At 53.5% G+C, this 229,376-nt stretch carries 213 protein-coding genes and 2 pseudogenes (1 of these 215 only partly in view); 104 read left to right on the forward strand and 111 right to left on the reverse strand.

The window, feature by feature from the left end; translation table 11 throughout:
* Positions 1-5,716 carry the 3' portion of an autotransporter outer membrane beta-barrel domain-containing protein gene (locus AC6I8K_RS20300; protein WP_497827432.1) on the forward strand. The gene continues 260 nt to the left of window position 1, outside the view, so 5,716 of the gene's 5,976 nt are visible here — the last part of the coding sequence; its start codon lies off the left edge, out of view; its stop codon occupies positions 5,714-5,716.
* A gap of 257 nt (positions 5,717-5,973) precedes the next feature.
* Here the strand turns inward: AC6I8K_RS20300 and AC6I8K_RS20305 are convergent, their stop codons facing one another.
* The 7 genes from AC6I8K_RS20305 to AC6I8K_RS20335 form a co-directional block, all read right to left on the reverse strand.
* A complete protein-coding gene (locus AC6I8K_RS20305) occupies positions 5,974-6,810 on the reverse strand; it encodes a metal ABC transporter permease (RefSeq protein ID WP_483818475.1) in 837 nt (278 codons plus the stop codon).
* Positions 6,803-7,666 (reverse strand): iron/manganese ABC transporter permease subunit SitC, encoded by an 864-nt coding sequence (sitC, locus tag AC6I8K_RS20310; protein ID WP_483818474.1) that lies wholly within the window; start codon positions 7,664-7,666, stop codon positions 6,803-6,805. Before sitC ends, AC6I8K_RS20305 begins: the two co-directional genes overlap by 8 nt.
* Positions 7,650-8,456: a manganese/iron ABC transporter ATP-binding protein gene (locus AC6I8K_RS20315; protein WP_497827433.1), complete on the reverse strand. Its 807-nt coding sequence runs from the start codon at positions 8,454-8,456 to the stop codon at positions 7,650-7,652. Before AC6I8K_RS20315 ends, sitC begins: the two co-directional genes overlap by 17 nt.
* Positions 8,453-9,331 carry a metal ABC transporter substrate-binding protein gene (locus tag AC6I8K_RS20320; RefSeq protein WP_497827664.1) on the reverse strand — a complete coding sequence of 293 codons (879 nt, stop codon included), beginning with the start codon at positions 9,329-9,331 and terminating at the stop codon, positions 8,453-8,455. Before AC6I8K_RS20320 ends, AC6I8K_RS20315 begins: the two co-directional genes overlap by 4 nt.
* Before the next feature lie 226 nt (positions 9,332-9,557).
* On the reverse strand, positions 9,558-9,914 hold the full coding sequence (locus tag AC6I8K_RS20325; protein ID WP_497827434.1) for a cupin domain-containing protein: 357 nt from the start codon (positions 9,912-9,914) through the stop codon (positions 9,558-9,560).
* A gap of 62 nt (positions 9,915-9,976) precedes the next feature.
* Complete coding sequence (locus AC6I8K_RS20330) at positions 9,977-10,744, reverse strand: amino acid ABC transporter ATP-binding protein (RefSeq protein WP_483818471.1); 768 nt, start codon at positions 10,742-10,744, stop codon at positions 9,977-9,979.
* A 1-nt stretch (position 10,745) separates the two neighbouring features.
* On the reverse strand, positions 10,746-11,396 hold the full coding sequence (locus AC6I8K_RS20335; protein ID WP_064740093.1) for an amino acid ABC transporter permease: 651 nt from the start codon (positions 11,394-11,396) through the stop codon (positions 10,746-10,748).
* Between the two features lie 264 nt (positions 11,397-11,660).
* On the opposite strand from AC6I8K_RS20335, the gene AC6I8K_RS20340 reads away from it, so the two are divergent.
* The 3 genes from AC6I8K_RS20340 (at position 11,661) to AC6I8K_RS20350 (ending at position 14,508) form a co-directional block, all read left to right on the forward strand.
* Positions 11,661-12,410, forward strand: a complete 750-nt coding sequence (locus AC6I8K_RS20340; protein WP_064740092.1) for an ABC transporter substrate-binding protein — start codon at positions 11,661-11,663, stop codon at positions 12,408-12,410.
* A 128-nt stretch (positions 12,411-12,538) separates the two neighbouring features.
* A complete protein-coding gene (locus tag AC6I8K_RS20345; RefSeq protein ID WP_483818470.1) occupies positions 12,539-13,144 on the forward strand; it encodes a cupin domain-containing protein in 606 nt (201 codons plus the stop codon).
* Positions 13,145-13,179: 35 nt separating this feature from the next.
* Positions 13,180-14,508, forward strand: a complete 1,329-nt coding sequence (locus AC6I8K_RS20350) for an NAD(P)/FAD-dependent oxidoreductase (protein ID WP_064740090.1) — start codon at positions 13,180-13,182, stop codon at positions 14,506-14,508.
* A gap of 358 nt (positions 14,509-14,866) precedes the next feature.
* On the opposite strand, the gene AC6I8K_RS20355 is transcribed toward AC6I8K_RS20350, so the two are convergent.
* A complete protein-coding gene (locus AC6I8K_RS20355; RefSeq protein WP_497827435.1) occupies positions 14,867-16,153 on the reverse strand; it encodes a methyl-accepting chemotaxis protein in 1,287 nt (428 codons plus the stop codon).
* A gap of 444 nt (positions 16,154-16,597) precedes the next feature.
* Between AC6I8K_RS20355 and AC6I8K_RS20360 the strand changes: the two genes are divergently transcribed.
* Together AC6I8K_RS20360 and AC6I8K_RS20365 are read left to right on the forward strand one after the other, a co-directional pair.
* A complete protein-coding gene (locus AC6I8K_RS20360) occupies positions 16,598-18,577 on the forward strand; it encodes an autotransporter outer membrane beta-barrel domain-containing protein (protein ID WP_497827436.1) in 1,980 nt (659 codons plus the stop codon).
* A 256-nt stretch (positions 18,578-18,833) separates the two neighbouring features.
* Positions 18,834-20,693 carry a putative phage tail protein gene (locus tag AC6I8K_RS20365; protein ID WP_497827437.1) on the forward strand — a complete coding sequence of 620 codons (1,860 nt, stop codon included), beginning with the start codon at positions 18,834-18,836 and terminating at the stop codon, positions 20,691-20,693.
* Between the two features lie 35 nt (positions 20,694-20,728).
* Here the strand turns inward: AC6I8K_RS20365 and AC6I8K_RS20370 are convergent, their stop codons facing one another.
* The 9 genes from AC6I8K_RS20370 to AC6I8K_RS20410 all read right to left on the reverse strand — a co-directional run bounded on the left by AC6I8K_RS20370 (position 20,729) and on the right by AC6I8K_RS20410 (position 29,599).
* Positions 20,729-22,000, reverse strand: coding sequence for an OprD family outer membrane porin (locus AC6I8K_RS20370; protein WP_497827438.1), 1,272 nt, complete (start codon positions 21,998-22,000; stop codon positions 20,729-20,731).
* A 28-nt stretch (positions 22,001-22,028) separates the two neighbouring features.
* Positions 22,029-23,417 carry an FAD-binding oxidoreductase gene (locus AC6I8K_RS20375; RefSeq protein WP_497827439.1) on the reverse strand — a complete coding sequence of 463 codons (1,389 nt, stop codon included), beginning with the start codon at positions 23,415-23,417 and terminating at the stop codon, positions 22,029-22,031.
* An 89-nt stretch (positions 23,418-23,506) separates the two neighbouring features.
* Positions 23,507-24,307: an ABC transporter permease gene (locus tag AC6I8K_RS20380; RefSeq protein WP_483818463.1), complete on the reverse strand. Its 801-nt coding sequence runs from the start codon at positions 24,305-24,307 to the stop codon at positions 23,507-23,509.
* A complete protein-coding gene (locus tag AC6I8K_RS20385; protein WP_064740083.1) occupies positions 24,304-25,137 on the reverse strand; it encodes an ABC transporter ATP-binding protein in 834 nt (277 codons plus the stop codon). Before AC6I8K_RS20385 ends, AC6I8K_RS20380 begins: the two co-directional genes overlap by 4 nt.
* Positions 25,134-26,105 (reverse strand): ABC transporter substrate-binding protein, encoded by a 972-nt coding sequence (locus AC6I8K_RS20390; RefSeq protein ID WP_497827440.1) that lies wholly within the window; start codon positions 26,103-26,105, stop codon positions 25,134-25,136. Before AC6I8K_RS20390 ends, AC6I8K_RS20385 begins: the two co-directional genes overlap by 4 nt.
* A 9-nt stretch (positions 26,106-26,114) precedes the next feature.
* Positions 26,115-26,993 (reverse strand): creatininase family protein, encoded by an 879-nt coding sequence (locus tag AC6I8K_RS20395; RefSeq protein ID WP_483818461.1) that lies wholly within the window; start codon positions 26,991-26,993, stop codon positions 26,115-26,117.
* A 14-nt stretch (positions 26,994-27,007) separates the two neighbouring features.
* Entirely contained in the window at positions 27,008-27,463 is a 456-nt protein-coding gene (locus AC6I8K_RS20400) for a RidA family protein (RefSeq protein WP_483818514.1), read from the reverse strand.
* Complete coding sequence (locus AC6I8K_RS20405; RefSeq protein ID WP_497827441.1) at positions 27,453-28,652, reverse strand: amidohydrolase family protein; 1,200 nt, start codon at positions 28,650-28,652, stop codon at positions 27,453-27,455. The genes AC6I8K_RS20400 and AC6I8K_RS20405 overlap by 11 nt, the downstream gene beginning before the upstream one ends.
* Positions 28,649-29,599, reverse strand: coding sequence for a PDR/VanB family oxidoreductase (locus AC6I8K_RS20410; RefSeq protein ID WP_483818513.1), 951 nt, complete (start codon positions 29,597-29,599; stop codon positions 28,649-28,651). The genes AC6I8K_RS20405 and AC6I8K_RS20410 overlap by 4 nt, the downstream gene beginning before the upstream one ends.
* A gap of 146 nt (positions 29,600-29,745) precedes the next feature.
* On the opposite strand from AC6I8K_RS20410, the gene AC6I8K_RS20415 reads away from it, so the two are divergent.
* Positions 29,746-30,666 (forward strand): LysR family transcriptional regulator, encoded by a 921-nt coding sequence (locus AC6I8K_RS20415; protein ID WP_497827442.1) that lies wholly within the window; start codon positions 29,746-29,748, stop codon positions 30,664-30,666.
* Positions 30,667-30,731: 65 nt separating this feature from the next.
* Here the strand turns inward: AC6I8K_RS20415 and AC6I8K_RS20420 are convergent, their stop codons facing one another.
* Together AC6I8K_RS20420 and AC6I8K_RS20425 are read right to left on the reverse strand one after the other, a co-directional pair.
* A complete protein-coding gene (locus tag AC6I8K_RS20420) occupies positions 30,732-32,009 on the reverse strand; it encodes a glycoside hydrolase family 10-like protein (RefSeq protein WP_497827443.1) in 1,278 nt (425 codons plus the stop codon).
* Entirely contained in the window at positions 31,906-32,190 is a 285-nt protein-coding gene (locus tag AC6I8K_RS20425) for a hypothetical protein (protein WP_497827679.1), read from the reverse strand. Before AC6I8K_RS20425 ends, AC6I8K_RS20420 begins: the two co-directional genes overlap by 104 nt.
* Before the next feature lie 56 nt (positions 32,191-32,246).
* Between AC6I8K_RS20425 and AC6I8K_RS20430 the strand changes: the two genes are divergently transcribed.
* Positions 32,247-32,573, forward strand: a complete 327-nt coding sequence (locus tag AC6I8K_RS20430; RefSeq protein WP_064740076.1) for a hypothetical protein — start codon at positions 32,247-32,249, stop codon at positions 32,571-32,573.
* Positions 32,574-32,605: 32 nt separating this feature from the next.
* Here AC6I8K_RS20430 and gabP read toward each other — a convergent pair whose 3' ends face one another.
* Together gabP and gabT are read right to left on the reverse strand one after the other, a co-directional pair.
* A complete protein-coding gene (gene gabP, locus AC6I8K_RS20435) occupies positions 32,606-33,997 on the reverse strand; it encodes a GABA permease (RefSeq protein WP_483818457.1) in 1,392 nt (463 codons plus the stop codon).
* A gap of 102 nt (positions 33,998-34,099) precedes the next feature.
* The gene (gabT, locus tag AC6I8K_RS20440; protein ID WP_497827444.1) at positions 34,100-35,362 is read right to left on the reverse strand and encodes a 4-aminobutyrate--2-oxoglutarate transaminase; all 1,263 of its coding nucleotides are present in this window, start codon (positions 35,360-35,362) and stop codon (positions 34,100-34,102) included.
* 109 nt (positions 35,363-35,471) lie between these two features.
* On the opposite strand from gabT, the gene pdxR reads away from it, so the two are divergent.
* On the forward strand, positions 35,472-36,956 hold the full coding sequence (gene pdxR / locus AC6I8K_RS20445; RefSeq protein ID WP_497827445.1) for a MocR-like pyridoxine biosynthesis transcription factor PdxR: 1,485 nt from the start codon (positions 35,472-35,474) through the stop codon (positions 36,954-36,956).
* Between the two features lie 33 nt (positions 36,957-36,989).
* Here the strand turns inward: pdxR and AC6I8K_RS20450 are convergent, their stop codons facing one another.
* Positions 36,990-37,853, reverse strand: coding sequence for an aldo/keto reductase family oxidoreductase (locus AC6I8K_RS20450; protein WP_497827446.1), 864 nt, complete (start codon positions 37,851-37,853; stop codon positions 36,990-36,992).
* 97 nt (positions 37,854-37,950) lie between these two features.
* Here AC6I8K_RS20450 and AC6I8K_RS20455 point away from each other — a divergent pair, with 97 nt between their 5' ends.
* Positions 37,951-38,868, forward strand: coding sequence for a LysR substrate-binding domain-containing protein (locus AC6I8K_RS20455; protein WP_497827447.1), 918 nt, complete (start codon positions 37,951-37,953; stop codon positions 38,866-38,868).
* Here AC6I8K_RS20455 and AC6I8K_RS20460 read toward each other — a convergent pair.
* The gene (locus tag AC6I8K_RS20460; protein WP_064740071.1) at positions 38,843-39,451 is read right to left on the reverse strand and encodes a TetR/AcrR family transcriptional regulator; all 609 of its coding nucleotides are present in this window, start codon (positions 39,449-39,451) and stop codon (positions 38,843-38,845) included. The genes AC6I8K_RS20455 and AC6I8K_RS20460 overlap by 26 nt on opposite strands.
* Before the next feature lie 129 nt (positions 39,452-39,580).
* Here AC6I8K_RS20460 and AC6I8K_RS20465 point away from each other — a divergent pair, with 129 nt between their 5' ends.
* A complete protein-coding gene (locus AC6I8K_RS20465; protein ID WP_064740070.1) occupies positions 39,581-39,973 on the forward strand; it encodes a RidA family protein in 393 nt (130 codons plus the stop codon).
* Positions 39,974-40,078: 105 nt separating this feature from the next.
* Here AC6I8K_RS20465 and AC6I8K_RS20470 read toward each other — a convergent pair whose 3' ends face one another.
* From AC6I8K_RS20470 to AC6I8K_RS20485, 4 genes are all read right to left on the reverse strand, one after another.
* Positions 40,079-41,545: a pyridoxal phosphate-dependent decarboxylase family protein gene (locus tag AC6I8K_RS20470; protein ID WP_497827448.1), complete on the reverse strand. Its 1,467-nt coding sequence runs from the start codon at positions 41,543-41,545 to the stop codon at positions 40,079-40,081.
* Between the two features lie 12 nt (positions 41,546-41,557).
* Complete coding sequence (locus AC6I8K_RS20475; RefSeq protein WP_064740068.1) at positions 41,558-42,943, reverse strand: diaminobutyrate--2-oxoglutarate transaminase; 1,386 nt, start codon at positions 42,941-42,943, stop codon at positions 41,558-41,560.
* A 206-nt stretch (positions 42,944-43,149) separates the two neighbouring features.
* On the reverse strand, positions 43,150-43,917 hold the full coding sequence (locus tag AC6I8K_RS20480; protein WP_497827449.1) for a prepilin peptidase: 768 nt from the start codon (positions 43,915-43,917) through the stop codon (positions 43,150-43,152).
* Positions 43,918-44,058: 141 nt separating this feature from the next.
* Positions 44,059-44,268 (reverse strand): hypothetical protein, encoded by a 210-nt coding sequence (locus AC6I8K_RS20485; protein ID WP_064740066.1) that lies wholly within the window; start codon positions 44,266-44,268, stop codon positions 44,059-44,061.
* A 243-nt stretch (positions 44,269-44,511) separates the two neighbouring features.
* Between AC6I8K_RS20485 and arnB the strand changes: the two genes are divergently transcribed.
* The 8 genes from arnB to AC6I8K_RS20525 all read left to right on the forward strand — a co-directional run bounded on the left by arnB (position 44,512) and on the right by AC6I8K_RS20525 (position 53,291).
* A complete protein-coding gene (gene arnB, locus AC6I8K_RS20490) occupies positions 44,512-45,648 on the forward strand; it encodes a UDP-4-amino-4-deoxy-L-arabinose aminotransferase (RefSeq protein ID WP_497827450.1) in 1,137 nt (378 codons plus the stop codon).
* 1 nt (position 45,649) lies between these two features.
* A complete protein-coding gene (gene arnC / locus AC6I8K_RS20495; RefSeq protein WP_497827451.1) occupies positions 45,650-46,636 on the forward strand; it encodes an undecaprenyl-phosphate 4-deoxy-4-formamido-L-arabinose transferase in 987 nt (328 codons plus the stop codon).
* Positions 46,633-48,612, forward strand: coding sequence for a bifunctional UDP-4-amino-4-deoxy-L-arabinose formyltransferase/UDP-glucuronic acid oxidase ArnA (arnA, locus tag AC6I8K_RS20500; RefSeq protein ID WP_497827452.1), 1,980 nt, complete (start codon positions 46,633-46,635; stop codon positions 48,610-48,612). The genes arnC and arnA overlap by 4 nt, the downstream gene beginning before the upstream one ends.
* Positions 48,609-49,493, forward strand: coding sequence for a 4-deoxy-4-formamido-L-arabinose-phosphoundecaprenol deformylase (gene arnD / locus AC6I8K_RS20505; RefSeq protein WP_064740062.1), 885 nt, complete (start codon positions 48,609-48,611; stop codon positions 49,491-49,493). The genes arnA and arnD overlap by 4 nt, the downstream gene beginning before the upstream one ends.
* 20 nt (positions 49,494-49,513) lie before the next feature.
* On the forward strand, positions 49,514-51,175 hold the full coding sequence (gene arnT / locus AC6I8K_RS20510; protein WP_497827453.1) for a lipid IV(A) 4-amino-4-deoxy-L-arabinosyltransferase: 1,662 nt from the start codon (positions 49,514-49,516) through the stop codon (positions 51,173-51,175).
* Positions 51,172-51,492, forward strand: a complete 321-nt coding sequence (gene arnE / locus AC6I8K_RS20515; RefSeq protein ID WP_497827454.1) for a 4-amino-4-deoxy-L-arabinose-phosphoundecaprenol flippase subunit ArnE — start codon at positions 51,172-51,174, stop codon at positions 51,490-51,492. Before arnT ends, arnE begins: the two co-directional genes overlap by 4 nt.
* On the forward strand, positions 51,489-51,854 hold the full coding sequence (gene arnF, locus AC6I8K_RS20520; protein ID WP_497827455.1) for a 4-amino-4-deoxy-L-arabinose-phosphoundecaprenol flippase subunit ArnF: 366 nt from the start codon (positions 51,489-51,491) through the stop codon (positions 51,852-51,854). Before arnE ends, arnF begins: the two co-directional genes overlap by 4 nt.
* A gap of 216 nt (positions 51,855-52,070) precedes the next feature.
* Positions 52,071-53,291, forward strand: coding sequence for an aromatic amino acid transporter (locus tag AC6I8K_RS20525; RefSeq protein ID WP_497827456.1), 1,221 nt, complete (start codon positions 52,071-52,073; stop codon positions 53,289-53,291).
* Between the two features lie 40 nt (positions 53,292-53,331).
* Here AC6I8K_RS20525 and otnK read toward each other — a convergent pair whose 3' ends face one another.
* Both otnK and AC6I8K_RS20535 read right to left on the reverse strand, forming a co-directional pair.
* The gene (gene otnK, locus AC6I8K_RS20530; protein ID WP_483818441.1) at positions 53,332-54,612 is read right to left on the reverse strand and encodes a 3-oxo-tetronate kinase; all 1,281 of its coding nucleotides are present in this window, start codon (positions 54,610-54,612) and stop codon (positions 53,332-53,334) included.
* Positions 54,606-55,271: an aspartate/glutamate racemase family protein gene (locus tag AC6I8K_RS20535; protein ID WP_483818511.1), complete on the reverse strand. Its 666-nt coding sequence runs from the start codon at positions 55,269-55,271 to the stop codon at positions 54,606-54,608. The genes otnK and AC6I8K_RS20535 overlap by 7 nt, the downstream gene beginning before the upstream one ends.
* A 203-nt stretch (positions 55,272-55,474) precedes the next feature.
* Here AC6I8K_RS20535 and AC6I8K_RS20540 point away from each other — a divergent pair, with 203 nt between their 5' ends.
* Both AC6I8K_RS20540 and AC6I8K_RS20545 read left to right on the forward strand, forming a co-directional pair.
* The gene (locus AC6I8K_RS20540; RefSeq protein WP_497827457.1) at positions 55,475-56,722 is read left to right on the forward strand and encodes an alpha-hydroxy acid oxidase; all 1,248 of its coding nucleotides are present in this window, start codon (positions 55,475-55,477) and stop codon (positions 56,720-56,722) included.
* Between the two features lie 2 nt (positions 56,723-56,724).
* Positions 56,725-57,414, forward strand: a complete 690-nt coding sequence (locus tag AC6I8K_RS20545; protein ID WP_483818439.1) for a substrate-binding domain-containing protein — start codon at positions 56,725-56,727, stop codon at positions 57,412-57,414.
* On the opposite strand, the gene AC6I8K_RS20550 is transcribed toward AC6I8K_RS20545, so the two are convergent.
* Positions 57,411-58,445, reverse strand: coding sequence for a LacI family DNA-binding transcriptional regulator (locus AC6I8K_RS20550; RefSeq protein ID WP_483818438.1), 1,035 nt, complete (start codon positions 58,443-58,445; stop codon positions 57,411-57,413). The genes AC6I8K_RS20545 and AC6I8K_RS20550 overlap by 4 nt on opposite strands.
* Before the next feature lie 265 nt (positions 58,446-58,710).
* Here AC6I8K_RS20550 and AC6I8K_RS20555 point away from each other — a divergent pair, with 265 nt between their 5' ends.
* From AC6I8K_RS20555 to AC6I8K_RS20585, 7 genes are all read left to right on the forward strand, one after another.
* Positions 58,711-60,018, forward strand: a complete 1,308-nt coding sequence (locus AC6I8K_RS20555; RefSeq protein WP_497827458.1) for an MFS transporter — start codon at positions 58,711-58,713, stop codon at positions 60,016-60,018.
* A gap of 13 nt (positions 60,019-60,031) precedes the next feature.
* Positions 60,032-60,670 carry a 3-oxo-tetronate 4-phosphate decarboxylase gene (gene otnC, locus AC6I8K_RS20560; protein WP_064740050.1) on the forward strand — a complete coding sequence of 213 codons (639 nt, stop codon included), beginning with the start codon at positions 60,032-60,034 and terminating at the stop codon, positions 60,668-60,670.
* Between the two features lie 36 nt (positions 60,671-60,706).
* The gene (locus AC6I8K_RS20565) at positions 60,707-61,855 is read left to right on the forward strand and encodes a lactonase family protein (RefSeq protein ID WP_497827459.1); all 1,149 of its coding nucleotides are present in this window, start codon (positions 60,707-60,709) and stop codon (positions 61,853-61,855) included.
* Between the two features lie 42 nt (positions 61,856-61,897).
* On the forward strand, positions 61,898-62,605 hold the full coding sequence (locus tag AC6I8K_RS20570) for a hypothetical protein (RefSeq protein ID WP_497827460.1): 708 nt from the start codon (positions 61,898-61,900) through the stop codon (positions 62,603-62,605).
* A gap of 115 nt (positions 62,606-62,720) precedes the next feature.
* Positions 62,721-64,130, forward strand: a complete 1,410-nt coding sequence (locus AC6I8K_RS20575; RefSeq protein ID WP_497827461.1) for a c-type cytochrome — start codon at positions 62,721-62,723, stop codon at positions 64,128-64,130.
* A complete protein-coding gene (locus tag AC6I8K_RS20580; RefSeq protein ID WP_497827462.1) occupies positions 64,120-64,638 on the forward strand; it encodes a sugar dehydrogenase complex small subunit in 519 nt (172 codons plus the stop codon). Before AC6I8K_RS20575 ends, AC6I8K_RS20580 begins: the two co-directional genes overlap by 11 nt.
* Positions 64,635-66,278, forward strand: a complete 1,644-nt coding sequence (locus tag AC6I8K_RS20585) for a GMC family oxidoreductase (RefSeq protein ID WP_497827463.1) — start codon at positions 64,635-64,637, stop codon at positions 66,276-66,278. The genes AC6I8K_RS20580 and AC6I8K_RS20585 overlap by 4 nt, the downstream gene beginning before the upstream one ends.
* Before the next feature lie 443 nt (positions 66,279-66,721).
* Here AC6I8K_RS20585 and AC6I8K_RS20590 read toward each other — a convergent pair whose 3' ends face one another.
* The 8 genes from AC6I8K_RS20590 to AC6I8K_RS20625 all read right to left on the reverse strand — a co-directional run bounded on the left by AC6I8K_RS20590 (position 66,722) and on the right by AC6I8K_RS20625 (position 75,115).
* Positions 66,722-67,825 (reverse strand): NADH:flavin oxidoreductase/NADH oxidase, encoded by a 1,104-nt coding sequence (locus AC6I8K_RS20590; protein WP_497827464.1) that lies wholly within the window; start codon positions 67,823-67,825, stop codon positions 66,722-66,724.
* Positions 67,826-67,922: 97 nt separating this feature from the next.
* Positions 67,923-69,314, reverse strand: a complete 1,392-nt coding sequence (locus AC6I8K_RS20595) for an amidohydrolase family protein (protein WP_497827465.1) — start codon at positions 69,312-69,314, stop codon at positions 67,923-67,925.
* Positions 69,311-70,084 (reverse strand): cysteine hydrolase family protein, encoded by a 774-nt coding sequence (locus AC6I8K_RS20600; RefSeq protein WP_064740042.1) that lies wholly within the window; start codon positions 70,082-70,084, stop codon positions 69,311-69,313. Before AC6I8K_RS20600 ends, AC6I8K_RS20595 begins: the two co-directional genes overlap by 4 nt.
* Position 70,085: 1 nt before the next feature.
* Positions 70,086-70,508, reverse strand: coding sequence for a cupin domain-containing protein (locus AC6I8K_RS20605; RefSeq protein WP_064740041.1), 423 nt, complete (start codon positions 70,506-70,508; stop codon positions 70,086-70,088).
* Positions 70,509-70,511: 3 nt separating this feature from the next.
* Positions 70,512-71,450 carry an ABC transporter permease gene (locus AC6I8K_RS20610; RefSeq protein ID WP_497827466.1) on the reverse strand — a complete coding sequence of 313 codons (939 nt, stop codon included), beginning with the start codon at positions 71,448-71,450 and terminating at the stop codon, positions 70,512-70,514.
* A complete protein-coding gene (locus AC6I8K_RS20615; RefSeq protein ID WP_497827467.1) occupies positions 71,447-72,562 on the reverse strand; it encodes an ABC transporter permease in 1,116 nt (371 codons plus the stop codon). Before AC6I8K_RS20615 ends, AC6I8K_RS20610 begins: the two co-directional genes overlap by 4 nt.
* Positions 72,546-74,099, reverse strand: a complete 1,554-nt coding sequence (locus AC6I8K_RS20620; protein ID WP_497827468.1) for an ABC transporter ATP-binding protein — start codon at positions 74,097-74,099, stop codon at positions 72,546-72,548. Before AC6I8K_RS20620 ends, AC6I8K_RS20615 begins: the two co-directional genes overlap by 17 nt.
* A 5-nt stretch (positions 74,100-74,104) precedes the next feature.
* Positions 74,105-75,115: a BMP family protein gene (locus AC6I8K_RS20625; RefSeq protein ID WP_497827469.1), complete on the reverse strand. Its 1,011-nt coding sequence runs from the start codon at positions 75,113-75,115 to the stop codon at positions 74,105-74,107.
* 105 nt (positions 75,116-75,220) lie between these two features.
* Here AC6I8K_RS20625 and AC6I8K_RS20630 point away from each other — a divergent pair, with 105 nt between their 5' ends.
* Entirely contained in the window at positions 75,221-76,120 is a 900-nt protein-coding gene (locus AC6I8K_RS20630) for a LysR family transcriptional regulator (protein ID WP_064740037.1), read from the forward strand.
* A 213-nt stretch (positions 76,121-76,333) separates the two neighbouring features.
* Here the strand turns inward: AC6I8K_RS20630 and AC6I8K_RS20635 are convergent, their stop codons facing one another.
* Together AC6I8K_RS20635 and AC6I8K_RS20640 are read right to left on the reverse strand one after the other, a co-directional pair.
* Positions 76,334-77,158, reverse strand: a complete 825-nt coding sequence (locus AC6I8K_RS20635; protein ID WP_497827470.1) for a creatininase family protein — start codon at positions 77,156-77,158, stop codon at positions 76,334-76,336.
* A 157-nt stretch (positions 77,159-77,315) separates the two neighbouring features.
* Complete coding sequence (locus AC6I8K_RS20640; protein ID WP_064740036.1) at positions 77,316-78,317, reverse strand: sugar phosphate isomerase/epimerase family protein; 1,002 nt, start codon at positions 78,315-78,317, stop codon at positions 77,316-77,318.
* A 371-nt stretch (positions 78,318-78,688) separates the two neighbouring features.
* On the opposite strand from AC6I8K_RS20640, the gene AC6I8K_RS20645 reads away from it, so the two are divergent.
* From AC6I8K_RS20645 to AC6I8K_RS20710, 14 genes and pseudogenes are all read left to right on the forward strand, one after another.
* Positions 78,689-79,627 (forward strand): polysaccharide deacetylase family protein, encoded by a 939-nt coding sequence (locus tag AC6I8K_RS20645; RefSeq protein ID WP_497827471.1) that lies wholly within the window; start codon positions 78,689-78,691, stop codon positions 79,625-79,627.
* Entirely contained in the window at positions 79,618-80,025 is a 408-nt protein-coding gene (locus tag AC6I8K_RS20650; protein WP_497827472.1) for a nuclear transport factor 2 family protein, read from the forward strand. The genes AC6I8K_RS20645 and AC6I8K_RS20650 overlap by 10 nt, the downstream gene beginning before the upstream one ends.
* Positions 80,026-80,101: 76 nt before the next feature.
* A complete protein-coding gene (locus AC6I8K_RS20655) occupies positions 80,102-81,688 on the forward strand; it encodes an ABC transporter substrate-binding protein (protein WP_497827665.1) in 1,587 nt (528 codons plus the stop codon).
* Positions 81,689-81,789: 101 nt separating this feature from the next.
* Positions 81,790-82,752: an ABC transporter permease gene (locus AC6I8K_RS20660; RefSeq protein WP_497827473.1), complete on the forward strand. Its 963-nt coding sequence runs from the start codon at positions 81,790-81,792 to the stop codon at positions 82,750-82,752.
* 48 nt (positions 82,753-82,800) lie between these two features.
* Complete coding sequence (locus AC6I8K_RS20665) at positions 82,801-83,715, forward strand: ABC transporter permease (protein WP_497827666.1); 915 nt, start codon at positions 82,801-82,803, stop codon at positions 83,713-83,715.
* Positions 83,716-83,725: 10 nt separating this feature from the next.
* Complete coding sequence (locus tag AC6I8K_RS20670; protein ID WP_064740031.1) at positions 83,726-84,709, forward strand: ABC transporter ATP-binding protein; 984 nt, start codon at positions 83,726-83,728, stop codon at positions 84,707-84,709.
* Positions 84,706-85,710, forward strand: a complete 1,005-nt coding sequence (locus tag AC6I8K_RS20675) for an ABC transporter ATP-binding protein (RefSeq protein ID WP_483818423.1) — start codon at positions 84,706-84,708, stop codon at positions 85,708-85,710. The genes AC6I8K_RS20670 and AC6I8K_RS20675 overlap by 4 nt, the downstream gene beginning before the upstream one ends.
* A gap of 20 nt (positions 85,711-85,730) precedes the next feature.
* Positions 85,731-86,921, forward strand: coding sequence for an amidohydrolase family protein (locus AC6I8K_RS20680; RefSeq protein ID WP_497827474.1), 1,191 nt, complete (start codon positions 85,731-85,733; stop codon positions 86,919-86,921).
* The gene (locus AC6I8K_RS20685) at positions 86,921-88,411 is read left to right on the forward strand and encodes a chlorohydrolase family protein (protein WP_497827475.1); all 1,491 of its coding nucleotides are present in this window, start codon (positions 86,921-86,923) and stop codon (positions 88,409-88,411) included. The genes AC6I8K_RS20680 and AC6I8K_RS20685 overlap by 1 nt, the downstream gene beginning before the upstream one ends.
* A complete protein-coding gene (locus AC6I8K_RS20690) occupies positions 88,404-89,627 on the forward strand; it encodes an amidohydrolase (RefSeq protein WP_497827476.1) in 1,224 nt (407 codons plus the stop codon). Before AC6I8K_RS20685 ends, AC6I8K_RS20690 begins: the two co-directional genes overlap by 8 nt.
* 46 nt (positions 89,628-89,673) lie before the next feature.
* The gene (locus tag AC6I8K_RS20695) at positions 89,674-90,369 is read left to right on the forward strand and encodes a GntR family transcriptional regulator (protein WP_483818508.1); all 696 of its coding nucleotides are present in this window, start codon (positions 89,674-89,676) and stop codon (positions 90,367-90,369) included.
* 15 nt (positions 90,370-90,384) lie between these two features.
* A complete protein-coding gene (locus AC6I8K_RS20700) occupies positions 90,385-90,903 on the forward strand; it encodes a GNAT family N-acetyltransferase (RefSeq protein WP_497827477.1) in 519 nt (172 codons plus the stop codon).
* A 71-nt stretch (positions 90,904-90,974) separates the two neighbouring features.
* Positions 90,975-91,418 carry a VOC family protein gene (locus AC6I8K_RS20705; protein ID WP_497827478.1) on the forward strand — a complete coding sequence of 148 codons (444 nt, stop codon included), beginning with the start codon at positions 90,975-90,977 and terminating at the stop codon, positions 91,416-91,418.
* Positions 91,419-91,628: 210 nt separating this feature from the next.
* Positions 91,629-91,862 (forward strand): annotated as a pseudogene (locus AC6I8K_RS20710) (helix-turn-helix domain-containing protein); the annotation flags it as partial.
* Positions 91,863-91,894: 32 nt separating this feature from the next.
* Here the strand turns inward: AC6I8K_RS20710 and AC6I8K_RS20715 are convergent.
* The 3 genes from AC6I8K_RS20715 to AC6I8K_RS20725 all read right to left on the reverse strand — a co-directional run bounded on the left by AC6I8K_RS20715 (position 91,895) and on the right by AC6I8K_RS20725 (position 94,504).
* On the reverse strand, positions 91,895-92,338 hold the full coding sequence (locus tag AC6I8K_RS20715) for an NUDIX hydrolase (protein WP_497827479.1): 444 nt from the start codon (positions 92,336-92,338) through the stop codon (positions 91,895-91,897).
* 400 nt (positions 92,339-92,738) lie between these two features.
* Positions 92,739-93,128, reverse strand: a complete 390-nt coding sequence (locus AC6I8K_RS20720; protein WP_483818416.1) for a DUF4440 domain-containing protein — start codon at positions 93,126-93,128, stop codon at positions 92,739-92,741.
* Positions 93,125-94,504 carry an MFS transporter gene (locus AC6I8K_RS20725; RefSeq protein ID WP_497827480.1) on the reverse strand — a complete coding sequence of 460 codons (1,380 nt, stop codon included), beginning with the start codon at positions 94,502-94,504 and terminating at the stop codon, positions 93,125-93,127. The genes AC6I8K_RS20720 and AC6I8K_RS20725 overlap by 4 nt, the downstream gene beginning before the upstream one ends.
* Before the next feature lie 125 nt (positions 94,505-94,629).
* On the opposite strand from AC6I8K_RS20725, the gene AC6I8K_RS20730 reads away from it, so the two are divergent.
* The gene (locus AC6I8K_RS20730; RefSeq protein WP_497827481.1) at positions 94,630-95,532 is read left to right on the forward strand and encodes a LysR family transcriptional regulator; all 903 of its coding nucleotides are present in this window, start codon (positions 94,630-94,632) and stop codon (positions 95,530-95,532) included.
* 30 nt (positions 95,533-95,562) lie between these two features.
* Here AC6I8K_RS20730 and AC6I8K_RS20735 read toward each other — a convergent pair whose 3' ends face one another.
* A complete protein-coding gene (locus AC6I8K_RS20735) occupies positions 95,563-95,826 on the reverse strand; it encodes a DUF2798 domain-containing protein (RefSeq protein ID WP_497827482.1) in 264 nt (87 codons plus the stop codon).
* 128 nt (positions 95,827-95,954) lie between these two features.
* On the opposite strand from AC6I8K_RS20735, the gene AC6I8K_RS20740 reads away from it, so the two are divergent.
* The 5 genes from AC6I8K_RS20740 (at position 95,955) to AC6I8K_RS20760 (ending at position 101,917) form a co-directional block, all read left to right on the forward strand.
* On the forward strand, positions 95,955-96,857 hold the full coding sequence (locus tag AC6I8K_RS20740; protein WP_497827483.1) for a LysR family transcriptional regulator: 903 nt from the start codon (positions 95,955-95,957) through the stop codon (positions 96,855-96,857).
* Positions 96,858-97,158: 301 nt separating this feature from the next.
* Positions 97,159-97,827: an aldehyde dehydrogenase iron-sulfur subunit PaoA gene (gene paoA / locus AC6I8K_RS20745; RefSeq protein WP_064740305.1), complete on the forward strand. Its 669-nt coding sequence runs from the start codon at positions 97,159-97,161 to the stop codon at positions 97,825-97,827.
* Positions 97,824-98,774 carry an FAD binding domain-containing protein gene (locus AC6I8K_RS20750; RefSeq protein WP_483818412.1) on the forward strand — a complete coding sequence of 317 codons (951 nt, stop codon included), beginning with the start codon at positions 97,824-97,826 and terminating at the stop codon, positions 98,772-98,774. Before paoA ends, AC6I8K_RS20750 begins: the two co-directional genes overlap by 4 nt.
* Before the next feature lie 3 nt (positions 98,775-98,777).
* Positions 98,778-100,976, forward strand: coding sequence for an aldehyde oxidoreductase molybdenum-binding subunit PaoC (paoC, locus tag AC6I8K_RS20755; protein ID WP_497827484.1), 2,199 nt, complete (start codon positions 98,778-98,780; stop codon positions 100,974-100,976).
* A 29-nt stretch (positions 100,977-101,005) separates the two neighbouring features.
* Positions 101,006-101,917 carry an XdhC family protein gene (locus AC6I8K_RS20760; RefSeq protein WP_497827667.1) on the forward strand — a complete coding sequence of 304 codons (912 nt, stop codon included), beginning with the start codon at positions 101,006-101,008 and terminating at the stop codon, positions 101,915-101,917.
* Positions 101,918-101,923: 6 nt separating this feature from the next.
* Here AC6I8K_RS20760 and AC6I8K_RS20765 read toward each other — a convergent pair whose 3' ends face one another.
* Positions 101,924-102,496, reverse strand: coding sequence for a nucleotidyltransferase family protein (locus tag AC6I8K_RS20765; protein WP_497827485.1), 573 nt, complete (start codon positions 102,494-102,496; stop codon positions 101,924-101,926).
* Between the two features lie 235 nt (positions 102,497-102,731).
* Here AC6I8K_RS20765 and AC6I8K_RS20770 point away from each other — a divergent pair, with 235 nt between their 5' ends.
* On the forward strand, positions 102,732-103,214 hold the full coding sequence (locus tag AC6I8K_RS20770) for a MarR family winged helix-turn-helix transcriptional regulator (protein ID WP_497827486.1): 483 nt from the start codon (positions 102,732-102,734) through the stop codon (positions 103,212-103,214).
* Positions 103,215-103,296: 82 nt separating this feature from the next.
* Positions 103,297-103,503: a hypothetical protein gene (locus AC6I8K_RS20775; RefSeq protein ID WP_155726412.1), complete on the forward strand. Its 207-nt coding sequence runs from the start codon at positions 103,297-103,299 to the stop codon at positions 103,501-103,503.
* An 18-nt stretch (positions 103,504-103,521) separates the two neighbouring features.
* Here the strand turns inward: AC6I8K_RS20775 and AC6I8K_RS20780 are convergent, their stop codons facing one another.
* Positions 103,522-103,794 (reverse strand): hypothetical protein, encoded by a 273-nt coding sequence (locus AC6I8K_RS20780; RefSeq protein ID WP_497827487.1) that lies wholly within the window; start codon positions 103,792-103,794, stop codon positions 103,522-103,524.
* Positions 103,795-104,087: 293 nt separating this feature from the next.
* Between AC6I8K_RS20780 and AC6I8K_RS20785 the strand changes: the two genes are divergently transcribed.
* Positions 104,088-104,309 (forward strand): hypothetical protein, encoded by a 222-nt coding sequence (locus AC6I8K_RS20785; protein ID WP_064740014.1) that lies wholly within the window; start codon positions 104,088-104,090, stop codon positions 104,307-104,309.
* 44 nt (positions 104,310-104,353) lie between these two features.
* Here AC6I8K_RS20785 and AC6I8K_RS20790 read toward each other — a convergent pair whose 3' ends face one another.
* The 9 genes from AC6I8K_RS20790 to AC6I8K_RS20830 all read right to left on the reverse strand — a co-directional run bounded on the left by AC6I8K_RS20790 (position 104,354) and on the right by AC6I8K_RS20830 (position 113,137).
* Positions 104,354-105,421, reverse strand: coding sequence for an ABC transporter ATP-binding protein (locus AC6I8K_RS20790; RefSeq protein WP_064740013.1), 1,068 nt, complete (start codon positions 105,419-105,421; stop codon positions 104,354-104,356).
* Between the two features lie 3 nt (positions 105,422-105,424).
* Positions 105,425-106,249: a carbohydrate ABC transporter permease gene (locus tag AC6I8K_RS20795; RefSeq protein ID WP_497827488.1), complete on the reverse strand. Its 825-nt coding sequence runs from the start codon at positions 106,247-106,249 to the stop codon at positions 105,425-105,427.
* A 9-nt stretch (positions 106,250-106,258) separates the two neighbouring features.
* Positions 106,259-107,182, reverse strand: coding sequence for a carbohydrate ABC transporter permease (locus AC6I8K_RS20800; RefSeq protein ID WP_483818406.1), 924 nt, complete (start codon positions 107,180-107,182; stop codon positions 106,259-106,261).
* Between the two features lie 24 nt (positions 107,183-107,206).
* Positions 107,207-108,478 carry an ABC transporter substrate-binding protein gene (locus AC6I8K_RS20805; RefSeq protein ID WP_483818405.1) on the reverse strand — a complete coding sequence of 424 codons (1,272 nt, stop codon included), beginning with the start codon at positions 108,476-108,478 and terminating at the stop codon, positions 107,207-107,209.
* 20 nt (positions 108,479-108,498) lie between these two features.
* Positions 108,499-109,665, reverse strand: coding sequence for a PLP-dependent transferase (locus AC6I8K_RS20810; protein WP_064740009.1), 1,167 nt, complete (start codon positions 109,663-109,665; stop codon positions 108,499-108,501).
* The gene (locus tag AC6I8K_RS20815) at positions 109,652-110,362 is read right to left on the reverse strand and encodes a FadR/GntR family transcriptional regulator (RefSeq protein WP_497827489.1); all 711 of its coding nucleotides are present in this window, start codon (positions 110,360-110,362) and stop codon (positions 109,652-109,654) included. Before AC6I8K_RS20815 ends, AC6I8K_RS20810 begins: the two co-directional genes overlap by 14 nt.
* Before the next feature lie 439 nt (positions 110,363-110,801).
* Entirely contained in the window at positions 110,802-112,229 is a 1,428-nt protein-coding gene (locus AC6I8K_RS20820) for an arabinose isomerase (protein WP_497827490.1), read from the reverse strand.
* 144 nt (positions 112,230-112,373) lie between these two features.
* Positions 112,374-112,715 (reverse strand): hypothetical protein, encoded by a 342-nt coding sequence (locus AC6I8K_RS20825; RefSeq protein ID WP_483818402.1) that lies wholly within the window; start codon positions 112,713-112,715, stop codon positions 112,374-112,376.
* A 161-nt stretch (positions 112,716-112,876) separates the two neighbouring features.
* On the reverse strand, positions 112,877-113,137 hold the full coding sequence (locus AC6I8K_RS20830) for a biofilm/acid-resistance regulator YmgB/AriR (RefSeq protein ID WP_064740005.1): 261 nt from the start codon (positions 113,135-113,137) through the stop codon (positions 112,877-112,879).
* Positions 113,138-113,855: 718 nt separating this feature from the next.
* On the opposite strand from AC6I8K_RS20830, the gene AC6I8K_RS20835 reads away from it, so the two are divergent.
* Positions 113,856-114,398 (forward strand): TetR/AcrR family transcriptional regulator, encoded by a 543-nt coding sequence (locus AC6I8K_RS20835; protein ID WP_483818400.1) that lies wholly within the window; start codon positions 113,856-113,858, stop codon positions 114,396-114,398.
* On the forward strand, positions 114,395-115,507 hold the full coding sequence (locus AC6I8K_RS20840) for an MFS transporter (RefSeq protein ID WP_483818399.1): 1,113 nt from the start codon (positions 114,395-114,397) through the stop codon (positions 115,505-115,507). The genes AC6I8K_RS20835 and AC6I8K_RS20840 overlap by 4 nt, the downstream gene beginning before the upstream one ends.
* Here AC6I8K_RS20840 and AC6I8K_RS20845 read toward each other — a convergent pair.
* Both AC6I8K_RS20845 and ampC read right to left on the reverse strand, forming a co-directional pair.
* Positions 115,494-115,634 (reverse strand): hypothetical protein, encoded by a 141-nt coding sequence (locus AC6I8K_RS20845; RefSeq protein WP_196762354.1) that lies wholly within the window; start codon positions 115,632-115,634, stop codon positions 115,494-115,496. The two genes, AC6I8K_RS20840 and AC6I8K_RS20845, sit on opposite strands and share 14 nt — an antisense overlap.
* An 85-nt stretch (positions 115,635-115,719) precedes the next feature.
* Positions 115,720-116,859: a class C beta-lactamase gene (ampC, locus tag AC6I8K_RS20850; protein WP_497827491.1), complete on the reverse strand. Its 1,140-nt coding sequence runs from the start codon at positions 116,857-116,859 to the stop codon at positions 115,720-115,722.
* 110 nt (positions 116,860-116,969) lie between these two features.
* Here ampC and ampR point away from each other — a divergent pair, with 110 nt between their 5' ends.
* On the forward strand, positions 116,970-117,839 hold the full coding sequence (gene ampR / locus AC6I8K_RS20855) for a LysR family transcriptional regulator AmpR (RefSeq protein WP_497827492.1): 870 nt from the start codon (positions 116,970-116,972) through the stop codon (positions 117,837-117,839).
* Positions 117,840-117,842: 3 nt separating this feature from the next.
* Here ampR and AC6I8K_RS20860 read toward each other — a convergent pair whose 3' ends face one another.
* From AC6I8K_RS20860 to AC6I8K_RS20870, 3 genes are all read right to left on the reverse strand, one after another.
* Positions 117,843-119,126, reverse strand: a complete 1,284-nt coding sequence (locus AC6I8K_RS20860; RefSeq protein ID WP_497827668.1) for a histidine-type phosphatase — start codon at positions 119,124-119,126, stop codon at positions 117,843-117,845.
* Between the two features lie 144 nt (positions 119,127-119,270).
* Complete coding sequence (locus tag AC6I8K_RS20865; protein ID WP_483818397.1) at positions 119,271-119,675, reverse strand: hypothetical protein; 405 nt, start codon at positions 119,673-119,675, stop codon at positions 119,271-119,273.
* A 326-nt stretch (positions 119,676-120,001) separates the two neighbouring features.
* Positions 120,002-120,478, reverse strand: a complete 477-nt coding sequence (locus AC6I8K_RS20870; RefSeq protein ID WP_064740001.1) for a YciE/YciF ferroxidase family protein — start codon at positions 120,476-120,478, stop codon at positions 120,002-120,004.
* A gap of 190 nt (positions 120,479-120,668) precedes the next feature.
* On the opposite strand from AC6I8K_RS20870, the gene AC6I8K_RS20875 reads away from it, so the two are divergent.
* Positions 120,669-120,941, forward strand: a complete 273-nt coding sequence (locus AC6I8K_RS20875; protein ID WP_497827493.1) for a hypothetical protein — start codon at positions 120,669-120,671, stop codon at positions 120,939-120,941.
* Between the two features lie 15 nt (positions 120,942-120,956).
* Here AC6I8K_RS20875 and AC6I8K_RS20880 read toward each other — a convergent pair whose 3' ends face one another.
* Positions 120,957-121,202 (reverse strand): hypothetical protein, encoded by a 246-nt coding sequence (locus AC6I8K_RS20880; RefSeq protein ID WP_064739999.1) that lies wholly within the window; start codon positions 121,200-121,202, stop codon positions 120,957-120,959.
* 4 nt (positions 121,203-121,206) lie between these two features.
* A complete protein-coding gene (locus AC6I8K_RS20885; protein WP_231102738.1) occupies positions 121,207-121,368 on the reverse strand; it encodes a YnfU family zinc-binding protein in 162 nt (53 codons plus the stop codon).
* 273 nt (positions 121,369-121,641) lie between these two features.
* Between AC6I8K_RS20885 and AC6I8K_RS20890 the strand changes: the two genes are divergently transcribed.
* Positions 121,642-130,239 (forward strand): glycoside hydrolase family 94 protein, encoded by an 8,598-nt coding sequence (locus AC6I8K_RS20890; RefSeq protein ID WP_497827494.1) that lies wholly within the window; start codon positions 121,642-121,644, stop codon positions 130,237-130,239.
* Between the two features lie 105 nt (positions 130,240-130,344).
* Positions 130,345-130,797 (forward strand): hypothetical protein, encoded by a 453-nt coding sequence (locus AC6I8K_RS20895; RefSeq protein ID WP_497827495.1) that lies wholly within the window; start codon positions 130,345-130,347, stop codon positions 130,795-130,797.
* Positions 130,798-130,909: 112 nt separating this feature from the next.
* Here AC6I8K_RS20895 and AC6I8K_RS20900 read toward each other — a convergent pair whose 3' ends face one another.
* Positions 130,910-131,929, reverse strand: a complete 1,020-nt coding sequence (locus tag AC6I8K_RS20900) for an MBL fold metallo-hydrolase (protein ID WP_483818392.1) — start codon at positions 131,927-131,929, stop codon at positions 130,910-130,912.
* 156 nt (positions 131,930-132,085) lie between these two features.
* Here AC6I8K_RS20900 and AC6I8K_RS20905 point away from each other — a divergent pair, with 156 nt between their 5' ends.
* The 3 genes from AC6I8K_RS20905 (at position 132,086) to AC6I8K_RS20915 (ending at position 134,207) form a co-directional block, all read left to right on the forward strand.
* The gene (locus tag AC6I8K_RS20905; protein ID WP_483818391.1) at positions 132,086-132,415 is read left to right on the forward strand and encodes a gamma-glutamylcyclotransferase family protein; all 330 of its coding nucleotides are present in this window, start codon (positions 132,086-132,088) and stop codon (positions 132,413-132,415) included.
* Positions 132,416-132,511: 96 nt separating this feature from the next.
* Positions 132,512-133,315: an MBL fold metallo-hydrolase gene (locus AC6I8K_RS20910; protein WP_497827496.1), complete on the forward strand. Its 804-nt coding sequence runs from the start codon at positions 132,512-132,514 to the stop codon at positions 133,313-133,315.
* Positions 133,316-133,406: 91 nt separating this feature from the next.
* Positions 133,407-134,207: a MetQ/NlpA family ABC transporter substrate-binding protein gene (locus AC6I8K_RS20915; protein WP_064739993.1), complete on the forward strand. Its 801-nt coding sequence runs from the start codon at positions 133,407-133,409 to the stop codon at positions 134,205-134,207.
* Positions 134,208-134,260: 53 nt separating this feature from the next.
* Here the strand turns inward: AC6I8K_RS20915 and AC6I8K_RS20920 are convergent, their stop codons facing one another.
* Entirely contained in the window at positions 134,261-135,370 is a 1,110-nt protein-coding gene (locus tag AC6I8K_RS20920) for an SDR family oxidoreductase (RefSeq protein WP_497827497.1), read from the reverse strand.
* A 352-nt stretch (positions 135,371-135,722) separates the two neighbouring features.
* Here AC6I8K_RS20920 and kup point away from each other — a divergent pair, with 352 nt between their 5' ends.
* A complete protein-coding gene (gene kup, locus AC6I8K_RS20925) occupies positions 135,723-137,591 on the forward strand; it encodes a low affinity potassium transporter Kup (RefSeq protein ID WP_497827498.1) in 1,869 nt (622 codons plus the stop codon).
* A 326-nt stretch (positions 137,592-137,917) separates the two neighbouring features.
* Positions 137,918-138,223 (forward strand): YdgH/BhsA/McbA family protein, encoded by a 306-nt coding sequence (locus AC6I8K_RS20930; protein ID WP_483818386.1) that lies wholly within the window; start codon positions 137,918-137,920, stop codon positions 138,221-138,223.
* Between the two features lie 24 nt (positions 138,224-138,247).
* Here AC6I8K_RS20930 and AC6I8K_RS20935 read toward each other — a convergent pair whose 3' ends face one another.
* Genes AC6I8K_RS20935 through leuC form a run of 4 tightly spaced genes read right to left on the reverse strand, consistent with a single transcriptional unit; the run spans position 138,248 to position 142,210 of the window.
* On the reverse strand, positions 138,248-139,210 hold the full coding sequence (locus AC6I8K_RS20935; protein WP_483818385.1) for a LysR family transcriptional regulator: 963 nt from the start codon (positions 139,208-139,210) through the stop codon (positions 138,248-138,250).
* Between the two features lie 31 nt (positions 139,211-139,241).
* Positions 139,242-140,156 (reverse strand): alpha/beta fold hydrolase, encoded by a 915-nt coding sequence (locus tag AC6I8K_RS20940; protein WP_483818384.1) that lies wholly within the window; start codon positions 140,154-140,156, stop codon positions 139,242-139,244.
* Entirely contained in the window at positions 140,149-140,787 is a 639-nt protein-coding gene (leuD, locus tag AC6I8K_RS20945; protein ID WP_497827499.1) for a 3-isopropylmalate dehydratase small subunit, read from the reverse strand. The genes AC6I8K_RS20940 and leuD overlap by 8 nt, the downstream gene beginning before the upstream one ends.
* A 1-nt stretch (position 140,788) precedes the next feature.
* A complete protein-coding gene (leuC, locus tag AC6I8K_RS20950) occupies positions 140,789-142,210 on the reverse strand; it encodes a 3-isopropylmalate dehydratase large subunit (RefSeq protein WP_483818382.1) in 1,422 nt (473 codons plus the stop codon).
* A gap of 436 nt (positions 142,211-142,646) precedes the next feature.
* On the opposite strand from leuC, the gene mqo reads away from it, so the two are divergent.
* On the forward strand, positions 142,647-144,293 hold the full coding sequence (mqo, locus tag AC6I8K_RS20955) for a malate dehydrogenase (quinone) (protein WP_497827500.1): 1,647 nt from the start codon (positions 142,647-142,649) through the stop codon (positions 144,291-144,293).
* Between the two features lie 175 nt (positions 144,294-144,468).
* On the forward strand, positions 144,469-144,858 hold the full coding sequence (locus AC6I8K_RS20960; RefSeq protein ID WP_483818381.1) for an acyl-CoA thioesterase: 390 nt from the start codon (positions 144,469-144,471) through the stop codon (positions 144,856-144,858).
* Between the two features lie 195 nt (positions 144,859-145,053).
* Here the strand turns inward: AC6I8K_RS20960 and AC6I8K_RS20965 are convergent, their stop codons facing one another.
* From AC6I8K_RS20965 to AC6I8K_RS20980, 4 genes are read right to left on the reverse strand one after another with little or no spacing between them, the layout of a single operon-like run.
* The gene (locus tag AC6I8K_RS20965) at positions 145,054-145,914 is read right to left on the reverse strand and encodes a ketose-bisphosphate aldolase (protein WP_497827669.1); all 861 of its coding nucleotides are present in this window, start codon (positions 145,912-145,914) and stop codon (positions 145,054-145,056) included.
* Complete coding sequence (locus AC6I8K_RS20970; RefSeq protein WP_483818380.1) at positions 145,877-147,331, reverse strand: PTS fructose transporter subunit IIC; 1,455 nt, start codon at positions 147,329-147,331, stop codon at positions 145,877-145,879. The genes AC6I8K_RS20965 and AC6I8K_RS20970 overlap by 38 nt, the downstream gene beginning before the upstream one ends.
* Positions 147,332-147,352: 21 nt before the next feature.
* Complete coding sequence (locus AC6I8K_RS20975; protein WP_497827501.1) at positions 147,353-147,826, reverse strand: PTS sugar transporter subunit IIA; 474 nt, start codon at positions 147,824-147,826, stop codon at positions 147,353-147,355.
* Positions 147,816-149,333: a BglG family transcription antiterminator gene (locus AC6I8K_RS20980; RefSeq protein WP_497827502.1), complete on the reverse strand. Its 1,518-nt coding sequence runs from the start codon at positions 149,331-149,333 to the stop codon at positions 147,816-147,818. The genes AC6I8K_RS20975 and AC6I8K_RS20980 overlap by 11 nt, the downstream gene beginning before the upstream one ends.
* 171 nt (positions 149,334-149,504) lie before the next feature.
* Between AC6I8K_RS20980 and AC6I8K_RS20985 the strand changes: the two genes are divergently transcribed.
* On the forward strand, positions 149,505-149,699 hold the full coding sequence (locus tag AC6I8K_RS20985; RefSeq protein ID WP_497827503.1) for a hypothetical protein: 195 nt from the start codon (positions 149,505-149,507) through the stop codon (positions 149,697-149,699).
* Between the two features lie 138 nt (positions 149,700-149,837).
* On the opposite strand, the gene AC6I8K_RS20990 is transcribed toward AC6I8K_RS20985, so the two are convergent.
* Together AC6I8K_RS20990 and AC6I8K_RS20995 are read right to left on the reverse strand one after the other, a co-directional pair.
* Entirely contained in the window at positions 149,838-150,908 is a 1,071-nt protein-coding gene (locus AC6I8K_RS20990) for an acyltransferase family protein (RefSeq protein ID WP_497827504.1), read from the reverse strand.
* A 201-nt stretch (positions 150,909-151,109) separates the two neighbouring features.
* Entirely contained in the window at positions 151,110-152,129 is a 1,020-nt protein-coding gene (locus tag AC6I8K_RS20995; protein ID WP_064739979.1) for a LacI family DNA-binding transcriptional regulator, read from the reverse strand.
* Positions 152,130-152,379: 250 nt separating this feature from the next.
* Between AC6I8K_RS20995 and ascF the strand changes: the two genes are divergently transcribed.
* Both ascF and AC6I8K_RS21005 read left to right on the forward strand, forming a co-directional pair.
* Positions 152,380-153,831, forward strand: a complete 1,452-nt coding sequence (gene ascF, locus AC6I8K_RS21000) for a PTS cellobiose/arbutin/salicin transporter subunit IIBC (RefSeq protein WP_497827505.1) — start codon at positions 152,380-152,382, stop codon at positions 153,829-153,831.
* An 11-nt stretch (positions 153,832-153,842) separates the two neighbouring features.
* Positions 153,843-155,279: a 6-phospho-beta-glucosidase gene (locus AC6I8K_RS21005; RefSeq protein WP_483818373.1), complete on the forward strand. Its 1,437-nt coding sequence runs from the start codon at positions 153,843-153,845 to the stop codon at positions 155,277-155,279.
* 72 nt (positions 155,280-155,351) lie between these two features.
* Here AC6I8K_RS21005 and AC6I8K_RS21010 read toward each other — a convergent pair whose 3' ends face one another.
* The gene (locus AC6I8K_RS21010; RefSeq protein WP_497827506.1) at positions 155,352-157,448 is read right to left on the reverse strand and encodes an FUSC family protein; all 2,097 of its coding nucleotides are present in this window, start codon (positions 157,446-157,448) and stop codon (positions 155,352-155,354) included.
* Positions 157,449-157,925: 477 nt separating this feature from the next.
* Between AC6I8K_RS21010 and yfiR the strand changes: the two genes are divergently transcribed.
* From yfiR to yfiB, 3 genes are read left to right on the forward strand one after another with little or no spacing between them, the layout of a single operon-like run.
* On the forward strand, positions 157,926-158,486 hold the full coding sequence (gene yfiR / locus AC6I8K_RS21015; RefSeq protein ID WP_497827507.1) for a regulatory sequestration protein YfiR: 561 nt from the start codon (positions 157,926-157,928) through the stop codon (positions 158,484-158,486).
* A 1-nt stretch (position 158,487) separates the two neighbouring features.
* Complete coding sequence (gene dgcN / locus AC6I8K_RS21020) at positions 158,488-159,702, forward strand: diguanylate cyclase DgcN/YfiN (RefSeq protein ID WP_064739975.1); 1,215 nt, start codon at positions 158,488-158,490, stop codon at positions 159,700-159,702.
* Positions 159,699-160,172: an outer membrane lipoprotein YfiB gene (gene yfiB, locus AC6I8K_RS21025; protein WP_064739974.1), complete on the forward strand. Its 474-nt coding sequence runs from the start codon at positions 159,699-159,701 to the stop codon at positions 160,170-160,172. The genes dgcN and yfiB overlap by 4 nt, the downstream gene beginning before the upstream one ends.
* On the opposite strand, the gene uvsE is transcribed toward yfiB, so the two are convergent.
* Together uvsE and AC6I8K_RS21035 are read right to left on the reverse strand one after the other, a co-directional pair.
* A complete protein-coding gene (uvsE, locus tag AC6I8K_RS21030) occupies positions 160,159-161,133 on the reverse strand; it encodes a UV DNA damage repair endonuclease UvsE (RefSeq protein WP_497827508.1) in 975 nt (324 codons plus the stop codon). The genes yfiB and uvsE overlap by 14 nt on opposite strands.
* A 136-nt stretch (positions 161,134-161,269) precedes the next feature.
* On the reverse strand, positions 161,270-163,300 hold the full coding sequence (locus AC6I8K_RS21035; RefSeq protein WP_064739972.1) for a choline transporter: 2,031 nt from the start codon (positions 163,298-163,300) through the stop codon (positions 161,270-161,272).
* 256 nt (positions 163,301-163,556) lie between these two features.
* Between AC6I8K_RS21035 and betI the strand changes: the two genes are divergently transcribed.
* From betI to betA, 3 genes are read left to right on the forward strand one after another with little or no spacing between them, the layout of a single operon-like run.
* A complete protein-coding gene (betI, locus tag AC6I8K_RS21040) occupies positions 163,557-164,150 on the forward strand; it encodes a transcriptional regulator BetI (protein WP_008106889.1) in 594 nt (197 codons plus the stop codon).
* A gap of 13 nt (positions 164,151-164,163) precedes the next feature.
* A complete protein-coding gene (gene betB / locus AC6I8K_RS21045) occupies positions 164,164-165,636 on the forward strand; it encodes a betaine-aldehyde dehydrogenase (protein ID WP_483818369.1) in 1,473 nt (490 codons plus the stop codon).
* Positions 165,637-165,664: 28 nt separating this feature from the next.
* Positions 165,665-167,344, forward strand: a complete 1,680-nt coding sequence (gene betA / locus AC6I8K_RS21050; protein WP_064739970.1) for a choline dehydrogenase — start codon at positions 165,665-165,667, stop codon at positions 167,342-167,344.
* A 41-nt stretch (positions 167,345-167,385) separates the two neighbouring features.
* Here the strand turns inward: betA and AC6I8K_RS21055 are convergent, their stop codons facing one another.
* Complete coding sequence (locus tag AC6I8K_RS21055) at positions 167,386-167,799, reverse strand: type II toxin-antitoxin system VapC family toxin (protein ID WP_497827509.1); 414 nt, start codon at positions 167,797-167,799, stop codon at positions 167,386-167,388.
* Positions 167,799-168,026 carry a type II toxin-antitoxin system VapB family antitoxin gene (gene vapB, locus AC6I8K_RS21060; RefSeq protein WP_483818368.1) on the reverse strand — a complete coding sequence of 76 codons (228 nt, stop codon included), beginning with the start codon at positions 168,024-168,026 and terminating at the stop codon, positions 167,799-167,801. The genes AC6I8K_RS21055 and vapB overlap by 1 nt, the downstream gene beginning before the upstream one ends.
* Before the next feature lie 288 nt (positions 168,027-168,314).
* Here vapB and AC6I8K_RS21065 point away from each other — a divergent pair, with 288 nt between their 5' ends.
* Complete coding sequence (locus AC6I8K_RS21065; protein WP_497827510.1) at positions 168,315-169,217, forward strand: alpha/beta hydrolase; 903 nt, start codon at positions 168,315-168,317, stop codon at positions 169,215-169,217.
* Here the strand turns inward: AC6I8K_RS21065 and biuH are convergent.
* The 4 genes from biuH to AC6I8K_RS21085 form a co-directional block, all read right to left on the reverse strand.
* Positions 169,214-169,921: a biuret amidohydrolase gene (biuH, locus tag AC6I8K_RS21070; protein WP_064739967.1), complete on the reverse strand. Its 708-nt coding sequence runs from the start codon at positions 169,919-169,921 to the stop codon at positions 169,214-169,216. The two genes, AC6I8K_RS21065 and biuH, sit on opposite strands and share 4 nt — an antisense overlap.
* The gene (locus tag AC6I8K_RS21075; RefSeq protein ID WP_483818366.1) at positions 169,914-171,224 is read right to left on the reverse strand and encodes a purine-cytosine permease family protein; all 1,311 of its coding nucleotides are present in this window, start codon (positions 171,222-171,224) and stop codon (positions 169,914-169,916) included. The genes biuH and AC6I8K_RS21075 overlap by 8 nt, the downstream gene beginning before the upstream one ends.
* On the reverse strand, positions 171,217-172,665 hold the full coding sequence (locus tag AC6I8K_RS21080; RefSeq protein WP_497827511.1) for an amidase: 1,449 nt from the start codon (positions 172,663-172,665) through the stop codon (positions 171,217-171,219). Before AC6I8K_RS21080 ends, AC6I8K_RS21075 begins: the two co-directional genes overlap by 8 nt.
* 202 nt (positions 172,666-172,867) lie before the next feature.
* The gene (locus AC6I8K_RS21085; RefSeq protein ID WP_497827512.1) at positions 172,868-173,767 is read right to left on the reverse strand and encodes a LysR family transcriptional regulator; all 900 of its coding nucleotides are present in this window, start codon (positions 173,765-173,767) and stop codon (positions 172,868-172,870) included.
* 97 nt (positions 173,768-173,864) lie between these two features.
* Here AC6I8K_RS21085 and AC6I8K_RS21090 point away from each other — a divergent pair, with 97 nt between their 5' ends.
* The 3 genes from AC6I8K_RS21090 (at position 173,865) to AC6I8K_RS21100 (ending at position 176,796) form a co-directional block, all read left to right on the forward strand.
* Positions 173,865-174,917 (forward strand): SDR family oxidoreductase, encoded by a 1,053-nt coding sequence (locus AC6I8K_RS21090; RefSeq protein ID WP_497827513.1) that lies wholly within the window; start codon positions 173,865-173,867, stop codon positions 174,915-174,917.
* A gap of 108 nt (positions 174,918-175,025) precedes the next feature.
* A complete protein-coding gene (locus AC6I8K_RS21095; RefSeq protein ID WP_497827514.1) occupies positions 175,026-176,096 on the forward strand; it encodes an ABC transporter substrate-binding protein in 1,071 nt (356 codons plus the stop codon).
* The gene (locus AC6I8K_RS21100; RefSeq protein ID WP_497827515.1) at positions 176,065-176,796 is read left to right on the forward strand and encodes a substrate-binding domain-containing protein; all 732 of its coding nucleotides are present in this window, start codon (positions 176,065-176,067) and stop codon (positions 176,794-176,796) included. The genes AC6I8K_RS21095 and AC6I8K_RS21100 overlap by 32 nt, the downstream gene beginning before the upstream one ends.
* Here the strand turns inward: AC6I8K_RS21100 and AC6I8K_RS21105 are convergent.
* A complete protein-coding gene (locus tag AC6I8K_RS21105; RefSeq protein ID WP_497827516.1) occupies positions 176,783-177,571 on the reverse strand; it encodes a sulfite exporter TauE/SafE family protein in 789 nt (262 codons plus the stop codon). The genes AC6I8K_RS21100 and AC6I8K_RS21105 overlap by 14 nt on opposite strands.
* 117 nt (positions 177,572-177,688) lie before the next feature.
* Between AC6I8K_RS21105 and AC6I8K_RS21110 the strand changes: the two genes are divergently transcribed.
* Positions 177,689-178,459, forward strand: coding sequence for an AraC family transcriptional regulator (locus AC6I8K_RS21110; RefSeq protein WP_497827517.1), 771 nt, complete (start codon positions 177,689-177,691; stop codon positions 178,457-178,459).
* 120 nt (positions 178,460-178,579) lie between these two features.
* Here the strand turns inward: AC6I8K_RS21110 and AC6I8K_RS21115 are convergent, their stop codons facing one another.
* On the reverse strand, positions 178,580-179,458 hold the full coding sequence (locus AC6I8K_RS21115) for a LysR family transcriptional regulator (RefSeq protein ID WP_483818358.1): 879 nt from the start codon (positions 179,456-179,458) through the stop codon (positions 178,580-178,582).
* 122 nt (positions 179,459-179,580) lie between these two features.
* Between AC6I8K_RS21115 and AC6I8K_RS21120 the strand changes: the two genes are divergently transcribed.
* The gene (locus AC6I8K_RS21120; RefSeq protein WP_064739957.1) at positions 179,581-180,432 is read left to right on the forward strand and encodes a Vmh family MBL fold metallo-hydrolase; all 852 of its coding nucleotides are present in this window, start codon (positions 179,581-179,583) and stop codon (positions 180,430-180,432) included.
* Positions 180,433-180,527: 95 nt separating this feature from the next.
* Positions 180,528-181,415, forward strand: a complete 888-nt coding sequence (gene yddG, locus AC6I8K_RS21125) for an aromatic amino acid DMT transporter YddG (protein WP_497827518.1) — start codon at positions 180,528-180,530, stop codon at positions 181,413-181,415.
* Positions 181,416-181,573: 158 nt separating this feature from the next.
* Here yddG and AC6I8K_RS21130 read toward each other — a convergent pair whose 3' ends face one another.
* The gene (locus AC6I8K_RS21130) at positions 181,574-182,776 is read right to left on the reverse strand and encodes an FAD-dependent oxidoreductase (RefSeq protein WP_497827519.1); all 1,203 of its coding nucleotides are present in this window, start codon (positions 182,774-182,776) and stop codon (positions 181,574-181,576) included.
* A gap of 411 nt (positions 182,777-183,187) precedes the next feature.
* On the opposite strand from AC6I8K_RS21130, the gene ycgZ reads away from it, so the two are divergent.
* The 3 genes from ycgZ (at position 183,188) to AC6I8K_RS21145 (ending at position 184,668) form a co-directional block, all read left to right on the forward strand.
* Positions 183,188-183,439 (forward strand): regulatory protein YcgZ, encoded by a 252-nt coding sequence (ycgZ, locus tag AC6I8K_RS21135; protein ID WP_497827520.1) that lies wholly within the window; start codon positions 183,188-183,190, stop codon positions 183,437-183,439.
* A 117-nt stretch (positions 183,440-183,556) separates the two neighbouring features.
* Complete coding sequence (locus AC6I8K_RS21140; RefSeq protein ID WP_064739953.1) at positions 183,557-183,847, forward strand: hypothetical protein; 291 nt, start codon at positions 183,557-183,559, stop codon at positions 183,845-183,847.
* A 284-nt stretch (positions 183,848-184,131) separates the two neighbouring features.
* Entirely contained in the window at positions 184,132-184,668 is a 537-nt protein-coding gene (locus tag AC6I8K_RS21145; protein WP_483818354.1) for a cysteine hydrolase family protein, read from the forward strand.
* 46 nt (positions 184,669-184,714) lie between these two features.
* Here the strand turns inward: AC6I8K_RS21145 and AC6I8K_RS21150 are convergent, their stop codons facing one another.
* The 4 genes from AC6I8K_RS21150 to AC6I8K_RS21165 all read right to left on the reverse strand — a co-directional run bounded on the left by AC6I8K_RS21150 (position 184,715) and on the right by AC6I8K_RS21165 (position 187,228).
* Entirely contained in the window at positions 184,715-185,065 is a 351-nt protein-coding gene (locus tag AC6I8K_RS21150; RefSeq protein ID WP_064739951.1) for a DUF3147 family protein, read from the reverse strand.
* Positions 185,066-185,094: 29 nt separating this feature from the next.
* A complete protein-coding gene (locus tag AC6I8K_RS21155; protein WP_497827521.1) occupies positions 185,095-185,958 on the reverse strand; it encodes a substrate-binding domain-containing protein in 864 nt (287 codons plus the stop codon).
* 119 nt (positions 185,959-186,077) lie between these two features.
* Positions 186,078-186,722, reverse strand: a complete 645-nt coding sequence (locus tag AC6I8K_RS21160) for a LysE family translocator (RefSeq protein ID WP_483818351.1) — start codon at positions 186,720-186,722, stop codon at positions 186,078-186,080.
* Positions 186,723-186,874: 152 nt separating this feature from the next.
* Positions 186,875-187,228, reverse strand: a complete 354-nt coding sequence (locus AC6I8K_RS21165; protein ID WP_064739948.1) for a DUF1428 domain-containing protein — start codon at positions 187,226-187,228, stop codon at positions 186,875-186,877.
* Between the two features lie 178 nt (positions 187,229-187,406).
* Between AC6I8K_RS21165 and AC6I8K_RS21170 the strand changes: the two genes are divergently transcribed.
* Positions 187,407-188,093, forward strand: a complete 687-nt coding sequence (locus AC6I8K_RS21170; protein WP_497827670.1) for a RipA family octameric membrane protein — start codon at positions 187,407-187,409, stop codon at positions 188,091-188,093.
* A gap of 311 nt (positions 188,094-188,404) precedes the next feature.
* The gene (locus tag AC6I8K_RS21175; RefSeq protein ID WP_497827522.1) at positions 188,405-190,105 is read left to right on the forward strand and encodes an ABC-F family ATP-binding cassette domain-containing protein; all 1,701 of its coding nucleotides are present in this window, start codon (positions 188,405-188,407) and stop codon (positions 190,103-190,105) included.
* A gap of 199 nt (positions 190,106-190,304) precedes the next feature.
* Here AC6I8K_RS21175 and AC6I8K_RS21180 read toward each other — a convergent pair.
* Positions 190,305-190,482: pseudogene (locus AC6I8K_RS21180) on the reverse strand (RNA polymerase sigma factor); the annotation flags it as partial.
* A 183-nt stretch (positions 190,483-190,665) separates the two neighbouring features.
* Here AC6I8K_RS21180 and AC6I8K_RS21185 point away from each other — a divergent pair.
* Positions 190,666-191,841, forward strand: coding sequence for an efflux RND transporter periplasmic adaptor subunit (locus AC6I8K_RS21185; RefSeq protein WP_497827523.1), 1,176 nt, complete (start codon positions 190,666-190,668; stop codon positions 191,839-191,841).
* Positions 191,838-193,775 (forward strand): MacB family efflux pump subunit, encoded by a 1,938-nt coding sequence (locus AC6I8K_RS21190; protein ID WP_483818348.1) that lies wholly within the window; start codon positions 191,838-191,840, stop codon positions 193,773-193,775. Before AC6I8K_RS21185 ends, AC6I8K_RS21190 begins: the two co-directional genes overlap by 4 nt.
* A gap of 115 nt (positions 193,776-193,890) precedes the next feature.
* Here the strand turns inward: AC6I8K_RS21190 and AC6I8K_RS21195 are convergent, their stop codons facing one another.
* Complete coding sequence (locus AC6I8K_RS21195; protein WP_497827524.1) at positions 193,891-194,718, reverse strand: MurR/RpiR family transcriptional regulator; 828 nt, start codon at positions 194,716-194,718, stop codon at positions 193,891-193,893.
* A gap of 154 nt (positions 194,719-194,872) precedes the next feature.
* Between AC6I8K_RS21195 and AC6I8K_RS21200 the strand changes: the two genes are divergently transcribed.
* A complete protein-coding gene (locus AC6I8K_RS21200; RefSeq protein WP_497827525.1) occupies positions 194,873-196,432 on the forward strand; it encodes a maltose/glucose-specific PTS transporter subunit IIC in 1,560 nt (519 codons plus the stop codon).
* A complete protein-coding gene (locus tag AC6I8K_RS21205) occupies positions 196,429-197,118 on the forward strand; it encodes an N-acetylmannosamine-6-phosphate 2-epimerase (RefSeq protein ID WP_483818345.1) in 690 nt (229 codons plus the stop codon). The genes AC6I8K_RS21200 and AC6I8K_RS21205 overlap by 4 nt, the downstream gene beginning before the upstream one ends.
* Before the next feature lie 146 nt (positions 197,119-197,264).
* Here the strand turns inward: AC6I8K_RS21205 and AC6I8K_RS21210 are convergent, their stop codons facing one another.
* Entirely contained in the window at positions 197,265-198,398 is a 1,134-nt protein-coding gene (locus AC6I8K_RS21210; protein WP_497827526.1) for an MFS transporter, read from the reverse strand.
* Between the two features lie 138 nt (positions 198,399-198,536).
* On the opposite strand from AC6I8K_RS21210, the gene AC6I8K_RS21215 reads away from it, so the two are divergent.
* Positions 198,537-199,286, forward strand: coding sequence for an IclR family transcriptional regulator (locus AC6I8K_RS21215; protein ID WP_483818343.1), 750 nt, complete (start codon positions 198,537-198,539; stop codon positions 199,284-199,286).
* Here AC6I8K_RS21215 and AC6I8K_RS21220 read toward each other — a convergent pair.
* The 5 genes from AC6I8K_RS21220 to AC6I8K_RS21240 all read right to left on the reverse strand — a co-directional run bounded on the left by AC6I8K_RS21220 (position 199,283) and on the right by AC6I8K_RS21240 (position 201,880).
* Positions 199,283-199,594, reverse strand: a complete 312-nt coding sequence (locus tag AC6I8K_RS21220) for a cupin domain-containing protein (RefSeq protein WP_064739938.1) — start codon at positions 199,592-199,594, stop codon at positions 199,283-199,285. The genes AC6I8K_RS21215 and AC6I8K_RS21220 overlap by 4 nt on opposite strands.
* Before the next feature lie 142 nt (positions 199,595-199,736).
* Positions 199,737-199,952 (reverse strand): YdgH/BhsA/McbA-like domain containing protein, encoded by a 216-nt coding sequence (locus tag AC6I8K_RS21225; RefSeq protein ID WP_007890153.1) that lies wholly within the window; start codon positions 199,950-199,952, stop codon positions 199,737-199,739.
* 195 nt (positions 199,953-200,147) lie between these two features.
* The gene (locus AC6I8K_RS21230) at positions 200,148-200,363 is read right to left on the reverse strand and encodes a YdgH/BhsA/McbA-like domain containing protein (protein WP_007890154.1); all 216 of its coding nucleotides are present in this window, start codon (positions 200,361-200,363) and stop codon (positions 200,148-200,150) included.
* Positions 200,364-200,516: 153 nt separating this feature from the next.
* Complete coding sequence (locus AC6I8K_RS21235; RefSeq protein WP_497827527.1) at positions 200,517-200,738, reverse strand: hypothetical protein; 222 nt, start codon at positions 200,736-200,738, stop codon at positions 200,517-200,519.
* 53 nt (positions 200,739-200,791) lie between these two features.
* A complete protein-coding gene (locus AC6I8K_RS21240; RefSeq protein ID WP_483818341.1) occupies positions 200,792-201,880 on the reverse strand; it encodes a YncE family protein in 1,089 nt (362 codons plus the stop codon).
* A gap of 450 nt (positions 201,881-202,330) precedes the next feature.
* On the opposite strand from AC6I8K_RS21240, the gene fhuE reads away from it, so the two are divergent.
* On the forward strand, positions 202,331-204,484 hold the full coding sequence (fhuE, locus tag AC6I8K_RS21245; RefSeq protein ID WP_497827528.1) for a ferric-rhodotorulic acid/ferric-coprogen receptor FhuE: 2,154 nt from the start codon (positions 202,331-202,333) through the stop codon (positions 204,482-204,484).
* Positions 204,485-204,520: 36 nt separating this feature from the next.
* Here fhuE and AC6I8K_RS21250 read toward each other — a convergent pair whose 3' ends face one another.
* Complete coding sequence (locus AC6I8K_RS21250) at positions 204,521-205,072, reverse strand: C40 family peptidase (protein WP_064739935.1); 552 nt, start codon at positions 205,070-205,072, stop codon at positions 204,521-204,523.
* Positions 205,073-205,311: 239 nt separating this feature from the next.
* On the reverse strand, positions 205,312-206,289 hold the full coding sequence (locus tag AC6I8K_RS21255; protein WP_064739934.1) for an isopenicillin N synthase family dioxygenase: 978 nt from the start codon (positions 206,287-206,289) through the stop codon (positions 205,312-205,314).
* Between the two features lie 517 nt (positions 206,290-206,806).
* Here AC6I8K_RS21255 and AC6I8K_RS21260 point away from each other — a divergent pair.
* Together AC6I8K_RS21260 and AC6I8K_RS21265 are read left to right on the forward strand one after the other, a co-directional pair.
* Complete coding sequence (locus AC6I8K_RS21260) at positions 206,807-207,769, forward strand: ABC transporter substrate-binding protein (protein WP_483818502.1); 963 nt, start codon at positions 206,807-206,809, stop codon at positions 207,767-207,769.
* A 7-nt stretch (positions 207,770-207,776) separates the two neighbouring features.
* Complete coding sequence (locus AC6I8K_RS21265) at positions 207,777-209,192, forward strand: amidohydrolase family protein (protein WP_497827529.1); 1,416 nt, start codon at positions 207,777-207,779, stop codon at positions 209,190-209,192.
* Between the two features lie 5 nt (positions 209,193-209,197).
* Here the strand turns inward: AC6I8K_RS21265 and AC6I8K_RS21270 are convergent, their stop codons facing one another.
* The gene (locus AC6I8K_RS21270) at positions 209,198-210,718 is read right to left on the reverse strand and encodes an MDR family MFS transporter (protein WP_497827530.1); all 1,521 of its coding nucleotides are present in this window, start codon (positions 210,716-210,718) and stop codon (positions 209,198-209,200) included.
* Positions 210,719-210,797: 79 nt separating this feature from the next.
* On the opposite strand from AC6I8K_RS21270, the gene AC6I8K_RS21275 reads away from it, so the two are divergent.
* From AC6I8K_RS21275 to yahO, 8 genes are all read left to right on the forward strand, one after another.
* Positions 210,798-211,463 carry a TetR/AcrR family transcriptional regulator gene (locus AC6I8K_RS21275; RefSeq protein ID WP_483818337.1) on the forward strand — a complete coding sequence of 222 codons (666 nt, stop codon included), beginning with the start codon at positions 210,798-210,800 and terminating at the stop codon, positions 211,461-211,463.
* A gap of 456 nt (positions 211,464-211,919) precedes the next feature.
* Positions 211,920-212,159, forward strand: coding sequence for a type II toxin-antitoxin system antitoxin HipB (gene hipB, locus AC6I8K_RS21280; RefSeq protein ID WP_497827531.1), 240 nt, complete (start codon positions 211,920-211,922; stop codon positions 212,157-212,159).
* Positions 212,153-213,466: a type II toxin-antitoxin system HipA family toxin gene (locus AC6I8K_RS21285; protein WP_497827671.1), complete on the forward strand. Its 1,314-nt coding sequence runs from the start codon at positions 212,153-212,155 to the stop codon at positions 213,464-213,466. The genes hipB and AC6I8K_RS21285 overlap by 7 nt, the downstream gene beginning before the upstream one ends.
* A 92-nt stretch (positions 213,467-213,558) precedes the next feature.
* Complete coding sequence (locus AC6I8K_RS21290; RefSeq protein ID WP_497827532.1) at positions 213,559-214,125, forward strand: peroxiredoxin; 567 nt, start codon at positions 213,559-213,561, stop codon at positions 214,123-214,125.
* A 15-nt stretch (positions 214,126-214,140) separates the two neighbouring features.
* A complete protein-coding gene (locus AC6I8K_RS21295; RefSeq protein WP_497827533.1) occupies positions 214,141-215,373 on the forward strand; it encodes a protein-disulfide reductase DsbD family protein in 1,233 nt (410 codons plus the stop codon).
* Between the two features lie 17 nt (positions 215,374-215,390).
* Complete coding sequence (locus AC6I8K_RS21300; protein ID WP_064739926.1) at positions 215,391-215,948, forward strand: sigma-70 family RNA polymerase sigma factor; 558 nt, start codon at positions 215,391-215,393, stop codon at positions 215,946-215,948.
* Positions 215,935-216,564 (forward strand): NrsF family protein, encoded by a 630-nt coding sequence (locus AC6I8K_RS21305; protein ID WP_497827534.1) that lies wholly within the window; start codon positions 215,935-215,937, stop codon positions 216,562-216,564. The genes AC6I8K_RS21300 and AC6I8K_RS21305 overlap by 14 nt, the downstream gene beginning before the upstream one ends.
* Positions 216,565-216,726: 162 nt before the next feature.
* Positions 216,727-216,996, forward strand: coding sequence for a DUF1471 family periplasmic protein YahO (gene yahO / locus AC6I8K_RS21310; RefSeq protein ID WP_483818332.1), 270 nt, complete (start codon positions 216,727-216,729; stop codon positions 216,994-216,996).
* 124 nt (positions 216,997-217,120) lie between these two features.
* On the opposite strand, the gene AC6I8K_RS21315 is transcribed toward yahO, so the two are convergent.
* Positions 217,121-218,257, reverse strand: coding sequence for an HlyD family secretion protein (locus tag AC6I8K_RS21315; protein WP_497827535.1), 1,137 nt, complete (start codon positions 218,255-218,257; stop codon positions 217,121-217,123).
* Between the two features lie 4 nt (positions 218,258-218,261).
* Positions 218,262-218,576 carry a DUF3302 domain-containing protein gene (locus tag AC6I8K_RS21320; protein WP_497827536.1) on the reverse strand — a complete coding sequence of 105 codons (315 nt, stop codon included), beginning with the start codon at positions 218,574-218,576 and terminating at the stop codon, positions 218,262-218,264.
* A gap of 433 nt (positions 218,577-219,009) precedes the next feature.
* Here AC6I8K_RS21320 and AC6I8K_RS21325 point away from each other — a divergent pair, with 433 nt between their 5' ends.
* Positions 219,010-219,678, forward strand: coding sequence for a DUF3313 domain-containing protein (locus AC6I8K_RS21325; protein ID WP_497827537.1), 669 nt, complete (start codon positions 219,010-219,012; stop codon positions 219,676-219,678).
* 38 nt (positions 219,679-219,716) lie between these two features.
* On the opposite strand, the gene AC6I8K_RS21330 is transcribed toward AC6I8K_RS21325, so the two are convergent.
* Both AC6I8K_RS21330 and AC6I8K_RS21335 read right to left on the reverse strand, forming a co-directional pair.
* On the reverse strand, positions 219,717-220,394 hold the full coding sequence (locus tag AC6I8K_RS21330) for a MarC family NAAT transporter (protein WP_497827538.1): 678 nt from the start codon (positions 220,392-220,394) through the stop codon (positions 219,717-219,719).
* A 379-nt stretch (positions 220,395-220,773) separates the two neighbouring features.
* Positions 220,774-221,841: an SDR family oxidoreductase gene (locus AC6I8K_RS21335; protein ID WP_064739923.1), complete on the reverse strand. Its 1,068-nt coding sequence runs from the start codon at positions 221,839-221,841 to the stop codon at positions 220,774-220,776.
* A 100-nt stretch (positions 221,842-221,941) separates the two neighbouring features.
* Between AC6I8K_RS21335 and AC6I8K_RS21340 the strand changes: the two genes are divergently transcribed.
* A complete protein-coding gene (locus AC6I8K_RS21340; protein ID WP_064739922.1) occupies positions 221,942-222,844 on the forward strand; it encodes a LysR family transcriptional regulator in 903 nt (300 codons plus the stop codon).
* 86 nt (positions 222,845-222,930) lie between these two features.
* On the opposite strand, the gene AC6I8K_RS21345 is transcribed toward AC6I8K_RS21340, so the two are convergent.
* Genes AC6I8K_RS21345 through AC6I8K_RS21370 form a run of 6 tightly spaced genes read right to left on the reverse strand, consistent with a single transcriptional unit; the run spans position 222,931 to position 229,270 of the window.
* On the reverse strand, positions 222,931-223,581 hold the full coding sequence (locus AC6I8K_RS21345; protein WP_497827539.1) for a methionine ABC transporter permease: 651 nt from the start codon (positions 223,579-223,581) through the stop codon (positions 222,931-222,933).
* Positions 223,565-224,665: a methionine ABC transporter ATP-binding protein gene (locus AC6I8K_RS21350; RefSeq protein WP_497827540.1), complete on the reverse strand. Its 1,101-nt coding sequence runs from the start codon at positions 224,663-224,665 to the stop codon at positions 223,565-223,567. Before AC6I8K_RS21350 ends, AC6I8K_RS21345 begins: the two co-directional genes overlap by 17 nt.
* Positions 224,666-224,667: 2 nt before the next feature.
* A complete protein-coding gene (locus AC6I8K_RS21355; RefSeq protein WP_497827541.1) occupies positions 224,668-225,474 on the reverse strand; it encodes a MetQ/NlpA family ABC transporter substrate-binding protein in 807 nt (268 codons plus the stop codon).
* A gap of 20 nt (positions 225,475-225,494) precedes the next feature.
* Entirely contained in the window at positions 225,495-226,856 is a 1,362-nt protein-coding gene (locus AC6I8K_RS21360) for an LLM class flavin-dependent oxidoreductase (protein WP_497827542.1), read from the reverse strand.
* The gene (locus AC6I8K_RS21365) at positions 226,853-228,055 is read right to left on the reverse strand and encodes an SfnB family sulfur acquisition oxidoreductase (protein WP_497827543.1); all 1,203 of its coding nucleotides are present in this window, start codon (positions 228,053-228,055) and stop codon (positions 226,853-226,855) included. The genes AC6I8K_RS21360 and AC6I8K_RS21365 overlap by 4 nt, the downstream gene beginning before the upstream one ends.
* Positions 228,056-228,064: 9 nt before the next feature.
* Positions 228,065-229,270, reverse strand: coding sequence for an SfnB family sulfur acquisition oxidoreductase (locus tag AC6I8K_RS21370; protein WP_483818323.1), 1,206 nt, complete (start codon positions 229,268-229,270; stop codon positions 228,065-228,067).
* Between the last annotated feature and the right edge of the window lie 106 nt (positions 229,271-229,376).

The following is a 229,376-nucleotide window of genomic DNA, read 5'->3' on the forward strand; positions in this document are numbered from 1 at the left end:
TGGTGCGCCACGCTTACAAATTGGGCCGCAAAATTATTCCATCGGCGTTTTTGATCCCAATTACAACACCTATGTTAATTATCAGGCGTTTAATAGCGCGGAACTGGTTGATTTACCCGCTGTTGGTCTGGAAACCGTAGTGCCAGATTATTTTGATGTAAACGACAAGCAATATATCAATGCGCGCGTCGCGTCCGTCAGTAAAGGCACGCTTAATATCGATATGGGTAAGCATAACGCGGCAACGTCTTCCTCCAGTAATAGCTGGTCAATGGCGGCGAAACAAAGTCAGTTATTTACCGCCAGCAATAAAGGGAATTTGAACTGGAACAGTAATAACCGCATTGCCTTCACGGCAGCAACCACGCCGTACGGTGGCGATCGGCTGGCGTATGACGTGGGTAACGTCGTTGAATATGCCGGTGTGTTTAGTGTTGGCATGTACGACGGCAGCGTCACCTGGTTTAACGTCACTAATCTTAGCGAATTGCGTGCTTACAACGACTGGCTCATCGAGCAACTCTCATACGGCAAATTGATTACCCAAAACTACAATAGCGATTTTAATCAGGCCTTTCGCCTGCGTGAGGGCCGCGTGGTCTATCGCATGAGCACCAACAACTTCGACGATGAAGTGGCGCTGCCGATATTCGATCAGGTGGTGCTCAGCGCCGATGGCCCGAAAGCGACAGTGAAAATCAATCGCGGCAAAACGCTGGAAGTGGTGAACAGCAATAGCGCGGTGATGCGCGCCAGCAACGGGGCGAAGGCGATTGTCGACGGCAAACTCTCCAGCACCGGTTCGGGTCTGGAGTTACTTTATGGCGCGCGCGGCTACAATAACGGCGTCATCAACGCCGGTTTTCTCAATAACGCCAATGGTTCAGGTGTGGATAGCAGTACGGTTGGTGCGGGCGGCAGCGCAGTCACTGCCAGTTATGAAAGTCGATTCATTAATCGTGGTGTGATCAATGTGCAACCCGGCGCAGGCTTCAGCGCCGGCATCAATGCCTATAACAGCAAGGTAATTAACCACGGCAACATCAACGTCGGCGTCAGCGATGTCAGTAACGGTGGCGCAGCGGCTGGCGTATTGTTGAGCAGCGATGGCAAAGGCGGTTTCGTTAATGCCAGAGATGGCACCCTCTACATCGGGCGCTCACCGCAAAATCGCAAAAATGATCCAACCGAAGATGTCGCCGTCAATCTGAGTGGCGGTGCCAGCGGTATCTATCAATTTCTTGACTCAAAAGCGGTGAATAACGGCCACATCGTCATTGGCTCAAAAGTGCAAAACGCGGCGGGGATGAAGGTGGAACTTGCGCCTCACGCGGTCACGCTTAACAACGGCGTAATCGACGTAAATGGCCTGATACAACCCGAGCCTGCAGAGAACGTTGGCATGTTAGTGCTCGATTCCGGCAGTCTCGGCAAGGTTGGCAATACGGGCACCATCAATATTAACGGCTACAACAGCACCGGACTCAAAGTCATCGCGCGCGATGGCAATGACTCCGTAGCGTTTTCCAGCGGGGCAATCAATGTGCCTGGCGATGGCGATCGCTATACCGACGCCTTTAGCACTGCAGTGTGGGTAAAGGGCGACCCGGGCGGTACCGCCTACGCAAACCTTAGCGGGCCGATTCGACTTGGCGGAAACTCAAACATTGGTATTCGCGCGGAGGGCAGCGCGGGCGTGGATGTCAGCGCCAATGCGGTGCCGATATCTGTGCCTGATCCCAACGTGTATACCGCTCGCCATATTAGTTTTTATACCATTGGACCCAATGCCAGAATCAACTTACCCGCCAACGGCAGCTACAGCGCCACCGTGCCGTACGGCAACATATTTCGCGTTGCAGATGGTGCAGATTTTGATGGCACCGGCCGCACGCTTTCCATGACCAACGCCTTTGCGACGGGCGTGTACGGCAGTGGTGAGTTCACCGACGTCAATACTAATGGCGCGACCTTCAACGTTGCAGGTAATTACGCCCGTGCAGTTGAGATCAGTGATGGTGCGCACGCCACCATTGATGCGGCTACCCGTATCAGACTGCTCAGTAATGGCGCGACCGGCGCCGTTGCTGATGGCAACAAATTCACCCTGGTGGGCCAACCCATCAATCCGGAAACGCAGTTTAATCCTGATACGCTGTTGATCAACCACGCATCGCTTAGCGGCGTCGCTGATAATCAGCAGGCGTTGGTTGTCACCAATCACGCTCAGTTGCTTAATACCGGCGACATCACCTTAGGCGGCCAGAGGACCAACGGCATTTATGCGCAAAATGGCGCCTTTGCCTTCAACCGTGGCGATATTACGGTGACGCGCGGCAGCACGGGGCTGTATGCGTATGGCAACCCCGAATACACCGATGGCGTAACGCCGACGGAAGTCATCAATATCGGCTTACTCAATGTGTATAACGTGGATTCTGAGAGTTTTTCTCCCAGCAAAGGGGTGATCTCCTATCACCAGTTGGCGCGCTTCTCGCAAAACGGCACCATCAATTTGTTCGGCACAAACGCGCTGGCGGGCGCGGTGTTCGCCGGTGGACTGCTTGAGTTAGGCGACGGCAATAGCGTGGTGTACCACGACAGAAATCAATACGGTTTTCGCGCGGCGGATCCCGGTACGCGTTTGATCAGCCATGGCGGCAGTACCGATGTCAGCACGGAAAACTCCAGGTTGTACGAAATTGTTAACGGCGCGTGGCTGTATGCCGAAACGCCAGGCAACGTGACGCTCAGCGGTGAAAGTACCACCGGTATGGACGTGAGCGGGTACGACGCTTCTGTTTCCAGCACCGACAATTACACCGTAACCGGTAAAAATGCCACGGTGATGCGCGTCAGCGGCAGCGCCGAGGGCGTCATTACCAGCGGTATCGCATTGAATGGCGAAAACGGTACGGCGGCGGTGGTCGGCGGCGATGAGTCGGAAATCTACTCCGCCTCGCAAATCACCGGCAACGGCCGCAATAGCACCGCGTTTGATGTGAGCGGGGGTGCGCGCTTGTTTAATCAGTATCAGGGCGTGGTCGATCTCACCGGGCCCAACAGCACCGGCGCGCGCGTGCATGACGGCGGTAACTTTATTAACCGTGGCAGCATGCATATTGCATCGGGCATCGGCGTGGATGTCAGCAGCGGCTACGGTCAATACGTTCCAGTGGACAGTTCCCTGCGTGTCGATGACGGCATCGCAGCGTTGCGCGTGGGTAACGGCGGCTGGCTGAAAATCTACGGCGACGGGCAGGGCGCGAGCGCCATCCAGGCGATGGGCAATGCGGATGGTTTGCTGCTTGATACCGGCGCGCAGGGCTTTGAAGCCAACGACATCATCCTGGGTAGCTACGGTAGCGGCAGCGTGATCAACAATCGCGCTGAAACCACCAATATCTCGCTGGAGAACGTGATGCTGGACGTGAGCGGCGGCAACGGTGTGCGCTCGGCCACCTCGTTCGATCCCAATGGCAGCGCGCTGATTAATGTCAGCGGCGGCGGTACCGGCTACCGCTTCGAAAATGCCGATGGTTCAACCACCAGCAACGATCTGGTGATCGGGAAGGATTATGCCATTTTGGTTTCCGGACAAGGCACCGGCATTCGCGCCAACACCCGCGGCAGAGTGATTTCGCAGGGTTCCATCGGCATTCGCGATTTCAACGGCGGTTCGGCGATTGTCACCAGCACCGCCAGCCAGGTGATCAACCAGGGCTCGATTACTTCGCTGAGCCGCGTCTCTCCGCTGATTGATCTGCGCGGCGGAGAGACGGTATTTATCAATGAAGGCACGATTAACGCGCCGTTCCCGGATCAGGTGGTAGTAGCCGGTGGCGCGGGTAATGATGTGATTGCACTGCTCGATGGTTCGGTGATTGGCGATGTGAATACCGGCAACGGCAGCGATGAAGTGGTGGTCACCGGCGGCACGCTGAATGGCAGTCTGACGATGGGCAGCGGCGCAGCGAATCAGGCGACGGTGCAAAAAGTCAGCCTGGCGGATACTCGCCACATCACCACCGAAAACGGCGCAGGCAGCACGCTCAGCCTGAGCGAACTGACGGCGCGCGGCGGCTCATTTGCCAGCGATGATACCCGCAAAGGCACCAACCTCGGCGCGGGCTGGAGCACGCTCAATTTCTTCGCGACGAAATGGACGCTAACTGACAACATCAAACTGGCGCACAGCACCATCAATATTGATGCCGGCAGTACGCTGTTCGCCGGCGATAACGTCAACCCGCTGTTGCAAGGCGCGACCGGTGATTCGCTGGTGGTGAATAACGCCGGTACGCTGGATCTCACCAACGGCGGCAGCACAGCGGCGAATACCTTAACCATTGATGGCGAACTGGCATCGGCGGGCGGCAGCCTGAAACTCAACTCGACTGCGACACAAAGTGACACTTTGCGCGTAAACGGCAATGTCACAGGAACGACGTTGATCGAGGATCGGCTAATCGGCGGCCCGCTGCTGGATAGCAACCGCGATGGCGCGATTGCCAATAACGAAGGTGTGTCGCTGGCGCAGGTGACCGGCAGCGCCAGCGCAACCAGCTTTGCGCTACAGAGCGGCTATGTGGCGTCCGGGCCGTGGCAATACGGCTTAGCCAGCTTTGCGCCCGGCAGCTCCGCTGCGGGCGGATGGGATTATCGATTGGCTAACAACTTTGTCTGTGAAGAGGGTTCGCTGTGTCAGCCACGCGCAGGCAGCAATCAGCGCGCCGCGCGTCTGGCCGTGACGCCGCAGGTGCCATCGTATATCTCGGCACCGGTCGGTTTGGCTTATTACTCGCTGGCGGTAACCGACGATCTGCATAAACGCCTCGGCGAATTGCGTCAGCAGCAAACCGATTCTGCTGCGGTGGGCGGCGAGATGTTTATCCGTTATCTCGGCTCCAATCTCAAATATCAAAGCAATCGCGGTTTAGCGGATTACGGCTACGACTTCGATCTGGATTACAGCGCCGTGCAATTGGGCGGCAACCTGCTGCGTGCTGATGGCGCGAAAGATAGCCTGCGTGGCGGCGTGGCGTATACGCGCGGTAACACCCGTATTCGCCCACACGCGGCGGACGGTTACAGCTCCACCAGTTTTGATAGCGACAGCATTTCGCTGTACGGCACCTGGCTGCGTGACAGCGGATTTTACCTCGATGGCTCATTGAGCTGGGGTTGGTATCGCGGAGAAACCGACATTGCGCGCCAGAAAGAAGTGGCATCACCGAAAGGTAACGGCTGGACGGCCTCGGTAGAATCGGGCTATCCGTTCACCTTCGCCCACGGCGTACGCCTCGAACCGCAGGCACAAATTACCTGGTTGCAGATAAAAATGGACAGCTTCACCGATGGCGATCGCACGCGCGTAGCGTACAACGATTACGATCAAACCATTGGCCGACTCGGCGCGCGCCTTGATCGCACCTGGCAGGACGCCAGCCAGAATGCCTACACGCCTTATCTTCGCGCTAATTACTACAAAGGCTGGGGCGGCACCGCGAAAACCAAGATAGGTTCAGCAGATGCTGAAGGCAGCCAAACCTTTGAAAGCGGTAAGTTCGGTCAGATGTGGGATGTTGGCTTAGGCGGCAGCGCTACGCTGAATAAGGACGTCGCGCTGTATGCCGAAGCGGATTACCGCAAAGAGATCGATGGCAACGGTGCTAAAGGCTGGCGTTATAACGCGGGCGTGCGATGGTCGTTTTAACATTTAGCGTGTCTACTTCATATCGCCGGTGTTGAACTCCCCAGCATGGGCGATATGCAGGCCATAACCGAAGGGCGCAACACGCGCGATGGGGTCGAGAAGACGCTACGCGAACTCGGCTGCGTTTTTCCTCCGTAGCGGCGCAATTTATGGCGCATTGTCTGGGTGGGCACAGAACCCGCACAGACATGCGCGATAAACCGCGCCGCGACAGAGTGTGCAAATCGGTATTGCGCTATTGATGGCGATTGGGATCATCAACCATGCACGTGCTGCGTACGGCGATCTCGCACCGAGACGTACAAAAATGCCAGAACAAACAGTGCGGCGTAAATCACCACAATGGTAGGTCCCGGCGCGCTATCAAGGAAGAACGAGGCATACACGCCGCTGAATCCCGTCACCACCGCAATGCCTATCGCCAGCAACATCACCTGCAGGAAACGACGCGCCAGCAGTAAAGCGATAGCGCCAGGCGCGATCAACATGGAAATCGACAGAATCACGCCCACCGATTTTAGCGCGGCGACAATGGTTAACGAGATCAAACACAGCAAGCCGTAATGCATCAATTTGCCGTTGATGCCGCACGCGCGCGCCTGGTGAGGATCAAACGCATGCAGCAGCAAATCACGCCACTTGATGCCAATCAGCACGCTAACAATTAAAGCGATGGCTGCGGTCTGAATAATATCCGCAAGGCTGATGCCTAACATATCGCCGAATAAGATGTGGTCGAGATGCACTTCAGGCTGCAGTTTCAGGTAGAGCACCAAACCTGCGCCGAACATGCCGGAGAAGACGATGCCCATCACGGTGTCGGGTTTGATGCGGCTGTTCTCACTGATATAGCCGGTAGCGACGGCGCACACCATGCCGGCGATAAACGCGCCAATGGCGTACGGCAAGCCAATTAGCCAGGCGATTACTACGCCAGGAAATACTGCGTGGCTCATCGCATCACCGAGCAATGACCAACCTTTCAGTACCAGAAACGCCGACAGCATCGCGCAAGGCAGCGACAGCACGAGGGTGGTGATCAGCGCCATGTTCATGAATTCGAACTGGAAGGGACTCAATAATAATTCAGCCATTTACGCCGTCCTCCAGGGTCTGACGTGCGCGACGGCGAGCGGCGAGCACGCCATGTTTAGGTGCAAATACAAAAGCCACTAAAAATACCAGCGTTTGCGCCACCACAATCACGCCGCCGGTCGCACCATCAAGAAAGTAGCTGCTCCAGGCGCCGAGGAAACTGGTAACGCTGCCGATGGTCACGGCAATCAGCAGCAAGCGCGGAAAACGATCCGTCAGCAAATAGGCGGTCGCGCCAGGCGTCACTACCAGGCAAATCACCATAAACGCCCCAACGGTTTGCAGCGCGGCAACGGTAGAAGCGGAGAGCAGGGTGAAGAACAGGATTTTCAGCCGCAGCGTATTTAATCCCAGCGAACGCGCGTGGCTCTCATCGAAGAACGTCACCATCAAATCTTTCCACTTCAGCAGCAGAATGGTCAGAGTGATAAAGCCAATCGCGCCGAGCTGCCAGATATCGGCGGGTGCAACCGATAAAATATTGCCCAGCACGATAGTCTGAATATTCACCGAGGTGGGATTGAGCGAAACCAGAAACAGGCCGATACCAAAAAACGACGAGAAGATCAGACCGATAATGGCATCTTCCTTTAAGCGCGTTCGTTGATTGAGAAACAGCATGCTGCCCGCCGCCAGGCCGCCGGAGAGGAAAGCGCCGAGCGAAAAGGGCAGGCCAAGCATGTACGCGCCCGCTACGCCGGGCACAATTGAGTGCGACAGCGCATCACCGATCAGTGACCAACCTTTTAGCATGAGGAAGCAGGAGAGAAAGGCGCAGATCGCGCCGACCAGCGCCGCGATCCACATCGCATTCAGCATGTATTGATAGCCAAAGGGTTCAATAATCCACGACATGGTTCGCTCCCCGGTGAGGATTTTTGTCTTTCATCAACTGCATCAACACCGCGTTACGCTCATGCAGCGCGCCATCAAACGTCTGCGCCAGATTATCGGCGGTGAACGTGTCATGCAGCAGGCCGCTGGCCAGCACGGTATTTTTCACCAGCACGCAGCGATCGCAGAAATCGGGGATGGCATTAAGATCGTGGGTGGAAACCAGCATGGTGCGGCCTTCGTCGCGCAGTTCTTTCAGCAGGGCGATAATCGCAGCCTCAGTTTTGACGTCCACGCCGGTAAACGGCTCATCCAGCAGGATAATCTGACCACTTTGCGCCAGCGCGCGCGCCAGAAAGACGCGCTTTTTCTGCCCGCCCGACAGTTCGCCAATCTGGCGATGGCGATAGGCGCTCATGCCGACGCGTTCCAGCGCCTGATCAACACTGTGTTTATCGGCGGCACGCGGAATACGCAGCATGCCCATGTAACCATAACGGCCCATCATCACCACATCTTCCACCAGTACCGGAAAGCTCCAGTCCACTTCCTCCGATTGCGGGACATAGGAAACGATATTGTGTTTCAACGCCTTATTTGCCGGCAAACCCGCCAGCGTTACCGCGCCTGAGGCGAGCGGGACAAATCCCATGATCGCTTTGAACAGCGTGGATTTGCCGGAGCCGTTGACGCCAATCAGCGCGGTGATGCTGCCTGCGGGCACGCTAAAAGAGGCTTTGCGCAGCGCAGTGTGGCCGTTGCGGTAGGTCACACCCACATTTTCGACGAGTAATCCTGCGGCTGCGTTCATTTCTGGCCTCCTTCTGTGATGCCTTTCACCACGGTTTCGGTGGTGACGCGCAGCAGATCCAGATAGGTCGGCACCGGACCATTGCCGTTGCTCAGCGAATCAACGTATAACACGCCGCCGTAATGAATACCGGCTTCACGCGCCACTTGCTGAGCGGGTTTAGCAGAAATGGTGCTCTCACTGAAAATCGCGGGAATGTGATGGGCGCGCACCGCATCAATCACTTTACGCACCTGCTGCGGCGTGCCTTGCTGATCGGCGTTAATTGGCCATAAATAGAGTTCTTTCAAAGCAAAATCGCGCGCCAGATAGGAGAAGGCACCTTCACTGGTGACCAACCAGCGTTTATCGGCGGGAAGCTTATCGATAGCAGCACGCATCGGCGCGATGGTTTGCTGAATCTGCGCTTTATAACGCTCGGCGTTGGCCTGATAAATCGCGGCATTGGCGGGATCATACTTCTGCAGCGCATTACGGATGTTATCGACATAAATCAGCGCGTTATCCGGCGACATCCACGCATGCGGATTCGGTTTGCCGTTATAGGGACCTTCGGTAATGCCCATCGGGTCAATGCCTTCTGTCACGGTAATCTGCGGCACATCGTGCAAACGCTGGTAGAAACGGCTGAACCACAGCTCCAGATTAAAGCCGTTTACCAAAATCAGATTGGCGCCCTGCGCCCGACGGATATCGCCAGGTGTGGGTTGGTATTCGTGAATCTCGGCGCCCGTTTTGGTAATTGACGTCACATCTGCCGCATCGCCCGCGACGTTTTTTGCCATATCAGCAATCACCGTAAAAGTGGTCACCACTTTCAGTTTTTCTGCCGCTGACGCCGAAAAGGGCAGCAGCGAGGTCAGTGACATCAACATGACAACTGCAGGCAAAAGGCGTTGAGTGAACATGATCATCTCCAGAGGAATATAGCCAGTGCTATAATATATAGCTGATGCTATTTATATGAGTCATTTTTGTTCACAACGCCAGTGCAAAGACAAAAATTTACGAAACAGGTGGGTCAAAGTAAGGCGGGATTTTGTGGGGTGCGCATTGATGCGCACCGGGCAACATTCGCTATTTTTAAAGGCAGCGCACCCTTCAGCTGGCGTCAAAAATCACATACAGCTTGCGCATGGTGTTTTCAATCACCCAGGTGCCTTCAGTATTGGCTTCAAAGAAGAACGAATCGCCGGGTTTGAAGTTCAGGGTTTCCTCGCCATCTGGCGTAAAAGAGCCGTTGCCATTGAGGAAATGCATGATCTCAGCTTGTTTCACCGAGCGGCGATAGGAACCGACGCCGCATTCGAAGATGCCGGTGTCGATGTCTTCCTTACCGGGAATCACTTTTTGTATGCCGGATAATGCAATGCTGCCGGTGCCGGGTAAGCCTTCTACGCTGCCCCAGTTTTCCATGACGTCGATAGCGGCGGGTTGCGTGATTTTTTGGACTTTCATAATTACCCCTAATAAGGAATGATCTTGAGCTAGCGCACGCTACGATGCGTGCAAAGAATATTTTAAATCGCCACTTTACAGCAGGCGCAGGGGGTGGAAACCACATTGCCAAGTACGCGGCGCAGGAAATCCTGGGTGCGCGGTTCTTGCGGTTTGAGCAGAATTTGATCGGCAGGGCCTTGCTCAACAATCTGTCCGCTGTGCAGGAAACAGACGCGATCGGCGACTTCGCGCGCGAACTGCATTTCGTGTGTGACCACTATCATCGTCATGCCTTCACGCGCCAGATTACGCATTACCTGCAGCACTTCACCCACCAATTCCGGATCGAGCGCCGACGTGGGTTCATCAAATAATATTGCTTTCGGTTGCAGTGCCAGCGTGCGCGCTATTGCCACACGCTGCTGCTGACCACCGGAAAGCTGCGTCGGCCATGCGTTAATCTTCTCCGCAAGGCCGACCATCGCCAGCAGATCTTTAGCTCGCTTTTCTGCCACATGTCGCGGTTCGCCGTTGACGTGAATCGGGCCTTCCATCACGTTTTCTAACACGCTGCGATGCGGGAAGAGGTTGAAGCGCTGAAACACCATGCCGATCTGGCGGCGCAAATCGTTGATGCTGTTGTGTTTATTATTGACGCGCTGGCCCAGCACCTCGATGTCGCCGCCTTCATAGGTTTCGAGACCGTTAATACAGCGCAAAATGGTCGATTTTCCCGAACCGGAGGGACCAATTAAACAGACCACTTCACCTTCACTCACGCTGAAGCTCACGCCTTTCAGCACTTCGACATGACCAAATCTTTTGTGTACATCACGAATTTCAATCATCTCAGGCTCCTTTGATCTGGCGTTTTTCCAGCTGCTTGGTCAGTGCCAGCAAAGGCAGGCACAGCACGAGATAGAGCAGTGCAACCAGCGTATACACCGTGGTGTTATCGAAGGTAGACGCAGCAATCAGCTGCCCCTGACGTGTCATTTCTGTCACGGCAATGGTGGAGGCCAGCGCAGAATCTTTCAGCATCATCACCAGCGTATTGCTATACGGCGGCAAGGCGACATGAAACGCCTGCGGCAGCACCACGCGGCGCATTGCTTTTGGGAAACTCATGCCCATTGAACGGGCGGCTTCCAGTTGGCCGCGATCCACCGATTCAATGCCGGCGCGGAATATCTCAGCGATATAAGTCGAAAAACAGAAGGCGATACCAATCACGCTGGCCTGAAATGACGACAGCGTGATGCCGATATCGGGGAAGACAAAATAGATATAAAACAACACCACAATCATCGGCAGGCCGCGTGTAATATTAATGACGGTTGCGATGGGCCATGACACTATTTTCCACGGGCACATCTTCGCCGCGGCAAAAATCAGTCCCAGCGGTGTGCTAATTATCAGGGACAAAATGGTGATGTAAATCGTCATTTCGGCCCCTTTCAACAGGAAGGGCAGATAAACGTGAATACTACTCCAATCCATGATAATCCCCTGTAGATAAATTTCATTATAATGAATATCTCTGTTGATGAATCACTGTCAATCTTTACCCGTCGAACAGAGATAGCTTTTACTTATTCTCGCCATATGAACACGCTATAGGTTAAATAATGCTTGTTATCAAAGGGTTTAATCCTGAAGTGTGAATTCACGCATTCTGATTAAATAAAACATTGACACGCACCTGACTAATTTCATTATAGTGAAAATGACGTTCGCCCTTTCCCTTTAATTCAGGAGTGAGTTATGTCTGTTAATCGTTCACGGTTATTATTCGCGTGTCTGGCGGCGGCTTTTAGCCTCAATGCGCAGGCCGCGGCGCTGACCGCCGGTTCACCGCCTTCCAGCGCGCCTACGACGTTTCTCGATACTAAAAGCGGTAAAATTGAAGGTTTTATGCCGGATGTGGCAGCCGAAGTGGCGAAACGCCAGCACCTCGAGATTAATTACACTGCCATCCCATTCTCCACGCTGATTCAATCGGTGATTGCCGGCAAAATTGACATGATTGTTGCGGGCATGACACCCACCGAAGAACGCGCCAGGCGCATTACTTTCTCACAGCCGGTTACCGCTTTTGGCGCGGGATTGGTGGTGCGCGACGATAACAAAAAGACCTATAACTCATGGCAAGATGTGAAAGGTGACATTGTCGGAACGATGGCGGGGACGGATTACACGCAAAGCTTAATGGCCAGCGGTATCGCCAAAGAGGTGAAGGTTTATGACAGTCCAGCGGATATGACGCGAGATTTATCTCTCGGACGTATTGCGGCCGGTATGAATGATTATCCGATTCTTAAAGCGCAGGAGAAAGCGGGTGGCCTAAAAGGTATGCATGTTATCGACGGTTATAAACCGGAACATGTTTCGCCAATGGCGTTTGGCGTGAAAAAAGGCAACGATCAATTAATGGCGCAAATTAACAGCGCGCTAACCGCGATGAAAGAGGACGGCACGTTGCAAACCATTAAAACTAAATGGGGTATGCCCTAACGCCGCTGCGGCATATTTTGCTGTCTCGAACCCTTTATTTCAGCGATAAACACAGTATCAGGGACATAAACGCGGCGACTACGCTGTGTGAAATTCGATAAAGTTATCCGCTGGAAGGGTAAAAACCGATGAAGAAAGTGAGTATCAGTGACGAAGCAACGGGCGCGCAGGAAGCGGATATTGGATCGCGCCTGAAACGGATTCGCAAGGCGCGCAATATGACCATCACTGATTTGGCGCAGCTGGCAAATGTGTCCGCTGGCGCCATCAGCCAGATCGAGCGCAACCTGACCAATCCAACCGTGCGCGTATTAGAGCAGCTGCGGCTGGTGCTGAAAGTGCCGCTTTCAGCCTTCCTGGAAGAGAAGGAATCAACGCTGCGCGGCGCGGAACACTTCGTGCGTCGCGCGATTGAGCGGCCGCATTTTAATGTCGGCAAGCGCGGAATCTCGAAGGCGATGTTGTCGCCGTCAGGCGATCACGATTTGCAATTTATGTTCATCAATGTGCCGCCGGGCGTGCGTTCCGATGAGATGTTAATGGGCAAGGGCGAAAAGGCCGGATTGGTGATGGAAGGCGAGTTGACGCTGGAGATCGATGGCGACAGTGCCATCGTCACCGCGGGCGACAGCTTCCAGTTCCAGAGCCATTTACCGCACAACATTTTTAACCATAGCGCGAGTGAAGCCAGAGTGTTGTGGATCATGCACATTCCCTCTGAACATCATTTGTGATTTCGTCACCGAAGTGGCGTGCAGGACTTGAGACGATGCGCATAAAAATCAATGCAGTAATAGACAGTGAACGCTTTCCCGAAGCCGTTGATGTGATTGTCATTGGCGGCGGCATTATTGGCACGTCGGTGAGTTACGAGCTGGCAAAACAGGGCGTTTCGGTGGCGTTGTTTGAGAAGGGCGTGATCGGCGGCGAACAATCAGGTCGCAACTGGGGTTGGGTTCGTCAGCAAAATCGCGACCTGTACGAACTGCCGATGGCGATGCGTAGCTTACAGCGCTGGGAGGAGTTGAGTAGCGAAATCGGTCTCGATCTGGGCTTCTCGCGCCAGGGCATTACCTACGGCACGCAGAGCGAAAGCGACCTGGCGCGCTGGGAAGCGTGGGGCAAACAGGCGCAGCAAATTGGTTTCGTCAGCCATTTACTTTCGGCTAAAGAAGCACGCGAACGCATCGGCAACAGCTCGCCGTGGGTGGGCGGCGTGTGGTCGCCCAGCGATGGTCGTGCTGAACCTTCACTTGCTGCACCGGCGATTGCCACCGGCGCGAAAAATCTTGGCGCGTCAATCCATCAAAATTGCGCGGTGCGCGGCCTGGATGTGTCCGGCGGACGCGTTACCGGCGTCTGGACCGAGCGTGGGCTGGTGAAAGCCAATCGTGTGATCTGCTGTGGCGGCGCGTGGAGCTCACGCTTCTGCAAGCAATACGGCATCGAACTTCCGAGCGCCAATATTCTGGGTACCGCGTTCAAAACCACGGTGGCACCGGAAGTGATCAAGGGGTGTTTGAGCACCGGTGGATTGTGTATTCGCCGTCGTCAGGATGGCAGCTACACCGTGGCACTTTCTGGGCGCGGGCAGATCGATCTCGCGCCGCAAAACATCCGCTACGCCACCAAGTTCTATCCGATGTACCGCAGCAAGATCGCCAAAAAGCTCAAAATGCGCATCAACGGTTCCTTCTTCAACGGCCCAGAAGCAGCGGGTTCGTGGTCCAATCAAGGCGTGTCGCCGTTTGAGAAGATCCGCACCCTCGATCCGGCACCGGATAACGGTATCGTGCAGGAAGCCATGCAGGCGCTGGTCAAGCTCTATCCGGAGTTGAACGGTATAAAAGTGGATCATGCGTGGGGCGGCTGGATTGATACCACACCGGATTTGGTGCCGGTGATTGACGAGATGAATAGCCTGCCGGGCTTGTTTATTGCCTCCGGCTTTAGCGGCCACGGTTTTGGCATTGGACCCGGCGCAGGCTTGTTGTGCGCGCAGAGGGTGAATAACAAACCGCTGTTCACCGATATGACGCCGTACAGTCTGGCGCGTTTTGCTAAAGGTCAGGCGATTCGTGAGCCGCAGATGATGTAACGGAAACAGCACGAACGTAGGGTCGTCATTCATGACGACCGTTTCGATGTCTGTATGATGGCGCTGTTCTGGTCGCCATAAATGGCGACCCTACGAAATCTACACATCTAACCGATGAATCACGTTCACAAACTCATGTACGCCGCTGTTGATTTCCGCGCAGAGGGTGAATAACAAACCGCTGTTCACCGATATGACGCCGTACAGTCTGGCGCGTTTTGCTAAAGGTCAGGCGATTCGTGAGCCGCAGATGATGTAACGGAAACAGCTCGAACGTAGGGTCGTCATTCATGACGACCGTTTCGATGTCTGCATGATGGCGCTGTTCTGGTCGCCATAAATGGCGACCCTACGAAATCTACACATCTAACCGATGAATCACGTTCACAAACTCATGTACGCCGCTGTTGATTTCCCGCAGGCTGCGTGACAAGACGCTGATTTTATCCTGCTCGGTCACCACAAACTGCTTCACTTCATTGAGTTGCTGCTGCATTTGCGCAATCAGGCTCGCATTATGTTCCACTACTTGGGTGATCTGCTTAGTGGCGCTGGAGGTGGAAGCCGCCAAACGTCGTACTTCGCCTGCCACCACGCTAAACCCGCGTCCTGCTTCACCGGCACGCGCAGATTCAATTGCCGCATTCAGCGCCAGAATGTTGGTTTGTGAGGCAATCAGGTTAATGGTCTCAACCACTTCGCTAATGCTCCTTGCCGAAGCGTTAAGCTCCGCACCAATCGCCGTTGCCGCATTGACCTGCACCGCCACAAGGCCCGAGTTGCGAATGGTTTCGTCCAGCACCTCATTAGCGTTGTCGGTAATTTGCGAAGTCTCTTCAGATGTGGTCAGCGCGATGTCGGCTACGCGCTTAGCGGCCTCAACGCGCGCGGTGATATCCGAGGCGATTTTGATCACTTTGTAAACTTTGCCATCAGCGTTGTAAACCGGGTTGTAGCTGGCCTCCAGCCAGATACGTTCACCGCTGGCGGTTTTACGTTCGAAGCGACCGACAAAGTGCTGACCTTTGGCGATTTTGCGCCAGAAGTCAGGGTTTTCGCGGTAGAAGTTTTCGAAGCAGAAAATACGGTGATGCTGCCCCACGACGGAGGCCAGCTCATAGCCCATGTGCGTCAGGAAATTTTTATTGGCGCTGAGAATTTGGCCGTCCGGCGTAAATTCAATCACGGCCATGGAAAGATCCAGCGCGGTGATCACCGCTTCTTTATGCTCCAGCTCCTGATGACGTTCGGTGATATCCGAAGCCACCTTGATCACTTTGTAAACCTGGCCTTTGTCATCGCTCACCGGGAAATAGGTGGCGCTGAGATAGAAACGTTGGCCTTGCTTATTGAAGCGCTCAAAGATGCCGGTAACCGATTCGCCAGACGCCAGCGTTTGCCAAAAGGCGAGATAGCGGGAAGATTGGCTATGTTGTGGGTTGCAGAAGATGCGGTGATGCTTGCCCTGAATCTCATTGAGCTGGTAGCCGGTAGTGGCAAGGAAGAGGTGATTGGCAGTGAGGATTTCGCCGCTGGGCGAAAACTCAATCCATGCCACATGCTGTTTGATCGCATTGATATCTTTAACCACATCGCCACTTTTATAGAACGGCAAGGAAAGACTCGACTTTTTCACACCAAACATGGGAAGCCTCAGGCGATTGTTGTGCTATTGAACGTAATGCGCACAGCATTATTTTGGTCACACAAAAGCGCGGACCTTTGCTGTTCGCAAGATTCCCCTTCACCGGACACTTGATTGTGTCTCTCTGCGCTTTTGCGCTGCATGGGGGTAATTAATTAAATGACCTGATGTCTGAAACGAACCGGCTAGACAGGGATAAGTCGAGCCATCTTTAGTTATCGGCGGGTTAATTTAAAGGTTTAATTTAAATGCATGTCTTTCATCATGTAAATTTCCTACAGAAATTTTGTTACATAAACTGGCAATAAGCTTCCTTCCTGACTAAACAGTTAAACGTCCTTGATAATTTTCTTACGCATTCCTGAGGCGATGTTGCGGGTTCGCGCGGGCGAGCCTTACCTTTTTGGCCTAACGCTTTAGCTTTGGCCCATCACGGAGTTGATAATGAACAACCACAAATCTGCCCTTTCTGCTGTCGCCCTCGCCACGCTCAGTGCCTTGCTAATGCCCGCTCCCGCGTTGGCCTGGGATAGCCTGACGGTATTTGGCGATAGTCTGAGTGACGGGGGTAACGTAGGCCGTTTCACGTTTGATGGTGCTCAGCATCCGCTATACGATGAGATCCTTGCCGCGCACCTGGGGCAGGATTTGCAGCGTTCCACGCTTGGTGGCAGCAATTATGCGGAAGGCGGCGCAGGTGCAGTGCCGACAATCAATCCCGATTTAAATACTCAGGACCAATTAGCTGAATATCTGCAATCGACCGGCGGGCGTGCTGACAGCAACGGTTTGTACATTCATTGGATCGGCGCTAACGATATCGCAGTGGCGGTCACCAATCCGCTGACCGCCAGTGAAACCATCAGTAACAGCGCCAACGCTGCGGTGGCACAGATAAAAACCTTGTTAGATGCCGGCGCGGGAGCGGTAATCGTCCCAACCGTACCGCAGCTTGGTTCAACGCCTTATATGATCCAGACGGTGCTGCGCGTGCTGGGAACCGAAGCTACGCCGGCGATGGTGGCGGCGTTTCAGTCACTGGATAGTGTGACAACGCCGGATAAAGCGGCGCGGCAGCAAGCAGTGCAGGATGCGTTCACGCAAGCCGCAGGGGAAATTTCCTCGGTTCCGGCGGTGCGTGATGCGCTGGCGCAACAGCTTTACAGCGCATGGCAGGCGCTTAGCGAGCAAGTTACTGCGCTGTCCGACGGTTACAACCAGCAGGAAGAAGCGGGACTGGCCACCCTAAACGGCAATATTGTACGCGCGGATATCGCCGGGCTGTTTGATGAAGTGATCGCCAATCCCGGCCAATATGGTTTAACCAACACCATCGGTATTGCTTGTCCCATCGGCACCGCGGCGGATGAGTGCCAGTCCAGCACGCCGGGCTTCTCCACCGCGCAGGATTATCTGTTTGCCGATCGTCTGCATCCCAGCCCCGCCGTACAGGCAATGATCGCCGACTACATTCAGTCGATTCTTGATGCGCCAGCACAGGTCGCTGCGCTCTCGCAATCACCGCTGATGATGGCCAGTGATATGCAAAATACCCTGGATGGGCATTTGCAGCAGCAGCGTCAGCAGCCTGCCAGCAGCGGGAAATTTACCGTGTTTGGGGGATATGCCGGTCAGCATGTTGATTATCAGGGCGATAGCTGGAGCAATGGCGATGCCAACAGCGCCAACCTAACGCTGGGTATCGGTTATCAAATCACTGATAACTGGCAAACCGGTGTGCTGTTTTCTAACAGCAACCAACGGCAGAAACCGTCTTCGGACTACGACTACAAGCTACGCGGTAACCTGGTGGCGTTGTATAGCCAGCTCACGGTGTTGGATCAGGGCTGGATCAACGCCGATCTGCATTATGCCGATGTCGATTTCGACAGCATTGAGCGTGATATCCATATCGGCCCCGCTCAGCGTACCGAGCAGGGCAGCACCAGCGGTAAACTGCTCGGCATGCGCGTGCAAACCGGCTGGACGCTACCGCTTAGCGAAAATCTGAGCACCGGTCCAGTGGCCAGTTATGCGCTTGATTACGGACGCGTCGGCGGTTACAGCGAAAACAGCAACAGCAGCACCGCGATGCGCTACTCCGATCAAACCACCCATTCGCAGATTGGATCGCTCGGTTGGCGCATCGACAGCAAACAGTGGATCGTTAATCCGTGGGCGCAGGTGAGCTACAACCACCAGTTCGGCGATACCGATTCCACCGTGCGCGCCGGATTAAAATCGACCCGCACTTCCTTTGAGCGCAGCGTCGAAGCGCGCGATAAAAACTGGCTCGACGTCTCGGTGGGTGCCAACGTGCCGTTGGGCGAAACGGTGAATGCCTTTGCCGGGGTTTCAACCGTTGGGGGGAACAGCGATTATCATCAGGTGAGCTGGAATGTGGGGTTAAACGCCACGTTCTAACCATTAAGGCCGGTAACCGTTAGTTACTGGCCTTTTTCCTTTTTCGGCCCGCTTGAATGAATAAATCACCTGAGATAATTCCGTAAATTTTTGCTCAGCCGCTGCGCTTTTTATCACTAATCATGACGTTGCGGTGAGGCTGTTGTCTGGCGTGTTCATAACGCTTTTGTTACGCCCGGCACTTAACAACACATTAATTTTCAGTTACTTATAATTCATGGGGCAGTTACTTTCTCTTATCATTTAGGGGTACCCCATGGCGAATGCGTCAGGCAGTTCGAATACCACATCACAGAATGCCGTCACGGCGGCAGCGGCTGTAATACAGGTTCACGATGTTGCCGAGCTAAAAGCGACAGAGCCCACGGCGGTTGGCGAACTTGCCACCGTGCTGGAATATAAGCGCGGAACAAAGAGTGGCGGTGGCGTCTTCGTATACGATGCAACCGACTCAACCAGCGTCGATGACGGTGGTTTAATTATTGTTACGGCGGGTAAGAAGCGCTGGAAGCGCGTGATACTGGATTATAACTCGGTCACGGTATTGGATTTTGGCGCAGTACCAGACGGTAAAACAGACTGCATTGAAGCGGTAAAGCGCATGTTTGCCTGGTCCCAACGTGTACTGCCGTCCGCGGGAATCCGCTTTACCGCTGGCGTATTCAGCATGTCCACGTTTGACATCTCGGATAAAGAAATTAACCGCTTTAAGGTCGCAGGGGCATCGGTTAACTTTGGCTATTTCCCGACCACGACGTTGCTCTTCAACTGGGAGACAAAACCACGCGGCTTGCACTTCTTCAAAGTGAATGCGCGTTATGCGGAACTCTCTGGCTTTGTGGTGAAGGGGATGAGCTCCAACAGCGGCGAGGATGGCGGTACCGCATTTAATCAGGTGGGCTTCTTCGCCAATATCATTTCCGGCGGCCAGTTCTTACGCGTCAGCAGTATGGAGTTCCGTTACCTTGGTGGACGCGCACTCGATCTGGTCGATACGCTGGATTGCAAAATTGACCAGTTCTATTCCCGTGGCTGTCAGGACAGCATTGTTTACGCGCGCTGGTCCGATCAAGCGCGAGGCGCATGGGATCACTCCACGGCCATTGAGCTATCGAATTTCAACTTACAAGGCAGCACGAAAAAGCCGGTACTTGATTTGCCACGCTGCACACAATCTTTTATCCGCAACGGTTGGATCGAGCATTCTGAATTTGCCGGCGATCTTACTAATGGCCAGTGGGTCATTGAAGGTTTAGCCATCGAATCCACCACCCATCCTCTTAAGCTGGGCTATTGTCGCGCGACCATTATTCAGAAAAGCATTCACAACGAAAGCGCTGGATTTGATTACAGCACCGAAGGGATTGAGCCGTGGACATTACTGGCGGAAGGCGATCGCGGCGTGCTGGAATTATCAGATTGGGGGGCGATCATTCAGGGCTCGCTGAATTATGACGTCATCACCTCACAGCACCATATGGATAACCGCACGGCGGCGAATAAGTGGTTTTATGTCGGTGAATTTAACTTTTCTGATGCGACGTCGCAAATTCATGTCCGCGTGCTCGGTACTGCACAATATCTTTCCCAGTCCGAAACGCAAACTGACTTCAGTAATCGCACGCCTGAAGGCGTGGCGAATATCTATTTACAGGCGCGCGATGGCGCAGATTCTATCGGTAGCTGGCACAGTGAAGGTTCCAGTCCCGTGGTTAAAGTGCATATTTCAGGCAACGGTGCCAGAACCAAGCTGTATGTGAAAATCGCCGCGTATACCGGTTTCTCCATTGCACTGGTGGAAACCAATGGCAAAGACCGTTATCGCGCGGGGCTGTGTTTTATCTTCCGTAAAAGCTTTACCGCCTGCACTGCTGAAGAGAGTGCCACGCTGGATGCCGCGAAAATTGTCGCCTTTGAACAGCACTGGATTGGCAACAAAGATGTTGGTTTCGGTTACAACAACAATAAAGAGTTGTTATTGCGTGGAACCGTCATTAAGGGAGAAACCGAAGAATATGAACCAGGTAAGTTTCGTACCCGCCGTTATTTAAAAGTGCGGGTCAATAGCGAGGAGTGGAGCATTCCACTTAACGATCCGGTTAAGCCTTATCTCTAATTAAAAGCCAGCAACTGAGGTTGCTGGCTCTTCAATTAAAAATCGTACTGCAGACTTAATCGGTTTTGCCAGAAGCTCGAATCATACAACGGTGAGGTTTGTACTCCGGCGAAATCGGTCAAACTTAACCCTTTCAATACGCCGCTGAATGCCCAGGTGAAATAGACCAAATATTCCGACTGATTGATGCTGTTTGAAGCCGCGGAGGGTTTGAGATCCATAAAGGAATACTGCGTTCCGAGCGACAAATTCTCATTGAGCACGTAATTCAGATTAGTGGAATACGCGTTACCGCTGCCCAAATCCTGGGTGCTGGTGAAGAAGGGTTGCGCGAAATAGGGACCCGACGAGCTGTTATGCGCATAGGGCACCACCAGCGCCCCGTTACCCCAGCTGTTGGCGCTGGCAGCGATGTGATCATAACCAAGCTTCCAACTCAGCGCTGGCGTGAAGGTTAGCGCCAACTGCGCACCGTAAGACGTGCTGTTCACTTTACCCGCCAGCGCTTTGCCGTCGCTGGTGCCGCGAATAAATTGCAATCCCACATTCGGCTGGAACTGTGTGTCCTGCCACTGCAGATGACTTTCGCCATACACCACGCGCGAATAATCGGCATACTCCTGATACCACAACTGACCAGTAAGGTTTTTGCCGTCCCACTGCGTGCCGCGCCCGCCACCAATCGCCCACATGCCATTGGTGCGTTCATCAATATCGCTATAGGCGGTGGTATTCAGGAACTGATCGTCGCCCCAGGGTTTATAGCGCCACACTTTCGTGGCGTGCAGATAATTGGTGCTGTCACCGTAATTCATATCTACGCCACGGAACAAAATGGGCGTAATACGCCAGTCGTAATCGCCAACGAAGGGAATATTAATGCGTTGATCGCCAGCGGTAATTTTAAAATCATCCTGCTGCCAGCTTAAATACGCTTCACCGACGTTGGTTTGATTGTCACCGATGTCGCTGATGGTATGCGCTTCATCAGGATGATCGATGCCGCGCAGAAATATGCCACTGACGCCAGCGCGAAAACCCCATAGCGGTGCGGTTTCGTATTTCAGGCTGCCGCCATAGCTGGTGGTATCCTGATTAAACCCTTTGGCAAAATAAGCGTTATGTGTGGAGTAATAAAGCGTGCGTAAACTGCCGCTTACTGTGCCGCAGGTGAAAATATCACTGAAGCTATTTACGCCGCTGGCATCGTACTGACAATCACTGATGTTGCTCTGTGTGGCCGCCATTACAGCCGGCGCCAGAGGGAAAAACAGCGCAGCCAGTCCGACACATTTACGTGTTTTCATTTGCACATCCCTAATTAGAAATAAAAGATTAATTCACGCCCGGAATATACACATCCGGTAAAGAGTCACGCACTTCCCAGCCGCGTAATTTGCCGGGATTTAATAAATTATACGGATCGCAGGCGCGTTTCATTGCCACCACATCTGCACGCACCATGCCTTGCTTGCCATCTTCAATATGAATAACGTGCGGATTATTAATTTTTACCCCGTTAGCGCGGTAAATATCCATAATGGCGTTTAAACGATCTTCGTCGCTATAACGCACCAGCGGCAAGCCGCTACAGGTAATTGTGCCGTTCATATCGCGTAAAAACTCAATGTGCGACATCACTTCATCGGATAATTGAGCTGCCAGCGTTATGGCCTGTTGCTGATAGTTATCTGCTGCATATGCCGTTTGCAGGTAAGTCAGCGTTTTATCGATTTTAAGCGCCTGCAGCGTGGTGTGGTTCCAGCAATATTCGATCAGTGAATGGCCGCTATTTTCACCTTCGGCAAAATGCAGCGCGTTGCGACCTGCATGTTGTGCCAACAGCGCAGGTAACAGCCCATCGCTTTCGCTGCCGACCAGCGAAATCACGCCGTGTTTGCCCGCGACATCGGCATCCGCCAGATCGGTGAAATAATCGAGCACTGGCGCAGCAAACACGGCGATTTGACGTTTTACCATGCCTGGCGAACGCGCCAGCGCATCGGCGAATGCCATTGCCGCCGGAAAGTCAGCGAACAGGTCGAGACGCTCGATCCAATCGTGACATGGCGCCAGCGCCAGTTCGATCTCCAGGACGATGCCGTTGCTGCCGTAAGCGTGATGCAGCAGCAGCGCGTCGGGTGCTTGCAGGGTGATAATGCGCGGCGTCTCTTCCATGGTCATCAAACGCACTGACAACACGTTGCCCGGCGCGGCCAGCGGACCGTAGTTAATGGAACCCACGCCGCCAAAACCGCCGCCAAACAGTCCGCCGAGCGTCGCCAGTTTCCAGGTGGACGGCATGCAGCGCAGCTCCCAGCCAAGTGGACGCGTATGCGCTTCCAACTCGCCGAGGCGAATGCCTGCCTGCGCACGCACTGTGCCGTGTCCGACGGCGGTAACCGCATTGAGACGCGTCATATCAACCATCAAACCACCGTTCAGCGGAATCAGCTGACCATAATTGCCGGTGCCGCCTCCGCGCAGGTTGAGCGGTACGCGCTGTGTTGTGCAAGCCGCGACGATCCGTGCCAGCTCCTGTTCGTCACGCGGTCGCACCGCCAGTTCGGCAAATTTCTCTTCCAGCTGCGGTTTTAGCACCGGGCTGAACCAGTGGAAATCGCGCGACAGGCGTTTGACCTTCGGCGCTTCTTTAATCCAGTCGAGTTCAGGCAACGCCGCGACCAGCGCCGCCAGTGCAGACTGGCGATCGGAATCAGACATGTTTATTTCCTGTGTAAAAAGGTTTTCCGTAGGGTCGCCATTTATGGCGACCTGGTAAGAAGGTCGCCATAAATGGCGACGTTACGATGTTAACTGGGGCTCATTTCACTCTCATGCCATGCCGCCAGTACATGGCGCGTAATCCATGACATCAATGCAAACAGCAGGAAACCAGCCAGTGAAATCAGCAGCAGCGCGGCAAACATCAGTGGAATGTTGAGTTGATAACCGGCCTGCAAAATTTGGTAGGCCAGCCCGGTATCGGTGCCGCCGGTGCCGGCGACAAACTCTGCCACCACTGCGCCAATCAGCGATAAGCCGCTGGAAATGCGCAGCGCGCCGAAGAAGTACGGCAGCGCCGAAGGAATACGCAGGCGCAAGAGAATCTGCAGGCGTGAAGCATGATTGAGGCGAAAATAGCTCAACAATCCCGGTGATACGCTACGCAGACCTTGCGTGGTATTGGAAATGATTGGAAACACGGCCATTAAGGTTGCGCACACCACCAACGATAGCGTGGTGTCTTTCACCCAGATGATGATTAACGGCGCGATAGCGACAATCGGCGTGACCTGCAAAAACACGATGTAAGGGAACAGGGCGGTTTCAATAAAGCGGTTTTGCACCAGCAGAAACGCCACGATCGAGCCGATCACAATCGCCACTGCGAAGGAAATCACGGTGATCTTCAAGGTATAGAGCAGTGACATAAACAGCGTCGGGAAATTCTGCACCAGACTTTGTGCTACCACTAACGGAGATGGCACCAGAAACACCGGCACCTTGAAGGTGGTGACCAGAAACTGCCACAGCAGCAGCATGGCGACCGCGACGATGGCCGGGAATAGCCATTGCTGAAATTGACGATGGGCGGCTAACGGTTTCATCATTGACTCTCCTTGCTCGCCGCCAACAGGCCGCGTTGCAGCTGTTGCGCATAGTGGGTGAAGTGCTGGCTGACGCGGAACTCATCGTCCCGCGGCACGCTGGTTTCAATGCGGATGTCATCCACCACGCGACCAGGACGCGCCGCCATCATGATCACGCGCTGCGACAGGAACACCGCTTCCTGAATTGAGTGGGTGACAAACACCACCGTCAGCTTCTGCTCCTGCCACAAATCCAGCAGATCGCTGTCCAGCTTGTTGCGGGTGATTTCGTCCAGCGCGCCAAACGGCTCATCCATCAGCAGCACTTTGGGGCGCGTGACCAGACCGCGCGCTATGGAGACGCGCATCTGCATACCGCCAGAAAGCTCGCGTGGTAGCACGTGACCAAACTGGCCGAGGCCGACCAGGTCGAGGATCTCGCGCACGCGGGTATCAGCTTCGGCACGCGGCACGCCTGCTAAATCGAGCGGTAGACGTACATTTTTGTGCACGTTGCTCCACGGCATGAGCGTCGCTTCCTGAAACACGAACGAAAGCGGCAGATCGCGCTGATTTTCACGACGATCGCGGCGGAACAGCATGAGTTTGCCGTCGGTGGGCTCAATCAGCCCGGCGATCATTTTCAACAGGGTACTTTTGCCGCAGCCGGACGGGCCGAGCAGCGAGACAAATTCCCCCTGACGAATCGTCAGATCGACCGGCAGCAGCGCGCGCGTGCCGTTAGGATAGATTTTCTCGGCTGACAGCACCTCAATCGCCGGTGGCGCCGCTGAACGCGGCACCGTTTGCGCATCGGGATTGAGCAGCGTCAGATGGCTGGCGGTATTCATGGTAATACCTTGACGTCTTGGATGAATTTCAGCGTATAGCTGCCGTCAAACGGCACTTTGGCCGGATCGATCAGCTTGGTATCGACCAGCAGTTGCCAGGTTTGCTTAAGGCGTGCTTCGGTCATGATGCCAATGCCACCGGTTTGCGCATCACCGCCGGTCAGCATCTGGTATTTCTTCATCTGTGCAATACCGAAGGCGATCTGTTCATCGCTCATCTGCGGGTTCTCTTTCTTAATCAGCACGTTGCCGGCGCTGGGATCCTGAAGATAGTTCTTCCAGCCTTGCATTGAGGCTTTCACAAACGCGGCCACCACGTCCGGATGCTGCTCGATGGTCGATTTCATGCAGACGATGCTGTTGCCGTACGGCGGATAGCCCCAATCGCTGATCGGATACACATTGGCCTGCGCATTGGCTTTCTGCACCGCAAACGGTTCGGAGGTGATATAGCCTTGCTGCACCAGCGTTTTGTCGGCGAGGAACGGCTGAATGCTGAAGGTATACGGCCGCACCCGCGCATTTTTCAGGTTTAACGCGCTCTGCGCCCATGGCCAATATGAGGTGTAGGCTTCGGCGGCCAGCAGGAAGGTTTTGCCTTGCAGATCAGCCTGATTTTTTACATCCGGATGGGTGAGAAAGGCAATCGCCGAGTGCTGGAAAGTGGTAGCGACCGGCATCGCCTGCACGCCTTGCTGCCAGATTTCCAGCGCCTGCATGTTATCGCTGATGATGCAGTCGGCCTGACCCGCGGCCATCAACTGCATGGTATGCACCTGCGGGCCGCCCATTTTAATGGTGACGTCGAGGCCGGCATCACGATACAGATTTTGCGCCTGCGCCTGGTAGAATCCGCCGTGTTCCGCCTGCGCATACCAGTTGGTCATAAAGGTGAATTTCTCAGCCGCCATGCTCGGGGCTGACAGGGCCAGCGCAAGCGCGGCAGCAATGCTCAATGTTTTTTTCATCAATATTCCCTAGCGCGGTTGTAAAAAGGCGGCTGCGTCATTGTGGTCTAATACTTTGCCTTGCCACTGGCCGGTGCCCCACGCCGGTTCGGCGCGTGTCACCCATGTCATTTGATGCACTTCGGTGATCACGTTTGCCCAGCTTTCAGCCAGCGAATCGAGGATTGCCGCACCTTGCTCGGGGGTAGAAGGCAGCGGATCGCCAATGACGCCGCTCGGGCCAAAATCGTACGACGCCCACGCGGCCATCGGCTTGTTGGCAGAAAGCGTTGGGCAGGGGAATGCTGGCGGATAGTTGGCCACCGCTTTGTCCATTTGCACCGTATCGGGCGCCAGCGCCAGCATCAGCGCGGTTTCTGCGTGACCGGCATGCATCGCCATCTGACGCTCTTTGTCGTCCATAAAGCTTTCGGCGCAGTTGGGGACTTTGAAGGTGTCTTGCATGATGATAATCATGTCGCCGTGGCGCAGACGCAGTTCGCGCGCAGCCATCTGCAATGGCTGCGGCTGACCGCCATGGCCGTTAACCATCAGAAATTTGCGGAAACCGGCGCGATAGAGTGATTCCCCAATCTCCAGAATGGTGTGCAGCAGGGTTTCGCCGGTCAGCGTCAGCGTGCCGGGAAAATGCAGATGCTCATCAGATTTGCCGTAGGTGATCGGCGGAATCGCGTAAGCCGGGATTTCAGCGGGTAAGCGCGCCAGCGCGTGACCGACCACGCCGGAAGAGATTACGCTGTCGACCGCACACGGCAGATGCGGGCCATGCTGCTCAATCGCGCCGGTCGGCAACACGATCACAGTGTTGGCTTTATTTTCCAGCGTGGCGATGTCAGTCCAGCTTAGGTACGGCAAAAAGCGGTTTGCCGGAATATAACCATGCAACATTTCAACTCCTCGTGTTATTGCGGCAACCACGCCGTGGCTTCAACTTCAATTAAGACGTCCGGACTCGGCAACATTTCGCTCACCTGCACCACGGTTGAAACCGGCGGCTCAGCGGGGAAAAATTGCTTACGCACCCGGCTGTAATGGGGGAAGTGATCGAGATTGCGGAAGTACTGCACCAGCTTGAACACGTCGCTCATCTGGCCGCCCGCGCTTTCAATGGTGGTGCGGATGCTCTCCAGCACGTACCAACTCTGCGCCAGAATCGGGCCTTCTTTAATGTCGGTGGAGAACTCGCCGCTCCGCCCGAGCAGTCGCTGTGCCGCGGCAGGAATGTCGTCGTAGCCACGCACAATGGTGGCGGTTTGCGGATTCACCGGAATAATGCCGGAGAGAAAAATGAAATCGCCCGCGCGTCGCCACGCAGCATATTTCGCCAGCGGTTTTCCCGCGCCTTCATCAAGCGCCATTTGTTGTTTCTCCATAACGCACACCCTTTTTCAACCGATAGCGCTGACGTTGACGCAACGGCCAACTCGCCACATCGGCATCCGGAAAAATCACGACATCATTAGCCAGCAGCGCGCGGCGTTGGCATATCAGCGCGGAGGCCTCATCAAATGCCGCGCCCAGTTGCAGGCTCAACAAACCGCTAAACAGCGTATCAAGCGGGTCATAGCTGCCAAACGGGCAGAACGCATCCTGCACATTGTCAGCGCCGAGCAGCAGCGGAATGCCATGCGCCTGCGCCTCTTTCACCAGCGTTAAACCGCGCAGACGCGGCGTGCGGCCTGGCACTGCATCCTGTAGCAACAGGTTGGTGAGCGGCAGTGCAATTAGCGTGACGTTGTACTGCGCCAGCACGGCAAGAATCTGTTCCGCATCGTCCTGCTGCGATAACGCACAACTGTGGCTGCAGGTAATCGCGCCGCTAAATGGATGCTGCTGCAAATAGCGCGCCAGCCAGCGTAATCCCTGCGCTTCGACGCTAAGTTCTTCATCAATATGCAGATCGATATCCAGCTGCCACTGTTCTGCGGCGTCCAGCAGATGCTGAAACGCCTGCGCGTCCCAGTTGCTGCTGTGAATAAAGCCGCCCAGCAGTGCGCCGGGACCGCTGGTCGCCACCTGCGCGGCAATATGCTGCGCATCCCTGGCATCGGCGAAGAAACTGAGCGGCGCGAGTGCCACGCGCTCAATGCTGCACAACGGATGGTGCAGATCGCCAATCACTTGCCACGCTAATGGTGCATCGACGGAGAACCAGTCGATATGGGTGCGCAGCAAGCCGACACCGGCTTCAACCGCCCACTGCAGCGCCCGCGTGGCGCGCAGTTGCAGATCCTCTGCGTTCCAGTGCGCGCGGTCCTGATGCATCGCGGTAATTGCCGCCAGCAATCCAGGCTGCTGCGCCGGGCTGCGCTCAAAGGTGAAGGTTTTATCCAGATGTGCATGCGGCTCGATAAACGCGGGCAGCACCAGCGCACCCTTTAGCGGCAGATAATTAGCCGGTAATTCTGCGTTGTCGGGTTCGAATTGCAGGCCAGCAGCATGAAAATGTAAGGTCGCCAGCTGTGGTTGATTGTGGGTAACAGGCCAGTTCTCTGGCAGCAGCCAACGGGGTAAACGTGCGCCAGTCGCACCCGGATAGCCGCTCATAGATCCAGAACCAGCAGCGGGGAGCGGGCGCGCGAGCAGCACAGCACAATGCAATCATTGGCCGCGCGCTCTTGCTGGCTTAGTACATCGTCACGATGATCCGGTTCGCCCGCCAATACGCCGGTGATACAGGCACCGCACATGCCTTGTTCGCACGAGAGTTCGATGTCAATTCCTGCATCTTCCAGCACCTCGGCAATACTTTGTTCCGCGCCCACGATAAAGCGTGCGCCGCTAGAGGCGATCTCTACTGCAAATGCACCGCCAGTAATCAGCGTTGTGGTGGGTTTGAAGCGTTCACTGTGCAACTGATCGGCCTGCCAGCCGTACTGCAATGCCAATTGCTGCAGATGATCCATAAAGCCCGCCGGGCCGCAGGACATTAACACGCTGTTTTGTGGCTGAGTGAGATCGTCGGGAACATGCTGGCGCAGGCTGTCGCCTTCGCTGCTGAAATGAATGATGGCGTGATCGCCAAGTCTGCTTAGGCGTTCGCTGAAAGCCAGTTCGTCGGCGCGCTTCAGGTAGATGTGCAGGGTGAAATCCGCCTGACGTGCCGCCAGCGCTTCGGCCATTATCAACAGCGGCGTTAAGCCAATCCCTGCGGCAAACAGCAGCGTTCGCGGTGCCTGCGGCAGCGGGAAGTGGTTGCGCGGTGCGGAGATGTGTAAGGCATCGCCCAAAGCCAGCTGCTGATGCAACCAGCGTGATCCGCCGGTTGATCGCGCATCAAGTCGCACGCAGATTTGGTAACCATCGGCATTATCCGGCGCTGAACAAAGCGAATACTGGCGTTTACCGCAGTCGGGAATAAGCACATCGATATGCGCGCCGGGCGTAAAGTCGGGGAGCGGTTGGTCGCGGCGACTCGCCAGCGTGAGTAACACATTGCCTGCACCGTTGAACTGCTTTGCGATGACGGTGACGGCGAGTTCGGTAGATTTCATCATCTGTCTGCCTGAACAGGGATATCAGCAGCGACAAGGCCGCGTAAACCCTTGTTTTTATCATGGCAGCGATTATTATTTTGCTCATGTGTAAGCGTCCATCTGTTTAATTCGCATGATGCGTTGCAAAAAAGAGAGCACCCCTTATGTTCGCCTTCTCCCGATTTCTACTCTATTTCACTGAAGTGGCCCGCCAGGGTTCGCTGCGCAAGGCTTCTGAGGTGCTACATGTCTCCGCATCATCGATCGACCGGCAGATTTTGCGGGTCGAGGAGCAATTGGATATGCCGCTGTTTGAGCGCCATCCATCAGGATTACGTATGACCGCCGCCGGCGAGATCTTGCTGAATGCCGCAAAAAACTGGCAGCGCGACTTTGGCCGCGTCTGTACGCAACTGGACGATCTGCGCGGCCTCCGCCATGGCCACGTGCATATCGCCACCATTGATGCCATTAACCGCGGATTCTTCTCGTCGATATTGCAACGTATTCGCGCTGAATATCCGGGCATCTCCTTCACCTTGACCACCATGAGTAACATCCATATCGCCAACGCATTGGCGTCGGGCGATGCGGACTTCGGCATCATGCTCAACCCCCAAAGCTCCCGCGAACTGCTGGTGAAGTCGTTTGCCGATCTGCGTCTCGGCATTGTGGTGAGCAGCCAGCATCCGCTGGCCAATCTGGAATCCATTCGTTTTAGCCACTGCGAATCGTGGCCGTTTATCGTGCCCGCTGCCCCCTTGATGCTTGCCGACCCGCTTGAAGCACTGATAAACAGTTCGGGGATTAAGATCAATGAGGTGGCGCGTACCAATAATATTCATATGCTGCGCTCGCTGGTGCGCGATGACGTAGGAATTAGCTTGATGTGCTGGCTGGATATTGTGGATGAGTATCGACGTGGCGAACTGAAATTTATCCCGCTGATCGACACCGTGCTAAAGCCGTTTACGCTGTCGCTGTGCGTTGCGCCGCAGCGGCAACTTTCAATTGCCGCTTCTATGATGCTGCGTGAGCTGGAGTCGTTTTTTGCGTTAATGCAGAGTGAAGCGTTACTGGCTTAATCTGCATGTTTTGTAGCGGCGCAATGTATTGCGTGATAAATCGCGCCGCAAGAGGGTATGCAGCGTTAATTGCCCCAGCGGCTCCGCAAATAATTTACCGCGTCCTGGGTTTGCGGCTGATTAAGGTAATTCTCGCGGAACAAAATGGTGCCGTTAATTTGCGGTAGCGACTCATTAAGATCGAGCTGCTTTTTAAGCTCCGGCACGCCGCCATTGACCGTCCAGTCTGGCTCGCTTTTCGACGCTTCACCGATTTTATACAGCGCGACGCCAATGTAGAGCCGCGTGTGCGTTTGTTTCACCACCTCCGCCCACCAGTTGGCTAACACGTCGTACCGTGCGGCCTGGCGCGCAAACGGCCAGTAAAGCTGCGGCGCGATGTAATCAAGCAGGCCCATTTGCACCCAGCGACGCGTATCGGCATACGCTTCATCGTAGGCAGCTGCACCGCGCGTGTCAGAACCCGCCGCATCATGCGAACGATTGCGCCACACGCCCGCGGGGCTGACGCCGAATTCAACGTTGGGATTCAGCTGCTTGATAGTGCGCGACACCTGCTCGATTAACAGCAGCGTATTGTTGCGCCGCCAGTCGGCTTTCGAGGCAAAGCCCTGGCCATATTGGCGGAAGGTGGCGTTGTCGTTGAGGGTTGAACCCGGCGTTTCGGTATAAAAATAGTCATCAAACTGCACACCGTCGATCGGATAATGCGACACCACTTCGGCGACGATGCTAGTGATCCAGTCACGCGCAGCAGGAATGCCGGGATCGAGCACGAAGCGATCGCTGGCAGTGCGAATCCAATCGCGATGCAGTACAAACACGCTGGCCGGTTGCAGCGCTAACGTGTTATTCAACGCGTTAATCGTGGAAGGTTTGACGTTGGTCGATACGCGATAGGGATTGAACCACGCATGCACTTTCATGCCGCGCTTGTGTGCCTCATCCAGCATAAATTTCAGCGGATCGTAGCCGGGATCCTGACCGATTTTACCGGTCATCATATCTGACCACGGTAGGATGCTTGAACGCCACAGCGCGGTGCCATCGGGCTTCACCTGGAAAAAAACGGTGTTGATACCGAGACGTTGCAAATTATCCAGCTTATCAGTCAACGCTTGTTGCTGTTGATGGATGCGGGTTGCCGGGCTGGCATTCACTGAATTGATTGGCGGCCAATCGAGGCGCGAAACCGTCGTCAGCCACACGCCGCGCACCGGTTCTTTGCTCAGCGTCGGTTTAGTGGGCATTGGTGGTTTCGTTACCGGCGGCATCGGCGTCACCAGCGATTTTGGCGGCGGCGAGGAGCAACTGACGAGTGAGAGGGCGACGGCCATAGCCATCAACGCAGCGGATTTCCTGACGTTTTTGACCCGGGTAAAACGATGTGAACAGGCTATGATAAACTCCCTTTCTTGCAACTTTCTGTTCGAAGAGCCTCATTCTCTTATCATGCGAACTAAAGTCAATATTCGTGTCATTCATTGCGCGATGAATCGCGCCGTTAGGGGAACGTGCATTCATCTTGTGGCTGCGCAAATTATTGCGCGTCATTTATTTAATTGAGGAACCCAACACCTATGCAATACGAAGACCTTTATCGCCGTATCGGCCAGATTATCTTTAGCTGTGGGCCAGAAGGTGCGCGGGAATTGATCGTCCAGGCCGAATTGTTTGCGGACGATGATGGCGGGCAGTTTCAGTTCGATTACATCGATGAAAACGGTGAACCGGATTGGTTTGAACCCGATGCGCGCGCCATTGGCGATCTCTCGGAGGCGCTGAAAGCGTTTCAGCAATACTTCGTGGATAACAATATGACCAACGGTCTGCCGGTGTGGCGCAAATGCGCCATTAACCTTAACGTGCTGGAAGAGGCGATCAGCATCGACGTACAGTACGATTAAGTTCCGCGGCATCCTTGCCCGGAATGCATCTGCTACGAACGTAACGCTACCATCTGCTCGTTTTTACGCGCGACGCGTTTGCGTTGCACAATGCGGCTAGCGGCAACCACAGCCAGCGTTAACAGGCCGGTGGCGATAATCTCTGGGCGGTGTTGTTGGTTAAACAGCATGGCAATCAACACGCCAACAATGAACACCATCGTCGCCCATGTCAGGCCCGGGAACAGCCACATGCGATAGCTGAGGGTTTCGCCGCGCGCTTCGCGCTTCTTGCGCAGCACCAAATGGGATGCGGCGATCACCAGATACACCAGCAACGCAATCGCACCGGAACTCGCCAGCAGAAACTCAAACACCGCGCTTGGCGCCAGATAGTTGGCGATTACCGCGAGGAAGGCCGCCGCCGTTGAAAGCAATACCGCCACCCACGGCGTGCCGCTGCGCGTGGTGCGCGACGCGATGGCCGGTGCATCCTCACGACGTGACAGCGAATACATCATGCGTGATGCGGTATAAAGTGCCGAGTTGAGACAGCTACACACCGCAATTAATACCACCACATCAACAATCTGCTTCGCGTACGGCACGTTCATCATCTGCATCGCCGTTTGGTAAGAACCCGCTTTCATCAGCGACGGGGTATTCCACGGCACCAGTGCTACCACGATGAAAATCGACAGCAGATAGAACAGCGCGATGCGCCAGATCACCGAGTTAGTGGCCTGCGTGATTTGTTTCTTCGGCTCGCGTGATTCCGCAGCGGCAATGGTGACAATCTCTGTACCCATAAACGAGAACATGGTGGTGAGGATCGCAGCCAGCACCGCGCTGATGCCATTTGGCATAAAGCCTTTATCATACAGATGTGAAATGCCTTGGGTGCTGCTGCCCGGCATCAAACCAAATATTGCCAGACTGCCCGCGCAGAGAAACGCCACAATCGCGACCACCTTTAATAACGCGAACCAGAATTCAAACTCGCCGTAGTTCTTCACACTAAACAGGTTGCTAATGGTGAGGAACGTGGTGATTGCCAGCGTGTATTCCCAGACGGCGACTTGCGGAAACCACGAGTGCAAAATGGTGCCCGCGGCGTTCGCTTCCAGCGGGATCACCAACACCCAAAACCACCAGTAAAGCCAGCCGATCGTGAATCCAGCCCAACGGCCAAGCGATTTATCGGCATACGTCGAGAAGGATCCAGAATCGGGCGATGCCACCGCCATTTCCGCTAACATGCGCATAATCAATACGACCAGCGCGCCGGCAGCAATGTAGGCCAGCAGTACCGCAGGACCGGCTTCGGCGATCGCATGACCTGAGCCGACAAACAATCCGGCACCGATAACGCCACCAATCGATAACATCCGCACATGGCGCGGCTTCAGGCCTTGCGCCAGGACATCGGCTTTCTGTGAACTCATCAATATTTCTCCAAAGCGTCTCTCAGGCAGCGCGAGGCGCAGCCGGGTTACAACAGGTGAGAAGCCCAGCCCGTGGTACGAGCTGGGTAGATTGGCAAAAGCCTACGAATCGACGTGTTGACGCAGCACGCTACTGAGGATATCCAGCGCCTGGCCGAACTGCGCATCAGGAATGGTGAGCGGATAGAGGAAGCGGATGACGTTGCCTTGTGGCCCGCAGGTGAGCAGCAGCAGCCCAAGCGCCATCGCCTGTTGCTGGATGGTTTGCGCCATTTGCGGGCTGGCAAACTCCACCGCAATCATTGAGCCAAGACCACGAATATCGGTGATGGATGAACACTGAGCGCGCGCGCTGTGCAGGAACGCCGTCAACTGTGCGCCCAGCTGCTCAGACCGTTCACACAGCTTCTCGTCGGCGATCACGTCAAGTACCGCGTGCGCCGAGGCAATCGCCAGCGGGTTACCGGCGTAAGTACCGCCCAAGCCGCCAGGACCTGGCGCATCCATAATGTCGGCGCGGCCGCTGACTGCCGATAAGGGCATGCCGCCCGCGAGGCTTTTCGCCATGGTGATAAGATCCGGTTTCACCGCATAGTGATCCATCGCAAACAACTTGCCGGTGCGGGCAAAGCCGGTTTGTACTTCGTCGGCAATCAGCAGAATGCCGTGTTCATCAGCCAGCGCACGCAGACGGTTCATGAACTCGGGGGGCGCAACGTGGAATCCGCCTTCACCCTGAATCGGCTCCAGCACGATAGCGGCAATATCCTGCGGTGCGATGTCCTGCGTGAAGATGTCCTGTAAGCTTGCCAGCGCATCATCGATGCTGATGCCCGTGACGCTGTTGGGATAGCGCGCATGCCATACCGACGCGGGCATGGGCCCGAAGTCGCGTTTATAGGGTGCCACTTTGCCGGTCATTGCCATGGTCATGAAGGTACGACCATGGAAAGCATTGCCGAAGGTGATGATGCCGTGACGACGCGTAGCGGCTCGTGCCACTTTCACGGCATTTTCTACTGCTTCAGCGCCGGTGGAGAAGAACGCGGTTTTCACTTTGCCGGCAATGGGCACGATACGATTAAGGCGTTCGGCCAGCGCCACATAGCTTTCATAAGGCGTAACCTGAAATGCGGTATGGGTAAATTTCGCTAACTGTTCAGTCATTGCCTGCACGATACGCGGATGGCGATGACCGGTGTTCAGCACCGCGATACCGCCAGCGAAATCGATCCAACTGTTACCTTCAACATCGCGCAGCGTTGCGTTCTCAGCGTGATCCACATACCACTGACACAGATTGCCGGTGCCGCGTGGCAGGGCGTCATCTTTACGTTGCTGCAACTGGCTGTTTTTACCTTCCATAATCTTTCCTTAGCAATAAGCGTCTTTACAAATCACGACAAACACGCTTATTTATGCCCGAGCTGAGTTATGATGCCAGAGCCACTTTCAGTAAAAAGGAGGGAGCCAATTGCGAAGTTTGTACGCCGATCATGTATTAGAACGTCTGCAATTTATGCAGGAAGGGACTTTGCAGCAGCGTTTGCTGAGCTGTATGCAAATGGCTATCGCGGACGGGATTTTTCCGCGCGCCACCCGATTGCCCGCCACGCGCGATTTAGCACGCGAGTTGTCGGTGTCACGCAATACGGTATTGAACGTGTATGAACATTTGATCGCGCAGGGTTACGTTACAGCGCGTACTGGAAGCGGCACATGGATCGCCGAAAATCTTCCCGAAGGCTCGCTCACCACGCCACGTAATGGCCCGGAAATGGCACCGCTGGTGGCAAAACCGGCTGCCTTATCTAAACGCGGTGCGTCTCTGCTCGGTCATGCGAACGCGTCGCCGTATCAGTGGGGCGCATTCGTGCCAGGCGCGCCCGATGTCACGCAGTTTCCACATAAGTTGTTCAGCCAAATTCAGGCGCGTTTGAATCGCGAGCCGGATATTGAACGGCTGATTTACAGCAGCAACGGCGGCTGTGCGCAGCTGCGTGCAGCGTTAGCGGAGTACCTCAGCGTGGCGCGCTCGGTGCGCGCTGATGCCGATCAAATCATCATCACCGAAGGCGTTCATCAGGCGGTCGATTTGGTTTCACGCGTGTTGTGCGATCCGGGCGATCAGGTGTGGATCGAAGAGCCTGGTTATTGGGGGACGCGAAATTTATTGCGCATTAATGGTCTGAAAATCAACGCGATTTCAGTGGATGAGCAGGGATTGATCCCTGATTTACCGCCGCGCAGTCGTGCGCCGAAAATGATTTTCGTGACACCGTCACACCAATATCCTCTCGGCGTACATCTTAGTCTGGAACGCCGCAAACAACTTCTTGATCTGGCGCGCAAGCATAAAACCTGGCTAGTGGAAGACGATTACGACAGCGAATTTCGTTTTTCTGGTCAGCCGTTCCCTTCACTGCAAGGATTTGAACCGGATGCGCCGGTGATTTATATGGGCACCTTCAGCAAGACACTTTATCCCGCTTTACGCCTCGGTTATTTGGTGGTGCCAAAAGCCCTGGCGCAACCGCTGCGCGTGGCGGCTGCGGAACTGTATCGCGGCGGTCATCTGCTGGTGCAGCGTGCGCTGGCAGAGTTCATTCAGAAAGGGCATTACATGTCGCACATTCGCCGGATGCGTAAGCTCTACAGCCAGCGGCGGCGCTTTATGATCAGCCTGATTGAACGCTACCTCGGAAACGCTTTTTTGCCACTAGCCAATCACGAGGCAGGATTGCATTTAGTGATGAATTTGCCTGCTGGCTGTGATGATGTGGCGGTGGCCGCGCTGGCGCTGAGGCGCGGCGTGAAGGTGCGACCGCTATCGCAATATTATATGCATCCGCAAGAACGGCGCGGATTGCTGCTGGGTTTTGCCTGTGTCAATGAAAAGCAGTGTCAGGATGCGTTTGGTACGCTGAAAGGGTGTTTGGCGGAGATGAGGATCATTTAAGAGGTGGTCGCCATGCCTGGCGACCGCCTGCGCTTAGGGTTGAGCGATGCTATTTAACCGTTGCACGATTTCAGGCGTAAGTTTCACTTCAGCGCTTGCAAGGTTCTGCTTCAGGTGCTCTGGCGATGAAGTCCCCGGAATCAGCAGAATGTTGGGCGAACGCTGCAGCAGCCAGGCCAGCGCTACCTGTAACGGCGTCGCGCTGAGTTCCTTCGCCACGTCGCTCAACTGATCTGATTGCAGCGGTGAAAACCCACCGAGCGGAAAGAACGGCACGTAGGGAATGCCTTGTGCTGCCAGTTGGTCGAGCAGCGCCTCATCCTGCCGATTGGCCAGATTGTACAGGTTTTGCACGCAGGCGATAGGTGTCATGGCTTGTGCTTCGGCTACCTGTTTGGCGGTAACGTTGCTTAGACCAATGTGACGAATCAGACCGCGCTCTTTCAACTTGATCATCGCTTCAACCTGCGGCTCCAGCGATCCTTCTTTCGGTCCATACACGTCTAACATTGAACGCAGATTCACGACTTCCATCACTTCAAGTCCCAGATTACGCAGGTTATCTTCCACCGCCTGTGTCAGCGCCTCCGGGGTAAACGCGGGCTTCCAGCCCCCTTTTTCGTCACGACGTGCGCCCACTTTGCTGACGATCACCAGATCCTCTGCGTAAGGATACAGCGCTTGTTTAATCAGCTGATTGGTGATGTGCGGGCCATAAAAATCGCTGGTATCAATATGGTTTACGCCTGCTGCGACAGCATCACGCAGCACCTGCAAAGCGCGAGCTTCATCTTTTGGCGGACCAAATACACCGGGACCTGCAAGCTGCATGGCACCGTAACCAAGACGAGCCACCTGGCGATCGCCAAGCGTGTAAGTCAATACTGGATAAGACATGGGAAACTCCTTCATCAGTGTGTGGTTAGATTGTAATCGCCAAACAGCTGTGCAACTATCCGTGCAAATCGGGACACATTGTGCGAGATGACGAACAATGGCAGTAGATATAGCTCTGCTACACGCGGTAGTCGCGGTGGCAAAAGCCGGAGGCTTTCGTGAGGCAGCGCGCATGACCGGTAGCAATCCGTCACGCTTGAGTGATGCGGTACGGCGGGCTGAAGAGCAGCTTGGCGTGCGACTTTTTAACCGCACCACGCGCACAGTGGCGTTAACGGAAGCCGGCAGGGCGCTGATGTCGCGTCTGCTGCCGGCGATGAACGAAGTGGATGCGGCACTTGATGCATTGAATAATTTCCGGGATACGCCGGGTGGCACCTTACGTTTGAATGTGCCGGTCAGTGCGGCGCGCATCGTGTTACCGGCGATAGTGCCGGGATTTCTGCAACGCTATCCGGATATCCAGCTGGAAGTGGTGGCGGAAAGCAATGTGCAGGATGTGTTCCGCGACAGCTGTGATGCTGGCATTCGTTACGACGATCATCTGGAGCAGGACATGGTCGCGCTGCCAATTGGCCCGCGCACCCAGCGCTTTGCTTTGGCGGCTGCACCCGCTTATCTGGCGACGTTCGGCTCGCCGCAACATCCGCGCGACCTGATTCAGCATCGCTGCTTGCACGGACGCTATGCGACGGGCGTGATCGCCGAGTGGGAATTCACCTGCGGCGAGGACACTGTGCGCTTGCAACCGAAAGGGCCGCTGATTTGTAGTATCGGTGCGGCGATGGATCTCACGGTGGAAGCAGCGATTGCTGGGTGCGGCGTGGTGTATCTGTTCGAGGATTGGCTCAAACCGGCGCTGAGTGATGGCAGACTACAACCGATTTTGCCGGAATGGTGGCACAGCTTTTCCGGCCTGTGGCTCTATTACAACGATCGTCGATTAATCCCGGCGCCGCTGCAGGCGTTTCTGGATTATGTGCGCGAGCTTAATGCCCAGCCGCTTCCGGGTTAACCAGCAACCCGGACATCAGCAGACGGAAAGCGTCCACGGCACGCGGCAAAGCCGCGACCGGCTCATTTGAGGCCGCTATCCATAGCGCCGCATTCAGTGCGGCGCCGTTGACCAGTTGCGCCGCAGCTTCCGTATCGACCGCTTTTACTGTCCCTTCTTCAATCAGCAGCGCCAGCATATCTGCGGTAGTGCGCAAGCACGCACTTTGATTCGGCCATTGCGAGGGATCGCCTAACACCGCCGGGCCATCCAGCAGCATGATGCGTTGTACTTCTGGCTCGAGCGACATCTCAATATAGGTAATAGCTTCGGCGAGGAATGCATGCCATCTCGAGGTAAATTGTTGTCCGGCAGCACGCATCTGGCTGAGTATTTCTGCATCGATTTGGTCGATAACTGCCTGCAATAAGCCTTTTTTGTCGCCAAAATTATGATAAAGCGCACCACGGGTTAGACCGACTTCTGCGGTTAAGTCATCCATTGATGCAGCGCTATAGCCTTTTTCCGCAAAAGCCCGTCGTGCCGCTTCGATAAGTTTGCCACGCGTCTCTTCTACCTGTTGCGCTCGCCGTCTGACTGCCATATTGCCCTCTCGAAATAGTGTTGACATACGCCGTGTATGTTATCCATAGTAATACATACGCGGCGTATGTAAAAGCACTTCCGGTGTCGCTCACCGGCTAACAGATTATTTCCCATCAGGAGAGAGATTATGAGCAAACGCGAGGCGATATTTCCAGCAGGGAGACAAGCTTTGTATGAGATAAACAGTTATTCGGCAGCGATACGTTCTGGCGATTTACTGTTTGTTTCTGGTCAAGTGGGCAGCCGCGAAGACGGTTCAGCGGAGCCCGATTTTGCGCGCCAGGTCAATCTGGCGTTCGAAAATCTGCAAGCCGTGCTGAAAGCGGCGGGTTGTAGCCTGGATGATGTGGTTGATGTCACTTCGTTTCATACCGATCCGGAAAAGCAGTTCGCAACGGTAAATGAGGTACGACTGCGCTTTTTTGGTGAACCACCTTATCCAAACTGGACCGCGGTTGGCGTTAACTGGTTGGCGGGTTTTGATTTTGAAATTAAGGTCATTGCGCGCATTCCACAGTAATTCCGCTTGTGGCTTAATAGCGTCATCATTCATGACGACGTCTATGAAAGCCAATAAAAAAGCCGATAACCGTTGCCAGTTATCGGCTTTTTGTAGCAAATGCGATTACGCGTTCAGCAACTGATTCGCCGTTTTCTCAACCAGTGCCAGCAGGACTTTAACATCCTCCAGCGTCACGGTTGGGTTGAGCAATGTCAGCTTCAGGCAGGTCACGCCCTGATTCTCGGTTACACCGACGTTGGCGCGGCCTGAATCAAGCAGTGCATCGCCGATACGCTGATTGAACAGGGCAATCTGAGCGGTGTCGGTCAGTTGCTCTGGACGATAGCGGAACAGCACGCTGGCCAACTGAGGCTGCATCACCAGCTCGAGACGTGGTTCAGAGGTGACAAACTTCGCCACGTCCTGCGCCAGTGTGACACCATGATCGATGATGGCGGCATACTGTTTCTGACCCAGCGCTTCCAGGCCCATCCACAGTTTCAGCGCATCGAAACGACGCGTGGTCTGCAGAGATTTGGATACCAGGTTTGGCACGCCTGCCTCTTCATCAAACTCAGAGTTCAGGTAAGCCGCCTGATAGCGCATCAGCTCGTAATGACGCTCATCTTTCAGCAGGAACGCACCGCAGCTGATGGTCTGGAAATACTGTTTGTGGAAGTCCAGCGTGACAGAATCGACGAGCTCAAGGCCATCGAGGTAGTCGCGATACTTCTCGGACAGCAGCAGTGCGCCGCCCCATGCTGCATCGACGTGTACCCAGATGTTGTGCTCAGCAGCAATTCCGGCAATTTCACGCAGCGGATCGATCGCACCGGCATCGGTGGTACCAGCAGTCGCCACGATCGCCAGTATCTGTTCGCCGTTAGCTTCGGCCTGCGCCAGCTTGGCTTTCAGGTCTAACACATCCATACGGGCGTATTGATCAGACTTGACTTGCACCACAGACTGATAGCCGTGACCGAGCAGCGCCATATTCTTCTGTACCGAGAAGTGCGCATTTTCAGAGCACAGCACTTTGATCTTACGCAGATCGCCGGTGATACCGTGCTGCTGCACCGAGTGACCCTGGCGCTGATAGAACGCATCGCGTGCCAGCATCAAGCCCATTAAGTTGCTCTGGGTGCCGCCGCTGGTGAAGACACCGGCGTCGCCAGCCGGATAACCCACTTGCGCACGCAGCCATTCGATCAATTTGATCTCAATGATGGTGGCAGAAGGGCTCTGATCCCACGAATCCATACTCTGGTTGGTAGCATTAATCAGCACTTCTGCCGCCTGGCTTACCACCAGGCTAGGGCAGTGCAGATGCGCCACACATTGTGGGTGATGCACTGAAAGACTGTCTTTCAGGAAATATTCAATCGCGCGTTCAATCGCGGCCTGGTTACCCAGGCCGTTTGGATTGAAGTCGAGCGTGATACGCTCGCGCAGTTCGGCAACGGTTTTGCCTTGATACATCTCAGGCTGTTGCAGCCACTGCACAACCGCGGCGCTGCTTTGGGCAATCGCCTGCTGGTACGCCTCAATGCTCTGTGCAGAGGCGGCCAGAATCGGGTTTACTTCAGACATTTACTCTTCCAATCAAACAGGTTTGACGCCAGCGCCAATCAGCGCCTGCTCAAATTTATCCAGGAAAATCGCCAACTCATCGTTGGTGATCAGCAGTGAAGGCAGCAGACGCAATACTGCGCCATGACGGCCACCGCGCTCCAAAATCAGACCTGCTTCGAAGCACTTCTTCTGCAGCAGCGCAGAGAGCTCGCCGTCAGCCGGGAAACTGCCCATGTGATCGGCCGCTTCGTTTGGTTTAACAATCTCAATACCGATCATCATACCGAGGCCACGAACATGACCAATGACTGGGAAGCGTTTCTGCATTGCAGTCAGCTGCTGTTTCAGCCATTCACCCTGCGCGGCAACTTTGCCCGCGATATCCTGCTCTTTCAGGATTTTCAGAGTAGTCAGGCCGGTAGCCATCGCCAGCTGGTTGCCACGGAAGGTGCCGGTGTGATGACCTGGCGACCAAACGTCGAACTGCTTTTTGATGCCCAGTACAGCCAGTGGCAGACCGCCGCCAACGGCTTTTGACATCACGATAATATCAGGCTCGATACCTGCGTGTTCAAAGGCGAAGAATTTACCGGTGCGGGCAAAGCCAGCCTGAACTTCGTCGAGGATCAGCAGAATGCCGTGTTCCTGCGTCACTTTACGGATGCGCTGCAACCACTCCGCCGGTGCTGGATTCACGCCGCCTTCGCCCTGAACGGCTTCGAGAATCACGGCCGCAGGCTTGCGCACACCGCTTTCCACGTCGTTGATCAGGTTGTCGAAGTAGTAGGTCAGCGCTTTTACGCCAGCTTCACCACCGATCCCCAGCGGGCAACGATACTGATGCGGGTAAGGCATGAACTGCACTTCTGGCATCAGGCCATCAACCGCTTCTTTAGGTGCAAGGTTACCGGTGACGGACAGCGCGCCGTGCGTCATACCATGGTAACCGCCAGAGAAGCTGATCACGCCGCTACGGCCAGTGGCTTTCTTCGCCAGTTTCAGCGCGGCTTCAACAGCATCGGCACCGGAAGGGCCGGTGAACTGCAGGCAATAATCTTTACCCTGGCCTGGCAGCAGCGAGAGCAGAGATTCAGAGAACTGATCTTTCAGTGGTGTAGTCAGATCAAGAGTATGTAACGGCAAGCCGCTGGTAATGACATTTTGAATGCTCTGGAGAACATCAGGATGGTTGTGACCCAGTGCCAGCGTCCCTGCGCCAGCCAGACAGTCAAGATATTGTTTATTCTCAACATCTGTGATCCACACGCCATGGGCTTTAGCAATGGCTAAAGGCAATTTGCGCGGGTAACTCCTGACGTTAGATTCAAACTCAGCCTGACGGGCTAAGAATGCGTCGTTATTTCCGTTGAATGCATTGGCACCAAAACTATCAATACGGACTTTATCCGTCATCATATCTCTCCTTCAACCGGGGCTCGTATGGCTCGCCAATTGACTAATTGAACAAAAAAGTAACAGCTGTGAAAAAACGCGGCCAATATAGAGCCTTTTGACCTACATCACAATGATTAATTTTGTTTAGAATTGTTTACTCTTTCCATATATGAATCAGGGCGTTGGCCAGAAATTGGCCGCTTTATTTCGCACCACCTCAGGGGTGGTTAAAAAATAATCGAATGAATAAAGAGACTTATCGCCGCTAAGGCGATCCAGGGACCAAACGCAATGGTGTGATTAACGTCCCGCTGGCAGCCAATTCGGGTAATCAAAACCCCTAAAATAGCGCCGCCGGAAGCCAATAAAAGCACCCAAGGTAAAAGTGGCCATCCCAGCCAGGCCCCGATTGCCGCCATCAGTTTTGCATCACCCATGCCAAGGGCATTAATCCCTCTAATCCATTGATATAAAACCGCCAGTGCCCACAACAGGCTATATCCCGCAATAGCACCTAGCACCGATTCATGTAACGAACCCGGGAGCCAACCCAGCGTTTTGAACAGTAATCCAGCCCATAGCAATGGCAGCGTGATCACGTCGGGTAATAGCAAATGGTTGAAATCAATAAAGGCTAACGCTGTTAGCGCCCAGAACATTAGAAGTGCGCTCAGCAAGTGCATATTAACGGGCATGAGCCATAGCAGCAGCAGCGTTAAAAGTGCCGTTATTATCTCCACCTGTGGATAACGCACACTTATTTTGCCGCGACAATAACGGCATTTACCGCCTAACAGTAACCAACTGAAGACCGGCACGTTGTCACGCCAGCGGAGCGGGGTTGAACATTGTGGGCAGTAAGAGGGCGGATAACAGAGATTAAGCGCAGTACCCGGATGCAGAATTTGCTGCGGTAAGCGAGAGATCACAACGTTGAGAAAGCTGCCAACGGCCAATCCCACTAAACCGCCGATTAACCCACACACATATTCCATTGCCGCGACCTCGCGCCATCCAGGCTTGTCATGGCCGCGACGTTACGCCAAAGCGAGGATCGGTGCGAGGGGAAAAAGGGGGTTACAAGGGTTTACATCGGGAATGCCGAGCGGGCTCCAGAAGTGGCGAGCGTCAGGCCATTAAGCCTGCTGTTTAAACAGTTGAATGGCTTCCTGCACATTACTGGTCGCGAGGGACATCACACGATCGTTATTGAGAAACACATCGTAGTGACCCGCGTTATAGCGAAATACGTAGAGATCACCGCGATAACGTAATCCCTTTGTTTTCACGCCGATATGATGGCGGCGCAGTGCAGCCTGAGACAGTCTGTCAGTAGCCGTACTCATCGCATTATCCTCCAGACGTTATAAGACATAACCTGACTTAGTATAGGGTCAAAACCTTAATTTAACCTTAAGAAGAGTGCCGTTTAGTGGTTTAAAACCAATAAAGTTGTCACTTCCTCTACCAATCCTCAACGTGTCAGAAAAAGGCCACTGAGTACCTATCTCATTTAATGTTGCGTTAAGTTTATCCGCGTATTTTGGAATAAATGGCAGTTAAATAGTGCTTAATTCCAAGGTAATGTTATGAATTTTCTACCATTCTCACGCCCCTCGTTAGGCGAGGAAGAGTTAGCAGCAGTTAAATCGGTATTTGAATCGGGTTGGATAACCACTGGGCCTAAGAACGCCGAATTGGAACAGGCTTTCTGCCAGCTTACCGGTAATCAGCATGCTATTGCCGTGAGTTCCGCCACGGCAGGAATGCACGTCACACTGCTGGCGCTGGGGATTCAGCCCGGTGACGAAGTGATTACGCCTTCATTAACCTGGGTTTCCACCCTTAACATCATCACGCTACTCGGTGCCACGCCGGTGATGATTGATATCGATCGTGACAGCTTAATGGTAACGCCCGCTCAGATTGAAGCGGCTATAACACCGCGTACTCGCGCCATCATTCCGGTGCATTACGCCGGTGCGCCGGCCGATCTGGATGCGATTCGCACGATTGGCGCGCGTCACGGCATTCCGGTGATTGAAGATGCCGCGCATGCGGCAGGTTGCTATTACAAAGGCCAGCACGTCGGACATCAGGGCACCGCCATCTTCTCCTTCCACGCCATCAAAAACATGACCTGTGCCGAAGGTGGCTTGATTGTCACTGATGATGCGGCACTTGCCGATCGCCTGCGCAGCCTGAAATTCCACGGTCTGGGCGTGGATGCTTACGATCGTCATACGCACGGGCGCAAGCCGCAGGCCGAAGTGATCATGCCGGGCTTCAAATACAATTTGCCGGATATCAGCGCCGCCATAGCCTTGGTGCAGTTGAAAAAACTGCCCGCAATCAATGAACGCCGTGCTGCGATTGCGCAGCGCTATCTCACCGCACTGGCGGATACGCCGTTTTTACCGCTGGCGCAGCCAATCTGGTCACACCAACACGCATGGCATCTGTTCATTATTCGCGTCGATGAAGCGCAATGCGGCATCAGTCGTGATGCACTGATGGAAAGCCTCAAAGCTCAGGATATCGGCACCGGCTTGCATTTCCGCGCCGCGCACACTCACAAATATTATCGTGAACGCTATCCGCAGCTTTCTCTGCCGCATACCGAATGGAATAGCGATCGCATCTGCTCCATCCCTTTGTTCCCCGATATGCGCGACGAAGACGTAAACCGCGTGATCAGCGCATTACGTCAGATCGCTGGAGTTTGACATGCTGGAAGAAAAAACCATTCGTAAAATTTCCGTGGTGATCCCGGTATACAACGAACAGGAGAGCCTGCCGGAGTTGGTGCGTCGCACCCACGCAGCCTGCGCGGGATTGGAACTGGAGTACGAGATTCTGCTGGTCGATGACGGCAGTAGCGATCGCTCGGGCGAAATGATTGCGGATGCTGCGGATAGGCCTGGCAGCCATGTGGTTGGCGTGTTGCTAAACCGCAATTACGGTCAGCATTCGGCGATCATGGCGGGCTTTAGCCACGTGAGCGGCGACCTGATCATTACTCTGGATGCCGATCTGCAAAACCCACCAGAAGAGATACCCAATCTGGTCAAAGCCGCGCAGCAGGGCTATGACGTGGTGGGCACCGTGCGTCAGAACCGCCAGGACAGCTGGTTCCGCCGCCGCGCCTCGCGCACCATCAACCAGTTGATTCAGCGCGTCACCGGCAAAGCGATGGGCGATTACGGCTGCATGTTGCGCGCCTATCGTCGCCATATCGTCGATGCGATGCTGAACTGCCACGAGCGCAGCACCTTTATTCCTATCCTCGCCAATACCTTTGCGCGCCGCACCATTGAGCTGCCGGTGGCACATGCCGAGCGCGAGTTTGGCGATTCCAAATACAGTTTTATGCGGCTGATCAATTTGATGTATGACCTGGTGACCTGCCTGACCACCACGCCGCTGCGTTTGCTGAGTATCGTCGGCAGCCTGATTGCGCTGGCGGGCTTTGCTTTCTCATTAATTCTGATTGTGCTGCGCCTGTTCCTTGGTGCCGGTTGGGCAGGAGACGGCGTATTTATGCTGTTCGCGGTCCTGTTTATCTTTGTCGGTGCGCAATTTATCGGCATGGGCTTACTTGGCGAATATATCGGCCGAATTTACAACGACGTACGCGCCCGTCCGCGCTACTTCATTCAACGTGTGATTCACCCAAAGCAAAACGCTTCATCTGTACAGGAAATTGAGCAATGAAAACTGTCGTCTTCGCCTATGCCGAAATGGGCTGCGCGGGTATTTCTGCCCTTCTGAACGCTGGCTATGAAATCAGCGCTATTTTTACCCACTCTGACACAGGAACAGAAAGTCATTTTTTTGAGTCGGTGGCGCGTCTGGCAGCTGAACAGAGCATTCCGGTGTATGCGCCTGAAGATGTCAATCATCCGTTGTGGGTCGATCGCATTAAAACGATGGCGCCCGATTATATTTTCTCCTTCTATTACCGCGCTTTATTAAACGACAGCATTCTCAGCAGTGCGCGTCTCGGTGCCTTTAACCTGCACGGTTCGCTGCTGCCAAAATACCGTGGTCGTGCACCGTTGAACTGGGTGCTGGTCAAGGGTGAAACCGAGACAGGCGTAACGCTGCATCGCATGGTGAAACGTGCTGACGCGGGTGACATTGTGGCGCAGGAGCGCGTGGCGATTGAGGAGCAGGATAATGCGCTCACGTTGCATCGCAAGCTGGTCGCCTGTGCAACGCATGTGCTGGAAGGGGCATTACCTGCCGTTAAGCGTGGTGATATCGTCACCACGCCTCAGAATGAAAGCGAAGCCACGATAGTGGGGCGTCGTACGCCAGAAGATGGTCGCATCAAATGGGAAGCCCCGGCGCAGACGGTCAACAATCTGGTTCGTGCCGTCACCTATCCGTGGCCAGGCGCATTTGCTTTTGCCGGAACAGTAAAATTCGTGGTGTGGAAAGGTCGCGTGCACCACACAGAACATCAAGCCAAACCGGGTACCGTGCTCTCCGTGGAGCCATTCCTTATCGCCTGCGGTGAAGGCGCATTGGAAGTGGTGACGGGCCAAAGCGATAACGGCGTATTTATGAACGGCAGTCAGCTGGCGCAAAACCTCGGCATGGTGAAGGGCGCCTTGCTCTATTCTCAGCCGGTGGCGGCAGTGAAACGTCGTACGCGCGTACTGATCCTCGGCGTTAACGGATTTATCGGTAACCACTTAACCGAACGTCTGCTGCAGGACGATAACTTTGAAGTGTATGGTCTGGACATTGGTTCCGATGCCATCAGTCGCTTCCTCGAACAACCGCGCTTCCATTTTGTCGAAGGCGACATCAGCATTCACTCAGAATGGATTGAATATCATATTAAGAAGTGCGATGTGGTGCTGCCGTTGGTGGCCATCGCCACGCCAATTGAGTACACCCGCAATCCACTGCGCGTGTTCGAACTCGATTTTGAAGAGAACCTCAAAATCATTCGTGACTGCGTGAAGTATAAAAAACGCATCATTTTCCCCTCAACCTCCGAAGTGTATGGCATGTGTACCGATCAGCATTTCGATGAGGATCACTCCAATCTGGTGGTGGGGCCGATCAATAAACAGCGCTGGATCTATTCGGTGTCTAAGCAGCTGTTGGACCGCGTAATTTGGGCTTACGGTGAGAAAGAAGGGCTGCGCTTTACGCTATTCCGTCCATTTAACTGGATGGGCCCGCGCCTCGATAACCTCAATGCCGCGCGTATCGGCAGCTCTCGTGCCATTACGCAGTTGATCCTCAATTTGGTGGAAGGTTCGCCGATCAAGCTGATTGATGGTGGCGCGCAGAAGCGTTGCTTCACCGACATCCGTGACGGAATCGAAGCGCTGTTCCGCATCATCGAGAACAAGCAGAACAACTGCGACGGGCAGATTGTTAACATCGGTAATCCGGATAACGAAGCCAGTATCAAAGAGTTGGCCGAGCGTTTGCTGGCGAGTTTTGAACGTCATCCGCTGCGCAGCCACTTCCCGCCGTTTGCCGGTTTCCGCGAAGTGGAAAGCAGCAGCTACTACGGCAAAGGGTATCAGGACGTGGAACACCGTAAGCCATCGATAAAAAATGCCCGTCGCCTGCTGGACTGGACACCGACAGTGGAGATGGATATCACCATCGATAACACGCTGGACTTCTTCCTGCGCACCGTTGAGCTCCAGGATAAGCCATGAAGAAAGTCGGTTTGCGCGTCGATGTGGATACCTGGCGCGGCACCCAACTCGGGGTGCCGGCGTTACTGGAGCAATTCAGTCTGCATCAACTGCAGGCCAGTTTTTTCTTCAGCGTCGGACCAGACAACATGGGGCGCCATTTATGGCGTCTGATGAAGCCGCGCTTTCTGTGGAAGATGCTGCGTTCACGCGCAGCATCGCTCTACGGCTGGGATATTTTGCTGGCAGGCACCGCGTGGCCAGGACGCGAAATTGGTCGTGGTCTGGAGGAGATCATCAGCGCCACCGCCGATCATCATGAAGTCGGTTTGCATGCATGGGATCACTTTGCCTGGCAAACCTGGGCGGGAGTTTGGCCGAAAGAGAAGTTAGTGGAGCACATTGCGCGCGGTAAACAGGCTTTAGAAGCGCTTATTGGTGACAATGTCACGTGTTCGGCAGTGGCTGGCTGGCGCGCAGATGGTCGCGTAGTGGCGGCGAAGCAGCCGTTTGGTTTCCGCTACAACAGCGACTGCCGCGGTAGCGGGCCATTTTTACCCATCCTCAGCGATGGCACGACCGGCACGGTACAAATTCCGGTGACATTGCCGACGTGGGATGAAGTGGTTGGACAATCGGTTAAAGCTGAAGACTATAACGACTTCATCCTCGATCAGATGCAGGCCGCAACGGGCTCACCGGTCTATACCATTCATGCCGAAGTGGAAGGGATCGTCGGGCTAGAGGCGTTCGCCGATCTGCTAAGACGTGCGCAGCAGCAGGGTATCCAGTTTTGCCCGCTCAGTGCCTTGTTGCCCGACGATCTTAGTACGTTGCCACAGGGCAATATTGTGCGCGGACACATTGCCGGACGTGAAGGCTGGCTAGGCTGCCAGCGTTAATTTTCTTATAGGAAACACGGATGCGTACAGGCACTAAAACTGCACTGTTGATGACACTCTTTGCGCTGTATTACCTGATCCCGATTGAATTCCGCGCCTTGTGGCAACCGGATGAAACCCGCTATGCAGAAATCAGTCGCGAAATGCTGTTCAGCGGCAATTGGGTGGTCCCGCATTTCTTTGATTTACGCTATTTCGAAAAACCCATTGCGGGCTACTGGGTGAATAACATTGGGCAATGGCTGTTTGGTCACAGTAATTTTGGCGTGCGGGCCGGGTCGATTTTCAGTACCACGCTGAGTGCGGTGCTGATCTATTGGCTTGGCAAGCAAATGTTCACCAGCCGTAAAATCGCCCTTACTGCCAGCATAATTTTTCTGACCTCACTGCTGGTGTATGGCGTGGGCACTTACGCCGTGCTTGATCCAATCCTGATGTTGTGGCTGGTCGCCGCGATGTGCAGTTACTGGCTGGCGGCGCAGGCGAAGCGCAGCCAGCAACGCTTGTGCGGTTATCTGCTGCTCGGTGCAGCCTGCGCGATGGGTTTTATGACCAAAGGATTTCTCGCGCTGGCGGTGCCGGTGCTGGCAATTCTGCCGTGGGCCATCTGGCAGCGCCGTTTCGCTGAATTACTGCGTTGGGGACCGCTGACGATTGCAGTTGCTGCGCTGCTTAGCATGCCGTGGGCGCTGGCGATTAATCAGCAGGAAGGGGATTTCTGGCACTATTTCTTCTGGGTGGAACATATTCAGCGCTTCGCTGACGCCGATGCGCAACACAAAGCGCCATTCTGGTACTACATTCCGGTGCTGTTGGCGGGCTGTCTGCCGTGGCTCGCGCTGCTGCCGGGTTCGTTGATAACGGCGTGGCGTCAGCGCAGTCAGCAGGCTGGGCCGATCTATTTGCTCAGCTGGGTTGTGCTGCCGCTGCTCTTTTTCAGCATCGCAAAAGGGAAATTGCCGACTTACATTCTGCCGTGCTTTGCGCCGCTGGCGCTGTTGATGGCGCATTACGCGCACCGCGGCTCGGTGCAGGTGATGAACGCGCTGAGGGTAAATGGCTGGATCAACCTGTTGTTCGGCGCCATCACCACGCTAGTGTTATTGGTGGCGCTGGCACCGTGGGGCGTCTCGCATCGGCCACTTTACGGCAGTGATGAATTCATTGGCGTGCTGTGTGCGGCGCTCGCCTTTATCGGCTGGGGCGTGATGGGTTGGCTAAGCCGTAAGCCGGAAAACGATCGCTGGCAGTTAGCTGCGCTCTGTCCAATGATGTTGGCGCTGCTGGTCGGTTTTGCTATTCCGCAGAAGGTGCGTGATGCCAAACAGCCGCAGAGTTTTGTCAGTGCCGTACACGATCAGCTGGCGGATAGTCGTTATCTGCTGGCCAACAATCCGGGCGTGGCATCCGCGGTGGCTTGGGAGCTGCAGCGCAGCGATATCAACTTTTATGATGCCAAAGGCGAGTTGCAATATGGTCTGAGCTATCCGGATGTGCAGTCGCATTACATTGATGCAGATAACTTTGCCGACTGGCTGCGGATCCATCGTCGTCAGGGGAAGGTTTCGTTGGTGTTGATGATGAACGCCAGCGACAGCTCGCCGGATAAAAATTTACCGAAACCGGATGATGTCTATCGTCAGGGCCGCCTGGTTTACTACGGCTACGATGCCAAACCATGAATCTGCTACTGATTTTACTGGTGAGCATGCTGAGTTGCGCTGCACAGCTGTGCCAAAAGCAGGCGGCGCATCTCGGCATCAAAAAAGGTATTTATTGGCTAGCGCTCAGCATCTTGCTGCTGGGTATCGGCATGTTGTTGTGGCTGGCGATATTGCGTGTGGTGCCGGTGAGCGTAGCGTATCCGATGCTGAGTCTTAACTTTGTATTGGTGGCAATCGCGGCGCGGATGATCTGGCGCGAAACCTACAGTGTGCAGCAGTGGATTGGCACATTGGCAATTGTTGCTGGCGTGGCGCTGATGGGAAGTCATCTATGAAGGGCGTGTTGCTGGCGCTAAGCAGCGTGTTGCTGGTATCGCTGGCGCAGTTAGTGCTGCGATCGGCGATGCTGGATTTTCCGCCGTGGCGCGAATTGCTGAGTATGCAACATTGGAAAGCGCTGCTGCTGTTAGCGCTCGGCCTCGGCGCTTACGCGCTTTCTATGGTGTGCTGGATGCTGGCGCTGCGCCATGTACCGCTTAACCGGCTCTATCCGCTGCTTAGTTTGAGTTATGTAATGGTATGGCTGGCAGCGATTTCCTTGCCGATGCTGGGTGAAACCTTCCGCTGGAGCAGCTTTGCCGGCGTGGTGCTGATTGTATTGGGCTTGTTGCTGGTTTCGCTGCCGCGCCGCAGATGATGGCGCTATTTAGGCATCCACTGTAGGGCACGATTTATCGCGCAATAAATTGCGCCGCTACAGTGAGTGCGCATCGTTGGATGATGACTACGTGACTTCCCATTTGCAACGCGCGCCGGAGGTTATCGGGGCGCGTTTTATCTCGCATCACACTCACTTCTCAGCGTTATCCCGTGTATCATCGCCGCCTTTAGGTTGTTTTGTTGGGAATAAGTGATGACGGAGATGACATTGTCCCGCCGCCAGCCTTCCGTTTGGTGGGGCGCGATGATTATTTGCGGCACCGTGGTAGGTGCAGGGATGTTTACGCTGCCGGTGGTGATGGCAGGCGCATGGTTCGGTTGGGCGATGGTGTTACTGCTGATCAGTTGGGGCGGGATGCTGCTGTCTGGATTGTTGTTCATGCGCGTTAGCCTGCAATATCCGCCTGGCGCAGGCTACGATACGTTAACCAAAGATTTGCTGGGCCGCGGCTGGGCGGCGCTCAACGGTCTCAGTATTTTATTTGTACTTGGGATTCTTACCTACGCCTATATCTCGGCCAGCGGGCCGGTTTATCAGCATTCACTCAATCAGGTGGGTTTGCCGATCTCCACCGCTGAAGCGAAAGTGTTGCTGACACTGTGTGTGGCGGCGGTGGTATGGCTTGGTACCACCGGCGTCAGTCGGTTGATGACCTTCTGCGTGCTCGCAAAAATTCTGCTGTTGATTGCGCTGTTTGGCGGCTTACTGACACAGGTGAACATGGGTTCGTTACTGAGCGGACCTTCAGCAGGAGAACATTACTGGCCTTATGCCCTCGGCGTGCTGCCATTTTGTCTCGCTTCGTTTGGTTATCACGGCAATATCACCGGCCTGGTGAGTTATTACGGCGGTAACCAAAAGAACATCACGCGGGCTTTGGTGTTAGGAACTTTATTGTCACTGGCGCTGTACCTGTTTTGGCTGACCAGCACGATGGGCAATTTACCGCGAGACGCGTTTCCCGACATTGTGAAGCAGGGCGGTGATATCGCGGCCCTGATGGCTGCGCTGCGAGCGCATCTGCACGTCAATGCGCTCGCACTGATGATGTCGATCTTCTCGCATTTCGCGGTGATCGCTTCATTCCTGGGCGTTACCGCCGGCCTGTTTGATTTCATCGCCGACCGTCTGGGATTAGGCAATTCGCCGGGCGCACGTTTGAAAACAGCGTGCCTGACCTTCGTACCCCCGCTACTCGCCTCTATTGGGTGGCCGAATGGCTTTGTCGCCGCGATTGGCTTTGCCGGACTGTTTGCCACCTTATGGGCGGTGATTATCCCCGCAATGCTGGCGTGGAAATCTCAGCAACGCTGTTCGCTTGCAGTGGTTTTGCTGTTTGTGTTTGGCGCGATGAATATGCTTGCCTGGCTGCTGAGCGGGTTTGGAGTGTTGCCGGAATTCGGCGGACAGTAAAGAGAGGAGAAGACAACGTCTGCACGACGTTGTCTTCAATTTAATGCGTTGAACCGGCTAACACGTTAAGTGCATGCGAGAAGAAGTCGCGCCGACCAAAATTACCCGATTTGAGGGCCAGCGCCAGCGGCCGATCGCGTTGCGCAAACAGAGCAGGCACGCCAGGATCGATTTCGGGTCCAACCTGTAATGAACCCAAATTCAGCGCGCTGACCACCGCACCCGAGGTTTCTCCGCCGCCAACCACCAAACGCTGGATGCCGACCTCCATCACCAACTTACGTGCCGTATCACCAAATAGCTTATCAAGGCGCTGCGAGATGTGGTGTTGGCCGAATTGCTGCTGTGCTTGCTTCACCGTTGCCGGGTCGCCAGAAGAATAGATGAGCGGGCAACGGTCCTGATGCGTGAGGATGAAGTCCACGAGATCATCAGCATTAATACGTTCCGCCATCACATCCTCAATCTCAATTGCTAGCACCGCATGCTGTTTTTGATGCTCCTCAATTTGCCCACGCGTCGCACCTGAACAGCTACCAACCAGAATGGCGCTGGAGCCTTTGATGGCAGGAAACTCACTGTTATTGCCTAGCGCTTTTCCGGCGCTGATAAAGTTGTGCGGCAAAGCCAGCGCGATGCCCGAACCACCACTGATCAGCTTCTCACCCGCAGCGGCGATGCCGATGAGCGTTAAATCGTGTTCACTGAGCGCATCCACTACCACCAATTGCGGTTCCTCTTCTGCGCGGGTTTGCAGAATCTCGCGCAGTGATGCACTGCCTTGCACCACTTGCTGCCAGCGAATGTGGCTGACGCGTGTTTTCGCCTGACGCGCCAGCAAACGACGGATATCCGCATCCTTCATTGGCGTTAAAGGATGATGTTCCATTCCGGATTCATTCAGTGGTCGGTCGTGAACAAATAAATTGCCTTGATAAACCGTACGGCCCATCGCGGGAAAAGCCGGGCAGACAATCACATTGCACGCGGCTAATCGCTGAGCCAACGCATCAAGTACCGGACCAATGTTGCCAGCATCGGTCGAGTCGAATGTTGAGCAATATTTAAACACGATTTGCGTACAGCCCTGCTGCAATAGCCATTCACAGGCCGCCAGCGATTGTTGAACGGCATCCTCCGCGGGGAGAGAGCGTGATTTCAAGGCAATAACACCCGCTTCGACTGCTTCGTCGGCAGGCTGGTGCGGTACGCCAAGATACTGCGTAGTGCGCAAACCGCCTTCGCCCATCAAGCCTTTCGACAGCGTGACGGCGATATCACTGGCACCGGTAAAATCATCTGCGATGACGCCAATCAGCATGATGAACCTCCCATCGCTAACTGCATTTTTTTCACTGCCGCATGCGGTGCCGTTAACACCGGAATCGACACCTGCTCTCGAACGGCGTCAGCAGCGCGCGAGGTGGAGAAGTGCGCCAGCATAATGACATCACAGTGGCTCAACTGAGGTGCAAACTCTGCCACCAGACGATTGTGATTGGCGACATCGCCTTTGCGCAGAAGATCGATAGCATCTGGCACCAGCACGGTTTCCAGCGTCGCGTGTGAGCCAATTTGTTTGGCATAGTGAGAAAACTCATCGCACATCGTCACCAATGATGGACCAAAGGTGGCCAGCATCCCGATACGTTCGCCTTGTTGCAGTGCCGCCTCGAACATCGCTTCGTTCGGTTTCAGCACCGGCACCGGTAAAGCCGCAGAGAGCTCATCAATCGCTGGGCCAAAGGCTGAGCAGGTCACCAGAATACCTTGCGCATTCATCGCGTAACCGTAGCGGCCAAAAGCAACAAAGCGATCAATCAACGGGCGCGAAAGCTGTTGTTCTTTTGCGCGATCCAGAGTCAAACCATCATCCAGCAAATTCACCACTTCAGCCTCTGGCCAAAGTTCATTAAAGGCTTCCTGAATAGGAGACATCGCCACTGGCGTGGCATGCAGTAAAACTATGCGTTGGCTCATCATTTTCTCCGACACCAGCGATACACAAGTGAATTACAGCACACCATACCTGAGGCAAAATGAAAATGTAAGGGCTTACATTTGTCTTCATAAGGTGATGCTCGTCACACAAAAAAAATGTGTATCTGTCAGGATGTAATTGAATGCATTCCCCAGAATGCCCATTTTGAAATCGCTTACTTTTGCTAACTCTGAGAACGCTTATGACCATTCGTGGAGAAACCACCGCTATTAACGTTAACGTGACACCCGAAGCGCAGGTGCGTCCTGTCAATACGGTGCCACGCCATTTCCGTGACCTGCTGGCATTGGATGATTTTGAACGCCATGCGCGTAAGCGCTTGCCAAATATGATTTATCAGTATGTGAAAGGGGGCGTGGAAACCGGTAGAGGACTTGCCGCGGCGCATGAGGCGTATCAGCAATATGTGTTTGTACCGCGTATGTTCCGCGATGTTTCAGGCCGCGATCAGCGAGTAAATTTATTAGGCCATGATTGGGCCCATCCGTTCGGCGTTGCCCCGCTGGGGGGCGCGTCATTTGTCAGCTACCGCGCAGATCTTATGTTGGCGAAAGCCGCCAGAGCGATGAATGTCCCCATGATCCTCAGCGCCTCGTCGCTGATTCCACTGGAAGAGGTGATTGCTGCCAACCCGGACGCCTGGTTTCAGGCCTATTTGGCCGGCGATCAGCCGCGTATCGACCGTTTAATCGAGCGAGTAGAACATGCTGGCTATAAGACACTGGTGGTCACCGGCGATACGCCAATGCTGGGCAACCGGGAGCACAACACCCGCAGCGGCTTCAGTATGCCGATAAAACTCACGCCGAAAGTGATGTGGCAGAGCGCCATGAGTCCGCGCTGGCTGCTGGGCACGGTGGCACAAACCTTCTTGCGTCACGGTGCGCCGCACTTTGAAAATACCGATGCTGAACGTGGTCCGCCGATGATGTCGAGTAAAGTGCGTAACACCAATGCACGCGACAAACTGAGCTGGAAGCACGTGGAAGCCATTCGCAAAAAGTGGAAAGGTAATCTGGTGATAAAAGGTCTGATGTCACCCGATGACGCGTTCATCGCGCGTGACCTCGGTGCAGATGCGGTGATTCTCTCCAACCATGGCGGCCGTCAGCTGGATTACACCGTGCCGCCGCTGCATACGCTCGCTGAAATAGCGGCGGCGAAGGGCACTATGAAAGTCATCATTGATAGCGGCATCCGTCGTGGCACTGATGTGATGAAAGCGATGGCGCTCGGCGCCGACTTCGTATTTCTTGGCCGCCCCTTCCTGTATGGTGCGGTGATTGGCGCTCAGGCGGGCGTTGAACATGCCATGCATATTCTGCGTGATGAAATTGACCGCGATTTAGCGCTGATTGGCGTAACGCGTCCCGATCAACTTAATGCTGCGCTGCTGCGTCGCGCCCCCTTATTTGGCCGCGAGGAATAATCATGGCGTTATCGATTTACAGCGCGCTCGCACTGAGCGCGCCTTTTCACACTTTGGCTGCACAGTGGCAGGCTCAGCATCCGGATGCGCCGCTGGCGATGCGCTGGCATCCCAGCACGCTCATTGAAAAGGAACTCAATGCCGGTGAAGTTGCCGATGTGGTGATCGCCACCGTTGACACCTTGGACCGACTGACGAAATCAGGATTGGCGGAACAGCATACCCGCATCGAACTGGTCGATTCTCCCATCGGTATTGCGGTGCTGGCGGGGGCGGCTCAGCCGGATATCAGCAATCGCGATAAATTGATTCAGGCTCTGCTTAGTGCGCGTTCTGTTGCATGGTCAGAGGCCGGAGCCAGCGGGGTCTGGTTCTCGCACTTGTTGAAGCAACTCAATATTGATGCCGAATTGCGCGCGCGCGGCACGGTGATTCCTGCAGGTTTTACCGCCGAGCAATTGGTGAAGGGCAACGCTGACCTGGCCATACAACAGATCAGCGAGCTGCTGATGGTTGAGGGTATTGATGTCGTTGGGCCGCTGCCAGCAGGCACGCAGCAGGCGATTTCGCTCTCTGCCGCAGTGTTGAACAGCGCCCAGCAGCCGGAACAGGCGCAGGCTTTCCTGACGTGGCTGAAAACCCCTGATGTGATGGACGTTTTCAACCGTTTCGGTATGGAAAGACGCGATTAGCGCTCCTGACGGGGCACCGAGCCGCTGCTGCCCCGGACAATCAACTCCGTGCTTATCTGCGTATGCGTCTGGGCTGGTAGGTTATTCAGCGTATTCAGTAAATAGTGCGCTGCATGTTCACCAATCGAGGCTAAATCGATGCGCATGGTGGTCAGTGGATGCTCCAAATGTTCGGCGTATTCATAGTCATTAAAGCCAACGATGGAAATATCATTGGGAATACGCATGTAACGCTCGCTCGCTGCGCGCATGGCACCAAACGCCAGCAAATCATTACCGCAGATTATCGCGGTGGGCGGCTTTGGTGCATCAAGTAAGCTAAACACCGCGCGGCGGGCATCATTCATGGTAAAGGCGTTATCAATTAAATGCGTATCCGGCAGCGTCAATCCATACTGCTGGAGGGCGCGGCGCGTACCGTTTAGACGTTCTGAAATACGATCGTTCGACGGCGGCGTACCCACAATCACGGCAAAACGCTGATGCCCCAACGCCAGCAAATGGTGCGCCAGGGTTTCTGCGGCTCCCTCGCTGTCATAGCCGACACAAGGTCTTTCGCTATCTTGCGAAAAGGTCTGCACGCAGGCGATCTCCTGCTGCACGATGCGCTCCCAAAGCTTTGGGTGGTGGGTATTGCCCACCAGCATCAACCCGTCAATACCGTACTCAATCAGCTTATTAACTTCTTTCAACTCCGTTTCAGGATCGAAGTTAGAGTTGGCCAACAGCAATGTATAACCGGCTTCGTGAATCAATTGCTGAAAAGCGGCCAGCGGACGCGAGAAAGTTTCCGTCGCCAGCGTTGGCACTACGGCACCAATCGTCATACTGCGGCGTGAGGCGAGGGTGCGGGCAGCGCGGTTAATCACATATCCTAACTCCTCACAGGCTTTTTCCACCGCTTCACGGCGTGATGCTTTCACGGTGGAACTGCCGTTCAAGACGCGTGAAACCGTCGCCGTTGATACTCCAGCGAGACGCGCTACATCATCCAGTGATACGCGGCCAGTTCCATTTTGCTTCTCACTCATCAAGTCACTCCTGCAGAAAGAGTGAGCTTGCCCACAAAAATAGCAGACAACTCACCATCAATTTTGAAAGCGCTTACTTTTGGCTTGACTGTATTTTGTAATCGCTTACTTTTGACATCATGTTATCAGGTTGGGTGTGCCTGCTCACGTTTTTTTAACATGTTCATCAATCGGCGTACCCAAATTTAACCACAACGCTGGCTGCTGGCCGCCGTAAGGCCGCACAACCTGTGTTAACTCTCTATAAATCATAAAGGAATTCACCATGCGCAGATATCCACGAATTCGCTGGCTGATGATCGTGTTCTGCTTTTTCGCCATCGCCATCAACTACATCGATCGTATCAACCTCGCGATTGCCGCCCCGCACATCAAAGCAGATTTAGGCCTTGATGACACCAGCATGGGGCTGATTCTGGGTGCCTTCTTCTGGACCTATGCGCTGATGCAGATTCCCGCCGGAAGGTTACTTGACCGCCTCGGTGCACGTGCCGGTCTGGCCATCGCCGTTGGCTGGTGGTCGTTATTTACGGTGTTTACCTCGTTTGGTAAAGGATTCACTTCGCTTTTTGCGGCGCGCTTAGCATTAGGGCTGGGTGAGGCAGGGGGCAATCCGGGGTGTGTGAAAGTTGTGTACAGCTGGTTCCCGAAAAAACAGCGCGCGACGGCGAGCGGCATTTTTGATGCGGGTCCGCGTGCCGGGAGTGCGCTGGCGCTGCCGTTGGTTGCCTGGCTGATTAGCGTGTGGGATTGGGAAACCTCCTTTGTCGTCACCGGCGCATTGGGACTGATTTGGGTGGTGATCTGGTTAGTCTTCTATCGCGAACCTGAAGAGATGAAAGGCCTGGATGAAACCGAGCGCCAAAATCTACTGGAAGATCGTGCTTTACCGACCACACAAGCCGACGCAAAAGTCGAATTGTGGTCACTGTTCCGCCATCGCAATGTATGGGGAATGATGATTGGTTTCTTCTGCATGAACTTCGCCACCTACTTCTTTGTCACCTGGTTCCCCACCTATCTGACGGTAGCGCATGGCTTCTCATTAAAAGAGTTGGGCACGCTTGGCGCCATCCCTGCACTGATGGGCATTCCGGGAAGTCTGCTCGGGGGGATTGTGTCGGATACCCTTTACCGTAAAGGATTTAGCCTTACTGCAGCGCGTAAAACCTGTCTTATCAGTGGCATGCTGCTCTCTAGCGTGATTGCTTTCGCGGCATTCACCGACAGCATAACGGTGATCCTGACGCTGTTCTCCATCACCTACGCCGGTTTAGCCTTCACCGCCGCCAACATCTGGACGCTGCCCGCCGACGTTGCACCCGCCAGTAATTATGTGGCCACGCTGGGCGGCATTCAGAACTTTGCCGGCAATCTGGCCGGGATTGTGACGGCCTCCTTCACGGGGTTAATGCTGAGCCTGAGCCACGGTTCATTTATGGTGCCGCTGCTGGTGGCGGGCGGTATCTGTGTGCTGGGTGCGCTGACCTTTATGTTTGTGCTCGGCAAGCTGGAGCCATTACCGATCAGCCCTAAGCGTGATGCCAACGTCATTGCTACCGCCAATCAATAAGGAGAGAAATCGCATGCAAAATGAACAGTCCTTACGCGAAGAGATTTGTCAGGTAGGAGCCGATTTGTTTAATCGCGGCTATACCACCGGCACGGCGGGAAACATCAGTGCTCGCCTGGAAGATGGCTGGCTGATTACGCCAACCGATGCCTGTCTGGGGCATCTGGAGCCAGGCCGAATTGCCAAGGTCAATCGTGATGGCGAATGGGTTTCAGGCGACAAGCCATCAAAGACGTTGCTGCTTCATCGTCAGATCTACGATCGCAATCCGGATGCGCACGGTGTGGTCCATACCCATTCCACGCATCTGGTGCAACTGACGTTAGCAGGCGTGTGGCAGCGCGACAGCATTTTGCCACCGTTGACGCCGTATCAAGTCATGAAAGTGGGGCGGATTCCGTTAATCGACTATCGCCGCCCAGGTCATGCCGATGTTGCCGCACAGGTGGCGGAGTTGGCGAATGACGTACGTGGCGTAATGCTGGAAAGGTTAGGGCCGGTGATGTGGGGCACATCCGTTTCAGCGGTGAGCTTCGCCCTTGAAGAGCTGGAGGAAACGGCCCGCCTTTGGCTGAACTGCGTGGATAAGCCCGCTGCGCTGCCAGAAGAGGCCGTATTGGAGCTGTGCGAACACTTCAACACGCGCTGGTAACACACTCTCTGTTCCCGATAAAAACGAGACCTACAGATGAAAAAGACCGTAATGGCCGCCGGCATGATGCTGTTTGCATCCACGGTATTGGCGCAGGAGACAGCGTTTGTCTACGTATCAAACGGTGACAGCGGCACGGTGACGGCGTATGCGTTGCAGAAAGCGCAGCGCCAGCTCAAACCGATTGGTGAATATCCCAGTGGTCTGAAAAGCATGCCGATGGCGGTATCGCAGGATAAGAAGACACTTTATGTCTCTGTTCGCAGTCAGCCCTATCATGTTTCAGCCTGGCATATTCAAGCTGACGGTTCGCTGCGTCATTTTGCGGATACACCGCTACCCGAAGCGATGGCGTATATCGCGCTGGATAAGAGCGGAAAATTCCTGCTTTCATCTTCTTACGGTGGCGATCTGTTTAGCATCAATCGCATTGCCAATGATGGCCACGTCGAGAGTGCGCCGGTTCAGGTGGTGCATACCGGTAAGCGTGCTCATGCGATCCAGACCGATCCCAGCAACCAGTTTCTCTTTGTGCCGCTGCTGGGCGCCGATCAACTGCTGCAATACCGTTTCGACAGTCATACCGGAACCGTCACGGCTAATACCCCTGCGTTTGTGAATATTCAGCGTGAAGCGGCAACCGGACCGCGTCATTTCACTTTCGCGCCGCAGCGAGATGAGAAGGGCGAGCAGAATCTCTATTTGCTCACCGAAATGGCGGGCAACATTTCCCGTCTGACCCTCAATAAAGAGGGCACCCTGACGGAGCATGAAGCGACAGCTTCACTCGATCCGTCCATCGCGGCAAACATGCAGCGTGGAGAAGCGCGCCCACTGACCGGCGACGATGATTTGCCAAAATCAGCCAAACCGCGTTTATGGCAAGCCGATATTCATATCACGCCCAATGGCCGTTTCCTTTATTCCACTGAACGCACCAGCAGCACTATCACTGCATTTCACGTTTCACCGCGTGATGGGCGACTGACGCTAATTAATAGCACGCAAACAGAAGCTCAGCCGCGTGGATTTGCAATTGATAACTCCGGGCGCTATTTAATCGAATCAGGACAAAAATCGACACAGCTTTCGCTGTATTCCATTGATCAAAAAACTGGCAAGCTAACATTAATTGAGCGCGTACCCACTGGCAAAGGGGCAAATTGGATCACCATCGTTGAGTAAATTTCTGCTCTACTTAATTCATTAGTAAGAAAAGGAGTCTTCATGTCGACTATTCGCAAGACATTATTAAGCACATTATTGTGCTCAACGCTGTTAAGCGCAGGATTACCGACACAAGCGGCTGAAAAAGGTGTTGCCACCGATCTGGAGCCACTGCACCACGTCATTCTGGAAAATAAATACGTCACCGTGATGCGCGTATTAATTCAACCCGGCCAATCCACGCTGTTTCATGAGCAGCATCTGGATTATGTGAATACGCACATTGAAGGCAGTCCGGTAAAAATAGAATATCCCGATAAGCCGGTTAACAATACCGAAATGAAAAGCGGCAACGTTAAATTTGGCGAGCATCAAGGGAAGTCTGATACTGACAAAGTCACTAATACCGGAAACAATGTTAATCATCAGGTCGCGTTCGAAATTAACATTCCCGGCCCGCAACATTTTGGTAACGCTACTCGGCCTGCTAACGATGCTTTTCAGTCTGTATTGGATAAGAAAACCGTTCGCGGCTGGAAGGTCACGCTCAAGCCTGGCGCCAGTACAGGCGAATACACGCAACACGGTCCTGGCGTGCGGGTGTTCTTCACCGAAGGGCGCGTACTGATTGCCGATCAGGCTCACGCTAACCGCGTGAAAGAAGTTTGGGTACACCCCGGCGATGCCTTTTTAACGGAGCCTGGTAAAGTGGATATTACCGCAGCGAGTGGCGACAATATCGTCTTTAATGACTATGAATTGTTATAGCACTGTTTGTATTTTGTGAACTGAGGTTGTCTGATAATGTGCACTTCTGTGGGTTGCCACAGAAGTGCATTATTGTTTTTACCATACTAATAATTATTTACCGGAAGCAATTACAATGAAAGCAAGAAAGGTGAGACAGTGTTGTCTGCCTTTCGCGTTGAGCATTCTGATGTCTGCAACATTTTCAGTTCATGCTGAAGATGCGGCTGAGTCTGCGGCTCTTATTGCGAAAGGCAAGTATCTGGCTATTGCTGCGGACTGCGGAGCCTGCCATACCGCACCGAACCAGGGGAAGGAAATGTCAGGTGGCTATATTATTTCCTCGCCATTAGGAAATATTGTTGCCAGTAACATTACGCCATCAAAAACGGCTGGAATCGGTGATTATACCGAACAAGATTTTGCAAAGGCGGTTCGACAGGGAATAAATAAGCAGGGGAAACATCTTTATCCTGCTATGCCTTACACCTCATATGCAAAGATATCTGACCAAGATATTCACGCGTTGTATGCCTATTTTATGTACGGTGTAAAAGCAGACGATAATGTCCCGCAACAAACGGATTTACCGTTCCCATTTAATATTCGTTCAAGCATGTTCTTCTGGAATATGCTCTTTGCTGATAATAAACCGTTTATTCCAGCCAAAGATAAATCGGATGTTGTGAATCGCGGTGATTACCTGGTCAATGCGCTGGCGCACTGTGATACCTGCCATACGCCGCGCAATGCGCTGATGGGACAAAACAACGATCTGGCGCTTAGCGGTGGTAGCCTGGGCAGTTGGTACGCGCCGAATATCACACCGCATCAGCAGGCCGGCATCGGTAACTGGAGCGATGCACAGATCGCGCAATACCTCAAAACCGGCCATGTGGCAGACAAAGCGCAGGCCGCCGGCCCGATGGCAGAAGCCGTCGAGCACAGCTTACAGCATCTGTCCGATGAGGATATTCAGGCGATAGTCGCGTATCTGCGGCAAATTCCCGCCGTGGGTCAGGCCACGCATGCACCACGCGATCGTCTCGGCAAGCCCGCAACAGATGAAGCGGCACTGCGAGCGATGAAAAATCCTGATGCGGGCTGGCAGGTTTACGCCAGCTCTTGCGCTAACTGCCATCAGGCGGATGGTGCCGGCAATCAATTCTATCCGTCGTTGTTCCACAACACCGCCACCGGTGCGCCTCAAGCCGATAACCTCATCGCGACCATTGTCTATGGCGTACATCGCCAGGTTGATGGCAAAGACGTCGTCATGCCCGGTTTCGGACCGGATGGGTTATTTACCGATCGACTGACCGATCAGCAAATTGCCGACGTCAGTAACTATGTACTGAAAAATTTTGGTAATGCTCAGCTGGATGTGACGGCTGAACAGGTGAAAACCGTGCGTGAGGGCGGCGAACGTCCGTTGATCGCGCGTCTGGCGCAGCCTGCTGTCTGGGGCGGTGGCGCAGTCATCGTCATTATTTTACTGGTACTGCTGATTTCAATTTCGCGCAGGGGGAAAAACCATGGCGCATAATCTTTCCCGACGCCGTTTGCTGCAAGGAATGGGTGTTCTGTCACTCGGCGCACTGTGTAATTCGATTTTCCCTGCGCGGGCTTATGCCGCAGAACAGATGGCTGACAAGGGTTTTCTGAGCGTTTCACAGTTCCTCGTCAGTCGTCCGGTTGGCCCAATTCTGGGCCAGCGCTATTTCGAGGCGTTGATTCGCCATGATGCGCAATTCGCGCAAAAGCTCACTAGCCTGCAAACACTATTGCAGCAGCATAAGTTTGCCCATGTCGACGATTTTCTTGCCGCTTTCGGTGCGGATAACGCTGACTGGCAGACGGCAAAACGCATCATTTCGGCGTGGTACACCGGCGTTGTGGGTGACGGCAGCGATCTGGAGTTGATCGCTTATGCCGATGCGATGATGTACCTGCCGACCCGCGATATTCTGGTGGTGCCGACCTATGGCGGCGGGCCGTTCTATTGGGCAGTGACGCAAGATGGCAAAGTGGCAACCACAGGAGAAGGCGCATGAGTGCACAAAAAGTCGATGCCGATGTGATTATCATTGGCTCAGGCGTGATGGGCGGTTTAATTGCCTGCCAAATGGCGAAAGCCGGTAAATCGGTGATTATCCTTGAAGCAGGTCCGCGCGTATCACGTCAGGACATCGTCGAACGTTTCCGTAATTCCCCGTTCAAGATGTCGTTAACTAACATCAAATTGCAGGGCGTTGGCTCACCTTATCCCAATCCGCCCCATATTCCCTCCACCTACGGTGACTATTTGCAGCAGGTGGGGCCGGTCAAATATCCCACTAAATACCTGCGCGTGGTCGGTGGTACAACCTGGCACTTTGGATCCGCGTTGTGGCGGATGATCCCCAACGATTTCAAACTCAACACGCTATATGGACGGGGCCGCGATTGGCCATTTGGCTACGACGAGCTGGAGTCGTGGTATGGCAAAGCTGAACATGAGTTGGGCGTTTCAGGCGTCGATGGGCAAGATGAAAGTGGTCAGGGCGGCAAAGCCTGGCCGCCACGTTCTACGCCATTCCCAATGCCGGGGCTGCCAACCAGCTATTTGTTTGATCGTCTAACCGAGATGCTGGGTAAAGGCGGTTATAACCCGGTGCTGGAACCGAACGGCCGGGCTACTAAGCCATGGGGCAAACGCCCGATGTGTGGTGGCAATAATAACTGCAACCCCGTTTGCCCTATCGCCGCCAAATATGATGGCTCGATGCATATTGATGAGGCAGAACGGCTGGGTGCGAAGCTGCTGGATAACGCGGTGGTTTATCGTATTGAGGCGGCTGACGACGGTCAAATCACCGGCATTTGGTATAAAAAACCCGATGGTTCCGAGCACCATTTAACCGCTAACTATTTTGTGCTGGCGGCCTACGGCATTGAATCGCCCAAGCTGCTGTTGATGTCGACATCGGAGAAATATCCCAACGGTATTGCTAACTCTTCCGATCAGGTTGGACGTAATTTGATGGGCCATACCGGCATCAGTATGAACGTGATGATGTCGGAAGATGTGTGGCCTGGTCAGGGACCGACCGAATTGCTGGTGTATCTCAACAATCGTGATGGCGCATTCCGCAAGGATTTCCCCAGCTACAAGATCAAAGTGCGTAACACGGTGCCAACCGCCGATTACGCCGCGTCACTGATTGAAAAAGGGGTGCTGGGCTCCAAACTGGATGCTGAGATTCGCCGCCAATCAGCTCGCTCGCTGAACTTTGCGATTGATTTTGAAACCTTACCGCTGGCGGAAAACCGCGTTACGCCAAGTAAGACCAAAAAGGATGCGATTGGCATTCCGTTGCCGGAAATCTACTACAGCGTGACGGATTACTGGCACGCCGGTAAAGAGGCAGGCATCAAAGATTTTCACAGGTTTGCTGAGCTGCTGAATGCGGAGATATTGTCGATCGATACTAAGTTCCAGGATCGCCAACACATCATGGGAACGACCATTATGGGCGATGATCCGCACACCTCGGTGGTGGATCGTCACTGCCGCACGCACGATCATCCCAATATGTGGATTGCGGGTACCAGCGTGATGCCGTCGGCGTCCTGTATGAACCCGACGTTAACCGGAGCCGCGTTGAGCTTGCGTCTGGCCGATCATATGTTGCAGACCATGAAGACGCGTTGAAAAAGTAATATTGAAAACGGCGCGATTATCGCGTAATGCTCGTCAGTTAAGGAGCGCATTGGCTCTGCGGGGGTTACCTGGTCGCCATGAATGGCGCCCCTACAGGCGTTACAGCAATAGTGATTAAAAAATACGCATTGATGCTGCAGCGTGGGTGTTGAGGCGACATCCCAGCCCGCTGAACGAGTGAAGGATTCCAGGGCGAGCCGCAGGGGTGCGGCGAGAGGCGGCGCTGAGCAGGAGCGAATCGCCGCCGGTCCGTCAGTAATCGTGAGCGAGTGAAGGTACCGCGTAGCGGCGGGCTGGGCTGGCGCAGGGCCGCGGAGTGCAGAGGGCGCGGCCTGACGCCCTCTGCTCGGTCGCCGCACGGCATAGCTGAAACTGCCCCAGCCGATAGCGAACGAAAATCCCTCGGCGCTTACGCAATTATCGCGTCGTTTTTTTTAGGCTTTATTGGCAATTAATGTGCCTTTCAACCCATGGGGTTCCGAGCGCAGATACTGCGATGGGGCTTTGGCTTGCGCGCCCAATTCGGCGGCCGCATGCCACGGCCAGCGTGGGTTGTAAAGCACAGCGCGCGCCAGTGCAATCAAATCCGCATCGCCAACCTGTAGCGCTTGCTCAGCTTGCTGCGGTTCAGTGATCAATCCAACGCCAATCACCGGAATCTTTACCTGCGCGCGAATATCACGCGCAAACGGCAGTTGATAGCCGGGGCCGACAGAAATTGTCTGCTGCGGTGAGAGCCCCCCGCTGGAAACGTGAACGTAATCGCTGCCCGCCGCTTCGAGTTGCTGGCTAAAGATAATTGACTGCTCAACATCCCAGCCACCCTCTACCCAATCTGTTGCCGAGAGACGCACGCCAACGACCACCGACTCCGGCAAGGCACTACGCACTGCCTGGAACACTTCCAGAGGAAAACGCAGGCGATTTTCCAGCGAACCGCCATATTCATCCTCACGCTGGTTACTCAATGGAGACAGGAACTGATGCAGCAAATAGCCGTGAGCAGCATGCAGTTCGATCAATTGAATACCAAGTTTTGCGGCACGCTGTGCGCTATCAACGAAGGCATTTTTCAGGCGCTCAAGGCCCTGTTTAGTGAGTGCCACGGGCGCACGATCTTCAGGATTAAAGGCTTGCGCGGAAGGGGCGACGGTTTGCCAGCCGCCTTGCTCCAATGACAGTTGCTTGCCGCCTAACCAGGGTGCCGCGCAGGACGCTTTACGCCCGGCGTGGCCGAGTTGAATGCCAAACGGCATGTCAGAGTAAGGGCGGATATCTTCCAGTACGCTGCCCAGCGCCGCTTCTGTTGCATCGTCCCATAAGCCTAAATCGCCGGGAGAAATACGCCCGGCGGCTTCGACTGCCGTCGCCTCAATGATCAGTAAACCCGCACCGGAGAGCGCGAGTTGGCCGAGATGAATGCGGTGCCAGGCGCTGGCTTTACCCTCCTGCGCGGAATATTGGCACATCGGCGCAATCACGATGCGATTATCGAGGGTTAACTTACCCAGTTGCGTAGCATTAAACAGTAAACTCATTGAAACCTCATCAACAGTGGCTGGATGCCTTAAAGCTTAGGGCTAAAAGCGCATTTTGCAGTGGTCTATGAGTTTGAATGTTGTAGCAAAAAGTAAGTTAAGCGGAATGTGCCGCCGATCGCCAGCCGCGCGCGTTATCATTACCGGTGCGCACCGCCAGCGAGTATGCTGCACGCTGCGAACGTGCCATCACCTCTTTTTGATTGAGCTGGGTAAACTCGCCGTCACGCAACAGATAGGCACCATCGACAAACACATCACTCACTTCATGGCCGAGCGCAGAGTAGACCAGCGATGAAACCGGATGATGGATAGGCGTCATCGCCGGATGCGAAGTATCAACGATTACCACATCGGCGCGTTTACCTACCTCCAATGAACCCACCAGATGATCGAGACCAATTGCGCGGGCGCCATCAATAGTCGCCATCTCCAGCACTTTTTCCGCCGTCATAATGGTGGGATCGCGATGCACGCCTTTTTGCAGTAGCGCCGCAACTTTCATGGCCTGAAAAAGATTGTGATTGTTACTGCTGGCGGGGCCATCTGAACCTAAACCGACGGTTAAACCGGCTGCCAGCATCTCGGGAATCGGCGGTACGCCGGAAGCGAGATAGAGATTACTGCAGGGGTTGTGCGACACGCGCGTATCGTGATGCTTCAGCGCACGGATATCGCGCGAGTTGCACTGTACGCAATGTACCGCCAGCACATCTGGGCCGAGGAAGCCGATATCGCTGAGGAATTCGGTATCACTTGCCTGGAAGCGCAGCCTGGCCTGCTCGATCTCAAAATCGGTTTCTGCCACGTGCGTGGTGATCAGCACGCCGGTTTCATTCGCCAACTGGCGCGTGCCACGCAGGACTTTCTCATCCAGCGCCCAAATCATGCTGGGTGCCAGGCCGACTCTCACTCGACCCTCTAACTTGTGATAACGATTGATCACCTCGCGCGCATCGGCCAGCGCCTGTTCAGGCGTTTCAATGAGTTCAGTGGGAATGCCATGCTCTGCGCCGCTGGTAAGGAAACCACGACACACATGACCGCGAATGCCGCTGATTTCAAAGGCCTCGATCACTTTGGCAGTCAATCCCGGACGCGGATGCGCGTACATGAAATCGACTAGTGAGGTGACGCCAGAACGCAGCGACTCCATGCAACCGTGCAATGCGGCGGCATAAACATCCTCTTCGGTTAGTGCCACCGCGCTGGGTCCGGTCATGCAGGTAAACCATTTTTTCAGCACCATGTCATCGCCAAGACCTTTCAGCAGCGTCTGGAACAGATGCGTGTGCGTATTCACCATGCCCGGCATAATAATGCGTTCGCGACAGTCGATGATTTCCGCTTCCGGATAACGTTGCTGCAAGGCATCGCGCGTGCCGATGGCACCAATGTGATTGCCGTCAATTAGCAAACTGGCCTGTTCCAGAATCTCGCGCTGTGGATTCATGGTGATAACCCAGCCGTCGGCCAGCAGATAACTCATGATTCGCGCTCCAGTTGCTGTTGTAACTCGGCGGCATTGACCACAAAACCAAAACATTGCTGCACGTTATACAGCGTGGCATCACGGCAATAATCAGGCGAGGTGGTTGCGCTGCAATCTTCCAGCAGCAAACAGTCGTAACCGCGGAAGTTGGCGTCTTGTAAGGTGCAAAGCACGCATTGATCGACATTGACGCCAGCAAACAGCAGGGTGGTGACATTGAGATTACGCAGAATGCTGTCGAGCTCGCTGTCCTGAAAACCGGACATGCGGTATTTGTTGACGCGAATATCCTCGGCCGCAGGCGTCAGTTCGTCCACCACCTCCGCCGCCCAGCTGCCCGCCTGTAAAACAGGCGCACCGGAACCCGGCAGCGGATCGCCTAATCCCACGCCATCGCCGTTCGGGTTATAGACATGAAGCAACGCAGGACTGAGATTGAGTTTGTCGGCGCGATTGCCCCAGTTGAGCCAAATCACCGGCACCTCAGCGGCGCGCAACGTCGGCAACAGTGCTTGCAGCGGCGCAATCGGCGCGCGCGCTGGCGTGACGTCGACGCCGATATGCCCCAGCCAGCCTTCGGGATGGCAGAAGTCGTTCTGCATATCCACCACGATAATTGCGCTACGCTGCAGATCAAAAATCACGGCGCGGTCACGTGTTGTGAGCTGCACGGTGCGTGCCGCCTGCGTCGGGCGCCGCGTATCGACGACATGCGGTGAGACGCGCCACTGATTGTGTCGGCTGCTGCCTAAGACGTTTTCCGGCATATCAGGCTCCCGTTAATACGCGCAAATCTTCCGCATCTAACGTGACAGGGTCACCGCTGCGAATCAGTTCAGAAAAACCCTCATTTGGCGTCATCACCGTCAACGTATACAGCTTGCTGCTGCCGGTATTCCGAATGGCGTGGTCGTTGCCCGGATGCAGTAGCAGGGAGTCGCCTTTCCTGATGTCCAGCTCATCATCGTTGCAGCGCGCCACGCCTTCGCCGTGCAGCACATAGAAGAATTCGTGTGCGGTAGCGTGTTCATTGGGTGGCGTAGCGCCGCCGACGTTAAAGATCTCCACCACAAAGATGTTTTCAATGCCGTCTAACGGCTTGTCGAACAGAATGGCGAAGTAGTTGCTGCTATCCGGGCTGATACGGAACGCCTTAACATCCGCCAGATTGTTGAAACGAAACGATTTCACAAGTTATTCCTTTCGATAAGGCTGCGTTAACGCGCCGGGTTGCAAAGTGCGACCCACCACGCCGGACATCGCCAGAATGGTGAGCAGATAAGGCAGCGCCAGCAGCACCTGTGGCGGCAGCGTGTTTTCAAACAGCTGCAGCGAGAGCTGCAGGGCATCTGCGGCGCCAAAGATAAACGCGGCGACCAGCGCTTTTAGCGGGCTCCAGCGACCAAAGATGACAATAGCCAGCGCGATAAAACCCTGTCCGCTGACGATGTTGTCGCGAAACAGGCCGATCTGCGCAGTGACCAGATAGCTACCGGCCAAGCCGGCGCCCACGCAGGAGAACAGTACGCCCCACGTACGAATCTTTAACACGTTGAGTCCGGCGGCATGTGCGGCGCGGGGATTTTCGCCCACCGCACGCAACGACAAGCCAAAGCGAGTGTGAAACAGGCCGAAATGTGCCAGCACGGCCAGTAGCAAGGTGAGATAAAGCGGCAGCGGCTGCTGGAACAGGATCGGGCCAATAAACGGTAGCGAAGAGAGCAGCGGCACATGCCAGGGTTCCAGCATCGGAATGGTGGGAGAAGATTCATTGCCCATCACCAGCGCGTAAATCCAGGTGGCTAATCCTGCCGCCAGAATATTGAAAACGATGCCCACCACAATCTGGCTGGCATGGGCGCGCAGATAGAGCGCGGCCAGCACGCAGCCAACCAGCAATCCGCCGACGCCACCGGCGATAAAGCCCAGCGCAGTTGATCCGCTCTCGACCGCCATCATGTAGCTGGAAAGCGCGCCGAGCAGAATGGTGCCTTCAATGCCGATATTCAGTACGCCAGAGCGTTCGGCATAGATTTCGCCCAGCGCCGCCAGCAATACCGGACCGGCAAGTCGTACCGCCGCGGCCAGCCAGCTGACGAAAAAGGCGGTATTGAGATTCATCCACAGATTCATGATTGTTCCTCCGCCAACGGGCTGCGCGATTGACGACCGCCGGGCAGATTAATGCGGTAATAGCGCAACAGATCGCCCGCCAGAATCAGTAACACCACCAGACTTTGTAGTATCAGCACCACCGACGTGGGCAAACCGGTTTGGCGCTGCATGGCGCTGCCGCCCACTTCCAGTCCACCGTAGAGAATGGCCGTAGGGATCACCAACAGCGGATTGAGGCGCGCCAGCAAGGCCACCACGACGCCGATAAAGCCGACGCCACCGGAGATGCCTTCCATTAGGCGATGTTGCACGCCTAATACGGCGCACAATCCTGCCAGCGCGGCTAATCCGCCGCCGAGCAGCACCGCGCCCATTTGACGGCGATTGACATCAACGCCGCTGTAGCGCGCCGCGCGCGGATTAAGCCCCGCGATTTTGATTTCGAAACCGGCGGGCGTAGCACGCATCAGCCAGAAGACGAACACGGTGGCAACCAGCGCGATGGCGATGCCCCAATGTGCGCGCATACCGTTCATCACAAACGGCAGCCAACTCTCCACCGGCAAACGTGGCGTCTGCGGCAAATCGCCCGGCGCGCGCATCGGGCCGGAAACCAAATATTGCACGATGAACAGCGCAACATAGTTGGCCATCAGCGAAATTAGCACATCGTTGCCACCAAACTTCACCCGTAAGGCGCCAACCCAACCGGCCCAAATTGCCCCCGCGAGGAAGGCGGCGATCAGCACCAACGGCCAGTAGAGCAGCGCAGGAATCGCCCACGGAAATCCCTGCGGCGTACCGGAAAGGGCGATCCAGCTGGCCGCCGCGGCACCCAGCAGAAAACAGCCTTCAAAGCCGATATAACCGAGCCCGGCGCGCCACACCACGATGGTCGCCAGCGCAATCAGCATCAGCGGCGTGGACTGCACCAGGCTGAGACCGAAGCTGCGCAGCGAGCCAAAAGCGGCGTCAAACAGGAAACCATAAGCCGAGAGCGGATTGCCGCCAAAGGGGATAAACAGCAAACCGGCAATGATGAACGCCGCAAGGATGCCGCAAAAACTGGTTAGCACCAGCGCGCCTGTTGATTCCGCCGGCGCCAGACGACGCTCAAGCAGCTTCTTCATGGTTGCCTCCGGATTTTTTCAGGTGCGCGCCGGCCATCAGCTCGCCGAGGCGTTCCGGTGTGGCATCGACGGCGGCCATTTCACCGGCGATTTGGCCGCTGTACATCACCGCGATGCGATCGGAGAGATTGATGATTTCCTCCAGCTCGGCGGAGATCATGAGAATCGCGCAGCCGCGATCGCGCGCCGCCATCAAGCCTTGCCACACGCTCTCAATCGCGCCAACATCCAGCCCGCGCGTCGGCTGTTCAACGATCAGCACACTGGGATTGCTGGCCACTTCGCGTCCAAGAATCAGCTTTTGCAGGTTGCCGCCTGAGAGTTTGCCGGCTTCAAAATCGGCATCCGGCGTGCGGACCGCAAAGCGGGCGATGATGTCGCGCGCATGTTGGTTGATGCGCTGACGATCCAGTAACCAGCCGCCTGCGCGGGTAAAGGTGTGTTGGCGACCGAGCATGGCGTTATCGGTGATGGATAGATCGGTTACCGAACCGACGCCGCGGCGATCCGCCGGAATAAAGCTGATGCCTTTACTGCGACGCGTAGCGGGGGAATCGTCGCTGATGTCTTCACCATTGAGCAGAATGCGACCCGCTTCCAGTTCGCGCAGGTTGAGTAGCGCTTCCGCCAGCTCCGACTGACCGTTGCCTTCAACACCGGCGATGCCGAGGATTTCGCCCGCGGCGACGTTGAGCGAAACGCGCCAGATCTTCTGCTGTCCGCTGGCATCACGCACCGCGATACTCTCCACCTGCAATACGGTTTTACCGGGTTGGCACGGTGTTTTCTCCACGCGCAGTACCACATCGCGACCCACCATACGGCGCGCCAGATCGCGCTCCGACGTGTCTTTAATATCCACCGAATCAACCATTTTTCCGCCACGCATCACCGAAACATGATGGGCAATAGCCATGATTTCATACAGTTTGTGAGTGACGATCACTACCGAGCGGCCTTCAGCACATAGCGATTTGAGCGTAGCGAACAGCCCGGCTTTCTCTTGCGGCGTCAGCACCGCCGTCGGTTCATCGAGAATCAGTACCTGCGCATCTCGGTATAAAAGCTTGAGGATCTCCACGCGCTGCTGCACCCCAATCGGCAGATGCTGTACTTTCGCCCAGGGATCGATCGCCAGCCCGTGTTTGTCAGACAGCGCCTGCAAACGCGCCGCCGCTGCTTGCAGATTGAGTACGCCGCTGGCGCGCTCTTTCAGGCCCAACACCACGTTTTCCACCACGCTCATCGGCTGCACCAGCATAAATTCCTGATGCACCATGCCAATGCCGCAGGCAATGGCATCGCTGGGATCGCGAAAACGTTGCGCTTTGCCATCCACCACAATGCTGCCTTCATCGGCCTGATACAGACCATAGAGGATTTGCATCAACGTACTTTTGCCCGCGCCGTTTTCCCCCAGCAGCGCGTGGATTTCACCCGCTTTGATACTGAGCGAGACGTCATCATTTGCCACCACGCGCGCAAAGCGTTTGGTGATGTTGTTAAGCGCGACGCGGATGTTTGCCGTTGCTGTCATGATGGTTAAACCGTTGGCTTCAGCGCGCCGCTGTCGAGCTGCTGCCAAATCTGCTGGAAGGATGCCCAGGCGCTGGCGCTCACCAGTTTAGCGTTGTAATGCTCGCTTCCATTGACCACCGACCAGGCTTTGCCAACGGTTGGGTGCCATTCGTCGCCGCCTTTGAACGTTTTGTTCGCCACCGATTCGCCCACCTGTTCCACCATCCAGTCAAGATTCTGACGGAAGCTGCAGGCGACGTAAGCTGGCGCGACATCGCGCTGATCGACATAGCAGCCGATAGCTTTGACTTTCGCCGCTGCCGCGCCTTGCATTGCGCCGAGGCCAGTAACGTCCGCCGCATGCCAAATCACATCTGCGCCGTTACCAATCATGGTAGTGGCGGCTTCACGACCTTTGGCGGCATTGTCGTAATCGCCGGTCACCACGCCCATGCCTTTAATGCCCGGACGGGTTTTCTCGGCAGCCTGAATAAAGGCGCGCATCATGGCCAGCTGTGTGGGGTTATCGCCGCCGCCAACAAACCCTACCGCTTGACCTTTATCAGAGATCAGCGCAGCCAGCGCACCGGCCGCGTAAGCCCCTTGCAGATAGGCGAGGTTGACGTATTCCACGTTGCCCGGTGATTTTTCGCCGGGCTTGAAGGTTGAGGCGAAGAAGTAGGTATCAGGATATTCCGGCGCGATTTCGGCGAATGCCGAGCCGTATTCAAAGCTATGGCCGATGATCAGCTGGTAACCATCATCGGCATAGCCGCGGATGGTTTGATCCATCTGCGCCTGCGAGACGCTTTCGCTGTGCGCCACCGTAAACCCGGCTTTTTGCAGGCTTTGCAATCCGGCATACGCCAGTGAACTCCAGCCGCCATCGGCAACTGAGCCGGGCAGCAGCAGGGCGATTTTTATGCTGTTATTCGCCGCCAATGCGTTGCGCGACAGCATCGGTGCCAGCGCGGGTAACAACAGCGCGCCAGCCACTAACTTCGCAAACTTTCTGCGGGATACGTCTGCCATCATGTGTTCTCCTGGTGTGGTTTTGATGTATTAATCACCCGAAGAGCATTATCTTAAAAGCATCATTTTTAGCACTTACCGATGCCTAAAAGGCAACGCAGGGGAAATATGCTGCAACATCGTTTGTTTGTGTATATCGATCAGGTGGCGCGCAGCGGTTCGATTCGCAAAGCGGCCGAGCGTCTGCACATCTCCGCTTCAGCAATTAACCGCCAGTTGATTGCGTTGGAAGAGGAGCTGGGCACGCCGCTTTTTCAACGTTTGCCGCGCAAAATGATCCTTACCGCCGCCGGCGAAGCGTTGATTCATCATGTGCGACAGAGTTTTAAAGAGATTGAAATCGCGCAGATGAAAATCGAAGAGTTGAAAGGGCTGCGACGTGGTGAAGTCACGGTGGCGATGATGAGCGGATTAGCGGCAAACCTGATTCCTCGCGTGGCATTGGAGTTTCGCCGCGCCAATCCGCGGGTGAAATTGCTGCTGCAACAGCTCACTACCGGCGAAAATATCACTAATGCCGTTGCCAGCGGTGAGGCAGATTTGGGCATTGGTTTTGATTTTGATTTGCAGCCGGTGCATCGCAACATCGCCAGCGTGCCGGTGCGGTTGGGCGCGGTGGTGGGCGCGGGGCATCCGCTGGCCGAGAAATCGAGCTTGCGTTTGAGTGATTGTTTGCCGTACCCAGTGGTGATCGCTGACAAATCAATGGTGATTCGACCATACCTGAATGAAGTGTTTGCGCGCGCCTCGATCAATTTGCAGCCGGTGATTGAAACCAATTCGATCGAGGTGATGCGCCAGTCGGCGATGATGGATCAAACGCTGACATTTCTTACGCCGATCGATATTGAATCCGACCAGCGCAGCGGCAGGTTGATCTATATTCCAGTGCGCGAGCTGGCGCAGCACACGCAAACGCTGATGCTGATCGGCCACGATCGTGGTACCAGCGCGATTGGGAGTGTGTTCGCAGAAACCATCAAAGGGATGATGTCGGAATTACGCTGACAGTTTGCGCCATTAGCTGATAGTGCGCGCAATAAGCTGAAAGTTCGCGCAATAAGCTGACAGTTCGCGCAATAAATTGCGCCGCTACGGTTTGTGCGGCAATGAATATACCCACGGGTTTCGTCGCAGCGCAATGTATGACGCATCCGTAACGGTGCGATTTATCGCGCGTCCGTAACAGCGCAATGTATGACACATCCGTAGCGGCGCGATTTATCGCGCGTCTTGGTAAGCTGTACGATCGGTCAGGAAATGAATATCGAAGTTCTGCACTTCGCGCGCCAGTTTCAGAAGCGCATGTGCGGCACGATCGGTCGCAATGGCTCCACGCTCCGCATCGGCGGCGGCGGCATTGCCGGTGGTGCCGGAAAGATGCAGATCTTGCGCCATCCAGCCAAAACCAATGCCACCTTCAGGGGTTAAAATGCCGCCGGTTGCTTCCAGTGCGACCGAAGCTGATACGAAATCGTCCGCATGTTGCATCTGCACCAATTCAGGATGCAAGTGCAACATCATGCTGGTCTCCGATTCCCCACCGTGAATGCCATGATTAAGCTCATGTGCGCTATACAGGTCAGAAGCATCAATGGTACGAAACCAGCTGGCGCTAACGGCAAACATCCCCAATTCAATGCGCAGCTGGCGACACACCATCTCCATTAGCTGCGGTTGGCCGCCGTGCGAGTTCCAGAAAATCAGTTTACGAATTCCCGCGCGCCAGGCGCTTTTGGCGACCTCAAACCACACTTTGCCCAGTACCTCATAAGGCAGCGAAAGGGTGCCGGGATAGGCAAGATGTTCGTCCGATTTGCCAATTGGCAGCGCGGGCATCACCAGCAGCGGAAAATCGTCGGGCTTGAGTTCAACAGCACGCTGGATAATGCCCGCGTTGATAGCTGCATCCACACGCACGGGCAGATGCGGGCCATGTTGTTCCACCGCACCAATCGGCAGTATGGCGACGATACTCGCCATATCCAGTTCACTGAATTCTCGCGTTGAAAGATCCCACCACCAGGGCGAAGACGGCATGAGCATGTTTACCTCCATTTTTTTTCCACCTTAACGGGTTGGACGTGCAATGGAAGCAACAAAATTCGTACTGAGCGTTGCTTTTTAGGCAGCGCAACGTCCTTAGCGACACGATTCATTGCGCAATAAATTGCGCCGCTAAGATACGTGAAAGTTGTCCAGACTAAAGGTTCTCCTGCTCGATGCTGGTCAGCAGCGCATTCTGAATAATTCGCTGGGCTTTAAGCGGGTTTTGCTCACGCTGAGCGTCCTGCAACGCGGCGATATCCAGCTTATCCAGCGCGCGATAGATGTGTTTGAGGAAGCGAATCGATAGATTGGCCGCTTCGACATGATCTTCACGGAACGGGAATTGATCGAGCTGCCACACGCCGTCCCAGTTGTTGATCTTCAACACATAGAAGAACTCAAAAATCTCGGTCATGTGTACGGTGCCGACGACCAGATCGTCATCCCAGCCGCGCAGGTTGTCGTTGACGTCCATGCCAAACAGACGTCCGCGATCGATGATCAGCTGAGCGGAATCCGCCGGGGATTCGCCCGCAAACAGCGCATGGCCGAAATCGAGTAGCACACCAACATTATCCAAACCAATGTCCTCAATGCCGAGCAAGGTGCGCGCAGCTGAATCCCAGGTCATTTTTACGCGCGGTTCACGCGGTTTATATTCGATAGCAAATTTGACGTCAGGATTAGCACTCGCCAATTCGCGCATGCCGTCAACCGCCATCTTCCACAGGTTTTTGTGATCGACCTGGAACGGATAATCCCAGCCGTCCTGACCTGGCCAGACTTTAACGTAATTAGCGCCCAACTCCCGCACCACGGTGGCGGCTTCGTGCATCAATTCAAACGCCTGTTTACGGATAGCGGCGTCGGGATTGGTAAAGGCACCGCGTGAAAAACGGCGCAGATAAATTTCGGGTGTCACGCCGATGGCTTTCAATCCGTTATCGGCCAGCGCTTGTTTTACCTGCGCGACAGTTACCCCTTCGGTAAACGGATAGGGCACATCAACGTAAGAGAGGTCTTCAACGCTGCCCGCAAGTTTGATTTGATCCAGGGTGCTGAGCGCCGGGCCATACCCGTCTACGGCGTAGCGATCGATATAGTTGGCAAAGTGCCACAAGCCGGCACCGAATTTCGGATACGTGTAGGAACTCATTCGACTTTCTCCTCAGAGGTTTGATGTTTGAATATATATTCATTGTTGGTTATATATTCCATTCTGCGCCTCCCCCTGCGCTGTTAACCAGCAATGAATGGTGAAAATGCAACCGTAATCACACAATTACTTAGCCCCACTAAGACGGAGCAATTGCGCACTTTTAGGGCAGAGCGTGCACCATCAGCTGACTTTTTGAGCCGTTTTTACTCTCTTTCATCTCACCGCCACATTGGCAACGCAGGGGCGATAGCGGGAAAAAAGGCCGTAATACTCTGGTAATAAGAAATATTGCTAGCAATAAAGCTAGTGTGGCATGCCGTTTGCTTTGCTCCTTATATCGCAAGACGTGTGTTCATCAGGAGGCCGTTATGTCATCGCCGCAGGTCATCTGGGATATCGCTAGCCATCAGCGCTATACCTACTGCTCAATTGAACATCAAATATCGCCAGCGTGGCCAAAGGGCAAAGGCCTGGCGCTCTATATCGCAATGAATCTGGAGCATTTTGCTTTTGGTTTACCGGAAGGGGCGAAATTGTCTCAGGGCGCGAATCGTCTCGACGTATTGAACTACGCGTGGCGCGACTACGGTAATCGGGTGGGCGGTTGGTATTTGGCCGATTTGTTTGCCGAACTTGGCATTCCGCCGGCGGTAATCGCCAACACCGCAATCATCGATTATTGTCCGCAATTGCTGGACCGCTGGTTGAGCCTGCCCGGTAGCGAACTGATTGGCCACGGTCATACCAACTCGCAACGTCAGGGTGAGCTGAGCCGTGAAGATGAATGCGCATTGATTGCTCGCTGCCAGCAGCGACTCACTGCCTATCAGCAGCGCCCGGTCGCGGGTTGGCTGTCGCCGTGGATTTCCGAAAGCCTCGACACGCCGGATTTACTGCGTCAAAACGGCTTCAGCTACACCCTAAACTGGGCACATGACGACCGTCCGGTTGCGCTGCAAACCTCTCATGGCGATCTGCTGTCGGTGCCTTATCCGCAGGAGATCAACGATATTCCTACCATCATCCCCAATGGCACCTCGATTGAGACGTTCTGCAGCATGATGGAAAGCCAGTTCATGGAAATGAAACAGCGCGCCGAGCAGCGCCCACAGGTCATGGGCATTGCGTTGCATCCCTACATTGTGGGGCAGCCTTTCCGGTTGCATCACTTGCGGCAGACGCTGAAGACGATCATTGCGCAGTGTGAGGACGTATGGATTACCACGCCGGGTGAGATTGCCGCCCATTCACTGAGCCTTTCTGCACCCACAAATAATGTATCGACGGGAGAGCAAGTATGTCCGTAGTACCAGAAGAAGTAGAGATTGTGAAAGCGTTTCTGGCCGCCTCAATGGCGCCGGATCCTGACAGAGCCGCGGCGCTAATGTCGCAGGATGTGGTCATCACCTTTACCGGTAAGCGCGTGATGCCAAGCGTTCACGGCGTAACCGCCTTCAACGCCGCCCGCTATCAGTGGGTAAAAAAACAGCTGGGTGAGTTTGACTGGATGGAGAAACGCCCTGGTCACGTGGTGGTGTACTGCACCGGTTTCCTCTACGGCGTATGGCCGGATGGACGTGAGTTCGCCGGCAATCGCTACCTCGACCGCTATGAAGTAATAGAAGGGCGCATCACCAAAATGGACGTGTGGAACGACAGCGCAGAGTGGATTCTGACGCCAGAACTGAATCAACTGTCACATTAATAGCAAACACATGAACTGGTATTGGCTTTGCATGTATTGCTAGCAATAACCCTAGCACGCTAATGAGAGATAAATGATGAAGCAACTTTTACTGTCGTTATTAGTAGCAGGTTCGCTGGGCCTTGCCAGTCAATCGGCGCTGGCGGAGAACGTAGTGCGTTGGGCAACCGATGCTGATATTCCAACGCTGGATCCGGATGCTTACGCCTCGACCAAAGCGCTGACTTTTCAGAATCACATTTATGAATCGCTGGTGCAGCGCGATAACGATCTGAAAATCCAGCCGTGGCTGGCATTGAGCTGGCAGCAACTTGATGACACAACGCTGCGGTTCAAACTGCGGGAAGGCGTCAAGTTTCATAATGGCGACGAGCTGACATCAGAAGATGTGGTGGCGTCGGTCGCGAGGGTTACGGATCCTGCGTCAGGTATTCGCGCTAATGCCTCAACCATTAAAGATGCGGTGGCGGTAGACAACTATACCGTGGATATTCATTTGGTGAAAAAGACCGGGATCGCCATCAACGAACTGACCGGCGTGATGATCATGGATAAGAAGTGGCTCAGTGAGCATAACGCACTGAAGCCCACCGATATCAGTCAAGGCACCGAAGGGTACGCCACCAATAATACCAACGGCACCGGGCCGTTTATTTTGCAAAGCCGCCAGCGTGATACACAGATGGTGCTCGTGCGCAATCCCAACTGGTGGAATGCCGCTGCCGGTACCACCAATATCGACAAAATCATTTTCAAACCGATCTCGTCCGATGCCACGCGCCTCTCAGGTTTATTAGCCGGCGAGTACGATTTAGTCACCTCGGTTCCGCTGCAGGATATTCAGCGCCTGCAAAACAATCCTGCCGTGCAGTTGCAGGTGAGTCCGTCGTTACGCGTTGATTATCTGGCACTCAATATGCGTGACACGCTTAATGCCAAAAACAGTAAAGCGGAGAACCCGCTGAAAGATATCCGCGTGCGTCAGGCGTTGTATATGGCGATCAATCGCGAGGCGATCACGCAAAAGGTGATGCGCGGTCTGACCAAACCCACCAGCAACTATCTGGCACCGGATATTCCAGGCTATGACGCCAAAGCCGGTGTGGATTATCCCTACGATCCGGCAAAAGCCAAAGCGTTGCTGGCAGAGGCCGGTTATGCGCAAGGCTTTAATCTCAACTTTGATTGCCCGGAAGGCACTTATATTAACGCCGCACAATGGTGCCAGGCGGTGCAGAGTTACTGGTCGAAAATTGGGGTGAAAGCCGCGCTGAATGTGCATCCGGCCAGCGTTTATGACCCGATATTGGTCAACGGACGTACCGATGTTGGCGTGCTGGGCTGGGCCAATCTGCCCATCATGGATCCCTACAGCGTAGCGGTGCAGCTGTTGCATACCAGCAACGGAAAAAGCCTCGGCACCTTTAACATCCCACGCTACAGCAATCCGGCGGCGGATAAGTTGATCGACGATTCCGTGGGCGAGCTGGATAACGCTAAACGCCTTGCCATGCTAAGCGAGGCCGTCGCGCTGGCGAACAAAGATCTGCCTTATCTGCCGATGCACTTCGAACCCACCGTTTGGGCAATGAGCAAAAAACTGACGCTGAAACAGACGCCGGATAATGTTCAACGCCTGTGGTACGGCAAAGTGAGTCAGTAAGTCTGCCTGGTCGCCATTAATGGCGACCCTACACAATCTTTGTAGGGTGCGCATTCATGCGCACCAGATCAGCATTAGCCGCTTTGCTTCTGGAGGCCGTTATGGTTTTTTTTGTGCGCAAATTACTGCAGGCATGTATGTTGCTGGCGGGTGTCGCGTTGCTGTCCTTTATTCTGTTCCAGTATCTTGGCGATCCGGTTGCCAGCATGCTGCCCGAGAGCGCCACTGAAGTTGAACGCGCTGCGTTACGCGCCAGCCTTGGCCTCAACGACCCGGTGATAGTGCAATTTGGGCACTACATCACGCGCTTGCTGCACGGCAACTTTGGGATTTCCTATTACAACCAGGTATCGGTTTTCCAGCTGATCATGGAGCGCCTGCCGGCCACGCTAGAGCTGGTATTTGTTTCGGTGGTACTGGCGATGGCAATCGGTTTCCCATTAGGCGTCTGGTCAGCTATCAGCCGTAACAAACTGCTGAAAGAGGGCGTGCAAATCCTCTCATTGATCGGCGTTTCTCTGCCGTGGTTTCTCACCGGCATCATCCTGATTATCGTGTTTTCCGTCTGGCTTGGCTGGTTTCCCTCCAGCGGTCGCGGTGAAACGGTGAAAATTGGCTTCTGGAGTACCGGCCTGCTCACCGCGTCTGGCTGGCACTCGATTGTGCTGCCGGCGCTCTCTTTGGGTCTATCAATGGTCACCATCATCATGCGTTTGATTCGCACCGAAATGCTGGAAGTGATGAAGTCCGATTACGTTAAATTCGCCCGCGCGCGCGGCATCGAAAACTATCGCATCTGGTTTCGCCATGCGCTGAAGAACGCACTATTGCCGGTGGTCACGGTGATCGGTTTGCAGATTGGCGGTTTGATCGCCTTCGCCATTGTCATCGAAACCGTATTCCAGTGGCCTGGCATGGGTTTACTGCTGATTCAGTCGATTAACTTCGTCGATGTGCCGGTCCTCTCCGGCTATCTCCTGTTTACTGCCCTGATTTTTATCGTGATCAACACGCTGGTTGATCTGTTGTATTACCTGATCGATCCGCGTATGCGGGCTCAGTAAGGAGTGGTCATGATTAACGATAATTTGCCCGTACGCCGCCGTACCCGCATGGCTCAGCAATGGCGTGCCTTCACCGACAGCGATCTGCTTTGGTTGTTCTGGCGCAGTAAAAGCACGGTCGTTGCCTTCACCTGCTGCCTGGTAATCTTGCTCTGCTCGGTGACCAGCCACTGGATTGCGCCCCATAACGTGTTCGATACCACCACGTTTGATTTGATGGATTCCGAATTACCCCCTTCTTGGATGAGCGGGGGTGACGCACGATTCTGGCTGGGAACCGATGTACAAGGGCGCGATATTTTTTCACTGATGCTTTACGGACTCAATATCTCATTGATTATCGGCGGTATCAGCGTGTTGTTATCGGTGCTGCTGGGCGTAGCGCTGGGCGTATTGAGCGGCTATTTCGGTGGTTTAGTCGACACGCTAATCATGCGCTTTGCCGATGCCATGCTGAGTATTCCGACCATCATGTTCACGCTGCTGGTCAGCGGCGGCGCGCGGGTGGTGATCCCGAAAGAGCTAATGGGGCATTTTGCGCCCGCCATTCTCACCGGCGCGATTGCGCTGACCGGCTGGATGCAATATGCCCGCACGGTACGCGGTCTGACCATGCTGGAGAAGGGCCGCGAATACGTCATGGCTTCCCGTATCAGTGGTGCGACACATCTTCATATCATGCTGCGCCACATCGTGCCGAATGTGCTGCGCCCGGTACTGGTGATGGCGACGCTGCATCTTAGCGTGGCCATCCTGACCGAAGCGACGCTCTCGTTTCTTGGCGTGGGCATGCCGCCAGACCAGCCCTCGCTGGGCACCTTAATTAATGAAGGCAATCAGTATCTCTTCTCCGGACAGTGGTGGATTGTGGCTTTCCCCGCCGCGCTGTTGGTGATCCTTTCTCTCTCTTTCAACATGCTGGGCGATTGGTTGCTGGACGCCCTTAACCCGAAACTACGTTAGGAGCTAAACGATGCAGACAGCCAGCGAGACGTTACTGGACGTCAGAGATTTGAGCATTGAGTTTCTCCATCGCAAAGGCAATTTACAGGCGATTCACCATTTGTCGCTCACCATGCAGCCGGGAGAAGTGCTAGGCATGGTCGGCGAATCAGGCGCCGGGAAATCGTTGACTGGCGCGGCGATCAGTGGACTGTTGCAGGAACCGGGCCGCATCAAGCAGGGCGAGATTTGGTTTCAGGGGCAGCGTATTGATAACCTGAATGACAATGCGCGCCGCCAGCTACGCGGCAAAGCCATCAGCTGCATTTTTCAGGATCCGCTCACCAGCCTTAACCCGGTTCTCACCATTGGGCAGCAACTGACAGAAACCATTCGCACCCATTTGCCGCTCACAGCGGCTGAGGCCAGTGAACGCGCCATCAACTTGCTGACAGAAGTGGGCATGAGCAGCCCGGCGCAGCGTATGCATCAATACCCGCATCAGCTTTCAGGTGGGATGCGCCAACGTGTGGTGATTGCGCTGGCGCTCTGCGTTGATCCTCAGTTGGTGATCGCCGATGAGCCAACCACCGCACTGGACGTGTCGGTCCAGGCGCAGGTGCTTCGCGTGCTCAAGCGTCTCTGTCAGCAGCATGGCACAGCGGTAATGCTGATCACCCATGACATGGGCGTGGTTGCGGAAGTGTGTTCGCGGGTGGCGGTGCTCTACGCTGGCCGCATTGTTGAGATGGGACCGGTTGCTGAGGTTATCCGCTCACCAAAACATCCCTACACGCGCGGCCTGATTAACTCGATTCCTTCAATGCGTGAACGTCATGCCTTCCTGGCGCAGATCGACGGGACTATGCCGCGGCTTAATACGCTGCCGGACGGCTGCGCGTTTCATCCTCGCTGTCCGAACGTCACTGAGCATTGCCAACGTCAGCAACCGGACATGCAGTTCAAACATCTGTCACAGATCGCCTGCTTTCATCCCTATGGAGAGACGCCATGAAGAGTGAAAAAGTGCTGCCACCTGAAGTTTTAAGCGTGCGCGATCTGCACATCCGTTTTCAGCTCGGACGAGAGAAGCGTAGCGCGTTGTTTCGTCGGGGGGCAAAACGTGAACTGCATGCGGTACGCGGCATCAATATCTCCATACGTCAGGGCGAAACCTTTAGCATCGTCGGCGAGTCCGGTTGTGGCAAATCCACCATTGCGCGGGCGCTGGCGGGGCTGTATGTGCCCTCAGCAGGCAGTATAAAGTTTGCCTGGCAAGCTGAGGATGGCAACGTAGGGCGAGTGCAAAATGGCACCCAGATGATCTTTCAGGATCCCTATGCCAGCCTCAATCCGCGTTGGCGTATTGGCCGATCATTGGCCGAACCGCTGGTCCTGAGTAAAAAAGTAGGCAGCACGCGCCAGGCAAGAAACTACTGCGGGCAGCTGCTGGAGCAGGTTGGGCTTGCTGCTCACGATCTGGATAAGTTTCCGCATGAATTTTCGGGTGGTCAGCGCCAGCGCATCTCGATTGCGCGTGCGCTGGCAACGCAGCCAGGCTTTCTGATTTGTGATGAGCCGACCTCGGCACTGGACGTCTCGGTACAGGCGCAGGTGTTAAATCTGATGCGTCGTTTACAGCAAGAGCATGGTCTGACCTACTTTTTCATCAGCCATAACATGGCGGTGATTTCCCACATTTCTGATCGGGTTGGCGTGATGTACCTCGGTCGTATTGTTGAGCAAGGTACGGTGGAAGAGATTTTTTCTCGTCCTGCGCATCCTTATACGCGTTTGCTGATCGCGGCGATTCCACAGTTTGATAATCCATCAACTGAACGTGAGCCGATCGTGGGTGAAGCGCCCAATCCCATGTCTCCACCGCCAGGCTGTGCCTTTGCCGCCCGCTGCCGCTTCGCACAGCCGCTGTGCCAGCAAACCATGCCGCCGGTTCATGCCTTGTCAGAAGAACATCAGCTTGAATGCCATTTCCCGGCGGCCGTTGCTGCGGCCTGAAACTCTTAAGGAGAACCTAGATGGAAAGCGTATTAATTCAGAATGTCATGCCGTTTGATGAAAGTCAGCCTGTCGACCTGTTGCTTAACGATGGCGTAATCGCCGCGCGTGGTCAGAATTTGCCTCAAGCGGCAGGCGCAAAAATTATCGATGCCAGCGGCTTGCAGGCCTTTCCGGGTCTTGTCGATGGCCACGCCCATCTTGATAAAACCTTGCTGGGGCGCGACTGGTATCGCAATGACGTCCCACGAAATCTGGCGGCAATTATTGCCAATGAGCGCGATTACCGTCGTGAGCAGCAGCCCGATCCGCAACGCCAGTCAGAGCGCATTACGCGTCGTGCCATCGCAGCAGGAACCTCATTTATTCGCACTCATGTCGATATTGATAACGAGATCGGTCTGGCAAATCTGGAAGGGGTGCTGGAAACCCGGCGTCGTCTGGCTCATCAGGTTGATATTGAGATTGTCGCGTTTCCGCAAAGCGGCATTTTACAAAATCCCGGCACCGAAGCGCTGTTGGATCGTGCGCTGGAGATGGGCGCGGAGCTGGTGGGCGGCTTAGATCCCTGTTCGTACGATAAAGATCCGGTACGCCATCTACAGATCATCTTTGACCTGGCGGTTCGTCATGGCAAAAAGGTGGATATTCATCTGCATGAACGCGGTGAACTGGGCGCATTTAGTCTTGAACTGTTGCTGAGTTTTACCCGGCGCTATCAGATGCATAACCGCGTCACGCTCAGCCACGGCTTCTGTCTCGGCATGATCGAACCTGCTCGACAACAGCAATTTGCCGAAGAGATGGCAGAGCTGGGCATGTCGGTCGCGACGACCGCGCCGGCAGATATCGCGGTTCCCCCTTATGAATTGCTCACCGAGGCGGGTGTAGCGTTTTGCGCCGGTAACGACGGCGTGCGCGATACCTGGAGCCCTTACGGCATCGGCGATATGCTGCAACGCGCGGTCACCATGGGACTGCGTTATCGCTGGCGTCAGGATCAGGAAATTATGCGTGCGGCTCAGACGATTACCTTTGGTGGTGCCCGCGTCATGGCGCTTGAAAACTATGGGTTACAACCGGGCAATCGCGCCGATCTGGTGTTGATTCCAGGCCGCAGCATGGTGGAAGCGCTGGTGGAGTTACCGCGTGAACGTAAGGTGATCAAGGGTGGCAAACTGATTGCTGCAGACGGGGAGTGCCTGTTCTGATGAGTGAAAAAGTAACCCGACTGCGTGCCGCTTGGGTTGTGGGCTATCGCGATGGCGATCACTGCCTGCTGCCAGAAGGCGAAGTGGTGTGGCAGGGCGAGCGTATTCTGTTTGTTGGTTTTGATTATTCCGGCCCGGTGGATGAGGAAATGAATGTCGGAAATTGTCTGGTGGGGCCGGGATTCATTGACCTCGATGCCCTGGGCGATCTCGATACCACCGTGCTGGCCTTCGATAACCAGCCAGGCTGGAAAAAAGGGCGCATTGTTGCCGCTGACTGGCAACGCCGCGATCTCTACAGCCGCGAACAGCTTAACTTTGCCAAGCATTATGCTTACAGCCATCTGCTGCTTAACGGCATCACCAGTTTTGCACCCATCACTTCGATTTTGTACCGCGAATGGGCCGAGGATTTCGACGAATATCTGTACGCAGCGGATGTGGCTGAATCTTTAGGCGCGCGCGCGTGGCTGGGACCGGCTTTCATGGCTGGCTACTACGCCAGCGATGTGCAGGGACAGTTTGCGTGGATTGGCAACCGCGCTCGCGCGAAAAAGGGGCTGGAAGATGCGGTCAGTTTCTATCAGCGCATACAGCAACGTGGCGTTTCAACGCTGAGCGGTATGCTGGCGCCCGATCGTATTGAAGGTGGTGATGCCGTATGGCTTAAAGAACTAGGTGACATTGTCACGTCACTGGCGTGTCCCACACGTTTGCATTGTTGCCAAAGCGAGCTGGAAGTACGTGAGATAGCCATGCGCTATCAGGGACGCACTTCGCTGCAACTGCTGGCCGACAACGGCTTGCTCAACCGCCACATGCTGTTGCCACACGGGCAGTTTCTGGGTGGATTGCACGCCGACGCAACACGTGTGGCCGAGGATATTACGCGGTTGGCACAATCTGGCGCTTCGCTGGTGGCCTGTCCGCTGGTCTCTGGCCGTCATGGCAAATATCTCGAACATTACCCGTTAATTAAAGCCGCTGGCATCAACGTAGCGCTTGGAACGGATACCTTTCCCGCCGACATGTTTACCAATATGCAAATGGGTGTGGTGCTAACGCGCGTTGTCACCGGCGATATCTCTGCGGCCAGCGCTGCCGATTATTATCGCATGGCGACGTTGGGCGGTGCGAAAGCATTGGGACGTGATGATCTTGGCCGTTTAGCGGCGGGTTGCCAGGCCGATATGATGATGATCAATCTTGATCAACCTGCGCTGGGACAGGTATTTGATCCCATCACTACGTTGGTTCTGAACGGTAATGGCCGCGATGTCACTGGCGTGATTGTAGCAGGGCGCAAAGTGGTGTGGGATCGCGAACTGGTCAACAGCGGACAGAGTGCAGCAGCGCTACACGCCGCGTCACAACAGGTGTTTTCGCATATTATCTCAACCTATCCGCAACGGACCGTTGGGCATCCGCCGGTTGAGCAGATCGTCACTTCCTCCTTTCCCCGGGTCAACAGAGGGGCAAACCATGATTGATCACTTCATTCTCACCAACGTCAGGCTCGAAACCGGGTTTATCGAACATAACGGTCATATTCAGGGCACCCAATCTGCTCTGTTTAATATAGAAATCAAAGACGGCAGGATTATGGCGGTAATCGGGCAGAGCGAGGTACAAAGCTCACTGCCGCAAACCGATGCTTCCGCCATGCTGATGCTGCCAACCCTGCGTGATATGCATATCCATCTTGATAAAACCTTCTACGGTCGACCATGGCGGGCGGCTAAACCGAATAACGAGCAGGACATTTTCCAAATGATTGCGCTGGAGCAGCAGCTTTTACCCACGCTGCTCCCTGACTCGGTTGAGCAGGCACAAAAGTTGATCGATCTTCTGCTCAGTAACGGCACGACGCGGATTCGCAGCCATTGCAATATCGATCCTGTGAGTGGCCTGCGCAGCCTGGAACATTTGATGCAGGCTTTAGAAACGTTTGCAGGAAAGATGGACTGTGAAATTGTGGCGTTTCCCCAGCACGGCTTGCTGCGGTCTGGCGTCGCGTCACTCATGCGTGAGGCGTTGGCTGTTGGCTGTCAGTGGACCGGCGGACTCGATCCTTCCAGGGTTGATGGTGATATGCACCGTTCACTGGATGCGATGCTGGCCTTAGCGCATGACAGTAACACCGGCGTGGATATCCATCTGCATGAAGCCGCCAGCACCGGCATTCCCTGTATTCACTTTCTGCTTGATGCGCTGGAACAGGCACCGGAACTGCAAGGGCGAGTGACGCTCAGCCATGCATACTGTCTGGCGCAAATCAGTGATTCTGCGGTACAAGCGCTGGGTGAACGTATGGCCGCGCTGGGCATTAGCCTGGCGTCCGGTCTGCCGCTGGGCAAAGATGTAATGCCGCTTCCGCTGCTGCAAAAATGCGGTGTCAAATTGATGACCGGCACTGACAGCGTCATTGATCACTGGTCACCCTTTGGCACCGGCAGCATGCTGGAAAAGGCCAACTTATGGGCGCAGTTGTATGGCCGAGGCACAGAGTTTGCGCTGAATCGGGCGCTGGCGATCGCAACCGGTGACATTTTACCGCTGGATGAAAAGGGCACACGCATCTGGCCACTGGCTGGCGACACGGCCAATTTTGTCCTGCTTAACGCCAGTTGTTCCGCCGAGGCGGTGGCGCGCCAGCCAGCAATTTCAGCCAGTTACTTCCATGGCCAGCAAGTTTACCGCGCTTAAATGATGTATATTTCGGGGGACTATTATGACCGATACAGGATTGAGTATGGGCGCGAAGCAAACCCCCAGACAAAAAGAGATCGCTCGCATTTATGATTCGCTCACCATGGCAATCGCCCAGCATAAACTGCGGCCCGGCACGCGCTTGATTGAGGCACAGATCGTGGATGCGCTCAAGGCGAATCGCAACCATGTGCAGGCGGCGCTTCAGCGCATGGCGCTGCAGCATATCGTCACTATTGAACCGAATGTCGGCGCTATTGTTGCTCAGCCTTCAGCCACTACGGCGCGTGAAATCTTCACGGCTCGTCATGCGATTGAGTCAGCGATCATTGCCTGTATCACGCCGGAAAAAATAGCGGCGTTCGCCCTGCCATTACAGCTGCAGCAAAAAGAGGAACATGACGCCATTCACAGTCAGGAACGGCAACGCGTAGTGTATCAGCTTGGCGCGTTTCATCTGCTGCTGGGAAAAATCGCCGGTAACAAAGTGCTGGAAGACATTCTCAATAATTTAATGGTGCTGAGTTCGTTGATTGTGATGTTGTATCAGCGCAATGAGATGCCGGTTTGCCAGTGCGACGAGCATCAGCACATTATTGATGCATTGAGCGCCGGAAACCCCGCGAAAGCCCAGCAACTGATGCGCGATCATCTTATTGAGCTAGAGCAGCAGCTGGACATTTCTGAAGCATCACCGTATGCCATGACGCTGGTACAGGCGCTGCACAAAACGCATTAATACTCTGGAGGAACGATGAAATTAGAAACATCTCGCTTGCAGCTAGAACCCTTCGAACTCGCCCATTTCGATGGCCTGCGGGCGATGGAAAACGATCCAGAGATTATGCGTTATATCAGTAATGGCGTGGTTAAAACCCCGGAAGAAACCCTGGCGACTATTGAACGCGTGACATTGCGCTGGCAGCAGTATGGATTTTCCTGGTGGGCGATGCGGGAAAAAGCGTCTGGCGACATCGTGGGGGCGGGTTGTCTTCAGCACCTGGCCAACCAGGATGGCGCACCTTTGGAAATTGGCTGGCGTTTGAATGCTAATCATCACGGCAAAGGCTACGCGACTGAAGCAGCACAGGCCATTATTCAGTTTGCGGTCGAACATATCGGCGCAAAATATCTGGTTGCGGTTGCCGATCCTGAAAATGCCGCATCGCAGAGGGTGATGCAGCGACTGGGAATGACTTACAAAGCGATTGAACAGCATTACGACGTGCCATGCGTGGTGTATGAGTTGCATATTGCGGAGTCAGAACGTTAAAGCACCCGGGAACAAGTCCCATTAAGAATCTATGACATATTTCTATTCTGGTTATTTCACAGGAATGAAATATGAAAGAACACGATAGAGGTTTTAGTCACCTGGCGTTGCAGGTCAGAGATATAGAACGAAGCATCGATTTCTATCAGCGTTACGCTGGAATGCAGGTAATCCACGAGCGCGAGCCCGGCATAGCAGAAGCACAAAAAGTGGCCTGGCTTTCAGATTTGACGCGTCCATTTGCCTTGGTGCTTGTGCAATCTGAAACGACAATTGATACACCTTTAGGTCCGTTTGGCCACATTGGCGTAGCTTGTCACAGCAAAGAAGAGATTGATGCCAAAGTTGCTTTAGCAGAACGTGAAGGCGTATTGCGCCGACCAGCGCAACAATCATCAGCGCCAGTGGGATATTGGGCTTTTTTTGCCGATCCTGATGGCAACACACTTGAGCTGTCCTACGGTCAACAAATTGGTCTGGAGATCATTACTCGAGGTCTTTCAATCAGTGAGTGAGCAGCACGTCACTCGAAAGGGTGACGTAAGATGGAAGGATTGATGAGCGGGGAATGCGCATTTAGATACTTCATTTAACATAATCATGATTATGCGCACTAAGATTGTAGGTGCTATTTGATAATGTCACTTTTTAGCTAGTTCATAATGTCACCCAGATACGGCGCTTTTGCCATCTTTTCTGGGAGATCTCTGCTGATGCTGGTGACCATGTCGAACAAAGAACTTCACCGTCTTCCCGTGATTCAGGCTGTTATCGAAAAACGCCTGCGTCGTTGTGATGCTGCTTCACAGTTGCAGCTCACTGAACGTCAGGTTCAGCGGTTGATGAAACGCTATCGCGAGTCCGGCGCTGCCGGGCTGACGAACGCGCGCCGCGGTAAACCTGGCACCCACCGGATTGATGATGCATTGCGCTGCCAGATACTGACGCTGCTACGCGAAATACAGTCACCAAGTCATGAGATATTTGGTGATTAATACGGCATCGAGCAGATATCGGGAATATTTGAGGGGTAAACAATGTCGTCAGTATTTCGCAGTTCATTTAGATCCCACCAGTAATAATTATCAATGACTGATTTTTCATCTTCAGTCCATCCGCTGCTGCTGATATCTTCATTATCAATTTTAATTAAATAAAATCGCTCATGTGCCAGAACTACCTCTCCGCTGGGTAAAGTCATTTCAAAAGTTCTCTCAGTTAACGATTGGCCCACATCATCAACATAAATACCTGTTTCTTCTCTAAGTTCTCTGATGGCGGCATGCTCAAACGTCTCTCCTGATTCCACGCCTCCACCGGGAGTTGCCCAGTATACTCTACCTGCCAGCGCATCATTGTTATGCCTGAACCTAAATAATAAAACCTGATTGAGAGAGTTGATAATAAGCAAACGGGCCGAATCACGGGTACGCACTGAATAATTCCTTTTTCATTTCCAATGTAAGTCAGCATAACTGATTGTGAGAATAAAAATAAAACAGAGCCGAAGTTAAATCACATGCTATTAGAGAATTTCGGACATCTCAGATTTGCCTGTAGCCGGTCATCTCTACTTAGCTTTGACAAAGGTGCTATTTGATAATGTCACTTTCGGAGATGCGGATCTTTTGTTGGACTGGTTATGTTGAAATCCCCAGATTACAGGATAAGCGTGTTAACACGCGCTCGCAGGCACTTCCGGCTGCTCACGGACCAGTACGCAATCTCTGCCAGCCTCTTTATTCGGTGGCTGTAATCCAGGTATTGTTAATTTCATCTGCAAACCCTAACGGTAACCGCTTCAACGCTGGACGGCGCTGAAGCACGGATTATGCCTAAGACATTGATGTCTCATGAAGGTGTCGCCAGATCACGGTGCCATACTGATTTGTTTCGAATACAACTGTCGAAAAGCGAAGTGTGGCGCCCTGCGCGTGAATTTGCTGCCGTTCTTTATAGATGACAGTTGCCCCACTTTCACTCTCAGCAACAATCTGCAAATCAGTGATTTTAATATTAAGGCCCGGTCGTGCGCCACGCTGCGTGCGAAAGAAACTGATTATTTGGGTGAAGTCCAGTAATACACCGCTTGTCGTCATCATTGAATAGGCCGGACTAAAGCGAGCGAGGAGTTTCTCACAGACCTCATCAGGCGCGTCTGCGTTTCCCAGCCAATGACGGATCAAGTCATGCGCATCCATTACTTCCTTAAAATAACGATTCATTTCTGCTCCTGGTTTAAAGTGAAAATAACCTGCTGGTTGGCTATCCGGAAACAACACGCGATGGGTATAACAGCGCTGCATGCAGCTATGACAAAACACAGATGATAGGCTTGGTCTATTGACAGCCCGGTGTCGGCTATAACATTTAATAACAGACTGATGAGGGTTACGCCCAAACAGAAACTGAGCTGTCGATTGATATTCCACAGTGCGCTGGCATCGGCAAGATCACCGTTTGCTATATGAATGAACGCTGAACTTTGGGCCGTGCTGCTACATAAACTTCCACCAAATCCCATCAGTGTGAAGGCAAATACACAAACGACGACATCAGCACTGTGGCCTGTCAATGCCAGCAGCCCAATGCCCGATGCCTGAACGAGACAACCGGTAATAAAAAGCGGGCGTGGTCCTAAGGTATTGAACCTCTTGCCGGTCAATGTGATCGCCGCAAACGATGCCAATGACCATGGCAACATTAGGGCTCCCACCACTGAAGCATGCATACCAAGCTGGTTTTGCAGGTAAAGCATGGCGATCATACTCACTCCCGTGAAAACACCCGGAATGAACTGGTAGATCAGCATTGCGGTCTGCAAAAGAGGATCTTTTATTAGCCGCAAGTTAAGGAGTGGACTGGATTTCTGCATGGCATTCCATATGTACCCAGCCATGATAACTAACCCCATTAAGAGCATCAGCCCGCCCTGAAGATAGCGGTGCGACTCTCCCAGATACGTCAGCCCAAGAAGTAGTAGGGCCAATCCAGTACAACCGCCAATTAGGCCCCCAACGTCCAGACTCTCGCGCTGTTTAACCCGTTGGTCAGATTTGAGCCAGCATACGGTCAGCACAAGGGCGATTACCCCCAGCGGCACACTTGTCAGAAATACCCAGCGCCAGCTGATGCTCTCAACCAGTATTCCACCGATAGCCGGCGACAGTGCTGGCGCCAGTAACGCCACCAGCATGACAGCAGAAGATAATCTTGCGCGTTCATGACTTTTATACAATGCATAGGTCATTGTCTGACCCAGAGGAATCAACAACCCACCGCCGATCCCCTGTAGCCCTCGCCAGGCAATCAGTTGATCCATGGATGAAGACCAACCCACACCAAAGCTTGCAATAATGAAAATAAACAACGAGACCATAAACAGGCATTTAGTGCCGATACGTTTCGCCAGCCAGTTACTGAGCGGTATGACCAGAGTAAGCCCCAGAATATAGCTATTGCTTATCCACGCCAGTTGACTCACCGGGGCGTCGAACTGACGACCAATCTCTGGATAAGCCACATTGGCGATAAACATGTTTACCAGGTCGATAAAAAATCCGAACAAATAGACACAGGCAACGCGCACACGGTATGTCATCTTTTTCTCTTTAAAACAGCATAATGTGCGAATTATAGGAACGTTAATTATCAGGATAAACGGGCTTACGGTTGTTACACTGTCAAAAATTTTTTGACAGTGGGATTTTCTGACGGGAGCAACTGATGATTAATATGCAGCGTCTTGAGATGTTTGTTGCGGTAGTTGAAGCCGGAAGTTTTACCGGAGCAGCACAGACGCTGGGGCTGACTAAAGCGGTAGTGAGCTTCAATATCAAACAACTTGAAGAAGAACTCGGCGTATCTTTACTGACCCGCAGCACTCGGAGGGTGTCTGTCACGAATAGCGGAGAACAGTTTTATCACCGTTGCCAGCAACTTCTGCAGGATGCTGAGCGCGCCCTCGACGAAGTACGCAGCGATCATTCCGGGCTGACCGGCTTACTACGCATTACCACGACACCCGAGTATGGAGCGCGTGTTGTCGTGCCAGCGTTGGCAGAATTTTCATTCAGACACCCTCAATTGCGCATCCAGCATGTTTCATCTTCAAAAAATGACGACCTGATTTCCGGGCGTTTTGATGTGGCAATCCGTCTTGGCCAGCTTGCAGATTCCAGTCACCATGCGCGACTCATCGATCGCTTTGATATTTACCCCGTCGCTTCACCTGCCTATCTTCGCAACTTAGGAAAGGGGCCCATCACCACTCTGGAACAACTTGCTGAGGCGAAATGGATTGCACATAGCCGTCTTTCAACGCCGTTGAGTTGGCAAGTTTCAACACCTGAGGGGAAAAATGTGGTTCTAAACGCACACCGTCCTGCCATGATCATGGCCGATAACGCAGTTTCATTACTGGCTTTTGCTGTTGGCGGGGCTGGGATCGCCCTGTTACCGGCATGGCTTGTGAGTGAAGAATTGCTTAGGGGGAACTTAATCCAGTTGCTGCCGGATCATCATTTCCCCCGCCAGGGGATTTATGCCCTCTACCCCAACACCCGCCATATACCGGAGAAAGTCCGCGCGTTTATCGACTTTTTGCACGCCAGAGTAGAAAACGCTTAGTGAGAGTTGATATGGCCAGTGTCAAACGCCTCAGTGGCCGTGAACCGTCAATCCTACCAACCGGACCACAATGGGACGCACTACGAGTATGCAAATAAAAGCCGCTGGCATGGCGACCTGATAGGCATTCATCACATTTGTCATATAATGCGGCCCGATGCCAAATTCGGCGAAGGTAATCACCAAACTCATTAGAAACGCCATGATGGTCGCCATATAGAGAGCGAAGATGTAGGGTGATACGTGCTTAGGCAGGCGAAAATGTACAACATTTTTAGTAATTTCAGCATTCATCGCATTATCCTGTTCAGTAAGTTTATGCAAAACAGCCGCTAACCTATCAGGCGATTCGGGCGGCGGGTAGAACGCTTCTGCTTTAATCATTATTAAGTAAAAGTAACGAATTAAGCATTGAGGGATGTATGGACTTATTGGGATTGATTAACACGTTTATCCGCGTGGTGGAGAACGGCAGTATTGCAGCAGCAGCGCGGTCGAAAGGAATGAGTCCGGCGGCGGTCAGCCAGAGTGTTGCGCGTCTGGAGACACATTTGGGCGTGCGGCTGCTATCACGCACCACCCGCAGTATGACGCTTACGGAAAGCGGTAAACGTTATTTTGAAAAAGTGCGTCACATCCCCCAGGATATTGACCTTGCCTCGCAGGCCGCAGCGATTGAAACCAAACCTCAGGGTCCACTTTGCATAGCGACCACGGCCGCCTTTGGTCGGCACGTTCTCGCCTCTCTTATGCCGGCTTTCAAACACGCTTACCCTGACATTGATATTGAACTGATCAGTACCGATCGCAATGTCGACCATCGGTTGGAAGGCGTCGATGTCAGTATTCGTATCGAGGCGCAGCTGAACGATCAGCTAATCGCCCGCAAAATCGCCTCGTTACCGTTTATCATCTGCGCAGCGCCCGATTATCTGGCGCGCGCCGGTATCCCCAAAACGCCCGAAGATCTTAGCCAGCACGCCTGTCTGGTTTTCCGCTATCCCACAGATGGACGTTTCCTCCCCTGGACTTTTAGGGTCAACGGTCAAACAGTTAACGCTAAACTCAGTCCTGAGTTTATCAGTGATGATATTGATATTATTGCGAAAATAGCAGAAAAAGGCGGTGGCATTGCCCGTCTGGCGAGCTTTATAGCTCAGCCGTTAATCGAGAGTGGTCAACTCATACCGTTGTTTCAATCAGACAACAGTTATACCTGCGATATCGCGTCTTTACCGATGAATATTTATGCCTGTGTTAATGAGCGATCTGCACTTAATTCAAGGGTAAGAGCGTTTATCGAGTTTTTGGAAGTGTCGATTTAAAAACGTGCCGCGATGATTTCTTTCTCATAAAACGTCCACAACACGCTTTATTTTCAGCAGCAGGCCCGGAAAATCTTCCCTTTGACGGGCCACCCGCTGCCTTTTCCACCACCGGAATCCCCTTATTACTCCCGCTCATAAACCCATTCAGTGATGGCGAATAATGTTTTTGCAATTGCCGACTATGCTTAACCTTCTAAAACCATACAAAAATAAGTTGTATCCCAACATTTAACCCTTTTACTGGAGGTTTGGCATGAGCAGCCAACACGTAACAAAACCTCTCCACAATGCCGGCGGAATGCGAGTAATCAACCGATTATCGGCAATTGATGGACAAAATCACTTTAACCTTTCACGCCGCAGCCTGCTGAAAGTCAGTGCTGCCACGGCAGCAACCGCGTCGTCAACGGTGGCATTTGGTGCAGGCACCACGGCAACTACGCCCGCACCATCCAGGGTGCCGGTCGGCTTCAAGGTCAACGGCATACATCATCAACTCGATGTAGATACCCGCACCACGCTGCTGGATGCGTTGCGTGAAAACCTGCATCTGACAGGCACTAAAAAAGGGTGTGACCACGGCCAATGTGGTGCCTGCACGGTGATGGTTAACGGACGCCGTATTAATTCGTGCCTGACATTAGCCGTGATGCAGCAGGATGCTGAAATCACCACCATCGAAGGATTGGGAAATCCTGACGCGCTGCATCCCTTGCAAGCCGCCTTTATTAAGCATGATGGCTATCAGTGCGGTTACTGCACGCCAGGTCAGATATGTTCATCAATGGCGGTGTTGGAAGAGATCAAAGCCGGTATTCCCAGCCACGTTACGCACGATTTGGTCTCATCACCGCAGGTCACCGCAGAGGAAATTCGCGAACGCATGAGTGGCAATATCTGTCGCTGCGGAGCCTATTCCAACATTCTTGCGGCGATTGAGGAGTATGCGGAGGGACTGGAATCATGAAAGCTTTCACTTATGAACGGGTTAAATCCCCCGCCGAAGCGGCAGCCAGCGCACAGCAGCATTCAAATGCCAAATTCATTGCTGGCGGCACCAATCTGCTCGATCTGATGAAACTTGAGATCGAAACGCCTTCGCATCTTATTGATGTGAATGGCCTTGAGCTGGATAAAATCGACGCGACGGCGGAAGGCGGTTTACGCATCGGCGCGTTGGTGCGCAACACTGACCTGGCGGCCGATGCGCGCATTAGACGAGATTATGGCGTGTTATCGCGCGCGTTAGTGGCGGGTGCTTCAGGGCAGTTGCGTAATCAGGCGACAACCGCAGGGAATTTGCTGCAGCGTACGCGTTGTCCTTACTTTTATGACACCAATCAACCGTGCAACAAACGTTTACCCGGTAGCGGCTGCGCAGCGCTGGATGGCTTCAGTCGTCAGCATGCGGTTGTCGGCACAAGCCAGGCCTGTATTGCCACACACCCGAGCGATATGGCAGTAGCGATGCGTTTGCTGGATGCCGTGGTGGAAACAGTCAGCCCAGACGGCCGTGAACGTAACATTCCGATTGCTGATTTTTATCGTGCCCCCGGAACCACGCCGCATCTGGAGACCGTGCTCAATCCTGGCGAACTGATTGTCGCGGTATCACTGCCTGCACCGCTGGGCGGTACGCACATTTATCGCAAGGTGCGCGACCGCGCATCCTACGCGTTTGCACTGGTTTCTGTCGCTGCCATCATTCAGCCAGATAAATCCGGGCGCGTGGCGCTTGGCGGCGTGGCACATCAGCCGTGGCGACTTGAGGAGGCGGATAATGCGGTTATTCACGGCGCGCAGGCGGTGAACGATCGTCTTTTTGCCACGGCGCAACCGACCGCGGAAAACGCGTTCAAGATCATTCTGGCGCAGCGAACGCTCGCTTCCGTGCTGGCAGAAGCGAGAGGATAAATCATGAAATTCGAAAAACCCGCAGGTAATAACCCGATTGATCAGCTCAAGGTGGTCGGACAGCCACTGAATCGTATCGACGGACCGCTCAAAACCTCCGGCCTGGCGCATTATGCTTACGAATGGCATAGCGAAGCGCCTGATGCAGCTTACGGTTATGTGGTGGGTGCGCCCATCGCCAAAGGAAAAATCATCGCCATTGACGTGCAGGCAGCAAACAATGCGCCGGGCGTATTGGCGGTGGTTACGGCTAAAAACGCAGGATCTCTGGGTAAAGGGGATAAAAATACCGCTCGCTTACTGGCTGGCGACACCATCGAACACTATCACCAGGCCGTAGCCTTGGTGGTTGCCGAGACCTTTGAACAGGCGCGTGCAGCGGCCAGTTTAGTTAAGGTGGATTATCAGCGTGCTCAGGGTGCTTATGATCTTGCGCAGCAGAAACCCGCCGTGACGTCCGCACCCGAAAGTGAGCCTGATAAGAGCGTCGGTGATTTCACCGCTGCTTTTGCTGCTGCAGAAGTGAAGCTGGATGCGCAATACACTACGCCCGATCAAAGCCATACCGCTATGGAACCGCACGCCTCGATGGCAACATGGGAAGGCGACAAACTCACCGTTTGGACGTCGAACCAGATGATTGACTGGTGCCGCACCGATTTAGCCGCCACGCTCAACATGCCGATGGAAAAGATCCGCATCATTTCGCCCTACATCGGCGGTGGTTTTGGCGGCAAGCTTTTCCTGCGCAGCGATGCGGTGTTAGCCGCACTTGGCGCACGCGCAATTAAACGTCCGGTCAAAGTGATGCTGCCACGACCGCTGATCGTCAATAACACGACGCATCGACCGGCAACCATCCAGCACATCCGTATTGGTACGGATAAAGCAGGCCACATTCAGGCCATCGCGCATGAAAGCTGGTCGGGTAATCTGCCGGGTGGCACACCGGAAACCGCCGTGCAGCAGACGGAACTGCTTTACGCGGGTGCCAACCGTTTTACCGGATTGCGACTGGCAACGCTTGACCTTCCCGAAGGGAACGCGATGCGTGCCCCAGGCGAAGCGCCGGGACTGATGGCGCTGGAAATTGCCATCGATGAAATGGCGGAAAAAGTGGGCATCGATCCTATCGCATTCCGCATCCTCAATGATACGCAGGTCGACCCGGCCAAACCCGAGCGCCCTTTCTCACGTCGCCAGCTCGTCGAGTGTTTGAATACCGGCGCCGAGCGGTTTGGCTGGTCACGTCGCAACGCCAAACCGGCGATGGTTAAAGATGGACGCTGGCTGGTGGGCATGGGCGTCGCGGCAGGCTTTCGTAATAACATGGTGACGCCTTCCGGCGCGCGCGTGCATCTGGATGAAAAAGGCATCATCACCGTTGAAACCGACATGACTGACATTGGTACCGGCAGCTATACCATCCTCGCTCAAACGGCAGCGGAGATGATGGGTGTGCCGATTGAGCGTGTGGTGGTCCGCTTAGGCGATTCAGACTTCCCTATTTCTGCCGGTTCCGGCGGTCAATGGGGTGCAAATACCTCAACCTCCGGCGTTTACGCCGCCTGCGTGAAATTGCGCGAAGCGGTAGCCAGCAAACTGGGCTTTGATGCGCAACGCGCGACTTTTAGCGACGGTCAGGTGCATGACGCAGGCAAAAGTGCACCACTCGCCCACGCCGCCGCAGAAGCCACCATCACCGTAGAAGACACCATCGAATTCGGTGATCTTGATAAGCAATATCAGCAATCAACCTTTGCCGGTCACTTTATTGAAGTCGGCGTAGATACCGCCACCGGCGAAGTGCGCGTGCGTCGTATGCTGGCAGTTTGTGCCGCCGGACGCATTCTCAATCCCAAAACTGCGCGTAGTCAGGTAATTGGTGCCATGACGATGGGGCTTGGCGGCGCATTGATGGAAGAACTGTTCGTCGATGAGCGGCTGGGTTATTTCGTCAATCACGATATGGCCGGCTACGAAGTGCCGGTTCACGCTGATATTCCGCAGCAAGAGGTAATTTTCCTCGACGACACCGACCCCATTTCCTCACCGATGAAGGCAAAAGGTGTGGGCGAACTGGGCTTGTGTGGCGTCAGCGCGGCAATCGTGAATGCCATTTACAACGCCACTGGCGTACGTGTGCGCGACTATCCGGTCACGCTGGATAAGTTACTTAAAGGCCTGCCCGCCCTTGTATGAAGCGAAGGAGAAGCGCAGTGCAGCAGCTAATGATTGACGACGATCTGCAACAGCAGATCAAGCCGCAGCAAGCTTTGCAAACTGACGATAGTGAAGCCATTCTGCGCTTCGCACTGGAAGCGATGCAGGCTAATTTCGCCAGCGTGCTGGTGACATTGGTGGAGATTCGCGGTGGTGCCGCCCGCGCATTGGGGGCGCAGATGGTGGTTCGGGAAGATGGCCGCTATTGCGGCTATGTTTCCGGCGGGTGCGTGGAAGCGGCAGCGGCTTACGAAGCGTTGGACGTCATCGCCTGCGGGAAAGATCGGTTTGTCACCTATGGCGAAGGATCGCCCTATCTGGATATTGTGCTGCCCTGCGGCGGCGGCATTACACTCGCTTTTCATCGGCTTCGTGATGCGCAGCAACTGATCAGCGTGCTGGATTTACTGGCAAAACGTAAAACCGCTGCGTTGCGCTATCTGCCGAACTTTCAGCGGCTGGCCATCGAGGCTACCGTTCAGACCACGGGCTGGGAGGATGAAGCCTTTATCACCTGCTATCAGCCAAAAACCCGTGTGGTGGTGCATGGACGATCGGTCGAAGCGCTGGCGACCCGCGCCATTGCAGAGGCCGCCGGTTATGCGGTGCAATCCGGTGACGATGTGGAGGCACAGCCTCTCGATCAATTCACGGCGGTGATCCTGCTGTTTCACGATCTGGACCGTGAATTGCCAATGCTGCTGGCAGCCATGCGATCAACGCCCTTCTATATTGGTGCGTTAGGCAGTCGGCGCACGCATGCCACGCGGGTTGAGAAACTGCTGGCACAAGGTTTTAGCGATGAGGACATTGCGCGAATCAAAGCACCCATTGGCATATTTGCGCAGGCGCGTGATGCTCGCACTCTTGCCCTTTCCATTGTTGCGGATGTCGCCGCGGCCCGGCTTAATATGGTTTAACCGGCTTCATACCACATCGATATCACGGCCGACATCAGCGTTCGCTTCCAACGTTAACAGCAGTTTAGGATGCAAAAGCGATCGGCCGCCTTCATCTCCGGAGAGATTGCGCAGCGCCTCGGCAAAGGAGTGATTAAACCCGACTGGATGCCCAGGTTTACCCTTATTACTTAGCCGCACCTGCGCGGCGCCCTGCTCCAGTGCGCTTAACACTTGCTGATAATCTGGCGCGCCGATCCACGGCATATCACCAAGAGCAATTATCCAACCCTGCCAGTTTCCGGTTGCTGCAACGCCCGCAGCAATCGACTCGCCACTGCCGCCACTTTCACATAATACAACCTGCACGCCAGCTGTTTCTGCATGCTGGCGCACAGCCAGATAGTCGGGACGCGTCACCAGCGCCACCGGCACGCCGCTTATCTTTGCCTGTTCAATGACCGTTTCAATTACCGTCAGCTCACCGTCGCCCATACTGGCGAGCAATTTATTGCCGCTGCCGCCGCTGGCGATATAACGCGAGCCTTTGCCCGCCGCGAGGATGAGAATGCCAGGTGTTGTTTGCTTTATCAGTTTCAAACCTCACAGTTCAAGCGATTGTCGTTGCATCGTCGACGTCCTATTCAGGAACGCCAGCATAGCAAAACGGGTAACTAACCGCTTTACAGTCAAATCCGTACCAGGCTAATGAATTATGGTGATAATAAACCAAAATGCCTGCGTTTAAATTGAATTGACTACAATCTAATTTATGTCAATATAGTCGCGTTTTTGCGTCTTACGACTGCAGCTCTATTCTAAAATTAGTGGTGATATGAAAGAGTTAAATGATGAAGTTTGCTGTGTAAGTCCAGAGAGTGAAGCGCCGGTCACGGTTGATCAGTTTCTCTGCTTCGCGCTTTATTCCGCATCCCTTGCGATGACCAAACTTTATCAGTCAAGATTGAAGCCTTTGGGACTGACCTACCCGCAGTATCTGGTCCTGCTGGCGCTGTGGGAAAAAGACAAGATTACCGTTTCAGAGTTAGGCGCACGCGTGCAGTTGGATTCGGGAACACTGAGCCAACTGTTAAAAAGAATGGAGCAGTCTGGTGTCATTTGCCGGAAAAGAGATGTGGGTGGCGATGAGCGTAGAGTGCTGATCTCGGTTACTGAGCAGGGTCAACAGCTGAAAATAGCCGCTGCCGGCGTCCCCGCCGACATGGTGTCAGTGATGGATACGCCGTATGAAGAACTGGTTGATTTAACCGCCAGAGTTTCAGAGTTACGCCAAAAACTCATCAGGGCACTTCCCTGACGGCACGTAAGTAAGACATTCCCATTAATGTTTAGGAACAGGCTGAAAAATGTTAATTAGCAAAGGAATTGAGGAGAAGGTGATGTCAGATGATAAAGCGGAAAATATGGATGATATCCATGCTGTCATTGGCCGTGCGGTGTCATGCCTGCTTAACTCCGATCACCCTTTGCAACTTGATATCATCACTGCGCTTCTCAAACAGCATCAAGAAGTTGCATCCGTTCAGCAGAAGCCAGATTATGACAACGCAATCAACATCATTGCGGAAAAGTGTTTAGCGTCGTAGCAAAGGGTAGAGATTCACTCAGTGTTTTTTATGATTCGCGGTATAAACCGGCATCGCCACACTGGAATCCTTAGCATCGCTTAAGTCATTCGTCCTGATGCTATGATTTCTGACATCCTCCAGTGCGCGTTGGCAGGCGACTCTCCGATAAACTTCCTCTTCAGCTTCCGCCATAGATTCGAGCTTAGTGATGAGAGCTGCGGAGGATACAGTGACAGCATCCTCTAAGAGTGCAAGAAGCGCCTCACCTATCATTCTATCTTTCATCTGTTCATCGTAACTGCTGGTCATTTAATTCTCTGTGTCGTCATTTAAATTAATCATTAGATATATTTAACATTGGTATTGTTATATCGAGAAAATCAACGGGCGTCTGTCAGGTTAAGAGAAAACAATTGTTTTGTAAAACCGAATCTATATCGGCAGCCTCCTTTTCCCTGGCCTGACTATTAACGCTCATAAAATAAGCTTTATATTTTAGCAAAATATCTTTGTTTACAGTTTATAACAGTGCCTTTTATTCCGCTGACTACACTGGATTCGTGTTGCTTGCACTTTATTAACTTAAAAAAGGAATAAATCCAGTGCGTAAACTTTCTCTCATTGTATTAACTGCGGGCGTGCTGCTATCGGTAACGTCGCAGGTAGAAGCTAAAGGATGCATTAAAGGTGCAGTTGTCGGCGGCGTTGCGGGTCACGTGGCCCATCACGGTGTTGCTGGCGCGGCGGCGGGTTGTGCGGTGGGGCATCATATGGCTAACAAAAAGCAGAAAGAGGCTGACAGCAAACAGCAGCAAACCAAGTAATAACGCGAGCCGCCTGAGAGATAACAGGCGGCTTATTTCACAAGTTATAAACGCTTTTGCGAATCGGCATCAAACAACATCGCGCGATCAGCATCAATCGTTACTGACAAAATATCCCCTGCCTGCGCACCAGAACGTTGCGTGGTGAACAGCATGATGTCATGCCCCAACAACGACCCATGAATCAGCTCGGATAATCCGGTTGGCTCCACCAACGACACCTCCAGCGGCAGCACATTGCGTGCGCCCGGTTCGGCAATTGTCACGTTCTCGGGTCGAATACCATAAATAACGTCTCGCCCGACCGGGTGATCCACCCAGCGCCCATTCAGTGGCAGTTGCGCGCTATCGCCGATACGCACACTGTCAGCAGTCATTACGCCATTAATGAAATTCATTGAGGGCGAGCCAATAAAGCTGGCAACAAACTTGTTAGCCGGCGTGTCATATAACTCCAACGGCGTACCGACCTGCTGAATCACGCCGTTGTTCAGCACCACAATACGGTCAGCGAGCGTCATGGCTTCAACCTGATCGTGCGTCACGTAAACAATGGTGTTGTTCATCTGCTGATGTAGCTTCTTGATTTCGACGCGCATCTGACCACGCAACTGCGCATCGAGATTTGAGAGCGGTTCATCAAACAGAAACACCTGCGGCTGACGCACGATGGCGCGCCCCATCGCTACGCGCTGGCGTTGGCCGCCAGATAACTCTTTTGGACGGCGATCGAGTAAATGCGTCAGACTAAGAATCTCTGCCGCGCGCCTGACCTTCTCTTCAATTTCTGCGCGCGGGCGTTTCTGAATTTCCAGACTGAAGCCCATATTGCGCGCCACCGTCAAATGCGGATAAAGCGCATAACTTTGGAACACCATCGAGATATCGCGATCTTTGGGTGCCACATCGTTCATCAACTGATTACCGATACGAATATCGCCGTCGCTCGCCAACTCCAGCCCGGCGATGGTGCGTAACAGCGTCGATTTTCCGCAGCCAGATGGGCCAACCAGCACCACGAACTCACCATCTTTAATGGTGAGATTAATATCGCGCAGCACCTCAACGTTGCCATAGCGCTTATCGATCTGTTTAAGCGTGATTTCAGCCATAATCTACCCCTTAACCGCACCGGCGGTGAGTCCCTGAACCAGATAGCGTTGAATAAAGGCGAAGAACAGACTGGCAGGAATCAGCGCCAGCACCACCGCCGCCATCATTTCTCCCCATGAAACGGCAAACTTCGACACGAAGCTGAGCAGCCCAACCGGGAAGGTCATCACCTCATTTTTGTTGATTAGCATGAGTGAGAACAGCAGCTCGCTCCACGCAGCGGTAAAGACAAACCCCAGCGTGGCCGCCATACCCGGCAAGGTCAGCGGCATCAGCACACGATACAACGCCTGAAAACGCGTGCAGCCTTCCAGCATCGCCGATTCCTCCAGATCTTTAGGTATGGCATCAAAAAAGGATTGCATCAGAAACGTCGCAAACGGCACGTTGAACGCGGTGTAGATAAGAATCAGCCCGATCAAGCTATTGGTCAGGCCCAGCGGCGCCATCACCTTGTAAATCGGGGCGATAATCATCACCAGTGGGAACATCTGCGTGAACAGCAGCAGCCCGGCGATCAGCACTTTGCCGCGAAACTGGAAGCGCGAAAAGGCATAGCCAGCTGCAGCGGCAATCAGCGTGGTGATAAACGCGGTACTAAACGAAACGATAAGACTGTTGGTAAAAAACGTCGGGAAATCACTGTCGATCAGCACTTTTTTGAAATGACCGAACGTCACTCCGCTCGGCAACAGCGTGACGCCCTGGCTAAACAGGAGGTGGTCCGGCGTCAGCGAAATTTTGATGATCCAGTAGAGCGGAAACAGGGCGAACACCAGATACGCCGCAATACTTAGACGATGGCCAATCAGCGGTAACAGTCGCATAGTCGCTTCCTATTTCAGCAGCTGATGGCGAATGCGCAGTAACACCAGCGCATAGCAAGTCATCAGCAGTAACAGAAACACCGCCATCGCCGAGGCATAGCCAAAGTCGAGCTTGCGATAAGCGGTGGTGAAGATGTAGCTGGAGAGAATGGAGGTCGATCCCGCCGGCCCGCCATCGGTCATCACCACAATCAAATCGGCAAAATTGGCGATCCAGATGGTACGCAGCATCACGGTGATGGCGATCATCGGCGCCAGAAACGGCAGCGTGACGCGGCGAAATTGCTGCCAACCGCTGGCACCGTCAATCGAGGCTGCTTCGTACAGATCTTTGGGAATCGACTGCAGCGCCGCCAGTAGCGTGATGGCAAAGAACGGAATACCAAACCACACGTTGGCGATCACCGGTCCCCACATCGCCAGCTGCGGATCGGACAGAATATTGTACGGCTCACTCAGCACGCCCAGGTCGCTTAGCCACTGTGGCAGCGGCCCCACCACCGGATTGAACAACCATGACCAGGTCAACCCAGAGAGAAACGCGGGAACTGCCCACGGCAAGAACACCAGCGCCTGCACCCAGCGGCGAAAGCGAAATTCGCGGTTGAGCAGCAGCGCCAGTGCCAGACCGAAGAAGAACTGCAGCAACAGCGAGCTGAGCGTCCAGTTAAGCGTGTGCCCCAGCGCTTTAAAAAAGCGCCGATCGTCAAACATTTCCGTAAAATTGTCCCAGCCTACCCAACCGGTTTCCATCGGATTCAGTAGGTTGATGCTCTGAAACGCATAAGAAATGCCGATCGCCATCGGCACAAAAATGAACAAGGCGATCAGCAACAGGCCAGGCGACAAGTACCACCACGGTTCAGCCAGCCGAGACCAGCGCAAACGGCGGGCACGCGAGGTGCTATTGGGCAGAGAAGCATCAAGCATCATAGGTAAACTCCCGGTTGTTCAACGTTACTGCGTGGCAAGCCAGGCTTTCTGCTCTTTGCTGAGATATTTCGCCCAATCTTTCACCATGTTTTCGGTATCGTTCTCGCCCAGCAAGGTTTCCTGGCTGCTCTCTTTCACAATGACCGAGTTAAAGTAGCCCCAGCCTTTCAGATGGGTGGGCATTGTGAGCGGCACATAGTTAGGATCGTTCAGCTCTTTGAACCAGCCCGCGAACTGCGGCGTCTGGTAGAACGGGTCCTGCTCTGCACCTTTGTAAATCGGCAGCGTGCCAACGAATTTTGACCATGTGAGGTTGTTGGTTTTGTCACTGAGGAAGGTAATCAGCGGCCAGGCAAGATCCTTCTGTTTGCCCTGCTTGAACATCGACCAGCCCGTGTAACCAATGGTCGGGAAAGCTTTGCCAGAAGGACCGACCGGCATTGGCGCCACGGCAAAATCATCGGCCGCCATGCTGTTTTTGATGGCGATCAGCGCATCTGGATCCTGATCAAGCATCGCGCATTTACCCGAATAGAAGCCCGAGACGATCTCATTGAAGCCCCAGTTGACGCTGTCTTTCGAGGCGCCGCCTTGCTGGTACATATCCACCAACAGCTGCGCACCCTTTATTGCGCCCGGCTCGGTCAGCGTGCTGTTACCTTGTTTGTCAAAGAACTCGGGTGAACCGTTCATCGCCGCCATAAACATCATCCAGGCGTTGGTGCCACCCACGCCACCGCGCATGCAGTAACCGCTGATGCCATTGCCTAACTTACTGATGCGTTGCGCATCGCTGGCAAACTCCTCCATGGTTTTGGGCGGTTCATTTAAACCGGCCTGCTGGAACAGCTTTTTATTCCAGAACAGCGCACGCAGATAAAAACCGTACGGCACCATGGTGGCTTTGCCGTTGGCAGCACGCGCCATGGCCAGCGTTTTATCCGTGAGCTGAGGCGTGGCGTCCCAACTTTTCAGGCGCGGTTCGAGGTCTTCCAGCATGTTATTGCTGGCATACAATCCTTGCCAGGTATCCGGCATCTCCACGACATCTGGCACCTGACCGCTTTGCAACATGGTGCCGAGCTTTTCAAATGCCTGTCCCCACGGTAGGGAAATCAGTTCAATCTCCGTGCCGGGATGCTGCGTTTTATATTCATCGAGCATTTTTTGCAGCAGCGCGGTACGCGGCGGGCTGGTAATCACTTCAACCACGGTAAGTTTGGCGGCGAGACTGCTCATGGCCGCACTTAAACCTACGGCTAATACGAGTGTTTTCAGAGCAAAACGTTGAGTCATGACGGTTCTCCGGTAAGTGATTACGCGCGATTGGCGCTGGCAAGGGCTTGCTGCAAATCGGCCCACAAATCGTTGGTCTCTTCGAGGCCCACCGAGATGCGGATCAGGCGCGGTGAGACGCCGAAATCCACCGCCGAGTTAAATTCACTGGCCTGGTTGATGACAGAAATCGCCGGCATGACCAAACTTTCAAATCCCCCCCAACTCACGCCCATGTGGAATAACTCAAGCGCGTTACACAACTGTGGAATATCCACCTGCTCCGCCACTTCAAAAGCAAACAGACCGCTATAGCCGCGCAAGGTGGACCACGACTGGGGCTTTAGCCCCGGATGACACACGTCCGTCACCAGCGGATGTTCCACCAGTTTTTCCGCAATAGTGAGCGCACTCTGGTGATGCTGTTTCATGCGCAGCGGCAGCGTGCGCAGGCCGCGCATCAGCAGTGAGGCTTCATGCGCCGAGAGTTTGCCGCCAAGATAAGGACTGATGTAACGGGTAATGTTGTTGATGTGCTGCTGGCTAGCGATCACCAAACCGGCCACCACATCGCTGTGACCGCTGATGTATTTCGACGCCGAGTGCACCACGATATCGATGCCACACAGCAGCGGCTGCTGGAAAATCGGTGAGGCCCAGCTGTTATCGATGATGCTGATGACGCCCGCTTCGCGTGCCATCGCAGCGAGTTTATTCAGATTCTGTTCACTCATTACCCAACTGGAGGGACTTTCCAGATACAGCAGACTGGCATCCATTAAGGCCGCACGCATCGCACCTTCGTCATCACCGTCCACGAACTCTGTAACGATGCCAAAGCGCTGGCAGAAGCCACGCAGGAAGCGGTAGGTGTCGGGATATACGTGATTGACACACACCACTTTTTTGCCCGGTGCCACCACGCTAAGGATCGCATTGCTGATCGCCGCCATGCCGCTGCCAAACGCCAGGCAGGCTTCGCCCCCCTCCAGCGCCGCCATTTTGTCCTGCAGCGCTTTTACCGTTGGGTTATCGACGCGCGAATAGAGCGGCTGATCGCTCTCACCGCGAAAGCGCGCGATCATGCTGTCGTAATCGCTAAACGTAAACAGTGAAGATTGATAAATCGGCGTAGTGACCGCGCCTTTTTCATGGCGTTCGTCATGCGTGAGCAGCGTTTGTTGCGGAATCGGCTTATCGTTTGGCATTAATTACATCCCTCATGTCGCGTTCGGTGATATCGAGTATTTGATGGCAGATGGCGCGCGCCGCTATGCAATCGCGTTGGCATATAGCGTTGAATAATTCACGGTGCAGCGGGAAAGAGTCAGAAAACAGCGCCTGTTCCGGCGGTGATTCGAAAAATGCATGAAATGAGTCGTAGATGCCGTTGAGCATTTGCAGCAGCAGAGGGTTACCGGCGGCGCGATAGATACTGGCATGAAATGCCCAGTCTTCCGCCCCGGCAGAACCAATCGCCAGATGCACTTTTTCCATCTCTTCGAGACGTTGCTCGATTTCGATCAGATCCGCAGCTGTGGCGCGCTGTGCCGCCAGCACGCAGGATTCAGATTCAATAATGCGGCGCACTTCCAGCGCGTGGAGCATGTTGGCAGAGTCGTTTTTGAAGCGCAGCGACAAGAAACTGTCATTGACGTCCACTTCCGCCTGCAAAAAGGTGCCGCTGCCCTTTTTACGCAGAATAATGCCTAGCGCTTCCCAGCGTTTGAGCGCTTCACGCACCGTATTACGGCTAACGCCAAGCTTTTCCGCCAGCACACGTTCTGGTGGCAAGCGGCTGCCAGGCTGCGCACCCGACTGCGCCATATAACGTGTCAACGCATCGAGAATCAGCGTATCGCTGCGCGGCGTGGAAATAGGATGAAGCTCAGCCGGTATCTGCATAGCATTGCCTTAATTGGTCCAACATCTCTACCAATTGATTAGCAACGCGCATGCCAGGTTATTAATACGCTGAATTGAATGAATTTTATACGGTGTGATAAGCGGATGTTATGCGTTTTACTGGTGCAAACAGGGGGATTTTGCACCAGATGAGGACGGGAAAGGGATGGCTTTGGTCTTCAGCAGTTTTAGCCCCCGATAAGATAGGCGCTATTATTTATTCAAATCTTGCCAGCGCTAATAAATCCGAAGCGCTGGCTGTCGGGGCTGTTATTTCATTTGGCAACCGGCGTTGTTCAATGGGCTTGTTGTATTCGGCGCAAAAGGTGCCCAGCTCAACGTAGTGACGATCGTCACGATAACAGCCGCATATTCCCTAGCGGCGCGAGTTATCGCGCAATGAATTGCGCCGCTACGATGCCTGCACATTGTTAAAATACTAAGCGATGCGCTTTGCCTGGATATTCAGCAATCTCGCAATGTTCTCAATCACCTCGCCAAGATGGCCGCGACCAATCGCGCAGTGATGTGCTGGTCCACCTTCACACCATGATTTAGTGAAGTCCCGCGCGCTGAGGGCAAAGCGATAATTACTGTTGGTATTACCGATATCCAGTGTTTCACCCGCTACAGCCTGGCCTTCCGCATATTGCAGCGTGATGCTGCTATCGCGATGCTCAACCACCGATAAAAAGGTCACCGGACCGTTAGCAACATTCATCTGAATGGAAACCCCTTTCCCGGGTTTGCCGTGATAGACCGGTAAAGGCACCAGCCGAACTTTTGCCGTGGACATTGCAGGATGAGCCGGTCCGTCATGTCCCCACTGCACGGTTTCGTCTCTAAAGTTGATGCCATAAGGTTCTGAAAAAGATCCGCCCGCATGCAGAAGGCTCAAGATCTTCATCGCAATGACATTTTTAATTTCACACTCACCGGCAACGGGAATGCCCCGGTTCGTCAGCAAGGTATTACCGGCGATGACGGAAGTGACGATATTTTCATGATCGGAACCAGGCGCGCCTTCATAATAATAAGCCAGCGCACGCAGCTTATGGCGTTCGACCAACTTATCGGGTGCAATTGCTGTGCGTAATGCGCGTTGGATTTCAGTCTCTTCGCAGGTGTGATCAACCTCCAGCACGCTGAACAGCTCATCCCTTTTTGCCCGGTATTCGCTTTCTTCATGCTGACAGGCGAGCGCCACTAACTCACAAAATTCCACTATTTTGAAGCGTACGCCAAAGCCCCCAGAAAGATTGGTGATATCTGAATACACATCATACATGCCGTTATAGTAGTGACCTGCAATACCAATGTGCGTCTGTTTGAGTGCCCGAACCACATACGCCGCGTTAAGCCAATTGGCTATTTGCCGCCATGCCACATCGTCATCCAGATAACCCACAACCAGTTCATGTTGAATGCCGATTCGCTGAAATACATTAACCAATTCTGGCGCGGTACATGCCTGGCAATGCGCCAACCATTGGCCAGTGCGAGCGGCGCGATCGGTCAGTGCGTTGATTTCCCGACAAGGCACCAACATTTCAGGTTGTAGCGCTAAAATCAAAACGGGCTTATTCAGATTCTGCACCAGAGGAAGAACGGTGGAACTTAGGGCATAGGTCGTGATGTATAAGACCAGGACGTCAACACTCTCTGCAGCAAACAACTGCGTCGCTTGCTCAATTTTCTCACTGTTATCGATCAGCCCCGCATCCACGACGTCATTACCGTGCGTGCTTAATCGCTCGGCGACCACAGCAAGATACTGCTCAAGTTGTGCTTTGAGCCCAGCAAACTGTGGCCAGTAGGTTTCAAGACCGATGCCAAAAAGTCCGACTTTGATGTTGTCCACAACCATTCTTCGCACTGGAAAGAGAAGCTTTCTATTGTGCGAATTTTTGCTGGGGAAACCTGTGTCATGCAGACAGCAACAATCAATTTATGGCAGGAGGTCAATAATTAGCTTGTACTGGCTCGCAGATTTAAATTTCGCGCTTATCGACTACCAATGATTACTGTTACGCAAAAAATCCGCATGGGCCGGCAAAATTTCCAGATCGTTTTTTTTGCTGAGTGCCTGAGAAGTCATATTGCGGGATAACGGCTTCATCTCGCGCACTTTCATTTCGCGATTAACTTTAGGTAACCACTCTTGAAACTGGTTAGCATAAGAATCCGCTAAATTTTTATCATGGGTACGCCCCACAAAAAGTTTACTTTTAGCCAGCCGGGAAATGTCAGTGGCATATATCTCAAAGTGTTCTCCGCACTGTTCAATTTCAATAGCGGTGAAATGCATATTAGGCCAGAAACTTACTTTTGCTGAAAAATTGCTGTAATTCATAAAATATCACTTATTATTGGAATTTAACTGTTTGCCAGGTTCGCCCTGGTCGGTCCAGTTATTATAACGCATTAAGCATGGTAGTAGACTGTCAGATAAACCCTGAACTCTAAAATCAAAAAAGAGGTTTATATCAACAGCCCTATTTATTGCTATTTTTCTTAACTTAAAAAGCTTTCATCATCCGGCGTTTTTCCTACCACAATTTGAAGCGTATTACGCAGGCAATCCTGGAAAGCGGCATCATTTGTGCACTCCAGTTCGGCAAGCAGATAAGCGATAATGCTCTTATTAGTAACAGTTTTTTTGTCAGCTATGATAGTGGTGATGATGGAACCCAAGATCTCAGCTTCCGATCGTAGCTGAACAGAACCACAATTGAAGTAGGTTATGAAGTCAGTGTTAATATTAATTTTTTGCATACGTTTCCCCTGGCGACTGCAGCGCCAGCATTTTATTTAGTGATAAAAATCTTAATGGAATGGTCTGAAAATCAAGACAACTAAAAAGTTAACGAGTCTGATTGATTTTGCTATGAGGGGAATAATCTTAATTTTAGAGAAAATTTCTATCAAGAGAGCCTGCTGAAGTTAACAATTGAACGCGTGGGTTTCAGGGTGGGAAGTTATCTTGTCACCGCTTGACGATGAAAATATACAAACACCGAATAAGAGTACAGAATTTTCTTTTCATAAAAACGCTGTTAATTTAAGCAGTTAAAATAAAGTCAACCTTAACAGACAGTTGCGTGATAGTTAGGTACCTAAGAGAATTGTAAATTAGTCATAAGGTATGATTAATATCCTATTCAAGCTGGGTATAACCTGCTCCTGATGCTGGATATTTAAAGAGAAAAATCTCATTGGGCGACGGTAATATTAACGAAGCGGTAAAATACCACGTTATTAGCCCGGTCTAACATTCACATATTAAAAAAAGCCGGTAATCGTGCGCAGTACAAAGTAGATGGACCGCATAAATCAGGCTGTAATCTGGCCCCGCTGCCGGAAGCAAAAAACGCCAGACGCGACAGCATTTTATACGCGCTGGAGCGGCGGGAGTCAGAACGCACTGCTATTTAAGCAAGTCAATTTACGCTTAACATTTGCAAAAGTAAAACGATCGGTTTACTTTTTAAGAATGAAAAAGAAACTCGACATCATCTCTGCCGCTGAACGGCTGTTTTATCTCAACGGCTTTCATGCCGTTAGCACCGATCGCATTTGCAGCGAGGCGAACGTCTCGACGCGAACAATGTATCGTTATTTCCCCTCACGTGAAGCGCTAACGGCGGCGGTGCTGGCTGCGCGTCAGGAGCGTTTTTTTGCCGCATTATCGCCCCCAGAGCAGCCGCAAGCCGTAAGCCACATGTTCGATGCAATGGCCGATTGGATGCAGCAATACGGCAACAATGGCTGTCTGTTTTTGAAGGCGTGGGGAGAATACGTCGGGCAAGATGCCGCGTTGGCTCAACAGGCGCTGGCATATCGCCACAATATGCGTGATTACATTGCTCGCTCAATTTATCACGCGCTCGGCAGGCAGCATGTGGCGCTGGCGGATGCCATTTGGCTGCTGTTTGAAGGCGTTCTTACCTCAGCCTTGATCATTGGGGCGGTGAATGCATGCGATGCAGGTAAGGCCGCCGCGCTGCAGCTTATCGCCCTCAGTGAAAAGACATGAACGGCACAGCGCTGGGCATCACCGGCTTTTCGCTTATCGCTGTCACTTACGGCATGGCGCGTTTCGCCTGGGGCCTGATGATGCCGGACGTAATGCACGCGATACCCTTTACACCGCGCGTTTCCGGGATGCTGTCAGCCTGCAGTTTTGCTGCTTACTGCGTAGCAGTATTGATTGCGCCGATGATGAGCGCCCGCGCCGGCCCACGTCTTCTCGCTGCGGTCGCCGCACTGTGTGCAGCATTGGGGTTAGTGATTATCGCGATTGCTGTCTCACCCTTGATGCTGGCTGTGGGATTATTTATCGCCGGGATGAGTGCGGGTCTCGCCTCACCTGCTTTAGCGAGTGCCGTCAGCCAGCGCATTGATGCTAAGCAGCAGCCACAAATGAACACCGTTATCAATGCCGGAACCAGCATGGGAATTATGCTGTCAGTGCCAATGTTGTTCTGGCTGCCTGGCGGCTGGCGCGTCTCCTGTGCCGTTTTCGCCGCGCTAGCGATAATCTGCCTTGTGCCGATTTGGCGCCAGCTTCCCAACCAGCGTGAACACGCCGAGCCTACTTCATGGTCAAGACGCCTGCGTCAACGCGCATTGCAGCGACTTATCCTCATTGCATTGATCAGCGGCATCGCCAGTGCCGCATGGTGGAGCTTCGGGCCGGCGTTGCTACATCACATTGCCGTCAGCGACCGCGTTGTTAACCTGCTGTGGTTGATCGGTGGCGCAGCAGGCATCGTCGGCGCATTGACCGGCCCAATGGCGAAATGGATGGGGATGAACTGGGTTTATCGGCTGTCTCAGTGCTGTCTGGCCCTGCCTTTATTGCTGCTGGCAATTAGCCACCATTACTCAATATGGCTGTTTCCGGCTATAGCGTTAGGCGGCGCGGCTTACGTGACACTCTCAGGCGTGTTGCTGGTATGGGGCGCAGAAGCCACGCAAAATGCCCCTGCCATCGGCGTAGGCATTCTGTTTTTCATGTTGGCGGCGGGTCAGATGCTGGGGTCGCTGCTGTTTGGTCAACTCTATGCTCAGGCAGGCGCGCCAACCGCATTAATGCTGTTTGCCGCTCTGCCGTTGCTGATGCTGTTTGTTATTCGTCGTTAAACGGATCTTTCGTGTCGTCTTCACTGTCATCGCGCGTTCTGGGGATCTCACCGTGTTCGCTGGGATTATCTTTGGCAGGATGCTTTTCGTCGTTCACGTCGCGTTTATCTTTCGGATGGTTAGTCATCTGAAGCTCCTTAGTTGATCACCTATAAAGTGTAGATGATCTCCCGCATTAAACGGGATTGGGGCGATGAATCCGCCCCACATGCTTACTGCAACGCCTTAAGTATGTGCATCGCAGTTTTGACCCGCTCGGTATTCGGATAGTTTTTATTCGCCAGCATCACAATGCCGATCTGTTCTTCGGGGATAAAAGCGACATACGCCCCGAATCCGCCTGTTGCACCCGTTTTATGTACCCAGGAAGCGGTTATCCGAGGATGGGATTTCGCATCCCGCACGGGCTGTGGGCCAAGTGCCACTTTGTTATCAGCGCCCTTAGCGGCCAAGTCTGCCTGAGCGGGCCAATCCAGCATTTCCCAACCCAGCCCCTGATATAACGCATCGGTGCGATAGAAACGTGTTTGCGCTAAATTCAGCGCCTGCTGCAACGTCTTATCGTTAACCTGCTGCGGATCCATATTGACCTGCATCCAGCGCGCCATATCTTTAATCGACGACTTCACGCCATAGGCTTCGGCATCCAGCATGCCCGGTGAGACACGTACCGGCTTGCCCTCGCGATAACCCCATGCGTAAGCCTCTTTCGCTGCGTCAGGCACGGTAATAAAAGTGTTTTTCAACTGCAACGGCGTAAATACGCGTTGTTGCATCGCTTGCTCAAATGTCAGCCCGCTGGGTTTCACCGCCAGCCAACCAAATAAGCCGATGCTGCTATTAGCATACTGACGTGTTTTACCTGGCGCCCACTGCGGTTGCCATTGTTGATAAAAGTTCGCCAGCGCATGTTCATCAGTCACGGCATCTGGCACCTGCAGCGGCAATCCGCCGGCAGTATAGGTAGCCAGTTGCTGCAGCGTAATGTCGCGCCACTGCGGCGTAGTCAGCGCGGGCCAATATTTGCTGGCAGGATCGCTCAGCGCAATTTCGCCTTTGGTCACCGCGACGCCACCTAACACACCGGTGAAGGTTTTACTCACCGAACCCAATTCAAACAGCGTCTCTTCTGTTATAGGACGATGTTGTTTAACGTCAGCCATGCCCCAGGTGAAATAGTAAGGCTTACCTTTAACGACCACCGCGACGGCCATACCGGGGATCGCTTGCTGCTGCATCAGGGGTTTAATTGCCTGGTCCACCGCCGTTTCAACATCAGGTACCGCGGCAACCGCTACAGAGCATACCGATGTCAGTGCCGCCGCTATCCATATTTGAGAAATCAATTTCACTGTTATTAACCTTCCGGGTTGTTGTTTCGCGGGCAGTTTGCCCAATTTGACAGGCGGCAACAAACTGTTAATTTTAGCGTCAGATAATAGAAAATCTTACAGGTCTTCGCATGACTCGCCCTTACATACCGCTTAACGCGCTCAGAGCCTTTGAAGCTGCCGCACGTCATCTAAGTTTTACTAATGCTGCCATTGAATTGCATGTCACTCATGCGGCCGTCAGCCAGCAGGTGAAATCACTGGAGCAGCAGCTCGGCTGCCCACTGTTTGTGCGGGTATCGCGCGGATTGATGTTGACCACGGAAGGCGAAAGTCTGTTGCCGGTGTTAAACGACTCTTTTGATCGTATTGCCGATACGCTGGATCGTTTCTCGTCCGGCCAGATGCGCGAGAAATTAAAAGTCGGCGTGGTGGGAAGCTTTGCCACCGGTTTGCTGTTGCCGCGTCTGGATGATTTTAACCGTCGCCATCCGCACATTGAGCTGCAACTCTCCACCCACAATAATCGCGTCGATCCCGCCGCTGAGGGCCACGATTATACTATTCGCTTTGGCAGCGGCGCCTGGCATGGCACCGAGGCACAGATTATTTGTCCTGCCCCGCTATCGCCGCTGTGTCATCCCGCCATCGCCCGGCAGTTACAGCAGCCTGCTGACGTGCACAAATTCACCTTGCTGCGCTCTTTTCGCCGTGACGAGTGGAGCCATTGGCTGCAAAGCATCAACGAACATCCACCCTCGCCTGCGCATCCAGTGATGATCTTCGACTCGTCACTGACGATGATTGAAGCGGCATTACTGGGGGCAGGCATTGCGTTAGCACCGGCAAGAATTTTCACTCACCTGCTGCAAAGCGAGAAGCTGGTGCGCCCGTTCGTCGCAGAAATTGATCTGGGCGGCTACTGGTTAACGCGTTTGCAATCACGAGCGGAAAGCACCGCGATGACGGCGTTTTCCCATTGGCTGGCCGAGCAGTTCTAAACCTTACTGCGAATCGTAACGTACCGGCGTGATCGATTGTTTATCCACATTTTTACCTAACGTCTTCACAGCTGATTGCATCGGACAGAGCGTCCCGACATCCGTGATGCGACAGTCAGCTTGACGCCACTCTGCGCGCAACAGCGGATGCGCCTGATTCACCGCTTGCAGCGTGCGCAAATCATCAAGACTTTGCGCCTGGAAATAGATGTGCAGGAAACGTTCGCCACTTTGGCTATCACGCCAGCGTTCAAATACCAAACTGCTGCCCGGCGGGATGTTGCCGCGCGTATAACCAGAAAGTGTCCAGGTAAAATCCATTAATCTGCGAACCATGGCAATGTTGGTGTCATGTGCCACCAGCAGCAGCCAGCGCGGATCTGGCATCGTATCGGCGATGGGATTTACACCTTGCTCAACGCCCTGCAACATCGCGTTCAGCAAAATGGAACCGCGCTTTTGTGCGGTATAGCGCACGTCATTGCTCAGGTCGTAATTAGCGGTCAGTAGCGGTAACACGGCCGTGATTTGCGCCGATGAGCTGATATTGCCCCAGGCAAGTTGGCTCAGTGGCAGATTTTCGTTCCAACCCAAGCGCAGCGTTTCGACCATGTTTGCCAACACGCTTAAGCCCTCAACGTAGGCTTTACCCATTTTGCTTTGCTTGATTTGCCAGGGTTTGTCAAAGAACGTGCAATCTGCATCTTTGCTGCATACGGCCGTTTTCAGTGCCTGCACGGCGGGTTGCAGCGCCTGTTGACGCGCAGCAAGATCTCCGGCCTCTTGCTGCACCGCGTTCAGTTGCTTAAGCGGATCGGTGTGGGTTGCGGGGAACGCTTCGGTCTGGAAAAGCGGATCGTTCTCACCTTCAACACGATGAATGGCTACTCCACAGCCCGGAAATGCGCCATCCACCAATGCTTGTGCTGTGGCACGCGTGCGCTGCAGCGGACTGGCACGCACATAGACATCCTGCGGTTGCGGACAGCCAGAAGTGAGTAAACCTAACCGCCGATAGTGTTCGCCTTGCCAGCGCCCTTTATTGGCCACTGCAGCATAACCGTGACCGGTTAGCTCGCCATCTGCGGTGGTCCATGCTGTCCAGGCTCGATGTGTGGCTGCCTCAATATCTTTGCGATTACCCGCCGTGGGCGGACGAATACCGTGGCGGCTCAGCTCGACAACTTTTTCCAGCTGATAATGTGCTGCTGCGTGAACGGGTGTCGCGCTTAACCACAGTGCGCCGGCAATAAACCAGCGAGCAGCAACCCGATATCGGTAAGACAGCTTCACGCTGAACTTTTTATGTAATGCAGCGATGACCAAATCCTCTCTTTCTTTAGCAGTACCACTAGCTTAATACCTGGTTTGCAATTCGTTCGGCTTTCATCCGCATTGTCGAGCCCGCAACAACAAAAGCGGTCCTGCACTTTATTTAAGCGTGGCGCTAGCAACGGTGCCATCGGCGTTAAATGTCATCAATACATGCAACGCTGAATTGTCAGTCATCTTGAAATAGTCACCGTCATTTTCGCGCATGAATCCCCGTTCCACCAATGCCGCAAAAGCGCTCGCTTTAGGCTGTGCCACAACACGTGATCGAAGAAAGGAAGCCATGTCATTTCTCCCTGTCTCATTCTTAGACCCATCGGCTGCGGGACGATGGGCCTCGTTTTGCGCTTTGGTTTTATGAATGTCGCACCAGGTGGCTTCGTTTTGCATGTCACATCCCGAGCGCTCAAGCGCAGCGCGATGCGCAGCACTGATCGCGTTTGCCGGGTTGACCGCAACGATCGCCATAGCAAGAATCGTGTACTGCAACAGTTTTTTCGTCATAGCAATATCCTCAACGCTGGTTTGGACTTACATTTCTTTACGAAGCGCAGGGTAAGTTTCTCAAACAAGTCATGTGTTGATCTGTGTCAGATTGTAGAGTGAGTTTTTTTAAGAGATATAAGAATCTGTCAGTTAAGGCATTTCTTATTCTTAGGATTATTCGGGGAAATAAACAACCGACAAGGCGTTTTTATCAAATGTGGGCAGCATTCAATCGTTGAAGTGGGACATGCGCTGATTTTTTCAGCCCGCAGGTTGGGCCTGTGGTGCTGAAAAAATTTGTCAATTTCGGTTCAGGGTTAGCGGGTAACCTCTTATGCTGACAACTATTCCTGCTCTTCAGCAATCAGCGTCAGTTTTTCATCAGTGGCTTTTTCTTCTTCAAGCGTTTCACCCAGTAATTTTGCGGCGTCCTGATAATCAAGCTTCAGCGCTAAGGCACGCAAGGTACCGTAAGTGGCAATTTCATAGTGTTCAACTTTTTGCGCGGCACCAATCAATCCTGCGTCTCTAACCGGACCTTCTTCAACTTCATCGATAATTTCCTGCGCCTCTTCCGCCAGCCCTTCAAGCGCATGGCATTTCATGCGTTTGATCTGCACACCTTCGGTAAGCTCTACCAATTGATCGATACGTTCGATTTGTCCGCGCGTTTCTTCCAGATGCTGTTTAAAAGCCGCAACTAAATTTGGATCCGATGCTGCACGAATCATTTTCGGCAGCGCTTTAGTAATCTGCTTTTCTGCACTGTAAATATCAGATAAGTCATGCACAAAGAGATCCTGAAGGGTTTTAATCGTCATAATATTACCTTTATGTAGGTTATGAGAGGGGTAAGAAAGTGGGTGATAAAGAATTTAAAAACAACGGCACATAAGCCTGACTTAATCATGGTGGAGATTTATTTATTCACAAGCGAAGCCTGAAAAATAAACCCAGCGCACTATTTTATTTATTGCCAGACTTAATCAATCACCCCATGGAGATGAAAAGATGAAAAAAACCACCCAACCTGAACTGTGCTGCCAAATCATTCATGGTCGCACTTTATCCTCACTCAGTTTACTTTCACTGTACGAAGTGGCATTCACCAGCGGTAAATATGCGGTGATGCGACTTGATAAAGATCAATCGTTTCATGAAGGTGACGTTTTTAAGCGTATTAATGATGTTTGGTATTGTGATGGAAAATTAATACATCCACTCTCATTTCAGTTTGTCGATAAAGCTGAAGCGCAGCGTTTTTTTATTGAATTTGAGCAATGAATTTTACATTCATGTTCATGCAGGTGCTTGAAAAGGCATTATCTCATCCGCCTGCGCAGGTGGCAGTGACATCCAGAAACTCACATCCATACTCACCTGATATTCCGCATGCGATTCGAGAAAGATGTGTTCACCGCTGCGTGACTGACCACCATAAAGCCAGCCACCCTGCACCTCACCGTTTTCAAACTGCACAATGCACTCCTGCTTGTAGCCGGGATATTGTTCATTAATATCAATCCATTCAAGAATATGGCGCATGGCCTTACTCCTCAGCAATAAATAATGATTTACAGTGCGGACACAACATCGCCTGGCCACGCGCTTGTTTAAGGGACGATTGCGGGCAAAACTTTTTACACACTGGACACTGCGTTTTCACTTCCCGCCTCGATAAGTTTTCTAAAAATTGATTTAGCCAGCTCATGATTTATTTCCTTTTTCAGTTAACTCATTCTAACACACCTCATTTTTTTCACGCTCACTAACACTTGACAACTATGCTAAAGATACTCAAGCCCATCATTATGTTCAGTTAAATACTTTACATTTAACTTTTATTTTATAAACCAACCGTTAAATAGATTTGGCGCTATACTCAGAAAAGACCGCTATTTTCCCTCGCCCTTTCTATAACCATCAACTTTCCTGTTGATAGTTCTGAATCTTTATAATCCATTGGATTTTTTGTGACGCCATTATGAAAAATAAAATTCCCACCGGGACAATCATAAACAGCAGTGTGCTTCCAGTAACGGCGCGAAGCAGCGTTGAGTTTATGCATGAAAGTGGCATTTATCAGGCCAACCGGCCAGATGTCTTTTCTGAGCAACAAATGGAGAATTACGGAGCGCGATTAGCCAAAACGCATCATCTTTCTAGTGCTAAAAAAAGCTATAAATTATTGCAGCGACTGGCTGAAAATGAACAGGCACTAATAAAAAGTGCCGAAATATTAAGTACCGGCGATAAACGTAATCTAACACCGGCAGGTGAATGGCTGCTGGATAATTTTTATATTATCGAAGAGCAAATCCGCATGGTGCGCCATTTGTTGCCCACCAAATTTGGTCAGGGGTTGCCGGTACTAACCGAACCCGCCCACTGTCTGCGTATTCAGGCGATTGCGGATGAGATGATTAGCCATAGCGATGGCCGCTTAGAATCTGCGGTGCTAGCAACCTTTATTCACGCCTATCAGCGTGTTACCCCGCTGCTGATGGGCGAGCTTTGGGCGCTTCCTGCCATGTTACGCTTCGCGTTACTCGATAATCTTGCGCGCATTGCCCAAGGCGTTGCTGAGATCCATCAGGAACGCAGCGAGGCGGAAGCGTGGATTAATGAGATCGTTCATCACTCAGCGAAAGATGCCACCCGTGTGATTCAGGTCATTGCAGAAATGGCGCACAAAAACGATCAGCTTTCGGGTGCGTTTGTCGCTGAACTGGCGCGCAAACTGAATGGCCAGAATCACTCGCTGGCGCTGACGTGGGTGGAACAACATCTGCTGAACACCGGGCGTAACACTGCGGATGTGATTGAACAATTTAACCGGCATCTGGCACTGAGTCAGCTCTCTGTCAGCAACAGCATTGCCGGATTGCGTCAGCTTGGCGAAATCAACTGGCAGGAATTGGTGGAATCGCTAAGTCTGGTAGACCAGGTGCTGGCGCAGGATCCCACCGGCATCTATCCGCAGATGCACTTTGACAGCCGCGATCAATATCGGCATGTGGTTGAAGAGCTGGCTCGCAAGAGCGAATTCGATGAGCTGAACGTTGCCAATCAGGTGCTGGCATTGAGTCGTCAGGCTGAACTGCCGCCGCGCCAGCAGCATATTGGTTATTTTCTACTGGATAAAGGTCGCGCGCAGCTTGAGCAACAGCTGCAGCCGCGGCGTTCATGGCTGAATCAGGCGCGTCATCATCTCAGTCAAACGCCGCTGCTCTCCTGGCTGGGCAGCCTCACCTTGCTGACCACCGCCTTCAGCGCCGAAACCCTGTTTTTTACCCAACAAGCGGGCATGTCGGTGGTGCTGTGGCTGTTACTCATTCCGGCAGTGATTTTAATCAGCAGCCAGCTTGCCATGCAGTTACTTAGTGAAGTGACAACCCGCACCCGTCATCCGGTTCCGCTTCCGCGACTTGATTACGAGCTTGCGGTACCGGATGGCGATCGCACGCTGGTGGTGATCCCCTGTTTAATCAGCAGCAAACAAGGTACCGATACGTTGCTGCGTTCACTGGAAACCAGCTATCTCGGCAACGCGTTGGACAACATCACTTTTGCGTTACTGGCCGATTTCACTGACAGCGTGGCCGAACATCAGGTGGATGACGAGGAAATCATCAGTTATGCGGTGCTGAAAATTCAGGCGCTCAATCGACGCTACAGCAGCAAGTCGCATAAAGATGTGCTGTTTTCTCTGCTGCATCGCAATCGCATACATAATCCCTCTCAGGGCGTGTGGATGGGATATGAACGTAAACGCGGCAAACTGCGGGCGCTCAATCGCTGGCTACAGGGTGAAGAGGATATGTTTAACCTCATCGTCGGCGCCAGCCAGACGCAAATGCGCACGGTGAAATACGTCATTACCCTCGATACCGACACCATTCTGCCGCGCGAAACCGCGCATAAGCTGATTGGCATCATGGCGCATCCGCTCAATGCGCCCGTGTTTGATGACAGCCTGAACCGCGTGGTGGAAGGCTACGCCATTCTGCAGCCGCGACTGGCCGAAGAGATCCCGCCCTTTGGACAGGGCCGCTACGCCCGCCTTTCCAGCAGCGTGCCAGGCAACGACGCCTATTCATCCATATCCTCCGATATCTATCAGGATCTGTTTGGTGAAGGTTCGTTTGTCGGCAAAGGCATTTACGATGTGGCGGCGTTCACCCGTGCAACGCGCAATACTTGTCCGGAAAACCTGGTGCTTAGCCACGATCTGCTCGAAGGCTGTTATGCACGGTCCGGCGTGGTCAGCAATGTGGTGCTGTATGAACATTATCCGGATAATTATCTCAGCGATGTCGCGCGGCGTTTCCGCTGGGTGCGTGGCGACTGGCAACTATTGAACTGGCTAAAGTTAAGGGTGCGGCTTGAAGATGGTGGCTATCAGGCTAATCCGCTTAGCATGCTCTCGCGCTGGAAATTGTTCGACAACCTGCGTCGCAGCCTGGTGGCGCCAGCCCTCCTTTTGCTGCTCTTTCTCGCCTTCAGTTGGGTCGCGAATCCGCTCTTTTGGCTCGGCTGCATCACTCTGTTCCTGCTGTTACCCGGCGCGTTGGCGCTGAGCATGGAAGGCTTGCGCAAGAGTAAGAAACGCGCCTGGCAACATCATCTCAACATCTTGTACGCAGATGCTTTAACCCGCCTGTGCCGTGCTGGGCTAACGCTGGCGGCACTGCCGCACGAAAGTTACTGGTCGCTGAAAGCGATTGTTATCACGCTATGGCGGCTGAACGTGAGCGGACAGTTTCTTAACGAATGGAAAAGCGCTTCTGCGGGCAGTGCGTCGCCCACTCCCTCGTTACGCCATTTTTACCGGGCAATGTGGATAAATCCGACGGCGGGCGTTGCACTGTCACTTTTAACTGCGCTGTTTAATCCTGCATTGATTACCCTGGCTATGCCGGTCACGCTGCTATGGCTGATCACGCCGTGGCTGCTGTGGCAATTGAGTAAACCTGCACAATCGCGTCAGAAAAAGCTCTCCGCCGAGCAGCAGCAATTTTTGCGCCAGACTGCGCGCCACACCTGGGCGTGGTTTGATGATTTCGTCACCGCCGAGCATAACCACTTACCGCCGGACAACTTTCAGGAAGTGTTGCAGCCGGTGGTGGCACACCGCACCTCGCCAACCAATATCGGCCTGTCACTGCTGGCTAATTTAACCGCGTGGGATTTTGGCTACATCACGCAGAAACAGGTGATCACCCGTACGCTCGCCACGCTGGATAGCCTTGATCGCATGGAGCATTTCCGTGGACATCTCTACAACTGGTACGACACCTACACGCTGAAACCGTTAAATCCGCGCTATGTTTCCACCGTCGATAGCGGCAACCTTGCCGCGCACCTCGCTACGCTACAGTCGGGACTTGCGCAGTGGAAGCATCTGCCGGTGATCGCCTTACCGGCGATCATGGCCGGTCTGAATGACACCTTGTTGCTGGCGAAAGCGCAAATGGGCGCTGAGCGTCACGATCGCTGGGATGAGTTAGCCGAACAGTTTGCTGCGCTGCAGCAGGCCGCACCCGCCACGATCGCCGATCATCTCGCTTCACTGATCGCGCTGAGTGAAATTCTGCTGGCTCAGCTGAAGATGCCGCCGCTGCAGGTGAGATGGTTTGAGCTGTTTATCCACCAGCTCAGCGATTTCCAGCAGGAGTGGACACGCTATTTCAGCTGGATCACCCCGGATGATGTTCTGCCTGACGCTTTACCCTCCTTGCTGTGGCTGAGTGAGTTAACGATCCATCGCCCCGGCTTGCCTGCCCCGCTCGCGGCTTCTGTAATGTGGGCCGCGCGTGAACGCATGGCGACTTTGCTGGAGCTGGATGGACGTCTTGAGGATCACGCCAAAATGGACTTCCACTTTCTCTATGTGGAAAAAACGGCGCTGCTCAGCGTCGGTTACAACCTCGACAGCGGCGTGCTCGACAAAGGCAATTACGATCTCTTCCCGTCCGAAGTGCGCCTCACACACTATTACGCCATCTCCGCCAATCAGTTGCCGGTAAAAAGCTGGTTCGTGCTAGGCCGATTGTTCACCCAGTTGGATAACAAACCTGCGGTGATGTCGTGGAGCGGCTCGATGTTTGAATATCTGATGCCGCATCTGGTGATGCCGGTTTACCCGGATACGCTGCTGGAGAAAATGGCGCTCTCTGCGGTGAAGCAGCAGATTGCCTCCGGCGATGCCGCGCAGATTCCGTGGGGCGTCTCAGAATCCGCCTACGCCGCTTTCGATGACAGCCAAAACTATCAATATAAAGCCTTCGGAACGCCGGAGTTAGGGCTAAAGCGTGGGCTTAATGATGACCATGTGGTTGCGCCCTACGCCACGCTGTTAGCGTTGATGGTGCTGCCGCATCAGGCCACTGACAATCTGATGAGGCTAAAGAAAATGGGTGCCTGCGGCAAATACGGTTTTTACGAAGCGCTGGATTTCACCGCGCATCGGTTAGCGCGCGGTCAGCAATTTGTGGCGGTGAAAACCTACATGGCGCATCACCAGGGAATGGGTTTTCTGGCGATTTCGCATCTGCTGCATGAAGCCCCGATGGTCGCGCGGTTCATGGCCAGCGCACGCTTCCAGTCCTCTTACTTGCTGTTGCAGGAGCGCGTGCCGGATGACATTGAGCTTTATACGCCGCGTCGTCAATTTGTTGACACCAGCGAGATCAAGCCGCGTTCAGATACGCCAGAACTGCGCGAGTTCAGCGGTTCGGCGGCGCATCTGCCGCAGGTCCAGCTGCTATCGAATGCCAATTATCATGTCATGGTGACGCAATCCGGCACCGGTTATAGCCAGTGGAAAGGATTGGCGTTAACCCGCTGGCGCGCCGATGGCACCAGCAATCAACACGGTATTTTCTGCTACATCCGCGATCGTCAATCCGGCGAGCTGATTAGCCCGACGTTCCAGCCCAGCGGCGACGCGCGCCCCCAGCATATTGCGCGCTTCACCGATGCCGGCGCGGAGTTTGAATCGCGCATGGAAACACTTAGCACGCGCACTCTGGTTGTGGTTTCGCCAGAAGATGATGTGGAGATTCGCCGCATCGTCCTGACTAATCATTCACGCCAGCTGCGAGAGATTGATATCACCAGCTATGCGGAAGTGGTGCTGGCTTCTGCCGCCAGCGATATGGCGCATCCGGCGTTCAGTAACCTGTTTGTGCAAACCGAGATCGTCACTGAACTGGAGGCCATTCTGGCCCATCGCCGCCCGCGTGATGAGAAAACCCAGCCGGTGTGGATGTTCCACGCCCTGCTGATTCATGGCACCAGCGAGCGCGACACGCATTATGAAACTGACCGGGCGCAGTTTATTGGCCGGGGTAACACCGCCGCCCATCCGCAGGCCATTGCCGCGGACGGCATACTCAGCGGCAGCGCGGGTTCGGTGCTCGATCCGTTGATGTCGATTCGACAGAAAATCGCGCTTAAACCGGGTAAATCCGTCACGCTTGATTTGGTGTATGGCGTAACCACGCAGCGTGATGCCTGCCTTGGATTAATTGAGAAGTATCGCAACAATGTCTACGCCAATCGGGTATTTGAAATGGCGGCTTCGCACAGTCAAGTGGCGCTGCGCCAGCTGAATATTCTCGCCGAAGATGCCAGTTTGTATAACCAACTCGCCAGCGCGGTAATTTATGCCAGCCCCGAAATGCGCGGCGACAGCCAGCGCCTGCAGCAGAATCGCCTGGGACAAACGTCGCTGTGGCGACACTCACTATCAGGCGATCTGCCGATCGTACTGGTGCGCATCGAAAACGGTACCCAACTCAGCCTGGTGACCAATCTGATTAAGGCGCATCAATACTGGCGCCAGAAAGGCTTAACGGCGGATCTGGTGATCCTTAACGGCGAGCAAGGCGGCTATCAACAGCTGTTGCAAAATCAGCTTATCAAGATGGTCTCATCCAGCGAAGTTCAGGTGCTGGCCGACAAACCCGGTGGCATCTTCCTGCGTCAAAGCGATCACTTTGCGGCCGAAGATGTCACGCTGCTCCTCTGCGTGGCTGCCGTCGTGCTGGAAGGACGCAATGGCAGTTTGGCCGATCAGCTGACGGTGCTGTTAAAACCACAGCCGGTTGCGCCGACTCCCCGTTTCCTGCCCCATAAACTGGCATTTCCTGCCCCTGTTCGCCTGGCCGCGCCTGACACCTTGCAGTTGTTCAATGGCACCGGCGGCTACAGCGCAGATGGCAGTGAATATCACATTCTGTTGCCCGAACAGCATCAGACGCCCGCGCCCTGGAGCAACGTACTGGCGAACAAACAGTTTGGCAGCGTCATCTCCGAGAGTGGTCAGGCGTATACATGGTATGAAAATGCCCATGAATTCCGTTTGACGCCGTGGCACAACGATCCGGTTAGCGACACATCGGGCGAAGCCTTTTATCTGCGCGATGAAGAGAGCGGCGATGTCTGGTCGCCCATGCCGCTGCCAATACGTGGCAACGGCGATTATCTGACACAGCATGGTATGGGCTACAGCCGCTTTGTCCATCAGGAGCAAGGCATTCGCAGCAGCGTCACCACCTTCGTGGCACGTGAAGACGCGGCAAAAATCACCCTGATTCAGTTAAGCAATGTGTCGGGTCGCACGCGCTACATGTCCATCACCGGTTATGTTGAATGGGTGCTCGGCGAGCTGGCGAGCCAGTCGGCCCGCCATGTGCAAACGTCCTCGGTAATGGTTGACGATGGCAGCGCGATTCTGGCGGTGAATCCCTATATCAGCGCCGGATCTCAGCGCACCGCCTTCTTTGCTGCCTCGGGCAACCAAATTACCTTCAGCGGTAATCGTCTTGAGTGTCTGGGCCGCAATGGCTCTACGCGCAGGCCCGCGATGATGCAAGCGCGTGGCTTATCGGGCAATACCGGCGCGGGACTCGATCCCTGTGCGACTCTGCAAACCCTCACCACCTTAATTGACGGCGATACGCGCACGCTGGTGTTTGTTCTAGGCGCAGCGGAGGATACGACATCGGCGGTGACGCTGATGCAGCAACTTCTGCCAACTGAACAGGCGGAAGCTGAGCTGGAAAAAGTGAAACATCACTGGCGCGGCCTGCTCAACAAAGTTGAGATCCAGACGCCCGATGCAGCGGTTAACTTACTGGCGAATAACTGGCTGTTGTACCAAACGCTGGCGAGTCGCTTGCTGGCGCGCAGCGGATATTATCAGTCGGGCGGCGCTTTTGGCTTCCGCGATCAGTTGCAGGATACGCTGTCACTCACCCATGCCGCGCCGCACTTGCTGCGCGATCAGCTGGTGCTATGCGCATCTCGCCAGTTCCTCGAAGGGGATGTGCAACATTGGTGGCATCCGCCGGCTGGACGTGGCGTACGCACCCGCTGCTCGGATGATTATCTCTGGCTGCCCTTTGCACTTTGCCACTACATCACCGCTACCGACGATCTGACGCTGTTGGAACAGCCGGTGGCTTACCTTGACGCGCCGTTGCTCGCCGCCGAGGAAGAGTCGGTTTATAGCCTGCCCAACGTCAGTCAGGTGCAGGAAAACCTGTGGCAGCATGGTTTGCGTGCCATCCAGCATGGCCTGACTTTCGGTGAGCATGGTTTGCCGCTAATGGGCTCCGGCGACTGGAATGATGGCATGAGTGAAGTCGGTATTGCCGGTAAAGGCGAGAGCGTCTGGCTGGGCTTTTTCCTCTACACGGTGCTGACGCGTTTTGCCGCCCTCTCACAACGCATTGGTCAGGCTGAAGCCGCCAGCCGGTGTGAACAGCAGGCGGAGCAGCTAAAAACAGCACTGAATCAGCTCGCCTGGGACGGTGAATGGTTCCTGCGTGGCTACTTTGATAGCGGCGAAACCCTGGGTTCGCATCTGAACGCCGAGTGCCGCATTGATGCCATCGCGCAGAGCTGGTCGGTCCTTTCCGCTGCGGGCGATCGAGACAAATGCGCATCCGCGATGCGGGCACTTGATCAGCAGTTGGTCGATAGTGATAACGGCCTGATCAAGCTGCTGACACCGCCGTTCAATGGCGTTGGCCCTAATCCCGGATACATTCGCGGTTACCTGCCCGGCATCCGCGAAAACGGCGGGCAATACACGCATGGTGCGCTGTGGGCGATTATGGCATTTGCCGAAATGGGCCAGATCGATCGCGCATGGGAACTGCTGGCGTTGATTAACCCGATCAATCACAGCCTCAATGCGGCGGATGTCGACACCTATAAGGTGGAGCCTTACGTGATGGCGGCCGACGTTTACAGCGCCGAGAACCACCAGGGCCGCGGCGGCTGGACGTGGTACACCGGGTCAGCAGGCTGGACCTATCAGTTAATTATCGAAAGCCTGCTCGGCATCACGCGCCACGGCGATAAGCTGCAGCTGCGCCCGCGTCTGCCCAAAACGTGGCCGGGTGCAAAAGTGATTTATCATGAAGGTGAGGCGCACTATGAGATTGAGATGGTGCGGGCGCAAGGCACTTATCAGCTGTGGCTGAATGGGATTCTCAGTCCAGATGATGCCATTACGCTTAACCGCGACGCCGGACATCATCAGGTGCTCATTCATCTCGCTGAGTAGCGATCACAGAGCCCGATCAGAAATTTGCCGTAAAATTTTGGCTCGACAGCCTACCTGCAGGTACAGTGGCGTCTTCGTTCGCTTTCGCTAAGGAAGACGTCACTGATGAGCGCGACATTCAGAATTGCCGTTGTTTGGGGTTTTATCTGCTTCTTATTACTCTACCGAACCTTGCTTTCCGAAGTCATATTGTCGTGGCACGTGTTGCAACAGTATGACATCCCTGTCTGGCAGCTCTTTGTTTCATACGCCAGCAATATTCTCCCCGCCTTGATTCCATTCGGCTGTTTTGTATGGTTAACGCATAAAGCCACATTCAGCAAAATGTCCGCACTGACGCTTCCCCTCGCTGGCTGGTTGATCGGCCGCTTTGTTGTGATCGTCCTACTGTGGATCATTACCGTTAAAATCAGTAACCCACCGCCGTATACGGAAGGCTTACACAACATAATTATCGATCATCTGATACAGGTTTATGGGTCTGTTAATACACTTACGTCGGCACTGGTTATCATGGTTTGTGCTTACGCATTTTGGCGTGAGCGCATAACACTGTAATTCACATCAAAAAATAATGCCCGAAGCGACACCATTTCTCTGCACGCAACTGCGTAACCGGTGTGACGACAAAACCCAATAAACCCGATTGCCTGGGCAATCGGGTTGCTCTTTACCACCACGGTTTCTCTTCCTGCGGCTGCATAAATTGCACGCCCTGCCCGATTTGCGGCATCGATAACTTGATGTGATGTTCTTGTGCCAGCGCCACGATTTGATTAAGCGGATCGTTCCATGGATGAAACGCCAGATCGAAAGCAGCATTGTGAATCGGGAACAGCCATTTGGCGTTGAGATCTAAAAATGCGTTGATGGTGTCTTGCGGTAGCATATGAATATCGGCCCAGCGCCTGTCATATGCGCCGTTCTCAAGAAAAGCCATATCAAACGGGCCGAATTTATTGCCGATCTGTTTGAAACCGTCGAAGTAACCGGAATCCCCGCCAAAGAACAGACGGAAATCATCGCTGATAATGCTCCAGGAGCACCACAACCGTTTATTGCTATCGAACATGCCGCGTCCGGAAAAATGTTGCGATGGCGTCGCGACAAAATGAATACCGCCGATATTCCTTGATTCCCACCAATCCAGCTGGGTAATTTTTTCCTGCGCCACGCCCCACGATAGCAGCAAATCGCCGACGCCAAGTGGCGTCAGGAAATGGCGTACGCGATCTTTGAGCTGCAAAATGGTGTGGTAATCCAGATGATCGTAATGATCATGTGACAGGATGATCCCTTCGATCGGCGGCAAATCTTGCAGTGCAATCGGCGCAGGCTGGAAGCGTTTGGGACCGAAGCGTTTAAATGGCGAGGCACGCTGCGTAAATACCGGATCGGTCAGCCAATATTTGCCCTGCATTTTAAACAGTAATGAAGAGTGCCCGAGGCGAAATACGCTATTATCCGCGGCCGCCGCAAGCTGCTGCGCGTCGAGGTTTATTACCGGCAGCGCCACATTGGGTGCGCCATTTTTCGGTTTATTAAAGGTAAAATCCCAGAATAGTTTGGCGAACTGAATAAATCCTAACTGCTGGCGTGGAATCTTATTGTTAAACCTTTTGCCATCGAACTGAGCCGATTGCGGATAGCGTTTTATATTGCAGCGAGAAATGCTCGAACTATTCAACATTGATCTTTTACCTCTCTTCGCGGGTCCTTCAGAATAGCCACTTTTACCGCACCGCACATCGCATATTGGGCGGTGTTGTCATGCGGTTTAACTGCGGGATGACATCGCTGCAACACAGGGTTAAAGTCACTCTTTTGCATGATTTCACGAGGGAAAATGAAACGTTTATTTGTTTACGGTACGCTCCAGCCGGGCCATTCGAATGCGCATATTTTGGAAGACATCGGCGGTGAATGGCTGGCGGGATCGGTTTCCGGCACTTTCTACGAGCGTGGCTGGGGCGCGGCAGCAGATTTTCCCGGCATAGTGTTACAGGAAAATGGGCCACGCGTTCCGGGTTATTTGTTTACCTCAGACAAACTTGAACCACACTGGCCGATGCTGGATGCGTTTGAAGATGGCTATGACCGGGTTGAAGTTGATGTCACCACCCGCGATGGAAAGCAGGTTACGGCGTGGATTTATCAGTTGCAGCCACACGCTTAACGTAACCCTTCCGCTTCCCTATATCAGTGCCGGTTAGTGCGCACGTCCTGATTCCAGCTTCTAAAATGAATCTCAAATAGGCGTGAGGAAGACATAATGATCAAGCTCTGTACAGCATGCGGCACCTCTTATGACGAACAAGCAGTGAAAATTGAACAGTGCAAAATATGTCAGGATGAACGGCAATTTGTGCCTGCCAGCGGGCAAAAATGGACTTCACTTGATAGCCTGCAATCCACGCACAGCAATAAATGGCAGCAGCATGCCGCCAACCTATTTAGCCTGCAAACCGTGCCGGGTTTTGCCATAAATCAACGCGCGTTTTTGCTGCAAACACCGCACGGCAATATCCTGTGGGATTGCATTGCCAATCTTGATGGCGCCACCGCAGCAATCGTGACCGCACTGGGCGGTATTCACGCCATCGCTATATCGCATCCGCACTACTACACCACTATGCAGGATTGGGCGGCGGCGTTTGATGCCCCCATTTATCTGCACGCTAACGATAGCGAATGGATTATGCGTGATAGCCCGCATATCAGGCTCTGGCAAAATGACGAGCTGGAAATTGTGCCGGAGGTAAAGCTGGTTCGCCTTGGCGGACATTTTGCCGGCGGATGCGTATTGCATTGGGCGCACGAAGACGGCGTGCTGTTGAGCGGCGATATCGTGCAAGTCACGCCAGGCGCTGATGCGGTGTCCTTTATGTGGAGCTATCCGAATATGTTGCCGTTATCGGCGGCATCAGTCAGCGATATCACACATCGGCTGGCGGCACGAGAATTTGAGCGGTTGTATGGCGCGTTTGAACACCGTGAAATCCTTACTGATGCACGGCGAATCGTAATGCAATCAGGCGAGAAATATATTGCCTGCTTGCAGCAGTCACCCGCTTGAACGAATTATAGGCGAACGCACCGCAGATGGATGTACAGACGTCTAGATATCCACTATAGTCCCTTTCCTACGTTAAGAGGGGATCTGCGCAATGAAGAAAATTTTACTCACCACGCTGCTGGCTGCTTCCGTGGCATTGCTGAGTGGCTGTAACAAAGATAATGAAAATCAAATCAAAGTCGCCATTAATACCGGACCTGACCAGGCGCTATGGGACACCGTGAAGCAAGTTGCGCACGACAAATATCAACTGGATGTTGATGTGGTTGCTTTTAATGATTATGTACAGCCGAATGAAGCGCTGTTTAATAAAGATGTCGATGCCAACGCGTTTCAGAGTCTGCCCTATCTGGAGATGCAATCTAAAGAGCGCGGCTACCACTTCGCCGTGATCACCAACACCTTCGTGTTCCCGATTGCTGGCTACTCCCGCAAGATTAAATCGCTGAAAGCGTTGCCGGAAGGTGCGACTGTGACCCTCTCCAACGAAGCCACCACGCTTGGCCGCAGCCTGCTGCTGCTGCAGGCGCAAGGCTTACTCAAAGTGAAACCGGAAGCGGGCCTGCTGCCTACCACGCTGGATATCACTGACAATCCGAAGAAGCTGAAAATTGTTGAAGTTGATACGCCGCAACTGGCGCGTACGCTCGACGATCCGCAGGTGTATATTTCAATCATCAACAACAACTTTGCCGCACTGGTCAATCTTTCCGCCTCGCGCGATGGCATGTTTATGGAAGGCAAAGCCTCACCTTACGTCAATGCGATAGTGGCGCGTGAAGACAACAAAGACAGTGCAAACGTGCAGAAACTGAAACAAGCATTCCAGTCGCAGGAAGTGCTGGATAAAGCTAACGAAATTTATAAAGGCGATATTATTAAAGGCTGGTAATTTGACGGCAACCGCGCAGGGTTTTCCTGCGCGGTTTAAATTAAGGATTAAAATTATTTAAAATCCACTTCCATCAGTTCCGCAATGGTTGCATTACGTGTTGAATCGACACAATGATGCAAATATTCGGTAAATTTCGAAGAAGGCGGCATACCTAGCTGCAGTAATTTTTCATTGCTGAAGACCACATTCAGTTTTGAGAAATGGCCGTACAAATTCATTGCCCGTAAGACAATACGTTCATTACAGGGACCAAACAATGAAGAAAATGAGGCTTTGCTCTCTGCCAGTTCGCGGTAATTTACTTTCTTATAGGTCTCAGCAACCGCAATTTGTCCCGACGCTTGCGCCATCGCCTTATCAATCTCAGCAAATGTCACACTGCTATTTTCGCCCGCAGAAATATGAATAATCTTCTTCTCCACGTTGGGCGCCGTCAGCAGTAATTCCAGCGCATCGGCACAATAATCCACGGGCACCACATCAATACGGTCATCCAGCTTACACATAAATTTCCCCAACGTTAACGCCATGCGGAACACCCAAAAAATACTTGGTGACGGTGCGCAACCGCAGTCAGAATGCCCCACCACAATCGATGGCCGCGCAATCACTAACGGCAGGCTGGGTAACATCTCGCTCATCATTCTTTCGACGGTCGCTTTACTCCACGTGTATTCGACAAGGTGCTGTTCGCGTTGCGTATTTAATTCGCTCTCCACTACCAGCGAATTTGCTTCAGGCGCACATGACATGGCGGTGCCGACATGAACAAAGCGCTTAAGCCCCTTCACCCGCGACATCCTGCTGGCAAAGGAAAAAGTACCTACAACATTCACTTTCCAGATAGAAGGATTCGCGCCAAATGAGGCCACGGCTGCACAGTAAAGAACATGGGTAACCTCATTCAAACGCGGATCGTCAGCGAATAATTCCGGCTTAGCAAGATCGCCAATTAAGATATTATCGTGGGTTAACCTATTTAAATGACTGTCCTGGACGCCAAATTTAATGAGGTTTCCCTTCACTCTGACTAATCCCTCCTCCTGACTTTTAGCTCGCACTAACAAAAGAAGTCGATAATCATCGTTCTTATTGAGCAGGTTAACCACCACGGCACCCCCCAAAAATCCCGTTGTACCGGTTATTAATACTGTATTCATATTTTTCAACCTACAAGTTTGTATACAGGAAAAAGCCGTGTATAGCGCTGGTTGAAAATCTATGTCACTGCGAGTAAATGATGAATAAATGAACTGCTCACTGCAGCGAGCAAAACCGCCCCAGTGAGCATTGGTTTATATATCTCTGAAAGGGGTTATTCAGGCCTTAGTGCGTTCCCGAAGGATGCACTACGCTTAGAGTGAAAAATGAGCGCGATATAAAAATGGCGTAAAAATATCAGTCAAATGCGTAAAAATGCTGTTTAAAAATTCGCCTGCCACTTTTCGCATTAGCCGCAAACAGGTATGTTCGCCGTCATTAGCCTTACACCTGATCAACAACAGGAAATCTATGAGTCAGAGCGAAAAACAATCCTTGCCGGCCGGCATGCTGGCGGCGGCCGGGATCGTGTTTGGGGATATCGGCACCAGTCCGCTTTACACCCTCAAGGAGTGCCTGTCTATTCTGCCTAATGGCGCCATCTCCACTACCGCGGTGATGGGATTTCTGTCGCTGATTTTTTGGGCGCTGACGCTGATCGTGACGCTGAAATATGTCTGCTTCGTGATGCGCGCCGATCATGATGGCGAAGGCGGCGTGTTAACGCTGATGTCGCTGGCACGTCAACATGTCGGACCCAAAGCTTCGCATATCATTGTGTTAGCGGGTTTAATTGGCGGTGCATTCTTCTACGGTGATGGCGTGATCACACCGGCAATATCGGTGCTGTCGGCAATTGAAGGTATCGAAGTGGTGTCACCAGAGTTGGATAAATTTGTGGTGCCGCTGGCAGTGGCGATTCTTACGCTGCTGTTTATCATTCAAAAACACGGCACCGAAAAGGTCAGCAAGGTGTTCGGGCCAGTGATGTTTGTTTGGTTTGTGTCGATTGCCCTGTTAGGCATTCGCGGCATCCTGCTCAATCCCGACGTGCTTTACGCGCTGAATCCTTCTTATGCGCTGACGTTCTTGCTCAGCCACAAAGCGCTGTCGTTTGCCGCGCTTGGCATGGTGGTGCTGGCCGTAACCGGTGCGGAAGCGCTTTACGCCGATATGGGACATCTGGGCAAAGCGCCGATTCGCATGGCCTGGCTGGTGATCGCCATGCCCGCGCTGGTGCTCAACTACTTTGGTCAGGGCGCATTAGTGATTGCTGATGCCCAGGCCATCAACAATCCATTCTTTAATCTCGCGCCAGGTTGGGGACAGATTCCACTGATTGTGCTGTCAACGCTGGCCACGGTCATTGCGGCGCAATCAGTGATCACCGGCGTTTATACACTGACGCATCAGGCGATTCGTCAGGGATTTCTGCCGCCGATGCGCGTGATCTTCACCTCGCATACCGAATCAGGGCAGATTTATATTCCGGTAGTGAACTGGCTGCTGTTTGTCGCGGTGACGGTAATTGTCCTGGCGTTCCGTCAATCTTCGGCGCTCTCTTCCGCGTACGGCATTGTGGTGACCGGTACCATGGTGATTACCGCCTGCCTGGCGGGCGTGGTGGCGCTGCGTAACTGGAAGTGGCCGCTGCCAGTGGCGCTCATTTTCCTGCTCTGCATGCTAAGCATTGATGTGCCGCTGTTTAGTGCCAATCTGATGAAACTGCTGTCTGGCGGTTGGGTGCCGGTACTGCTGGCGCTGAGCATGATGGGATTGATGTTGATTTGGAGTAGCGAGCGTAATCGCCTGATCCGCAAACTGAATAACGATCCCGAAAGCCTAATGGCGCTGGTGCGATCACTGGAAACCAATCCGCCCAGCCGTGTGCCTGGCACCGCCATCTTCCTTTCACGTAAAGAGCATGAGATTCCGCAGGCGCTGCTGCATAACCTCAAACACAACCGCGTACTGCATAAACGTGTGGTGCTGCTGCATATCCGCACCACCGATATACCGCGCGTCTATAACCAGAAACGCCTGAGCATCACGCAGTTGTCGCCGTCGTTCTGGCAAGTCACCGCCGCTTACGGCTGGCGCGAAACGCCGTCGATGGCTGAGATTCTGCATCTGTGCGGGCTGGAAGGATTAGGATGTACCGTGAACGAAGCCTCTTTCTTCACCTCGCATGACACGCTGGTGATGAAGAAAAGAAAAGGTTTGATGCGGATTAAAGGTGGAATATTTCATTTCTGCCAGCGCAACGCGCAGCGCGCGCATGAGCAATTCAATATTCCACCCAATCGGGTCATTGAGTTGGGCGGGCAGCGCGAGTTTTAACAGAAAAGTTAGGTCGTACATCGCAGCGGCGCAATTTATTGCGCGATAAATCGCGCCGCTGCAAAATGTGCAGATCGATTTTTACCAATGTCAAATGTAACCAGTTGAAAAAATACTCGCGAAAGTTTGAATGAGTTGTGGCTGAATCTTTCTTAACAACTAATTAGCAATTAAAGCTAAAACGCTTAACGTCAAAAGGTGTTTATTAACCCTAACGGCAATCATCACCTGTCGTGAACATTTTGGGATTGATAATCACTTTTAGACCATTGCTAAATTCGTAGCTTCAGCCAAGTGCTCAGCTATTATTTTCGAGGAGTATCGCCATGAAACAATTAATTAATGACGTAATTTCTATTTTCACACCGCAATCGGTTAAACCCGTTTTAATTCGTGGCGATTTAACCCACCGTGAACTCTCTTCCATTCATCCCGTCGGATTGACTTCCGTGAGCTGGGCGACCTCAATGGATGAACTGAATGATGCCTTCGTGCAGAAAGCGCTTGCCGCGGGCGCGGTGGGTTATCACATTACCGAAGTGGAATCACACGAACCGGCGCACGATGGTCAGCACGTAATGGCTGCCACCGCAACGCTTTATCACATCAATAGCAAAGTGGCCTATGGCTAATGTTGACCTTCTCCCAGCTTGAATTCACAGCCTGCCACTCATCATAGGCAGGCTTTTTTCTGCGAAATAGTCAGCAAGAAAATCGATAAAAATTTTAATCCGCGCGGATTCAGATGCGCGCTGGGTATAAACCGCCCACACGTTCGCTTCCTGATACCATTGCGGCAAAATATGAATTAGACGCTTGTCGGCTAAATAAGGCGCGACATCCCAGGCAGAACGCAAAGCAATGCCGTGAGATTTTAGCGCCCAATTCAGAATAACCTTGCCACTGTTAGAAGAGTAATGACTATTTAATCGGCAAACGGTCTTGTTTTCACCATCGTTTAACGTCCAATGACCGAAGGTATTATTATTTTCATTAATAATAAGACAACTGTGATCAATCAAATCATCTAAGGTCTGAAGCGGTGGTGACTGCGCTAAATAGGCGGCGGAGGCACATAAAATCCGCCGATTATCCGCCAGTTTTCTGGCAATGTACGAGTGATTGAATTCATCACCAACGCGAATATCCACATCAATGCCGGATTGCAATAAATCAATATCGCGATCGCTGAGCATCAGTTTAATGTTCAGCGAAGGATGGCGCGTCATAAATTCGGCAATCGCATCGGATAAATAGTCCTGACCAAAGCCAAATGAACAGGCCACGGTAAGATCGCCGGTGAGTTCACCGCGCCATTGCTGGAAGTTATTGAGGAAGGAATCCATTTCGTGCACCACGTGCAGCGCGCCTTCCAGTGCCTTTTCACCTTCTGGCGTCAAGCGCATCACGCGGTTGGTGCGGAAAAACAGCCGGGTTTCCAGCTGCTTTTCGAGGATGGCAATACGTTTGCTGATATAGGATGGCGACTGACCGAGTTCAATCGCGGCGCGGCCAAAACCTTCATAGCGCGCCACGCTGATAAATACATACAAATCTTCGACCGACGGCCATCCCTGAAGCGGCTTCTGATAACGTTTCCCGGCAAGCAGTATCTTCATAACCATCACGGCGTTAGAGAAATTTAGCCGGTTATAACACAGAATCCAGGAAGGGCTGAAGCTGGCTTAAAAACAGTTCGGGCACTTCCTCATGCGGCGAATGACCGCAAGGTAACGCGTAGCCTTGTAGATTGCGCGCTTTATCTTGCCAGGTTTCCACCACGTTATAGAGTTGACCAACCGTGCCCTTTTCTCCCCATAACAGCAGCAGCGGCGATTCAATACGTTTATCGCTGTCTTGCGCATCATCGTCTAAATCGATCGTCGCCGCGGCGCGATAATCCTCGCATACGGCATGAATCATCTCTTTAGTTTGATAACAGCGCAGATAGTCGTTGAATATGATGTCGTCGGTGGCGCCCGGGGTTTTTAATTGCCCATCAATGTGTTTACGCAGGAATAGAGCCGGATCGTGACCGATCATGGTTTCGGGTAAGGGATAAGGTTGAATCAGGAAGAACCACCAGAAATAACGCGTCGCAAAGGCTTTGTTGGTTAACGCATACATGGTCGCAGTCGGCGCAATATCGACAAATACGCAGCATGAAAGTTTATCCGGATGATCAAGCGCCAGCCGATGGCCCACGCGCGCACCGCGATCGTGACCGACAAATGCCACGCGCTCTAATGCCAAAGCCTCGATCAGCAGGCTGATATCCTGCGCCATCACGCGTTTCGAGTAAGGACGATGCGTCTCATCACTCGGCGGCTTGTCGCTGTCACCGTAACCGCGCAAATCTGGCAGAATCACGCGATACTTTTGCGCCAGCTGCGGCGCAATCTTGCGCCACGCCAAATGATTTTGCGGATGTCCGTGCAGCATTAGCAAAGGCGGACCTTCGCCGCCAATGGCGACGCGCAATGTAACGCCGTTCGCCAGTCGCACATCACTCAGCGTAAAGCCGTCGATAAAGGGTGAATCACCGCGTGGCGTAATCTCACTCATGCTGGGCATCCTGTACGGTGTTGCCGCGTTTCAGCCACGGACGCTGGGCAAAATGCTGCGCTTCAAACTCGGTGATATCGGCTGCGTATTGCAACGTCCAGTCCACCGCGCTGCCACCGCCCAATAACATCTCACGTTTTAGGGCGCTGACAGTGAACGCAATGCTTTGATTATTGAAGAGGATTACCTGATGTTCCAGCGACACGGTGATGCGATTTTTAGCGGGATCGTTCGCTGCTTCGCTCAGCTGCTGATAATCTTCTTCGCTTAACGTCAGCGTCAAAACCCCATTGCGCTGGCAATTATCATCGAATATGCCCGCAAAACTGGTGCCAATAATGGCGCGAATGCCGAGTTGATTAAGTCCCCAAACTGCGTGTTCGCGGCTGGAACCACAGCCAAAATTGGCGCCCACCAGTAAGAAGGCGGCATCTTCCCAGCCGGCTTGATTGAGAATGAAGTCGGGATTCAAGCTGCCATCAGGCAGAAAGCGCAGATCAAAGAACACGCCGCGATCCAAATCCTGACGATCGATGCCTTTGAGAAACTGCTTTGGCATGATCACATCAGTATCAATATTGGCAGCCGGCAATGGCGCCAGCGTGCCCGTAATGTTGTTAAACGCTTGCATATTAAACCTCTGCAGTCATGAATTTGCGGACATCAACCAGATGGCCGGCAATCGCGGCGGCGGCCACCATCGCCGGGCTCATTAAGTGCGTACGGGCACCTGCGCCCTGGCGGCCAGGGAAGTTGCGGTTGGTGCCGGACGCACAGCGATCGCCGGGTGCTAACACATCTTCGTTCATCGCCAGACACATCGAACAGCCCGATTGACGCCATTCGAAACCGGCGTTGACGAAAATCGCGGCTAAACCTTCCCGTTCTGCCTGCTGACGCACTTGCGTCGATCCCGGTACGATAATGCCGCGCACGTGTGGCGCAATGTTGTGGCCGTCGATAATCGCGGCGGCGGCACGCAGATCTTCAATGCGGCCGTTAGTACATGAACCAATAAAAGCGTGCGTAATGGCGATCTCCGCTAATGGCGTACCGGGTTCCAACCCCATGTATTTCAGCGCGCTGCGCAACGTTTGCTGTTTTACCGCATCTTTTTCCTGCGCCGGATCGGGCACACGGCCAGTAATGGCGCTGGCTTGATCCGGGCTAATTCCCCAGGTCACTTTCGGTTCGAGATCGCTGCAATCGATGGCGATGCGGCTATTGAAGTGCGCGTCTGCATCGCTACGCAAATCGCGCCACTCAGCAACGGCCTGTTGCCACAGCTCGCCGGTTGGCATTTGCGGTTTGCCTGCAATATAGGCAAATACTTTTTCATCCGGTGCGATAATCGCACCGCGCGCACCGGCTTCAACCGCCATGTTGCATAGCGTCATGCGCCCTTCCATGCTCAGCGCCTCAATGGCCGCCCCCGCAAACTCAATGGCATAACCGGTCGCGCCCGAGGCGCCAATCTGCTCGATCAGCGCCATGATGATGTCCTTCGCCGAGCAGCCAAACGGCAGCTCGCCGCTGACTGTCACCAACATGGTTTTCAACGTGCGATAAATCAGGGTTTGCGTTGCCAGCAGATGTTCAATTTCTGAGGTGCCAATGCCAAAACCGAGCGCGCCAAACGCACCGTAAGTGGTGGTATGGCTATCGCCTGCGGCAATCACCATGCCGGGCATCACCATACCTTGCTCGTGCGCCACCACATGTTCGATGCCCTGACGCGGGTCCAGCACGTCGAACAGCTCGATGCCAAAATGCGCGGCATTTTGGCGGAAGTAATCGACTTGTAACTGCCCGCCGGTGTCGGTCATCGCGTCATCACGCTCAGGTCGCGTGGGATTGACGTGATCGACATTCAGCAGAATGGTGCCCGGATTGCGTACCGGACGCTGGCGATCGCGCAGGCCACTAAACGCCTGCGGGCTGGTGTATTCATTCAGAATCGAGCGATCGATATAGAGCAGTACATGCCCTTCATCGTCTAACTTGCGAACCACATGTTGATCGATCAGTTTTTCATACAGTGTTTTGTTAGCCATGCCTTTGCCCACGCGAAAAGTAAAACAAGTCATTAGAGATGTTAGGGTAATACAGTTTGTGCGCGGGCAATGAACACGCTTCGTGCAGTGATGTTTTATGAAATGTGCAGCAGAGATCTGGTCGCCATAAATGGCGACCCTACATGGACGTTGTAGAGCGCGCATTTATGCGCACCCGATTTTTAGCCATGTCAGAGGGTTTCATTTGACCTAAGTCGCGTCACCCGATATAAAGAATACCCGCGCGGCTTAAGCGGTTTATCCTTGATTAATTTCCTCTCCTGTTCATATTTCACGCTATTTTCTTTTTTGTAAGTTAATTAATTAACACCAATACTTTATTAACTAAAAACAAGTTAATCATTCCGTAACAATCTCTTAATGTGCAAACCGAATTTTTAACGTTCACCTGCATTGCATAATAAGTAGGACTGGAATGATTCACACCAAAAAGATCGTGTCTGCCCTTTCGCTGGCAGCGCTGCTTGTCTCTTCAGCGGTACACGCTGAAGACGCACCGGAAAAAACTGACGTGCTGCTGATTGGCGGCGGCATCATGAGCGCCTCACTCGGCACCTGGCTGCAAGAGCTGCAACCGGGCTGGAAACAGCTGATGGTTGAGAAGCTGGACGGCGTCGCGCTAGAATCGTCGAACGGCTGGAATAATGCCGGTACGGGTCACTCTGCTAACATGGAGCTGAACTACACGCCTGAGCGTGCAGACGGTTCAATCGACGTTAGCAAAGCGCTGGAAATCAACGAATCTTTCATGATTTCTCGTCAGTTCTGGACGTCACAAGTGCAGCGCGGGGTGTTGCACGATCCGCACTCCTTCATTAACTCTACGCCGCACATGAGCTTCGTCTGGGGCGACAAAAATGTCGAGTACCTGACCAAGCGTTACGATGCGCTGCAGAAAACTACCCTGTTCCAGGGCATGAAGTTCTCTACCGATCATCAGCAGATCCAGCAATGGGCGCCGCTGGTGATGGAAGGTCGTGACCCGAATCAGAAAGTCGCGGCAACCTGGACGCCAGTCGGCACCGATGTCAACTACGGCGAAATTACCCGTCAGCTGATCGGTAGCCTGAAAAAAGATCAGAACTTCAAGCTGGAAACCTCATCTGAAGTCACTGATTTCAAGCGTAACGGTGACAACTCGTGGCACGTAACCATTAAAGATGTGAAGAGCGGCGATAAACGTTCAGTTGATGCGAAGTACGTGTTTATCGGTGCTGGCGGCGGCGCGATTAAGCTGCTACAGAAAACCGGCATTCCGGAAGCTGACAACTACGGCGGATTCCCAGTCGGTGGTTCGTTCCTGATGACCGAGAACCCAGAGATCGCTAACCGTCACCTGGAAAAAGTGTACGGTCAGGCTTCTGTGGGTGCGCCACCGATGTCAGTGCCGCACATCGATTCTCGTACCCTCGACGGTAAGAAAGTGGTGTTGTTTGGACCTTTCGCCACCTTCTCTACCAAGTACCTGAAAAACGGTTCGCTGTTCGATCTGCTGAGCGCCACCACCACCAGCAACATCATGCCGATGACGCATGTGGGTATCGACAACTTCGATCTGGTGAAATACCTGATTGGTCAGGTGATGCTGAATGACGACGATCGCTTTGCTGCGTTGAAAGAGTACTATCCGAACGCGCGTAAAGAAGACTGGAAATTGATTCAGGCCGGTCAACGCGTACAGATCATCAAGAAAGACGCAGAAAAAGGTGGCTTGCTGAAACTGGGTACTGAAATCGTGACCGATCAGCAGAAAACCCTGGCTGCACTGCTGGGCGCATCACCGGGCGCATCTACTGCCGCACCGATTACCTTAGACGTGATGAAGAAGCTGTTCCCAGAGCAGTTCGCTTCACCAGAGTGGCAGCAGAAGATCCGCGCTATTGTGCCAAGCTTCGGCCAGAAGCTGAACGGCAACACCGCGTTGACACAGCAAGTTTGGGACAACACCGCAGCCACGCTGCTGCTGACCAAACCACCGGTGATCAACATGGGCGACCAGACTGTTGCGCCTACGCAGGCTAAACCGCGTATGGAATCTGGCAAGCAGGATATGGCGCTCTAATCCACGCCAGAAGTGAATCAAGCCGGACTATGTCCGGCTTTTTTTATGCCTTATCGACAGATTTAGTGTACTGCCGTGACAATTGTTACCGGTGATGTAGGATGCATTTACCCACGCCATCCGCCAGTGATATAAATCCTCCTCTTCTCCTAACTCTCAGATAAGAGATATAAAAATGTTTTCTAAGCATTATGAAGTTGATGAAAAGCATATCGATTTTCAGGGCGTGGTCGATGGCCTCTACTATCCGTTTTACATGGAATGGACGCGCCATGCTTACATGCGTGAAGCCTTGGGTATCGATATCGAAGAAGAGTTTAAACAAGGCAAAATTTACATGGTGCTGGAATATTCCCTGCGCTTTCGTAAGAGCCTGGTAAAAGGTGACAATGTTGAAGTGACCTGCGTATTGACCAAAAATGAGAAACGTAACCGCGTCAATTTTGTGCAGCAGATTCTCGTCAATGGTGTGGTCTATGCCGATGCAACTTTTGTCGCAACCTGTCTGCAAAATGGTCGACCTTCAATGCCTGACGCGGTGATGAATGCATTAGCAGATGCGTGATACCCGTTAAGCTCCTCATCTATTCCCCGCTCATTGTGTAGCGGCACTATGAAGCGCGTAATGGATTGCGGTGCAACGAAGTCTGCCAGACGGTGCAACAACGCCGTAATCCCGAAGGCGCAAATTGGTCGTTGCTCAGCATGACTGGCGCGGGATGTGTTATCCCGCGCTGATTTACATTATGACTGGGCTAACTCAAGCATAGAGCTCAGCTTTGCCTACTGAAGAGAACAGCCGCATCTTGTGCGCAACCACCTCTTTGGCCGCGGCAATCGGTTTCACGAACAATTCACTGGGTTCATGCCCACCGCGCTTAATCTCATCTTCCAACATCACAAAAAAGGCTTTCTTCATATCGCTGGAGATATTGATTTTACTGACGCCATACTGAATGGCCTCGGCGACTTCGCTGTCTTTATTACCGGAGCCGCCATGCAATACCAGCGGAATATCGACCCGCGCGGCAATCTCTTTTAAACGTGGAATATCCAGCTTCGGTTGTTTGCCGACGGGATAAAGCCCGTGCGATGTGCCGATGGCGACGGCTAAAGTATCCACGCCGGTCTCTTTCACAAAACGTTCAGCCTGGTCGGGATCGGTAAACAGGATTTCGCTATGCCCGCCTTCGGCGCTCCCTTCCGCTACGCCAATGGTGCCTAATTCTGCCTCAACCGACACATCCGCTGCGTGCGCAATTTCCGTCATTTTACGCGTCAGCGCGATATTCTCTTCAAATGGCAGTAACGACGCATCAATCATCACCGAGGTATAACCGGTTTGAATGGCCTTAATATTGTGCTCCAGTGATTGACCATGATCCTGATGAATTACCACCGGCACACTGGCTTTAGCCCCTAACTCACGCAGATAAACAATAAAAGCATCGCCAACGAAATCATGCTCCACCGGATGCACTTCCAGAATAACCGGTGATTTCAGTTCTTCTGCAACTTCAATTACCAGGCGAGCGAATTCAGCGGAGGCGATATTAAAAGCACCGACACCAAACTTATTATTCTTAGCCACGCTCAAAAGATTCTTCATGTTGATTAACATCATTCACTCCTTCGGTAAGGGTTTCATTTACGTCTTTCTTAATCAATCGCAGGATCACCGCGGTTAATACCGCGCCCGCCGCGATGGCAAACATATAAGCCAGCACATGCGTAATCACATTGGGAATAAACAGGACAAATACGCCGCCGTGCGGTGCGCGTGATGCGCAACCCAGCGCCATAGAAAGCGCACCCGCCAAGCCTGAACCCGCACAAATGGCGGGGATTACACGTAGCGGATCGGAAACTGCATAGGGAATCGCGCCTTCGGTAATAAATGACAGCCCTAAAACATAGGTGACTTTGCCGGTTTCGCGCTCTTGTGTAGTGAACTTGCGGCCAAACAATGTGGTAGCCAGCGCGATACCTAATGGCGGAACCATGCCAGCTGCCATACAGGCCGCAATAGGTTCGTAAATGCCGGTGGACATTAATCCTATGGCGAACATGCACACGGTTTTATTTAACGGTCCACCCATATCAAACGCGACCATTACGCCAATCATCAGCCCCATAATGGCGGCATTCATATTGCCCATGCTTTGCAGGAACGAGGTTAACGCTTCTAGCAGCATCCTGATTGGCTGGCCGATAACTAAAATCATTAACGCACCGGTTAATAACACCGTCAGCAGTGGCACAATCAAAATGGGTTTTAAGCCCGCAATGGCCTTGGGAAGCTGGATATATTTCACCACCAATAACGTGATATATCCGGCGAGAAACCCGGCGAACAGCGCGCCGAGGAAACCGGCACCGGTATGTACCGCAAGCATGCCACCGACCGCGCCAGACACAATACCCAGATTGCCACTGATCGATTTACTGATGCCGAGCGAGAGAATGGGCAACATTAGCGCAAAGGCCGCACCGCCGCCGATGTCAGATAACATTTTTGCAATCGGACTGAAATTCGTATCTCCCGGCGTAGCTGCGGTAATACCAAAGGAAAAGCTTAGCGCAATTAATATGCCTCCGGCTATGACGAAGGGGATCATCAGATTTACGCCGGTAATGAGATGAATATAGAGCTGCGACAAGGTGGATTTTCCACTGGTCTGTGTATCGATTTCATCTCTGTTTATCGCTTCACTTTTGCTGCTTATCTCCGGTTTTAGCGCGCCGCTCATGATATTGCTTAATAATCCGCTCGCATCTTTCGCTGCGCGCGCTACCGGTACTTTAAATATGCGTTTTCCTTTAAATCGGCGTAGATCGATGACTTTATCCGCAGCAATCAACACGGCATCCGCCTGGCTAATATCATCCGCCGTGAAGTGATATTCACTCTCCACCGCACCGTGGGTTTCAACCACAATATCGATGCCCATCTTAGCGGCACTTTTTTTTAGATTCGCTTCTGCAATGTACGTATGAGCAACGCCTGTCGGGCAGGCGGTAATAGCGATCAGTTTCATTATAAACTCCAGGTAAAAAGTTTATACTCCGGTATTATTGACGATTAACCGATATAACTCTTCGTTAGTTTTGGCATTAATTAATCGCTCAACAACCTCATCATCACCCAGTGCAACAGAGACTCGGGCTAACACTTTAATATGTCCAATGCCGCTGTCGGCATGGCGTACCGCAAATAAAATTACCAGTTTTACCGCTACGTCCTCTTCGGTTTCCCAGTCAACCGGCGTGCGTAAATTAGCCACCGCCATGCGAGTTTCATTGACCGCCACCGATTTGCCATGTGGTATCGCTACCTGATTATCAAAACCGGTTGGCCCCAATGCTTCACGCGCTATCACATCCTGAATGAACAAGGCTTTGTCGTTGATAATATTCTCTGCAAAAAGTAGTGAAGAGAGCGCCTCAATCACTTCGATTTTATTACTCGCGACTAAATCGGTAACCACACAGGAGCGGGTTAAAATATCTGACACTATCACTTTATCCAGCATGATGTTTCTCCTTCATATTTTCATCAGAAAAAAGTCTTTCTGAAACTCTCGCAATATCTTTCTTCGAAAAAATTGCCGAGACATAAGCGACCGGTAACTCAACCTCTTCTAACTTGATGGTTGAGATAATTAAATCGCACTCTTTCAGTTCGAGTGTGTTTGAGAGCTGACTACCGGGTACGATGGCAATAATTTCCCACTCCGGAAACGCACGATTGATGCGACTGGATAATAGTTGCGATGTCCCGACACCACTGGAACAAACGATAATGATCTTCTTAGCGGCACGAAACTTATCCAGCGCAGTCTGTAAATAAATCGTCAGATACGCCACTTCATCATCCGAAATATTCGCATAACCGTATTTTTGATTGATCCGGTCAGCGGCCTTCTTCACCGCATGAAAAGCGCTGCTCAGCTCACTTTTAATTTCATCCAGCAACGGATTATGAATGGCGATGCCATAAGAGAGTCGGTTGAGCATCGGCTTAATATGCTGCGCTAAATCGTGGCGCAGTTTCTTATCCAGACTAAGGTCGAGGCCTAAATCTTCAGAGGATTCCCGAATCAGCCCATCAGCGTAGCGATCGGCTTCGCTATTCATCGGTAAAAAAATATTATCGCCTGGTGTCAGCGTATGGCGGCCCGATGAAATCAGATATTGATAGATATAACTCACTTCAATCGTAGGTAAGGTAATCCGGTACTCATCCTGCAGCCAGCTAACGGCTTTCTCCGCAATCGCCCACTCTTTGCCGTCATGTCGCGTATAGGATTGCACCTCTGAATGCGCCGCAAGACCCGCCGCGCGACGAATAGTGACCAGCAGATGCGAAAAGAGATTGGTGTAATAAGGCTCACTGATTGCACAGGTTAACTCATCTTCAATTAAACCTATCAGCGAAATGCAATTATCCACATTCACCTTGCCAAATTGATCGACTAATGTGGTTCTGGAGAAACGATCAATTCGGCTATCCACCGTTTGATAATGACTTAATACACTTACGGTGATGATTTCTTTTAATGCCATGCGTATATCCAGATCGTTACCGTGGATATAGGTGCCAGAATGGTCGCGAATCAACGCCAAAGAGAATGTCGCCAGCCAGGCTTCAACCTTCTTTAAATCTTCCACAATAGAAGATCGGCTGACAAAGAATTTCTCCGACAGCGCGCTGAGAGATAATGGCGCGGGAGATTGCGTCAGCAAATCGGTAGTGATCCCGACTAAGCGTTTAGTACTCAATATTTCATGGTGCTGTTCACCGACAGGTAATGCGCTACGCGAGAAAACGGAACCGCCATCAAAGCGTAATCCCAATCCCGGCTTGCTAATAATGCGACGTTGATTGTCTGAGCAAAATGCATTGATAACCTCAACATCTCTTCGCAGCGTACTGACAGAAATGGCGAGAGATTCGGCGACCCGATTTGCCGGAACCCAATCATTTTCCGTGGTCAGAAAATCAATAATTCCACTTTGTCGTTGGTTCAGTGCTGTCATTCTTGACGACCTTGGTTGTTTTCACCGTTACCCACCATGGATACGGTTATACGAGAGATAAGTAACGAGGAAAATACTAAATGATGGACAGAAGATGGACATATCATTGAACACTTAAATTCAGCTGATAAAGTGAGAAGGGGTTAATACGATGATAGAAGTAAACTCTTCATGAAGGCGCATGGCATTATTTTGACGGAGTTATCATTTTTAAAAATTAAAGCATTTAAATACATCAGGGATTACAAGAAGTGTGATGGGCGTCGTTATGCTAATTCAGATAGCGGCTACTTTGCGTTAAAAATCAAGTCTGGCTTTAATGAGTTTAATGCTTTGCGGGTTGATTATTTTGATGGCCATAAGTGACGTATTGTCGCTTACTTGCCTATTTATGCCGGTGCGCATGAATGCGCACCCTACGAAAAGCGTAGGGTCGCCATTCATGGCGACCGATTCACGCTTAACTGACGAGCGTTATGCCCCTGTGACGCGGAGAGTCGGAGATTACGCTCCCGCCCCTGATGGCGGTACCGTGGGCACACGCTTCCCTTTGAGCCTATTTCTTAACGCCGGTTCGGCATATTGAGTAATGACAAAGGCGATGTAATACAACACAAAGGCCACCACCAGCGGCATCAACGCCATAACGAAATCATTTTTAATATATACGTTGAGTTTAATCAACGTGGCGATCATCAGATTTTCATGGATCAGATAATAGGCGTAACTGGCGAAACCGATGGCGGTAAGAAAACGCAGAGAAAGGATGCGCTCCATCTGTTTCGAGTAAAAACTGGCTACAAAAAACAGCATGACCAGCAGCAAGGGAATGAGGGTTATCACCCCGGCATTCTTGATGAAATAACTGAAGTTAATCAGCAGCGCGCAAAGCACAATGGCGTAATGAAAAAGTTTGTCGCGACCATGCATGCGTTCATAGACTAAACTGCCCACCATAAACCAGGCATAATGAATAAAGCCGAACTTAGAAACAATATCAATGAACAGCGGATGCCCTAATGATTTCAAAACGGACGTTGCCGATAACAACAGCATGGGCACCAGCAGCGCCGGTAAGCAATATTTTCGCCCGAGGGTAAAATAGACTGCACCGATAATGAAATAGAAAACGGCTTCTACATAAAGTGACCAAAACGATCCCGCCATCGACTTGAATTCAATACCCGTCAGCTGAGTCAGTGTTTCTGGATTAGTGAATATCAAACCGGGCAGCAGATTCTTAACCAGCGGCGTCATTACTGACCACTCAGGGAAAAATCCCCCGACGGCAAACAGCAACAGGCTGGCAATCAACATAGCGGGAAACAGACGCAGCCAGCGTTTCTTCAAAAAGCTGATATAGCTCTCTGATTTATCGAGCGTCATAAAAATAACAAAGCCAGAGATCATGAAAAATAATTCCACTCCGAGCCAGCCATAATTAAGAATCGGAAAATGTTGAGTTACCCGAACATAAGGCAATAATTCCGGCCATCGCGCATAAGCATGATAAGCAATAACCATCAGGATCGCCAAACCGCGCATACCATCAAGGTGGGTTATACGTGCGTGCATAATTGCCTCGGCAAAGAGGACAGATAAGATAACTCAAATTAACCTGACAAATTTTTACAAGCAATAAGACTTATTCTGATTAATACACGGAGATTCAGAGTCCCTTTATTGAAACAACGCCATTCATTAATGGAGAGATAAACAGTTTCTCATCAATTATCAGTGATTAAATTAATTGAATGAGAAACTGGCATTTATTCATCACAATTTGTTATAAGGCCCGGGCCCGACCGATTCGCGCACAATTAATTCGCCGGCAAAAGTTTTATCATTGCGCATTTCGCCGCCATCCAGCATCGAGATCAGGCGCTCGATGGTTTCCTGAATCATTGCCGTCACCGGCATTTTCACACTGGATAAAGCCGGAATGGTAAATGGGGCCAGCGGAATATCGTCAAAGCCAATCACTGCAACCTGCGCGGGAACCGCAATCTGATGTGCCGCTAATGCCTTGAGCGCCCCAACAGCCATATCATCATTACTCGCGACCAGCGCGCTAAACGGCCTACCCTGCGCCAGCAACTGCTCAACCGCGTCCATGCCGTTTTGCGCCTGCCATTTTCCTTCCACGATCAACGCGTCTTGCACGGCAATGCCCTGTTTCTCAAGTGCCGCTTTATAGCCCGCCAGACGCTCGCGACCGGTGGGTGAATCGAGCGAACCGGTGATAAACGCGATGTCGCGATGGCCTAAAGCAATCAATTGTTGCACCGCTTCACTGCTGCTGTGCAACTGATCGGAATAAATGCAGTAGCTATCGTGCTGTCGTAGACGACGGTTGATCACCAATATCGGGTGTTTATGTTGCGCGATAATGCTGTCCATTTCATCGGTGGTGAGAAAACGCGGATAGATGATCACGCCATCACAACGCAGATCGAGCAGAAACTGAATCGCTGCGCGTTCCTCTTCCGCACTGTGTTTGCCATCCACCAGCAGCAATTGACGTCCCTGCTGCTCCATCAGTCGCGCGGAATGCTGCATCAATTCCGTAAAATAGCTGCCGGTGTACAAGGTGTTAGTAATCACTAAGCCGATGGTTTGACTGGATTTGGTGGCAAGATTGCGCGCCAGCAAGTTAGGGCGAAAATCGGTAGCGGCAATCGCCTGAAAAACTTTCTCGCGCTTTTCCTGGCTGACATAGCCATTGCCCGACAGCACGCGCGAAACCGTCGCTTTGGATACGCCTGCTACTTTTGCCACCTCGATTATCGTCGCCATGTTTCACCTTTTTCCATGCTTATGGCATCAGTGTACCTAAGCTACGAAATAGGCGGCAATTTTTCTGCCCCTGCGCCTACACAACCCTCCGACACAAAGCGATCAGCTTCACACTTTCTATTATAAAATTTTAAATGTCTTGCCTGGTCAACCTCACATCTCCATGATTTTGTGAAACCGGTTTCTCATGGTGAAAAATCACACTGAAAACCGTGTACCTCTACCGAAAAAAATCAGAGACTAAAAATCCATGGCTAAAAATTATGCGGACATCTCCCGGGCCATCGTGGCAGCGCTCGGCGGCTTGAACAATATCGAAGCGGTGACGCACTGCATGACGCGCCTGCGTTTCGTGGTGAAAGACAGCGTACAGATTGATAACGCCACGCTGAAAACCATTCCCGGCGTCATGGGCGTAGTGCACACCGATACGCAGTGTCAGGTGATCATTGGCAACAACGTGAACCTCGCTTATCAGGAAGTTTTGAAGCTTGGCACGCCGAGCAGCGGTGGCGCATCTCCGGTGAAACGCAAAATCACCCTGCGCAGCATCGGTGCCGGCATTCTTGACGCGCTGGTAGGCACCATGTCGCCGCTGATTCCAGCGATTATCGGTGGATCAATGGTGAAGCTGCTGGCGATGGTGCTGGAGATGAGCGGTGTACTGGAGAAAGGTTCCTCTACGCTAATCATCCTCAATGTGATAGGTGACGGCGCATTCTTCTTCCTGCCGATTATGGTGGCCGCCTCAGCCGCGTTGAAATTCAAAACCAACATGTCACTGGCGATTGCCATCGCAGGCGTGCTGGTACATCCCAACTTTGTCGATTTGATGGCAAAAGCCGCACAAGGTCAGGCGGTCGAGTTTGCTTACATTCCGGTGACGGCGGTGAAATATACCTACACGGTGATCCCGGCGCTGGTAATGACGTGGATTCTGTCGCACATCGAATACTGGATTGATCGCATCACGCCAGCGGTGACCAAGAACTTCCTCAAGCCGATGCTGATCGTGCTGGTGGCGGCGCCCATTGCCATTGTGCTGATTGGACCGCTCGGCATCTGGATCGGTAGCGGTATTTCAGCGCTGGTGTACACCATTCACGGCTATCTTGGCTGGTTGTCGGTGGCAATTATGGGGGCGCTGTGGCCGCTGCTGGTGATGACCGGTATGCATCGCGTGTTCACGCCAACCATCATTCAAACCATCGCCGAAACGGGCAAAGAAGGCATGGTAATGCCTTCAGAAATTGGTGCCAACCTGTCGCTGGGCGGCTCTTCACTGGCGGTGGCATTCAAAACCAAAAACCCTGAACTGCGTCAAACTGCGTTTGCAGCAGCGGCGTCTGCGATTGTAGCGGGCATTTCTGAGCCGGCGCTGTATGGCGTTGCCGTGCGCCTTAAGCGTCCGCTGATTGCCAGCCTGATCAGCGGCTTTATTTGCGGCGCAGTAGCGGGCATGGGTGGGCTAGCCAGCCATTCGATGGCCTCGCCCGGCTTGTTCACCAGCGTGCAGTTTTTCGATCCCACCAATCCGATGAGCATCGTGTGGGTCGGCGCTGTGATGGTGTTGTCGGTGGTGCTCTCATTCATGCTTACGTTGATTCTCGGCTTTGAAGATATCCTGGTCACCGAACCCGCACATCCGAAGCCGGTGACGGACGACGTCAAAGCCGTCAACGTTAATTTATCCAGGGTGTAACAGAGGTTTTTATGTCTGAAGTGACATTTCCAGAGGGATTTTTGTGGGGAGGCGCGTTAGCCGCCAATCAGTCAGAGGGCAGCTATCTGGCTGGCGGAAAAGGCTTAACCACGGTGGATATGATTCCTCACGGCACGCATCGCATGCCGGTAAAATTGGGTCAGGAAAAGCGTTTTACACTGCGCAGCGATGAATATTATCCAAGTCATGACGCTATCGATTTTTACCGTCGCTACAAAGACGATATCGCGCTGATGGCAGAAATGGGTTTCACCGTGTTCCGCACCTCAATTGCGTGGAGCCGTATTTATCCGCAAGGCGATGAATTGACGCCAAACGCCGAAGGCATTGCGTTTTACCGCAGCCTGTTTGAAGAGTGCCAGAAATATGGCATTACGCCGCTGGTGACGCTGTGCCACTTCGATGTGCCAATGCATCTGGTGACGGAATACGGTTCGTGGCGCAATCGTAAAATGATTGAATTTTTCAGCCGCTACGCGCGTACCTGTTTTGAAGAATTCAACGGTTTGGTGAAGTATTGGCTGACCTTTAATGAGATCAATATTCTGCTGCACAGCCCGTTCTCCGGCGCGGGGTTGGTGTTCGAACCAGGCGAAAACCCGGAGCAGGTAAAGTATCAGGCAGCCCATCACGAGTTGGTCGCAAGCGCGCTGGTAACCAAAATTGCCCATGAGATTAACCCCGAAAATCAGGTTGGTTGCATGTTAGCGGGCGGGAATTTCTATCCATGGTCGTGCAAGCCGGAAGATGTGTGGGCCGCGCTGGAGAAGGATCGCGAAAACCTCTTCTTTATCGATGTGCAGGCGCGCGGCGCTTATCCGTCTTATGCCGCGCGGGTGTTCCGCGAGAAAGGCGTAGTGATTGCGACTGAACCGGAAGATGCCGCCACGCTGCGTCACACCGTAGACTTCGTCTCCTTCAGCTATTACGCCTCACGCTGCGCCTCGGCAGAGATGAACGAGCAAAACAGCAGCGCCGCTAACGTGGTGAAATCGCTGACCAACCCGCATGTGAAACGTAGCGATTGGGGCTGGGGCATCGATCCGCTCGGCCTGCGCATCACCATGAACATGATGTATGACCGCTATCAGAAGCCGCTGTTTCTGGTGGAAAACGGCCTGGGCGCTCACGACGAGATAAATGCCGATGGCGAAATCCATGACGACTATCGCATCAGCTACCTGAAACAGCATATTCAGGCGATGGGCGAAGCGATTGCCGATGGCATTCCGCTGATCGGCTATACCACATGGGGCTGCATTGATTTGGTGGCGGCATCCACCGGCGAAATGAGTAAACGTTACGGATTTGTCTACGTTGACCGCGACGATAAAGGCAACGGCAGTCTGGCGCGCATCCGCAAGAAATCATTCTGGTGGTACAAGCAGGTGATAGCCAGCAACGGGCGGAATCTGGCAGCGTTGTAGTCCACAACGCGCAGGCATCCGTAGCGGCGCAATTTATTGCGCGATAAATCGCGCCGCTACGGTTCCTGCGAGTTAACGGGTTAAGCGATAGCGCTGCCGCTGGAGGATTTCCGTCTGATGCGGCGTGGCGATTGGCCACGCTTGCTGTGGGAACAGATAGAGCCGAATGCTGAACAGATGGAACAGCGGCGTCAGCACCCTTTCGTCGCGCTTCGCCAGCTGTTCCAGCATCAATAGCAGCAAATCCAGCTCCTCTTGCAAATCTGCATGCGGCGGCGTTTGCAGTGACTTTAGGCGGCGTTTGAGAAATAGCGCCAGTTCATGAAACATCTGTCCGCTATCAAGATGATATTGTTGCAGCAGCGCTTTGTGGCGCGCGTAATAGTCAAAGCTGTTGACGCCTAGCCACACTTCCTTGAGCAACATGCCCGCTGAGCGCATATCGGGATGCGGATCGAGCCGTAAACGCGGCAACACCACATTCACTTTATCCAGCATCAGGCTGATAAAGCGTTGTCGACCGAGCAGTGACGAACCATTACGCTCGGTTTCTTTGATAAAGCGCAGCAGTTCGCGTAGACCTTGCCGCACGGCGCGGCGCGCGGTCCACGATGGCCGTTTATTGCGCATGATTGCGGTGATAATCACCGCAAACATCACGCCTGCCATGGTGGCAATTGCATTGTTGATCAGCAGCACTAAATCGGGTTTTAGATGGTGACCAAGCCCAATAAAGCCAGGAATCTGAATCGCTACGCTCAGGCCAATCATATTGGTGGAGGGACGCGCGATCATCAGCCCCAGGATCATCAGGCCGGGCGCCAGGCAAATCATCAGGGCTTCAAATGAGGTGGCTTGCGGCAGGAGTAGCGCCACATAAATCACGCTGATAATGATTGCCATGATGACGCCACGAACAAACAACTTCATCGATGTTAGCGGCGTATCCTGACTGGCGAGTAGTGAACAGAGGATTGCCGCCATTACCGGTGCCGATGCGCCATCACGCCACCCCGTCCCCATCCACAGCAGGCAGGAACCGAAGGTGGCGCAGAAAGCGGTCAATGCCGATAGCCGAATCAGCCCTTTATCGAAAAAGCGGTGCGTACGTTTGCCGCGTGCCAATGTGGTGTCGCCCGACAGATCGCTTACCAATCCGCCGACGCTTTGATAAGCACCGGCGATGCGCACAAAATCTGCCAGGCGTTCGATTAACCCGGTAAACAGCAGCCAGTTTTCGGTCGGCAATGCCCCATTTTGCCAGGCTGCATTAAGTTCAGCCTGACAACCACTCAATGTTTGTTGAATGCCACTGGTTTCCCCTACCGCTTCGCCGTCGTTTAGCCACTGCAAAAACAGCTGAAAAGTGTGAGCTACGTTTGCCGGAAAAGCGATGTGCAGTGTCGAGAGCCGCTGCAAACGCATCTCGATGGCCGTGAGCGTCGGGATCAAATAGGAGAGATGTTGATACTGCACGCTGACCAGACGAATCAGCCGTCGTGCGGCATCACCTTCATAGACGCAGTGGGTAATCAGCACTTCAACCTGCTGTGGATGCGTCGCCATGCGAATCAAAATGTCGTCGCGTTCGGGCGAACTGTCGCTGGGAATACCGGAGAGCAGATCGCTACACAGTTTGCGCGCGTTGAGATACCAGTGACTCACGCTCTGCTCCAGCAAGCTACGCATCGATACGGGAAACAGCAGCGCATGCACCAGACTGCTGCAGACAATGCCGAGGGTAATCTCTTCAATACGAGAGATCACGATGCTGGTAATCGACAGCGGCGTCGTCACTTCCGGAAAACCCATGATTGCCGCGCTGTAGCCAGCCAGCATAAACACGTAACTCTTCGGCGTGCGGTCGTGCAGCGACAGATAGAGGCAAACGCTGACCCACAGTGATATGCAAAAACAGAACAGCAGCGGATGTTGCACGGTCGGCGGAAAGATAAAGAAGACAAACACCCCGCCCAACAAGGTCCCCAGCAGACGAAACACCGATTTTGAGATGGTTGAAGCGGAATAGAGCTGCGATGCGAGCAAAACCGTGGTAACTGCCCAGGCGGGTTTATCCAGGTTTAATTCAAGGGCGAAATAGAGTGCCAGAAAGGCGGCCAAACAGGTTTTTACAGCAAAAAAAACGGCGTTTTTTGAAAACCACTGCATGACACGGTGACCAGGATGTACTGAATGTTGCGTATCCTGCCAGAATGTGAAAAAGCCTCACCTCGATAAATATGTCTAATTGTTTCGTAATCGAAAACCATGTTCATCACGCGCGGTGTTGGCAATAAATATACGTAAGTGATGCTAATGTAAATCCTCGCTAATGGTGCGGTTTTACCGCGAAATGACCCTTCATGAGCGTTTTACGCGGTTTTAGCATCGATCAGTTATCAGACCAATAAATGTGTTCTAGATCACACTTTGCGCAAATGCACCCTTTTTGCTCTGTTATCCATAAAATAATTTCGCACAGAGATGGCATCGTTTCCAGACGCACGCATTGCGCGTTAAACCGCATCGCTAAATGCCTGTGCCGCCATAGGACATCGCCATCAGTACTTTTTTAACCGCAGCGGTGTTAATATTTTCGCGCTGAATCAGGCGCAGATTAACGCGAAGAACTTTCGGGAACGCAGTATGTTACATAAACATCTATTTTTTCGGGAAGCAGACGTGCTGCTTTCCCTGCTCCAACTTTGCAAAATCATCGTTACTGCCTTTTTTCTGCTGCTGCTCATTTCTCGCTCAGCGATTGCTGAGATACATGACGATAAAGCGAATCGGATTGTGAGCGGCATTATTAGTTTTACCCAATGGCCGGGATTAACACGCGCGCCTCAACTCTGCGTATTTTCCTCCGCGCAACATCTCTCTTTGCCACAAAATAGTCTGCACTCCGCCATACCGTTTAGCGTGGTTTATCTGACTGACGAGCGCGAATTGGCGACGCAGCGGTGCGATGCAATCTATTTCGGCGATCAGACACCGCATCAGCAGGTTGAACTGTTAAGTCACTTCGAGGGTAAAGCGGTACTTACCCTGGCTGAGAACAATGCCGAATGTACGGTCGGCGCCGCTTTCTGCCTGATCTTTAATACGAATCATACGCTGTTCTCAGTAAACCTCGATTCGCTAGCCAGAAGCGGCGTCAAAGTCAGTCCGGACGTGCTGTTGCTGTCCCGCAATGGAAGCAAATAAGATGAAAATAGAAAATTCAAAAAATGATAAATCATCGATTCGTAATAAGCTGCGCAAAATTAGCATCATTAACTCTGCGGTTATTTTACTGCTGTGCTGGCTGTTGCTTTCGTCTACGTCTTTGCTGTTTATTAAAAGCTACGAGAAAAGAAATCTGGAGTTGATTGCCGCGACGCTTAGCACCACACTGACCGCCGCCACAGTATTTGAAGACAGCTATGACGCGCACAATAAAATCGCCCGGCTCGGCAATGAAGGCATGTTTGATTCCGCGAAACTTGTGACGGATGATCAAACCGTTTTAGTAGACTGGCATGATCAACAAGAGCAAACCGGTTGGTATTCGCGTTTATTGCGCGAGTGGATTTATCTCAAACCGCTTAGCATCAATATTAATCACTCAGAAGCCACTGTTGGTACGTTAACGCTGGAAGGCACCGTTACCGGCGCAGCCGATTTCATTCGTTATTCGCTGATGATTCTTACCTGCGGCATGCTGTGCGTGTTAATCATCTCCTTCTTGTTAAGCGAATTTCTGCATCGCGGCATTCTCGCCTCACTCCGCAATATCACCAGTTCGATCCACTATGTGATTCTTTCCGGTGATTTTTCCTTACGTATTCCGGAAAGTCCGACGCGCGAGTTTCAGCTGTTCTCAGACGATCTGAATTCGTTGCTGACTGAGATGCAGACGCTGCAAGCTTCGCTGATCCGTGATAACCGCACGTTGGCGGCCAAAGCCCTGGAAGATCCCTTGACTGGCCTGGCTAATCGCGCCGCCTTTGTCGCGCGATTAACCCAGTTACTCGATCAGCAACTGGCGAAAGAACGCTTCGTCTTGCTGTTCCTTGATGGCGATCGCTTCAAGAGCATTAACGATAACTGGGGCCACGCCGCCGGAGATGAAGTGTTAAAAGCGATCGGTTCACGTCTTTCCGCCTTAGCGTATAAGCAGGATTTGGTCGCGCGTTTAGGCGGTGATGAATTTGCCATGTTGGTGACCAGCCGCACCAGCGAGGCGCAATTACAGCTGCTCATGCAAGACATTCATGAGGCCATTAAGCAAAAAATTGTTATTGCAGAAGGCACCCCAATCACAACTTCGGTCACCATTGGCTACGCCTGGTCGCAGCATGGCGACACGGTTGAATCTATTCTGGAGCGCGCCGATATGAATATGTACAAAAATAAGGGAATGAGTAAGGTGCGGATATGAAGATGAAAATTTTCCTGATGGTATGCGTATTAGCGGTTGTCGGTTGCCAGACAAAGGGACGTTTTAGTGACGAGCAAATAGCCGCGATGCGGAATGCAGGATTTAGCCAAAATAGCGAAGGCTGGGGATTAGGTTTATCGGATAAAATCCTGTTTGGCGTTAACGAATCGCAGCTGACACCAGCCAGTAAAGACACGATCCAATCGTTGGCGAAAAATCTGGCGGCTACGGGCATTAATCATGTACGTATTGATGGACACACCGATAATTATGGCAAAGCGGATTATAACCAGCAGCTGTCGCTAAAAAGAGCCAACGCCGTAGCAGCACAATGGGCAGCAGGCGCGGCGATCCCGCGCGAAAATATTGTTACGCGCGGATTAGGGATGAGCGTGCCCATTGCCAGCAACAACAGCCCTCAAGGCCGCGCGCAAAATCGCCGCGTAGCCATTGTGATCACGGCGCCGTAATCAGCTGGCGCGCGATCGCATAATCATACAGGCGGTCGCGCGCTAAATTCTTCATCTTTACTTCACACATAATGTCGAAGTCATTAAACGACAACGCCCAATCATTTAGGCTTTGGTTGAAATAATAATCGGCATGAGCGCGAAGTTTTGTTTTCGAAACGGCTAAATCCTGCTGATCCGGGAAACCGTGATCGGGAATGAGACCTTCCTGCGCGATCGAATAGTGCATAACTGGCCGCACACCGCGCCACGACTCTTTTATCAGTGCAATACGCACATCATCAGCTTGAATATAGTGATTCTCTTTCACCCAATGATGGTGAATATCCAGCACCACCGGACACAAGTTGCGCGCCTGCAACACATCGTCCAGCGAACAGGATATTTCATCATTCTCCACCGTCAGCATATTGCGCGCTTCGGCACTGAGCCGCAGAAAGGCGGCGCGAAATCCATCAATGCCTTTTTTGCCGTTCATGTGAATATTGATTTTAAAATCCTGGAACTGACGACCATAACCCATTAATACCGCGCAGGTGGCGTGATATTCCACATCCTCAATGGCGCGATCGACCACGCCATCATTATCGGACGCCAGCACCGTATATTGGCCGGGATGGAAGGACAGCCGGATATTATTCGCACGTGCTAACTCGCCGCAGCGGTGCAATAAGGGTGTGAGATCCGACAGCAATGCACCGTACAACTGCGTTGCTTCCGGCACCGTATATAACGGCAACAGGTCGCTGCCGATGCGCATCATGCGTAATGCATCAGGTTGCGTCGCGAGTTGTTCAAGCGTGAGATAGAGGTTTTGCAGATTGTTTTGCGCCAGTTGATTCAGCAGCGTTATGCGTGAATCATCATCAAGGCTGAGAAAGCGCGTGCGCGTGGTGCTTTTGAAGGGATACGGCTGTTTAGCCTGTTGATCCAGATACTTACAAGCAAAGCCTAATTTCATTTCATCCCCCATTTAATCAGCTTGAAAGCTTAGCTGTTATTGGCGAATCTGCGCGGTTCGTTACGCATTCTAATTACTGCACGGTCCGTAGCGGCGCGATTTATTGCGCCGCTACGGACCGTGCGTTCTGCGGAAATTACACGTCCGGGAAGGTCATGCTGCTACCCGGTGCTTCACGATGTAGATGGATAAAGTTCAGGTGACGTTCGTATTGATCAAGAATATCGATGATCACCTGCTCCTTGTTGTAGTCCATTAAATCGTTGCCCTGGCTCCCTTCCAGCAGGAAGGTTTCCAGACGGTAATAGGTCGATTTACCGCTGCGTGCGCGATAGGTAAAGCCCGGTACCGAATATTGCTGCGGCCAGATTTGATAAACAAAATCCTGCTCCTCACCCAGCAGCACGCGCAGATCAAGGTGGCCCAGCGGCTGCCCCTCTTCTGGCTCCGCGCGTTCCAGCGATACGCGTCCGCCACGCAGCTCGAGCTCTTTCGCCACTTCTTGCATGGCCGGGAACAGCACCTCTTCCATCATTTTCTGGGTATAGCGCGTACCCGGATAGTTCATCAGGCGCGACAGGCGTTTCTTCCAGCTCAGGCGATCGTTACTGGCCGGAATGTACGGCGCAGTATCACGGCTGGCACTGGCGCGGCGATGATCTTCCACTTTCAGCGATTTATACAGGCCGGCCATCACAAAGAAAATCACGAAGCTAAAGGGCAAGCCCATGATCACCGTGGCGTTCTGCAGGGCAGAAATCCCGTTGGTCATCAGCATCCCCATGGTCAGCACACCAATGGCAATCGACCAGAAGATACGCAGCCAGTTCGGTGCATCGCTGTTGATGTCTTTCAGCTTGGAGGTGAAGTTACCCAGCACCAGAGAACCGGAATCCGCCGATGTCACGTAGAACAGCATGCCGGTGATGGTGGCAACCGAAGCACTCAATTTAAACGCCGGATACTGCGCCAGCAGGCTGTAGAAGCCGCGTTCGGCATGCGCCATCACTTCCTGCGCAAAGCCTGCGTCACCATGAATGATTTCATACAGCGCCGCGTTACCAAATACCGATAGCCACAGCAGCGTAAAGGTGAACGGGATAATCAGCGTACCTAATACGAACTCACGAATGGTACGACCGCGTGAGATACGTGCGAGGAACAGACCGACAAACGGCGACCAGGCAACCCACCACGCCCAGAAGAACAGCGTCCAGCTATTCATCCACTCGCGTGGCTGATCAAACGCGAAGGTGTTGAGCGTCATGCCCATAAAGCGATTGACGTAATCCCCCACGTTCAGCACTAACGCGTTAAGCAGGAAATCGGTTTTGCCCATAAACAGCACGAACAGAATCAAGCCCAGCGCCAGCGCAACATTCAGCTCAGAGAGAATACGGATGCCTTTATCCACGCCGGATGTCACTGAGATGGTGGCGATGATCACCGACAGCACAATCAGCGCCGCCTGCGCAGTGAAACCTTCCGGAATATCGAACAGGACGTTGAGACCGTAGTTCAATTGCACCACACCAATCCCTAACGTGGTGGCGATACCAAAGATGGTACCGATCACCGCGGCGATATCGACGGTATGACCAATCGGGCCATTAATGCGTTTGCCGAAAATCGGATAAAGCGCTGAGCGGATGGTGAGCGGCAGGTTGTAGCGATAGCTGAAGTAGCCAAGCGCGATGCCCATCAACGCGTACATTGACCAACCGGTGACGCCGTAGTGGAACAGCGTCCACACCATCGCCTGACGCGCGGCTTCCATGGTCTGCCCTGCACCTTCTGGCGGCTGCATATACTGCGTTACCGGTTCGGCAACCGAGAAGAACATCAGGTCAATACCGATACCGGCGGCAAATAACATCGCCGACCAGCTCAGTAAACTGAACTCGGGTTTGGATTGCTCCGGCCCAAGCTTGATGGCGCCGTAGCGCGAACACGCCATATAGATGACGAAAACGATGTACAGCGTAGCAGCGAGCATGTAGTACCAGCCAAACGTGGAAGTGACCCAATTAACGGCGGTCAGAAGCCAGCTGGCAGCGAGTTCGCTGTAAAAAATCGTGACAAGTGAAAATGTCAGAATCAGTCCGGCTGAGGTGTAAAACACCACAGGATTGATTCTGTCTTTTTCACTGGCAGGTGGATTAATCATCGATTACCTCTGGTTAATTTCCTGTAGTACGTGCCATTTAAGCGTAAGTGGGTCTTCATAAATGACGACCCTACGCGAGAACATGCGGTTTTCGTAGGGTACGCGTTAATGCGCACCTGCAAGGTTCCATCCCTCTAACCGCTGCGTTTTTGTAACAATCGAAGCACAGCATCCTAACAAATTTCTTTTTTATATTGAACGTGCAATCAAAAAAAGTTTTAATAGTGTCCTTACATTGCGGTGGAGCTGGAGTGTTATGCCAAAGGTGGGAATGCAGCCGATACGTCGTCGGCAACTGATTGATGCGACCCTGAGCACCATTAACGAAGTCGGGATCAACGACGCCACCATTGCGCAGATTGCGCGACGTGCTGGCGTATCGACAGGCATCATCAGCCACTACTTCAAAGACAAGAACGGTCTGCTGGAAGCCACGATGCGTGACGTGACACGTCAGTTACGCGATGCGGTGGCAGCAAGGTTAAAACCACTGGCAGACGCCAGTACTGAAGCGCGCCTGCTGGCGATTGTGGAAGGCAACTTTGATGACTCGCAGGTGCACAGCGCCGCGATGAAAGCCTGGCTGGATTTTTGGGCCAGCAGCATGCATCAGCCACAGTTGGGCCGTTTAGAACGTGTAAGCAGCCGTCGACTGTTTTCCACGCTGGCAGCCGAGTTTCGTCGTGTGATTCCGCGCGAAAAAGCGCGACTGGCGGCACATGGCCTCGCCTCACTGATTGATGGCCTGTGGCTGCGCGCGGCGTTAAGTGGCAAACCGTTCGATTTGGCTATCGCCAGACAGCTCACCACCCAATTCATTCGTCAGCAATTGGCTGACCAGAATCACTGAGGAAGGAGAAATCATGTCCCGATTCACCGAGCAGCACCTTTACATTGATGGCGCATTGGTTCCCGCTGCGGCAGGCAACACATTCCAGACCATCAACCCGGCAAACGGCGAAGTGCTGGCCGAGGTACACGAAGCGGAACGCGCGGACGTTGATCGCGCGGTTGCCGCCGCGAAGAAAGGCCAGAAAATCTGGGCGGCGATGACGGCGATGGAACGTTCGCGCATTCTGCGTCGTGCGGTCGATATTCTGCGTGAGCGCAATGATGAACTGGCCGCGCTTGAAACCCTCGACACCGGCAAGCCACTGAGTGAAACGCAATACGTCGATATCGTGACCGGTGCCGACGTGCTGGAGTATTACGCGGGCTTGATTCCTTCTCTGGAAGGCCAGCAGATCCCGCTGCGCGATACCTCCTTTGTCTACACTCGCCGCGAACCGCTGGGCGTGGTGGCGGGCATCGGCGCGTGGAACTATCCGATTCAAATCGCCCTGTGGAAATCTGCGCCCGCGCTGGCCGCCGGTAACGCGATGATCTTCAAACCCAGCGAAGTGACGCCGCTGACCGCGCTGAAACTGGCAGAAATCTATACCGAAGCGGGCGTTCCAAACGGCGTGTTCAACGTGGTGAACGGTCGCGGCGCGGTCACTGGCCAGCTTCTCACCGATCATCCGGGCATCGACAAAGTCTCCTTCACCGGTGGCGTAGCAAGCGGTAAGAAAGTCATGGCTAATGCTGCCGGTTCAACGCTGAAAGACGTCACCATGGAGTTAGGCGGCAAATCCCCGCTGATTATCTTCGATGATGCCGATCTCGATCTCGCCGCTGACATCGCCATGATGGCGAACTTCTACAGCTCGGGACAGGTTTGCACCAACGGCACGCGCGTGTTTATCCCGGCGGCATTGCAATCCACCTTTGAAGCGAAAATCGCCGAGCGCGTGGCGCGTATTAAAGCGGGCGATCTTAACGACCCTGAGACCAACTTCGGCCCGCTGGTGAGCTTCGCACATCGCGACAACGTGATGCGTTTTATCGAATCCGGCATCAGCGAAGGTGCGCGTCTGCTCTGCGGCGGTAAACGCCTGAGTGGCGCAGCCTTCGATAACGGCGCGTGGGTGGAACCAACCGTATTCAGCGATTGCCGCGATGAGATGACCATTGTGCGTGAAGAGATCTTTGGCCCGGTGATGTCAATTCTGAGCTACGAGAGCGAAGAAGAAGTGATTCGCCGCGCGAACGCCACCGAATTTGGTCTGGCCGCGGGCGTGGTAACACAAGATCTCAACCGCGCACACCGCGTGATTCATCAAATCGAAGCGGGTATTTGCTGGATCAATACCTGGGGCGAATCCGCCGCTGAAATGCCCGTCGGCGGTTACAAGCATTCGGGTGTAGGCCGCGAAAACGGCCTGATGACGCTGCAGAATTACACTCAGGTGAAATCTGTGCAGCTCGAAATGACCCGTTTTCAGTCCGTATTTTAATTTTGGCTTTTAACCTGAGGAACGACTAATGGAATTTGATTACATCATTATCGGAGCCGGATCCGCAGGGAACGTTTTGGCAACAAGACTGACCGAAGATAGCAGCGTGAATGTGCTGCTTTTAGAAGCGGGCGGCCCAGATTACCGCTTCGACTTCCGCACGCAGATGCCTGCGGCGTTGGCTTTCCCGCTGCAGGGAAAACGCTACAACTGGGCGTATGAAACCGAACCTGAGCCGTACATGAATAATCGCCGCATGGAGTGCGGACGCGGTAAAGGCTTGGGCGGTTCTTCGCTGATCAACGGTATGTGCTACATCCGTGGTAACGCCATGGATCTGGACAACTGGGCAAAAGAGCCCGGCCTTGAAAGCTGGAGCTATCTGAACTGCCTGCCCTATTATCGCAAGTCTGAAACCCGCGATATCGGCGCCAACGATTATCATGGCGGCGAAGGTCCAGTAAGCATCACCACCTGTAAGCCGGATAATAATCCGCTGTTTGCGGCGATGATTGAAGCCGGCGTGCAGGCAGGATATCCGCGTACTGACGATCTGAACGGTTATCAGCAGGAAGGCTTTGGTCCGATGGACCGTTTTGTGACGCCGAAAGGCCGCCGCTCCAGCACCGCGCGCGGTTATCTGGATACCGCGAAAGCACGTCCGAACCTAAAAATCGTCACACATGCCACCACTGACCGCATTCTGTTTGAAGGCAAACGCGCGGTCGGCGTGCAGTATCTGCTGGGTTCCAGCAACACCTCACATCATGCGCATGCGCGCCGTGAAGTGCTGCTGTGCGCGGGTGCAATTGCGTCGCCGCAGATTCTGCAGCGTTCCGGTGTGGGTTCTGCTGAATTGCTGAAGCAGTTCGATATTCCGCTGGTGCATGACCTTCCGGGCGTAGGCGAAAACCTGCAGGATCACCTCGAAATGTATCTGCAGTATGAGTGCAAAGAGCCTGTTTCGCTTTATCCGGCCTTGAAGTGGTGGAACCAGCCGAAAATCGGTGCAGAGTGGCTGTTTAATGGCACGGGCGTCGGCGCCAGCAACCACTTCGAAGGCGGTGGCTTTATCCGCAGCCGTGAAGAGTTCACCTGGCCGAATATTCAGTATCACTTCCTGCCGGTCGCGATTAACTACAACGGCTCGAATGCTGTGGAAGCGCACGGTTTCCAGTGCCACGTTGGTTCTATGCGCTCACCGAGCCGCGGCCATGTGCGTTTGAAATCACGCGATCCGCGTCGTCATCCGGCCATTTTGTTCAACTACATGTCGCACGAGCAGGATTGGCATGAATTCCGCGATGCGATTCGTATCACGCGCCAGATCATCAATCAGCCGGCGCTGGATAAGTATCGCGGCAAAGAGATCAGTCCTGGATTGGATTGCCAGACCGACGAGCAGCTGGATGAGTTTGTGCGCAATCACGGTGAAACGGCCTATCATCCGTGCGGCACCTGTAAAATGGGTAACGACGAGATGTCGGTAGTTGATGGCGAAGGCCGCGTGCATGGTATCGAAGCGCTCCGCGTGGTGGATGCCTCGATCATGCCGCTGATCATCACCGGTAACCTGAACGCAACCACCATCATGATCGGTGAAAAAATCGCGGATAACATTCGTGGTCGCCAGCCGCTGCCGCGCAGCGAAGCGGATTACTTTGTTGCCGGTGATAAACCGGTACGCGCTGAACCAATGCGTGGGTAAGATTGATTTTAGGGCGACGTGAGTCGCCCTTTTGCTGTTGTCTAGCTAGCCCAATCCTGAAGATTCAGATCAACTACCCGAGCGAATTCCCGCGTATTGTTGGTGACTAAAATTGTGCCTGCCGAAATCGCATGTCCGGCGATTGCCGCATCATTCGCACCAATAGGCGTACCACACACAGCCAAGGCCATTTTCACTTTCGTGGTCGCATCTACCGCCGCGCGATCCCAAGGCAAAACAGCATCAAGACGGCTCACGAACGCCTCCACCAGCGAGAGATGTTTAGGCGAGGCTTTTTTGCCAATCGCCCCAAATCGCATTTCGGCATAAGTTATGGCCGAGACCACAATGCGATCACGTCGCTTAACGCATTGGGTTAACTTCTCAATAACGGCTTCCGGCTGCTCTCGCATGATAAACGAGCAGATATTGGTATCAAGCATGTAGGTTTTCATTAAAGTTCAAACCGCCCGTCTTCAATTACATCGTCTCTATCCTCCAGGAAATCTGCATCTGCCTTCTCTTCTTGCATAAAAGAGCTCCAGCTTGGTTTTACCGGTCGCAAAATCAACGTATCCCCTTCACGGATGATTTCGAGCTCGTTTACCCCATCGAAATCCAGATCACGCGGCAAGCGGATAGCACGGTTATTGCCATTTTTAAATACTGATACTGTTCGCATGAACTTCCTCCTCCCGAAAAATATAAGCATATTATACGAATATGCATGGCATATGCCTACGCACTTTTGCTGGAATTTTGTACTGCATTCTAAAGAAAAATATATTTCCTGTAACAACGACAACCGCAGTGCTGCCAGGCTCGGGATTTTAGTTTTAGTCAAATGTATGTTGTAACTATAACGTTTAACTCTCATCCCGTCGCATTTGGTAATACACAGCAACGCCCTCTTCATCTTTTCTGCTGATAATTCTGCTGCAATAAGCCTCCGATTTCATGAGGATCTGCCATGAACCGCCGCCATTTTTTGTCTTATCTCACCCTTTCCACGTTGGCCATGCGCAGCGGGCTAAACTGGGCTGCATCATCACAGGCAACCACGCACATCCTCCCATTGTGGCCGGGTATCCCGCCAGGCGGAGGCGGCCCTGCAGGCGAAATGGTCATTTCAGATAAGGGCGCGCAGCGCAATATCGTGCAGCCCACCCTTACAGTATCAACGCCGCCCTCGCCCAATGGCCGCGCGGTATTAATTGCCGCCGGTGGCGGTTACACGCACATTGAAATGGGTAAAGAAGCGTGGCCCGCCGCCGCCTGGCTGACGGCGCGCGGATATACTGCTTATGTGCTGAGTTATCGCTTGCCCCATGAAGGCTGGCGAGATGGCGCAATGGTTTCACTGCAGGATGCCCAGCGTGCGCTGCGCCTGGTGCGGCAGCGTGAAAAGCATGTCAGCGTGCTGGGGTTTTCCGCCGGAGGGCATCTGCTCGGTATGGCGGTCACGCGAGCGGATTTCCAATCTTATAGGGCAAGCGATGCCTTGGATAACCTGCCCGCCACAGCCGATCGCGCTGCGCTGATTTACCCCATCATCACACTTGAGCAGCCTTACACGCACACCTCAACGCACAAGATTCTGGTCGGTAAAAATGCGTCAGCAAGTGAAGACGCGGCATGGTCGGTACAAGAATTTGTGAATCCGCACTCGCCGCCCTTCTTTCTGGTGCAGGCAGAGGACGATACCATCTCCAATCCCCATAACACGCTGATCATGGCGAACGCCTGTAAATCCCATCAGGTGCCAGTTGAGATGCATCGCTACAGTCGTGGCGGTCATGGTTTTGCTATGGGCAGGCCTGGCACACCCACGGTGGCGTGGCCAGAGCACTATGAAAGGTGGTTGAAGATCTAGCTCACATCTACCGTTTGCTTGCTGGCTAATCCCGCCAGCAAAGTTTGCGAACTGGCGACCGCACCAAAAATCCCGCCCTGCATATGGATCATGCTGAGCGCGGCTTCGTGGTGTTGCAACTCGGTCGCTGCACAGCAATCTGACAGCACTAAACACTCAAAGCCGCGATCGTTGGCTTCGCGCAGCGTGGTGTGGACGCAGACATCGGTGGTAATGCCGCTGATGATCAGGTTGCGGATGCCGCGGCTGCGCAGAATCAGTTCCAGATCGGTGGCATAAAACGACCCTTTTCCCGGTTTATCAATAATAATTTCGCCCGCCAGCGGCGCCAGTTCAGGGATGATTTCCCAGCCTGGTTCACCGCGCACCAGAATGCGTCCGCACGGTCCGGGCGCGCCGATTTCCGCCTGCATACGCTTCGAGCGCCAGCGCTTGTTGGCGGGCAAATCACTTAAATCCGAACGATGCCCTTCGCGCGTATGGATGATCGGGAAGCCCAGCTCGCGCATCTTTGCCAGCACCTGCTGAAGCGGCTTGATTGGCGCGCGCGTTAAGGCGATATCGTAGCCCATGCTATCGACATAACCGCCCTTGCCGCAGAAATCGGTTTGCATATCGATAACCACCAGCGCGGTATCCTGCGGGCTGCAACGACCGTCATATGGCCACACGTACGGGGTTGAATCAATCGCGTAATCAGGCATTTTTTTCCTCCATCACATTTACCGCATTTTCACGTTTCAGTTTCACAATCAGCGTGTAGCTGGCGGCGGCAGTTACTAAACCAATCACCGCTTCACCGAACTGTGGGAAGGCGATATGCGCAATCACCGCACATAAGCTGCCGATAGCCCAAGCCGCAAAGGCACTGCCGCGCATGCGGCGCAGGGTGCGCTGCTCGCTGATTTTGGCCATAAAGATCAAATCGACAATCATCACCGCACCAAACGGCGGCACCACGATGCCGAGCAAACTCAGCCACTCCAGGAAATAGGACCACACGCCGGCCAGCGCCAGCGCCCCGCCAATCACACCAAGGATCACTGTCCACACGCGCATTTTGCTGCTGAACAGATGGCTAAAGCCAACCGCGCCGTTATACAAGCAGTGCGTACACACCGAACCGAGATTGATAAACACAAACAGGAAGGCAATCACGGAGAGCAGCATGCCGTGCCCCATCAGCATCGGCAGGAAGTTGCCGCCGTTGCTTGCCGGATCGACGGCCGCGCCGACCGCCACAATCACCACGCCAAACAGATAAGAGATGACGTTCGCCACCGGGAACGCGGAGAACGCGGCAATCACCGCCGATTTGCCGTCTTTCGACCAGCGGGTAAAGTCAGCCGTCATGGTGCCGGAATCCGCGAAACCGGCCACCACCATCGTCACGGCGGTGCCCATGCTCATCGCGCCCACCGCGCTGCTGCTGCCGGTAAACTGTGTGACGGTGCTGAAATCATGATCCTGACCGATCAACCACAACGCCACCAAACCCAGGATCACGAACAGCGGCGCGGCAATCATGCCCAGCACCGACAAGGCGCGCACGCCGAGGAAGGTGATTGCGGTGTAAAGCACCATAGCAACCGCCGTGACCGCCAGCGCATTCCAGCCAAAGGTTTGATTGATCACCGTGCCGGTTAAGCCGGTCTGGAAGGCGTACCAGCCAATCACCACGGTCGAGAGAAAACCAGAAACTAAAATGTAGCCTTTGGTACCGAAGGTCCGTTTCGCCTGCAGCGCGAAGTTCATACCGGTATTTCCGGCGAACCAGCTCAGCGCGCCGACATAGGCAAACAGCACCAGATTCCCCAGTAGGATGGCAATCAACGCTGGCCAGAATCCAAGGTGCCAGGTAATGATGCCGCCAAACAGCGCATTCGTCAGGATCATCGGGAAACCAAACCACACCGCCGAAACCGAACCGGTCGAATGGCGATGGCTGAGCGGCACCGGTTCATGCTCGAATTCCTGCTCTAAAGCCGGTGAATTTTTGTTAGTCATGGGCAACTCCGATTAAAACAGGTGTGATGTGATTCCACGGTTGAATGCGCTCGAATGCGGCACTGGCCGCCAGCACCAGGCCATCGTCCAGATGACGACCTACGATTTGCATGCCAATCGGCAATCCGCTGGCGGTAAAGCCCGCAGGAACAGATGCCGCCGGTTGGCCGGTAAAATTGAACGGGAAGCAGAATGAGAGCCAGTGATCGCTGCGCACCATGCGCCCATCGATTATCTCGGGTCCCTGCATGTTGAGCGGGAATGGCGGCACCGCCAGCGTTGGCGACAACAGCAGATCGTAATGCTGCATAAAGCGCCACATCTGATTGCACAGCTTTTTGCGCGTGGTGTTGGCGTCGGTGAAGGTTTCAGCGCGCCAGTCACGTTGCAGCATGGCGCTAAGATGCGGTGACATGCGCGCACCGAGTTCAGCCTGCATGTGGCGCATGCCGCTAAGATCGCTCTCAAAGGCCACCAGCGCGGCGAACGTGGCCGCCTCATCGGCGATGCCGGGATCGACTTCATCCAGTTCAGCACCGAGTTCATGAGCAAAACGGCGCGCGGCCCGTGTGACAACGTCACGCACTTCAGGATCGACAGCGATGTAGCCAAAATCAGCGCTGAACGCGATACGCAGGCCGCTTAGGGGTTTATTCAGCGAGCCGAGCCAATCAACATCATTGCAGGGAATCGAGTGGCGATCGCGCATATCGGGCCCAGCCATCACGGACATCATCAGCGCGCTGTCGCGCACCGAACGTGTCATTGGGCCGATATGCTCCAGCGATTCCCAGCTGGAAACGCCGGGATAACGCTCGTCGCGACAGCCCGGCCATAACGGCACGCGCCCCATCGAGGCTTTCAGGCCAAACACGCCGCAGTGTGCGGCAGGAATGCGCACTGAACCGCCGCCGTCGCTGCCCAATGCAATCGGACACAACCGCGCAGCCAATGCCGCACCGGAACCGGCACTCGAACCGCCTGGCGTTTTAGTGAGATCCCACGGATTGCGCGGTGAAGGAAACAGCGGATTATGCCCGACGCCACTGTAACCAAACTCCGGCGCGGTGGTTTTCCCCAGCAGCACGGCATCGGCGGCCAACAGGCGTTCAACGGTGATGTCATCTTCATCCGGGACAAAATCGGCATAGGCATGCGATCCAGACGTCGTTTTTACCCCCGCCGTGCAAATCAGATCTTTCACCGCCAGCGGGACGCCAGCCAGCGCGCCCAGCGTTTCGCCGCGCGCACGTTTCGCATCAATGGTGGCCGCCTGTTGCAGTGCCCGTTGCGGCGTGGCGGTACAAAATGCCTGGATCTGTGGCTCACGCTGTTCCATGCGTTCGAGCGCGGCTTGCGTCACTTCCTGCGCTGAAACCTCCCCGCTACGGATCAACGCCGCCAGCGTGGTGGCATCTTCATCCAACAGTGCATCAAACATGTGAATACTCCCGATTGCTAACTTAACGGGAATATTGCAGTTTGCGTGCCAAAAATTTCTGAAAACGGTGTGGCCTGCGGCCAGGCCAGATGGGATACGCTCTTGGATACAAGATCGAATACTTATGTTTCTTTACAATGCAGGTTAGACGGTGAGAAGCACGAAAATGGCGCAGCGATGCGCCATGATGGCGAGCGCTATCTCACTCAGCTGTGGGGATCACATCTGCCAGAACCTTTTCGATCACTTCTGCCACACGTCTGACGCGCAGCGGGATAAAGCGCGCATCAGGAAACACCGCGTAGAGAAAACGATCCGGCAGACGGTATGCAGGCAAGATTCTCATCAGCGATCCAGATTTCAACGCTTCATGCACCAGCGGTAATTGCATACCGCCAACGCCGATGTTCGCCTGCAGCGCCTGCAACAATCCTTCGCTGCTGTTGGCACAGAATACGGTGTTCACAGCCAGCGCCACCGTTTCGTGCTCGGATATCAGGCGCAGCGGTGCCTGTTTACCAATGCCGCTAAAGCGGACATGCGGTTGCGCGGCCAGCTCTGCCAGGGTGGTAATCGGCGTCGCGCGTACCCGCTCAGGTGCAGCGAACAGCGGCGATTCAATACGCGCCAATAATCGCGCGGGAAACATCTCCGGCGGTGTTTCACTCAGACGCAGCGCGATATCCACGCCCTCACTCACCAGTTCGGCCACCCGATCGTCGAGCGCGATGGTCAGATGCAGTTCAGGGTTCATTCGCTGCAGCTCCAGCAAATGTGGCAGAAAGCGCTGGCCTAATCCGCTGGGTAACTGGATATGCACGCGCCCTTGCAGCGCTCGCTGCGTCGGACGTAACTGGCTCTCCACGTCCTGCATCGCGGCAAGCAGCGGCTGCATCTGCTGTAAATAACGCTCGCCCTGCTCGGTCAATCTCATGGCGCGGGTGGTGCGGTGCAGCAACACGATACCGAGTTCATCCTCCAGCGCAGCGATTTGCTGGCTCACGGCGGATTGTTTCATATCACCCAAGCGTGCCGCTGCCGAAAACGATCCGGCCTGCGCCACACGAATGAAGGTGTTGATGGCGTTGAGTTTGTTATTCATTTAATGATTTTTCTAATAAGTGACATCTAAATAGTGGGATATCAGCAGTAAAAATTATAGATAACACTGTGGCTGTCATATTCACAGGAGAATAATCATGTCGCAGAGTCATAACGTCGCCCTGGTAGCGGGCGCAACCGGCATTGTTGGCAGACAGCTGGTTAACGCATTGCGTCAGCAGGATTGGCAGGTGATTGGCCTGACGCGCAAGCCTGCAACATCACCCCAGGATATCCCTTTCATCCACGTTGATCTGTTGGATGCGCAGCAGAGCGCACAGGCATTGGCCCCACTCAATCATGTCACGCATATCTTCTACAGCGCGTGGCTGAATGCCGCCAGCTGGCGTGAAATGGTCGAACCCAACGTGACGATGCTGCGCAATCTGGTGGTTAACATCGATAATATTGCACCGCTGCGTTGCGTCAGTTTAATGCAGGGATATAAAGTGTATGGCGCGCATTTGGGGCCGTTTAAAACGCCCGCGCGCGAGAGCGATCCCGGCGTGGCGGGAGCCGAATTCAATGCGGAACAGCAGCATTGGCTAAGTGACTATCAGCGCGGTAAAAGCTGGCACTGGCACGCATTGCGCCCCGGCGTAGTGGGCAGCGCAACCACGGGTAACGCCATGAATCTGGCACTGAGCATCGCGCTCTACGCATCACTGTGCAAATTTCAAGGCTTGCCGCTGCGATTTCCAGGATCAGCCCAAGCCTGGCACAGCATAGTGGATCATACCGATGCCGACTTACTCGCGCAGGCCACGCTGTGGGCGGCCAATGCCCCCGGTGCCGACAATCAAGCATTTAACGTTAACAACGGCGATTTATGGCGCTGGAGTGAGCTATGGCCCGCGATTGCTCGCTGGTTCGAACTGGAAAGCGCGCCGGCAGTGAATCTATCGTTTCATCAACTTTTCCAGGATTATCGCGCGCAGTGGCAGATAATCGCTAAAGACCATCAGCTGATTGAGCCGGATATCTTGCAGCTGAATGATGGGCGATTTGCCGATTTTGTCTTTGGCTGGGATTACGACATGTTTGGTGACGGCAGCAAATTACGGCGCGCGGGTTTTAATGGTTACCAGGCAACGGATGCGATGTTCTTTGCTCTGTTTGCGCAGTTACGCAGCGCACGAATTATTCCTTAACCCGCGTCAGGGAAGTTCAGGCTTCCCTCATAACTCATCATTAAAAGGTCATATCGCACTCCCCATTATCGCTATATACTTCGGTGCATATTGAATTCAGGAGTTTCTATGCACCTCTCTTTTAACCGGATTATTCTCGCCGGCCTGCTCACTTTTACCTCTCTACACAGTTATGCCAGCCGCGTGGTGACCGATCAGATTGGCCGTCAGGTGACGATTCCCGATCACGTCGATCGTGTAGTCGTGCTGCAACACCAAACGCTTAACCTGCTGGTGCAGCTCAACGCTACCGATAAAATCGTGGGTATTCTGGCGAACTGGAAACAGCAGCTGGGTGAAGGTTACGCGCAGCTGGTGCCTGAGTTAACGCATAAAGCGCTGCTGGGCGATTTAACCCATGTTGATATGGAACAGCTGGTGGCACTGCATCCGCAGGTGGTTTTTGTCACCAACTATGCGCCAAAAGAGATGATCGATCAGATTTCAGCATTAGGCATCCCGGTGCTGGCCATCTCACTGCGTCATGATGATGCCGGTCAGCAAGGCAAAATCAATCCCATGATGCAGAATGAAGATCAGGCTTACGATCTCGGCATCAAGGAAGGCATCACGTTGATCGGCAATGTGGTCAACAAGCCAACACAGGCGCAGGAACTGATTGATGCTGCGTTTGCAGGACGCAAAATCGTCAGCGAGCGCTTAAAAAATCTGCCCGAGCCGCAGCGTGTGCGCGCTTATATGGCGAATCCCGATCTCACCACTTACGGTTCAGGGAAATACACTGGCTTGATGATGGCACATGCGGGTGCATTTAATGTGGCTGCCGCGACCGTTCAGGGTTTTAAACAGGTCAGCATGGAACAGGTGGTGGCGTGGAATCCGCAGGTGATTTTTGTGCAGGATCGCTATCCAAACGTGCTGCAAGAGATCCAACAGGATCCACGCTGGCAAACCATTGATGCGGTAAAAAATCATCAGGTGTGGCTGATGCCGGACTATGCCAAAGCCTGGGGCTATCCGATGCCAGAAGCGATTGGCTTGGGCGAACTGTGGATGGCGAAAAAGCTCTATCCGGAAAAATTCCGCGACATCGACATGCAACAACAGGCTGAAAGCTGGTACCAACGCTTCTATCGGACGCACTATCATGACAACGTTAAACATTCTGGCAGCCGGTAGCCTGCGCGCGGTCTGGCCAGATTTAATGGCATCATTCACCTCGCTTAGCGGTCTAAGGATCACTACCGATTTTGGCCCGGCGGGCAGGTTACGTCAGCGAATTGAGGCCGGTGAAGCGTGCGATTTTTTCGCCTCCGCTAATCGGCTGCACCCTGAAGCGCTGTTGCAGCAAGGACGCGCAGTAAAGCTAGGATTATTTGCTGCCAACACGCTGTGCCTGACCGCCAGGCGTGACATTGTCACACGCGCAGATGACTGGTTATCGCTGCTATGTCGGGATGATTTGCGTGTAGCGACCTCAACGCCGCTCAGCGATCCTTCTGGCGATTATACATGGGAACTTTTTGATAACATTGAGCGTCTTCATCCCGGCTCCGGGAACAGGCTCAAAGCCAAAGCGCGTCCGATGGTGGGCGGCACAGACGGTTTGATGGTGCCTAAGGGTGAGCTGGCGGCGCAGTGGCTCATTGAGCAAAAGCACACGGATATGTTTATCGGCTACGCCAGCTATGCGCCGCGTTTGCAGCTCTGCCCTCAGCTGCACGTGTTGAATATCCCCGCGCCTTATAACGTGGTGGCCGAATATGGTTGGGCGTGCTGCTCTGCCCCCGCGCTTCCCCTCGCGGCTTTTCTCTCTTCAGCCGCGGCGCAGACTATTTTGCAACAGCATGGCTTCCAACTCTCCGCTACACCGCGATAGCAACCAGCACCAGGCACAACAGTAGAACGTAAATCCGCGCATGCCAGCGATCGGACACCGCCGGAATACATCGGCGGGCAAACAGCATCCCCACAAAACCGGCAACCACCAGCAGCAGTAAAATGGTCAGGCTGATAAATCCCAGATAACCGCTAGCGGGTATTTGCTGCCCGCCGCTGATGGCGTAAGTCGTCGCGCCCAACATGGCGACCGGCAGCGACAGCGGATTGGCCGCGCTGACGCAATCACGCATGGCATAACCATGACGACGCAGCAGCGGTACAGTCATCACGCTGCCGCCGACGCCCAGCATGGCGGCAATCATGCCGATCAAGGTGCCGCCCGCGCTGGCGGTCAGCCGCGACAAAACTCGCGGTGCAGCGCGTGTAAGAAAGCCTTTGCGCAGCAGGCAATCGGCGATGGTCACCAGCATGTAAACCATAAAAAGTCCCCGCACCCACCTATCACTCATTGCGCCAGCCAGCCATGAACCGATCACCGCACCGAGCGCGATAAACCCGATGAGCGGCAGCAGTGTGGCTTTATGCAGTTTGCCAGCCCGCCAGTTTTGGTAGCTGGCCCAACCGGCATTGAAAATCATCACGGCGGTCGAGGTCGCCACCGCGATGTGCATCGCATGTTCCGCCAGCAACGGCTGCTGCACCATCAGTTGATAAACAAATGGCACCACCACAAAACCGCCGCCAAAGCCAAACAGCACCGTGGTGATGCCGGTGGCAAAACCCGCCAGACCAATAATTAACAGCTCGTTCATCGCTTTTCTCTGCATCATCAAAAGAGTGATGCAGCTTACGCAGCAACCTGCACGCTTCCCATTTGTGCAGCGCTCAATTACCCTTGCAAATCAGTCAATTTGCGGTGGATGTCTGCTATGCGAAATAGTCACATTGATGAATACGACAAAATTGATCGTGACGTCGTGGCGCTAGGAAATGACTACGCGCAAGGATGCGTGCTGCCGGAACACCAGCATCGCCGCGCGCAGTTGCTGTATGGCGCAACTGGATTAATGCACGTTTCGACTCAGGCTGGCGAATGGGTGGTACCGCCGCAGCACGCGGTGTGGATTCCGCCAAACACCGCGCACAGGGTTAAGTTTGTCGGCGTCTCGACGCGCAGTATGTATATTGAGCCGCTTTGCGCGGCAGCATTGCGCGATAACACACGCTGTTGCGTCATTAGCATCTCGCCGCTACTGCGCCAGTTGTTGATTGAAGCTGTTGATTTACCACTACTATACGCATCCGATCGCGATCGATCGCTGGTGCAGTTGCTGCTGCTGGAGTTAGCGGCGATGCCTGCACGGGAATTTGATATTCCGCTGCCCCAGCATCCGGCGCTATTAGCGCAATGCCAGAACTTCTTACAGGCACCCACCATTCATGATGCGGCCGCTCGCTGGGCCGGAGCGCTCTTTATGAGCTCCAGCACCTTCCGACGGCATTTTTTACAGCAAACCGGTTTGTCCTTTTCCGCCTGGCGGCAGCGTGCCTGTGTAGTAACGGCGCTGGCGATGCTGGTAGCGGGCAAATCCGTTAACGAAGTGGCGCTATCGCTCGGCTACGACAGCAGTTCAGCCTTCTCGACCATGTTTCGCCGCGTCACGGGTCAGGTTCCCTCATTCTACGCCGTGCAAAATTGAGCAAACCTTCACCACTTAATTGGCGATTTCAGCCTGAAAACCGACGGTATATCGCATAATCAACTTGTATAACCCGCTGATTATTAATCAATTACTTTTTAACAACAGCGTGTCGAAGGTTCAGACGGTTAGCTGATGCTGCACCGCATCCAAAAACGCACGTAGCGCCGCCGGTTGACGTTCGCGCGACATATAGAGGCCGTAGATCGCCAGCGTTTTCGCCTGATAGGTCGGCAGCACGGTTTGCAGCTGGCCGTTATCGAGGGCGTGACGTGCTTCCATCTCCGGCACCATCGCCAGACCACAACCGGCGATCGCCGCGTCACACAGCACCGAGGAGATGCCAGCGCTGAAATTGCCGTTCACCGTCGCAGCTATCGTTTCACCCTGCGTATCGCAAAACTGCCAGCTCTGCCCGGCAAAACGACTGTAATGCAGGCAATTATGCTGCGCCAAATCAGCGGGCGTTTGCGGCGCACCGTGCACCTGCAGATAGTCCGGCGACGCGCACACCACTGAAACACATTCGCCTAAACGCCGGGCAATGGCACCGGGTTCAGGATCGTCGGTAATGCGCACCGCCACATCTATACGCTCACCAATCAAACTCACTGGCTGATTGTTGATCTCCAGCTCAATCCGCACTGCCGGAAAACGCGCCAGGAATGCTGGGATCATCGGGCTAAGAATATGTGTGGCGGTGGAGTGCGCACAGGCGACGCGCAACGTGCCATGCGGTTCGCTATGAGCGCCCTGATCGGCAATCTCTTCAGCCAATCTTGCCAGCGTGCGCGATTTTTCGAGGATCTTTTCACCGGCAGGCGTGATGGTGAGCTTGCGCGACGATCGATGCAGTAAGCGCGCACCCGCCCACTTCTCCATCTCATCCAGATAGCGGCTGACCATCGGCCGCGAAATATCCAGCGCGCGCGCCGCGGCGCTTAGGCTGCCCAGCTCGCAAATGCGGTTAAATACCGTTGCCGCCGTCACTCTGTCCATATGGGCTCCATCTGATCGTTTTATGAAACTGATCATATCCAGTTACAGGAATTCTAACAGTCCGAAATTTCCCTACAATAGCGACTTCAATCACGGCGAGGTGCCGGATAAAGGAAAATTTGATGAAAATGAAAACACTGTCGCTGGCACTGGCCTTTTCCACCCTGCCTGCTTTCGCTGCGCCGCTGCATTTGGAGGTGTATAACCCACAGGAAAAGGGCATTTTCCCTGTCTCCTCTACGCTGGTTTCCGGTCCGCATGAAGCGATACTGTTTGATGCGCAGTTCAGCACGAAAGACGGTGAGAAGCTGGTGCAAATGATCAAAGCCAGCGGCAAAAAGCTGACGCAGATTGTCATCACCTCTGGCGATCCTGATTTTTACTTTGGGCTTGAACCAATTGTAAAAGCGTTCCCACAGGTGAAGATTGTGGCGACGGCCGATGTGGTGAAACACATCCAAGCCACCAACGCCGCCAAGCTGGCTTATTGGGGCCCGCAAATGAAGAACGGTGCGCCAAAACAGCTCTATGTACCGCAGGTTACGCAGGCGACGACGTTTAAAGTCGATGGCGAAACCCTGGAGCTGCATCATGCCAATGATTACGCCGCCTACGTGTGGATTCCGGCGAACAAAGCGATTCTCGGCGGCACCGGCGTGGCTTCAGGTATTCACGTCTGGACTGCCGATACGCAAACGCCAGCAGTTCGACAGCAGTGGCGCAATGTGTTGAGTGAGATGCAAAAACTGCAGCCTAAACAGGTGATTCCGGGGCATTATTTGGGTGAACGCCCGACGGGCGATGCGGCGATTACGTTTACTTTGAACTATCTGCACACCTTTGAGAAAGCGCTGCAGCAGCACAAAGGCGCTGCGCAGGTGATCGAAACCATGAAAGCCGCCTATCCGAATTTGCCGGATGAGAGCTCGCTGGATCTCAGCGCCAAGGTAAATACCGGCGAAATGAAATGGTAATGAATATTTTGCGTGTACAAACTTTGACGAACAATACAAAGAGAGTCTGATTTGCTAGGATTTTGGCCCGAATAAGCAATATAAGGTGGCGGGTCATGCCCCAAAAAAGAGCGACGCTGATTGGTTTGATGGCCATTTTATTGTGGAGCGCGATTGTCGGACTGATTAAAAATGTCAGTGAAGGATTCGGTCCGGTGGGCGGTGCGGCGCTGATCTACAGCGCCAGCGCGATACTGCTAACCTTCACTGTGGGCCTGCCAAAACTGCGCACTTTTCCGCGCAGCTATTTGATTATCGGCAGTGTGCTTTTCGTCTGCTACGAACTCTGCTTGTCACTCTCGCTGGGGTTTACTCACAGCGGTCGTCAGGCGATTGAAGTCGGCATGGTCAATTACCTGTGGCCAAGTTTGACCATCGTTCTTGCCGTGATTGTGAATCGGCAAAAAACCAATCCACTGATTATTCCAGGCGTTTTGCTGGCTGTTGCGGGTATTTGCCGCGTGTTGGGCGGCGATCACGGCTTCTCATTCAGCGAAATGGCCCGTAACGTGATGGATAATCCGCTGAGCTACGGTCTGGCATTGAGCGGCGCGGGTATTTGGGCGGTGTATTGTGTGGTCACCAGGAAAATTGCTAACGGCAGTAATGGCATTACGCTGTTCTTTATCTTAACCGCGCTGACGCTATGGTTGAAATTTGCGCTCTCTCCGCAGCCCTCATTCATATTATCCGCCGAGGTTTGGATCAGTCTGGCATTAGCCGCGATGGCGATGGGCTTTGGCTATGCCGCATGGAATATCGGCATTTTGCATGGCAACGTGACAATTTTGGCCGCCGCATCCTACTTTATTCCGATCGTTTCCTCGATTCTCGCGGCCTTTATTCTGCGCTCGCATCTGACCGTTGCCTTTTGGCAAGGTACTGCAATGGTTAGTCTTGGCTCGTTGTTGTGCTGGTGGTCGACCCGAGGACAGAACACATAATACTTATCCTTAGAACAAAATTAACTCGTTGATCATTTCCTGCACAGCCAACGATCTGTTGCTACTATAGCAACGCAACACACAGCAATGCGTTGCTACGAGAATTTAAGATTGGTAACGTTTACCTGGCCCGCGTTTAGCGGGCTTTTTTTTGCCGGTTATAAATAACGCGGCTTTTCGCTGCGGAATCCAAGGCCAATTAAGCGACCAAACAGATGGCGCAGGAACGGAAAGCGACTAATCAACTGTGGCACTTTGCTCGGCGTGCTGCGTTTACGCTTATTACTGCTCATTTTGATTTGCAGAAATTGGGTCGCGACCGTCGGGAACTGGCGGCGCTGCTGCACCTTTTGCAGATCGCGCACTGTCACGCTGCCCTGCTGCAGCGGTTTGGTCAGGATATTGGCAGCGGCCACCGCATCCTGAATCGCCAGATTAACGCCAACGCCGCCAATTGGTGACATCGCATGTGCGGCGTCGCCAATACAGAGCACGCCGGGCTTCATCCACTGATCAAGACGATCGATGCGAATCGACAACAGCTTGAGCTTTTCCCATTCATCGACTTCCGCCATGCGTGCTGCACTGAACGGCGCAACCTGTGCCATGGAAGTTTTTAGCGCATCTAATCCCGCCCGCTTTAACTCGTCGAACTGGTTTTTCTGTATGGTGTAGCCGCACTGCCAGTAATCACCACGATCGATAACGATGAAATTTTGTTTCGGTCCTTTGTGGCCCATGCCCAACTGCGGATCGTCAGGATGTTTCTCCAGCCGGAACCACAACACATCGCGCGGAGAGCCGAAGCTTTTTCCGCTGAGCCCCGCTTTGGCTTTGACCTGCGATTGCCGGCCATCAGCGCCAATCACTAAAGAAGTGCGAATAACATGACGTTCGTTACCCTGTAACGTTTGCACGCCGCTTATTGCGCCATTCTCATAAATGAAGTCGTCAAACGCAGTGGATTGCAGCAGGGTGAAACCGGGAAACTGGGCCGCTTTTTTCGCCAGGAAATTGAGGAAATCCCACTGCGGCATAAAGGCGATGAAGCGGCACTGCACCGGCAAACGCGAGAAATCCGCCATGGTGATCTCCTCGCCGCCCACTTCCGCCTGCAGCTTCTCGGCACGCTGATGCGGCAACGCCAGTAATTCATCGAGCAGACCGAGCTGGCGCATGATCTCCAGCGTTGAAGGGTGAATGGTATCGCCGCGAAAATCGCGCAGGAAATCGGGATGTTTCTCGATAACCACAACGCGCAATCCAGCACGCGCCAGTAAATACCCCAGCATTAACCCCGCGGGACCGCCGCCGACAATACAACAATCCGCGCTTGACGATTTTTCCTGTGTTGCCTGCATTATCTGCCTCATATCAATATGATAATGGTTATCATTTATAGCATAGGTTGATGCTAATGCGATGAAGCCAACCTTAATGCCCACTGCACAGGCGGCACGGCAACGTTACGCTGCACGCGGGCACATCATAAACAACACCTCAACGTTGAGTCGTTTAGCGCAGAGATTGATCGCTGGGCAGCGCTAACGCCATCGATGGACGGCAGAGGTAACGTGCGGACGCTAAAAGCGTCCCTGATAAATGCATCGACTTAACGTCCATGCCTGCATTTTTCTTAAGTTATTGTTAACAATAAATTAGCACTTTTGGCCAAAGCATTGCGCCACTGATTCGCCATATTCCTGTACATATTAAATAAATTTGTATAAGTTTGTCCGCTAAAGTTATACGTTAACCTCGAGGATGGAACCATGCGTCAGGATCGTAACTTTTCCGCAGCGTCGGAAGCTATTGCGCGCTACTTCAAAGAAGCCTCTTTGCCTTCACAGCAGGAAACGCTGGGACAAATTGTGGTTGAGATTTTGCGTTCAGGGCGGACGTTAAGCCGTAAAGCGTTGTGCACCAAGTTGCTGTGCCGCATGGAACAAGCACGCGGGACTGAAGAGGAAATTCATTATCAGCAATTAATTGGCCTGATGTTTTCCGTTGAACGAGAATCCTAAAACAGGCGCTGTTGGCCTGAGAATTAACCAAGTGGCTTCCGCCTCATTCACCTGCTGGTAAGACTGAATCCACTTTGTTATTTGCCGCAGGTCTTCCGCGGTAACCAGAGAGAATCTATGTATAGAAGTGATGAAGAACGGCTCACCGACATCATCATGGGCGATGCGATTTTACAGTTGCTAAAAAAATCCGGCCCGGTTTCTACCCGCACGCTGCTTGAAAAGCTGCGCGTGATGGCATCAGTTGAACGCGATCCACCGCGGCAGCAAGCGCTGAGCCGAGCGATGTCTGAAGTAATGAGTCATATTGAAACGCCACAGTCGAGCGGCGTGGCGATCAAGAATACCGACAACGTGACGCATATTTTCCGCAATCGTGACGGTTCAGGTAATGGCACTAAGCATTGAGCTTCGGGCGAACGCTGACTAATCAACGTTCGCTCTTTCTTGCAAAGATGTAGACCCTTCTGTCTTGTTTTCTCTTGGCACTCTGTTAAATTCATCTTTCACAACGAATTTTTGCGAGCTTATATGTCTTACCTCAACGCCTTAACCACAGAGACCACCACCACCGCATTTGGCGGCGGCGTGTGTGCATCTGTAGCGGAGACATAAGCTCCAGCATCCTCAGCCCCGTCAATCACTGGACGGGGAATGGTCTCCGTTCATAGCATGTAGAAAGGAGACACACCATGCAGCCATCGCAACATAAAGCCTTGTTAGTCATTGATATGCAGAACGGGTTATTTCACGCCTCGCCAGCACCCTTTGCTGCACAATCGGTGTTAGCCAACATCAATCAGCTAATCGGGTTAGCCCATCAAGCGCATGCGCCCGTTTTCTTCGCACGCCACACTGGGCCGGAGGGTTCGCCGTTGGCCGAAAGTAGTCCGCTGACGCAGTTGATTCCGGAACTGCAAATTGATGCCGCCCGCGATCGGGTATTTGTGAAGAAATATCCCAACTGCTTTCGTGACACTGAATTACTGGCCGCGCTGAAAAATGCCGATATTAAAGAACTGGCCATAGTTGGGATGAAGACGGAATATTGCGTAGATACCACTTGCCGTGCCGCCGCTGACTTAGGCTATCGCGTTGCACTGATTGAGGATGGGCATACTTCTGTGGATAACAGCGTGTTAAGCGCCCGACAAATTATTGCACACCATAATCAAACGCTGGCCGGCCCCTTTGTGCAGCGGGTAGCAAGCGCGGCATATATATTCTGAGAAGTTAATCAATGAGGGCGAAAGCCCTCTTTTCGCTTGCACGCTATTACATCAGCGCAACGCCAAAGCGTTTAAGTAGCGTGGCCCAAAGCAGAAATAGCAGGATAGTGAGTACACAACTCGCCACCAGCGTCGGCCAGAATCCGAGGCGTTGATAGAGAAACGGAAAGGCGATAAACATCGGCAAGGTCGGTACCACATACCAGAAGGTGTACCATGCGTGACTGGCAATTTTGGCCTGGCTTTGCCCTTCCAGCTTCATCCAGATCAGCACCAGCACCGTAACCAAAGGCAACGCGGCAATCAGTCCGCCAAGGCGATCGCTCCGTTTAGCCACTTCCGATATCAGCACCACCATGCCGGCGGTAATGGCATATTTGGCAATAAGCCACAGCATGCGGTTATCCTTCCGTTAATAGTTAACTATCAATGACGTATTGCGCATCCGCACTGCGACATTTCACCCGGCACATGTTTACCGTGATGGGAATGGCGCACCTGCAATTCACCCTGCTGCCAGGCATTGCTGGCGTCAGCACGGTTTTCCAGCAAACGATTCAGCGCTTCACTCACCAGCAGATCACGGCGCTGCGACCAGCTGGTCAGATGCCAGGTCGACGCACGCGCTTCATCAACATCACCAAAGCCCACCACCGCGACATGTGCACCTTGCGCAAAATCGCGCACCGCTTGTAAGGCGCCGAATGCCAATACATCGCTTTCGCAGAACAGCGCATTAACGCGCTCGGCAGCACGGGTTTTTTTCAAGTACGCCATCATTGCCTGATAGGCCAGTTCACGATCGTTGCCACCGGCAGAGAGTTGGAGGGTAAGTTCTTTATGTTTGGCTTGCAGACTGGCGACAAAGCCCTCCATCTGGCGCACAGCCGCACGATGTTGCAGGCTGTGCATAAAGCCGAAACGTTGATGACCTTGCGACAGCAGCAATAAGCCTATCTCTTCGCCCGCGGTATAACCATCCGCCATCACGACGTTGGCTTCCGCGCTGGCGCTGTGGCTGAGATGTACCGTCGCGGCCTGCGGCAGAATATCTGCTGCCACGCGCAGTTCATCGCTAAACTGCGAGGTTAGAAAGACTAAACCGCCGATTGGAAGTTGTGCCGCGTGACGAAGCGCACTGTGATAGCTTTCGCGGGAATGAGCATTAAGCAGCAGCGTAATAAAGCCACGTTCATTCAGCTGCCGCGTGACCTCATCGAGTAGCTTGACGGTATTAGGATTGATAAATTCATTGCTGACAATGCCGACGATATTGGAATTTACGGCCATGGACTGACACTCCTGCAACTTAGCGTGCGGTAAATATTGGTAGGTAACAAAAGTCTGCATGCCACGTTACCCGAATATTCCGTTAGCGCCAATTGCTGGCCGTAGTTCCTTTTCTGATTTTATGAGCGACGCGTTAGCGCTAATCGAACGCCTAAACCAATAAAGGTGCTGCCCACCACACGGTCGAGCCATTTTTGCAGCATCACATTGCGCGACACCGCGCTGGCCGCGCTGCCAGCCACTACTGCAAAGCTGACATCAGTGATTAAACCGACGACAGCGTACGTCAGGCCGAGTAACAGAAATGAACTGGCATGATGATTACCATCGACCACCACGAACTGCGGAAAAAAGGAAATAAAAAATAGCAGTACTTTTGGATTGGTAATGGAAGTGATAAAACCGCGGACTAATAAATTGCGTGTATTGGAGCGTGGAATATCGTCTGGCTGTGTGTTCACTTCTTCACGACTGAAAAAGGTGCCCCATACCATTTTACTGCCCAGATAGATCAAATATGCCGCACCAATATATTTAATCACTGTAAATAACAGCGGTGAGGCCGTAATTAATGCCGTCAAACCAACGGCGCTAGCCAACGCATGTGTGCAACTTCCCAGCGCCACGCCACTCGCTGATATCACGCCGCTACGTCGCCCATTCGCTACGCTTTGTCCAACGACATAAGCCAAATCCGGTCCCGGTGTAATACACAACAGAAATACGGATGCGAGGAAAAGCGGAAAGTGGGTGATATCCAGCATTGTGGCTCCTTGTAGGTGATAAATAATGCCTGCACGTATCGTAGCGGCGCAATTAATTGTGCACAACAGCAGCCAGGTGCATGCGATCTTTAAAAATTAAACAGCGCGATAAATCGCGCCGCTACGGTTCACTGCAAGCCGTCATCGACCAGCTATTCCTCCAGCAATATCGCAAATCCCCCATAGATCATGCGTTTGCCATCGAAAGGCATATTTTCACCCATCTCCTTCATCCGCGGATCGGACATCATTTTGGCATTGGCGGCATCGCGAACTTCCCGCGAGGGATATTCGATCCAGCTGAACACCACCGTCTCGCCCTCTTCAGCGTTAACCGCACGATAGAAATCAGTCTGTGTGCCGGCGGGAACATCGTCGGCCCAGCACTCAACGATTCGCGTCGCGCCAAACTCTTTAAACAGCGGCGCCGCTTTGGCCGCCATGGCACGATAATCCTCCTTATTGGCTTCCGGCACCGCTACGACAAAACCATCAACGTACGACATAGCTATTTACCTCGTCGTCATCTACGCGGTCAGTAATAACCGCCAGATAATTGTATGAATGATGTGCAATACCCGCCGATGTACAGATGAATAATTGCGCGCTTACTCGCAGAATCTGCGCGCGCCAGGCGATTTACGTTACACTGACGCCTTTGATCGTTATGTCACCGAGAAATCTATGCGCATCACCATTGAACCGGCCGACCAGCCCTTTATTCACCGCTTGTTGGGTGAAGAGATTGAGAGTATTGACACCACCGCCACCGAGGCCACGCCGTTACAGCAGGCGCTGCACTGGGCTCGTCAGCAGAAGAATCACGAAGCCGATCTCGACTGGAGGCGCAACGCGCTGTTTCTGTTGATGTTTGTGTTTTTATATGCCGCGCTCGGCGCGTCATTAACGCTGGATCTCACACCGCAGGTTTCCAGCCATAAAAGCCTCGCTTACGCTCTGGAAGCCGTGCCGGTACTGATCGCTTTTTCCGGATTATTTATCTCGTTGCTGTATGTATTTTTGACCCGCAGCGGCGCACGTCGCTTGCGTAATTGGGAACACGGCATTTTTGTACTGGAGAAATACAGCGGCACCAATCTCAGCCGGCAAATTAATGATATGGGATCACGCACCACCCATTATTCGCAGTCGGCTATTAATGTTGCGCTAGCACTGTTTATTTGTGTGACCTGGGTGGTGATGTACAACTATTTTACCTTTACCACCAGCGGCGTGATTGGCAGCGTTATTTCGTTATTTATCACCACCATGACTTACGTCATTCTGGATATTCAATTGCTGAAATCGAATTCCTCCATCGCTATTGATGAACCGCTGATTCCGGCTGAAGACGAGAAAGAGCAGCCTTGATGGTTGCCCCACGCAGCGTCACCCAACGCTGCGCATTTAACACTGGCATAACATTTCTGCTCGCATTATCATCATCCAATTCATTCCACTACTGATAACTAAGGAGGATTACTATGCCCGCGTGTGAATTGTTTATTTACTCACACTTTTATAGTAATTGGCCGCGTTCAGGCATTTCCGCACTCGTGCTGCGATAATCCGTCCTGAGCGAAGTTCACAGAAAATCTAATCTCTTCCCTCCGGCTTACCGGGTTGTCGTCAGCGATTTCTGACGTCAGGCTTTTTTGCGCCTGCAACTTATGAGTAAGCACATGAGCACTTTACTATCCGCACACGCTGTCGGCTTTGATAACGCCTTTGGTACCCTGTTTCACGATATTCATTTCAGCCTAAAAAAAGGCGATCGCATCGGCTTGCTGGGTGATAACGGCACGGGCAAAAGCACTTTATTGAAAATTCTCAGTGGCGAACTGGAAGCGAGTCACGGCAGCGTTACGCCGGCTAATCACTGTTTGCTGGCGCGCATTGAGCAGCATCTGCCAGCAGAACTGCACAATGCGTCGCTGCTGGAGGGGGTGATGGCGCATGTGCCAGTGCAGGCCGATCGCTGGCGGGCCGAAGCGCTGCTGGGCAGCCTGGGTTTCACCGCCGAGCAGCAAGCACACACTGCGTCAACCCTGAGCGGCGGTCAACATATGCGGCTGCTGCTGGCGCGTGCGTTGATTCTGCAGCCGGATCTGCTGCTGCTCGATGAACCCAGCAACCACCTCGATCTGCCGACGCTAATATGGCTGGAGAATTTCCTCAACGGTTGGAACGGCAGCTTCGTTTTGGTCTCGCATGACAGCACCTTGCTCGATCGGGTGACCAACTGCAGCTGGATTCTGCGCGATCGTGGCCTGCAATGCTTCCGCTTACCGTGCAGCGCCGCGCGTCAGGCGCTGATCGAGCAGGATCAAGCCGATGCGCAGCGTTATCAGGCCGAGCAGAAGGAGATCGATCGCGTCGAGCAAAGCGCCAAACGTCTGGCGATGTGGGGCCGCACCTACGATAACGAAGGTTTATCGCGTAAGGCGCAGCAGATGGAGAAGCGCGCCAGCTGGCTGAAAGAGGCTCAAACCACGCTAAGCGAAGGATCGCTATGGCGGCTGCAGCTGCACGGTGAAGCATTAGATGCCGATCGCGTGTTGGCATTGCCCGAACTGTCGATTCGACCGGCCGATGACGCGCCTGCGTTGTTTTCATTGCCGATGCTGCAGGTGAAAAGTGGCGATCGCGTGGCGATTGTTGGCCGCAACGGTTGCGGTAAATCGTCGTTGCTGCGGCATTTGTGGCGTGAATATCAACAAACAGATAGCGCGCTGTTTCATCCTCGTGCGCGCCTCGGTTATTACGATCAAAGCCTGCATCAATTACACGATGCGGAAACGCTGAGCGATGCGCTGGCACATTTTGCGCCGCTCAGTGATGAACAGCGCAAAATGGCGCTGATCGGGGCCGGTTTTCCTTATCTGCGTCATCAACAACGGATTGGTTCACTCAGCGGCGGCGAACGTTCGCGCTTGCTGTTTGTGGGGTTAACGCTGGCGCGCCATTCGTTGTTGTTGCTCGATGAACCCACCAACCATCTGGATATGGTGGGTAAAGAGGAGCTGGCGGACGCGCTGAATCAGTTCGAGGGCGCGGTGTTGTTGGTGTCGCATGATCGTCAGTTAATCGCCAACTGCTGCACCCGCTTTTGGCTGATTGAAGGTCAGCAGCTTGGCGAGTGGCATGATTTTGATGCAGTCACCGAGCGCATGCGTGCTGAGCAACCGCTAGCAACGTCTGGCTCAACTGCACCGCCTGCAACGGCCATAGCGCTGGATGAGGACGCTCTGCTACTGGCGTTACTGGAGGTGGAAAGCAAGCTGGATGAAGATCTCGCGCGAAAGCCGAAGCATCAGAAACCGGCGTTGCAGGCGCAGTGGCGTGAGGAGATTGCGTTACTACAAACCCAACTCGGCCTGTAAGGCGCAACGGAAAGCACGCATTGTCGCGGCGCAATGTATTACGCGATAAATCGCGCCGCGACAAAATGTGCAGTAAACCTTACGCCAGCATCGCCTGTATTAACGCCTGCGCAGTCTTTTTCAGCTGCTGCGCAGGATTTCGGCCAATCAGCACAAATTGATATCCCGCCTTATGCCACCAAACCACATTCATTCCCTGCCGTTTCTCCTGTGCTGCCGGCCGCGCCGTGACTGCGCTGGCTAAGGTGATGCGTGCCGCCGCGAGGCGGCTCATGATGGTGCCCATTGGTACCGCCAGCGTATCGGCAGCTTCCTGATAGGTGAAGCTTTCCACGTAAGCGTTGCGCTTCGGGCAGCTGACTCACGCGCAGCATCATGGCGTGTCAGCGCTGAGACAAAAAGTGACTCAGATAAACGGTAAACAACTCAGCCCGCGTTTTTATTCGGAAAATAATTCAATCTTTTTTCTACGAACGCGCGTTGCTCAGCCTTTTCTGCCGAATTTTCTCCTGTTTGTGCGGTTTAGTGATTATGATTCTCGCTTCATAAAAGGGACGCTTATGCTGAATATCTCAAAAAGGTGGCTGCTCGCCACACTCGCCGCTGTCATTCTTCTGCTACTGATCTGGCATTACGCCGGTTCGCGCAGCAAACCCAACGCGGTGGTGACCGCCGAGGTGCGCGTGGGCAATATCGAAAACGTGATTGCCGCCACGGGCAAAATGGATGCGGTCGAACGCGTTAACGTCGGTGCGCAGGTCTCCGGTCAGGTTAAAAAACTCTATATCAAAGCGGGCGATAGCGTCAGCAAAGGTCAGCTGATTGCCGAAATTGACGATCAGCCCCAGCGCAGCGATTTGCGTAATGCGCAAGCCGCGCTCAGCGTCGCGCAGGCAGATTTGGAAACCCGTGAAGCGACGCTGCTGCGGCAGGATGCGCAATTCAAACGTCTGCAGCAGATGATCAAAACCAATGCGGTGTCGCGCCAGGATTTTGATGAAACGGCAGAAGCCTGGAGCATGGCGCGCGCGGAGCTGACGGCGCAAAAAGCGCGCGTGATTCAGGCGCAAATTGAAGTAGATAAGAAACAACTCGATCTTGGCTATACCCGCATCATGGCACCGATGGATGGTACGGTCATCGCCATCGTCACTAAGCAAGGCCAAACGGTGAATGCGGTGCAAACTGCGCCGACCATTGCCAAACTGGCGCAGCTCGGCACTATGACGATTAAAGTGCAGATTTCCGAAGCGGACATTAATAATGTGCAACCCGGTCAGCAGGCGTGGTTCACCACTTTTTCCAATCCCGACAAACGTTATAACGCCACGCTGCGCAGCCTCGAATTAGCCCCTGAATCAGTGATGAAAGATGATGCGCTGATAGGCAACAGCGAAAGCACGCCGAGCAGCAGCACCAACGCCGCGGTCTATTACAACGCCCTGCTTGATGTGCCTAATCCGGATAATGCGCTGCGTATCTCCATGACGGCGCAGGTCAACCTGCTGCGGGATTCCGTCAAAGACGCCTTGCTGGTGCCGGTGCAGGCGACCAGGAAAGATACGGACGGCAACACTTACGTTGAAGTTCCAGACCAGAATAACCAGCCGATAAAACGCATCATCACTACCGGCATCACTGACAGCGTGGATATTCAGGTGCTGAGCGGCTTGAAAGCGGGCGAGAGCGTGATCCTGGCCACGCAGACGGCGGGCAGTGACAAGGTGATGATGTGAATATCATCGAACTGAAAAACATTCAACGCAGCTATGTTAACGGTTCGCACTCCCTGCATGTGCTGAAAGACATCAACCTGACTATTGCCAGCGGCGAACGGGTGGCGATTATCGGGCCGTCCGGATCAGGTAAATCGACGCTGCTGAATATTCTCGGCTGCCTTGATGCACCTGACAGCGGTGACTATTTGATTGGCGGCCAGAACACCGCCACGCTGTCACCGGATGCGCTGGCGCAAGTGCGGCGCGAGCATATCGGCTTTATCTTCCAGCGCTATCATCTGATGCCGGATCTTAGCGCGTTGAGCAACGTCGAAATCCCATCGATCTATGCCAATTTTCAGGGCAAAGCGCGGCTGGCGCGCGCAGCGGATCTGCTGGCGCGTTTGGGTCTGCAAGGGCGCGAGCATCATAAGCCGGGCGAGCTGTCCGGCGGCCAGCAGCAGCGCGTCAGTATTGCCCGCGCACTGATTAATGGCGCCGAAATCATTCTTGCCGATGAACCAACCGGCGCGCTGGATTCGCAGTCCGGCGAAGAGGTGCTGCGCATCCTGCACGATCTCAATCGCGAAGGTCACACGGTGATCATCGTGACGCACGACATGAAAGTGGCGCAGCACGCCGATCGCATTATTGAGATTAAGGACGGCGAAATTTTTGCCGATAGCGGCTGCAAACACGATGCCACCCGCGCGCAATACGTGCCCGCTGCGCGTAAAAGTCAAAGTAAACTGCGCGGCTTCCTTGACCGACTGCGTGAATCACTGCGTATGGCGCTGAACGCGATGAACGCGCATCGGTTGCGTACCGCGCTGACCATGACCGGGATAATTTTTGGCATCGCGGCGGTGGTCACGGTGGTGGCACTCGGCCAGGGCGCGCGGCAAAAGACGCTGGAGAGTATTTCCGGTCTCGGTACTAATGTGGTGTCGATCTATGCCGGTGGAGATTTTGTTGAAGATGAAGCGAATCCGGTGCTAACGCTGGTGATGGCGGATGCGGAAGTGATTGCACGCCAGCAGTTTGTTGCGGCGGCCAGCCCGGAGATGATTGTCAATCAGCCGATTCGCTATCTCTCCAATGCCTCTAAAACCTCGGTATACGGCGTAGGCAACGGGTATTTCCAGATTCAGGGGATCAAGCTGCGGGAAGGAAGTAACTTCAGCGATGAACGTCACGCACGTCAGGAGATCATCATTGATACCAACACCCGCAATAAACTGTTCGGTGAACACGGTGAAAGCCCGATTGGTAAGATGATCGTGCTGGGTTCCGTGCCGGTGCGCGTGATTGGTGTGGCGGATAATAACGATGGCATGTCGCCCAATCGCCTCAGCGTGTGGCTGCCGTGGAGCACCGTGATGTATCGCATCAGCGGACAAACCGCGCTAACCAGCATCAGCATTAAGCTGAAGGACGATGTGGTGAGCGGCCCAGCGGTAGAATCACTGACGCAGTTGCTGACTGCGCGTCATGGCACCAAAGATTTCCTGGTGTTCAACCGCGATAAATACCGTAAAGCGATTGAAGATGCTGCGGCAACGTTAACCTTGTTGATTTTGCTGGTGGCCTCGATTGCGCTGATGATTGGCAGCATTGGCGTGATGAATATCATGCTGGTGTCGGTGACGGAACGTACGCATGAAATCGGCGTGCGTATGGCGGTAGGCGCGCGGCGCGGCGACATCATGCAGCAGTTTATGATCGAAGCGGTTTTAGTCTGTCTGGTGGGCGGATCGCTTGGCGTGGCGTTGGCACTGGTGATTGGACCGATTATCAGCCTGCTGGCGGGCGGCATGATTACGGCGATTTTCTCGTGGCAGTCAGCGGGCGCAGCCTTTGCCTGCTCCACGCTCATCGGTATGATTTTTGGTTATCTGCCCGCGCGCAAAGCGGCACGTATGGATCCGGTAGCGGCATTGGCGAGCGAATAAATAGCCTATCGGCACGCTTTAGTCGCGGCGCGATTTATCGCGCGCTTTTGACCTGTTCGCGCCGGTAAAAACGCGCAACAGATCGCGCCGCTACAGTATGTGCCGTTCTTCAGCCTTAAATCAGCATCGGCAATGTCGCGGTTGCCGTTTGCTGGCTGGCCGCCAGATAGCGGGCATCATGCGTCATCAATTCGCTAATCAGCACCTCCACTAGCAACATGGCCCCCACTTTGCCGCTCAGCGCGCCAGCGTTGAACGGGCCTTCCGGCCGCGCGGCCACCAGCAACATATCGGCTAAGCTGCCCATCGGGCTGCGCAGCGTGTTACTGAGCATCAGTACGCGCGCGTTTTGCTTCTTCGCCACCTTCACCACATGCATCACATCTTTGGTCGAACCGGAAGCGGAGATGGCGATGACCAAATCGCCCTCTTTCAACGTCGAGGCATTCATCGCCGCGCGGTGCATATCACCAAATAGCTGCGCCGATTTACCCAAGCGCAGCAGGCGATAATGCAGATACTCACCGGTAATCGCGCTGGCTGCCACGCCGTAAATCTGGATGGATTTAGCCTGATGCAGCGCTTCAACCGCGTGCTGAAGCACCTCGCGATTGATAAATTTTCCGGTATCACGCAGCGCCTGCACCGTTTCTTCGACCAGCATGTCGATGCTGTCACCGCTGGCGATGGCGGCGGGCTGATTGTGTTGCACATCGAGCGCCAGCGCCATTTTAAATTCGGTGTAGCCCTTACAGCTTAAATGGCGGCACAGGCGCGTCACGCTCGCTTCACTGGTGTCGGTTTCGCGCGCCAGTTCGGTGATGGTGAGATACAGCACTTTCTGCGGGTCGGTGAGGATGAAATCGCCCAGCTTTTGCAGCGTGGGACTATAGCCCGGCAAGCCCTGGCGCAGGTGCAGCAAGATGTTTTCATTGTCCGTCATGGCGGCCTTCCTTCTTCACGACATTGATGGCGCACAGTGTGCAGCAGATCAGGGCATAAGTGAAAGCTATCACAATAATGGTGGAAATTTTCAACTAATGAATTAGATTGTGGTAATAATTTTTACCACAACATTACTTCAGGGATAAAAATTTATGTCATCATTGTTCAGCGGTGCCTCTTCGGGAGGTTGGTTCGAAAAAGCCCAGCGTTTTGGCAAGTCGTTTATGTTACCGATTGCCGTGCTTCCAGCTGCCGGTTTACTGCTGGGCATTGGTGGCGCATTGTCCAATCCCAACACCATCAAAGCCTATCCGTTCCTGGATGTCGCCTGGCTGCAAGGTGTATTCACCATCATGGCCAGCGCCGGTTCGGTGGTATTTGCCAACCTCGCGGTTTTATTTGCGGTGGGCGTAGCGGTGGGATTAGCGAAAAGTGACAAAGGCACCGCTGGGTTGGCCTCGTTGCTGGCTTATCTGGTGATGAACGCCACCATCAATGCGCTGCTGACGCTCACCGGCGTGCTGGCGCAGGGCAATCTTAGCGCGGTGGGACAAGGCATGGCGCTTGGCATTCAGACGCTGGAAACCGGCGTATTTGGTGGCGTGGTGATTGGACTGGTGACGGCAATGCTGCATAACCGCTACAACAAGATTGCCCTGCCGCAGTTTCTCGGCTTCTTCGGTGGCTCGCGCTTCGTGCCGATCATCAGCTCCTTCGTCGCTATTCTGGTGGGCGCGGCGATGACCATTGTCTGGCCGCACTTCCAGAAGTTGATTTTTGGCCTGGGTGGTTTGGTGGACGCCACGGGTTACTTTGGCACCTTTATTTACGGCTTCGTGCTGCGCATGCTTGGCCCATTCGGCCTGCATCACATTTTCTATCTGCCGTTCTGGACCACCGCGCTCGGTGGCAGTGAAGTGATTAACGGACAGTTGGTGGAAGGCACGCAGCGCATCTTCTTCGCCCAACTTGCCGATCCCAATACGCAACAATTCTACCTTGGCACCTCACGCTTTATGTCAGGTCGCTTCATCACCATGATGTTTGGTTTGATCGGCGCGTGTCTGGCGATGTATCACACCGCTAAGCCGGAAAACCGCCAGCGCGTCGCCGGTTTGCTGCTTTCAGCCGCGCTGACCTCGTTCCTCACCGGTATCACCGAACCTATTGAGTTCTCGTTCCTGTTTGTCGCGCCGGTGCTGTATGTCATCCACGCGCTGTTTGATGGGCTGGCGTTTATGATCGCCCACATTCTGCACATCACCATTGGCCAAACCTTCTCCGGGGGCCTGATCGATTTCATCTTGTTCGGCGTATTACAAGGCGAAGCGAAAACCCATTGGTGGTATGTCCCGCTGGTTGGCGTGCCGTGGTTCCTGCTCTATTACTTCACGTTCCGTCTGCTGATCACCCGCTTCAATTTCAAAACGCCGGGCCGTGAAGACGCCAGCAACGAAACCACGCCGATGATCGCCGGAGAGCGCCCTGTGCAAGTGATCGCTGCGCTGGGTGGCAAAGAGAACATCGCCGAACTGGATTGCTGCGCCACCCGCTTGCGCATCACGCTGAACGATAGCAGCAAGCTCGATGAAAACGCATTAAAAGCCACTGGCGCACGCGCGGTGATCCAACGTGGCAAAGGCGTGCAGGTGATTTATGGCCCGCACGTCACCATTATCAAAAACGAAGTTGAGGAGTTACTTGCGCTATGAAAGCACCGATGCTGGCCCAGATTAAGGGAAAACTGGTGGTCTCGTGTCAGGCTCTGGAAGATGAGCCGTTACACAGTCCGTTTATCATGTCACGCATGGCGTTGGCGGCCATGGAAGGCGGCGCAGCCGCGATCCGCGCCAACAGCCTGATCGACGTGCAGCAGATTATGCAAACCGTGGCGCTGCCGATTATCGCTATTATCAAGCGCGACTATCCTGGCAGCGATGTCTACATCACCGCGACGTTGCGGGAAGTAGATGAGTTGATGGTGGCGAATCCGGCGATGGTTGCGCTGGATGCCACGCGGCATATGCGTCCCGGCGATTTGCAGCTTCCTGCACTGGTGGCGGCGATTCGTCAGCGCTATCCGCACCTGCTGCTGATGGCTGACATTGCCACGGTGGAAGAAGCGCGTCAGGCCTCCGCGTTAGGTTTTGATTGCGTCGGTACTACGCTGCACGGTTACACCGCAGAAACCCAGGGCTGCTCTTTAGCCACCGATGACTGCCGCTTTCTGCGCGACGTTTTGGCTGCTGTAAACGTGCCGGTGATCGCTGAAGGGAATGTGGAAACGCCGGCAATGGCGGCGGATTGTCTGGCGCTGGGTGCGCATGCCGTGGTGGTTGGCGGCGCGATTACCCGCCCGCAACAGATAACACGCCGCTTTGTGAATGCCATAAGTTAGATACAAGGTGCCTTTATTGGGCACCTTGCTTAAGGTTATCCACAATCCCCGTGCGTAGATTCCCCGTTATCCTGTGGATAAAACGCGCCTCGCGCCACCCAGCGCCCGATGCACGCATGCGGTTACTTTTCGCACGATTGTAAAAATCACGTGGTGGCTGAGCGACCCACTTTTCCCATGGCAAAAACGTTGACTGCCGCTAACAATGCGGCGGCAGCAAAGGCCATCACGAATCCGCCGGGCAGATACGCCATAAAGGCCGCAAGAAACTGGCCGGAAAAAATCGCCATTGATAAACGCGCCAGCTGGCGGCCTCTTTCCTGCGGCTGGCTAATTTCAACCGTCATGTGATTAACCAGCGGAATCGACAGCCCAAATCCCATGCCCAATAAAATACCGCCCGGAATAAACAGCACCATATTTGGCGCAGCGGCAAACTCCAGATGTGCCAGCAGATAGCAGACAAATGCCATTACTAAGGTTGGGTAACTGCCGAAGCGCTGCGACACGTCCGGCATGATGGCGGCTGCCAGCACTGCCACCAGCGAAACAAATGAGAGAAAGTAGCCAATGTGCGCAGCATCAATGCCCATCGCCGCAAAGCGTTGCGGCAGCATAATCACTGCGGTGAAAAAGCACACCATCGAACAAAGTGCGGCGCATAACACCGGACGCAGCGGGCGATCGCTGTTACCCGCCTGCTCATCCACAGACAACGTCGCGGCTTGCAGCGGCTGACGTGGCACAGTGAGCATCACCAGCAGCAACATAAGCCAGGCGAAAAGATAAAGGAAGTAAGGCCAGCGCCAGCTGATGGAGGCCAGAATGCCGCCAATAAACAGAAACAGTACGCCGCCTATTTCGATAGACATACCTTGCCGCGCCATCATCGCCAATCGCGCTTCTCCGCTATAAAAACTGGCGATCATGCTGGTGCCCGCCGCCATCACCACCGCGGTGGCGCAGCCCAACAGCAGACGATCGATAATCTGCGGCAGCGCGCCAGGCAGCCACGCGCCTGCGACGCCGAAAAGGCCGTAGCAAAATAGTCCGATGAGCAAAAGTGAATGAGCGCCCCACCGATCGATAGCACGTCCCGCTAACGGACCCGCCAGCACCACGCCGAGCGAAGGTAACGTGACCAGCCAGCTCGCCAAATGCGAAACGCCAAGTTGCGCTGAGATTTCGCTGAGTCCGGGCACAATCACGCAACCCACCATAATGGTCAGGCAACTGACCGCTAATAACGTAAATGCGCCAGTAGGTTTAAGGGATGACACAAACCCTCCTTTTATCCGTATAATGGACATTAAAACCGAATATTGGACGCTAGTGTTGTGCGAATCCGCTTTGCTGTCAATCGCTGCACGCCATCGTGCTATAGTGTTGACAGCGTAAACGCACGGAATCCTTAAAAAATGAGTGTGGAAACAGAAACTAACGGATCACAGGTGATCGCGCGGGCCGCGACAATTTTGCGCGCGCTGGAAGATCGTCCGGCAGGATTAACCATGTCTGCTTTGGCAAAAATCACTGAACTGCCGCGCACCACAGTGCATCGGCTGGTGAGCTCGCTGATCGCCCAACAACTGTTGTTGCAGGATAGTGATGGCATCAAACTGGGTCCGGCGCTGGCTCGCCTCGCGGCCTCGGCGCATACCGATATCATTGCGCTGGCGCAACCGGCGATGGCAACCCTCGGCCGACGCACGCGTGAAACGGTTGATCTCTGCGCCTGGCGCGGCAGTCATACCGTGTTGGTGAGCCAGTTTGTTTCCGATCAGGAGCTGCGCGTCGCGTCGCCAGTGAGTACCGCGTTTCCCTCGCACTGCGCGGCACACGGTAAAGCGCTACTGGCGGAACAGACCGACGAGGCTGTGGCAACATGGTTGCCACAACTTAAGGATGTGCGTACCGAGAAGACAATCCAGGATCGTCAGGCATTGCTGCAAGAGATCGCCGTTACGCGTCAGCAAGGTTATGCGGTGGATCGTGAAGAGCATGCGCGCGGGGTTTGCGGCATCAGCGTGGCGCTGCAAACCGGTACGGGTGAACGTTATGCGTTAGCGATTGCTGTACCGGCGTTGCGTTTTGATGAGCATTTCGCACATTTACTGGCGTCGCTGCTACAGGCAAAAGCGGAGATTGAAGCGTTAGTGGCGCGCTAAACTGAATCTTCTTTTTCAATGACCAACACGCGCGCTTCACCTTGTGGGTGCGCCACGTGCTCGGTACCGATGCTGGCGTAAAAAATGTCACCGCTATTGAGCAGCACTTTCTTTACTTCACCCGCTTCGCGGTAATGCATCTCTACCGCGCCATCCAGCACCGCAAACACTTCCTCGCCATCATTGATGTGCCATTTGTAAGGTTGATTGGTCCAGTGCAAACGCACGCTGGTGCCGGCGAAGTTGGCGATGTCTAACGCATCCCAGGCTTTAGCAGGAGAGAAGTTTTTGCTGACGTAGGTTTTCATGCGAGATCCGTATGGAGGAGAACTGTGTTGATGATACACACAGCGCCTGCGTAATACGGGACATGCGCAGACCATTTACGGACATTCAGATACAGCAAAGCCGCCCGAAGGCGGCCTTAACACAACAGCTTGTGCAGCGAACTTATTTATACAGCTCTGCAGTCATGTGTACGCGGTTGTTGGTATTAGCTTCAGTAATTTTATACTGTGCGCCCTGCTCTTGTGCCTGAGCGGCGATTTTAGCTTCTGCGCCATCCAGTGTTGAAGACTCAACTGAGACGCTCTGTGCAAAGCTTGCAGCAGACATCATTGAAAGAGCAGCAACAGCGGCGATAGACAGTGTTTTGATAGTTTTCATGGTCATAATCCTTAGTGGTTTATTAAGAAGGCTGTGTGCCTTCGATGGAAACAATAATAACTCACGTTATCGTTACATTATTAACGATTAGTGCGATCACGATAACTTACGAAACTATACGCTTTAGTGAGCTTTATAGACAAAAAAGGCCGCCCGTAGGCGACCTGTTCTGGCACATCCGTATGCAACCATCCGTTATTTGTAAAGTTCAGCCGTCATGTGCACGACATTACCGTTGCTGGCTTCCAAAATTTTGTACTGCTCGCCATTCTGTTTCGCTTGTGCGGCAATTTTGGCTTCAGCACCATCCAGAGTCAGCGACGTGGCTGAAACGGTCTGTGCAAAACTTGCAGCAGACATCAGTGAAAGAGCGGCAGCGGCGGCGATAGTCAGTGTTTTAATCGTTTTCATGGTCGTATTCCTTTGGTTGTTTGATGTGAAGGCTGTGCGCCTTCGATGGAAACAATAATAACCACTGAAACTATTATCAGATTAACTATTAGTGCGATCACAGTTAATCAACTCATTATCACTACACCAACTCAAGTTCAGTAATGACCTTTTTCACTTATGCCACATCCGCCGCCGACAACGCACGCAGTGGGCGTGGCAGGCAATCATTCTCTGCCACCTTGGCGCGCTGGCCGCTGCAGCGATGACGCGAATACTGGCGCTGTGTTGGTTAAACAGCGGCCAAAACCGTTCCTGACGCTGAGACTGTGCAGCCACCGCCGCGAAATCCCCCGCCAGCGCCTGATCAATCGATAACACCAGGTTATAAGCCATCAGAAACAAAAATGCCCTCTAACGAGGGCATTAATTATTGGAGAGCTAAGGGACTATTTCAGTGCGATACGCGCAATCTGATCCTCGCCTTTGGTTGAGGAGTCTTTGTTGAACTCCGCTTTCAACGTGACATACAGCGTATTGTTGTCCGGTCCAATCAGTAGGCTGTTTGGATTGTTGTCAAACGACCAGCTGTTTTTCACCGCATAAGTGGTGGCATCCAGCTGCAGCACTTTCTTCGATTCGCGCTGGCTGATGTAAATCTCATTACGTTTAGCGTTGAATTTGATACCCAGCGCATCGCCTTCAATGCGTTTGATCACTTTGCCGCTGCGCTCATCAAAGACCAGCGTCGCTTTGCCTTTAGAATCGTCAGTGACAAACAAGCGACCGGTAGCCGGATCTTCCGCCATGTTCAGGAACAGATACTCTTTACCGTCGCCAGCGGTCCAGCGTTTCTCAATCTTGTGCGTACGTGGATTGATTACCAGAATCTCGCCCGCGCCGTTGGTCGCGTAAATGCGCTCAGTCAGCGGGGAATAGATGATCCCGGTGACCCATTTGCCTGCGTTCTTAATCGTCGCCTTCAACTTGAAGGTTTTCACGTCAACCACCGAGATGTAACCCGGATCGGCGACGCGCCCCACATATAACTCGTTGCCATGCCACAGCACTTCACGCGCACCAGCCGGATAACCTTCTTTATCTTTTTTGCCGGGGAAGACTAAACGTTCCAGCACTTTACCGCTCTGCGCATCTACTTTAGAGATGGCGCCATCCAGCGAGTTGGTGGTGTAGAACACGCTGCCCTGTTCATCTATCGCCGTACCAAAGTTTTTCAGATCGGTATGGGTTACGCCTTTGGTTTCCAGTGTGGTTGGGTCGAGACGATAAATCACACCACCGTTAACGTCTTTGAAGCTCTGCGCGCTGGCAACATATAACGCTTTCGCCGCAGGCGAGTAAGCCATTTCATACAGGCCATCGCCCAAAGTACGCTGGGTCAGTGAGGTATCCACTGGCTTAGCAGCAGCGGCTGGCGCTTCGGCTTTTTTTGCCGGAGCCTGGCAAGCGGTCAGGCTAAACGCAGCGACGATCGCTGCAGCAACGGCGGCTTTGCGCGGGCTAAATAACGATTTCATGCTCAACTCCATCATTGGATGAACGGCTCCGTTGCGCGCGGGCGCGTACGGAAAATACAAGAAGAATGAGAATCATACGCATTAGCATGAACTTAGCAACTTTCTCGATGGTCTTCTCCGCTTTGCCGTGAATGGTGTCGTGCGAGCGGTACACGTTTATCTGCCAAATTGTTCCCTATATCGGCTTAAAAACATGAAAACGTTAGCAATTAACAGGTTATTTTTAATTATAAATAATTGATAAATAATATGTTTACACATTATTACAATTACAAATGAAACCTTCCGAGATTCTTTAAAGCAAATGATTATCATTGGCTTTCTCAACAAATAAGCAGTGGCGTTTTTCGTCCCTTCTCGTCTGCCCCTTTGGGCTGATGGATAAAGGCGCAAACGATAAAAAATGAAGCGAAACAGCTTCCTATAACGTGAGTTTCTACAGGAAATTTTATGTCTGGCATCAGGAAAACCTTTAACGTCTCACTGCTGGCGATGACGATTCATGCGCTACTTACCCCAACCATGGCGCAGGCAGCAAATGCTACGCAGCAGGATTTGGTGGTCGATGCGTCGGCAGCCGACGACAGCGAAAATAATGAACAGCAGGATTACGCGGTAAAAACCACGCGTGCTGGCACCAAATTGTTGCTGACGCCACGCGATGTGCCCCAGTCAATGAGCGTCGTTACGCAGCAGCGTATGCAGGATCAAAATCTGCAATCAGTGAACGATGTCCTGACTAACGCCACCGGCATCTCGACCAATCTGATCGACAGCGAGCGCTCGGAATATTATTCACGCGGCTTTAAGATCACTAACTTCTCTTTCGATGGCATTCCCACGTCGGTTAATGACAACTGGAACTATGGCGACGCTGCATCTGATACCGCCATTTACGAGCGTATTGAGATCGTACGCGGTGCTACCGGATTGATGACCGGCGCGGGCAGCCCGTCCGCCTCGATCAACATGGTGCGCAAACACGCCGACAGTAAGACCTTCACCGGTACGGTCAGCGCCAGCTACGGCAGCTGGAACAAACAGCGTTATGTTGCGGATTTCTCAGCGCCGCTAAACCAGGATGGCAGCCTGCGTGGCCGCGTGGTAACCGGCTATAGCGATGAAGACAGCTGGCTGGATCGCTACCACAAAACCAAAAAATTTCTCTACGGCGTGATTGATGCCGACATCACCGAGCACACTACGCTATCGCTGGGTTATGACTACGAAGATGCCAACACCGGCAATCCGACGTGGGGCGGCGTGCCAATGTTCTATAGCAACAACGCCACCACGCATTACAATCGCAGCCTTAACTCCGCCGCCAACTGGGCGCGCTACAACACCAATTCACGCAAAGTGTTCGCTGATATCGACCATAACTTCGATAACGGCTGGAACGTGCACGTTAACGGCACGCATGCAGAGAACACGTTCAACGATAAGCTGCTGTATGTGATGGGCAATGCCGATCAGGATAGCGGCGAAGGCACCACCGGCTACGGCAGTATGGATCGCGGTAAACGCCAGATGGATTCGTTCGACGGCTACGCCAGCGGCCCATTTGAGTTGTTAGGTCGTCAGCATCAGTTAATGGCGGGCGTGAGCTATAGCCGCCAGCACAACGCCACTTACAGCCAGGATGGCGTTACCGATCTGGAAAACTACAATATCGCCTCAAGCGATATGGGTATCTTCAATAACAGCTGGAATGGCAACATTGCCGAACCACAGTGGCAAGGCTGGTATCAGAATGCCGATGATACCATTCGCCAGAAATCCGCTTACACCGCCGCGCGCTTCTCGCTGGCCGATCCGCTGTCGCTGATTATTGGTGCGCGCTACACGCAGTGGAGCACCAATGGTAGCAGTGGCGACATGACCAAAAACAACACCACGCCTTACGCCGGTTTGGTTTACGACATCAATGAGTCCTGGTCCGCCTACGGCAGCTATACCGCGATCTTTCTGCCACAAACCTATCGCGATACCAGCGGTAAATATCTGTCGCCGGTTACCGGAAAAAGCTATGAAACGGGTCTGAAGTCCGCCTGGTATGATGGTCGATTAACCGCAACGGTGGCGTTATTCCGTATTGAACAGGATAACGTCGGTCAGGCGATTGATGGCGTCTATCTGAGCGGTAGTGAACAGGCTTATGCGTCCGCCAAAGGTGCGGTCAGTAAAGGTGCGGAGTTTGAGCTTAACGGTGCGCTGACGGATAATCTGCAGCTGACGTTCGGTGCCACACGCTATGTAGCACGGGATAAAGCGGGTCGTTTTAACAGCTATCAGCCGCAAACCTCCTTTAAACTGTTCACCCGTTATCAGTTGCCGATGTTGCCGGATCTGACGGTCGGCGGCGGCATCAACTGGCAGAATCGCGTCTTTGAAGATGCAACCAACGCCAGCGGCGATACCGTGCGCGTCTACCAGGGAAGCATTCCGCTGGCATCGTTGTTTGCCCGTTATCAGGTCACTAAGCAGGTGGCGGTACAGGCGAACGTTGACAACCTGTTTGATCGCGAATATTACAGCTACATGAACAGCTACGTGTATGGTGCGCCGCGCAGTTTCTCCATGAGCGTTTCGTATCAGTTTTAACACAACCTGAAGGTGCGCATTTATGCGCACCGCCCATCAAACCTTGTTTTTATAATTGAAACTGATCTGCGAATTCTGTTCTTTCGGCAAACGTCGCGCCTCTAAATAAACCGATTTCCAGTACGGATTATTGAGCGAGGAACGCATTACCCCCTGACTCACCGAAGCGTGAAGGAATTGATGGTCGGTATCATAAAAGCCCACGTGCAGCTCGCGTTTAATGCGGAAAAAGACTAAATCACCGGGTTGCAAATGTGCCTGATCCACCGGCTTGCCCATGGCGATTAACTCTTTAGTGGTGACGCGATCCATAGGGATATTGAAGCGATCTTTCAACGTGCGCCAGACAAATCCAGAGCAATCGACGCCGGTTAATTGCGTGCCGCCCCATTGATATTTAGTCCCTTCCCACGAATGCATTTGATCGTGCAGCGCCGCAATCACCGGAATTAAATCCGGCTGCTTGCCACCATCAACTGAGGTATCAACGCTTTCTTCAGCAGGCGCATGCGAAGACTTAGAAGAACAACCGGCCAGGGTAAAAACAAACAGGCAGGCGATAACTTTGCTGGCGGCAGAATTGATCATGTGTTGGTGTTTTCGCTGAGGGAAACTGGGATGAGAGATTTATACCGTAAAGAAGTTGCAGAAATAAATAGCCGCGCCGCGAAATCTTTTAATTGCCGCTTGGTTTTACCTAAGTTTACGCAACGGTAACATCTTGTATTTGAGTTAAAAATCTATTTTACCGGCTGTGCTTTTTCTGTGCAGGAGAATATTTGCGCGCCTGCACAGAATGGCATCAATTTCGACTTACAGCTGTACGTTTAATACTTGCCGGAAAAATTGGCACTAATTCGCTGCGCCAGATAATCCTTTGCGGAAATAGGCGGATATTTTTTCTCCGGCCCTTCAATCATCACATCTTCGTTAGCCTGGCAAAAAAACGCCAGGCTGTAGCGTGCCGGCACCGATTCACCCGGCAGCGGATTACTGACGCGATGGAAATTAGATGGCAACTGATCATCACTCCAGCGCATCAACATATCGCCGATATTACAGGTAATTAAGCCTTCCAGCGGCGGGATCGGCGTCCAGATTTGCTCCTCCATTTCTCTGCCCGGACACACCTGTAACCCACCCTGCCCATCACGCTGGAATAGCAAGGTCAGGCAATCGAAATCGGTATGCGCACCTGCGCGCCACGGGCCATCGGGCTCGCCGCTAATAGCGAAGTAATGCAGCATACGCAGCGTACTTTGATAGGTTTCACGCGATGGTTCATGCGCCTTGGCAAAGAAATCGTCGGGGAATCCCAGCTTCAGGGCAAAACAGGAGAGCAAGCGCATGCCCACTTCCCAGCACTGACGCTCGAATTTCAGTACATCATGCTGGAAACCAGGCAAAGTGGCTTCATCCGGCCATAACCCTTCCATACGCGGGCGCGTTACCTGATACGACTCTTTTTGATCCGGTTTGCCGGTTGACGGACGGATCTGCGCGCGGTATTCCCAGCCCGCATTGCGGCGCAATGGATGGCGGCCTTTGTCACTTTGCGGCAGTGCAAAAAAGCGTTCTGCATTGGCAAAAGCCGCATTGATGTCGTCGAGGGGAATGCCATGCCCGGAAATCTGGAAAAAGCCGATCTCAGTGGCGGCTTGCCACAGCTGCTCCGCTATTTCCGGTTTACGTTGTTCAAAATCAGCGAGATCGATGATACGCACATCACGCGCGGCTTCCACGCCGCGCGCGCCCATGCGCGATTCTTTTGTCAGTTCATGCATGTCATAAGGGGTCTTTTCCATTGGTGCACCTCGTTATTGAGCGATAACGGATGACCCGCCCGCAGCGTGGCAGTCATCCCCGCGCCTGCTGAAAGTTGCAAGCGATCGAGCAATGACCCACCGGGTGAAACCACGGTTGACAGCTTCTACTCAGTTTTTAACAAAGCAAAGCCTGTGCCAGTTCGTAGCTCCTCTTTAAATCAATAAGTTAATTAATCTGTCGCGCCCTGACTGCACAATGGCGGTGCAAAAAGAGCCGGTTTGCCTCATCAATGATCAGAGGCAGAATTAAAAGTCGATCACTTTTACTATTTAATTGATTATTTTCATATGGTTACACGAATGGCATGCACTTTGCTAAATCGACACTGAGTATAAGCGGTCAGCGTGACACCACTTTCACGCAGGACATTGCTCTACAGCATTAGCTGTACCTCGTCAGGGGACGATGCTTTTTCCAGGCATCGTGAGCACGCCATGCGCCGCTACGCCCCTGATGACGACAACAAACTCAACGTTTATTGGGGGTTTTATGACAATGTCGCGTTTCCGTTTCTCCTTATTCGCTGCTCTGCTGAGCACCTCTGCACTTTCGCACGCCGCCGACAAACTGGTATTGCAAACCACCTGGGTCGCGCAGGCAGAGCAAGGCGGCTATTACCAGGCGCTCGCCACCGGTATCTACAAAAAGTACGGGCTGGAGGTTGAAGTGCGTTCCGGCGGACCGCAGCTGAATAACATGACGCTACTGCTGGCGAACCGTGCGGATGTGATCGTCAGCTACGACCTGCAAGTACTGCAGGGCATTGAGCGCAACTTCCCGCTAAAAGCCATCGCCGCGCCGTTTCAGTTTGATCCGCAAGGCATTGTTACCCATGGCGATGTGACGTCGCTGGATCAGCTCAAAGGCAAAACCGTGCTGGTGTCAGCCAGTGGACAAGCCAGCTGGTGGCCGTGGCTGAAAGGCAAATATCAGCTGCAGGATGGTCAGGCGCGCCCTTACACCTTCAATATGCAACCGTTCCTCGCGGATAAAAATACCGCGCAGCAGGCCTACGCCACATCCGAAGTGCAGCAAATCAAAGAGGTGCAGCCGGACAGCAAATTCTATCTTTTTGCCGATTATGGCTATCCGGCCTATGGCGGCATTCTGGTGACACGCGACGATTTACTGCAAAAAGAGCCTGAGGTCATGAAGCGTTTTGTCGCGGCATCGATGGAGGGCTGGAAATCCTACCTCGCCAATCCGGCCGCAGGCAATGCGCTAATCAAAAAAGAGAACCCGCAAATGACCGACGCAATTCTGGCCTTCGGCGTGTCGCAAATGAAAGCGCTGCACCTGATTGACGGTGGTGATGCGGCGAAGCAAGGTTTAGGCGTTATGACGGATAAACGCTGGCAGGCAACGCGCGACTTTATGGTCAACGCCGGTTTGCTTAAAGCCTCAACCGACTGGCAGCGCGCGTTTAGCACGCAGTTTGTCGCCGCGAAAGCGGAGTAAAGTTGCCATGAGCCAACTGTTAATTAAAAACTGTGCCGCGATTCTTACCGGCGATAAACAGCAACCGCGAAGTAGCGCGCGCGATATTCGTATCCGTGATGGTCTGATTGCGGAGATGGGCGAACTGAGCGCTGTCGCCGATGAAACGGTGATCGACGCCCGTGATTGCGTGGTCTATCCCGGCTGGGTCAACACGCATCATCATCTTTTTCAATCGCTGCTCAAAGGCGAGCCACAAGGTCTAAATCTTAGCCTCAGCGGCTGGCTGGCCGAGACGCCGTACCGTTTTCGTGGCGCTTTTGACGAGCAGACGTTTCGTATTGCCGCGCGCGTCGGTCTGGTCGAGCTGGTGCGTTCTGGCTGTACCACTATTGCCGATCATCACTATCTCTACTGGCCTGGTATGCCGTTTGATGGCGCAGCGATCCTGTTCGACGAAGCCGACAAACTGGGCGTGCGCTTCGTGCTCTGTCGCGGCGGTGCCACGCAAAGTCGCGGCTTAGAAAGCGACTTGCCCACCGCGCTGCGCCCGGAGAGCTTTCATAGCATGATGGCCGATGTCGACCGCCTGGTGGCGCGCTATCATCAACCGCAGGATCGCGCAATGCGCCGCATTGTGATGGCACCGACCACCACGCTGCACTCCACCACGCCGCAGGAACTGCGCGAAAGCGCGCGCCTGGCGCGTCAACTCGGTATTCGCCTGCATAGCCATCTTTCGGAAACCGTGGATTACCTCGATGCTGCGCGCACGAAGTTTGGTATGACGCCGCTGCAGTTTTGCGCCGAACACGATTGGATTGGTGACGATGTGTGGTTTGCCCATCTGGTGAAACTGCTGCCGGAAGAGATCGCGATGTTGGGTGCGGCTGGCAGTGGCATCGCGCATTGTCCGCAGAGTAATGCGCGCCTCGGTAGCGGCATTGCCGATTTGGTGGCGATGGAGCAAGCGGGCGTCAACATCTCGATTGGCGTCGATGGCGCGGCGTCGAATGAGGCGGCAGACATGCAAAGCGAAACCCACGCCGCCTGGCAGTTACAGCGTGCACGCAAAGGCATGCTGGCGCAGCCGCGCTATGCCGGTGGAACCTTTGAAGGCGGCGGCGACGCTGCCAGCATTGAAGATGTGGTGCGCTGGGGCACCTCAGGTGGCGCAAAGATTTTGGGCTTGCATACCGGCCGGATAGCAGCAGGCATGGCTGCGGATATCGCCGTCTACCGCCTGGACGATCCGCGTTATTATGGCCTGCACGATCCCGCCATTGGCCCGGTGGCCAGCGGTGGTCGCGCCAGTTTGCACGCGCTGATTTGTGAAGGAAAACTGCTGGTGCAGAATGACGTCATTGCCGGATTGGATTTGGCTGAACTAGGCCGCGATGCTGCGCAAGCGGTGAAAATCTTGCAGCAGCGCGCGGCAGGGTAAACGTGTTAAGCCGCTGCGTCTTTCTTACGCAGCGGTGATTCCGGTAAAAACAGCGACAGGATAAAGGCCAATAACATGACGCCAGTTGCCATTTGAAAGGCTGAGTGCACCGCATCACCAAACACCTGCAAATAGGCTTGTTGCACGTCATAAGGCAAATGATGCACCGCCTGCGGATCGAGCGCGCGCGGTAATGCATTGCCCTGTTCCACCAGCGTGGTCAGGCCCGATTTCAGCACCTGACTAAACACTGCACCAAACAACGCCACACCAATCGAACCGCCAACTGAGCGGAACAGCGTTACCGACGACGTGGCAACGCCGATGCGATCGGGCGTAACGGTATTCTGCACCGCCAGCACCAGCACTTGCATCACCATGCCCATTCCCATGCCCAACACGCAGGCAAACAGATAGATATGCCACATCGGCGCATCAATGGTTAGCGTGGTCAACAGCGCCATGCCGAGGGTCGCCAGCAAGGTGCCGCCTATCGGGAACAGACGATATTTACCGGTACGGCTAATAATGCGTCCGCTGGCGATAGAGGTCATCAGCAACCCACCCATCAGCGGCAACAGTTGCAAACCGGCTTCGGTCGGCGTGGAACCTTTTACCACCTGCAAATAGAGCGGTAAAAATGTCACGCTGCCGAACAGCGACATGCCGACGATAAATGCCATTAAACTGGCGAGGGAAAAACTGCGGTTACGGAACAGCGACAGCGGAATAATCGGTTCCCAGGCGCGGCGCTCCTCATAAATAAAACCGATCACCCCAATCACACCAAACGCCAGAATGCACCACAACAGTGGATCGGACCATGCGCGCAGCGTGCCGCCTTCGCTGGTAAACAGCGTGATGCCCACCAGCGCCAGGCTGAGAAACACCGCGCCAGGATAGTCAATCTCATGCGGCTTGCGCTTGTTGTCGGTCTTGAATACCGCGTTGATGATCACCAGCGCAATCAAACCCAGCGGCAGATTGATATAGAAAATCCAGCGCCACGACGCATGCTGCACAATAAAACCGCCCAGAAGCGGCCCGATGACGGTTGCCAGACCAAATACGCCGCCAAACAGGCCCTGATATTTGCCGCGTTCTTGTGGCGGGATCACATCGGCGACCGCCGCCATGCTTACTACCATCAAGCCACCACCGCCTAAACCTTGCAGTGCGCGGGTGAAAATCAACTGTTCCATATTCTGCGCCAGGCCGCACAGCGCCGAGCCAATCAGGAACAATACCACTGAAATTTGCAGTACCGTTTTGCGGCCAAACAAATCACCAAACTTGCCGTACAGTGGCACGACAATTGTCGAAGCCAGCATATAGGCGGTGACGATCCACGAGAGGCGATCGAGTCCGCCCAACTCGCCGACAATGGTCGGTAACGCGGTGGAGACGATGGTCTGATCCAATGCTGCTAACAGCATGACCAGTAATAAAGCGCCCATCAGTAAGCGGACTGAAGGAGGATTGTCCTTGCCGTGATCCGACTGCGGCGCGAGTGTTTGGGGTTGCATAACAGACACCAATTGTAATTAATTAAATACCCAATTAATATTAAACGCAGTCTGACATGAATCAAGTGAGTGAGTAAAGATGACCGCACGAAAAGTCCCTGCTGACGAAATGACTCACGCGGCAATACCTCGCCGCCCGGGCCGCCCACGGGGTGGCGCAATTAACGTGCAGCAGCGCGAACATCTGCTCGACATCACCTTAGCGCTGTATGCCGAAAACGGCATCGGTGAAACCTCGCTCAACGCCATTGCGCGTAAGGCGGGCGTGAGTCCGGCGATGCTCAATTACTATTTTCAATCGCGTGAATCCTTGCTGGATATCGTGGTTGAGGAGCGTTTTTTGCCGTTACGCCAGCGGTTGGTGGCGCACTTTATGGACGACCCGCGTGACCCTGTCACTACTTTCACCGCCTTTATTCATGAAGTGGCGGATATCGTCAGCACTCACAACTGGTTTGCACCGCTATGGATGCAGGAAGTGATGCAAGGTGAAGGCGGGTTAGGCCAGCAGATTAAAAAGCGCTTTGGTCACGGTGAGCGTGATGAGGTGAAAAACCTCATTGAAGGCTGGCAGCAACAAGGATTACTCAATGCTGAGCTGGAACCACAATTGCTGATGACCTCGATCCTTAGCCTCGTGCTGGTGCCCTTCACCCGCTTTGCTAACGATCTCACATTCAATCGTGAGCTTATTGTTCAACACACCTTGAGTCTTTTCTGCCAGGGCATCCGCCCCGCCTCGTAAGGTCGCCATGAATGGCGTAATGCTTGTCAGTTAAGAGATGAAAACCCCAACTACCCAGCGAACATATTGCGCGATAAATCGCGCCGCTACGGAATGTGCGGTAAATAAAACGGGGCTTAACTGATCGGCATTACGCCATGAATGGCGCACCTGCGTTTAATTCGCTGGGTTTTCGTAGAGTGCGCATTCATGCGCTCCTGCGTTTAATTCGCTGGGTTTTCGTAGGGTGCGCATTCATGCGCACCTGGATAGATACGCATTTTATGGCCTAAGTGTGCAGCATTATCCCTCTAGTGCGTCTCGCTAAAAATCAAATTTATCCTTAACAGGGGATAATCCTGTCATTATCCCCCACAAGGGATAAAGTTGACATTATCCCCTTTAAGGGATAAGTTGCCCATTATCTACCTGTGGGTTAATTTCAGCATAAAAGCGCTGGTGACAAGAGGATTCGCCATGATTTACAGTCCGCGCCAACTGGCTAATCACCTCAAACTCATTCGCCAACAAAATCATTGGACGCAAAGTGAGCTGGCGCAAAAAGTTGGCCTGAAACAATCCACCATTTCTCACTTTGAAAACAATCCCGACCTCACCACGCTCGCGACTTTGTTCAAAATCTTGCAGTCGCTTGATCTAAACATGAACGTCCAGGAAAAAGACGCCGCCATAACGGGTCAGGAGAATGACTGGTGAAGCAGGAATTGATCGCGTGGATGAACGGCGAACGCGTAGGCATCCTGACGCGCAACACCAATGGGGCGCATACTTTCCAATACAATCCGGGTTGGTTGAGCAATCGACTCGCCAGGCCGCTATCGCTGTCACTGCCGTTACAGTTGCCTGTGATTTCATCCGCCGCAGTACTCAATTATTTTGATAATTTACTGCCTGACAGCCCTTTAGTACGCGATCGCATCGTCGCGCGTTATCGCGCTAAATCACGTCAGCCGTTCGATCTGCTGAGCGAAATTGGTAAAGACAGCGTCGGTGCCGTGATGCTCCTGCCCCCGCAAAGTACACCCGCTGATTTAAGCCTGAACGCCGAACGGTTGGATGAACATAAGCTGGAACGTGTCCTATCGGCTTATCAGGCGGATATTCCATTGGGCATGATCAGTGAAGAACACGATTTCCGCATCTCGGTAGCGGGTGCTCAGGAAAAAACAGCCTTGTTGGCAATGGGGGAAGGCTGGGCCATTCCACATGGCGCCACGCCCACATCGCACATCATCAAATTGCCCATCGGTGAGATTAAGCAACCTTTTGCCACATTGGATATGCGTGAAAGCGTCGAAAATGAGTACCTTTGCCTGGCACTGGCGCGAGAATTGGGATTTGCTGTGCCTGATGCCAGCATCATTTACGCTGGCAAGATGAAGGCGTTGGCCGTGCAACGCTTTGATCGGCGCTGGAACCACCAGCAGACACAATTGCTGCGCTTACCCCAGGAAGACATGTGTCAGGCATTCGGCTTACCGTCAGCGCTGAAATATGAATCTGACGGTGGACCCGGCATTGCCGACATCATGCAATTCCTGATGGGATCCAGTAACGCGTTAGAAGATCGTTATTCCTTTATGAAATTCCAGGTATTCCAGTGGCTGATCGGCGCAACGGATGGTCATGCCAAAAATTTCTCTGTCTTTATCGAGCGCGGCGGAAGTTATCGTCTCACGCCTTTCTACGACATCATTTCTGTCTTCACATCGATGGGCGGAAACGGACTCAATATCCGCGATTTGAAACTGGCAATGAGTTTGAAAGCCAGCAAAGGCAGAAAAAATGAGATCGATAAAATTTTCCCGCGCCATTTTTTAACCACGGCAAAGGCGGTGAATTTTGATCTGAACCGAATGATTGAGATCATCGATTTCTTTATTGCTGAAATGGCAGTCGCGATGGAGCAAGTGACCCGAACATTACCCACGGATTTCCCGCAGCGTATTGTTGACCCCCTTTTTGACAACAGCTTGCGGATGTTAGCGCGTCTGCAAAAATAATTTTTCCCCGACCGAAACTTTCCTCCCGGCCCCAGCGAACTGAACTAATGAGTTATCCAATTCGGCATTTCTATACTTCGCAGGAGCAGAAAATGAAACGCATCAAATCCCTCGTTTGTACCCTGACCATGACAGCAGCACTGGGTCTTTCCGCGTTCAACGCCGGTGCCGCACTGCCGGTGGGCGCGAAAGCACCGAACTTTGAACTACAAGGCGCGTTAGCCGGTAAGCCCTTGACCTTCTCGCTGCAAAAAGCGTTGCAGAAAGGTCCGGTGGTGCTCTATTTCTTCCCGGCAGCGTTTAGCGCAGGTTGTACTATTGAAGCGCACGATTTTGCTGAAGCCACTGAGAGCTTCAGCAAAATGGGTGCCACGGTGGTGGGCGTGACCGCAGGCAATACCGATCAGGTCAGCGATTTTTCTAAACTGGAGTGCCGCGATAAATTTACTGTCGCCGCCGATCCAGGTGCAAAAGTGGCGGCGCAGTATCAAACCACTATGCAGATGAAAGGCAAAACCCTGTCCGATCGTACCTCCTACGTGATCGCGCCCGATGGCAATATTCTGCTGAGTTACACTGACAGAAACCCAGAAACGCATATTGATAAAGCGCTGGCCGCCGTTAAGCAGTACGACGCATCTCACCCACAAACTCACTAAGCAAAGAGGCCAGCGATGTTAACCGCCATGCTGGCCGCCTTCATCGGCGGCATCATTCTGAATTTAATGCCCTGCGTATTTCCGGTGATCTCGCTGAAAGCGCTCGGGCTGTTACGCCATACCGATAATGCCGCCAGCGCGCGTCGTGAAGGGTTAGGCTTTTTACTTGGCGTTGTGGTGACCATGATGGCGCTGGCGGGCATCTTGCTGGCGGCGCGCGCCGGTGGCGCCGCAGTGGGCTGGGGCTTCCAACTGCAATCGCCGCTGGTGATCGCGCTGCTGTCACTGGTCATCCTCGCCGCCGCGCTCAATTTGCTCGGGGTATTTGAAGTTGGCTTGTCAGTACAACGCGTCGGCTCGGTTGATGTCGGCCGCGGTGCCTTTACCCGCTCGGCGTTAACCGGTGCATTGGCGATCATCGTCGCAACGCCTTGTGCGGCACCCTTTATGGCCAGCGCCATCGGCTATGCATTGGTACAACCGCCTGCCGTTGCGTTGGTGATCTTCTTCGCGCTGGCGCTCGGCTTCGCCGCGCCATTCACGCTGGTATCGCTGTTCCCGGCGCTGGCTAAGTTCCTGCCGCGTCCCGGCGCATGGATGGATGTCTTAAAACGCGGCCTGGCGTTCCCGATGTTTGGCGCGTATGCCTGGCTGGTCTGGGTGCTTGCTCAGCAAGCGGGAAGCGCGGCACTGGCCACCTTGCTGGCGGCATCGGTGATTGTGGCTTTTGCAGGTTGGCTATACGGTATGGCGCAGCATCGCCACTTTGCGGGTAAAAGTCATAAGGTACTGTTTGCCGTCACGGCGGTACTGATTGTGGCGGTAATCGCCCCGCTTCCGAGCCTGATCAAACCCGGCGCAGGCCTGGCGGGCAATCAGCTGACGGCGGAGGTCACTAAAGCCAAATGGACGCCACAGGCGGTTGAAGCGCAGCGCGGGCATGGTAAAGCGATCTTTGTCGATTTCACCGCCTCGTGGTGCATCACCTGCCAGGTGAATGAGAAAACCTCGCTCTCCACCCAAGCCGTGAAAGATGCCATAACCAAAACCGGTACGCTGTACATGGTGGCAGATTCCACTAAATTTAACCCGGACGTCGATGACACGATGAGTGAATTCGGTCAGGGCGGATTACCGATGTATCTGGTGTACCCCGCCGATGGTGGACCGCCGAAAGTGCTGCCGCAGGTGCTAACACCGAGCATTGTGGTGAATGCACTTAATCAGGCGGCGGGCAAGAAGGCGTAACAACAACAAGGCGGATTATGCACACAAGCGATAGCGCGCGCGAAAGTTGGCCCGCGCTAATGGAACAGGCACAGGCGGGCGATCAGCTCGCCTATACCCGACTGCTGAAAGCGCTGGTGCCGGTGATTCGTTCGCAAACGCGCAAACAGATCGCTGACGATGCACTGGTAGAAGATGTGATTCAGGATGTGCTAATGACGGTACATCGGGTGCGTCACACCTATGATCCTGCCTACCCTTTTTTACCCTGGCTGATGGCGATCATCTCGGCGCGCGCTATCGATGCCCTGCGGAGACGGGGTCGCCATCAGCAGTGGGAAGTAAACGACGAATGGGTGCCGGAAGCGGCAAGTGCGTCGGACGCACTGCAGCAGGACACGCAGGAAGAGCTGGCCGGTTATCTGCGCCAGCTGCCTTCGCGTCAGCGCGAAATTGTCGAACATGTGCATCTGCGCGAAATGAGTCTGACGGAAGCGGCCGCGCATAACCATCTCAGTGTCGCAGCGGTGAAATCACTGCTGCACCGCGCATTAACCAATTTGCGCCGCTTTGGAGCCAATCATGACCGATCATAACCTGTTAATTGAAAAACTCGGTCGCGAGATGCGGCCGGTAAAACCGCTGCGATCCACCCGCTGGCGCGTCTGCGCCTGGCTATTGCTGGCTTTACCCTGCGGCATTGCTGCCAGCTTCCTGGTGCAGCGCAGTTTCACCGACTGGACGCAGCCCGGTGCGCTGCAGGCGATTCTGCAGCTGGTGCTGGCCTTTATACTCGGCACGCTGGCGATCCGCAGCGCATTTAATATGAGCATCGCCGGACGCCGCAGTATCAGCTGGAAAGCGCTACTGCCGATCGGTTTGTTGTGGCTCGGCATGAGCATCAGCCAGATTCCCGGCGAAGTGCCGCTGGTGCATGACAACGACAGCACACGCTGCTTTACTTTCCTGCTGGTGGTCAGCACACCGATGATGGTGCTGATGATCGTTAGCCTGCGCCGCACGCGAGCGCTATATCCGGTGCGCAGCTTAGCCATGGCGGGCTTGGGTGTTTCCTGCATGGCGGTTGCGCTATTGGCATTTTGCCATCCGGTGCACCTGCATCCACTGGATTTCATTATGCATCTGGCGGCGATAGTCACGATTGTGGCGATGACCGTGCTGGTGGGAAAACGTTGGGTGACGTTGAAGTGATCCGCGTGAAAGCGTGCGTTGCCTAAGTTAATTCTTGGGGGTGACAAGGCTGCGAAAAAGAATAAAAATCGGCTCAATCACATTGTAAAGGATACTTTTATAAACTATAGAATAATAGCAATACAATTAAATTCCCATCATTTACCTCATCCAAGGATATGTATGAAAAAATTAATTTTCGTATTATTAGCAAGCTCTGTATCTTTCAGTTCACTCGCTGCAGACCTGATGACAAAAGTAGAGTTTGAAAAGGTAAAAGATCAATATGTAGAGGTAGGAAACATTTCCACCTCAGGTGAAACCGATCCCGCGAGTGCGAGAGAGGAACTGTCTAAATTAGCCGATGAAAAAGGTGGCGATATTTATATCGTTACCTCAGCGAACACCAATAACAAAATACATGGTACTGCAATCGTTTATAAGAAAAAGTAATTGCAAAACTGCCTTTGCATGAGTATTTCACTAAGACTTATGTTAAGGCAGTACTTTCGCCTTTAATCAACGTTAATTCCGACTTAACGAATTCCCTGCTCAATCTTCAGTTAGCGCTGTTTCACTAATGATCGAGATACAGATAATGAACCCAGCTGGTCATGCGCAACAATACCTTACGCATAACTGAAACATGCGAAAAGTGTTCAGAGTAAACAGCCACCTGTGCAAAGATACCATCCGGTAACGCATCGACTGCCGCATCAGGATCCAATTCAACCACTGCCAGTACACCGTCCGAACCGGGGTCAATCGTCAGAGATTGTAAGGTTCCCTGAGCCTGATAAGTACCGCCCGAAACCACAGGAAGAATTCTTACCAGTCTTGCGCTGAATACTTGCCCTGGTAACGCATTAAATACCACCTCCGCTTCATCACCGGCCGTAAGACGCAATAACGAGTTTTGTCGAAACTGCGCAATAACCTGACGCTTCTGTTCGGGTATAAAAATCATCACTGGCCGCAGAGGTAAAGACGATGCAAAAGAGCCTGGACGGATCAAGACCTGCGTTATGTATCCATTGCTCGGCGCACGAATAATTGTTTGTTCAAGATTATATTGCGCTTCAGCTAACTGCGCTCTGAGGCTGACAATCTGTGATTGCTCTCCGCTTACCATACTATTCAGCTGACTTTTTATCTGCGTTTGTTCTGCAATCGACCCTTTTACCAATGCGTCCTGGGCGAGAAAGTTTTGCCTTGCATCATCAATATCTCTTTCAGAAAACGGATTGACACGCGCTTTACTGCCGGACAGATAGCGTTGGTAATTTTTGAATAAGCGGTCTCGTTCTGCACTCACATGTGACGTATTGGCGAGGGCCTCCTCTAATTGCCCACGTAACACGTGAATATTATGGATGGCGGTGACGAGATCAGCATTCAGCCTATCAACGCGTGCGCGGAATAGGGTTTGATCCAGGCGAAAAAGCATATCCCCTTTCCTAACCCGCATATTTTGTTTATCAGTGACCTCAGTAACAATACCCGTTACCTGAGGCGTGATGGGGATGGCGATAACCGCTTTCTGTGCCAAAGAAGTATAGGGATGATTATAATTCATCAGCAATATCAGGCTGCTGACCAGCACAATGCCGCCCAAGGCTGCCGTTGGGATTGACCATTTATTTACCGGTATTCTGAATATTTTGAAGATGGCCCATGCAAAGGCGACATAGGTCAATATAATCAGCAAGTCCATGATGTCACTCCGTCGGCGAACCCCGGTCTGCAGTCACTTTTTGTTCCAACGCGGTTATACGCTGTTCAAGCGACGCGTTCTTCGCCTCCATTCCCCAGCCCCGATCTGGCCGATATAGCGTGGCCCAAATCCATAAGAACGGCCATATGACGTGGAGTGTAAACAGGCTTACCCAGCCCGCAACGTGAATTGCATCCGCGTGAGGATGATTACGTGCTTTCGCAATCAGATAAGGGATATCGTGGAGCACAATTATCCCGTAAAAGATGACAAGAAAAACAAACACTAAAACCCCAAGCGCAAAGTAATTAAGAAACATAACAGCCTCGGATTTACGCTAAGCATATAAATCAATATAGACCGCATTAATTTTCCCGGGCATTTAATTAGTGAAATAATTTATTTAGCACCATCAATAAATAGCAAACCCGGCTTAACGCACTCAGGTTCATCACAAAAAACAAAACTTTTGAATGAAATAAATAGCCTGCTATGAATTTAATATGTACAAAATTAAACATGCTGTACAACTTTCACAGCCAAATGGAGAGTTAACGCATGTTTGTGCGCCATACTGCCAACATATTAACGTTATATAAATCATAAGATTGTATCTTGAGGGTTTTTAATTGCTAATTTATTAGCGCAACAGCATGCGATTTATTATTTCCACTGCTAAATTAAAAGTGACGTTTTTACGGTTGATTTTCACACGTGCGTAATAAAATCATTAAAAACCCCTGGGGGATTATATGCTCAACTCACAAAGCTTATTTATCAAACTGGGTATCATCTCGTTCTGTCTCATGCTCGCTGGATGTTCGTCTAAAGTTGCGGATACCCAACAGTATTCAGGCTTCATGAAAGATTACTCAAATTTAACGGAGGTTGAAACATCATCTGGACATCAGGTGCTTCGCTGGATCGCACCTGACTTTCGCATCAATCAATACAAAGATATTTATATGACGCCTGTTGTTTTCTATCCTCCGCCCGTGCCAAACAGTCGGGTCAGTGCAGCAACGCTGGAACAACTCAGGATGCAAATCGAACTGAAACTCAAAAATGCTGTGAACGCTGTCAAGCCATTGAGTAACCAACCACATGAAGGTGGACTGATCTTTAGCGTCGCTATTTCTGGTGTTTCAGCAGAAAACAAAGATATTCGGGTTTATGAATTGTTGCCGGTGACAGCGGTAATAGCTGGAACTATGACCGTCGCAGGGAAACGCTCCCAAAACACGTTCTTCTTTATCGAAGGTGTGCTGACAGATGTCTCTACTAATAAACCGGTCCTGAAAGTGGTGAGAAAAGCCTACGGTGGCACCATCTCAAACAGCACGGCAGCAATAACCTCTGCAGATTTAAAAAGTGCTGTTGATGATCTGGTTAAGGACGTCGCTAATTTTCCTAAACAATAAAGCTGCGAATGGTGCACCAATGAAGCAAACGGTGTAACTCAGTGAAAATTGCGTATAACTTCGAGCACGCCATTTATGATGAACTGCACGCCCATACACACCAATAAAAAGCCCATCAAACGTGAAATGGCTTCAATCCCGCCTTTCCCCACCCATTTCATAATCGCTCCGGAACTGCGTAGGGAAATCCACAGAATCACCGAGACGGACAAAAATATCAGCGTCGGCGCGACCATTACCACCCACGCTGGAAAATCTACGCCCGACCTGACGGTAGAAGCGGAACTGATAATCATTGCGATGGTCCCCGGCCCCGCAGTACTTGGCATCGCCAGCGGTACAAAGGCAATATTCACGCTATCAAGATTATCATCGGCAGCGCCCTGTTCTTCCTGCTTATGCCGGGCTTCGACGGAATGCCCAACCGGTTTCGCCGGAAAAAGCATGCGAAAACCAATGAAGGCCACAATCAATCCGCCCGCCATGCGCAGGCCGGGAATCGATATACCAAAGGTGTGTAGCACCGCACTGCCGGCGTACCACGTCACCATCATGATCAAAAAGACATAGATTGAGGCCTGCATCGCCTGGCGATTACGTTCCTGAAAATTCATATCGCCCGCAAGACCAAGAAACAGCGCTACGGTAGTGAGCGGATTGGCAAGGGGTAAAATTACCACCAATCCCAAACCAATAGCTTTAATTAGCTCAAGCATAGCGTGGTCCTTAAAATAATCAGAGGTCATGATGGGCGTAAAGTCAGCCGGTCGAGCATATTAATGAATAAAAAATAATTGAATACTGACAAGGATATATAGGTTAATAGGCAGAATGCTACTGACCTTCTGGAAGTATTCTAATCATAGGTGGTGATGAGCATAATTGAAAAGAATTAAAAAACAGATACAAGTCAAGCCCGCGTTATGCTCGAAAAGTGAGAGGAAAGAAAGGACTAATAAAAGGGCGGAATCATCAGGGCTAAAGCACAGCGTTTTTTATTTAGATGGCCACCCTAACTTATTAAAGCAGGGCTCGTTACTAATGCCGGATTTAAGGGCGGCCTCGGCGCGCCGCCCTTTTCTCTAAACGAGAACTTTACTGCGGAATTACCTTCTCCGCTTTCAGGCGATCAAACAGCTGGGTAAATGAATCCAGCGTGGAACGATAGCCGGTGAAGCCGGCTTTGCGGCTCTTGCTCATGTCGGTAAACGCTTCCATTGGACGGCCCAAATCCGCGTCGGTATGCCACCACGACGCCAGTTTGGTGATATCCGCCTCACGCAGCTGATAACGTTCCGCCACTTCACGCCATGCTGCCGGTGCATCCTGCATGCGTCCTTCCAACGGCATCATCTGCGCCGGGTACGCTGCCGCTTCCACACCGAAGTACGCAGCCAGACGTGGCCACAACCAGTTCCAGCGGAAGACATCGCCGTTCACCGCGTTGAAGTCCTGATTGGCCGCTTCTGCCGCGGTCGCGGCCCACAGTAACTGTTCCGCCAGCAAACCAGCATCGGTGACATCGGAAACGCCGTTCCACTGTTCTGGCGAACCCGGGAAGATGAACGGCAAACCTTGCTCGCGGCACAGCGTGGCGTATACCGCCAGCGTCTGGCCCATATTCATCGCGTTACCCAGCGCAAAGCCAACGATAGAGTGCGGACGATGCACGCTCCAGCGATAGCCATATTTCTCCGCGCCAGCAAATACTTCATCTTCCTGAGCGTAATAGAAGTTATCAACCGGCTGGCGGCCCTGCTCTTCGCGGAAGGGTGTTACCGGCACCGCACCTTTACCGTAGGCTTCAAACGGACCGAGGTAGTGTTTCAAGCCGGTCACCAGCGCCACATGCGCGCCGTTCAGGCGCTCGCCCAAGCCTTCAATGACGTTGCGCACCATCGCGCCATTGACGCGGATATTCTCTTTTTCGTTTTCCTGGCGAGACCAAACGCTAAAGAACAGTGCATCTGGTTTTTCCTGCGCCAGTGCGGCATGTACCGCGTCTGCATCAGTCAGATCGGCCGTCAGACTGCGGCAGCCTTCCGGCACCGCGCCACGCCCGCGCGATAAACCCGTTACCTGCCAACCTTCGCGCTGTAATTTTTCCGCCAGCGCACGACCAATCACGCCGCTGATGCCTACAATCAATGCCTGCTTTTGCATTTTAATTCTCCTCAGTTACAGTAACGCTAAGTCTACTAGAGAATTTAATTCCTATCTGTGGCATTAATTCACAGCATTCACAACCTGAGTTCATGAATACATGCACGATCAGCGCCTGAAAGATATTGTTCCCTTTGTTGCCAGCGTCGAGGGTGGCAGCTTTGCCGCCGCCGCCGAACGCCTGCATCTCACCGGTTCAGCAGTCAGTAAAAGCGTGACACGGCTGGAAACCCGCCTCGGCTCGCGCCTGCTGGAGCGCACCACGCGCAGCCTGAAACTCACCGATGCCGGTAACGCCTATTACCAAACCTGTTTGCGCATTATGGAGGAGCTGGCAGAAGCCGAAGCGGTGCTAGCGGCGCAGCGCTCCATTCCCTCCGGGCGTTTGCGACTGGCGGTGCCCAATACCTACGGACGCTTGGGTGTTATGCCGCTGTTGATTCCGTTTTGCCAGCAGCATCCGGACGTGGAGCTCAATCTGACCTTCTCGGATCGCTTTATCGATCTGTTTGATGAAGGGATTGATGTTGCGGTGCGCATTGGTGGATCGCCGGATCTGCCCGCCTCGCTTGGCTGTCGCCAGATGGGACGCGAACGCATGGTGTTTTGCGCGTCACCCGATTATCTGGCACGCGTGGGGCGGCCCAATAATGAAGCCGAATTGTTGCAACATCAGGCGATCATGTACGAACGCGTCGATGGCAGCACCAAGCCGTGGCTGTTCACCACGGAAGATGGCTATCCGCACTGGCGTAACCTGCCGCACCGAATGGCGCTGGGGGATGTGGATGCGCAGGTACAGGCTGTATGTGGCGGATTGGGTGTGGCACAGATGCCATCGTGGCTGGTGCGTGAACCGCTGGCACGCGGCGAGCTGGAGATCATTCTGCCCGAGCAACAGCCGGACGGATTGGCCCTAACGCTGATATGGCCACGCCGCAAGCAGCTGCTACCTAAAGTGGATGCGCTACTGGCAGCGTTAGAAGGATTACAGATCAGATAAGAATAAAGGTCAAAAGAGCGCGATGAATCGCGCCGCTACGGCATGTGCACGTGGTTGTAGCGGCGCGATTCATCGCGCTTACTTTATCAGCGGTGATTTAGCCTACGCGACAACCTGTCGCCAAAGAACTGCAGCACCGTCACCAGCGCCACCAGCACCACAATCACCGTCAGCATTACCTGCATATCAAAGCGCTGATAACCGTAGCGATACGCCAAATCCCCCAACCCACCCGCGCCAATGGCACCCGCCATCGCCGAGGCGTTAATCATCGTCACCAGCGTAATGGTAAACCCGCTGACGATGCCGGGCCGCGCTTCGGGCAGCAGCACATGCCAGATAATATGCCAGCGATGGAATCCCATCGCTTGCGCCGCTTCGGTCAGCCCTTTATCCACTTCACGCAGGCTCACTTCGGCGATACGCGCAAAGAATGGCGTCGCTGCCAATGTGAGCGGCACCACTGCCGCCCATACGCCGTAGGTGGTCCCGACGATCCAGCGGGTGAAGGGGATTAGCGCCACCATCAGAATCAAAAACGGGATCGAGCGGAACAGGTTCACTCCCCAGCCGAGCACGCGATTCAACAGCGGGCTCGGGAAAAGATCGTCGCGTCCAGTCACCACCAAAATCACGGCCATTGGCAATCCCAGCGCCAGCGCCAGCAGCGACGACACCCCCACCATCAGCAGCGTATCCAGTAGCCCAACCCATAAACGATCAATAGCCAGTGACATAACCGGGTATCTCCAGTTGATCAGCGAGTGAGATTAACACTGCTCGCGCAGGGTCAGATTCATGCCGCGCATCAAGAAGCAGCAACATTTGCCCGGTCGGTTTGCTGTCCACCCACTCCACCGCGCTGAATAACAGGGTCAGTTGCCCGCCAACGCGCGCACTGAGCGCCGCCAAATCCGGTTGCGCCCCCTGTCCGGTATAGCGCAGGCGCACCAGCAGACGTGAATCAGCATGCTGACGCGTCGGCGTCAACAGCGGTTGAATGGCTTCCGGTAGCGCGCTGAACAGCGGATTGAGCAGTTGTCGCGTGGTCTCTTGCTGCGGATCGCTGTAGACCTGCCACACCGGCCCGCGCTCAATGATTACGCCCTGATCGATCACCGCCACCTGATGGCAGAGATCGTGCACCACATCCATTTCATGCGTAATCAACACGATAGTGATATGACGCTGCTGATTGATCTTCTTCAGCAGCGCCAGAATTGAGCGCGTGGTTTCCGGATCGAGTGCCGAGGTGGCTTCATCACACAGCAGCAGTTCAGGATCGTGCACCAGCGCGCGTGCAATGCCGACGCGCTGCTTCTGCCCACCGGACAATTGCGCGGGCCACGCGTGCTGGCGCTGTTCAAGGCCCACCAGCGCCAGCAACTCATCCACTTTACGCCGCCGCTCAGCCGCAGGCACGCCCGCCACTTTCATCGGTAGCTCGATGTTTTCACGCACCGTTTTCGCCGACAGCAAATTGAAGTGCTGGAAAATCATGCCAGTACGGCGTCGCCAATCCACCAGCTGACGATCGCTCAGCGTGCCAAGATCGACACCGTCAATCACCACCTGACCGCGGGTGGGATTTTCCAGCCGATTGAGGCAACGGATCAGCGTTGATTTGCCGGCGCCGCTGCGTCCAATGATGCCGAAAATCTCGCCGCGCTTAACCTGCAGATCGACCTCTTTTAGCGCTTCCTGGGTTTGTCCGGGATAGCGTTTACTCAAGCCACGAATCTGCACATGCACTTTCCCTGCCGTCTCGGCCGTCGGCGAGAGCAGCGCATCGCGCTCGCCGGGTAGCGTCAGGCTAACCATACTTACTGGCTCCAGCCCGGCTGATACAGCTTGCCGTAGAAGTCATCGAGTTTGGCGCGCACCACTGGCGAATGCTGATAGATATCAACGAACTTCGCCAGACGCGGATCGTTCTGATGACCGTCGCGGATCACGAACTGAATCACGTATTCCGGATGCTCCAGACCATCAAACAGCAGCGCGCTGTTCGGGTCGACGGTCTTCGACAGGCGCAGATAGTGCGGATATCCCTGGGCTAAATCGACTTCATCCAGCGAACGCGACAGCTGCACCGCTTCCACTTCGATAATCTTCAGATGCTTCGGATTGCTGACGATATCGTCCACGGTAGATTTGAGACCCGCGCCCGGTTTTAAGCTAATCAGTCTGGCTTTTTGCAACAGCAGCAGGCCGCGCGCACCGTTGATGGGATCGTTGGCGATCGCCACCGTGCCGCCGTCGGGGATCTGATCAATCGCGGTATGTTTCTTCGAATAAAGTCCGATGTTGTTGATGATCGCCGGCGCGAACGGCACCAAATGGAATCCGCCCTGCTGGTTAGCATTCTCAAGGAACGGTTTATGCTGGAACAGGTTCACATCGATATCGCCATTCTCCACGCTGACGTTCGGCGCGGTCCAGTCAGTGAACTCCACCAGCTCAACATTCAACCCTTGTTTTTTCGCCTCGGCAACCGCAGTTTCCAGCGGCGGCGCAAAGGCCGCGGTGGTGCCGACTTTCAACGGTCCGCTGTAATTTTCGGCGGCGACGGCGCTAAACGCCAGCAGTGCGACGCTGGCAGCCAGCGCAAAATGACGTGCAATTTTCATATCAGATCCCAGAGGTTAAATTAACGAAGGTTAACGCCGTCGCGCCAGCGCGCCGCCGGATGGCGATCGGGCAAGCGGTCCTGTTGTTGAAAAATTTTCTGCCGTAACGAACCGGGCTGATACGCGGTCTTGAAGCGACCGCGCTGCTGTAATTCTGGCACCACCAGATCGATGAAATCGCGGTAGCTCTGCGGATTGAGGATGCGCGTCAGGTTAAAGCCGTCGATATCGCCTTCATCGATCCACTTAATTAACGCATCCGCCACCTGGCTGGGATTACCGACGATCAGCGGATAACGACTGCCCATCGCGTGCTGCTCCAGCAAACGACGGCGCGTCCAGCCGCTGAACGCTTTGCTCACTGATTCTATGGCCCGTGTGTCGCCGGTCTGAATCGGCTCATCGAGTTCGAATGCCGCCAAATCCAGACCAATCGAGCTGGAGAAGTGTGCGATGCCCGCTTCCGGGCTGGTATATTCGAGATAGCTTTGATGCTTTTCCTGCGCCTCGCGTTCAGTAGGCGCGACAATCACGCTGACGCCCATAAAGATGCGCAGATCGTCAGGATGGCGTCCGGCCTCCACCGCCGCCTGGCGCAGACGCGTTGATTGCTCGCGCATCGCCGCCGGTGATGCGGCATTCACAAAGCTGCACTCGGCGTGTCGTCCGGCGAATTGCACGCCGCGCGCCGAGGAGCCGGCCTGGAACAGCAGCGGCGTACGCTGCGGCGACGGGCTGCTCAGGTGATAACCCTGCACCTGATAAAACTCGCCCTGATGATTGATCTGATGAATTTTGTTGGCGTCGGCGTAGCGACGATTCGGCTTATCCTGCACCAGGGCGTCATCCTGCCAGCTGCCTTCCCACAGCTTATAGGTCACATCCAGGAATTCCTCGGCCTGATCGTAGCGGCGGTCGTGCGCCAGCAGCTGTTGCTGGCCCATCGCACGCGCGGCGCTATCAAGATAACCGGTGACGATGTTCCAGCCGATGCGCCCTTTGGTCAGGTGATCGAGCGTGGAAAGGCGGCGCGCGAAGGGATACGGCGCTTCATAACTCAGGTTGGCGGTGACGCCAAAACCAAGATGCTGCGTAACACTGGCCATGCCGGAAATCAGCATCAGCGGATCGTTAACCGGCAGCTGAATCGACTCTTTGGCAGTCAGCCCAATCCCTTGCTGATAGACGTCATACACGCCGAGTATGTCGGCGATAAACAACCCATCAAATAACCCGCGCTCCAGCAAACGTGCCAGATCCAGCCAGTAATCGAGCGCGTTGAAATCCACCGAACGATCCTGCGGATGCGTCCACATGCCGTGATGAATGTGCCCAACACAGTTCATGTTGAAGGCGTTAAGGAGAATGTGTTTTTGGCTCATATCGTCCCCCGGCGCGGCGGCAACACGCCATTTAGCAGGTAGTTGCCGATTGCCGGATATTTCCAGCGCACCGGATCGTGCAAGGTGTGGGTGCGCGCATTGCGCCAGTGGCGATCAAAGTTGTGTTCACGCAGGCTGGAACGCGACCCACCGAGTTCAAACAGCAGATTGCTGGCTTCCAGCGACACTTCGGTGGTCCAGGCGCGCGCCTTCGCCACTTCCACCGAGGCCAGCGCGACATTTTCAGCGCTGGGATCGCGCTGTGCCACGTCAACCGCGTCGCCGGCAATCGCCAGCAGCGCATCGCCCGCGCTCAAACGCGCGGCCAGGCGACCGGTACGATCGAGTGTGAGCGGATCGTCGCTGGCGCGTTCCACGCCGCTGTCCGGCCACGGTCGCGCGCGCTGGCGCAGGAAATCGAGCATGTCGTTAAACGCCGCTCGCGCGATGCCCTGATCAATAGCCGCATGCATGATCTGCGCAAACGGCCCAACGGTAGTGGGACGCTCAAACGCCGTTTGGAACGGCACCACGTCTTCCGCTGCAATCGCTACGTCGCGGAACTGCACGCTGCCGCTGCCAGTAGTGCGCTGACCAAAGCCGCTCCAGTCATCGATCACGTTGACGCCCGTTTGCTGGCGCGGCACAAACACCAGCTGTTCTTTACCGTCATCGGCAATCGCCAGCGTCGGAATACGGTCGGCATACAGCGCGCCGGTGCAATAAAACTTATTGCCGTTGAGGCGCAAGCCTTCCGCCTGCTGGGAAACCGCAGTAGAACGCTGATGCGCGGCAGGCGAACTGAATTCCGCCAGCGCATTGCCGTGATGCACACCTTCCAGTACTTCGGCGTAGAGCCGCTGTTTCTGCGCCTCGCTGCCGTTGATGCGCAGCACTTCCAGCGCATAAAAATGGTTCTGCGGCACCTGACCAATCGACCCGTCAGCGGCGCTTAAAATCACGAAAATCTCGGCCAGTTCCGCGGTGGAAATCTCGATGCCGCCAAAGGCGTGCGGCACGGTGATGGCACCGAGGCCGGATTGAAACAGCTGCTGCAATTCAGCGTGCGGCAGTTCTCTTTCACGGTCGCGCTGGGCAGAACCGGCACGAAAACGGTGCGCCAGTTCCTGCGCAACCTGCAACGCCTGCGGGGCATTTTTAATGCGCGTCGCGCGCTGTTTAGGCGATACCTGCGTCATGGTTGCTCCTTAAATCCAGGCATGACGCGCAGGCAGCGCATCATTGAGGTAATAGTTGCCGATGGCGTGGGTTTTCCAGCGCACCGGATCGTGCAACGTGTGGGTACGTGCATTGCGCCAGTGACGATCGAGTCCGTGGCGCAGCAGGGTGCCGCGACTGCCGCCCCATTCCAGTAGTTTCTCGCTGGCACGCAGCGCCACTTCAGTGGTCAGCACTTTGGCTTCTGCCACCGCAATCGATGCGCGTGCGCAGTTTTCGGCGGTCAGCGATTGCTGATCGATGCTGTCGAGCACACGAGCGGCACGCGTCAGCAGCGCGTTGGCGGCGCTGAGTTCGGTGCTGATGCGGCCCACATCGGCAAGGATGTAAGGATCGTCGGCATTGCGGCTGACATTGGCATCAACCCAAGGCCGCGAGCTGCTGCGCACAAACTCCAGCGCCTCATCCAGCGCGCCTTGCGCAATACCTGCATCAATCGCCGCCTGAATCAACTGTGAAACCGCACCGCGTAGCGTCGGTTTCCCGGCATCGGGCAGCGGCATCAGCAACGCCGGATCAACGACAACCTGCTGCAGTTTTACCGTACCGCTGGCGGTGGTGCGCTGACCGATACCAGACCAGTCATCAACAATCTCTACACCCGTCGCTGGCAGCGGAATAAATGCCATTTTAGGCTGCTGATCGTGCATCGCAGTGGTGACCAGAATGTCGGCAAACAGCGCGCCCGTAGAGTAGAACTTCTCGCCAGTGAGCTGCACGCCCTGTGACGTTGTCACCAGTTGAGCCTGCACATCACGCGTATGTTTGGTGTTTTTTTCCGGCCCGCCGTTACCGAGACGCTTGCCCTTCACCACCGCACTAAGTAGCTGCTGCTGTTGCGCCGCAGATCCTTCGCCGAGGATGAACTGAATCAGGCCAAAGTGGTTTTGTGGGATTTGCCCCAGCGACGGATCGCTGGCGGAGATCAGTCGAAACACCTCGGCCATGGTCTGGAAAGACAAACCTGCACCGCCAAATTCGCGCGGCACGCTGATGCTGCCAAGGCCCAATGCGGTGAATTGGTTGAGCAGCGCGATGGGGTAGATACGTTGTTGATCGCGCTCAACAGCGCCGCCTTTCGCCTGCTCGGCCAAATGGCGTGCGGCGGCGATGGCTTGTGCGTCGCTGTTTAATACCGCCGCGCGGTTAATAATCTCGTCACTGTTTTGCGTCATAGCTGATTTCACTTTTACTGCACAGCGAATAGTAAGCCTGCACTGTAAAAGCCAGCAGGCCGTGGAATGAATAACGGATTGAAAGCGATGATAATCAGCGGGGTTA

The organism is Pantoea sp. X-Soil-ISGK-421, from assembly GCF_059730785.1.

Excerpts from the sequence above, each read along its gene's own strand:
- AC6I8K_RS20305 (WP_483818475.1), bottom strand. The coding sequence starts at position 6,810 with ATGGCTGAATTATTATTGAGTCCCTTCCAGTTCGAATTCATGAACATG.
- sitC (WP_483818474.1), bottom strand. The coding sequence starts at position 7,666 with ATGTCGTGGATTATTGAACCCTTTGGCTATCAATACATGCTGAATGCG.
- AC6I8K_RS20315 (WP_497827433.1), bottom strand. The coding sequence starts at position 8,456 with ATGAACGCAGCCGCAGGATTACTCGTCGAAAATGTGGGTGTGACCTAC.
- AC6I8K_RS20320 (WP_497827664.1), bottom strand. The coding sequence starts at position 9,331 with ATGTTGATGTCACTGACCTCGCTGCTGCCCTTTTCGGCGTCAGCGGCA.
- AC6I8K_RS20325 (WP_497827434.1), bottom strand. The coding sequence starts at position 9,914 with ATGAAAGTCCAAAAAATCACGCAACCCGCCGCTATCGACGTCATGGAA.
- AC6I8K_RS20330 (WP_483818471.1), bottom strand. The coding sequence starts at position 10,744 with ATGATTGAAATTCGTGATGTACACAAAAGATTTGGTCATGTCGAAGTG.
- AC6I8K_RS20335 (WP_064740093.1), bottom strand. The coding sequence starts at position 11,396 with ATGGATTGGAGTAGTATTCACGTTTATCTGCCCTTCCTGTTGAAAGGG.
- AC6I8K_RS20340 (WP_064740092.1), top strand. The coding sequence starts at position 11,661 with ATGTCTGTTAATCGTTCACGGTTATTATTCGCGTGTCTGGCGGCGGCT.
- AC6I8K_RS20345 (WP_483818470.1), top strand. The coding sequence starts at position 12,539 with ATGAAGAAAGTGAGTATCAGTGACGAAGCAACGGGCGCGCAGGAAGCG.
- AC6I8K_RS20350 (WP_064740090.1), top strand. The coding sequence starts at position 13,180 with ATGCGCATAAAAATCAATGCAGTAATAGACAGTGAACGCTTTCCCGAA.
- AC6I8K_RS20355 (WP_497827435.1), bottom strand. The coding sequence starts at position 16,153 with ATGTTTGGTGTGAAAAAGTCGAGTCTTTCCTTGCCGTTCTATAAAAGT.
- AC6I8K_RS20360 (WP_497827436.1), top strand. The coding sequence starts at position 16,598 with ATGAACAACCACAAATCTGCCCTTTCTGCTGTCGCCCTCGCCACGCTC.
- AC6I8K_RS20365 (WP_497827437.1), top strand. The coding sequence starts at position 18,834 with ATGGCGAATGCGTCAGGCAGTTCGAATACCACATCACAGAATGCCGTC.
- AC6I8K_RS20370 (WP_497827438.1), bottom strand. The coding sequence starts at position 22,000 with ATGAAAACACGTAAATGTGTCGGACTGGCTGCGCTGTTTTTCCCTCTG.
- AC6I8K_RS20375 (WP_497827439.1), bottom strand. The coding sequence starts at position 23,417 with ATGTCTGATTCCGATCGCCAGTCTGCACTGGCGGCGCTGGTCGCGGCG.
- AC6I8K_RS20380 (WP_483818463.1), bottom strand. The coding sequence starts at position 24,307 with ATGATGAAACCGTTAGCCGCCCATCGTCAATTTCAGCAATGGCTATTC.
- AC6I8K_RS20385 (WP_064740083.1), bottom strand. The coding sequence starts at position 25,137 with ATGAATACCGCCAGCCATCTGACGCTGCTCAATCCCGATGCGCAAACG.
- AC6I8K_RS20390 (WP_497827440.1), bottom strand. The coding sequence starts at position 26,105 with ATGAAAAAAACATTGAGCATTGCTGCCGCGCTTGCGCTGGCCCTGTCA.
- AC6I8K_RS20395 (WP_483818461.1), bottom strand. The coding sequence starts at position 26,993 with ATGTTGCATGGTTATATTCCGGCAAACCGCTTTTTGCCGTACCTAAGC.
- AC6I8K_RS20400 (WP_483818514.1), bottom strand. The coding sequence starts at position 27,463 with ATGGCGCTTGATGAAGGCGCGGGAAAACCGCTGGCGAAATATGCTGCG.
- AC6I8K_RS20405 (WP_497827441.1), bottom strand. The coding sequence starts at position 28,652 with ATGAGCGGCTATCCGGGTGCGACTGGCGCACGTTTACCCCGTTGGCTG.
- AC6I8K_RS20410 (WP_483818513.1), bottom strand. The coding sequence starts at position 29,599 with ATGAAATCTACCGAACTCGCCGTCACCGTCATCGCAAAGCAGTTCAAC.
- AC6I8K_RS20415 (WP_497827442.1), top strand. The coding sequence starts at position 29,746 with ATGTTCGCCTTCTCCCGATTTCTACTCTATTTCACTGAAGTGGCCCGC.
- AC6I8K_RS20420 (WP_497827443.1), bottom strand. The coding sequence starts at position 32,009 with ATGGCTATGGCCGTCGCCCTCTCACTCGTCAGTTGCTCCTCGCCGCCG.
- AC6I8K_RS20425 (WP_497827679.1), bottom strand. The coding sequence starts at position 32,190 with ATGAATGCACGTTCCCCTAACGGCGCGATTCATCGCGCAATGAATGAC.
- AC6I8K_RS20430 (WP_064740076.1), top strand. The coding sequence starts at position 32,247 with ATGCAATACGAAGACCTTTATCGCCGTATCGGCCAGATTATCTTTAGC.
- gabP (WP_483818457.1), bottom strand. The coding sequence starts at position 33,997 with ATGAGTTCACAGAAAGCCGATGTCCTGGCGCAAGGCCTGAAGCCGCGC.
- gabT (WP_497827444.1), bottom strand. The coding sequence starts at position 35,362 with ATGGAAGGTAAAAACAGCCAGTTGCAGCAACGTAAAGATGACGCCCTG.
- AC6I8K_RS20450 (WP_497827446.1), bottom strand. The coding sequence starts at position 37,853 with ATGTCTTATCCAGTATTGACTTACACGCTTGGCGATCGCCAGGTGGCT.
- AC6I8K_RS20455 (WP_497827447.1), top strand. The coding sequence starts at position 37,951 with ATGGCAGTAGATATAGCTCTGCTACACGCGGTAGTCGCGGTGGCAAAA.
- AC6I8K_RS20460 (WP_064740071.1), bottom strand. The coding sequence starts at position 39,451 with ATGGCAGTCAGACGGCGAGCGCAACAGGTAGAAGAGACGCGTGGCAAA.
- AC6I8K_RS20465 (WP_064740070.1), top strand. The coding sequence starts at position 39,581 with ATGAGCAAACGCGAGGCGATATTTCCAGCAGGGAGACAAGCTTTGTAT.
- AC6I8K_RS20470 (WP_497827448.1), bottom strand. The coding sequence starts at position 41,545 with ATGTCTGAAGTAAACCCGATTCTGGCCGCCTCTGCACAGAGCATTGAG.
- AC6I8K_RS20475 (WP_064740068.1), bottom strand. The coding sequence starts at position 42,943 with ATGATGACGGATAAAGTCCGTATTGATAGTTTTGGTGCCAATGCATTC.
- AC6I8K_RS20480 (WP_497827449.1), bottom strand. The coding sequence starts at position 43,917 with ATGGAATATGTGTGTGGGTTAATCGGCGGTTTAGTGGGATTGGCCGTT.
- AC6I8K_RS20485 (WP_064740066.1), bottom strand. The coding sequence starts at position 44,268 with ATGAGTACGGCTACTGACAGACTGTCTCAGGCTGCACTGCGCCGCCAT.
- arnB (WP_497827450.1), top strand. The coding sequence starts at position 44,512 with ATGAATTTTCTACCATTCTCACGCCCCTCGTTAGGCGAGGAAGAGTTA.
- arnC (WP_497827451.1), top strand. The coding sequence starts at position 45,650 with ATGCTGGAAGAAAAAACCATTCGTAAAATTTCCGTGGTGATCCCGGTA.
- arnA (WP_497827452.1), top strand. The coding sequence starts at position 46,633 with ATGAAAACTGTCGTCTTCGCCTATGCCGAAATGGGCTGCGCGGGTATT.
- arnD (WP_064740062.1), top strand. The coding sequence starts at position 48,609 with ATGAAGAAAGTCGGTTTGCGCGTCGATGTGGATACCTGGCGCGGCACC.
- arnT (WP_497827453.1), top strand. The coding sequence starts at position 49,514 with ATGCGTACAGGCACTAAAACTGCACTGTTGATGACACTCTTTGCGCTG.
- arnE (WP_497827454.1), top strand. The coding sequence starts at position 51,172 with ATGAATCTGCTACTGATTTTACTGGTGAGCATGCTGAGTTGCGCTGCA.
- arnF (WP_497827455.1), top strand. The coding sequence starts at position 51,489 with ATGAAGGGCGTGTTGCTGGCGCTAAGCAGCGTGTTGCTGGTATCGCTG.
- AC6I8K_RS20525 (WP_497827456.1), top strand. The coding sequence starts at position 52,071 with ATGACGGAGATGACATTGTCCCGCCGCCAGCCTTCCGTTTGGTGGGGC.
- otnK (WP_483818441.1), bottom strand. The coding sequence starts at position 54,612 with ATGCTGATTGGCGTCATCGCAGATGATTTTACCGGTGCCAGTGATATC.
- AC6I8K_RS20535 (WP_483818511.1), bottom strand. The coding sequence starts at position 55,271 with ATGAGCCAACGCATAGTTTTACTGCATGCCACGCCAGTGGCGATGTCT.
- AC6I8K_RS20540 (WP_497827457.1), top strand. The coding sequence starts at position 55,475 with ATGACCATTCGTGGAGAAACCACCGCTATTAACGTTAACGTGACACCC.
- AC6I8K_RS20545 (WP_483818439.1), top strand. The coding sequence starts at position 56,725 with ATGGCGTTATCGATTTACAGCGCGCTCGCACTGAGCGCGCCTTTTCAC.
- AC6I8K_RS20550 (WP_483818438.1), bottom strand. The coding sequence starts at position 58,445 with ATGAGTGAGAAGCAAAATGGAACTGGCCGCGTATCACTGGATGATGTA.
- AC6I8K_RS20555 (WP_497827458.1), top strand. The coding sequence starts at position 58,711 with ATGCGCAGATATCCACGAATTCGCTGGCTGATGATCGTGTTCTGCTTT.
- otnC (WP_064740050.1), top strand. The coding sequence starts at position 60,032 with ATGCAAAATGAACAGTCCTTACGCGAAGAGATTTGTCAGGTAGGAGCC.
- AC6I8K_RS20565 (WP_497827459.1), top strand. The coding sequence starts at position 60,707 with ATGAAAAAGACCGTAATGGCCGCCGGCATGATGCTGTTTGCATCCACG.
- AC6I8K_RS20570 (WP_497827460.1), top strand. The coding sequence starts at position 61,898 with ATGTCGACTATTCGCAAGACATTATTAAGCACATTATTGTGCTCAACG.
- AC6I8K_RS20575 (WP_497827461.1), top strand. The coding sequence starts at position 62,721 with ATGAAAGCAAGAAAGGTGAGACAGTGTTGTCTGCCTTTCGCGTTGAGC.
- AC6I8K_RS20580 (WP_497827462.1), top strand. The coding sequence starts at position 64,120 with ATGGCGCATAATCTTTCCCGACGCCGTTTGCTGCAAGGAATGGGTGTT.
- AC6I8K_RS20585 (WP_497827463.1), top strand. The coding sequence starts at position 64,635 with ATGAGTGCACAAAAAGTCGATGCCGATGTGATTATCATTGGCTCAGGC.
- AC6I8K_RS20590 (WP_497827464.1), bottom strand. The coding sequence starts at position 67,825 with ATGAGTTTACTGTTTAATGCTACGCAACTGGGTAAGTTAACCCTCGAT.
- AC6I8K_RS20595 (WP_497827465.1), bottom strand. The coding sequence starts at position 69,314 with ATGAGTTATCTGCTGGCCGACGGCTGGGTTATCACCATGAATCCACAG.
- AC6I8K_RS20600 (WP_064740042.1), bottom strand. The coding sequence starts at position 70,084 with ATGCCGGAAAACGTCTTAGGCAGCAGCCGACACAATCAGTGGCGCGTC.
- AC6I8K_RS20610 (WP_497827466.1), bottom strand. The coding sequence starts at position 71,450 with ATGAATCTGTGGATGAATCTCAATACCGCCTTTTTCGTCAGCTGGCTG.
- AC6I8K_RS20615 (WP_497827467.1), bottom strand. The coding sequence starts at position 72,562 with ATGAAGAAGCTGCTTGAGCGTCGTCTGGCGCCGGCGGAATCAACAGGC.
- AC6I8K_RS20620 (WP_497827468.1), bottom strand. The coding sequence starts at position 74,099 with ATGACAGCAACGGCAAACATCCGCGTCGCGCTTAACAACATCACCAAA.
- AC6I8K_RS20625 (WP_497827469.1), bottom strand. The coding sequence starts at position 75,115 with ATGATGGCAGACGTATCCCGCAGAAAGTTTGCGAAGTTAGTGGCTGGC.
- AC6I8K_RS20630 (WP_064740037.1), top strand. The coding sequence starts at position 75,221 with ATGCTGCAACATCGTTTGTTTGTGTATATCGATCAGGTGGCGCGCAGC.
- AC6I8K_RS20635 (WP_497827470.1), bottom strand. The coding sequence starts at position 77,158 with ATGCTCATGCCGTCTTCGCCCTGGTGGTGGGATCTTTCAACGCGAGAA.
- AC6I8K_RS20640 (WP_064740036.1), bottom strand. The coding sequence starts at position 78,317 with ATGAGTTCCTACACGTATCCGAAATTCGGTGCCGGCTTGTGGCACTTT.
- AC6I8K_RS20645 (WP_497827471.1), top strand. The coding sequence starts at position 78,689 with ATGTCATCGCCGCAGGTCATCTGGGATATCGCTAGCCATCAGCGCTAT.
- AC6I8K_RS20650 (WP_497827472.1), top strand. The coding sequence starts at position 79,618 with ATGTCCGTAGTACCAGAAGAAGTAGAGATTGTGAAAGCGTTTCTGGCC.
- AC6I8K_RS20655 (WP_497827665.1), top strand. The coding sequence starts at position 80,102 with ATGAAGCAACTTTTACTGTCGTTATTAGTAGCAGGTTCGCTGGGCCTT.
- AC6I8K_RS20660 (WP_497827473.1), top strand. The coding sequence starts at position 81,790 with ATGGTTTTTTTTGTGCGCAAATTACTGCAGGCATGTATGTTGCTGGCG.
- AC6I8K_RS20665 (WP_497827666.1), top strand. The coding sequence starts at position 82,801 with ATGGCTCAGCAATGGCGTGCCTTCACCGACAGCGATCTGCTTTGGTTG.
- AC6I8K_RS20670 (WP_064740031.1), top strand. The coding sequence starts at position 83,726 with ATGCAGACAGCCAGCGAGACGTTACTGGACGTCAGAGATTTGAGCATT.
- AC6I8K_RS20675 (WP_483818423.1), top strand. The coding sequence starts at position 84,706 with ATGAAGAGTGAAAAAGTGCTGCCACCTGAAGTTTTAAGCGTGCGCGAT.
- AC6I8K_RS20680 (WP_497827474.1), top strand. The coding sequence starts at position 85,731 with ATGGAAAGCGTATTAATTCAGAATGTCATGCCGTTTGATGAAAGTCAG.
- AC6I8K_RS20685 (WP_497827475.1), top strand. The coding sequence starts at position 86,921 with ATGAGTGAAAAAGTAACCCGACTGCGTGCCGCTTGGGTTGTGGGCTAT.
- AC6I8K_RS20690 (WP_497827476.1), top strand. The coding sequence starts at position 88,404 with ATGATTGATCACTTCATTCTCACCAACGTCAGGCTCGAAACCGGGTTT.
- AC6I8K_RS20695 (WP_483818508.1), top strand. The coding sequence starts at position 89,674 with ATGGGCGCGAAGCAAACCCCCAGACAAAAAGAGATCGCTCGCATTTAT.
- AC6I8K_RS20700 (WP_497827477.1), top strand. The coding sequence starts at position 90,385 with ATGAAATTAGAAACATCTCGCTTGCAGCTAGAACCCTTCGAACTCGCC.
- AC6I8K_RS20705 (WP_497827478.1), top strand. The coding sequence starts at position 90,975 with ATGAAAGAACACGATAGAGGTTTTAGTCACCTGGCGTTGCAGGTCAGA.
- AC6I8K_RS20720 (WP_483818416.1), bottom strand. The coding sequence starts at position 93,128 with ATGAATCGTTATTTTAAGGAAGTAATGGATGCGCATGACTTGATCCGT.
- AC6I8K_RS20725 (WP_497827480.1), bottom strand. The coding sequence starts at position 94,504 with ATGACATACCGTGTGCGCGTTGCCTGTGTCTATTTGTTCGGATTTTTT.
- AC6I8K_RS20730 (WP_497827481.1), top strand. The coding sequence starts at position 94,630 with ATGATTAATATGCAGCGTCTTGAGATGTTTGTTGCGGTAGTTGAAGCC.
- AC6I8K_RS20735 (WP_497827482.1), bottom strand. The coding sequence starts at position 95,826 with ATGAATGCTGAAATTACTAAAAATGTTGTACATTTTCGCCTGCCTAAG.
- AC6I8K_RS20740 (WP_497827483.1), top strand. The coding sequence starts at position 95,955 with ATGGACTTATTGGGATTGATTAACACGTTTATCCGCGTGGTGGAGAAC.
- paoA (WP_064740305.1), top strand. The coding sequence starts at position 97,159 with ATGCGAGTAATCAACCGATTATCGGCAATTGATGGACAAAATCACTTT.
- AC6I8K_RS20750 (WP_483818412.1), top strand. The coding sequence starts at position 97,824 with ATGAAAGCTTTCACTTATGAACGGGTTAAATCCCCCGCCGAAGCGGCA.
- paoC (WP_497827484.1), top strand. The coding sequence starts at position 98,778 with ATGAAATTCGAAAAACCCGCAGGTAATAACCCGATTGATCAGCTCAAG.
- AC6I8K_RS20760 (WP_497827667.1), top strand. The coding sequence starts at position 101,006 with ATGATTGACGACGATCTGCAACAGCAGATCAAGCCGCAGCAAGCTTTG.
- AC6I8K_RS20770 (WP_497827486.1), top strand. The coding sequence starts at position 102,732 with ATGAAAGAGTTAAATGATGAAGTTTGCTGTGTAAGTCCAGAGAGTGAA.
- AC6I8K_RS20775 (WP_155726412.1), top strand. The coding sequence starts at position 103,297 with ATGTCAGATGATAAAGCGGAAAATATGGATGATATCCATGCTGTCATT.
- AC6I8K_RS20780 (WP_497827487.1), bottom strand. The coding sequence starts at position 103,794 with ATGACCAGCAGTTACGATGAACAGATGAAAGATAGAATGATAGGTGAG.
- AC6I8K_RS20790 (WP_064740013.1), bottom strand. The coding sequence starts at position 105,421 with ATGGCTGAAATCACGCTTAAACAGATCGATAAGCGCTATGGCAACGTT.
- AC6I8K_RS20795 (WP_497827488.1), bottom strand. The coding sequence starts at position 106,249 with ATGCGACTGTTACCGCTGATTGGCCATCGTCTAAGTATTGCGGCGTAT.
- AC6I8K_RS20800 (WP_483818406.1), bottom strand. The coding sequence starts at position 107,182 with ATGATGCTTGATGCTTCTCTGCCCAATAGCACCTCGCGTGCCCGCCGT.
- AC6I8K_RS20805 (WP_483818405.1), bottom strand. The coding sequence starts at position 108,478 with ATGACTCAACGTTTTGCTCTGAAAACACTCGTATTAGCCGTAGGTTTA.
- AC6I8K_RS20810 (WP_064740009.1), bottom strand. The coding sequence starts at position 109,665 with ATGCCAAACGATAAGCCGATTCCGCAACAAACGCTGCTCACGCATGAC.
- AC6I8K_RS20815 (WP_497827489.1), bottom strand. The coding sequence starts at position 110,362 with ATGCAGATACCGGCTGAGCTTCATCCTATTTCCACGCCGCGCAGCGAT.
- AC6I8K_RS20820 (WP_497827490.1), bottom strand. The coding sequence starts at position 112,229 with ATGGTTGTGGACAACATCAAAGTCGGACTTTTTGGCATCGGTCTTGAA.
- AC6I8K_RS20825 (WP_483818402.1), bottom strand. The coding sequence starts at position 112,715 with ATGAATTACAGCAATTTTTCAGCAAAAGTAAGTTTCTGGCCTAATATG.
- AC6I8K_RS20830 (WP_064740005.1), bottom strand. The coding sequence starts at position 113,137 with ATGCAAAAAATTAATATTAACACTGACTTCATAACCTACTTCAATTGT.
- AC6I8K_RS20835 (WP_483818400.1), top strand. The coding sequence starts at position 113,856 with ATGAAAAAGAAACTCGACATCATCTCTGCCGCTGAACGGCTGTTTTAT.
- AC6I8K_RS20840 (WP_483818399.1), top strand. The coding sequence starts at position 114,395 with ATGAACGGCACAGCGCTGGGCATCACCGGCTTTTCGCTTATCGCTGTC.
- AC6I8K_RS20845 (WP_196762354.1), bottom strand. The coding sequence starts at position 115,634 with ATGACTAACCATCCGAAAGATAAACGCGACGTGAACGACGAAAAGCAT.
- ampR (WP_497827492.1), top strand. The coding sequence starts at position 116,970 with ATGACTCGCCCTTACATACCGCTTAACGCGCTCAGAGCCTTTGAAGCT.
- AC6I8K_RS20865 (WP_483818397.1), bottom strand. The coding sequence starts at position 119,675 with ATGACGAAAAAACTGTTGCAGTACACGATTCTTGCTATGGCGATCGTT.
- AC6I8K_RS20870 (WP_064740001.1), bottom strand. The coding sequence starts at position 120,478 with ATGACGATTAAAACCCTTCAGGATCTCTTTGTGCATGACTTATCTGAT.
- AC6I8K_RS20875 (WP_497827493.1), top strand. The coding sequence starts at position 120,669 with ATGAAAAAAACCACCCAACCTGAACTGTGCTGCCAAATCATTCATGGT.
- AC6I8K_RS20880 (WP_064739999.1), bottom strand. The coding sequence starts at position 121,202 with ATGCGCCATATTCTTGAATGGATTGATATTAATGAACAATATCCCGGC.
- AC6I8K_RS20885 (WP_231102738.1), bottom strand. The coding sequence starts at position 121,368 with ATGAGCTGGCTAAATCAATTTTTAGAAAACTTATCGAGGCGGGAAGTG.
- AC6I8K_RS20890 (WP_497827494.1), top strand. The coding sequence starts at position 121,642 with ATGAAAAATAAAATTCCCACCGGGACAATCATAAACAGCAGTGTGCTT.
- AC6I8K_RS20895 (WP_497827495.1), top strand. The coding sequence starts at position 130,345 with ATGAGCGCGACATTCAGAATTGCCGTTGTTTGGGGTTTTATCTGCTTC.
- AC6I8K_RS20900 (WP_483818392.1), bottom strand. The coding sequence starts at position 131,929 with ATGTTGAATAGTTCGAGCATTTCTCGCTGCAATATAAAACGCTATCCG.
- AC6I8K_RS20905 (WP_483818391.1), top strand. The coding sequence starts at position 132,086 with ATGAAACGTTTATTTGTTTACGGTACGCTCCAGCCGGGCCATTCGAAT.
- AC6I8K_RS20910 (WP_497827496.1), top strand. The coding sequence starts at position 132,512 with ATGATCAAGCTCTGTACAGCATGCGGCACCTCTTATGACGAACAAGCA.
- AC6I8K_RS20915 (WP_064739993.1), top strand. The coding sequence starts at position 133,407 with ATGAAGAAAATTTTACTCACCACGCTGCTGGCTGCTTCCGTGGCATTG.
- AC6I8K_RS20920 (WP_497827497.1), bottom strand. The coding sequence starts at position 135,370 with ATGAATACAGTATTAATAACCGGTACAACGGGATTTTTGGGGGGTGCC.
- kup (WP_497827498.1), top strand. The coding sequence starts at position 135,723 with ATGAGTCAGAGCGAAAAACAATCCTTGCCGGCCGGCATGCTGGCGGCG.
- AC6I8K_RS20930 (WP_483818386.1), top strand. The coding sequence starts at position 137,918 with ATGAAACAATTAATTAATGACGTAATTTCTATTTTCACACCGCAATCG.
- AC6I8K_RS20935 (WP_483818385.1), bottom strand. The coding sequence starts at position 139,210 with ATGAAGATACTGCTTGCCGGGAAACGTTATCAGAAGCCGCTTCAGGGA.
- AC6I8K_RS20940 (WP_483818384.1), bottom strand. The coding sequence starts at position 140,156 with ATGAGTGAGATTACGCCACGCGGTGATTCACCCTTTATCGACGGCTTT.
- leuD (WP_497827499.1), bottom strand. The coding sequence starts at position 140,787 with ATGCAAGCGTTTAACAACATTACGGGCACGCTGGCGCCATTGCCGGCT.
- leuC (WP_483818382.1), bottom strand. The coding sequence starts at position 142,210 with ATGGCTAACAAAACACTGTATGAAAAACTGATCGATCAACATGTGGTT.
- mqo (WP_497827500.1), top strand. The coding sequence starts at position 142,647 with ATGATTCACACCAAAAAGATCGTGTCTGCCCTTTCGCTGGCAGCGCTG.
- AC6I8K_RS20960 (WP_483818381.1), top strand. The coding sequence starts at position 144,469 with ATGTTTTCTAAGCATTATGAAGTTGATGAAAAGCATATCGATTTTCAG.
- AC6I8K_RS20965 (WP_497827669.1), bottom strand. The coding sequence starts at position 145,914 with ATGTTAATCAACATGAAGAATCTTTTGAGCGTGGCTAAGAATAATAAG.
- AC6I8K_RS20970 (WP_483818380.1), bottom strand. The coding sequence starts at position 147,331 with ATGAAACTGATCGCTATTACCGCCTGCCCGACAGGCGTTGCTCATACG.
- AC6I8K_RS20975 (WP_497827501.1), bottom strand. The coding sequence starts at position 147,826 with ATGCTGGATAAAGTGATAGTGTCAGATATTTTAACCCGCTCCTGTGTG.
- AC6I8K_RS20980 (WP_497827502.1), bottom strand. The coding sequence starts at position 149,333 with ATGACAGCACTGAACCAACGACAAAGTGGAATTATTGATTTTCTGACC.
- AC6I8K_RS20985 (WP_497827503.1), top strand. The coding sequence starts at position 149,505 with ATGAAGGCGCATGGCATTATTTTGACGGAGTTATCATTTTTAAAAATT.
- AC6I8K_RS20990 (WP_497827504.1), bottom strand. The coding sequence starts at position 150,908 with ATGCACGCACGTATAACCCACCTTGATGGTATGCGCGGTTTGGCGATC.
- AC6I8K_RS20995 (WP_064739979.1), bottom strand. The coding sequence starts at position 152,129 with ATGGCGACGATAATCGAGGTGGCAAAAGTAGCAGGCGTATCCAAAGCG.
- ascF (WP_497827505.1), top strand. The coding sequence starts at position 152,380 with ATGGCTAAAAATTATGCGGACATCTCCCGGGCCATCGTGGCAGCGCTC.
- AC6I8K_RS21005 (WP_483818373.1), top strand. The coding sequence starts at position 153,843 with ATGTCTGAAGTGACATTTCCAGAGGGATTTTTGTGGGGAGGCGCGTTA.
- AC6I8K_RS21010 (WP_497827506.1), bottom strand. The coding sequence starts at position 157,448 with ATGCAGTGGTTTTCAAAAAACGCCGTTTTTTTTGCTGTAAAAACCTGT.
- yfiR (WP_497827507.1), top strand. The coding sequence starts at position 157,926 with ATGTTACATAAACATCTATTTTTTCGGGAAGCAGACGTGCTGCTTTCC.
- dgcN (WP_064739975.1), top strand. The coding sequence starts at position 158,488 with ATGAAAATAGAAAATTCAAAAAATGATAAATCATCGATTCGTAATAAG.
- yfiB (WP_064739974.1), top strand. The coding sequence starts at position 159,699 with ATGAAGATGAAAATTTTCCTGATGGTATGCGTATTAGCGGTTGTCGGT.
- uvsE (WP_497827508.1), bottom strand. The coding sequence starts at position 161,133 with ATGAAATTAGGCTTTGCTTGTAAGTATCTGGATCAACAGGCTAAACAG.
- AC6I8K_RS21035 (WP_064739972.1), bottom strand. The coding sequence starts at position 163,300 with ATGATTAATCCACCTGCCAGTGAAAAAGACAGAATCAATCCTGTGGTG.
- betI (WP_008106889.1), top strand. The coding sequence starts at position 163,557 with ATGCCAAAGGTGGGAATGCAGCCGATACGTCGTCGGCAACTGATTGAT.
- betB (WP_483818369.1), top strand. The coding sequence starts at position 164,164 with ATGTCCCGATTCACCGAGCAGCACCTTTACATTGATGGCGCATTGGTT.
- betA (WP_064739970.1), top strand. The coding sequence starts at position 165,665 with ATGGAATTTGATTACATCATTATCGGAGCCGGATCCGCAGGGAACGTT.
- AC6I8K_RS21055 (WP_497827509.1), bottom strand. The coding sequence starts at position 167,799 with ATGAAAACCTACATGCTTGATACCAATATCTGCTCGTTTATCATGCGA.
- vapB (WP_483818368.1), bottom strand. The coding sequence starts at position 168,026 with ATGCGAACAGTATCAGTATTTAAAAATGGCAATAACCGTGCTATCCGC.
- AC6I8K_RS21065 (WP_497827510.1), top strand. The coding sequence starts at position 168,315 with ATGAACCGCCGCCATTTTTTGTCTTATCTCACCCTTTCCACGTTGGCC.
- biuH (WP_064739967.1), bottom strand. The coding sequence starts at position 169,921 with ATGCCTGATTACGCGATTGATTCAACCCCGTACGTGTGGCCATATGAC.
- AC6I8K_RS21075 (WP_483818366.1), bottom strand. The coding sequence starts at position 171,224 with ATGACTAACAAAAATTCACCGGCTTTAGAGCAGGAATTCGAGCATGAA.
- AC6I8K_RS21080 (WP_497827511.1), bottom strand. The coding sequence starts at position 172,665 with ATGTTTGATGCACTGTTGGATGAAGATGCCACCACGCTGGCGGCGTTG.
- AC6I8K_RS21085 (WP_497827512.1), bottom strand. The coding sequence starts at position 173,767 with ATGAATAACAAACTCAACGCCATCAACACCTTCATTCGTGTGGCGCAG.
- AC6I8K_RS21090 (WP_497827513.1), top strand. The coding sequence starts at position 173,865 with ATGTCGCAGAGTCATAACGTCGCCCTGGTAGCGGGCGCAACCGGCATT.
- AC6I8K_RS21095 (WP_497827514.1), top strand. The coding sequence starts at position 175,026 with ATGCACCTCTCTTTTAACCGGATTATTCTCGCCGGCCTGCTCACTTTT.
- AC6I8K_RS21100 (WP_497827515.1), top strand. The coding sequence starts at position 176,065 with ATGACAACGTTAAACATTCTGGCAGCCGGTAGCCTGCGCGCGGTCTGG.
- AC6I8K_RS21105 (WP_497827516.1), bottom strand. The coding sequence starts at position 177,571 with ATGAACGAGCTGTTAATTATTGGTCTGGCGGGTTTTGCCACCGGCATC.
- AC6I8K_RS21110 (WP_497827517.1), top strand. The coding sequence starts at position 177,689 with ATGCGAAATAGTCACATTGATGAATACGACAAAATTGATCGTGACGTC.
- AC6I8K_RS21115 (WP_483818358.1), bottom strand. The coding sequence starts at position 179,458 with ATGGACAGAGTGACGGCGGCAACGGTATTTAACCGCATTTGCGAGCTG.
- AC6I8K_RS21120 (WP_064739957.1), top strand. The coding sequence starts at position 179,581 with ATGAAAATGAAAACACTGTCGCTGGCACTGGCCTTTTCCACCCTGCCT.
- yddG (WP_497827518.1), top strand. The coding sequence starts at position 180,528 with ATGCCCCAAAAAAGAGCGACGCTGATTGGTTTGATGGCCATTTTATTG.
- AC6I8K_RS21130 (WP_497827519.1), bottom strand. The coding sequence starts at position 182,776 with ATGCAGGCAACACAGGAAAAATCGTCAAGCGCGGATTGTTGTATTGTC.
- ycgZ (WP_497827520.1), top strand. The coding sequence starts at position 183,188 with ATGCGTCAGGATCGTAACTTTTCCGCAGCGTCGGAAGCTATTGCGCGC.
- AC6I8K_RS21140 (WP_064739953.1), top strand. The coding sequence starts at position 183,557 with ATGTATAGAAGTGATGAAGAACGGCTCACCGACATCATCATGGGCGAT.
- AC6I8K_RS21145 (WP_483818354.1), top strand. The coding sequence starts at position 184,132 with ATGCAGCCATCGCAACATAAAGCCTTGTTAGTCATTGATATGCAGAAC.
- AC6I8K_RS21150 (WP_064739951.1), bottom strand. The coding sequence starts at position 185,065 with ATGCTGTGGCTTATTGCCAAATATGCCATTACCGCCGGCATGGTGGTG.
- AC6I8K_RS21155 (WP_497827521.1), bottom strand. The coding sequence starts at position 185,958 with ATGGCCGTAAATTCCAATATCGTCGGCATTGTCAGCAATGAATTTATC.
- AC6I8K_RS21160 (WP_483818351.1), bottom strand. The coding sequence starts at position 186,722 with ATGCTGGATATCACCCACTTTCCGCTTTTCCTCGCATCCGTATTTCTG.
- AC6I8K_RS21165 (WP_064739948.1), bottom strand. The coding sequence starts at position 187,228 with ATGTCGTACGTTGATGGTTTTGTCGTAGCGGTGCCGGAAGCCAATAAG.
- AC6I8K_RS21170 (WP_497827670.1), top strand. The coding sequence starts at position 187,407 with ATGCGCATCACCATTGAACCGGCCGACCAGCCCTTTATTCACCGCTTG.
- AC6I8K_RS21175 (WP_497827522.1), top strand. The coding sequence starts at position 188,405 with ATGAGCACTTTACTATCCGCACACGCTGTCGGCTTTGATAACGCCTTT.
- AC6I8K_RS21185 (WP_497827523.1), top strand. The coding sequence starts at position 190,666 with ATGCTGAATATCTCAAAAAGGTGGCTGCTCGCCACACTCGCCGCTGTC.
- AC6I8K_RS21195 (WP_497827524.1), bottom strand. The coding sequence starts at position 194,718 with ATGACGGACAATGAAAACATCTTGCTGCACCTGCGCCAGGGCTTGCCG.
- AC6I8K_RS21200 (WP_497827525.1), top strand. The coding sequence starts at position 194,873 with ATGTCATCATTGTTCAGCGGTGCCTCTTCGGGAGGTTGGTTCGAAAAA.
- AC6I8K_RS21205 (WP_483818345.1), top strand. The coding sequence starts at position 196,429 with ATGAAAGCACCGATGCTGGCCCAGATTAAGGGAAAACTGGTGGTCTCG.
- AC6I8K_RS21215 (WP_483818343.1), top strand. The coding sequence starts at position 198,537 with ATGAGTGTGGAAACAGAAACTAACGGATCACAGGTGATCGCGCGGGCC.
- AC6I8K_RS21220 (WP_064739938.1), bottom strand. The coding sequence starts at position 199,594 with ATGAAAACCTACGTCAGCAAAAACTTCTCTCCTGCTAAAGCCTGGGAT.
- AC6I8K_RS21225 (WP_007890153.1), bottom strand. The coding sequence starts at position 199,952 with ATGAAAACTATCAAAACACTGTCTATCGCCGCTGTTGCTGCTCTTTCA.
- AC6I8K_RS21230 (WP_007890154.1), bottom strand. The coding sequence starts at position 200,363 with ATGAAAACGATTAAAACACTGACTATCGCCGCCGCTGCCGCTCTTTCA.
- AC6I8K_RS21235 (WP_497827527.1), bottom strand. The coding sequence starts at position 200,738 with ATGGCTTATAACCTGGTGTTATCGATTGATCAGGCGCTGGCGGGGGAT.
- AC6I8K_RS21240 (WP_483818341.1), bottom strand. The coding sequence starts at position 201,880 with ATGAAATCGTTATTTAGCCCGCGCAAAGCCGCCGTTGCTGCAGCGATC.
- fhuE (WP_497827528.1), top strand. The coding sequence starts at position 202,331 with ATGTCTGGCATCAGGAAAACCTTTAACGTCTCACTGCTGGCGATGACG.
- AC6I8K_RS21250 (WP_064739935.1), bottom strand. The coding sequence starts at position 205,072 with ATGATCAATTCTGCCGCCAGCAAAGTTATCGCCTGCCTGTTTGTTTTT.
- AC6I8K_RS21255 (WP_064739934.1), bottom strand. The coding sequence starts at position 206,289 with ATGGAAAAGACCCCTTATGACATGCATGAACTGACAAAAGAATCGCGC.
- AC6I8K_RS21260 (WP_483818502.1), top strand. The coding sequence starts at position 206,807 with ATGTCGCGTTTCCGTTTCTCCTTATTCGCTGCTCTGCTGAGCACCTCT.
- AC6I8K_RS21265 (WP_497827529.1), top strand. The coding sequence starts at position 207,777 with ATGAGCCAACTGTTAATTAAAAACTGTGCCGCGATTCTTACCGGCGAT.
- AC6I8K_RS21270 (WP_497827530.1), bottom strand. The coding sequence starts at position 210,718 with ATGCAACCCCAAACACTCGCGCCGCAGTCGGATCACGGCAAGGACAAT.
- AC6I8K_RS21275 (WP_483818337.1), top strand. The coding sequence starts at position 210,798 with ATGACCGCACGAAAAGTCCCTGCTGACGAAATGACTCACGCGGCAATA.
- hipB (WP_497827531.1), top strand. The coding sequence starts at position 211,920 with ATGATTTACAGTCCGCGCCAACTGGCTAATCACCTCAAACTCATTCGC.
- AC6I8K_RS21290 (WP_497827532.1), top strand. The coding sequence starts at position 213,559 with ATGAAACGCATCAAATCCCTCGTTTGTACCCTGACCATGACAGCAGCA.
- AC6I8K_RS21295 (WP_497827533.1), top strand. The coding sequence starts at position 214,141 with ATGTTAACCGCCATGCTGGCCGCCTTCATCGGCGGCATCATTCTGAAT.
- AC6I8K_RS21300 (WP_064739926.1), top strand. The coding sequence starts at position 215,391 with ATGCACACAAGCGATAGCGCGCGCGAAAGTTGGCCCGCGCTAATGGAA.
- AC6I8K_RS21305 (WP_497827534.1), top strand. The coding sequence starts at position 215,935 with ATGACCGATCATAACCTGTTAATTGAAAAACTCGGTCGCGAGATGCGG.
- yahO (WP_483818332.1), top strand. The coding sequence starts at position 216,727 with ATGAAAAAATTAATTTTCGTATTATTAGCAAGCTCTGTATCTTTCAGT.
- AC6I8K_RS21315 (WP_497827535.1), bottom strand. The coding sequence starts at position 218,257 with ATGGACTTGCTGATTATATTGACCTATGTCGCCTTTGCATGGGCCATC.
- AC6I8K_RS21320 (WP_497827536.1), bottom strand. The coding sequence starts at position 218,576 with ATGTTTCTTAATTACTTTGCGCTTGGGGTTTTAGTGTTTGTTTTTCTT.
- AC6I8K_RS21325 (WP_497827537.1), top strand. The coding sequence starts at position 219,010 with ATGCTCAACTCACAAAGCTTATTTATCAAACTGGGTATCATCTCGTTC.
- AC6I8K_RS21330 (WP_497827538.1), bottom strand. The coding sequence starts at position 220,394 with ATGCTTGAGCTAATTAAAGCTATTGGTTTGGGATTGGTGGTAATTTTA.
- AC6I8K_RS21335 (WP_064739923.1), bottom strand. The coding sequence starts at position 221,841 with ATGCAAAAGCAGGCATTGATTGTAGGCATCAGCGGCGTGATTGGTCGT.
- AC6I8K_RS21340 (WP_064739922.1), top strand. The coding sequence starts at position 221,942 with ATGCACGATCAGCGCCTGAAAGATATTGTTCCCTTTGTTGCCAGCGTC.
- AC6I8K_RS21345 (WP_497827539.1), bottom strand. The coding sequence starts at position 223,581 with ATGTCACTGGCTATTGATCGTTTATGGGTTGGGCTACTGGATACGCTG.
- AC6I8K_RS21350 (WP_497827540.1), bottom strand. The coding sequence starts at position 224,665 with ATGGTTAGCCTGACGCTACCCGGCGAGCGCGATGCGCTGCTCTCGCCG.
- AC6I8K_RS21355 (WP_497827541.1), bottom strand. The coding sequence starts at position 225,474 with ATGAAAATTGCACGTCATTTTGCGCTGGCTGCCAGCGTCGCACTGCTG.
- AC6I8K_RS21360 (WP_497827542.1), bottom strand. The coding sequence starts at position 226,856 with ATGAGCCAAAAACACATTCTCCTTAACGCCTTCAACATGAACTGTGTT.
- AC6I8K_RS21365 (WP_497827543.1), bottom strand. The coding sequence starts at position 228,055 with ATGACGCAGGTATCGCCTAAACAGCGCGCGACGCGCATTAAAAATGCC.
- AC6I8K_RS21370 (WP_483818323.1), bottom strand. The coding sequence starts at position 229,270 with ATGACGCAAAACAGTGACGAGATTATTAACCGCGCGGCGGTATTAAAC.